General features: G+C 58.5%; 200 protein-coding genes, 4 tRNA genes, 2 pseudogenes and 2 riboswitches (2 of these 208 cut by a window edge). Of the genes and pseudogenes, 80 read left to right on the top strand and 126 right to left on the bottom strand.

The window, feature by feature from the left end; all coding sequences use genetic code 11:
- Positions 1-538, bottom strand: partial view of a cation-translocating P-type ATPase gene (locus L9O85_RS02870; protein ID WP_301579503.1) — the 5' end (the start) only. Its footprint begins 2081 nt before the window's first position; only the first 538 of its 2619 coding nucleotides appear in the window; its start codon is at positions 536-538; its stop codon lies off the left edge, out of view.
- A gap of 187 nt (positions 539-725) precedes the next feature.
- On the opposite strand from L9O85_RS02870, the gene L9O85_RS02865 reads away from it, so the two are divergent.
- From L9O85_RS02865 to L9O85_RS02845, 5 genes are all read left to right on the top strand, one after another.
- The gene (locus L9O85_RS02865; protein WP_301579501.1) at positions 726-1037 is read left to right on the top strand and encodes a hypothetical protein; all 312 of its coding nucleotides are present in this window, start codon (positions 726-728) and stop codon (positions 1035-1037) included.
- Positions 1034-1453, top strand: coding sequence for a DUF2871 domain-containing protein (locus L9O85_RS02860; protein WP_256182759.1), 420 nt, complete (start codon positions 1034-1036; stop codon positions 1451-1453). The genes L9O85_RS02865 and L9O85_RS02860 overlap by 4 nt, the downstream gene beginning before the upstream one ends.
- A 441-nt stretch (positions 1454-1894) precedes the next feature.
- Positions 1895-2527 (top strand): TetR/AcrR family transcriptional regulator, encoded by a 633-nt coding sequence (locus tag L9O85_RS02855; protein WP_256182758.1) that lies wholly within the window; start codon positions 1895-1897, stop codon positions 2525-2527.
- Positions 2517-3908, top strand: coding sequence for an MATE family efflux transporter (locus L9O85_RS02850; protein ID WP_301579497.1), 1392 nt, complete (start codon positions 2517-2519; stop codon positions 3906-3908). The genes L9O85_RS02855 and L9O85_RS02850 overlap by 11 nt, the downstream gene beginning before the upstream one ends.
- A 94-nt stretch (positions 3909-4002) precedes the next feature.
- Entirely contained in the window at positions 4003-4455 is a 453-nt protein-coding gene (locus L9O85_RS02845; protein WP_346015907.1) for an AAA family ATPase, read from the top strand.
- A gap of 279 nt (positions 4456-4734) precedes the next feature.
- Here the strand turns inward: L9O85_RS02845 and L9O85_RS02840 are convergent, their stop codons facing one another.
- The 10 genes from L9O85_RS02840 to L9O85_RS02795 form a co-directional block, all read right to left on the bottom strand.
- On the bottom strand, positions 4735-5259 hold the full coding sequence (locus L9O85_RS02840) for a hypothetical protein (RefSeq protein ID WP_108979656.1): 525 nt from the start codon (positions 5257-5259) through the stop codon (positions 4735-4737).
- A 15-nt stretch (positions 5260-5274) separates the two neighbouring features.
- On the bottom strand, positions 5275-5964 hold the full coding sequence (locus tag L9O85_RS02835) for a cysteine hydrolase family protein (protein WP_301579494.1): 690 nt from the start codon (positions 5962-5964) through the stop codon (positions 5275-5277).
- Between the two features lie 19 nt (positions 5965-5983).
- Positions 5984-6289 (bottom strand): DUF4387 domain-containing protein, encoded by a 306-nt coding sequence (locus L9O85_RS02830; RefSeq protein WP_108979658.1) that lies wholly within the window; start codon positions 6287-6289, stop codon positions 5984-5986.
- A gap of 13 nt (positions 6290-6302) precedes the next feature.
- A complete protein-coding gene (locus L9O85_RS02825) occupies positions 6303-7655 on the bottom strand; it encodes an acyclic terpene utilization AtuA family protein (RefSeq protein WP_157954643.1) in 1353 nt (450 codons plus the stop codon).
- A gap of 20 nt (positions 7656-7675) precedes the next feature.
- On the bottom strand, positions 7676-8950 hold the full coding sequence (locus L9O85_RS02820) for a TRAP transporter large permease (protein WP_256182755.1): 1275 nt from the start codon (positions 8948-8950) through the stop codon (positions 7676-7678).
- 3 nt (positions 8951-8953) lie between these two features.
- A complete protein-coding gene (locus tag L9O85_RS02815) occupies positions 8954-9475 on the bottom strand; it encodes a TRAP transporter small permease (protein ID WP_108979661.1) in 522 nt (173 codons plus the stop codon).
- A gap of 75 nt (positions 9476-9550) precedes the next feature.
- A complete protein-coding gene (locus tag L9O85_RS02810; RefSeq protein WP_108979662.1) occupies positions 9551-10615 on the bottom strand; it encodes a TRAP transporter substrate-binding protein in 1065 nt (354 codons plus the stop codon).
- A gap of 18 nt (positions 10616-10633) precedes the next feature.
- A complete protein-coding gene (locus tag L9O85_RS02805) occupies positions 10634-11611 on the bottom strand; it encodes a phosphotriesterase family protein (RefSeq protein WP_301579488.1) in 978 nt (325 codons plus the stop codon).
- 116 nt (positions 11612-11727) lie between these two features.
- A complete protein-coding gene (locus L9O85_RS02800; RefSeq protein ID WP_108979664.1) occupies positions 11728-12594 on the bottom strand; it encodes an isocitrate lyase/PEP mutase family protein in 867 nt (288 codons plus the stop codon).
- Between the two features lie 30 nt (positions 12595-12624).
- Complete coding sequence (locus L9O85_RS02795; RefSeq protein WP_108979665.1) at positions 12625-13491, bottom strand: isocitrate lyase/PEP mutase family protein; 867 nt, start codon at positions 13489-13491, stop codon at positions 12625-12627.
- Between the two features lie 175 nt (positions 13492-13666).
- Here L9O85_RS02795 and L9O85_RS02790 point away from each other — a divergent pair, with 175 nt between their 5' ends.
- On the top strand, positions 13667-14386 hold the full coding sequence (locus L9O85_RS02790; RefSeq protein ID WP_108979666.1) for a GntR family transcriptional regulator: 720 nt from the start codon (positions 13667-13669) through the stop codon (positions 14384-14386).
- On the top strand, positions 14379-15062 hold the full coding sequence (locus tag L9O85_RS02785; RefSeq protein ID WP_157954644.1) for a helix-turn-helix transcriptional regulator: 684 nt from the start codon (positions 14379-14381) through the stop codon (positions 15060-15062). The genes L9O85_RS02790 and L9O85_RS02785 overlap by 8 nt, the downstream gene beginning before the upstream one ends.
- A gap of 443 nt (positions 15063-15505) precedes the next feature.
- Here the strand turns inward: L9O85_RS02785 and ppdK are convergent, their stop codons facing one another.
- The 3 genes from ppdK to L9O85_RS02770 form a co-directional block, all read right to left on the bottom strand.
- Positions 15506-18133: a pyruvate, phosphate dikinase gene (gene ppdK / locus L9O85_RS02780; RefSeq protein WP_050622619.1), complete on the bottom strand. Its 2628-nt coding sequence runs from the start codon at positions 18131-18133 to the stop codon at positions 15506-15508.
- Positions 18134-18351: 218 nt separating this feature from the next.
- The gene (locus L9O85_RS02775) at positions 18352-18861 is read right to left on the bottom strand and encodes a cob(I)yrinic acid a,c-diamide adenosyltransferase (protein WP_108979668.1); all 510 of its coding nucleotides are present in this window, start codon (positions 18859-18861) and stop codon (positions 18352-18354) included.
- A 331-nt stretch (positions 18862-19192) separates the two neighbouring features.
- Positions 19193-21475: an S-layer homology domain-containing protein gene (locus tag L9O85_RS02770; RefSeq protein WP_301579484.1), complete on the bottom strand. Its 2283-nt coding sequence runs from the start codon at positions 21473-21475 to the stop codon at positions 19193-19195.
- A gap of 306 nt (positions 21476-21781) precedes the next feature.
- Here L9O85_RS02770 and bilS point away from each other — a divergent pair, with 306 nt between their 5' ends.
- The 3 genes from bilS (at position 21782) to L9O85_RS02755 (ending at position 24121) form a co-directional block, all read left to right on the top strand.
- A complete protein-coding gene (gene bilS / locus L9O85_RS02765; protein ID WP_157954645.1) occupies positions 21782-22270 on the top strand; it encodes a flavodoxin family protein BilS in 489 nt (162 codons plus the stop codon).
- Between the two features lie 9 nt (positions 22271-22279).
- Positions 22280-23239, top strand: coding sequence for a tRNA dihydrouridine synthase (locus L9O85_RS02760; RefSeq protein ID WP_256182773.1), 960 nt, complete (start codon positions 22280-22282; stop codon positions 23237-23239).
- 87 nt (positions 23240-23326) lie between these two features.
- On the top strand, positions 23327-24121 hold the full coding sequence (locus L9O85_RS02755) for a ZIP family metal transporter (protein ID WP_108979672.1): 795 nt from the start codon (positions 23327-23329) through the stop codon (positions 24119-24121).
- A 67-nt stretch (positions 24122-24188) separates the two neighbouring features.
- Here the strand turns inward: L9O85_RS02755 and L9O85_RS02750 are convergent, their stop codons facing one another.
- Positions 24189-25523, bottom strand: a complete 1335-nt coding sequence (locus L9O85_RS02750) for a CCA tRNA nucleotidyltransferase (protein WP_301579480.1) — start codon at positions 25521-25523, stop codon at positions 24189-24191.
- Between the two features lie 294 nt (positions 25524-25817).
- On the opposite strand from L9O85_RS02750, the gene L9O85_RS02745 reads away from it, so the two are divergent.
- The 3 genes from L9O85_RS02745 to L9O85_RS02735 all read left to right on the top strand — a co-directional run bounded on the left by L9O85_RS02745 (position 25818) and on the right by L9O85_RS02735 (position 28737).
- A complete protein-coding gene (locus tag L9O85_RS02745) occupies positions 25818-26366 on the top strand; it encodes a hypothetical protein (RefSeq protein ID WP_301579479.1) in 549 nt (182 codons plus the stop codon).
- Positions 26367-26480: 114 nt separating this feature from the next.
- Positions 26481-27230: an alpha/beta hydrolase gene (locus tag L9O85_RS02740; RefSeq protein ID WP_108979675.1), complete on the top strand. Its 750-nt coding sequence runs from the start codon at positions 26481-26483 to the stop codon at positions 27228-27230.
- A gap of 184 nt (positions 27231-27414) precedes the next feature.
- On the top strand, positions 27415-28737 hold the full coding sequence (locus tag L9O85_RS02735; protein WP_108979676.1) for an MATE family efflux transporter: 1323 nt from the start codon (positions 27415-27417) through the stop codon (positions 28735-28737).
- Between the two features lie 124 nt (positions 28738-28861).
- On the opposite strand, the gene adhE is transcribed toward L9O85_RS02735, so the two are convergent.
- Positions 28862-31462, bottom strand: coding sequence for a bifunctional acetaldehyde-CoA/alcohol dehydrogenase (adhE, locus tag L9O85_RS02730; RefSeq protein WP_050622626.1), 2601 nt, complete (start codon positions 31460-31462; stop codon positions 28862-28864).
- 672 nt (positions 31463-32134) lie between these two features.
- On the opposite strand from adhE, the gene L9O85_RS02725 reads away from it, so the two are divergent.
- Together L9O85_RS02725 and L9O85_RS02720 are read left to right on the top strand one after the other, a co-directional pair.
- Positions 32135-33514, top strand: a complete 1380-nt coding sequence (locus L9O85_RS02725) for an MATE family efflux transporter (protein ID WP_301579476.1) — start codon at positions 32135-32137, stop codon at positions 33512-33514.
- Positions 33511-34134: an AAA family ATPase gene (locus tag L9O85_RS02720; protein ID WP_301579474.1), complete on the top strand. Its 624-nt coding sequence runs from the start codon at positions 33511-33513 to the stop codon at positions 34132-34134. The genes L9O85_RS02725 and L9O85_RS02720 overlap by 4 nt, the downstream gene beginning before the upstream one ends.
- Positions 34135-34324: 190 nt before the next feature.
- On the opposite strand, the gene L9O85_RS02715 is transcribed toward L9O85_RS02720, so the two are convergent.
- Positions 34325-34534, bottom strand: a complete 210-nt coding sequence (locus L9O85_RS02715) for a hypothetical protein (RefSeq protein WP_133248257.1) — start codon at positions 34532-34534, stop codon at positions 34325-34327.
- Positions 34535-34726: 192 nt separating this feature from the next.
- Between L9O85_RS02715 and L9O85_RS02710 the strand changes: the two genes are divergently transcribed.
- The 6 genes from L9O85_RS02710 (at position 34727) to L9O85_RS02685 (ending at position 41907) form a co-directional block, all read left to right on the top strand.
- Positions 34727-35170, top strand: coding sequence for a hypothetical protein (locus L9O85_RS02710; protein WP_276852932.1), 444 nt, complete (start codon positions 34727-34729; stop codon positions 35168-35170).
- Positions 35163-35645 (top strand): hypothetical protein, encoded by a 483-nt coding sequence (locus L9O85_RS02705; RefSeq protein ID WP_301579471.1) that lies wholly within the window; start codon positions 35163-35165, stop codon positions 35643-35645. The genes L9O85_RS02710 and L9O85_RS02705 overlap by 8 nt, the downstream gene beginning before the upstream one ends.
- Before the next feature lie 442 nt (positions 35646-36087).
- Positions 36088-36690 (top strand): hypothetical protein, encoded by a 603-nt coding sequence (locus tag L9O85_RS02700; protein ID WP_133248258.1) that lies wholly within the window; start codon positions 36088-36090, stop codon positions 36688-36690.
- A gap of 132 nt (positions 36691-36822) precedes the next feature.
- Entirely contained in the window at positions 36823-38220 is a 1398-nt protein-coding gene (trkA, locus tag L9O85_RS02695; protein ID WP_050622633.1) for a Trk system potassium transporter TrkA, read from the top strand.
- Positions 38217-39653: a TrkH family potassium uptake protein gene (locus tag L9O85_RS02690; RefSeq protein ID WP_050622634.1), complete on the top strand. Its 1437-nt coding sequence runs from the start codon at positions 38217-38219 to the stop codon at positions 39651-39653. Before trkA ends, L9O85_RS02690 begins: the two co-directional genes overlap by 4 nt.
- Positions 39654-39825: 172 nt before the next feature.
- Complete coding sequence (locus L9O85_RS02685; RefSeq protein WP_108981504.1) at positions 39826-41907, top strand: sodium-translocating pyrophosphatase; 2082 nt, start codon at positions 39826-39828, stop codon at positions 41905-41907.
- Positions 41908-42006: 99 nt separating this feature from the next.
- On the opposite strand, the gene L9O85_RS02680 is transcribed toward L9O85_RS02685, so the two are convergent.
- Positions 42007-43368, bottom strand: a complete 1362-nt coding sequence (locus L9O85_RS02680; RefSeq protein WP_050625349.1) for an MATE family efflux transporter — start codon at positions 43366-43368, stop codon at positions 42007-42009.
- A gap of 241 nt (positions 43369-43609) precedes the next feature.
- On the opposite strand from L9O85_RS02680, the gene L9O85_RS02675 reads away from it, so the two are divergent.
- The 3 genes from L9O85_RS02675 (at position 43610) to L9O85_RS02665 (ending at position 52116) form a co-directional block, all read left to right on the top strand.
- The gene (locus tag L9O85_RS02675; protein WP_301579468.1) at positions 43610-44452 is read left to right on the top strand and encodes a tyrosine-type recombinase/integrase; all 843 of its coding nucleotides are present in this window, start codon (positions 43610-43612) and stop codon (positions 44450-44452) included.
- 351 nt (positions 44453-44803) lie between these two features.
- A complete protein-coding gene (locus tag L9O85_RS02670) occupies positions 44804-45628 on the top strand; it encodes a tyrosine-type recombinase/integrase (protein WP_301579467.1) in 825 nt (274 codons plus the stop codon).
- Positions 45629-45693: 65 nt separating this feature from the next.
- A complete protein-coding gene (locus L9O85_RS02665; RefSeq protein ID WP_301579466.1) occupies positions 45694-52116 on the top strand; it encodes an S-layer homology domain-containing protein in 6423 nt (2140 codons plus the stop codon).
- 205 nt (positions 52117-52321) lie between these two features.
- Here the strand turns inward: L9O85_RS02665 and aroD are convergent, their stop codons facing one another.
- The 8 genes from aroD to L9O85_RS02625 all read right to left on the bottom strand — a co-directional run bounded on the left by aroD (position 52322) and on the right by L9O85_RS02625 (position 59528).
- Complete coding sequence (gene aroD, locus L9O85_RS02660; RefSeq protein ID WP_276852936.1) at positions 52322-53083, bottom strand: type I 3-dehydroquinate dehydratase; 762 nt, start codon at positions 53081-53083, stop codon at positions 52322-52324.
- On the bottom strand, positions 53080-53958 hold the full coding sequence (gene aroE, locus L9O85_RS02655) for a shikimate dehydrogenase (RefSeq protein WP_276852939.1): 879 nt from the start codon (positions 53956-53958) through the stop codon (positions 53080-53082). Before aroE ends, aroD begins: the two co-directional genes overlap by 4 nt.
- A 23-nt stretch (positions 53959-53981) precedes the next feature.
- On the bottom strand, positions 53982-54455 hold the full coding sequence (locus L9O85_RS02650; RefSeq protein ID WP_301579464.1) for a MaoC family dehydratase: 474 nt from the start codon (positions 54453-54455) through the stop codon (positions 53982-53984).
- A gap of 1 nt (position 54456) precedes the next feature.
- On the bottom strand, positions 54457-54921 hold the full coding sequence (locus tag L9O85_RS02645; protein ID WP_276852945.1) for a MaoC family dehydratase: 465 nt from the start codon (positions 54919-54921) through the stop codon (positions 54457-54459).
- A 35-nt stretch (positions 54922-54956) separates the two neighbouring features.
- Complete coding sequence (locus L9O85_RS02640) at positions 54957-56510, bottom strand: acyl CoA:acetate/3-ketoacid CoA transferase (protein ID WP_276852946.1); 1554 nt, start codon at positions 56508-56510, stop codon at positions 54957-54959.
- Positions 56511-56627: 117 nt separating this feature from the next.
- Positions 56628-57899 (bottom strand): TRAP transporter large permease, encoded by a 1272-nt coding sequence (locus L9O85_RS02635; protein ID WP_301579459.1) that lies wholly within the window; start codon positions 57897-57899, stop codon positions 56628-56630.
- Positions 57896-58393 carry a TRAP transporter small permease gene (locus L9O85_RS02630; RefSeq protein WP_301579457.1) on the bottom strand — a complete coding sequence of 166 codons (498 nt, stop codon included), beginning with the start codon at positions 58391-58393 and terminating at the stop codon, positions 57896-57898. The genes L9O85_RS02635 and L9O85_RS02630 overlap by 4 nt, the downstream gene beginning before the upstream one ends.
- Before the next feature lie 67 nt (positions 58394-58460).
- Positions 58461-59528 carry a TRAP transporter substrate-binding protein gene (locus L9O85_RS02625; protein ID WP_276852953.1) on the bottom strand — a complete coding sequence of 356 codons (1068 nt, stop codon included), beginning with the start codon at positions 59526-59528 and terminating at the stop codon, positions 58461-58463.
- Between the two features lie 449 nt (positions 59529-59977).
- Between L9O85_RS02625 and L9O85_RS02620 the strand changes: the two genes are divergently transcribed.
- A complete protein-coding gene (locus tag L9O85_RS02620; RefSeq protein WP_276852955.1) occupies positions 59978-60763 on the top strand; it encodes an IclR family transcriptional regulator in 786 nt (261 codons plus the stop codon).
- Between the two features lie 140 nt (positions 60764-60903).
- Here the strand turns inward: L9O85_RS02620 and L9O85_RS02615 are convergent.
- From L9O85_RS02615 to L9O85_RS02580, 8 genes are all read right to left on the bottom strand, one after another.
- Positions 60904-60989: transfer RNA gene (locus L9O85_RS02615), tRNA-Leu, on the bottom strand.
- Between the two features lie 67 nt (positions 60990-61056).
- Positions 61057-61437, bottom strand: coding sequence for a DUF3783 domain-containing protein (locus L9O85_RS02610; protein WP_050622685.1), 381 nt, complete (start codon positions 61435-61437; stop codon positions 61057-61059).
- Between the two features lie 93 nt (positions 61438-61530).
- Positions 61531-62814 carry an O-acetylhomoserine aminocarboxypropyltransferase/cysteine synthase family protein gene (locus L9O85_RS02605; protein WP_108979684.1) on the bottom strand — a complete coding sequence of 428 codons (1284 nt, stop codon included), beginning with the start codon at positions 62812-62814 and terminating at the stop codon, positions 61531-61533.
- Between the two features lie 84 nt (positions 62815-62898).
- Positions 62899-63396 carry a GerMN domain-containing protein gene (locus tag L9O85_RS02600; protein WP_276757693.1) on the bottom strand — a complete coding sequence of 166 codons (498 nt, stop codon included), beginning with the start codon at positions 63394-63396 and terminating at the stop codon, positions 62899-62901.
- Entirely contained in the window at positions 63393-64901 is a 1509-nt protein-coding gene (locus L9O85_RS02595; protein WP_242850260.1) for a sensor histidine kinase, read from the bottom strand. Before L9O85_RS02595 ends, L9O85_RS02600 begins: the two co-directional genes overlap by 4 nt.
- A 35-nt stretch (positions 64902-64936) precedes the next feature.
- Entirely contained in the window at positions 64937-65380 is a 444-nt protein-coding gene (locus L9O85_RS02590; protein WP_276757690.1) for a DUF3788 domain-containing protein, read from the bottom strand.
- A gap of 19 nt (positions 65381-65399) precedes the next feature.
- On the bottom strand, positions 65400-66110 hold the full coding sequence (locus tag L9O85_RS02585; RefSeq protein WP_050622688.1) for a response regulator transcription factor: 711 nt from the start codon (positions 66108-66110) through the stop codon (positions 65400-65402).
- 13 nt (positions 66111-66123) lie between these two features.
- Positions 66124-66525 carry a ComEA family DNA-binding protein gene (locus L9O85_RS02580; protein WP_301580097.1) on the bottom strand — a complete coding sequence of 134 codons (402 nt, stop codon included), beginning with the start codon at positions 66523-66525 and terminating at the stop codon, positions 66124-66126.
- Positions 66526-66664: 139 nt separating this feature from the next.
- Between L9O85_RS02580 and L9O85_RS02575 the strand changes: the two genes are divergently transcribed.
- Entirely contained in the window at positions 66665-68032 is a 1368-nt protein-coding gene (locus L9O85_RS02575) for a D-alanyl-D-alanine carboxypeptidase family protein (RefSeq protein ID WP_050622690.1), read from the top strand.
- 70 nt (positions 68033-68102) lie between these two features.
- Here L9O85_RS02575 and L9O85_RS02570 read toward each other — a convergent pair whose 3' ends face one another.
- The 4 genes from L9O85_RS02570 to spoVAC all read right to left on the bottom strand — a co-directional run bounded on the left by L9O85_RS02570 (position 68103) and on the right by spoVAC (position 71234).
- Positions 68103-68393: a TIGR03905 family TSCPD domain-containing protein gene (locus tag L9O85_RS02570; RefSeq protein WP_413464692.1), complete on the bottom strand. Its 291-nt coding sequence runs from the start codon at positions 68391-68393 to the stop codon at positions 68103-68105.
- Between the two features lie 90 nt (positions 68394-68483).
- Complete coding sequence (gene spo0A / locus L9O85_RS02565) at positions 68484-69218, bottom strand: sporulation transcription factor Spo0A (RefSeq protein WP_329737501.1); 735 nt, start codon at positions 69216-69218, stop codon at positions 68484-68486.
- A 196-nt stretch (positions 69219-69414) separates the two neighbouring features.
- Positions 69415-70545 (bottom strand): SpoIVB peptidase, encoded by a 1131-nt coding sequence (gene spoIVB, locus L9O85_RS02560; RefSeq protein WP_301579454.1) that lies wholly within the window; start codon positions 70543-70545, stop codon positions 69415-69417.
- A gap of 248 nt (positions 70546-70793) precedes the next feature.
- On the bottom strand, positions 70794-71234 hold the full coding sequence (spoVAC, locus tag L9O85_RS02555; protein WP_276757686.1) for a stage V sporulation protein AC: 441 nt from the start codon (positions 71232-71234) through the stop codon (positions 70794-70796).
- 136 nt (positions 71235-71370) lie between these two features.
- Here spoVAC and L9O85_RS02550 point away from each other — a divergent pair, with 136 nt between their 5' ends.
- The 8 genes from L9O85_RS02550 (at position 71371) to L9O85_RS02515 (ending at position 82067) form a co-directional block, all read left to right on the top strand.
- Positions 71371-71856, top strand: coding sequence for a DUF6512 family protein (locus L9O85_RS02550; RefSeq protein ID WP_108979825.1), 486 nt, complete (start codon positions 71371-71373; stop codon positions 71854-71856).
- 58 nt (positions 71857-71914) lie between these two features.
- Entirely contained in the window at positions 71915-72502 is a 588-nt protein-coding gene (locus L9O85_RS02545) for a 4'-phosphopantetheinyl transferase family protein (RefSeq protein ID WP_050622695.1), read from the top strand.
- 71 nt (positions 72503-72573) lie between these two features.
- Positions 72574-72649 (top strand) — tRNA-Arg (locus L9O85_RS02540).
- Between the two features lie 316 nt (positions 72650-72965).
- Positions 72966-75563, top strand: a complete 2598-nt coding sequence (locus L9O85_RS02535; RefSeq protein WP_276854184.1) for a zinc-ribbon domain-containing protein — start codon at positions 72966-72968, stop codon at positions 75561-75563.
- Positions 75564-75884: 321 nt separating this feature from the next.
- Positions 75885-76892 carry a BlaI/MecI/CopY family transcriptional regulator gene (locus L9O85_RS02530; RefSeq protein ID WP_301579451.1) on the top strand — a complete coding sequence of 336 codons (1008 nt, stop codon included), beginning with the start codon at positions 75885-75887 and terminating at the stop codon, positions 76890-76892.
- Positions 76882-77367: a hypothetical protein gene (locus tag L9O85_RS02525; RefSeq protein WP_301579449.1), complete on the top strand. Its 486-nt coding sequence runs from the start codon at positions 76882-76884 to the stop codon at positions 77365-77367. The genes L9O85_RS02530 and L9O85_RS02525 overlap by 11 nt, the downstream gene beginning before the upstream one ends.
- Positions 77368-77644: 277 nt before the next feature.
- Positions 77645-80578 carry an acyl-CoA dehydratase activase gene (locus L9O85_RS02520; protein WP_301579448.1) on the top strand — a complete coding sequence of 978 codons (2934 nt, stop codon included), beginning with the start codon at positions 77645-77647 and terminating at the stop codon, positions 80576-80578.
- Positions 80579-80720: 142 nt separating this feature from the next.
- On the top strand, positions 80721-82067 hold the full coding sequence (locus tag L9O85_RS02515; protein ID WP_301579447.1) for a 2-hydroxyacyl-CoA dehydratase: 1347 nt from the start codon (positions 80721-80723) through the stop codon (positions 82065-82067).
- Positions 82068-82173: 106 nt separating this feature from the next.
- Here the strand turns inward: L9O85_RS02515 and L9O85_RS02510 are convergent, their stop codons facing one another.
- The 5 genes from L9O85_RS02510 to L9O85_RS02490 form a co-directional block, all read right to left on the bottom strand.
- Complete coding sequence (locus tag L9O85_RS02510) at positions 82174-83244, bottom strand: putative glycoside hydrolase (protein ID WP_301579446.1); 1071 nt, start codon at positions 83242-83244, stop codon at positions 82174-82176.
- Between the two features lie 119 nt (positions 83245-83363).
- Positions 83364-84101 carry an SDR family NAD(P)-dependent oxidoreductase gene (locus L9O85_RS02505; RefSeq protein ID WP_050622703.1) on the bottom strand — a complete coding sequence of 246 codons (738 nt, stop codon included), beginning with the start codon at positions 84099-84101 and terminating at the stop codon, positions 83364-83366.
- A 12-nt stretch (positions 84102-84113) separates the two neighbouring features.
- Complete coding sequence (locus tag L9O85_RS02500; RefSeq protein ID WP_050622704.1) at positions 84114-85271, bottom strand: bifunctional chorismate mutase/prephenate dehydratase; 1158 nt, start codon at positions 85269-85271, stop codon at positions 84114-84116.
- Positions 85272-85283: 12 nt separating this feature from the next.
- On the bottom strand, positions 85284-85577 hold the full coding sequence (locus L9O85_RS02495; protein WP_050625357.1) for a branched-chain amino acid transporter permease: 294 nt from the start codon (positions 85575-85577) through the stop codon (positions 85284-85286).
- 38 nt (positions 85578-85615) lie between these two features.
- Entirely contained in the window at positions 85616-86344 is a 729-nt protein-coding gene (locus L9O85_RS02490) for an AzlC family ABC transporter permease (protein WP_301579444.1), read from the bottom strand.
- Between the two features lie 328 nt (positions 86345-86672).
- Between L9O85_RS02490 and L9O85_RS02485 the strand changes: the two genes are divergently transcribed.
- On the top strand, positions 86673-87557 hold the full coding sequence (locus L9O85_RS02485; RefSeq protein ID WP_082203640.1) for a diacylglycerol/lipid kinase family protein: 885 nt from the start codon (positions 86673-86675) through the stop codon (positions 87555-87557).
- Positions 87558-87636: 79 nt separating this feature from the next.
- Here the strand turns inward: L9O85_RS02485 and L9O85_RS02480 are convergent, their stop codons facing one another.
- The 3 genes from L9O85_RS02480 to L9O85_RS02470 form a co-directional block, all read right to left on the bottom strand.
- Positions 87637-88533 (bottom strand): stalk domain-containing protein, encoded by an 897-nt coding sequence (locus L9O85_RS02480; protein WP_301579443.1) that lies wholly within the window; start codon positions 88531-88533, stop codon positions 87637-87639.
- A 205-nt stretch (positions 88534-88738) separates the two neighbouring features.
- On the bottom strand, positions 88739-91879 hold the full coding sequence (locus tag L9O85_RS02475; RefSeq protein ID WP_301579442.1) for a UvrD-helicase domain-containing protein: 3141 nt from the start codon (positions 91877-91879) through the stop codon (positions 88739-88741).
- Between the two features lie 93 nt (positions 91880-91972).
- Positions 91973-92344, bottom strand: a complete 372-nt coding sequence (locus L9O85_RS02470) for a sporulation initiation factor Spo0A C-terminal domain-containing protein (protein WP_077138674.1) — start codon at positions 92342-92344, stop codon at positions 91973-91975.
- 262 nt (positions 92345-92606) lie between these two features.
- Here L9O85_RS02470 and L9O85_RS02465 point away from each other — a divergent pair, with 262 nt between their 5' ends.
- The gene (locus L9O85_RS02465; RefSeq protein WP_050622709.1) at positions 92607-92894 is read left to right on the top strand and encodes a DUF1294 domain-containing protein; all 288 of its coding nucleotides are present in this window, start codon (positions 92607-92609) and stop codon (positions 92892-92894) included.
- Between the two features lie 325 nt (positions 92895-93219).
- Here the strand turns inward: L9O85_RS02465 and L9O85_RS02460 are convergent, their stop codons facing one another.
- On the bottom strand, positions 93220-93741 hold the full coding sequence (locus L9O85_RS02460; protein ID WP_050622710.1) for a GNAT family N-acetyltransferase: 522 nt from the start codon (positions 93739-93741) through the stop codon (positions 93220-93222).
- A 69-nt stretch (positions 93742-93810) separates the two neighbouring features.
- Positions 93811-95940 carry an ATP-dependent zinc metalloprotease FtsH gene (gene ftsH / locus L9O85_RS02455; RefSeq protein ID WP_256183156.1) on the bottom strand — a complete coding sequence of 710 codons (2130 nt, stop codon included), beginning with the start codon at positions 95938-95940 and terminating at the stop codon, positions 93811-93813.
- Positions 95941-96280: 340 nt separating this feature from the next.
- Here ftsH and rlmB point away from each other — a divergent pair, with 340 nt between their 5' ends.
- A complete protein-coding gene (gene rlmB, locus L9O85_RS02450; RefSeq protein ID WP_301579440.1) occupies positions 96281-97066 on the top strand; it encodes a 23S rRNA (guanosine(2251)-2'-O)-methyltransferase RlmB in 786 nt (261 codons plus the stop codon).
- Between the two features lie 66 nt (positions 97067-97132).
- Positions 97133-99382, top strand: a complete 2250-nt coding sequence (locus L9O85_RS02445; protein WP_082203462.1) for a hypothetical protein — start codon at positions 97133-97135, stop codon at positions 99380-99382.
- A gap of 40 nt (positions 99383-99422) precedes the next feature.
- Here the strand turns inward: L9O85_RS02445 and L9O85_RS02440 are convergent, their stop codons facing one another.
- Both L9O85_RS02440 and L9O85_RS02435 read right to left on the bottom strand, forming a co-directional pair.
- A complete protein-coding gene (locus L9O85_RS02440; protein ID WP_108979896.1) occupies positions 99423-100367 on the bottom strand; it encodes an alpha/beta hydrolase in 945 nt (314 codons plus the stop codon).
- A gap of 73 nt (positions 100368-100440) precedes the next feature.
- Positions 100441-101139, bottom strand: coding sequence for a hypothetical protein (locus tag L9O85_RS02435; protein ID WP_108979897.1), 699 nt, complete (start codon positions 101137-101139; stop codon positions 100441-100443).
- 131 nt (positions 101140-101270) lie between these two features.
- On the opposite strand from L9O85_RS02435, the gene L9O85_RS02430 reads away from it, so the two are divergent.
- Both L9O85_RS02430 and L9O85_RS02425 read left to right on the top strand, forming a co-directional pair.
- Complete coding sequence (locus L9O85_RS02430) at positions 101271-101693, top strand: PaaI family thioesterase (protein ID WP_157954667.1); 423 nt, start codon at positions 101271-101273, stop codon at positions 101691-101693.
- 89 nt (positions 101694-101782) lie between these two features.
- Positions 101783-101952: riboswitch (Lysine riboswitch) on the top strand.
- Positions 101953-102098: 146 nt separating this feature from the next.
- On the top strand, positions 102099-103859 hold the full coding sequence (locus L9O85_RS02425) for a Na+/H+ antiporter NhaC family protein (RefSeq protein ID WP_108979899.1): 1761 nt from the start codon (positions 102099-102101) through the stop codon (positions 103857-103859).
- 87 nt (positions 103860-103946) lie between these two features.
- Here L9O85_RS02425 and L9O85_RS02420 read toward each other — a convergent pair whose 3' ends face one another.
- The 6 genes from L9O85_RS02420 to L9O85_RS02395 all read right to left on the bottom strand — a co-directional run bounded on the left by L9O85_RS02420 (position 103947) and on the right by L9O85_RS02395 (position 107900).
- Positions 103947-104075, bottom strand: coding sequence for a hypothetical protein (locus L9O85_RS02420; RefSeq protein ID WP_256183230.1), 129 nt, complete (start codon positions 104073-104075; stop codon positions 103947-103949).
- A 253-nt stretch (positions 104076-104328) separates the two neighbouring features.
- Entirely contained in the window at positions 104329-104979 is a 651-nt protein-coding gene (locus L9O85_RS02415; RefSeq protein ID WP_301579437.1) for an ABC-2 transporter permease, read from the bottom strand.
- Positions 104976-105836: an ABC transporter ATP-binding protein gene (locus L9O85_RS02410; RefSeq protein WP_050622719.1), complete on the bottom strand. Its 861-nt coding sequence runs from the start codon at positions 105834-105836 to the stop codon at positions 104976-104978. The genes L9O85_RS02415 and L9O85_RS02410 overlap by 4 nt, the downstream gene beginning before the upstream one ends.
- Positions 105837-105840: 4 nt before the next feature.
- A complete protein-coding gene (locus L9O85_RS02405) occupies positions 105841-106215 on the bottom strand; it encodes a GntR family transcriptional regulator (RefSeq protein ID WP_050622720.1) in 375 nt (124 codons plus the stop codon).
- A gap of 342 nt (positions 106216-106557) precedes the next feature.
- The gene (locus tag L9O85_RS02400; protein WP_108979902.1) at positions 106558-107403 is read right to left on the bottom strand and encodes a DegV family protein; all 846 of its coding nucleotides are present in this window, start codon (positions 107401-107403) and stop codon (positions 106558-106560) included.
- Positions 107404-107405: 2 nt separating this feature from the next.
- A complete protein-coding gene (locus tag L9O85_RS02395) occupies positions 107406-107900 on the bottom strand; it encodes a MarR family winged helix-turn-helix transcriptional regulator (RefSeq protein ID WP_050622722.1) in 495 nt (164 codons plus the stop codon).
- A 197-nt stretch (positions 107901-108097) separates the two neighbouring features.
- Between L9O85_RS02395 and L9O85_RS02390 the strand changes: the two genes are divergently transcribed.
- From L9O85_RS02390 to prmA, 4 genes are all read left to right on the top strand, one after another.
- The gene (locus L9O85_RS02390; RefSeq protein WP_050622723.1) at positions 108098-109021 is read left to right on the top strand and encodes a putative ABC transporter permease; all 924 of its coding nucleotides are present in this window, start codon (positions 108098-108100) and stop codon (positions 109019-109021) included.
- 68 nt (positions 109022-109089) lie between these two features.
- Positions 109090-109623, top strand: coding sequence for a DUF1836 domain-containing protein (locus L9O85_RS02385; protein WP_108979903.1), 534 nt, complete (start codon positions 109090-109092; stop codon positions 109621-109623).
- Between the two features lie 60 nt (positions 109624-109683).
- Positions 109684-110556 (top strand): DegV family protein, encoded by an 873-nt coding sequence (locus L9O85_RS02380; protein WP_050622725.1) that lies wholly within the window; start codon positions 109684-109686, stop codon positions 110554-110556.
- Positions 110557-110591: 35 nt separating this feature from the next.
- Positions 110592-111548 (top strand): 50S ribosomal protein L11 methyltransferase, encoded by a 957-nt coding sequence (gene prmA, locus L9O85_RS02375; protein WP_301579434.1) that lies wholly within the window; start codon positions 110592-110594, stop codon positions 111546-111548.
- A 265-nt stretch (positions 111549-111813) separates the two neighbouring features.
- Here the strand turns inward: prmA and L9O85_RS02370 are convergent, their stop codons facing one another.
- Positions 111814-112266: a hypothetical protein gene (locus L9O85_RS02370; RefSeq protein WP_050622727.1), complete on the bottom strand. Its 453-nt coding sequence runs from the start codon at positions 112264-112266 to the stop codon at positions 111814-111816.
- Positions 112267-112553: 287 nt separating this feature from the next.
- Between L9O85_RS02370 and L9O85_RS02365 the strand changes: the two genes are divergently transcribed.
- The gene (locus L9O85_RS02365; protein ID WP_301579432.1) at positions 112554-112931 is read left to right on the top strand and encodes a TnpV protein; all 378 of its coding nucleotides are present in this window, start codon (positions 112554-112556) and stop codon (positions 112929-112931) included.
- Positions 112932-114389: 1458 nt separating this feature from the next.
- Here the strand turns inward: L9O85_RS02365 and L9O85_RS02360 are convergent.
- Positions 114390-115118 (bottom strand): SDR family NAD(P)-dependent oxidoreductase, encoded by a 729-nt coding sequence (locus tag L9O85_RS02360; RefSeq protein WP_301579430.1) that lies wholly within the window; start codon positions 115116-115118, stop codon positions 114390-114392.
- Between the two features lie 14 nt (positions 115119-115132).
- A complete protein-coding gene (locus tag L9O85_RS02355; protein ID WP_301579429.1) occupies positions 115133-115867 on the bottom strand; it encodes a FadR/GntR family transcriptional regulator in 735 nt (244 codons plus the stop codon).
- Positions 115868-116163: 296 nt separating this feature from the next.
- Here L9O85_RS02355 and L9O85_RS02350 point away from each other — a divergent pair, with 296 nt between their 5' ends.
- From L9O85_RS02350 to L9O85_RS02315, 9 genes are all read left to right on the top strand, one after another.
- Positions 116164-117246, top strand: a complete 1083-nt coding sequence (locus tag L9O85_RS02350) for a TRAP transporter substrate-binding protein (RefSeq protein ID WP_301579427.1) — start codon at positions 116164-116166, stop codon at positions 117244-117246.
- Between the two features lie 127 nt (positions 117247-117373).
- Positions 117374-118006, top strand: a complete 633-nt coding sequence (locus L9O85_RS02345) for a TRAP transporter small permease (protein WP_301579425.1) — start codon at positions 117374-117376, stop codon at positions 118004-118006.
- 3 nt (positions 118007-118009) lie between these two features.
- On the top strand, positions 118010-119287 hold the full coding sequence (locus L9O85_RS02340; RefSeq protein WP_301579423.1) for a TRAP transporter large permease: 1278 nt from the start codon (positions 118010-118012) through the stop codon (positions 119285-119287).
- A 28-nt stretch (positions 119288-119315) separates the two neighbouring features.
- Positions 119316-120434, top strand: coding sequence for a mandelate racemase/muconate lactonizing enzyme family protein (locus tag L9O85_RS02335; protein ID WP_301579422.1), 1119 nt, complete (start codon positions 119316-119318; stop codon positions 120432-120434).
- 163 nt (positions 120435-120597) lie between these two features.
- Entirely contained in the window at positions 120598-121581 is a 984-nt protein-coding gene (locus L9O85_RS02330) for a phosphoglycerate dehydrogenase (RefSeq protein WP_301579421.1), read from the top strand.
- Positions 121582-121976: 395 nt separating this feature from the next.
- Positions 121977-122258, top strand: a complete 282-nt coding sequence (locus tag L9O85_RS02325; RefSeq protein WP_301579420.1) for a hypothetical protein — start codon at positions 121977-121979, stop codon at positions 122256-122258.
- A complete protein-coding gene (locus L9O85_RS02320) occupies positions 122252-122650 on the top strand; it encodes a Na+/H+ antiporter NhaC family protein (RefSeq protein WP_301579419.1) in 399 nt (132 codons plus the stop codon). Before L9O85_RS02325 ends, L9O85_RS02320 begins: the two co-directional genes overlap by 7 nt.
- Complete coding sequence (locus tag L9O85_RS15155) at positions 122616-122831, top strand: Na+/H+ antiporter NhaC family protein (RefSeq protein ID WP_430688777.1); 216 nt, start codon at positions 122616-122618, stop codon at positions 122829-122831. The genes L9O85_RS02320 and L9O85_RS15155 overlap by 35 nt, the downstream gene beginning before the upstream one ends.
- Before the next feature lie 18 nt (positions 122832-122849).
- Entirely contained in the window at positions 122850-123242 is a 393-nt protein-coding gene (locus L9O85_RS02315; protein WP_301579418.1) for a VOC family protein, read from the top strand.
- Positions 123243-123845: 603 nt separating this feature from the next.
- Here L9O85_RS02315 and L9O85_RS02310 read toward each other — a convergent pair.
- Both L9O85_RS02310 and L9O85_RS02305 read right to left on the bottom strand, forming a co-directional pair.
- Positions 123846-124052, bottom strand: a complete 207-nt coding sequence (locus tag L9O85_RS02310; protein ID WP_346015906.1) for a DUF6809 family protein — start codon at positions 124050-124052, stop codon at positions 123846-123848.
- 696 nt (positions 124053-124748) lie between these two features.
- Entirely contained in the window at positions 124749-128801 is a 4053-nt protein-coding gene (locus L9O85_RS02305; protein WP_301579416.1) for an S-layer homology domain-containing protein, read from the bottom strand.
- A gap of 261 nt (positions 128802-129062) precedes the next feature.
- Here L9O85_RS02305 and L9O85_RS02300 point away from each other — a divergent pair, with 261 nt between their 5' ends.
- Positions 129063-129773: a LytR/AlgR family response regulator transcription factor gene (locus L9O85_RS02300; protein WP_301579414.1), complete on the top strand. Its 711-nt coding sequence runs from the start codon at positions 129063-129065 to the stop codon at positions 129771-129773.
- Positions 129770-131113, top strand: a complete 1344-nt coding sequence (locus L9O85_RS02295) for a sensor histidine kinase (RefSeq protein ID WP_301579412.1) — start codon at positions 129770-129772, stop codon at positions 131111-131113. Before L9O85_RS02300 ends, L9O85_RS02295 begins: the two co-directional genes overlap by 4 nt.
- A gap of 162 nt (positions 131114-131275) precedes the next feature.
- On the opposite strand, the pseudogene L9O85_RS15150 reads toward L9O85_RS02295, so the two are convergent.
- The 11 genes and pseudogenes from L9O85_RS15150 to L9O85_RS02245 form a co-directional block, all read right to left on the bottom strand.
- Positions 131276-131446: pseudogene (locus L9O85_RS15150) on the bottom strand (hypothetical protein); the annotation flags it as partial.
- A gap of 1148 nt (positions 131447-132594) precedes the next feature.
- Positions 132595-134247, bottom strand: coding sequence for a recombinase family protein (locus tag L9O85_RS02290; RefSeq protein ID WP_301579410.1), 1653 nt, complete (start codon positions 134245-134247; stop codon positions 132595-132597).
- Between the two features lie 399 nt (positions 134248-134646).
- Positions 134647-134781, bottom strand: coding sequence for a hypothetical protein (locus L9O85_RS02285; protein ID WP_301579408.1), 135 nt, complete (start codon positions 134779-134781; stop codon positions 134647-134649).
- Positions 134778-135737, bottom strand: a pseudogene (locus L9O85_RS02280) (relaxase/mobilization nuclease domain-containing protein); the annotation flags it as partial. The pseudogene L9O85_RS02280 and the gene L9O85_RS02285, both read right to left, overlap by 4 nt.
- 63 nt (positions 135738-135800) lie before the next feature.
- Positions 135801-135959, bottom strand: coding sequence for a hypothetical protein (locus L9O85_RS02275; protein ID WP_301579406.1), 159 nt, complete (start codon positions 135957-135959; stop codon positions 135801-135803).
- An 89-nt stretch (positions 135960-136048) separates the two neighbouring features.
- Positions 136049-136243, bottom strand: coding sequence for a plasmid mobilization relaxosome protein MobC (mobC, locus tag L9O85_RS02270; RefSeq protein ID WP_301579404.1), 195 nt, complete (start codon positions 136241-136243; stop codon positions 136049-136051).
- Positions 136244-136561: 318 nt separating this feature from the next.
- On the bottom strand, positions 136562-137575 hold the full coding sequence (locus tag L9O85_RS02265; RefSeq protein WP_301579402.1) for an AEC family transporter: 1014 nt from the start codon (positions 137573-137575) through the stop codon (positions 136562-136564).
- Positions 137576-137702: 127 nt separating this feature from the next.
- Complete coding sequence (locus tag L9O85_RS02260) at positions 137703-139031, bottom strand: SLC13 family permease (protein WP_301579401.1); 1329 nt, start codon at positions 139029-139031, stop codon at positions 137703-137705.
- A 55-nt stretch (positions 139032-139086) separates the two neighbouring features.
- Complete coding sequence (locus L9O85_RS02255) at positions 139087-139974, bottom strand: 3-hydroxyacyl-CoA dehydrogenase family protein (RefSeq protein WP_301579400.1); 888 nt, start codon at positions 139972-139974, stop codon at positions 139087-139089.
- Positions 139975-140016: 42 nt separating this feature from the next.
- Positions 140017-141309 (bottom strand): lactate racemase domain-containing protein, encoded by a 1293-nt coding sequence (locus L9O85_RS02250; protein ID WP_301579398.1) that lies wholly within the window; start codon positions 141307-141309, stop codon positions 140017-140019.
- A gap of 110 nt (positions 141310-141419) precedes the next feature.
- Positions 141420-142607 (bottom strand): thiolase family protein, encoded by a 1188-nt coding sequence (locus L9O85_RS02245; RefSeq protein ID WP_301579396.1) that lies wholly within the window; start codon positions 142605-142607, stop codon positions 141420-141422.
- A gap of 537 nt (positions 142608-143144) precedes the next feature.
- Here L9O85_RS02245 and L9O85_RS02240 point away from each other — a divergent pair.
- From L9O85_RS02240 to L9O85_RS02220, 5 genes are all read left to right on the top strand, one after another.
- Positions 143145-143927 carry an enoyl-CoA hydratase/isomerase family protein gene (locus tag L9O85_RS02240; protein ID WP_276854606.1) on the top strand — a complete coding sequence of 261 codons (783 nt, stop codon included), beginning with the start codon at positions 143145-143147 and terminating at the stop codon, positions 143925-143927.
- Positions 143928-144051: 124 nt separating this feature from the next.
- Entirely contained in the window at positions 144052-145254 is a 1203-nt protein-coding gene (locus tag L9O85_RS02235; RefSeq protein ID WP_276854604.1) for a CaiB/BaiF CoA transferase family protein, read from the top strand.
- Between the two features lie 134 nt (positions 145255-145388).
- Positions 145389-146696 (top strand): 2-hydroxyacyl-CoA dehydratase subunit D, encoded by a 1308-nt coding sequence (locus tag L9O85_RS02230; protein WP_301579394.1) that lies wholly within the window; start codon positions 145389-145391, stop codon positions 146694-146696.
- Positions 146689-147816, top strand: a complete 1128-nt coding sequence (locus L9O85_RS02225; protein ID WP_301579393.1) for a 2-hydroxyacyl-CoA dehydratase subunit D — start codon at positions 146689-146691, stop codon at positions 147814-147816. The genes L9O85_RS02230 and L9O85_RS02225 overlap by 8 nt, the downstream gene beginning before the upstream one ends.
- Before the next feature lie 251 nt (positions 147817-148067).
- Positions 148068-149495 (top strand): sigma-54 interaction domain-containing protein, encoded by a 1428-nt coding sequence (locus tag L9O85_RS02220; RefSeq protein ID WP_301579392.1) that lies wholly within the window; start codon positions 148068-148070, stop codon positions 149493-149495.
- A 483-nt stretch (positions 149496-149978) separates the two neighbouring features.
- On the opposite strand, the gene L9O85_RS02215 is transcribed toward L9O85_RS02220, so the two are convergent.
- The 5 genes from L9O85_RS02215 to L9O85_RS02195 form a co-directional block, all read right to left on the bottom strand.
- Entirely contained in the window at positions 149979-150143 is a 165-nt protein-coding gene (locus L9O85_RS02215) for a hypothetical protein (RefSeq protein ID WP_301579391.1), read from the bottom strand.
- Between the two features lie 17 nt (positions 150144-150160).
- Positions 150161-151048, bottom strand: coding sequence for a hypothetical protein (locus tag L9O85_RS02210; RefSeq protein WP_301579390.1), 888 nt, complete (start codon positions 151046-151048; stop codon positions 150161-150163).
- A 307-nt stretch (positions 151049-151355) separates the two neighbouring features.
- Positions 151356-151778, bottom strand: coding sequence for a hypothetical protein (locus tag L9O85_RS02205; RefSeq protein WP_301579389.1), 423 nt, complete (start codon positions 151776-151778; stop codon positions 151356-151358).
- Complete coding sequence (locus tag L9O85_RS02200; protein ID WP_301579388.1) at positions 151775-152005, bottom strand: hypothetical protein; 231 nt, start codon at positions 152003-152005, stop codon at positions 151775-151777. The genes L9O85_RS02205 and L9O85_RS02200 overlap by 4 nt, the downstream gene beginning before the upstream one ends.
- 314 nt (positions 152006-152319) lie before the next feature.
- Positions 152320-152658, bottom strand: coding sequence for a hypothetical protein (locus tag L9O85_RS02195; protein WP_276853171.1), 339 nt, complete (start codon positions 152656-152658; stop codon positions 152320-152322).
- Between L9O85_RS02195 and L9O85_RS02190 the strand changes: the two genes are divergently transcribed.
- The 5 genes from L9O85_RS02190 (at position 152642) to L9O85_RS02170 (ending at position 158763) form a co-directional block, all read left to right on the top strand.
- The gene (locus L9O85_RS02190; protein ID WP_301579387.1) at positions 152642-153826 is read left to right on the top strand and encodes a cation diffusion facilitator family transporter; all 1185 of its coding nucleotides are present in this window, start codon (positions 152642-152644) and stop codon (positions 153824-153826) included. The two genes, L9O85_RS02195 and L9O85_RS02190, sit on opposite strands and share 17 nt — an antisense overlap.
- Positions 153827-153983: 157 nt before the next feature.
- Positions 153984-154688, top strand: a complete 705-nt coding sequence (locus tag L9O85_RS02185) for a response regulator transcription factor (RefSeq protein ID WP_082203642.1) — start codon at positions 153984-153986, stop codon at positions 154686-154688.
- Between the two features lie 14 nt (positions 154689-154702).
- On the top strand, positions 154703-156139 hold the full coding sequence (locus L9O85_RS02180; RefSeq protein ID WP_108979907.1) for a sensor histidine kinase: 1437 nt from the start codon (positions 154703-154705) through the stop codon (positions 156137-156139).
- Positions 156140-156340: 201 nt separating this feature from the next.
- Positions 156341-157579 carry a S1C family serine protease gene (locus L9O85_RS02175; RefSeq protein WP_276757631.1) on the top strand — a complete coding sequence of 413 codons (1239 nt, stop codon included), beginning with the start codon at positions 156341-156343 and terminating at the stop codon, positions 157577-157579.
- Positions 157580-157989: 410 nt separating this feature from the next.
- A complete protein-coding gene (locus tag L9O85_RS02170; RefSeq protein WP_277103081.1) occupies positions 157990-158763 on the top strand; it encodes a fumarylacetoacetate hydrolase family protein in 774 nt (257 codons plus the stop codon).
- 59 nt (positions 158764-158822) lie between these two features.
- Here L9O85_RS02170 and L9O85_RS02165 read toward each other — a convergent pair whose 3' ends face one another.
- The 24 genes from L9O85_RS02165 to galE all read right to left on the bottom strand — a co-directional run bounded on the left by L9O85_RS02165 (position 158823) and on the right by galE (position 186083).
- Positions 158823-159500, bottom strand: coding sequence for a TIGR00266 family protein (locus L9O85_RS02165; protein WP_050622733.1), 678 nt, complete (start codon positions 159498-159500; stop codon positions 158823-158825).
- A gap of 155 nt (positions 159501-159655) precedes the next feature.
- A complete protein-coding gene (gene prfB, locus L9O85_RS02160) occupies positions 159656-160777 on the bottom strand; it encodes a peptide chain release factor 2 (protein WP_050622734.1) in 1122 nt (373 codons plus the stop codon).
- 455 nt (positions 160778-161232) lie between these two features.
- Positions 161233-163149 (bottom strand): heavy metal translocating P-type ATPase, encoded by a 1917-nt coding sequence (locus tag L9O85_RS02155; RefSeq protein WP_108979910.1) that lies wholly within the window; start codon positions 163147-163149, stop codon positions 161233-161235.
- Positions 163150-163161: 12 nt separating this feature from the next.
- Entirely contained in the window at positions 163162-164112 is a 951-nt protein-coding gene (gene hflK, locus L9O85_RS02150) for an FtsH protease activity modulator HflK (RefSeq protein ID WP_050622736.1), read from the bottom strand.
- A gap of 15 nt (positions 164113-164127) precedes the next feature.
- Positions 164128-165012, bottom strand: coding sequence for a protease modulator HflC (gene hflC / locus L9O85_RS02145; protein ID WP_077138676.1), 885 nt, complete (start codon positions 165010-165012; stop codon positions 164128-164130).
- 1 nt (position 165013) lies between these two features.
- Positions 165014-166879: a protease modulator HflK gene (gene hflK, locus L9O85_RS02140; RefSeq protein WP_277102867.1), complete on the bottom strand. Its 1866-nt coding sequence runs from the start codon at positions 166877-166879 to the stop codon at positions 165014-165016.
- Positions 166880-166891: 12 nt separating this feature from the next.
- Positions 166892-167461: a hypothetical protein gene (locus L9O85_RS02135; RefSeq protein WP_301579385.1), complete on the bottom strand. Its 570-nt coding sequence runs from the start codon at positions 167459-167461 to the stop codon at positions 166892-166894.
- Positions 167442-168872 carry a sensor histidine kinase gene (locus L9O85_RS02130; RefSeq protein WP_301579383.1) on the bottom strand — a complete coding sequence of 477 codons (1431 nt, stop codon included), beginning with the start codon at positions 168870-168872 and terminating at the stop codon, positions 167442-167444. The genes L9O85_RS02135 and L9O85_RS02130 overlap by 20 nt, the downstream gene beginning before the upstream one ends.
- A 121-nt stretch (positions 168873-168993) precedes the next feature.
- The gene (locus L9O85_RS02125; protein ID WP_050622741.1) at positions 168994-169944 is read right to left on the bottom strand and encodes a succinylglutamate desuccinylase/aspartoacylase family protein; all 951 of its coding nucleotides are present in this window, start codon (positions 169942-169944) and stop codon (positions 168994-168996) included.
- A gap of 25 nt (positions 169945-169969) precedes the next feature.
- A complete protein-coding gene (locus L9O85_RS02120) occupies positions 169970-171103 on the bottom strand; it encodes a succinylglutamate desuccinylase (RefSeq protein ID WP_242850263.1) in 1134 nt (377 codons plus the stop codon).
- A gap of 13 nt (positions 171104-171116) precedes the next feature.
- Entirely contained in the window at positions 171117-171263 is a 147-nt protein-coding gene (locus L9O85_RS02115) for a hypothetical protein (protein WP_170116193.1), read from the bottom strand.
- Positions 171264-171279: 16 nt separating this feature from the next.
- A complete protein-coding gene (locus tag L9O85_RS02110) occupies positions 171280-172551 on the bottom strand; it encodes a TRAP transporter large permease subunit (RefSeq protein ID WP_108979915.1) in 1272 nt (423 codons plus the stop codon).
- A 130-nt stretch (positions 172552-172681) separates the two neighbouring features.
- Entirely contained in the window at positions 172682-173395 is a 714-nt protein-coding gene (locus L9O85_RS02105; RefSeq protein WP_050622742.1) for a DUF6305 family protein, read from the bottom strand.
- Positions 173396-173475: 80 nt separating this feature from the next.
- Positions 173476-174627 carry a hypothetical protein gene (locus L9O85_RS02100; RefSeq protein WP_108979917.1) on the bottom strand — a complete coding sequence of 384 codons (1152 nt, stop codon included), beginning with the start codon at positions 174625-174627 and terminating at the stop codon, positions 173476-173478.
- 13 nt (positions 174628-174640) lie between these two features.
- Positions 174641-174796, bottom strand: coding sequence for a hypothetical protein (locus tag L9O85_RS02095; RefSeq protein WP_154669717.1), 156 nt, complete (start codon positions 174794-174796; stop codon positions 174641-174643).
- 13 nt (positions 174797-174809) lie between these two features.
- Entirely contained in the window at positions 174810-176114 is a 1305-nt protein-coding gene (locus L9O85_RS02090) for a TRAP transporter large permease subunit (RefSeq protein ID WP_256183143.1), read from the bottom strand.
- Between the two features lie 166 nt (positions 176115-176280).
- A complete protein-coding gene (ggt, locus tag L9O85_RS02085) occupies positions 176281-178107 on the bottom strand; it encodes a gamma-glutamyltransferase (protein WP_050622745.1) in 1827 nt (608 codons plus the stop codon).
- 128 nt (positions 178108-178235) lie between these two features.
- Positions 178236-180062, bottom strand: coding sequence for a gamma-glutamyltransferase (gene ggt, locus L9O85_RS02080; RefSeq protein WP_276757618.1), 1827 nt, complete (start codon positions 180060-180062; stop codon positions 178236-178238).
- Between the two features lie 401 nt (positions 180063-180463).
- Entirely contained in the window at positions 180464-181135 is a 672-nt protein-coding gene (locus L9O85_RS02075; RefSeq protein WP_050622747.1) for a response regulator, read from the bottom strand.
- A complete protein-coding gene (pgsW, locus tag L9O85_RS02070) occupies positions 181095-182237 on the bottom strand; it encodes a poly-gamma-glutamate system protein (RefSeq protein ID WP_050622748.1) in 1143 nt (380 codons plus the stop codon). The genes L9O85_RS02075 and pgsW overlap by 41 nt, the downstream gene beginning before the upstream one ends.
- Positions 182234-182668 carry a poly-gamma-glutamate biosynthesis protein PgsC gene (pgsC, locus tag L9O85_RS02065; RefSeq protein ID WP_050622749.1) on the bottom strand — a complete coding sequence of 145 codons (435 nt, stop codon included), beginning with the start codon at positions 182666-182668 and terminating at the stop codon, positions 182234-182236. Before pgsC ends, pgsW begins: the two co-directional genes overlap by 4 nt.
- Entirely contained in the window at positions 182658-183788 is a 1131-nt protein-coding gene (pgsB, locus tag L9O85_RS02060; RefSeq protein WP_301579381.1) for a poly-gamma-glutamate synthase PgsB, read from the bottom strand. Before pgsB ends, pgsC begins: the two co-directional genes overlap by 11 nt.
- 334 nt (positions 183789-184122) lie before the next feature.
- Complete coding sequence (locus L9O85_RS02055) at positions 184123-185049, bottom strand: sugar phosphate nucleotidyltransferase (protein WP_050622751.1); 927 nt, start codon at positions 185047-185049, stop codon at positions 184123-184125.
- 14 nt (positions 185050-185063) lie between these two features.
- On the bottom strand, positions 185064-186083 hold the full coding sequence (gene galE, locus L9O85_RS02050) for a UDP-glucose 4-epimerase GalE (RefSeq protein WP_301580091.1): 1020 nt from the start codon (positions 186081-186083) through the stop codon (positions 185064-185066).
- A 404-nt stretch (positions 186084-186487) separates the two neighbouring features.
- On the opposite strand from galE, the gene L9O85_RS02045 reads away from it, so the two are divergent.
- Positions 186488-190519 (top strand): S-layer homology domain-containing protein, encoded by a 4032-nt coding sequence (locus L9O85_RS02045; RefSeq protein ID WP_301579379.1) that lies wholly within the window; start codon positions 186488-186490, stop codon positions 190517-190519.
- 99 nt (positions 190520-190618) lie between these two features.
- Here L9O85_RS02045 and L9O85_RS02040 read toward each other — a convergent pair whose 3' ends face one another.
- From L9O85_RS02040 to L9O85_RS01985, 12 genes are all read right to left on the bottom strand, one after another.
- Entirely contained in the window at positions 190619-191041 is a 423-nt protein-coding gene (locus L9O85_RS02040) for a hypothetical protein (protein ID WP_301579378.1), read from the bottom strand.
- 210 nt (positions 191042-191251) lie between these two features.
- Complete coding sequence (locus tag L9O85_RS02035) at positions 191252-191386, bottom strand: hypothetical protein (protein WP_301579376.1); 135 nt, start codon at positions 191384-191386, stop codon at positions 191252-191254.
- A 395-nt stretch (positions 191387-191781) separates the two neighbouring features.
- Positions 191782-192222 (bottom strand): RpiB/LacA/LacB family sugar-phosphate isomerase, encoded by a 441-nt coding sequence (locus L9O85_RS02030; protein ID WP_346015878.1) that lies wholly within the window; start codon positions 192220-192222, stop codon positions 191782-191784.
- A 16-nt stretch (positions 192223-192238) separates the two neighbouring features.
- Positions 192239-192883 (bottom strand): dihydroxyacetone kinase subunit DhaL, encoded by a 645-nt coding sequence (dhaL, locus tag L9O85_RS02025; protein ID WP_301579375.1) that lies wholly within the window; start codon positions 192881-192883, stop codon positions 192239-192241.
- Positions 192884-192893: 10 nt separating this feature from the next.
- Positions 192894-193907: a dihydroxyacetone kinase subunit DhaK gene (locus tag L9O85_RS02020; protein WP_301579374.1), complete on the bottom strand. Its 1014-nt coding sequence runs from the start codon at positions 193905-193907 to the stop codon at positions 192894-192896.
- 85 nt (positions 193908-193992) lie between these two features.
- Positions 193993-194952, bottom strand: a complete 960-nt coding sequence (locus L9O85_RS02015) for a uroporphyrinogen decarboxylase family protein (RefSeq protein WP_301579373.1) — start codon at positions 194950-194952, stop codon at positions 193993-193995.
- 128 nt (positions 194953-195080) lie between these two features.
- Positions 195081-196496 (bottom strand): sodium/glutamate symporter, encoded by a 1416-nt coding sequence (locus L9O85_RS02010; protein WP_050622757.1) that lies wholly within the window; start codon positions 196494-196496, stop codon positions 195081-195083.
- A gap of 89 nt (positions 196497-196585) precedes the next feature.
- The gene (locus tag L9O85_RS02005) at positions 196586-197713 is read right to left on the bottom strand and encodes an NAD(P)/FAD-dependent oxidoreductase (RefSeq protein ID WP_108980389.1); all 1128 of its coding nucleotides are present in this window, start codon (positions 197711-197713) and stop codon (positions 196586-196588) included.
- Positions 197706-198059, bottom strand: coding sequence for a (2Fe-2S)-binding protein (locus L9O85_RS02000; protein ID WP_050622759.1), 354 nt, complete (start codon positions 198057-198059; stop codon positions 197706-197708). The genes L9O85_RS02005 and L9O85_RS02000 overlap by 8 nt, the downstream gene beginning before the upstream one ends.
- A 35-nt stretch (positions 198060-198094) precedes the next feature.
- Positions 198095-199693: an FAD-dependent oxidoreductase gene (locus tag L9O85_RS01995; protein WP_301579372.1), complete on the bottom strand. Its 1599-nt coding sequence runs from the start codon at positions 199691-199693 to the stop codon at positions 198095-198097.
- Entirely contained in the window at positions 199690-200010 is a 321-nt protein-coding gene (locus L9O85_RS01990) for a (2Fe-2S)-binding protein (protein WP_050622761.1), read from the bottom strand. The genes L9O85_RS01995 and L9O85_RS01990 overlap by 4 nt, the downstream gene beginning before the upstream one ends.
- 32 nt (positions 200011-200042) lie before the next feature.
- Entirely contained in the window at positions 200043-201455 is a 1413-nt protein-coding gene (locus L9O85_RS01985) for an L-fucose/L-arabinose isomerase family protein (RefSeq protein ID WP_050622762.1), read from the bottom strand.
- A gap of 272 nt (positions 201456-201727) precedes the next feature.
- On the opposite strand from L9O85_RS01985, the gene L9O85_RS01980 reads away from it, so the two are divergent.
- The gene (locus L9O85_RS01980) at positions 201728-202510 is read left to right on the top strand and encodes an IclR family transcriptional regulator (RefSeq protein ID WP_050622763.1); all 783 of its coding nucleotides are present in this window, start codon (positions 201728-201730) and stop codon (positions 202508-202510) included.
- Positions 202511-203835: 1325 nt separating this feature from the next.
- On the opposite strand, the gene L9O85_RS01975 is transcribed toward L9O85_RS01980, so the two are convergent.
- Both L9O85_RS01975 and L9O85_RS01970 read right to left on the bottom strand, forming a co-directional pair.
- Positions 203836-203911, bottom strand: a tRNA-Met gene (locus tag L9O85_RS01975).
- Positions 203912-203917: 6 nt separating this feature from the next.
- Positions 203918-204004 (bottom strand) — tRNA-Leu (locus tag L9O85_RS01970).
- Positions 204005-204390: 386 nt separating this feature from the next.
- Between L9O85_RS01970 and L9O85_RS01965 the strand changes: the two genes are divergently transcribed.
- The gene (locus tag L9O85_RS01965; protein WP_301579370.1) at positions 204391-208344 is read left to right on the top strand and encodes an S-layer homology domain-containing protein; all 3954 of its coding nucleotides are present in this window, start codon (positions 204391-204393) and stop codon (positions 208342-208344) included.
- Between the two features lie 80 nt (positions 208345-208424).
- Here L9O85_RS01965 and L9O85_RS01960 read toward each other — a convergent pair whose 3' ends face one another.
- Entirely contained in the window at positions 208425-208844 is a 420-nt protein-coding gene (locus L9O85_RS01960; protein ID WP_301579368.1) for a hypothetical protein, read from the bottom strand.
- A gap of 376 nt (positions 208845-209220) precedes the next feature.
- On the opposite strand from L9O85_RS01960, the gene L9O85_RS01955 reads away from it, so the two are divergent.
- Genes L9O85_RS01955 through L9O85_RS01945 form a run of 3 tightly spaced genes read left to right on the top strand, consistent with a single transcriptional unit; the run spans position 209221 to position 211400 of the window.
- Positions 209221-209586: a cupin domain-containing protein gene (locus L9O85_RS01955; protein WP_077138677.1), complete on the top strand. Its 366-nt coding sequence runs from the start codon at positions 209221-209223 to the stop codon at positions 209584-209586.
- 30 nt (positions 209587-209616) lie between these two features.
- Complete coding sequence (locus L9O85_RS01950; RefSeq protein ID WP_050622819.1) at positions 209617-210105, top strand: TRAP transporter small permease; 489 nt, start codon at positions 209617-209619, stop codon at positions 210103-210105.
- 2 nt (positions 210106-210107) lie between these two features.
- A complete protein-coding gene (locus L9O85_RS01945; RefSeq protein WP_050622820.1) occupies positions 210108-211400 on the top strand; it encodes a TRAP transporter large permease in 1293 nt (430 codons plus the stop codon).
- Positions 211401-211509: 109 nt separating this feature from the next.
- Here L9O85_RS01945 and L9O85_RS01940 read toward each other — a convergent pair whose 3' ends face one another.
- A complete protein-coding gene (locus L9O85_RS01940; RefSeq protein ID WP_050622821.1) occupies positions 211510-212400 on the bottom strand; it encodes a LysR family transcriptional regulator in 891 nt (296 codons plus the stop codon).
- A 241-nt stretch (positions 212401-212641) separates the two neighbouring features.
- Between L9O85_RS01940 and L9O85_RS01935 the strand changes: the two genes are divergently transcribed.
- From L9O85_RS01935 to L9O85_RS01925, 3 genes are all read left to right on the top strand, one after another.
- Entirely contained in the window at positions 212642-213769 is a 1128-nt protein-coding gene (locus tag L9O85_RS01935; RefSeq protein ID WP_050622822.1) for a TRAP transporter substrate-binding protein, read from the top strand.
- A 91-nt stretch (positions 213770-213860) separates the two neighbouring features.
- Positions 213861-214673: a sugar phosphate isomerase/epimerase family protein gene (locus tag L9O85_RS01930; RefSeq protein ID WP_276758687.1), complete on the top strand. Its 813-nt coding sequence runs from the start codon at positions 213861-213863 to the stop codon at positions 214671-214673.
- Between the two features lie 17 nt (positions 214674-214690).
- On the top strand, positions 214691-215443 hold the full coding sequence (locus L9O85_RS01925; protein WP_301579365.1) for an SDR family NAD(P)-dependent oxidoreductase: 753 nt from the start codon (positions 214691-214693) through the stop codon (positions 215441-215443).
- A gap of 121 nt (positions 215444-215564) precedes the next feature.
- Here the strand turns inward: L9O85_RS01925 and deoC are convergent, their stop codons facing one another.
- From deoC to L9O85_RS01910, 3 genes are all read right to left on the bottom strand, one after another.
- Complete coding sequence (gene deoC / locus L9O85_RS01920; RefSeq protein ID WP_301579363.1) at positions 215565-216224, bottom strand: deoxyribose-phosphate aldolase; 660 nt, start codon at positions 216222-216224, stop codon at positions 215565-215567.
- Positions 216225-216427: 203 nt separating this feature from the next.
- Positions 216428-217609 carry a methionine adenosyltransferase gene (gene metK / locus L9O85_RS01915; protein ID WP_108979927.1) on the bottom strand — a complete coding sequence of 394 codons (1182 nt, stop codon included), beginning with the start codon at positions 217607-217609 and terminating at the stop codon, positions 216428-216430.
- 71 nt (positions 217610-217680) lie between these two features.
- Positions 217681-217778: riboswitch (SAM riboswitch) on the bottom strand.
- A gap of 75 nt (positions 217779-217853) precedes the next feature.
- A complete protein-coding gene (locus L9O85_RS01910; RefSeq protein ID WP_108979928.1) occupies positions 217854-218459 on the bottom strand; it encodes an AAA family ATPase in 606 nt (201 codons plus the stop codon).
- A gap of 526 nt (positions 218460-218985) precedes the next feature.
- Between L9O85_RS01910 and L9O85_RS01905 the strand changes: the two genes are divergently transcribed.
- The gene (locus L9O85_RS01905) at positions 218986-222489 is read left to right on the top strand and encodes an S-layer homology domain-containing protein (RefSeq protein ID WP_301579361.1); all 3504 of its coding nucleotides are present in this window, start codon (positions 218986-218988) and stop codon (positions 222487-222489) included.
- A 65-nt stretch (positions 222490-222554) separates the two neighbouring features.
- On the opposite strand, the gene L9O85_RS01900 is transcribed toward L9O85_RS01905, so the two are convergent.
- From L9O85_RS01900 to hemW, 6 genes are all read right to left on the bottom strand, one after another.
- Positions 222555-222776, bottom strand: a complete 222-nt coding sequence (locus L9O85_RS01900) for a hypothetical protein (protein WP_256183250.1) — start codon at positions 222774-222776, stop codon at positions 222555-222557.
- Between the two features lie 331 nt (positions 222777-223107).
- A complete protein-coding gene (locus L9O85_RS01895) occupies positions 223108-224835 on the bottom strand; it encodes a phospho-sugar mutase (RefSeq protein ID WP_108979963.1) in 1728 nt (575 codons plus the stop codon).
- A 131-nt stretch (positions 224836-224966) separates the two neighbouring features.
- Positions 224967-225449, bottom strand: a complete 483-nt coding sequence (locus tag L9O85_RS01890) for a 23S rRNA (pseudouridine(1915)-N(3))-methyltransferase RlmH (RefSeq protein WP_108979964.1) — start codon at positions 225447-225449, stop codon at positions 224967-224969.
- Positions 225443-226279, bottom strand: a complete 837-nt coding sequence (locus L9O85_RS01885) for an MBL fold metallo-hydrolase (protein ID WP_256183466.1) — start codon at positions 226277-226279, stop codon at positions 225443-225445. Before L9O85_RS01885 ends, L9O85_RS01890 begins: the two co-directional genes overlap by 7 nt.
- Positions 226280-226366: 87 nt before the next feature.
- Positions 226367-227662 (bottom strand): UDP-N-acetylglucosamine 1-carboxyvinyltransferase, encoded by a 1296-nt coding sequence (locus L9O85_RS01880; RefSeq protein ID WP_050622832.1) that lies wholly within the window; start codon positions 227660-227662, stop codon positions 226367-226369.
- 197 nt (positions 227663-227859) lie between these two features.
- Entirely contained in the window at positions 227860-229104 is a 1245-nt protein-coding gene (gene hemW, locus L9O85_RS01875; protein WP_301579358.1) for a radical SAM family heme chaperone HemW, read from the bottom strand.
- A 372-nt stretch (positions 229105-229476) separates the two neighbouring features.
- On the opposite strand from hemW, the gene L9O85_RS01870 reads away from it, so the two are divergent.
- The 4 genes in view from L9O85_RS01870 to L9O85_RS01855 are tightly spaced (at most 29 nt apart) and all read left to right on the top strand, a layout consistent with a single transcriptional unit that may run on beyond the window.
- Positions 229477-229680, top strand: a complete 204-nt coding sequence (locus L9O85_RS01870; protein WP_050622834.1) for a helix-turn-helix transcriptional regulator — start codon at positions 229477-229479, stop codon at positions 229678-229680.
- Positions 229677-230090, top strand: coding sequence for a hypothetical protein (locus tag L9O85_RS01865; protein ID WP_301579356.1), 414 nt, complete (start codon positions 229677-229679; stop codon positions 230088-230090). The genes L9O85_RS01870 and L9O85_RS01865 overlap by 4 nt, the downstream gene beginning before the upstream one ends.
- Before the next feature lie 12 nt (positions 230091-230102).
- On the top strand, positions 230103-230564 hold the full coding sequence (locus L9O85_RS01860) for a hypothetical protein (protein WP_050622836.1): 462 nt from the start codon (positions 230103-230105) through the stop codon (positions 230562-230564).
- Between the two features lie 29 nt (positions 230565-230593).
- Positions 230594-230686, top strand: the beginning of a protein-coding gene (locus L9O85_RS01855) for a hypothetical protein (RefSeq protein WP_301579355.1). It continues 654 nt past the right edge of the window; 93 of the gene's 747 nt are visible here — the first part of the coding sequence; it begins with the start codon at positions 230594-230596; the stop codon falls past the right edge of the window.

Below are 230686 nucleotides of genomic sequence, written 5' to 3'. Positions count from 1 at the left end.
CAACCGGAACGGATTCACCAGTAAGAGCAGACTCCTCCACATTCAGATTGAAAGCCGAGATCAGGCGCCCATCTGCGGGAATGTAATCGCCCGCTTCGATCAAAACGATATCCCCGGGCACCAGTTTGCTGGCGTCAATGATGGATTCCTGTCCATCACGACGCACTCGCGCATGGGGAGCAGACATATTTTGAAGTGCTTCCAGTGATCTTTCTGCCTTGCTCTCCTGAACCGTACCCATGATGGCATTCAAAATGACAATGAGCAGGATCAGAGCCGGCTCAAAAAACTCCGTTGGATCGCTACCCTGCAATGCTACATAGAAGGAGATAGCCGCTGCAGCCAGCAGGATGAGAATCATGGCATCTTTGAACTGGCTGAAGAATCGTTCAACAACGGTTTGCTTTCTCTTTGCCTTCAAGCGGTTCTCCCCTACTTGGGTCAATATCTCCTCAGCATGGGTGGAGGTCAACCCCGATCGTGGTTCCGTTTTCAATTCACTGCATACATCTTGCGAGGATCGATCATACGCTTCCATAGTGAAATAGTCTCCTCATTTTTATTGCAGACAGTTTATTATTAAACTATCTGTGCAGTAGCATATTGCGAAAACAATGTTCTGTCAATTGGTGTCCAAGCATTTTTACAATCAATTCACAAATATGTTACAGTTCATATATAAATGAAGTAATTTTCCTGGTTCGAGCAAAGAGACGGCCCTTCTTTTGAGCCTGTTTCAAGATATTAATCTAGATGCAGTTTTGACTTTATCCTTACCGGCAGGGAGTCACCAAATTTTCATCCCTTCAAATCAAACAAACCGCAGAGAACTCGAAGCTGTGATGATGACCGGCGGCATTGGCCTACAGGCAAGCGGTCTGGCATCAGAGCGTTTCATCGCAGTCTTTTTATTCCGGACTAGGGGCGTCCCTGCTTCTTGCTGGGTTATTGTTCGGCCAGAACTTTGTAAGGGCACCGTTTTTTCTGCTGCAGTTCAAAATAAAACTGAAAATTCAAATCAGGAGGAATACAAATGAAACGCTATTTGAATGAGGCTCTGCTATATGCCGTCCTCTCACTGGTCGGCGGGGTATTTTATCGGGAATTTACCAAGATCCATGGATTTGTTAAGAAAACCACTCTGGAGGTGGTACATACGCATTATTTCATACTCGGTATGATCGTTCTCTTGCTGCTCCTTCTTCTGGAAAAGAATTTTTCTTTCACCAGTCCGAAGACAGATCGGATCCTGGTGGTTTATCATGCAGGTCTGAATTTGACCGCTGTGATGCTCATGGTGCGTGGAGTGACTCAGGTACTAGGAACCGCTCTTTCTTCCGGCATGGACGCTGCTATCTCCGGTATGGCTGGCATCGGACACATCCTTCTGGGAGTAAGCTTGGTTCTCTTGTTACTTCAGATCCGGCGCAGCATATCTAACGCAAATGCATAATTGCTGTACAATCTTTGATTTGAAAGGACTATCCGTATCCACCGAACCGGTCCAGTAAACCTAGATCGTAACAAAATATCCCTCTGATGCAGGGTGCTTTCCTGTATCAGAGGGACTCTGTTATAAGGAAAGGAAAATATCGAAGTCTATCATCAAAGAAAATCGCGGCAGCTAAAGCATCATCTGCATCAATGCAAAAATTTACTGATCAGAAAACTGAATGCCACCGGCCAATGCGGCATAGATATTCCCTTCCCCTACATCCGTAACTGTGGATGCAGGGTCCTTTTCATGTTTCTTCTTTCAAAACGCAAGCTATCTTTACGTCGGTTCATCTACCAGTCTCACACAAAAGTTTACATGCACAATATTGACCACGAGGTCTATTTATGCTATAATTTAAAAATAGACCTTGTGGTCAATTATTTCGGAGGCAAACCTATGAAACGGGAAGAAAAAAATCAACAGACCCAGCGTAGGATTATGGACAGCGCACTGGCGGAATTTGCGGAAAAGGGTCACGGCGGCAGTTCGGTAAACACCATCTGTGCCGCCCAAGGAATTTCCAAAGGGATCATCTACCACTATTTTGAGAACAAGGACGAATTATATCTGGCCTGTGTGGAGGAGTGCTTTCAGCGCCTCACCGCCCATCTCAGCGCTGCTCTGCCGGAGGAGGACGACGGCTCTGTGGAGGACCAGCTGGGGCGGTATTTTACTGCCCGCATGACCTTTTTTCAGGAGAATCCGGTCTATCAACCCATCTTCTGCGAAGCAGTCATCTCTCCTCCCGCCCGGCTGTTCGAACAGATCCAAGCACGTCGGAAGGCGTTTGACGCCTTGACCATATCCACTTTGAAGCACCTACTGCGCCAGCTTCCGCTGCGTACGGACATTACCATGGAGGAAGTGGTGGACCTATTCCGGCAGTTTCAGGACTTTATCAATGCGCAGGCGCAAGCATCTTCCATGCCTGCCAGGAAGTGCTTTGCTCTTCGGGATGCCCAGTGCCGCCGGCTTTTGACTGTCCTGCTCTACGGCGTCACCGAAAGGGGGGATAGATATGGCTACTAAACAAAATTCAACTTCTATTTTGGGAGATATAAATCCCCCGAAAGCCATCATCAAGCTCGCCCTTCCCGCTACACTGGCCTTGCTGGCGAAGGCAGTCTACAACATCGTGGACACTGCCTACATCGGGATGCTGGATTCTGATATTGCTTTGACAGCGGTGGGCGTCACCGTGCCGCTGCTCCTCATCATGGTGTCCATCGAGAACATCTTCGCCGCCGGAGCCGCTGTACTGGCGGGGCGGCATCTGGGGGCTAAGGACGAGGAGGGTGCCAGCCGCACTGTCACCACCATCATCGGCCTGTCCATCGTCATCGGCGTGGTGCTGTGCGTGGGCGGCATTGCATTTATCGAGCCGCTGATGCGGGTGTTCGGCGCCTCTGACGCCTCCCTCCCTCTGGCCAAAGACTACGCCTTCTGGATGTTTGTGGCGGCCCTGGCCAATCTGCCTGCCCAGAGCATGAACTGCGCGGCACGGGCAGAGTCCTCCGTGAAGATCTCTTCCATCGCCGTCATCACCGGGGCCCTTTTGAATGTGGTGCTGGACCCTGTATTCATGTTTGACTGGGGCCTGGGCATGGGGGTGGAGGGGGCCTCCCTGGCCACCACCATCTCTCAGTTCGTCACCTTCTTTATCCTGGCCTGGTTCTATCTCAGTGGGCGCTCCGTCATCAAGCTGCGCCTGCGCTCCTTCCACCCCAGTTGGAAACTCATCAAGACCGTCACCGTCATCGGCATCCCCACAGCTGTCATCCAAATCTGCCTGTCGGTGGCCTCCTCCCTCACCAACATCGCCGCAGCCCCTCTGCCGGACGCGGACAACATTATTGCCGCCTACGGTGTGGTCCAACGGCTGGTCCTCATCGGCTGCTATGTGGTCATGGGCTTCATGCAAGGCTATCAGCCAGTGGCCTCCTTTGCTTTTGGCGCCAGAGACGAGGATCGGTTTCATCAGTCGGTTCGTTTCGCCCTAAAAGCCTCTTTGCTGCTAACCGTGCTGGTGGCGGTGGTCTATATCCTGCTGTCCCGGCCGCTGATTCTGCTGTTCAATCAAAACCCGGTCATCGTGGACTACGGCAGATGGCTGCTGGTCTCCCAAGTGGCGCTCTATCCCGCTTTTGGACTGTGCTACATGATGACCATTACTTATCAGACCATCGGAGCCTCCGGATATGGCCTGTTCCTGTCTACGATTCGTCAGGGACTATTCTATGTGCCCTTTATTTTGACCCTGCCAAAATTGTTTGGGGTCACAGGGATCTACTTTTCCCAACCAGCAGCCGACATTTTGACTATCTTAGTCTGTATGCTTTCGATCGGATCTATGAAACGGATCTCATCGGCAAGTATGCGCGGCACGCCGAAAGGAGCGGACGAGCTGTGAGCCCCTCTATCATCACAATCAGCCGTCAATTTGGGAGCGGTGTCCGACAAATCGGTGCGGAATCAGTGGATAGGCTCAACATTCCTTTTTCGGCATCCCCCCGGATCTCTTTGAATGGGCGGAGAACCGGAAGGATTGGCTTCTCTCCACTCTGTATCAAACAAGCGCCGGGAGCTGGGTTATGCCATTGGATGACCAAATCTATCCGGCTCAGGTCTGGACGATCCAAGAGCTGGAGGGCTCGTACACCATCGTGGGCCGGGGCGCGAACCGTGTTTTGGAGGGATACGAAGATCTGCTGAATCTCTTCATTTGCACGGCCCCGAACATCCGACTGAAGCGGGTGGAGGAGGGCTACGGTGTCCCTGCGGCACAGGCGGAAAAGCTGCTGGATTCCGCAGATAAAAACTGCGCCCCTTACCTGAAGCATGATACCGGTCAGGCATTTGGAGTAGCAGAAAATTGTTACCTCTGCATCGACAGCGGAAAACCGGGAATTGAAAACGCAGTGAAAATTATAGAAGCGTCCTATCACACACTGAGCTGAGAACTTTGGACGCGGAAGGGATCAGACCGCAGATCAGTGGCCGCTTCGCCCGAGTACCGCTGTTCCCCAACGCCATCTTCAGCCAGGAAGGAGACATCCAACTGAGTACTCACGAGCCAGTGCTGGAACCATTTGGCCCGTTTCTGCTGATGCAGCCCGGACAGCTTGGTACTATGACACTGTGATCTAGACAGCAGAAAATAGTCTAATGACCGGTGTTTCCTCTGACTTGCTTGCTCCGGACGCGGTCTTCACTTGGGCTCAGGCAGTTCAAAGCACTTATGCTTTGGAGGGCTGTCCTACTTTATCCTCTTCTGTTAAATTTGCGGATGCAGCTCCAGCAGATTGGTTTGCCTCCGCAGTAAACTGTGCGGCGGCAAATGGCGTGGTCTCTGAGTGGATGATGCCCATTTGGCTCTCTACAGCCCGCTCATTTGTGCGCAGCTGGCCTTGCGCTGCCCCCATAACAAGGGGTATGATACTCGTCCAGCACGGATCTATCCAGTTGCACCACGCCCTCCCCTCTTCGCAATGGACCGATGCCAAAGCTCTGATCAATGGCACCAGCATCACTTTCTTGACGCCTGCCAGTTCCACCACCAGCGTCCAGATGCCCGTGATCCTGATGCGCTTTTGTGAAGGTATCGCTGGATAACTTGGGCATTTCTCTCTGTTCCTCCAAACGCTATACTTAGCCCCTTTTGTGCTAAGTGATCCACATAAGCCGAAGCGGCGCAGCAAAAGCTGCACCGCTTCAATTTTCAACAAGCATTTTTCAAGAAATGCTCTTACTTCCTGGGGCATCCAGCTGGTCTTCTGTCACGCCTGCCAGCAGCTCAAGATTTTTTCAACGGTCCGAACCAGATAGCGTTTTTTCATCAACCAAATTGCCCGCTCATGAGCCCCATCCACAGATGTGGCTACCGCATCCTCCGCGACGCAGGTATAGTAGTTATGGAACGCAGCCCCCATGACGGTGGCCAAAACGCAGCCCTCTGTGGTACAGCCGCAACACACTACGCTCTTTATATGATTGGCCCGCAAAATCAAATCGAGACTTGTATTCAAAAATGCATCTGGCCGATATTTTGTGATAATTGGTTCATAGCAGCTTCCATTTTCTCCGTCACAATAGGGCGCCAGTTCCTCAATATGCTGCCATCCCCATGTATTTACCGTTGCATAGGTGGGCGCTTTCCCATCTCTCGTCTTAAATGCTATCCAGCCTCCGTTATCACTCTGCTCCCCCGGCAGCGTACTTTGCTGAATGTGAACGACGAATACATTGGCCTGTCTGGCGGCTTCCAGAAGCTTCCTGCAAGCTGGAATAATTTCAATGATGCTGTCTGCAGCCCGCCCCGCCTGTGCAAATTTTCCTTTTGGGGAACAAAAATCATTTTGCATGTCTATCATCAGCAGCGCAGTATGTTTTGGGTCAACAATTTTTGTGAAATCAGCATCTTCCGCATCATTATATCTGTAACATTTTTCAGGCTCCTTCATATACATGACAACCACTCCTCCCTGCTTAAAATTCGATCTCATACAGGGGAACATGCTGTTGAGATCCGTAGATATCATTATCTCCAAAAGCGCCCGAAGACACAGGCCGCTGATAAGTAAATTTGAAGGCCATGGCCGGTTCGTAGCACAGGCACTCATCGACCTCTGAGTCTGGGATACGGCACAGTTTACAAAGATACTCTCTATTCCATATTCCGGAATCTTTCATTGCCTCAAATTGATTCCGATCATTGAAAATGACATCCAATGTAAATCGGAAAGGGCCCGCATCCTTGCTGCGGACAATTGCATCGGCATTGAATAGCTTCATGATATCTCCTCACCTATTTCTGAATCCAAGTGATCGGAAATGGTTTTACCAGATCCTCTACCACCATCAAATGGTAGAGGGCGAACTCGTAACATGGCGGAGCGGGAAATTCGGCCGGTGTGTACAAAAATGCCAGGTTTCCGCTGTTTGCTCGGCGGCCCACAAATCCCATATGCAGAATGGCTGATCGGGCAAGTGCGCAGACAGTGTCGGCAGTTTCCTGTTCCTGAGAGAGCACCTCAATCACCAATCCGATCTCCTTCGGCGTCCAAGTCTCTGGGTCGCGTTCCTTCATAATCTCCCCTGCCCCATAATGCCGGAACAGAATCTTGTACGCTTTTTCCGCCTCAAATTGCGGCAGGTCCCGTTTTATTTTGGCCCGTACCTTTTCCTCCACCTCAGAAAGATGCTCGATCACAAAAGGGTCCCGAATCCCCGCAAGGCAGATTGTTCGATATCCAGTCCGCCGCACACCTTCCAGCTTCAGCGTGAGCCGAGCGGGTTCCACAAATTTTGTCCCTCTTATCCGAACACTTCGCCCTCCATTTTCACCTATAAAGCTGCTTTGGCTCATATCCAGGCCTCCCCCTGGAAACTCGGTGGTAATGGGCGTGCTTCTTTCATAAAGTGTATGGGCTGCTACCGTATCGGGCTTGCAAATCTTTTCGGGATCAGCAGGCGTCACGATAAACGAATCTCCATCGATGACCCCCAGCATACCATCTGATTCCCGAGGCAGTGCCACCGCTGTGCCGCACTCGATGATCTTCCCCATATGGTAGCTCAGGCCGGGGTCCTCGCCCTTCCAAATGGGATAGGCCGCAATTACAGCCGCGTCATAGGCTCGTCCGCCTACAATAATGTCCGCTCCCCCTTCCAGCGCTTTCATATAAGGTTGTATCCCCATCTGGGCTACGATATGAATGCAGTCGTCAATATCTTGTTCCGAAAGTCGATCTCTGGTTTCGAAATTTTCTATTTTCCCGTTGCGAAACGCCTGAATGACTTCCTGCTTGTCCAGCTCTGCGTCGATCCGCGCTACCTTAGGGTGGATATCCAGCTCCTCTACGATTTCATCCAGTATCCGCATGGCCCAATCCAGATGAGGTGTGGCTCCCGAACCGCACGCCGTCCCAATCAAAATCGGAACATGTGCCGTTTGTCCTGCCTCGACGATCAGTTTCAGATCCCGTTTGACCATCGTCCGCGATGTAAAGCTTTTCCCCGTCCCCAGATAATAAGGCCCCGGGTCTACCGACCCCGCATCCAGCGCAATGACATCGAATCCATGTTCCAGCGCCGCTTTTAAAGAACGCATCGGAAATCCATACCCTAACATCCCCAGCGGAGCATATACCGTGATCAAAGTGATACTCCTTTCTCCTCTTATGTGAATAGAGTCGTAGCTACTGCCGTGAGCCCAGGACAGAAAATGACCAGCACCCATACCGCCATCAGCAGCAGAAGGAACGGGACAGCTCCCCGGATCACGGATGCAACAGATTCCTTCTGCATTCCTGCCACCTGAAACAGATTGATCCCTACGGGAGGCGTCAACTGTCCGACCTGGATTCCTATGGTCATAACAATTCCGAACTGGATCAAATCATACCCGAGCCCGCCCACAACCGGAACCATCAGCGGAGCTGCAATCAGCATAATGGAGACGCCATCCATAAAGCAGCCAAGAAAAATCAAGATTAGGGCGCATATGACTACCATTTGGATCGCCGAGAAGTTGGAGGCCGCTACAATCTCCAGTATCTGATGCGGCACTCTTGTGGCAGTCAAAAACATGGAGAACATCGAACACGCAGTAACGATCCACAAAATTGTAGCGGTCGATTTCGTAGCCTCCTTGATCGTCTCAATGAACTGTCCCCATGTATATTCCCGGTAAATCAGCGTGGATACCAAAACCGCATAGACACAAGCAAACGCAGATGCCTCTGTAGCCGTCATAATTCCGGAATAAATGGAACCTAAAATGGCAACCGGTAGAAGGATCGCCGGCAAAGCTTTCAGCGTCTTTTTCCAGCGGTCGGTATGCTCTGTTTCTCCGCCTCTCTGCTTATGAATAATACTAAAGATAACAATATAGATTGAGAACACACCTACCACGATCAGCCCGGGAAGCATGCCAGCAGCGAACAATTTTGATACCGATACTCCTGCTATCGTCGTATAGAGAATCATTGGGATGCTTGGGGGGATCAGGATTCCCAAAGATCCCGCACTGGCTACCAGCCCCATAGAAAACGACTTCTGATAATTGGAGTCTATCATTGCAGGGATCATCAGCCCGCCGACCGCTGCGATGGTTGCGGAAGCAGAGCCTGTGATCGCTGCAAACATGGCACAGGCAAGAACGGTCGCAATGGCCACGCCCCCCGGAACATGTCCAATCCAAGCATTCAGAGCATTCAGCAGATGTCTCGAAATCCCGCCTTTCGCCATAATCGCCCCCGCAAAAATATACCCTGGTATGGTGATCATAGAGGTACTGGCTACCGCAGTATATAGAAGTGAACCAACTGTTGTAAGATTGTAGCCGATCATCATAAATCCGATCAGACTGGACAAACCCATGGCAACAGCAATGGGAACATGCATCATCATGAGTACCACAAATATCGCCAGAAGAATCCATACATTTTCCATCTTTTATTCCCCCGAACTTTCGCCTCTCTGTTCCACAACATCGTCAGTTGCTTTGTTTCTGAACAGAGCAATCATCAATCCGATATACCGTACGATTAGGACCGCGCCGCTGAATGGAATAATCAGATAGGAAATCCAAACGGGGAATTCCAAAATCTGCGTCACACGGCCCATCTCATACTGCATCATCATGGCAAGATATCCGTATCGCATCATAAAGAAAGAGAAAACAGCCCCACAGAGATAACCAAAAAACTCTATCCCGCGTTTCCATGTTTCATTCCGAATCGCGGCATACAGGATATCCATCTTTATGTGCTCATCTTTCCGTAATGCGATGGAATATCCGATCAGGGTACTCCAAACGATAAAAATCGGGCCTATTTCATCCACAAATGTCAGGGGATGATGGAAGATATAGCGAGCCACAACGCCGACAAACATAATCCCTACACCACAGACAAGTCCAATCCCGGCAATGATATCCTCTATTTTTTCGTAGACAGCAAGAAATCTCTTCCACATAACTTCACGCCCTCCGTATTTTTTGGAGATATCTGCCGGGAGGCCCACATTCTCCCGGCAGATATCCAATCCATTTTATTGGTTTGCTTCCCTAAATTCGGCAATGGCATCAATCCATTTGCTGGAGACATACTCTTCCACGATCGGCTGCCACAGTGCCTTCAGTTCTGCGATCTCCTCATCAGACGCTTCGTAAAAATCACAGCTGCTCTTAACCAGTTCAATGGCGGCAGCACAGGTCTCGTCTGTGTATTCCAGCTGCTTCTCCCTTGCCATTTCCAGTCCTTCCTCGATTACATTCTGCAACGCCTCAGGATAGGAGTCCCAGACAGCTTGATTGAACATAATGAGGTACGGAGCGTATTGGATCTTGTAAGCAGAAACGCTCTCGAGCACTTCCTGTAGCTGGATATTTACAGCGGAGTCAATAGAGGTCACTGCAATATCCACCAATTTTGTCTGCATAGCCGTGTAAAGCTCATTAAAGGAGACCGTAGTCACCGAGGCACCCAGCGCATCATAGAGCGCCTGTGTCATCGCTCCACCGCCTTCCCGCACCTTTTTCCCCTGGAATCCATCAATATTTCGGATGGAATCCCCATTGCTCATAAAGTACTGTTCCCCTCCGAACATCACATCGACTACTTTCAGTCCCAATGCATTGATTTTTTCATAGAGGGGCTGTGCATACTCAGAAGTATAGAACGATTCCATCTCATACACATCATTGAACAGATAAGGAGCCAAACAATACTGTGTGTCAGTATCCACACTGGTCAGTTTGCTCATATAGGTAGATACCATATCAATATTTCCGCCCACCACTGCATCGATCTCAGTGGCGTCATTATACAGTTGTCCAGCCGGGAAGATTTCTAAGGTAACCCAGCCGTTGGACTGCTGCTCCAGGTATTTTCCAAAGTCCTCCATCGCAAGATGAGTTGGAGACGACGTAGACTGCACATGAGAATAGCTGATGGTGATCTTTTCATCCAGCCCCAACGGATTGCTGTCATCTGTAACTGCCGATGTTCCGGTGGAGCTCACTCCAGAAGTCCCTGGCGACGTATTCCCACTACAGCCCGCCAACATAATCATCAGCATTGCAAGGGCAAGAATGAATGTGAATTGCTTTTTCATTTGTCTTTCCTCCTCATTTTATTGTTTGCTTTGCTTTTGTGGGCCTAGAGAGGTATTCCCGGTAAAAAACCGTTTTGCGTTTTCAGTTACGAGATTCCGAATATCCTGTTTTGTTGCTCCCCGTTTTTCAAGCTCAGGGATAATAGTGTCAAATAAGCGCACCGGGTCCCAATGTTCAAAGTTCCGATTTCCCGGAAGTTCTTTTAACAAAAACGCCACAGAGTCCGTGCCAATAAAAAGGTGATCTGAATATCCCATATGAATTAACGCAGTCAATGTAGCCATTCGGAAGTAATCATCGCCGTGCCACTCGTTTCCAAAGCGGTCAAATCCGACATATACGCCTTCATCCAATATAGATTTCTGGTACCGAAGATCCGGATTTGCACAGCAGTGGCCGATCAAGCACCGGTCAGCCGCAACTCCATACCGCTTGAAAGCACGAGCCTGTTCGGGCCCCATCGTCCCCTTCTCTGTATGGGTAATAATTGGAAGCCCAGACTGAATACTCGCCATACAGGCCGCATGGATGCACCGATCCTCATAATCTGTAATCTGTCCGTATCCGGTCGCAACTTTAATGATCCCTGGCTTTATCCGCTCCGGGCCAATTCCATTTTCAATCTCATAGAGGTAGATATCTCGAATCTCTTCCGCCGTCGCGGTCCGGAATGCCGACAAATATCCGCGGGCCTCTAAATCAAACCCTGTCGAACACATGATTTGGACTCCACTCTTGACTGACATTTCCTGCATAAACACTGGATTTCTTCCCAGCTCGATTGGACAGGGATCCACCACCAAATTTACACCGTAGTCTCGCAGGCGCTTCAGCCTGTCCAGCGTCTTTTCCTCTGCCTTCGCATGGTCAAATTCTGCATAGCGCGGATCATAAAACCACCCTGCATAGCCCAATACGATATGCTCGTGCATCAGTACCTTTTCCAGCTTTTGAATGGAAAATTGTCCTGTTGTAGTCTGGATCGTTTTATACACCTCATATCCTCCTTATCCAACCTGACCGTGTTATCAGCACGCTGTCTGAACGGGACATCTGTCCTCAATATTGCGCTTTCTTTTCTATATAAGATGTTTTCTTTCGGGCATATCGTTTAATCCGGCATATACTTTTTCTCGATTGCTACCCACTTCTCGCTGTTAAACATGCTCCACAATTCTCTGTGGGAAAGCATCTCATTTTCCATCCCTGCTGTTGTCCCGGTCTGTTGAAGCGTATTGAGAAGCTCCATGCATTTTTTTGCGACCACCCTAGTCTGGGCATTGGGATAGATCGTCATCTTGACCCCCGCCTCTTCCAGCTCCTGTCTGGATAGGAATGGGCTGCGCCCTCCCTCTACGTTGTTGAAGAGGACAGGGCCTTTAATCTCGGATGCAATCTTTTTGACCTCTTCATAGCTTTCTGGGCTCTCTACAAAAATTACATCTGCACCTGCGTCCAAATACAGTCTGCCCCGGCGAATCGCCTCATCCAGCCCTACGACTGTACGGGCATCTGTGCGGGCAACAATAACGAGACCGTTTTCCAGCCGGTTCTCATGGATGGTACGAATCCGCTTTACCATTTCTTCGTCCCGAACAAGTCTTCTCCCCAGCTCATGCCCGCATTTTTTGGGAACCTTTTGATCCTCAATCTGGACTGCCGCGATATCCAGCTGTTCAAATTCTTTGGTAAGTCGGTAGAGGTTGAGAGGTGCACCAAATCCAGTATCAATATCGACCAGCATAGGGATTTGGATCGCACTGCGTATGTTTTGTACCACTTGCCGAAGTTCTAGATAACTGATCGTATTGAGATCAGGAATACCAGAGAGCGTCAAGGAAATACCAGATCCGGTCAAATATGCGGCTGGAAATCCTGCTCTTTCCACAATCGTGGCTGTAATACAGTCATAGCAGCCCGGGATCTGAATGACCCCTGATGCCTTTATCATATTTCGAAATTGTTCTGAAGTACGCATATTCTTTCCTTCTATTCATTTATTGTTGATTCAATCTTTCGGAATGTACCTTTCTTCCATCGCGCGGACAGAGGGAGTATCTGTAAATACTTTGAACGCCTCAAATGACATGTGTTCCTCGAAGCCGGAACTGGTCCCGTGTTCCATCAGATAACTCAAGCCCTTCTGCAACGCATATGCAGCTATCAGCGAGGTAAACATGGGGCAGCTGACCCTTGCAGCGCCAAGCTGTCTCAGCTCTTCAAAAGTCAACATCGGTGTACGGCCTCCTTCCAGCATGTTGATGCTGACCGGCCCCTTGATCTGTTCAATAGCCCGCTTTACTTCTTCTGCACTAGCAGGGGATTCTACAAAAACCATGTCAGCACCAGCTTCCAAATATGCATTTCCGCGGCGGATTGCTTCCTCAATTCCGCATACGTAAGCTGCATCAGTACGGGCATTGATCACAAAATCCGGGTCTCTTTTGGCATCTACTGCCGCTCTTATCTTGCCCACCATCTCTCCCAAAGAGATAAGCTGTTTCCCAGCCATATGGCCGCAGCGTTTAGGGAAACATTGATCTTCTAAGTTCATACCGGCTGCGCCGGTCTCCTCCAGCCGTTTTGTCGTCCACCAGACATTGACTGCATTCCCATAGCCGGTATCAGCATCCGTCATGACAGGAATATCTACTGCCCGCACAATATTGGATGTGATCCGGACGATTTCCTCCAAAGAGGTAAAGCTGGCATCTGTCATCCCCAACGAAGATGCCGAAACTCCAAACCCGGAAATCTGACATGCTTGAAATCCGCAGTATTCCACCATCCGCGCGCTTAATGCATCATATACTCCGGGACAGGGCAATGCTTTTCGCTGCAGCAATAGTTTTTTCAACTGCGTAGTTTTGTTCATATACTCGGTCCCCCTCCTTCTGATGGGGCCATCATAACACAGAAAAAAGCATCCGTCTTTTTACTTTCTTTACAATATGTCTATTTTTTTACATAAAAAATACTTGTAAACAGAAATATCTTCTGATACAATATAGCCAAGCTCTGGGGCATCTTAACAAAAAGAGGTGGATTTTATGAAACCAGAAGCGCAGTATTCAGGTTTTATAGAGCGATTTCAGTCATATTCTAAGGAGTATTCTACACTGAAGGACGCTACATATGCGGCCCTCAAAGATGCCATCCTACTTAACATGTTTCCCAGTGAGATCACAGAGACCGAGATCTCCGCACTCCTTCACATCAGCCGGACCCCTATACGGGAGGCTATGCTACAGCTAAGCAATGATGGCCTTTTGGAAATCAACCATGGACGAAAAGCAAAGATCCGTTCTCTGACAGAAAAAGATATTACCGATTTAGCCATCGTTTTGGACAGCATCCACCATCTCGCCCTGATGCTCTGCATTGATCATGCCAGCAAAGAGGACCTCAACGATATGGAGGAAACCATTGCTCTCATCAGTTTTTATACAAAGCGCAAAGACTTCCACCATCTTCACAAATACAACTCTCGTTTCCATTCCCAAATTGCCCGTGCAAGCGGGAATATCTGGCTCTTAGACATCATGGATCGCCTTCTGTCGTACACCTCTGTTTTTCGAGAATATGCTATTTCCCGTCCAAACCGCATGGATGTTGCCTGCGAAGAGCATGCCGCCATTTTCCAGGCAATCTGCAACCGTGACAAGGAAGAAGGTACCCGGTTGATCTCTCTCCATGTCCAAAACGCCTTCAGTCTGCACCCAATCACTTCTCAGTCTGAACCGCCTCACAGCGAGGAAGAACATGAATGACAACTTTTTTTATGATATTGATGAAATACTGCGTGCATTGGACCATTATCAGGGAGACCCGTTTTTTTCTCAGCAATATGCCGCCCTGCTTCAAGAACAGATCTCAAAAGGGCTGGATCTGCTTCTGAAGAAGGACATTCCCAGCAAATCCATGTTGTTCCGCTATTTGATCCTGCTTTATATAAAAAAGCAATACCGGGCGCGTATCTTCCACCTGGGCCAAGCCGCTCATCTCTTGATCTGGATGAATGATCACTACACCAAAGCGCAGCTCCATCATTGTGAAAAACTGGTTCAGGACACCTGCCATATGATCGAATCAACCCATGAATCCTTGGATCGCTGGAAAAATCCTGCCCTGTGCTCCTATGCCATCCGGCAAATTGAACAGCATTACCAGAAAATTTGTCTTCACGATTTGTCCTCCGCCCTTAAAATCAACCCGTCTTATCTCTCCCGTGTTCTCTCCCAAAATCTTCACGTTACTTTTTTAGATTTGCTTCATACAAAACGCATTTTTGTTGCGCTGGAATATTTCTCTAACTCTAAAAAATTGCCTCAACTGGAATATCTGGCCACAGATCTTGGATACTCTTCTGCTCACTATTTTTACTGTGTTTTTAAGAGATACGTGGGCCTTACTCCTTCCGAGGTCTGGCATCTGATGTCAGCATAACCTTTTTTCAAGATCAAAGTGGTTTTGTGCCGCTCTTCTTTGCTCTATTCTCTGCATTTTTTGCAAAATTCCCTTTGCAGTTTTAGATAATATGGATACAACGTACAGCGTCTTACCGCGTAATTCCGGTTGAAACGCTACTCGTCTTTTTTGTTCTTAAAGCGTTCCCAGTGTCCCTTTTCAGCCCTTGGGGACGCGGACTTTTCGAGGAGTCCAACTCCACATAGTCAGCAGATCCAGCACATTGCTGCGCGAGCTGGGATGGGGCGCATCAGAAAACTACCACATCGCTCTCGGGTGCGGGATGCTGGACCTGAAGCGGTACACCATCCTGATCCTCGGCCTGTTCTGAGGCACTCCCTGTGCTCTCTCCCGCCTTTGAGCTGAAAAAAGCGCCCCGCTCATATGAGCGGGGCGCTTTTTTCACAGAGGATCGCTTGGGATCAGCCCTCTTTGATGGCAGCCTGCGCGGCGGCCAGACGGGCGATGGGCACACGGAAGGGGGAGCAGGAAACATAGTCCAGGCCCACACGGTGGCAGAACTCCACAGAGGAGGGATCGCCGCCGTGCTCACCGCAGATGCCCAGATGCAGGTCGGGGTTAGCGGTACGGCCCAGCTTGGCAGCCATCTCGATCAGACGGCCCACGCCCTTCTGGTCCAGCTTGGCAAAGGGATCGTTCTCATAGATCTTCCTATCGTAGTAGGCATCCAGGAACTTGCCCGCGTCGTCACGGCTGAAGCCGAAGGTCATCTGAGTCAGGTCGTTGGTGCCAAAGGAGAAGAAGTCGGCCTGCTTGGCGATCTCGTCAGCGGTGATAGCGGCACGGGGGATCTCGATCATGGTGCCCACCTTATACTTCATGTCGGACTTGACAGAAGCGATGATGGCGTCGGCGGTCTCGGTGACCACCTTCTTCACATAGGCCAGCTCCTTGACCTCGCCCACCAGGGGGATCATGATCTCGGGGACCATGTTCCACTCAGGGTGCTTGGCCTGGATATTCAGCGCTGCCTTGATGACGGCGCGGGTCTGCATGGCGGCGATCTCGGGGTAGGTCACGGCCAGACGGCAGCCCCGGTGGCCCATCATGGGGTTAAACTCGTGCAGGCCGGCGATGATAGCCTTGATGTCAGCGACAGTCTTGCCCATGTCGTTGGCCAGCTTCTCGATGTCAGCCTCCTCGGTGGGCACGAACTCGTGGAGCGGGGGGTCCAGGAAGCGGATGGTGACGGGGCAGCCCTCCATAGCCTCATAGATGCCCTCGAAGTCGCTCTGCTGCATGGGCTCCAGCTTGGCCAGAGCCTTCTCGCGCTGCTCCACGGTGTCGGAGCAGATCATCTCCCGGATGGCGGGGATGCGGTCCTCGTCGAAGAACATGTGCTCGGTGCGGCACAGGCCGATGCCCTGGGCGCCGAACTTGCGGGCCTGGGCGGCGTCGTGGGGGGTGTCGGCGTTGGTGCGGACCTGGAGGCGGCGGTACTTGTCGCACCAGGCCATGACCCGGCCGAACTCGCCGCCGATGGAGGCATCTACAGTGGGGATGGCGCCGTCATAGATCTTGCCGGTAGAGCCGTCCAAGCTCAGCCAGTCGCCCTCGTGGAAGGTCTTGCCGGCGAGCTGGAACTGCTTGTTCTCCTCATCCATAACGATGGCGGAGCAGCCGGACACGCAGCAGGTGCCCATGCCGCGGGCCACGACGGCGGCGTGAGAGGTCATGCCCCCGCGGACAGTGAGGATGCCCTGGGCGGCCTTCATGCCCTCGATATCCTCGGGAGAGGTCTCCAGGCGGACCAGGACCACCTTCTCGCCCCGGGCGGCCCACTCCTTGGCGTCCTCAGCGGTGAAGACGATCTTGCCGGAGGCGGCGCCGGGGGAGGCGGCCAGAGCAGAGCCGATGACAGGAGTCTTCTTCAGGACCTCGGCGTCAAACTGGGGGTGGAGCAGGGTGTCCAGAGAGCGGGGCTCGATCATGGCCACGGCCTTCTTCTCGTCGATCATGCCCTCGTCCACCAGGTCGCAGGCGATCTTCAGGGCGGCGGCGGGGGTGCGCTTGCCGTTGCGGGTCTGGAGCATGAAGAGCTTGCCGTGCTCCACGGTGAACTCCATGTCCTGCATATCCCGATAGTGGTCCTCCAGGGTCTTGCAGACGCCCTCGAACTGGGCAAAGGCCTCGGGGAACTTCTCGGCCATCTCCGCGATGGGCATGGGGGTCCGGACACCGGCCACCACGTCCTCGCCCTGGGCGTTGGTCAGGAACTCACCGAACAGCTTCTTCTCGCCGGTGGCGGGGTTGCGGGTGAAAGCCACACCGGTGCCGCAGTCGTCACCCATGTTGCCGAAAGCCATGGACTGCACGTTGACGGCGGTGCCCCAGGAGTAGGGGATGTCGTTGTCCCGGCGGTAGACGTTGGCGCGGGGGTTGTCCCAGGAGCGGAACACGGCCTTGATGGCGCCCATCAGCTGCTCCTTGGGGTCGGTGGGGAAGTCCACGCCGATCTTGGCCTTGTACTCGGCCTTGAACTGGCCGGCCAGCTCCTTCAGGTCATCAGCGGTGAGCTCCACGTCCTGGGTGACGCCGCGCTCCTCCTTCATCTTGTCGATGAGCTGCTCAAAGTACTTCTTGCCCACCTCCATGACCACGTCGGAGTACATCTGGATAAAGCGGCGGTAGCAGTCCCAGGCCCAGCGGGGGTTGTTGGACTTCTGGGCCATGACCTCCACCACCTGCTCGTTCAGGCCCAGGTTGAGGATGGTGTCCATCATGCCGGGCATGGAGGCCCGGGCGCCGGAACGGACAGAGACCAGCAGGGGGTTGTCCAGATCGCCGAACTTCTTGCCGGTGATCTCCTCCATCTTGACGATATACTCCATGATCTGCGCCTGGATCTCGTCGTTGATCTTCTGGCCGTCCTCATAGTACTGAGTGCACGCCTCGGTAGTGATGGTGAAGCCCTGGGGCACGGGCAGGCCGATGTTGGTCATCTCGGCCAGGTTGGCGCCCTTGCCTCCCAGCAGCTCACGCATGTTGGCGTTGCCCTCAGAGAAGAGGTACACATACTTTGTTGCCATTTACTTCATTCCTTTCTTCAATCCTGGGGCTTGTCTGAAACACGGCGGCACCGGACGTACCGGCATGTCTCAAACAAGCCCAAGTCGCCGCCGCCCTCCGGGGGCCCCCACAGGCCTCCTTTGACAGTCGCGGAAATATTATACCTATTTGCACGAAATATTGCAACTGTCCGGCGGGAGTTTTTCACGATTTTTTCACATTTATGGCGATGTTGCCCTCAGTACTCCACCCCAGGCCGGGCCGCCGTCCCCAGGTCAAAGGGATGGCGCAGCTTGCCCATCTCAGTGATGTAGTCCGCCCGTCCCACCAGGGCCGGGTCGGGGTCCCGCCCGGTGAGGACCACCTCCCCCGCCGCACGGTCCAGGCAGGAGATCACCTCTTCCAGTGGGAGCAGGCCGGTGTTCACCGCAGCACAGACCTCGTCCAGCACCAGCAGTCCGCAGTCCGGCTGTGCCCCCAGTGTCCGGGCCTGCTCCGCCAAGGCCAGATAGCGGGCCTGCTCCGCCTCCCGCTCCTCCGGGGTGAGCTGAAAGGAGAATTTCACCCGCTCCGGCAGGGGGAGCAGGGTGACCTGAGGCAGCATGGCCAGGGCATAACGCTCGCCGCTGTCCGCCCCCTTTAGGAACTGGGCCACCACCACCCGCTTTCCCCGGCCCGCCATCCGCAGGGCCAGCCCCATGGCGGCAGTGGTCTTACCCTTGCCCTCTCCGCAGTAAAGATGGACCATAAGCTCACTCCTTGTGTATGTTTTCGGTTTATTCTACCAGCTTTTTGGGAAAAAATATACCTCTTTTTTGAGGAAAGCTGGTGACAGGGCGGGATACCTTTGGGGCCGGCGGGGCCAGCCCGCCCCTACATCGGGATCAGGGCATGCGCGCCATGCGGGGTATATTTGTTCCCAGCTTCCATGCAGGGGCAGGTCCCAGGCTCGCCCGGCCTATTGGCCCGTGTGGAGGGACGCCCCTGAGATGGGGCATGAAGATGGACGGGAAGGAGATGAAACAGGCGCGCGGCTTTTTGAGCCGCGCGCCTGTGAGGTCAGGTCTGTCGTTCGCGTATCAGTCGGGGTAGCGGGTGTAGACGCGGTAAATATCTTCGTAATCTGCCCCTTGGTCTTCCTGAATTCTTCCTTTACTGTTTACAGTCACATAAAAGAAATCGTAGTCACTATCTCCCTGCGAATCCGTCACGACACCATAGGAATCATCGTCTTTGAACTCGATCACATCCCCTGCCTGGAGCTCCTTTTTGTCGCTCAAACGCTCATAGTCCAAATTTCCAAATACTTTATCACTGAGCATCCAGGCAAACCCTTCGGCTCCAGACAGATCATCTCCAAAGACTTTGGAATCATAGTATTCCTTCATGTCCCAGGAGTCAATATCCTTCAGCTTCTTTTCCAAAAGGGCCTCTACATTGCTCTCATTAACCTTTTTTCCATTGCTCAAGGTGTCGTCAGAAGAGGTGCTGTCGGGATAACGGGTATAAATATAATCAATGTCATCAAAATCTGCGTAAAAGTCCCAACAAATCTCGCCGTCGGAATAGAGGCCCACATAATCGAAATCACTCTTGCTGATGCCAATGACCACGCCATAACTGCCATCGTCCAACTCCACGATATCACCAATCTTCAGCTCATCGGAGTGCCTGTGTCGGGTATCATCCAAATCACCGAAGATTTCATTACTCAGGCTCCAGGCAAAGTCTTCATCATCGTCATCCCACTCTTTGCCATCGCCGTAATCCCTGTCGTCCTCGAACTCGCTCAGATATTTTTCAACATTGCTCTCCGTGATGCTCTTGCCGTTGGTCAGTTCATCGTCAGAGGATGAAGAAGAGCTGCTGGGATAGCGGGTGTACATCTCGTCCAGGTCATCGAAATCAGCCTCGAAATCCCATGCGATCCTGTCCTTGGAATCAATGCTGCCGTAGGTGCAGACTTCGTTCTTGGTGTCCACATCCACCACGACACCCCACAGCTCATTCCAGCTGTCATAGATCACGTCGCCTGCCCGCAGGTCCTCGGCATATTTCACGCTCTTGTAATCCAGCTCGTCAAAGATCTCGTCGCTGATGGTGTAAGCAAAGGCCTCGTCGCCCTTGGCGGAGCCGAACACGTTGGAGGTGTAGCGGTCGCTCATATCCCAGTCGTCGCCGTCTTCATAGTCGTCCATCAGGTCGTCCAGAAGGTCCTCCACGTTGGACTCAGTGGCCTTTTCTCCGTTGCTCAGGGTGTCGTCGCCGGAGGCCTTGGTGAGATAGCGGGTGTAGACAGTATCCCTGCTGTCCAGGTCGTCCAGGTCCGCGGTCTCCTTCCAGGTGATCCAGCCGCTGTTGTCACAGGTGACATAGGTGAAGTCATTCCGGTCCACAGAGACCACCACGCCGAAGTCGCTGCCGGAGTCGAAGCTGACCACGTCGCCCACCCGCAGGTCCGCGGGGTCCTTCAGCTTGCTGGCGGCCATGGCGCCGAACACCTTGTCGCTGAGCATGTAGGCAAAGGCCTCCACGCCGGTGGCGGTGCCCAGTTCCTTGGAGGTGTAGCTGCGGGTCATATCCCACAGGTAGTTCTCGGGATAGTCGCTCTTCAGGGCCACCAGGTCGTCATACACGTTGGACTCGGAGGGGGTCTTGCCGCTCACCAGCCGGTTGGAGTTGACGTAGGTGGGCACCTGGATGGTGGTGGAGGCGTCATACAGGGAGCAGAGCACCACAGCTGCCTGGGCACGGGTGGTGCTGGCGGCGCCGTTGAAGTTGCCGTTCTCATCGCCGCTGAGCAGCTTTCTGGCATAAGCCCCGGCCACCGCATTCTGGTAATTGCTGGGGATGGTGCTCCAGTCCTTGATGCTGATCCGGGCGGCCATCAGATCCAGTGCGCTGGGGTTCTCCCACCCCTTGGAGCCGGCCACGTTGACCATGATCTGGGCCATGTCATAGCGGCTGATCTCCGCGTTCACCATGGCCTCGGTCCAGCCGCCGGCGGCGGCGCGGCGCTGGGCAACAGTGGTGTTGCTCAGGATGCCCGCCGAGTAGGCTGCGGCCATGTAGGGATACCACCACTGGCCGGAGCTGTTCTGGTTGGCGGCCACCGCCGTCTTATAGAACATGTTGCAGATCATGGTGACGAACTGGGCGTTGGACAGGGTCTGCTCCGGTCCATACTGGTTGTCTCCGATGCCGGACACCAGCCCCTCTGTGGCGGCCCGGTCAATGTAATAATAGCCCCAGTAGGTGGTGGGCACATCGGTGAATGTAGTGGCGGCCGCGTAGGTGTTCGCGGTCAGCAGCCCCGCTCCCAGGGCCAGCGCCAACAGGCGCCGCAAACCTGTCTTCATCATTCTATTCTCCTTTTCCTGCGTTTTGTCATCCTAAAATTCTGGGGGCGGCCACCCCGTGCCACGGAAAATCGGGCAGAAGCCCCCTTTTTATTTTACTGTGTTTTTGTCCAAAAGTCAAAACATACCTTGCATATTTATGAAATTTTAATTTTTGGCCTCCTTCATTTTGTGAAGATTTTACCATGAACATTTTCCCTCCCTACCGCTATGATTTTCCTTCTCTTGCTGTCGACAAGAGCCCCGCCGGGATGCTATAATCACCATGAGGATCAGTCCCTATTGCTTAGAATAAAAAGGAGCCCAATGATGAAGCAGATCATTTTATATGACAGCGCCACAGGAAACACAGAATATCTGGCCAAAGCCCTCTCCCATGCCCTGCCCAACGTCCCATGCGGTCCAGTCGGGTCCCTGGACTGCTCTAAAGCCGAGCTGGTCTATCTGGGTTTCTGGACGGACAAGGGCACCTGCTCCGACCGTCTGCGGGCTGTTCTCCCCTCACTGGCAGGCAAGCAGATCTTTCTCTTCGGCACCGCCGGCTTTGGTGCGGATCAGGCGTATTTTTCTCAGATCATCCGCCGCCTTGAGGGTGAACTCCCCCAGAACTGCACCGTGATTGGCTGGTACATGTGTCCTGGGCGCATGGGAGAGGGAGTGCGCCGCCGCTATGAGGCCATGCTTCAGGACCCCGTCTCCGCCGGACAGGCAGAGCTTCTGCTGAAGAACTTCGACGCGGTCCGCACCCGCCCTGATGAGAGAGATGCTCAGGCCCTGCTGGCTGCGGCGGGTCTGTAATTGCAGGCTATGCGCTGCTTTTTCGCCCCCATGGAGGGGATCACAGGAGCCCTGTTCCGCCGGACCCACCGCCGGTTCTTCCCGGGGGTGGACCGGTATTTCATGCCCTTTCTCTCCCCCAGCCAGCACCACGTGTTCACCCGCCGGGAGCTGCGGGACATCCTGCCGGAGCAGGACGGGGACCTGGATGCGGTGCCCCAGCTGCTCACCCGGAGCGGGGCGGACTTTCTCTGGGCGGCAGGTGAGCTGGCCCGGATGGGCTACCGGGAGGTCAACCTGAACCTGGGCTGCCCCTCCGGCACCGTCACCGCCAAGGGGAAGGGGGCCGGGATGCTGGGGCGGCCGGAGGAACTGGACCACCTGCTGGAGGACATCTTCTCCGCCTCCCCCACTGCCGTCTCTGTCAAGACCCGTCTGGGTATCCAGGACCCGGAGGAGTTCTGGCCCATCCTGGACATCTACAACAAGTATCCCATCGCCCAGCTCATTGTCCACACCCGGGTGCGGGAGGACCTGTACCGCCGCCCCGCCCGGCCGGAGCTGTTCCCCGCCATCCTGGCCGCCAGCCGCACCCCCCTGTGCTACAACGGAGACCTGGTGACAGCGGCGGACTGCCGAGCTTTCTCTGTCCGCTTCCCCGGCGCAGGTCTGATGATGGGCAGGGGGCTGGTGGCCGACCCGGCGCTGGCCTCCAAGGCCAAGGGCGGGCCCGGCGCGGACCGGGACACCCTCCGCGCGTTCCACGACGCCCTCTATGAGGGCTATGCCCGTGACTTCGGCAGCCGGCGCAACGCCATGTTGCGGATGAAGGAGCTCTGGTCCTATCTCATCCACCTCTTCCGGGACCCGGAAAGCTATGCCAAAAAGCTGCGCAAGGCGGCGGACCCGGCGGAGTTTGAGGCCCTCACTGCCGGGATGTTCCGGGAGCTGGAGCTCCTGCCCGGCCTGGAGCCCGGGTTTCTGTTCTGACCCGCCCCAGGAGCGGGGACGCCCAAATAGAATGGCCCCGCTCTACATAAACTGAACGTGCCCCAGTCCCTGGGGCAGGAGGTCGCTATGCTGATCCGAGAACTTACCTTTGCCGCCATCGGCACCGGCTTTACCTGTCTGGCCACCGTGCTGGGAGCCGCCATGGTGTTTTTCTTCCGGGAGGACCTGAAACCCGCCACCCAGAAGATCTTTCTGGGCTTCGCAGCCGGCGTGATGGTGGCTGCCTCTGTGTGGTCCCTGCTCATCCCCTCTATGGAAATGGCGGAGGAGATGGGGCAGTCCCCCGCCCTTCCGGTGGGCGGCGGGTTCCTGCTGGGCGGGGCTTTCCTCATGGTCCTGGACCGGCTCACCCCCCATCTCCACATCGGCAGCAGCGATCCGGAAGGGCTGCCCGCCCATCTGAGCCGCACCACCATGATCGTACTGGCCGTCACCCTGCACAACATCCCGGAGGGGATGGCGGTGGGGCTGGCCTTCTCCATGGCCGCCCAGGACACCGGCAGCGGCGCCCTGGCCGGGGCAGTGGCCCTGGCCATCGGGATGGGGCTCCAGAACTTCCCGGAGGGGGCCGCCATCTCCCTCCCCCTCCGGTCCGACGGCGTGGGCACCGGCAGGGCCTTCGCTGCGGGCGCCCTGTCCGGCGTGGTAGAGCCCATCTTCGGCCTGCTCACTGTACTGGTGGCGGGCAGCGTCTCCCTGGTGATGCCCTGGGTCCTTTCCTTCGCCGCGGGGGCCATGATCTATGTGGTGGTGGAGGAACTGATCCCGGAGGCCCACCTGGGGGAGCACTCCCATGTGGGCACCGCCAGCGTCATGTGCGGCTTCCTGGTGATGATGCTGCTGGATGTGATGCTGGGATAAATGCCCCGGGGGACAGCCCGCGCTGTCCCCCGGTCCTGTTTTGTGCTCCCAGCAGGCAACGGAGCGCTCAGCGCTTCCTCCCCGCCAAACGGTCCAGCTCGGCCATCAGCTCGGCCCGGTGGTTGGGAAGACGGCCCTCCATCACCTCTTCCAGCAGGGCGGCCAGCGCCCGGCCCACCGCGGGCCCCCGCAGGCCCCGGGCCAGGGCGTCGTTTCCGTCCGCCTCCAGGTCCCGCAGGGTGAGGCAGGGCCTCTCGGCCAGGATCTGTCTTGCCAATGCCTCCACCTGCTCCCAGCGGGCTGCCCCCGGAGCCCGGTCCGGAAATTTGGCCCCGGCGTCCGCTTTGGCCAGGGCGGTCCACTGGAAGAAGAGCTCCGGCCCCAGCCGCCCCAGCCACCGCTTCACCAGCCGGGGCTCCGGCTCCAGCTGGAGGTCGTGGCGCCGGATCAGGGTGACCACCCGCTCCCGCAGGGCATTGTCCAGCCGCAGGCGGCGCAGGCAGGCGTCCGCCAGCTCCGCCCCGGCGGCGGCGTGTCCGTAAAAGTGGCCCACCCCCTCCCGGTCCACGGTACAGCACCCCGGCTTCCCCACGTCGTGGAGCAGGGCCGCCAGCCGCAGCCCCGGCTCCGCCGGGACCCGCTCCAGAGCCCGGACACAGTGGGTGTAGACGTCATAGCTGTGGTGGGGATTGCGCTGGTCAAAGCCCACGGCGGGAGCCAGCTCGGGCAGCACCTGCCCGGTGAGGACCTCCGGGCAGTCCAGCAGCACCCGGCCCGCCGCCGGGCCGCAGACCAGCCGCTTCAGCTCCTCCGCCACCCGCTCCCGGGAGACGCAGGCCAGCTGGGGGGCGCAGGCACGCACGCCGGCGGCCGTCCCCTCCTCCATCCGGAAGTCCAGTTGGGCAGCGAACCGCAGAGCACGCAGCAGACGCAGGGCGTCCTCGCCGAAGCGGCGCTCCGGCTCCCCCACGCAGCGGATGACCCCCGCCGCCAGGTCGGCCCGGCCTCCGAAGGGGTCAGTCAGGCCGGAGGGCTCCCAGGCCATAGCGTTTATGGTGAAGTCCCGGCGGGCCAGATCCTCCCCCAGATCCCCCGTGAACTCCACCCGGTCCGGGCGGCGGTGGTCGGTGTACCGCCCCTCCCGGCGGAAGGTGGTCACCTCCACCGGCAGGCCGCCGGACAGAACGGTGACCGTCCCGTGCCGCACGCCGGTCTCCACCACCCGCATGGGGGCACAGGCCTCCCGGATCTGCTCCGGCCGGGCGGAGGTGGCCGCGTCATAGTCGTGGGGCGTCCGGCCCATCAGCCTGTCCCGGACGCAGCCTCCCACCAGGACGGCCCGGTGTCCCGCAGCGTTCAGCCGCTCCAGCACCGCCAGCGCCCGCAGGTCCCATCCCTCCATCTCCATTCCTCCTCTCCAGAGAGCCCCGGTCGGTCTCTCTCCTATTCTAGCAGAGTCTGTCCTGGCTGACAACGGCGGGTCCCGCCTCTCCTTCTTATTTTTCATTTTTAAATGTGGCTGAGCCTTGTGTCTCAAATGGCTCCATAGCCACAGGAACTCAAGGTGGAATTGGGAATTTATTTTAAGTCCCACTGAATTTGGACGCTGGCAATCTCGCTCATTGCATGTTGAAGTGATAGAGTTGACCGTGGTATAATTCAGAGGAATAAATTCAAATCAGGGAGGGGAGCGGCAATGAAAAAGGCAGTTTCAATCATGCTTTTCTTTGCGCTTTTTCTGCTATTGGCAGGTTGTGAGGAAGTACCTGTATCTGAGAGCAGTGAACCTTTGAACTCTAACAATGTCATCAAATGGTTTGATTGCCTTAATGGGGATGAAATGGCTTGGGATGGCGTTAAAGAGTATGATTTGGACGAATTTTCAGGAGTTACTTTTCGCTGGCATCCAGAGCGATTAGAGGCTGTGGCAGATGGGACAACAATTCCGCTCTATGATGGAATGCCAATTTGGAGCGTTTATTTCTATGATTTAACAGGTGATGGCAATCCAGAGCTTTGTTCAACCATAAGTTTTGGTTCAGGAATCATCGATGATCGAATCATAATTTACGACTATGCCGGCGGTGCAAGTTATGATCTTTCAGACAGAGGCAATTTTGACTATGTTCTTAATATGCAAGAGGATTCTCTTATTGTTGAAAAGCGCGCTTATATGCAAGATGAACTCATTGAATCAGGAGAATTGGTATTTCTAAACGATACAATTCAGATAAAAACAGAATGATAACTGCCAGTTTGACCGTCAGTTGCCCGCCTGGTCATTTTGCTGTGGTATTTTCAAATCAGCTTTTGGCAGTGCAGCAGAAAAAGGGGCCCTCGCCCTTTGAAAGGAGCGCTTATGACACAGGAACTTCTCTCCGGACTCAACGGATATAACATCCCCTGCCGGCATACCATCCAGGGCGGCGAGTCCATGGTCTGCCTCATCACCCACGGCTTCGGCAGCAGCAAGGACAGCCCCACCGCCCAGCTGCTGGCCGGGGAGCTCCCCCGGCACGGCATCGGCACCCTGGCACTGGACCTCCCCGCTCACGGGGACAGCCCGGTGGACGGGGACGCTCTGAGCATCCGCCACTGCCTGGACGACCTGGCCCGGGCAGAGGCCCGGGCCCTGGAGCTGGCCCCCGGGGCCCGGGTGGTCTATTTCTCCTCCAGCTTCGGGGCCTACCTGAATCTGATCTACCTGTCCACCCGCCCCCACCGGGGGACGCGGTCCTTCCTGCGCAGCGCGGCGGTGGAGATGCCCCTGCTTTTCCATACCCCCACGCCGGAGCAGGCGGAGGAGCTGGCGCGGCAGGGCTTCCTCATGCTGGACCAGGGCTACGTCCGCCCCCTGAAGCTGACCCCTGCCTTCCTGGCGGATCTGGATGCCCACGACCTCTTTCAACTGTACCGCTCCGGGGAGGAGCGGGTCTGTATGATCCACGGGGATGAGGACCAGACCGCCTCGCCGGAGGCGGCCCGGCGCTTTGCCCAGACCTTCGGCGCCCGTCTCATCCAAGTGCCCGGCGGGGACCACAGCCTGTCCGGCCCCGGCATGCCCCAGCTGGTGGTCCGGGAGGCCCTGGAGTTCTACCTGGCCCCCTGAGCCCTCAGCACAGCTCGATGCCCTCGACCTGGACCAGCTCCGCCCGCAGGGTGTCCAGCTCTGTCACCTGTCTCACCCCAAAATACAACTTTTTTATATATTATAGGGAGAAAACAATTATTTTACAACTGTTTCTCCCTGTGCTATCCTGATCTCACCTGATGAAACTGTGAGGTGACACGCTGTGGAGACCGCCGCCCTGACCCGGGGCTCCATCCCGCCCCAGCTGGTGTCGCTGGCCCTCCCCCTGATTTTTGGGAACATCCTCCAGCAGCTGTACAACACCATAGACGCCATGGTCATCGGCCGCTTCGCCGGGGAGACCGCCTTTGCCGCCATCGGGGTGGCGGGGACGGTGATGAACCTGTTCCTTTTTCTCCTCAGCGGCTGCTGCACAGGCATCTCCGTCCTCTTTGCCCAGCAGTATGGCAGCCGGGATCTGGCCGGCTTCCGGCAGGAGGGGTTTCTGGCCTCTGTCTTCGGCGGCCTGTTCACCCTGGTGCTGAGCCTGGCCGCCCTGCTCCTGCTGCGGCCCCTGCTGACCCTGATGCAGACCCCGGAGGACGTGGCCCGGCTGGCCGCGGACTATCTGGTGGTCATCTTCGGCGGCCTGCTGGCCACCTTCTTTTACAACCTGTGCGCCGCCGCCCTGCGCTCTGTGGGAGACACCCGCTCCGCCCTGCTGGCCCTGCTGGCGGCTATGGCCGCCAATCTGGCTCTGGATCTGCTGTTCGTGGCCCGGCTGGGCATGGGCATCGCCGGGGCGGCCTGGGCCACGGTGCTGGCCCAGCTGCTCTCCGTGGCGCTGTGCCTGCTCTATCTGGCCCGGCGCTATCCCCAGCTCCTGTTCCGCCGGGAGGACCGGCGGCTGGACCGGGGCCTGCTCCGCCGGACGGTGAGCTATGGGGCGGTGTCCGCCCTGCACCAGTCCAGCCTCTACATCGGCAAGCTGCTGGTCCAGGGGGCGGTGAACTCCATGGGGACCCCCATGATCTCCGCCTACACCGCCACTACCCGCATCGAGGGCTTCGCCAACTCCTTCGGGGACAGCGGGGCCCAGGCCGTCTCTGTCTTCACCGCCCAGAATACCGGAGCCGGGGAGGAGCGGCGGGTGCGGGAGGGGTTCCGTACCAGCTTTCTCATGATGCTGGCCCTGGGCGCAGTGATGTCTGTGCTGCTGTACGCTGCCGCCCCCGCCGCCATCGCCCTGCTGGCGGGGGAGACCTCCTCCTTCACCCAGACCAATGGTGTGGCTTACCTGCGGATGGTGGGGTGCTTTTACATCCTCTGCTTCCTGGGAAACACCTTCGTGGGCTACTTCCGGGGCCGGGGACAGGTGACCGTCCCCGTCTACGGCACTATCATCCAGATCTCCGCCCGGGTCATCCTCTCCTACGCCCTGATACGCCCCATGGGCCTGTCCGGCGTGGCCCTGGCCACCGGCCTGGGCTGGGTGCTGGTGGTGAGCTTCCACTCCCTCATGTATTGGCGCACCCGGAACCGCTGATCCCTCCGGCACAGTACCAAAGGGGGAAGCGGCCTCCTGGACTGTGCCTTTTTCAGGAACGTGGCTTCTCCGCTTTTTGGACAGAAAGGCCGCCCGGCTCACGCCGGGCGGCCTTTCTGTCTTCTTATTCTCCGTAATAGGCCTTCAGGTACATCTCCTTGATCTCACTCATCAGGGGGTAGCGGGGGTTGGCTCCGGTACACTGGTCGTCGAATGCCTGCTCCACCATCTCATCCAGGTGGTCCAGGAAATACGTCTCGTCCACGCCGTAGTCCCGGATGGTGGCCTTGATGCCCACCCGCGCCTTCAGCTCCTCGATGGCGGCACACAGGTTATCCAGCTTCTCCTGGTCGTTCCCGCCCCGGATGCCCAGGGCGTCCGCCACCTGGGCATAGCGCTCCAGGGTGTGGGGGTGGTCATACTGGGGGAAGGTGCCCATCTTGGCCGGGACCTGAGCGGCGTTGAACCGGAGCACGTGGCAGATCATCAGGGCGTTGGCCACTCCGTGGGGCAGGTGGTGGAAGGCACCCAGCTTGTGGGCCATGGAGTGGCACACTCCCAGAAAGGCATTGGCGAAGGCCATGCCCGCCATCGTGGCGGCATTGGCCATCTTCTCCCGGGCCTCCGGGTCGCTGGGGCCGTTGTCATAGGCCCGGGGCAGGTAAGTGAAGATCATCTGGAGGGCCCGCAGGGCGATGCCGTCGGTGTAGTCGGTGGCCATCATAGAGGCGTAGGCCTCCAGGGCGTGGGTGACAGCGTCGATGCCCGAAGCGGCGGTGAGCCCCTTGGGGGCGTTCATCATCATGTCCGCGTCCACGATGGCCATGGTGGGCATCAGCTCATAGTCCGCCAGGGGGTACTTCACCCCGGAGCGCTCGTCGGTGATGACGGCAAAGGGGGTCACCTCAGAGCCGGTACCGGCGGAGGTGGGGACGGCGATGAAGGCGGCCTTCTCCCCCATCTTGGGGAAAGTGTACACCCGCTTGCGGATGTCCATGAATCGCATGGCCATGTCCATGAAATCGGCCTCGGGGTGCTCGTACATCACCCACATGATCTTGCCCGCGTCCATGGCAGAGCCGCCGCCGATGGCGATGATGCAGTCAGGTCCGAAGGCCCGCATCCGCTCCGCGCCCGTCTTGGCACAGGCCAGGGTGGGGTCGGGAGCCACGTCATAGAACACGTCATAGGCGATGCCCATCTGGTCCAGCTGGTCAGTGACCGGCTTAGCGTAACCGTTTGCGTACAGGAACTGGTCGGTGACAATGAACGCCCTCTTCTTGTCCATCACCTCCCGCAGGGCCACGGGCAGGCAGCCCTTCTTGAAATACACCTTCTGAGGTGCCCGGAACCAGAGCATGTTCTCTCTCCTCTCCGCCACGGTCTTGATATTCAGCAGATGCTTGACGCCCACGTTCTCCGACACGGAGTTGCCGCCCCAGGAGCCGCAGCCCAGAGTCAGGGATGGGGCCAGCTTGAAGTTGTACAGGTCGCCGATGCCTCCCTGGGAGGAGGGGGTGTTCACCAGGATGCGGCAGGTCTTCATCCGCTGGGCGAAGCGGTCCAGCTTCTCCCGCTGAGTCACCGCATTGAGGTAGATGGAGGCAGTGTGGCCGTAGCCACCGTCGGCCACCAGGCGGTCGGCCTTGTCCAGCGCGTCGTCAAAGTCCTTGGCCCGGTACATGGCCAGCACGGGGGAGAGCTTCTCGTGAGCGAACTCCTCAGAGGGCTCCACGCTGTCCACCTCGCCGATGAGGATCTTGGCGGTCTCAGGCGTCTGAATGCCGGCCAGTTCGCCGATGCGGTGGGCGCTCTGGCCCACGATCTGATTGTTCAGGGAGCCGTCGATGAGGATGGTCTTTCGGACCCTGTCCGTCTCCTCTCCTTTCAGGAAGTAGCAGCCCCGGGCGGCAAACTCCGCCTTCACCTGGTCGTAGATGGGGTCCAGGACGATGACGCTCTGCTCCGAGGCGCACACCATGCCGTTGTCAAAAGTCTTGGAGTGGATCACCGAGCTGACCGCCAGGGCCACATCGGAGGAGCTGTCGATGATGGCAGGGACGTTGCCAGCGCCCACGCCCACGGCGGGCTTGCCGGAAGAATAGGCCGCCTTCACCATGCCTGGTCCGCCGGTGGCCAGGATCAGGTCCACCTCCGCCATCAGCAGGCCGGTGAGCTCCAGGCTGGGCACGTCGATCCATCCCACGATGCCCTCCGGCGCGCCGGCGGCCACCGCCGCCTCCAGCACCAGCCTGGCGGCGGAGACAGTGCATCCCTTGGCCCGGGGGTGGGGGCTGATGATGATGCCGTTGCGGGTCTTCAGGGCCAGCAGCACCTTAAAGATGGCGGTGGAGGTGGGGTTGGTGGTGGGGATCACCGCACCGATCACCCCCACAGGCTCCAGGAGCTTCTTCACGCCAAAGGCGGGGTCCTCCTCCACCACGCCGCAGGTCTTCACGTTCTTATAGGTATTATAGATATATTCTGAGGCGTAGTGGTTCTTGATGACCTTGTCCTCTACGACCCCCATGCCGGTCTCCGCCACAGCCTCCTTGGCCAGAGGGATGCGGGCCTGGTTGGCCGCCATGGCAGCGGCCTTGAAAATGGCGTCCACCCGTTCCTGGGAATAGCGGGCAAACTCCTGCTGGGCCTGACGGACCCGGGTCAACAGTGCCTCGAAGCTCTCTTTGCTGTCTACCACAGAATACTGGGCTTTCTTTGCCATATCGCTGTATCTCCTTTCCAAATGGAGCGGTGGCCCGCCCCTCAGAATCGTTAATTTTTTAACGATTCTATTGTCAATATTTTAACAAACATTTTGTCATTTGTAAAGAGGAGATTTCCATGATATCTTTTCTCTTTTTTTGTGAAAATCGCCCAAAATGGAGAGCTCCGCTCTGATGACCCGTTTCCGCATGTCTTCTTATTTCCGGAAAGATCTAAAAAACCTCTGGTGTACCGTGCCGCCGCAGGGGCCCCCTTCCATCCAGTCAGGTCAGCAGAACGGACGTGTCCCCCGCCGCACGGTGAACGGAAGGCTACGCACCATGCAGAGGCCGGTCTCCCCAGTGAGCCGCCCCCCAGTATAATAAGCGCATGATATGCTCCCCTGCGCAGGCCCCCGGAAGACCGCCGGGCGCTCCCTCGATCTGGGGGCGCTTGGCCCGGGGCCGGAAACTGCATCATTTTCGCCCTTGACATTTCCTCGGAACCTGTTATAAAATAAATGCCGCTCGCTCGGAGGGCAAGTCATTCGCTGGAAATGATGAGCCGGATAAGGCGGCAGACTGAGATGTCTGCTGAACTTATCCGGCTTTTGTTATAGCGCGGACCACCCGGACTGCCGGGGCACAGCCTTTCTTCGGGCCGCGACAAAATACTCAGGAGGAATGATAAAATGGGACGACCGCGCAGCTTGACGGAGGGGAACATCTTCAGCTCTCTGATCCGTTTTGCCGTTCCGGTTCTCTTCACACTGTTCCTGCAGGCGCTCTACGGCGGCGTGGACCTGCTGGTGGTGGGCCAGTTTGCCCAGACGGCGGACGTCTCCGGCGTAGCCACCGGCAGCATGCTGCTCCAGACTGTCACCATGGTTGTCACCGGCCTGTCCATGGGGATCACCATTCTGGTGGGGGAGCGGATCGGCCGGCGGGAGCCGGAGGATGCGGGCCGCGCCATCGGCGGCGGCATCTGCCTGTTCGCCTGCTTCGCTGTCCTGCTCACTGCCGTCCTGGTGGGTGGAGCCGAGGTACTGGCCCGGCTCATGCACGCGCCTGAGCACGCGTTCCATCAGACGGTGCTGTACATCCGCCTCTGCGGGGCCGGCTCCCTCTTTATTGTGGCCTACAACGTCCTGGGCTCCATTTTCCGGGGGATCGGCGACTCCAGGACCCCTCTGCTCACCGTTGCCATCGCCTGCGTCATCAATATCTTCGGGGACCTGCTCCTGGTGGCCGGGTTCCACATGGGGGCCGCCGGGGCCGCCCTGGCCACCGTGGCCGCCCAGACCGTCAGCGTGCTTGTCTCCCTGTTCCTGATCCGCCTGCGCCGCCGGTCTCTGCCCTTCGCTTTCTCCCGGCGACACCTGCGCTTCCACCGGGACATTATCGGCGCTGAGCTGCGGCTGGGCACGCCGGTGGCCCTCCAGGAGCTGCTGGTGGGGACCTCCTTCCTGCTCATCCAGGCCATCGTCAACTCCTTCGGCGTGGCGGCCTCCGCCGGCGTGGGGGTGGCGGAAAAGGTGTGCGTCTTCATTATGCTGGTCCCCTCCGCCTATATGCAGTCCATGTCCTCCTTTGTGGCCCAGAACATGGGGGCGGGCAACCCGATCCGGGCGAAAAAGGCCCTGAAGTATGGCATCCTCACCTCTGTGGCGGCCGGCCTGGTGATGGCCCTGCTCACCTTCTTCCACGGTGACCTTCTCTCCGCCATCTTCTCCCCCGACCCGGAGGTCGTGGCGGCCTCCCACAGCTATCTGAAGGCCTATGCCATCGACTGCATGCTCACTCCCTTTCTCTTCTGCTTCACCGGCTACTACAATGGCTGTGAAAAGACCCTGTTCGTCATGATCCAGGGTATCATAGGTGCCTTCTTCGTCCGCATCCCTGTAGCCTATCTCATGAGCCGCACGGCGGGGGCCACCCTCTTCCAGATCGGTCTGAGCACTCCTGCCTCCTCTGTGGTCCAGATCCTGCTCTGTCTGTCCATGTTCCTCTTTCTGGAGCGCCGCTCCGCTGGACAGAGCCATGCCTCTTTGAAAGGAAGTGCCGATCCATGAAGATCATTACCGTCAGCCGGGAGTTCGGCAGCGGCGGCCGGGAGCTGGGCAAGCGGCTGTCCGACTGCCTGGGCTGGCCCTACTACGACCGCGAGATCATCTCCGCCGTTGCCCGGAGGAATGCACTGGACGAGGGCTATGTGGAGGATGCGCTGGAGCAGGGCCACTTTCGCGGCGTCCCACTGACCATCGGCCGCACCTTTGCCTATCTCCCCTCCATGCCCCATGACTCCCGGCAGCTGCTTCAGGAGCAGCGCCGCGTCCTCCGGGCCCTGGCCGCCCACGGGGACTGCATCATTGTGGGCCGCAACGCGGACCTGATCCTGGCGGAGCACCGCCCCCTGAAGCTGTTCGTCTACGCCGATTTGGAGTCCAGGCTCCGGCGGTGCCGGGAGCGCAGCTCCGACGACGAGCGTTTCACTCCCCGAGAGCTGGAGCGGAAGCTCCGGCAGGTGGACCAGCACCGGGCCCGGCACCACGCCATGCTCTCCGACCTGCCCTGGGGGAGCCGGGAGGGGTATCACCTGTGCGTGAACACCACCGGCCTGTCCCTGAAGACGCTGGCCCCCCTGGTGGCGGAGTATGCCCGCTCCTGGTTCTCCCAGCAGGGGACCCCCTGACCCGCGGCCGAAAAAGAGACTGTCGAAAAAGTCTCAGGCTGCAAGTGTTTCCCCTGACGCACATGCCGCCGGGGAAAACAGGTCAGAACTTGATTCGCGCCTGCGGGCGCGAACTACGCGAGTCTTTTTCCACAAGCTGAGCGCCCCGGACGCCTTTTCAGGCGTCCGGGGCGCTTTTCCCATCACCGCGTCAGCTGCGGATCAGGCAGATGCTCATCGCGCTGATCTGGGGCGGGATACTGGCGGTCATCACACCGTTATAGGTGATGAACACCTGATTGCCTACGGCAAAACAGCCCGCGATGGACGTATTCACAAGGACCTGCTGGGATGTGCTCTGGTCTTGGACCAGGAGCTGACCGTTCCCCACCTGGAGGACGGTGGCTTGCATCGTTGTCAAAAGGATCACCTCACATCAAGTGGATGCACCCCCATTATATGCCGGAGCCGGACGGGTGTGCCTCCCGGGGCCCGCCAGGAGATCCTGGGGCAAGGTGTACGGCACCGGGCAACTGAGAGGGCCGTCCCGCCACACTTAGGGGGATATTCCCGGCCGCATGGCGGCACAACAGTTCAGAGAGGAGAGAACACAATGAGCTTGTATCCAAACAAGATCCAGGTGGACGGCGTTCCCTGCGGGCTGATCCTGCGGGGAAGCGCCAACGGGACCTATCTGGCCGTCTTTGAGCGGGAGATGGCGGAGCTGGCCCGTATCGAGCAGATCGACTGGTCCCGCCCCGCCGTTGTGGGGGAAAGCCCGCTGCCCGCAGGGTATGGCTTTCAGGTCCGGGACATCCGGTACGCCCACGCTACCCGCAGCTACACGGTGCTTCTCCAGACAGCGGAGCAGTATCTGGGGGATGTGGCCGGCTTCCAGGCCCAGTTGGGGGAGCTGGAGGATACTCTTCAGGAGAAGCAGGCGCTCCTCCAAGAGCAGGAGTCGATGATCGCGGCGCTTGAGCAGGCAGGCAGCGCCGCCCAGTTGCGCTCAGAGCTGGAGGATGCCTATCAGAAGGGGGTGGAGCTCTGTGGCTGACATCGTGACCCTGGCCCTGGAGGAGCTGGAACACCGGGGCGGGGCAGACGCCCTGGCCCTGGCAGGGCGGTCTGTGTCCGGCGAGGCCGACGGCACCGCCCTGATCGCGGAGGAGCAGGCCATCCCCACCTGGCGCCCCCGCTCCTATCTCACGGAAGAGACTCCGGTGGGCAAGCCCTACCGGTGGAACGGACAGGTCTACCGCCTCTGGCAGCAGCACGACGCCACCGGTCAGCCGGGCTGGAGCCCGGACTTGGCTTTCTCCCTGTGGGACATCTGCCACACCACGGACCCCGCCCGGGCCAAGGACTACCTCCCGCCTCAGGGCAGTCGGGGACTGTGGCAGACGGGAGAGTGCTGTGTGTTCGGCGGACGCGTCTGGCGTTCCCGTCAGGATAGGAACGCGTACAGTCCTAGCGAACTGCCGGCAAGCTGGGAGGATCTAGGCTCCGTCCAAGGGAGCTCCTTCTCCTGACAGGCTGTTCCGATCCTATTTTCTCTCGTACCTTATCGATCGACTGGGCGCCGTCGCAGGACGGCGCCCAGTCGTTTTTATTTTAAATCGTGAATTTTATCTTCCATTTTATTCTTTTTTATTTTTATTTTTCCATTTTTTCTTTGCGTTTTTTCGGAAAGCGCGGCTTTCAGACAGGCCATGCTTGACGTCTTATCAATTTTGTACTACAATAGCTTCCCAGAATCTATTTTGAATTTGCAGTTTATCCTATTCTTCCCCGTCTGAAAGATACTCGAGCGGGGATAGAGGGGATCTCATATGCTTTTCATTCTGCCGCAAGGAGATGAGTTTTATCAAACGCGTTGCCATTATAACTGGCTTCTTAGCCCTCTTTCTCGGATTTTTTGTGGGCACCCTGTGCCCCGCCCAGTACCTTCCCTGGAAAGAGCGGGAGACGGCCATGACCCCGTCTGTGGTCAACTCCATTATTGTCTCCGCAGGGTCTGCCTCCGCTTCCGGCAGCAGCTCTGCAAATACCTTGCCAGCGTTCAATTCCAGCGACAACTTTCCCCTGCTCAGCTCTGCCTGTGCAGTGGTCCGCGCCATTCAGGAGCGGGATTATGATACTCTGGCCGCTTTCGTCCACCCGGAGGAGGGCGTTACCTTTACGCCCTATTCCACTGTTGACCGGGACAGCGACCTCCGCTTCACTGCCGCTCAGGTCCGGCAGTTCTCCACTGATCAGACGGTGTACACCTGGGGCGTGTCCGACGGCTTGGGCAGCCTGATCGAGCTGACTCCAGCCGAATATTTCTCCACCTATGTGTTCAATACCGACTACACCCAGGCTCCTGAGATCGGAGTGGACCGTATTCTGCAGAGCGGCAACGCTTTGGAAAATTTGACCGAGGCATACCCCGGCTGCCGTTTCGTTGAGTTTCATTTTCCCGGCCTGGATCCCGCCAACGCCGGGCTGGACTGGTGTTCCCTGAAGCTGGTCTTCTCCCCTTCCGACTCCTGCTGGCAGCTGGTAGGCATCATCCACAGTCAGTGGACGATCTAGTCCCTTTTAAAACGCGCCCTCTCCAGCTCCGGTTCGGTCGAGGGCGCATTTTTCTTTGCTTGGGCCCGGATACGGCTGGGCCTCATATTCTTTTGCTTTTTGCCGTAAATCTTTTCCAGGATGTGCTGCGTTTTGGATATCATCATCGTTGGCAATGGAAAAATGGGCTTCAGCCTGGCCGACCAGCTCGCCAGTGAGGACCACAGCATCACCATCGTGGACACCCATGAGGCCGCCCTGCGCCGTGCCTCTGACACGCTGGATGTGATGTCCGTCAAGGGAAATGGTGTCTCTGCCGCCGTCCTTCGGGAAGCTGGGGCAGAGCACGCCGATCTGTTGATCGCTGCCACCAGCACCGATGAGGTCAACATGGTCTGCTGCCTCACAGCCAAAAAAATGGGCACCAGCTACACCATCGCCCGGATCCGGAACCAGGAGTACACCTCTGGCCTGGCGGAGCTGAAGCGGGACCTGGGCATCGACATGGTCATCAATCCGGAGAATGCCACCGCTGTGGAGATCTCCCGGCTGCTGCGCTTCCCCTCCGCCGCCAATATCGAGACCTTCTGTCGGGGCCGGGTGGAGCTGATGGGCTTCCGCCTGATGGAGGAAGACTTTCTGGTGGGCAATCCGCTTCAGGACCTGTCCAGCCAGGTCAAAAAGCTCTCCCTCCTGTTCTGCGCCGTAGACCGGGACGGCGAGGTCATCATCCCCAACGGCTCCTTTGTCCCCCAGGCAGGGGATAATCTCTACCTCATCGGCCGTCCCACCGGCCTGGATCAGTTCTTCCGCCTTCTGGGCCGCTACACCCCCAAGGTGCGGCGGGTCTTTCTCGTGGGCGGCGGTAAGATCTCTCTGTATCTGGCCATCCTGCTGGAGAAGATGCAGATGCAGGTCAAGATCGTAGAACTCAGCGAGGCCCGCTGCCGTTTTCTCAGTGAACTGCTCCCCCATTCCACCATCATCTGCGGCGACGGCACCGATCAGGAGCTTCTGGACTCAGAGAACCTCTCCTCCTGTGATGCCTTCGTGGCTCTCACCGACCGGGATGAAGACAACCTCATCATCTCCCTGTACGCCGCCCAGCTGGGCCTTTCCAAAGTCATCACCAAATCCAACCGGCAGAACTACAACCGTATCGCCCAGGCCGTTGGTCTGGACAGCATCATCTCCCCCAAGCAGCTGGCCACCTCCCACATTCTCCAGGTGGTCCGGGGGATGCAGAACTCCCAGGGCAGCGTGATGAACGCTCTGTACCGCATCGCGGATGGGGCCGCCGAGGCCATGGAGTTTACCGTCACCGCCTCCACCCGCCATCTGGGCACGCCCCTGCGGGACCTGTCCCTGAAGCCCGGTATTCTGGTGGCCGTGGTGGCCCGGGGAGGCGAGATCATTATCCCGGAAGGCTCCACGTCCATCCAAGAGGGGGACTCTGTCATCCTCATCTCCCGAGACAGGCGTCTTCAGGATCTCAACGACATCTATGACGAGGGCGAGCACACCTTCTCTGCCCCGGGGGGCATGTCATGAATCTGAAATTGGTATCCCGGCTGGTGGGCCGCGTCCTGCTGGTCGAGGCATTCTTCATGCTCCTGCCGCTGGCGGTCGCCCTGCTGTACCAGGAGGACCCCGCCCCCTTCCTGTTGACCATCCTGCTGATGGCCATTCTGGGACTGGCCCTGTCCGCTGTACCCGCCACCCGGCATTTCTACGCCCGGGAGGGCTTCTTTGCCGTGGGCCTGATCTGGCTGGTCACCGGCGTGATGGGGGCGCTCCCTTTCTACTTCTCCGGCACCTTCCCCTCCTTTGTGGACTGCCTGTTTGAGTCGGTGTCCGGCTTCACTACCACCGGTGCCACCATCCTCACCGACATCGAGGCCCAGCCCCGTGGCATCCTGTTCTGGAGGGCATTCACCCACTGGATGGGCGGCATGGGCGTGCTGGTGCTGCTCACCGCTCTGCTCCCCTCCCTGGGCATCCGTTCTCACTACCTCACCCAAGCGGAAACCCCGGGCCCGGTCTTTTCCAAGCTGGTCCCCAAGCAGTCCCAGACCTCCAAGATCCTCTACGGGATCTACTGCGCCATGACACTGGCCGAGGTCGCCCTGCTGAAGCTGGCCGGCATGCCTCTGTACGACTCGTTTATCCACGCCTTCTCCACTGCGGGCACCGGCGGCTTCTCCAACCGCAATGCCAGTGTAGGCGCCTATGGCGACCCCGTGCTGGAGATGATCATCGCCGTCTTCGCCCTGCTGTTCTCCATCAATTTCGCCATGTACTTCCTGTTGCTGTGCCGCCGCTTCCGGGAAGTGCTTCAGAGCGATGAGCTGCGCTTTTTCCTGGTGGTGGTGGGCCTGTCCACCGCCGTCATCGCCTTCAACATCCGGCACCTGTATCAGGGGCCTCTCCAGTGCCTGCGCTATGCCTTTTTTCAGGTCTCCTCCATCATCTCCACCACCGGCTTCGCCACGGCAGACTTCTGCCTGTGGCCTCAGTTCTCTCAAATTATCTTTATCCTGCTGATGCTGTGCGGCGCCTGTGCCGGTTCCACCGGCGGCGGCATCAAATGCTCCCGCATCCTGCTGGCTGGCCGGGCCATCCGCCGGGAGGTCCACCGCATCATCCACCCCCGCTCTGTGGAGATCGTGAAGCTGGACGGCAAGCCGGTGGACGAGTCCACGCTCGCCTCCGTGCTCCTTTTTATCTCCTGTTATGCCATGATCACCCTAGGTGCCTCCCTGGTGGTCGCCCTGAACGATTTTCCCTTTACCGAGACCCTTACCTCCGTCATCACCTGCATCAGCAACACAGGCCCGGGACTGGGCGCGGTGGGACCGGCCGGCAATTTCTCCGCTTTCTCCCCCTTGAGCAAGCTGGTCCTCTCCCTGTGCATGATCATCGGCCGCCTGGAGATCTTCCCAATTTTAGTCATGTTCAGCCGCAGTACTTGGCGCCGGGTCTAGGCAGATCTCTGCGTTTTTTCTCCATTCCCGCGGTTTGTTTTTTACTTAACGATAAATTCTCTATTGCAAAGCCCGTCTAGTATGGTACAATATGACCATAACAGCGGTTGCATGGAAGGGCCTCCGCTCTGGCGGGGGCCCTTTTTCCAAGCGCGAAGGAGTGTGTTGAATGATGGACAATCTGTTCTGGATCGGTTTCGTGGGCGCGGCCATTGCCATTGCGTTTGCCTGGCTCCAAAGCCGCAGGGTCATGACCTTCTCCGAAGGCAGTGACAAAATGGCCAAGATCGCCGCCTCCATTCGGGAGGGGGCCAACGCCTATCTGAAGCACCAGTACACCACTGTGGCGAAGGTCTTTCTGGTGGTCTTCCTCGTCCTGCTGGTGATGGCCTTTGCCACTGGGGGAGAGATGCTCTCTCAGTTCACCCCCTTCGCCTTTCTCACCGGAGGTATCTGGTCCATGCTGGCCGGCTTCGTGGGCATGAAAATTGCCACCAGCTCCAACGCCCGCACCGCTCAGGCCGCCAGCGAGAGTCTGAACAAGGGCCTGCGGGTGGCCTTCTCCTCCGGCTCTGTCATGGGTTTCACTGTGGTGGGTCTGGGCATGCTGGACATCTCCATCTGGTTCGTCATCCTCCGCTTCGTGGCCGGCATCGACGACCCCCTCACCCTGGGGAACATCATGGTGATGAACGGCATGGGCGCCTCCTTCATGGCCCTGTTCGCCCGGGTGGGCGGGGGCATCTACACCAAGGCGGCCGACGTGGGCGCCGATCTGGTGGGCAAGGTGGAGGCTGGCATCCCGGAGGATGACCCCCGCAACCCCGCCACCATCGCGGACAACGTGGGCGACAACGTGGGCGATGTGGCCGGCATGGGTGCCGACCTGTACGAGTCCTATGTGGGCTCTATCTTGGCCACCTTCTCCCTGGGCGCCATCGCCGGGTACGGCTGGGCGGGCATGATCCTGCCCATGATGCTGGCCGTCTGCGGCATCGTCTGCTCCATCATCGGCTCTTTCTTCGTCAAGACCAAGGAGGATGCCACCCAGAAGTCCCTGCTCACCTCCCTCCGCACCGGAACTTATCTGGCTGCGGCCCTCTCCGCCGTGGCCGCCGCCCCCCTGACCTATCTCATGCTGGGGAACTGGGGGGTCTACATCGCCATCCTCTGCGGGCTGGTGGGCGGCTGCGCCATCGGCTATTTCACCGAGTATTACACCTCTGACACCTACAAGCCCACCCAGCAGCTGGCCGACGCCTCTGAGACCGGCTCCGCCACCATCATCATCGGCGGCATCTCCCTGGGGTTGAAGTCCACCATGGCCTCCATCCTCATCGTGGCCGCGGCGGTCATCGTCAGCTTCTACGCCGCCGGCGGCAGCCAGTCCTTCAACCTGGGCCTGTACGGCATCGGCATCGCCGCAGTGGGAATGCTCTCCACTCTGGGCATCACCCTGGCCACCGATGCCTACGGTCCCGTGGCTGACAACGCCGGAGGCATCGCCGAGATGTCCGGCCTGCCTGAGGCCGTTCGCGAGCGCACCGACGCTCTGGACTCCTTGGGCAACACCACCGCAGCCACCGGCAAGGGCTTCGCCATCGGCTCCGCCTCCCTCACCGCCCTGGCCCTGCTGGTGTCCTATGTGAGCATCGTCCAGGAGAAGACCCCGGAGACCCTGGACCTGTCCCTCACCAATCCCTTGATGCTGGTGGGGCTGTTCATCGGCGCCATGCTCACCTTCGTCTTTTCCGCCTACACCATGAGCGCGGTGCAGACCGCCGCCCAGTCCATCGTGCTGGAGGTCCGCCGCCAGTTCCGGGAGATCGCCGGCATCATGGAGTACAAGGCAGACCCCGACTACGCCTCCTGCGTGGCCCTGTGCACCAAGGGCGCTCTGCGGGAGATGGTGAAGCCCGCCCTGCTGGCCATCATCGTCCCCATCCTCACCGGCCTGATCCTGGGCCCCGTCGGTGTGGCGGGCCTGCTGGGCGGCGTCTCCGTCACCGGCTTTGCCATGGCCGTGTTCATGTCCAACGCCGGCGGTGCCTGGGACAACGCCAAGAAGTACATCGAATCCGGCCATCACGGGGGCAAGGGCTCCGAGTGCCACAAGGCCGCCGTGGTGGGAGACACCGTGGGCGATCCCTTCAAGGACACCTCCGGCCCCTCCCTGAACATCCTCATCAAGCTGTGTTCCACCGTGTCCATCGTTTTCTCCGGTCTCATCGTGGCCTTCCATCTGCTGGGTTAAACCCCAACGCAAAAACAGTCCGTAATTCTTCTCGGAAGAATTACGGACTGTTTTTATTTTCAGAAAAAAGCGGGGCTGATCCTCTGGACTCCCCCCTGCTCAGGCGGCCTCCCGTTCTCCTGCTGGAGGGGCGATCTCCTTGTGATACACATGTCTCAGGAACACCGTACACAGGACTACCGCCACCAGCTCCGCGATGGGGAAGGCCCACCAGACCCAGTCCAGCACGCCGACCCTGGAGAGCAGGAAAGCCACTGGAAGCAGTACGAAAAGCTGCCGGACAACAGAGACCACCAGACTGAGCACGCCGTGCCCCAGTGCCTGGAATACGGCAGTGGCCACGATACAGTAGCCTGCAAACAAAAAGCTGTAAGAAATGATACGCAGTGCCGGCACTCCGATGCGCAGCAGATCGCCGGAGGCACTCTCCCCGGACTGGAAGAGCCGCAGCAGCGCGGGGGAGGCAAACTGGAAGATGAGCAGCCCCACCAGCATGATGCCCACTGCGTAGCAGACGCTGAGCCTGATGGTCTTCATGATCCGGGCGGGCTTCCGCGCGCCGTAGTTATAGGCCACGATGGGCACCATCCCATTGTTCAATCCAAAGACGGGCATGAAGATGAAGGACTGGAGCTTGAAGTACACGCCAAAGACGGCGGTGGCCGTCTGGGTGAAGGCGATCAGGATCTGGTTCATCCCAAAGACCATCACCGAGCCGATGGACTGCATGACGATGGAGGGAATGCCCACGCTGTAAATACCTCCGATGATGGTGCGGCTGGGCCGGAAGCCCCGCACCGACAGATGGAGGTCCGGATTCTTCTTTAAATTGAAGAACAGGCCCAGGATCGCCGCCACGATCTGTCCGGTAACAGTAGCCAGCGCCGCTCCGGCCACCTCCATCCTGGGGAAGCCGAACAGGCCGAAGATCATGATGGGGTCCAGGATGATGTTGATGATGGCGCCGGTGGCCTGGGTGAACATGGTATAGAGCGTACGGCCGGTGGCCTGGAGGGTCCGCTCCAGTGTGATCTGGAAGAACACGCCGAAAGAGCACACACAGCAGATCATCATGTAGCTCTCGCCGTAGTCCACGATCCGCTGGATGTCCGTCTGGATGGTGAAGTACAGGCGGGAACAGGTCAGGCCGATGACTGCGAACACCAGAAAACTGAGGGCACTGAGGAACAGTCCATTCATCGCGGTGCGGTCCGCCTTGGCCTGGTTGCCCTCGCCCAGGCTCTTGGACAGCAGGGCGTTGATGCCCACACCGGTGCCCACCGCCACGGCGATCATCAGATTCTGCACCGGAAAGGCCAGCGACACGGCGTTCAGCGCGTCCTCGCTCAGCTGTGCCACAAAGACGCTGTCCACCACATTGTAAAGCGCCTGGACCAGCATGGATATGACAATGGGGATCGCCATGGTCAGCAGCAGCCGGTTTTCCGGCATGACCCCCATTTTGTTTTCCTGCGCCTGGTTTTCTGTACTCAACCCGACTGCCTCCTTTATGATCCGATTCGAGTGTTTTCGTCCAAATGCGAAACATATTTATTATATAGATGCATCCCCTGCTTGTCAAGATTTCCATTCTCTGTTTTGCTGCGGCCGCACAAGGAAGATGTTTTTGCAGTGCAGACAGCAATAATCCTCCTCTGTCAAGGTAAACTAAGGAAAGACCTTTAGACACAGGAGGAATCATATGGAACCACGGAAGATCACAGAGGAGACGCTGGCGGCCTTTGCCCGACAGCTGGGAGAGGAGGAGCGCAGCCCCGCCACCCTGGAAAAATACCTGCGGGAGGTCCGCCAGTTCGCCGCCTTCCTGGGCGGCCGTGAGGTGACCCGGGAGCTGGCCGCCGCCTGGAGGGAGGAGCTGGCCGCCCGCCAGTCCCCCGCCACGGTCAACGGCAAGCTGACTGCCCTGGACCGCCTGCTGGCTTTTCTGGGCTGGGAGGACTGCCGGGTGAAGCACCTGCGGGTGCAGCGGCAGCTGTTCCGGGACTCCGCCCGGGAGCTCAGCCGGGAGGAGTACGCCCGGCTGGTGGAGACGGCCCGCCGCCTGGGGCGGGGTCGGCTGTCCCTGCTGATGGAGACCATCTGTGCCACCGGCATCCGGGTCAGCGAGGTGCGCTATATCACGGCGGAGGCAGTGCGGGAGGGCCGGACGGAGATCGCCCTGAAGGGGAAGATCCGCACCATCCTTCTGCCGGGGAAGCTGTGCCGGAAGCTGGAGAAGTACGCCCGGCAAAAAAAAATCACCTCCGGCGAGCTGTTCCTCACCAGAAGCGGCAGGCCCATGTCCCGGAAGCAGATCTGGGCAGAGATGAAGGGGGTGTGCCGGGCGGCCGGGGTCGCTCCGTCCAAGGTCTTTCCCCACAACCTGCGCCACCTGTTTGCCCGGTGTTTCTACCGGGTGAGCCGGGATGTGGCAAAGCTGGCTGACGTGCTGGGCCACTCCAGCATCGAGACCACCCGCATCTACCTCATCTCCACCGGCGCCGAGCATGCCCGGACCCTGGATCAGCTGCGGCTGATCTCCTAGCTTATGACAAAATCGTTCTTCCGTCATCAAAAATATGCGGGATAGAGCGGCGTTGACAGTTTCCTCCTTTCCAGGCAGAAGAAAAAAGTGTCTAAAACATCAGGATTTTCTGAAAAAAGGCACGACAAATCAGGCCAAAAAGAAAAAATGTTTTTTGGCCTGATTTGTCATGCCTGAATCTGGAAAAAAGATTGATTTCTATTTCAGAAAATGGTAAAATATAAACTACTCCAATTATGTATTTTGAAATTTTGGAGCAATTTTAATGACAGAAGAACGATTCTGTCTATAAATGGGAGGGGGTCGTATGGGGTAACGAAAGAGAGCCGCATCTCCCAAGGGGAGAACGCATTGCAGGAGCCCCAGACACAGGGGATCACGGTCACCCGGGAGCAGATCGGCTCCTATCTGTCCAGCCTGGGGGAACGAGGGCGGAACCCCAGCACAGTATCCTCCTACCGAAAGAAGCTGGAGCTGCTGTATGCCGCCCTGCCCGGCGGCCGCATCGGCCGGGGCACCCTGCGCCAGTGGCGGGAGCAGCTGCTGGACCAGGGATACTCCCCCAGCACGGTCAACACCAGCGTGTCCGCGGCCAACAGCTTCCTGGAGTGGCTGGGCTGCAGGGAGTTCCAGCTGACGGGGCGGCTCTCCTGCGGCAGGGATGCCCAGCTGGAGCTGACCCGGAGCGAATACCTGCGCCTGCTGTCCACCGCCCGGGCTCTGAGACAGGAGCGGGTCTATCTGCTGATCAAGCTGTTCACCTCCACCGGATTGCCGGTCCACGAGCTGGAACAGGTGACGGTGGAGGCGGCGGGCGAGGGGGTCCTGCTCCTCCCGGGGGAGGCGATGCCCCAGCGCCTGCCCGACTGTCTCCGGAGGGAGCTGCTGGACTACGCCCGGAGGCGGGGGATCTCCTCCGGCCCCATCTTTGTCACCCGCACCGGCCGCCCCTGCGGCCGGGCCGGGGTCTCTGTCAGCATCCGCCGGCTCTGCCGGGATGCCCAGGTCCCCCCGGAAAAGGGCAACCCGCGGTGCCTGCGGAAGCTGTATTACACCACCCGAGCGGAGATCGAGGCCACTGTGGCCCAGCTGGTGGAGCAGACCCATGAGCGCCTGCTGGAGGCGGAACAGGCCGCCGTCGGCTGGGGCGGCTGTCGGGAGGTGAGGGGCGCCTGAACACACCGCCCGCCCTGGGCGGGCTGACTACACTCTGTTCGAGATGAGAAAAGGAGAAATGCGACATGCGAAAACTGAGAAAACCGCTGAGCTGGCTGCTGGCGGTCTGTATGCTGTTCAGCCTGCTGCCCGGCACGGCCCTGGCGGCGGACCCTGGATCCACCACGGCGGACACCAGCACCCTGACCAGCTGGCAGGATGTCTTCGGGGTGGGAGCTGATCAACACCTCTCCACCAAGGACATCGGACGCATCTGGACGGATAAAACTGTGTCCACCGAGGATATCGTCCTCAGCGGTGATATCGGCCAGGATGTGACGGTCTCCAAGGAGACTGATGCCGACTTCCTGGTCGGCTTGTCCGCCCTGGGCTCGGCGGCCACCATCGTGGATAAGGCCAGCGTGCCCGTTGATACTGTGTTTATTTTGGATATGTCTCCTAAAATGGGAGACCCGGATGCAAAAGCGGAAGCCATGCTGACCGCGACAGAATCCGCTATCCGCACCCTGATGGCCGCAAATCCCAACAACCGGGTCGCGGTGATCGGATATTCCGATTACGCCTCTGTGCTGCTGCCTCTGGATCACTATCAGAACGGGGCGCAAGCTGACTATTTTAATTATGATCCCAACACCATAGGAACTGGCGGCAAAGTAACCGCTTATGGGATCAACAGCAGTACAAATCCCGTTGAAAATACATTTGATATCGATCGGCAGAGTTCCGGCACCGATAAATACACCCAGTCCGGTATTTATCTGGGCGCACAGCAGCTTCTCAATGCCGACACCACCGTTAGGGTGGGCGGGGCCCAGGTCGACCGGGCACCCCAGATCATCCTGCTATCTGAAGGCGAGCCGAAGGACGGCGATACCAACATCACCGCTCCCCCAACAACTAACAGTAATAATATCCAAAAATTTGTAGTTGGAGATGGTGCGGGCAGTGATGAATCCCGCCACGCCCAGTCCTTCGCTATGATGATGACCGCCGCCTATATGAAAGGGCAGGTGGAAGATCATTATAGTTCCAGCGCCAGCTTTATCACCATCGGTGTGGACCCAGGCAGTGCCGATGCCCCCAACCTGGCCCGTCTCTGCCTGAATCCGAAGGAGGAGCTCTCCTCCAATACGCACGCCAATGATTTTAATAATTATTTCAACGAGTATAAAACAAACACCAGCGTTGATATCATGAGATATGGCGGAGGTGCAAGTCGTACTGACCGCGTTACATTTAATGACTTCCCTGCATCCGTCACCAGCCTCGCCTATAACGATGCCTATTATGAGGTGTCGGATGTAGGCGACAGCACTGCCTGGGAAAGCATTTTTGAGGAGATCGCAAACAGCATCTTGACCTCCGCCCCGCAATACCCCACAGAAACCCCCGAGGGGGCAGATGGCACCGGCGGAGAGAAGGGCACCCTTGTCTTCACAGATAAGCTCGGCGCTTATATGAAAGTCACGGGGACTCCCCGCCTTGTCTTCGCAAACCAGCAGTTCGAAGGAAAGACCACAGATGGTGGAAAGACCTACATATTTGAGGGGTCTATTGACGCCAACGAGATCTATCCCGGGGCGGCCAGCCTTGAGTATATGACGCTTGAGGTCTCAACGGATCAAAACGGCCAGCAGACATTGACCTGGACGATCCCTGCCGCGCTTCTGCCCCTGCGTACTCTTACAGCGACCAGCAGTACCGACTCCACCGGAGTTACAAGCCATACAATCCAGCAGGATCGGGGTGCCTACCCCATCCGCCTGTTCTACTCGGTGGACCGGGATGAGACCGTCACATTCGATCAGGACGACAACGACTACCTGATCGCCCACTCCAAAGACGGCACCACCAGCTTCTACAGCAACGCCTGGGATGCCGCCGCCAAGGATGACGCTCAGTACGGCACCGCCACCGCCGTCTTCACCCCCGCCGACTCCAACGCCTTCTACCACTACACCGAGGACACCCCCCTGTATGTGCTGGTGGACAATGTTGCAGGCGGCAACCAGAAGCTGCTGACGCACCAGGAGGCCCTGGATCACCTGCTCCAGTCCACTGTTATTCCCGAGCGAGGGACTGTTGTGATCAATGGAACGACCTATAATATCGTGCGCGCCAAGGATGAGCATAAAGGCAAAGGCGCCGCCTTCTTCTATGAGCACCGGTATTATCAGGCGCAAGGCACAGGGGACGCGGGCGTGCTTGAGGCCGACCTGCTCACCGACTACCATCTGGTGCTCAACCCCCAGGCGCTCATCGGCCACACAGATGGAGACGCCGACGGCCTATACATTAAAGCAGGCTCCGCCAAGCTGAGCCGTGTGTCCGACGGCAGCGCCGACAAGACCAGCAACGTGACCGGCACCGCCGTCCACTACCGCCACCCGGTCTATAATGTGGACGACACCACAGTCACCGTCCGCCTGGGCAACAACGGCCTGCGCACCGAAAAGACCCCCACCGGGACGCTGACGGTGAAGGTAAATGGGGACATAGCCGACGCGGACCCAGATCAGGAATTTACCTATACCCTCGGCCTGTACAACGCCAGTTCCAACAATCAAGGCGCTGTGGATCCCCTGGACGGAAAATATTCCATCACGATCGATTCCAGCAGTGTTGAAATCCAGAACGGCGGGATCTTCAAGCTGAAGGCCGGGCAGACAGCCACCATCTCTGGCCTGCCTGTGGGTACGGCCTATCAAATCACGGAGGACTCTCCCCCAGAGTACACCCCCTCCTATACCAACGGCGACAGCGAATTTACCGGTCAATCTTACGGCGTGATCCGGTATGTTCAGGGAGAGACTGACCCCCAAGCCTCCCTGACCATCACTTATGCCTATGATCCCACAGCGAGCAGCTATACCCTCTCTTATAATGCAAACGCGAGGACTTGGGGAACCCCCGCTAATATGCCCGGCAACGAGACTGTTACCGGCGGCGAGGTCACACTTTCTTCTCAGGTCCCCACCATTACGCTGAATGAAGCAGGCAAAAAAGCCGTCTTTGTGGGCTGGACTGAGACAGCCGTAGACAAAATCTACAGTGTGGGGGACACGCTCGACTCAAGCACGGTTTACGCCGCTGGCGAAAAATACACCATCTCCCAAAATACCACCCTATATGCCGCCTGGGGCTACGACACCGACGGTGACGGCAAGCCCGACGTTACAGAGGACAAGCGCACCGTGACCTATAACGCCAACGGCGGCACGTTCGGCAGTGATGAGACCAAAACCGAGACGGTCCCGGCGCAGCCCAGTTACAGGCTGAACACCACCGCCGAATTCAAGCCCACCCATGCGGATCATAACAGTACAAAGGTGGCCTTTGTGGGCTGGTCTGAGACTCAGCACAGCGACATTTACGGACTGAATGACAACTATGATGACAGCATCCTCGCCGACACGGTGGATGTCTCTTCGGAGGATAAGACCGTCTACGCCGTATGGGGCTATGACACCAACGGCGACGGCAAACCCGACGTGCAGGATGAGTCCTATGGCATCACCGCTTCTGTTGATGGAGGCAACGGCTCCATCACGCCCCCGACCCGCTATGTGCTCGCCGGGACGGATGCCGAATTTACCATCCAGCCCGAGGAAAACTACGCCCTGGACACCGTCACCATTGTGAAGAAGAATATCGACGATACCACAGTGGAAACTAATACCTACCGCAACGACGGGGAGACCGAGATCCCCGGCTATACCAGCGGAACCCTCACCTTGAGTGATGTCCGGTCCAACTATGCCATCACCGTCACCTTTGCGGAGGATGCGGACAAAGACGGCACTCCGGACAAGTACGACCGCACCCTGACCTATGACGCCAACGGCGGATATTTCGGCAGTGAGGGCACGACCGAAAAGACGGAGACCGGCCTGAACGACGGGGACAGACACACTCTGAAATCCACAGACGAGTATCATCCCTCCCACGCCGACCAGGACGGCCATAAGGTGCTGTTCATCGGCTGGACAACAGATACTTCCGCACAGAATAAAGTCTATAAGCGCGGCGATACTCCGCCCAAAACCTCCACGCGCCTGACCATCAGCGGCGATATGACGGTCTACGCAGTGTGGGGCCTGGACAGTGACGACGACGGCACGCCGGATGTCACCGAAGATGACCACCACATCACCGCTACCGCCGGGCCCAACGGCTCCATCAATCCCAAAGAAGCCTATGTGTCCGATGGAGGAAGCGCCACCTTCACCATCACCCCCGTCAGCGGCTACGCCGTGGACACCATCACCATTGACAGCACAGCGCATAAAAATGACGGAACGGCTCCCGCCCCCGGCACCAGCTGGACTTCCTACACCTTTAAGGATGTGACGGAGGATCACACGATTTCTGTCACCTTCGGTCTGGACGAGGACGACAACGGTGTGCCTGACGCCAACGAGCCGGAGGCCGCCTATACCCTGACCTACCACGCCAACGGCGGCGCGTTCGACGGTCAAACTGATCCATATGTGGTAAACGATGTGGCGGCAGGCCCGCATACTCTGAGCGACATCGCTGCTCCCACCCACGACGCTGTGGAGTACAACGGACAGCAGGATGTCCCCGTCCTCTTCATCGGCTGGATGACTGAGGACGACCACGAAACCATTTACAGCGTCGAGGACACCGCCCCCAACACCGTGACCTCTGTCGCTATGGATGAGGACAAGGCGGTCTGGGCCGCCTGGGGCTATGACGAGGACGGCAACGACAAGCCCGATGTCACTGAGACCCAGTACACCGTCACCGCCCGCGTGGAGGGCGAGGGCGGCTCCATTGATCCGACCAGCAAGACCGTAAACGCCGGAGAGGACGTGGAGTTCACCATCGACGCCAAGGACGGCTATGCCCTGGACACCATCCAGGTGAACAGTAAAACTGAGTACACCAACGACGATATAACCGCTCCTTTTGAGGGCACCTGGACGCTGGAAAATGTTCAGGAAGCGGCCGAAGTTGTGGTCACCTTCGGCGAGGACGAGAATGACAACGGCGTGCCCGACGACAAGGAGGAGCCGGAGGAGGAGCAGTACACCGTCACCGCCTCCTCGGACAGCGAGGAGCAGGGCTCCATCGATCCCACCGAGGCGACCGTAGACGCCGGAGATGATCTGCCCTTCACCATCCACGCCGAGGACGGCTGTGCCCTGGACTACATCACCGTCAACGACGATGTGGTCTACTCCAACAACGACCCGGAGAACGCCTTTACCGGCAGCTGGACCCTGGAGGATATCCGGGAGGACAGCGAAGTGGTGGCCTATTTCGGTGCAGATGAGGACGAAGACGGCGTGCCCGACGAGCCCTCCTACTGGACCATCGAAGCCTCCGCCGGAAGCGGCGGCGGCATCGACCCGGAGGGGGATGTGTTCGTCCCGGACGGCGGGGACCAGCGCTTTGACTTTGACCCCGACCGCGGCTATGAGATCGACCGTGTCCGGGTGGACGGAGACAGTGAGCGTGTCCGCAGCTCCTACACCTTTGAGGAGGTGACGGAGAACCACACCATCCGCGTCACCTTTACGGAGACCGACGAGGGCGGTGACGATGATGACGACGACGATGACGACGGCGGCATCACCTATCTGACCATCACCGCCACGGCCGGCGAGGGCGGCTCCATCAGCCCGGACGGCCGGGTGCAGGTGGCCTATGACCGGAACAAGAGCTTTATCATCCAGGCGGACCAGGGCTATGAGCTGGCGGACGTGCTGGTGGACGGCAGGAGCGTGGGAGCCGTGGGCCGCTACACCTTCGAGAAGGTGCATAAGAACCACACCATCACCGCTGTCTTTACCGCCAGCCAGAAGCTGAACGGCGTGGACCGCTGGCTGAATACCCGGGACCACATCGCCTACCTCAGCGGCTATCCCGACGGCACCTTCGGCCCTGACCGGAACATGACCCGGGCCGAGGTGGCTCAGATGTTCTACGCCCTTCTGAATGACCAGAATGTGCCCGCCACGGTCTCCTTCTCCGATGTGCCCGACGGCGCCTGGTACGCTGACGCGGTGGAGACGCTGGCCTCCCTGGGCATGTTCACCGGCTATCCTGACGGCACCTTCCACCCCAACAGCACCATCACCCGGGCTGAGTTCGCGGCGGCGGCCCTCTCCTTCGCCGATATGGCTCCCAGTGCCCGGTGCAGCTTCCCCGATGTGTCCGCGCAGGACTGGTTCTACCCCTATGTGGCCAGCGCCGCAGAGTACGGCTGGATCGGCGGCTACCCCGACGGCACCTTCCGCCCCAGCGGCTCCATCACCCGGGCCGAGGTGGCCGTGATCGTCAACCATATGCTGGGTCGGACCCCGGACCAGAGCTTCGTGGACCGCAGCCTGGACCGGCTGGTCAGTTTCTCTGACCTGAACAGCAGCCACTGGGCCTTCTACCCCATCATGGAGGCTTCAAACAGCCACGACCACATCAAGGCCGGCGGCTCCGAGCAGTGGACCGGCATCAACAACTGATCCCGGCTTCCCTCTGTCCCATAGAAAAAGGGCCCGTGGGCACGACAAGTCGTGCTCACGGGCCTTCGTTTTTCTATGCCTTGCTCTCCAGTCGTCATATATACATAGGAAAGGCCCGCCGCTCATGGCGGCGGGCCTTTCGAAGAGGAGGTATCGTCAACCGGACATCCCCGTCCTAAAAACAGCAGGGCTCCGGAAACGCACATTACAGAGAACCATGGAGAATCTCAAGGACTTGGCGGAGCTGATCCACTGGGATCTGTCCCGGCGCAGACACCTGTCCCACCGCCCCGAAGGTCATGGAGGAGCCGAACACTTCGCCACACAGGCGGCTGACCACCCCCTGGGAAGACATGGACATGGTAATAATAGGGCGGTCCGCATAACAGCGCGCCATCTCCTCTGTGGCTGACAGCAACGTCAGCACATCCCCTGCACTCCGGGGCATCACAGCGATTTTAGGGATGTCGGCCCCCATATCCTGCATTTTCCTCAGGCGAAAAATCAGGTCCGCCTGGCTGGGTGTTCTTTGAAAATCGTGATTGGAACCCACCACGATCCTGCCCGCCTGATGGATCCCGTCGATATTCTCCCGCACCACACTGTCCCCGGAGAAAATCTCCACATCAACAGCGTCCACGTCTCCAGATAGGGCTGCCGCCAGGTTGAGCTGAGTATAACGATCCAGTGGAAGTTCCCGCTCACCGCCCTCCTTTCTGGTACGGAATGTGAAGAGGATCGGAATGTTCCCCAGAGCCTCCCTCAGTGCCCGTAGTGTGGACAGCACAGACGGCAGATCATTTACATCCTGATAAAAGTCTGCCCGCCATTCCACCACATGCAGTGGGATATTTGTCAGCTCCTGGGCCTTGGTCAGGATCTCCCCCCGATTCTTGCCTACAATCGGGACGATCACCTTAGGACTGCCGCTGCCAATTTCCACATCTCTTAACCGAATTGTTCTCACTTGTCCTGCCACCTTTTTTCGTCATTCTCCAGCACCTGATACATCAATTCAGAAGGGATCTCCCGTCCTGTCCAAAGTGCGATCTGTTCTACACCCTGATAGATCACCATCCCCAGCCCATTCAGCGTCCTGCATCCCATTTTCTCCGCTTCCCGCAGGAATCTGGTCTGCTTCGGCTGATAAATAGCATCATAACACAGCTGTCCGGGACGGAGCCAGCGGCAGTCCATGGGGGTCTCCTCCAAGTGAGGTGCCATTCCAAGCCCGGTCAGGTTGAGGACCAAATCGGCCTTCTCTGTCTCTCGAGCCAGCTGATCTCTCTGCCCTATCTCCAGTCCCCGGCAGACGCCTGGATAAAACTGGTTTAGTTCCTCGGCCAGCCGGAGAGCCATTCCGTCCAACGCCGCTGTAACAATGGTTTTGGCACCCATGGCGGCCAGCTGAAACAACACCGCCCGGGCTGCTCCTCCCGCTCCATAGGAAAAAATGTGCTTTCCCGCTGGATCAAATCCCTGTTCCTCTTTCAAAGACCTGGCACAGCCCATACCATCGGTGTTATAGCCGATCCAGGCACCGTCTCTTACCACCACGGTATTGCAGGCTCCCATCTGGCGGGCTGTCTCATCCATGCCGTCCAAATACTGCAGAATCGTCTCTTTGTAAGGTTTCGTCACGGCCAGTCCACCCAGATTCATCTGCTTCAATCCCGCCACCACGGTACGGAGCTGGTCTGACGATTTTACCTCCACCGGAATATAATAATAATCCAGCCCCAGCCGCTCATACACTCTGTTCTGGGCCAGATAGGAGACGGATTGACGCAGAGGCGTCCCCAACAGGACCACCAGCTTGGTGTCTACTGTAATATAAGCCATTGTGTTCCCCCGTTTCTGTCCTCTCAGCCGGCCTGCCCAGCACAGAACGCGCTCTTCTTTCCTACATACAGCTTATCAATATGCTCGATGACCACATCTCCGTTTTGATTGAAGGTCCTGCATTGGAAGGTCAACACTCCGAACTGCTGGTTCTTTTCCTGCTTGTCCACCAGTACAAATTCTGTATGGATGCAGTCCCCTGGATAAATGGGTGCACAGTAGTCCGTTTTGTCGTAGCCGTAGTGAAAGGTCGGGACAGCGTCTGGACTGACGCTCTGGGCATAAAATCCGTCCACCACATTCAGCACCAGAGAGTAAGGCACCGTGATTCTCTTTAGCGCCGGAATTCCCCGGCAGTACACCGGATCACTGTGGATGCGGGCACACAGGCTGGTGCAGGCAGAATACATTCGAATATCCGCCATCTCCAAGGTGCGGCTACGGCTGATGATCCGCTCCCCCACCTGGAATTCTTCAAAATACCGGGTCATCCCCATTTCAGCGTCCCCCTTCCTTTTCCACCAGAAAATGCTCCAGCGCAAAGGTGACTGGCACCTTCTCCTGGTTATATACTGTAGCAGCCACCGTCACTTGACCGTATCGATCATTAAAGTCTGATACTCCTTTAACTTGGAACTCACAGTTGATAATGTCTCCGATATAAATCGGTTTCATAAAACGGATCTTGTCATAGCCGCGGGGGATAACTACCACTTCGCCGCCGGGGCAGAGTGCATCATACATGCCTGCGTCAATAAATCCCAAAACCATGGACCCCTGTACAATAGGCCGTCCTACATCCGGACGTGACGCACAGTACTCTGGGTCAATGTGCAGGGGGTGGCTGCCTCCAATCACCCCGATAGAGATCCGTGTATCCGCCTCGGTCATCTGCCGTCCACTGCTTCTGCAAGTCTCGTCCAGTTTGAAATCCTCAAAATATTTATGGTACATATCCTGCATGATCGTTTCTCCTTTCTCCTGGCGTTCCGGACAGCTTATTCCAGATGGAACTGTGTTCTGCGCAGCCCCATGGCCTCCTCCTGAAACAGTCTGTGGTCCATCTCCTTCAAATTTTCGGATATGATGGGACGGAAAGCCATTTGGCCAATGATGTCCTGCTCCAGATCCATACCAGGAGCAATCTCCGTAAGCACAACCCCCTGCTCCGCCAGGCGGAACACGGCCCGCTCCGTGATAATTACCACTTCTTGGCCTCTCGCTACAGCATTCCGACCGTTAAAGGTAATCTCAGGAACCTTTTCCACCGCCTTGATAAACTTTCCTTCCTGCCGGATACGAATGGTTCCTCCTTCCACAGACTCCTTCAGTCCCCCCGCCTTCAACGTTCCAGCAAAGATAGCCTTTTTGGAATTCTGGCAGATGTCCACAAAGCCACCGGTCCCCATGATTTTCCCGTTGAATTTATGTACGTTGATATTTCCGTCCCGGTCGAACTCCGCAAAGCTGAGGAAGGAGATATCCAAACCGCCGCCATCATAAAAATCGAACTGAGCCGGCATGTCGACTACGGCCCGGGCATTGACACTGGCCCCGAAGTAAATTCCCTGGGCGGAAACTCCTCCGATGATCCCCGTCTCCACGGTGAGGGTGAACTCATCGCTTACCCCCTCCTCCTTAGCTACGACTCCTATACCGTCACAAATTCCCACACCTACATTCCCGATGTAACCAGGCTCTACTTCCATCAGTGCGCGCCGTGCAATAACCTTTCGCTCATTAAGGGGAATCACAGTACGGTCCTCCGAGAAGTCCTGGATATACCGGCCGGAAACAAAGCCACTGGTCGGCACACCGTACAGCTGGGGCTGTCCGGGGACCTCCACGATAGCGTCCACCAAGTAGCCCGGTATCTTCACTTCTTTGCTTGGCAGGGTCCCTGCCTTCACCACTCGTTCCACCTGCGCGATTACGATCCCGCCGTTGTTATGGGTGGCCATAGCTGTAGCAAAACTATCTGTATAGAGCACCTCGTCTTCCATGGTGATATAACCCTCGGTATCCGCACTGGTGCCCCGGATAAAGGCTACATCCGGATAGATGCATGGATAAAACAGCCACTCTTCTCCATCAATGACCTGAAGCTTGATCAGCTCCTCCTTTGTCACATCGTTCAGACGCCCCCCCTGCTGCCTGGGATCCAGAAATGTGCCCAAGCCTACATGGGTCAGAATTCCGGGAGCTCCTGCTGCCGCGGCCCGCATCAGCTGCGCCATCGCTCCCATTGGAAAGTTATATGCCTCAATCTCATTGCGTTCCGCCATTTCACACAGGCGGGGCGACTGGCCCCAGTGGCCGCCGATGTCCCGCTTCACCAGCCCTTTCTGTGCCAGAGGGGACATTCCCTTGTCCCCCCGGTCCCCCAGTCCGGTAGAGTGGTAAAAGGTCAGGTCTCTGGGTGTCTGGGTCTGGCGGTAGCGCTCCGCCAGGGCACAGATCAGCTCTGTGGCCTCATTGATCCCGCCCCCGCAGCCGCACATGGCCACCACATCGGCGTCTTTGACCAGTTTCACTGCCTCTGCAGCTGTCATAACTGGAACTCGGCGTATCTGCCTCGCCTGTCCGCGTGTTTTCTTTTTCAGTCCATACTCATTCATATCGCTCTAACCTCATTTATTGTATTCCATACCATTTCTGCTCCGCTAAACTTATCCCAGCAGGCCAGGTAAAAGCAGACTCAGCGGCGGCACATAAGATATAATCAGCTGGTCGATCGCCAACAATGCGATATATGGCAAAATCGGCCTGACAATCTGTTCATATTTAATTCCGGCAACCTGAGAAGAGACAAAGAGATTGACCGCAAAGGGCGGTGTAATGGCCCCGATGGAGAAGTTGATGACCATGATCAATCCAAAATGAATGGGATCGATCCCCAATGCAACCGCAGCCGGAGAGAGGATTGGCGCCAGAATAATCATGCCGGGCCCCGGATCAAAAAACATTCCCACCAAAAACAGGAAAAGATTAATCAGCAGCAGGAATATATATTTGTTCCCCGCAATGCTGATAAAGAAATTGGCCACGATTGTGGGGATCTGAGCAAATGTCAGCACATATGCAAAGAGGTCAGCTGTAGAGAGGACCAGCATAATGACCGCTACCAGAATGACTGCCTCTGCAAAGGTATTCATCAGCTTTTTCCAGGTCAGCTCTTTATATATCACAAAGCCAACAAAAATAGCATAAGCGACGGCAACCGCAGATGCCTCAGTGGCAGTAAACAGTCCGCTGTAGATGCCGCCTAAGATGATGACCGGCATGAACAGGGCCCAAATAGCCTTACGGAAGCTGGTCCCGCGCTCCTTCCAGGTATATTTGCGGTCACCGGCATATCCCTTTTTCCGACTGACATACCAGGCATACAGGATCTCTGTCAATCCAAGGAGCATTCCGGGAATTACACCCGCCACGAACATACTGGTAATGGAGACATTGGTGGCAACACAATACAAGATCATGGATATACTAGGTGGAATAATAACAGCCAGTCCCGCCGCTGATGCCTGTGTGGCTGCGGAAAAACGGACATCATAGCCCCGTTTTACCATGTTGGGAATCATAATAGAACCGATTGCCGCCGCAGTAGCTGCCGCGGAACCACTCAATGCCCCAAAAAACATACAGGATATAATCAATATGGTAGCCAGCCCACCATGATAATGACCGACCATAGTGGCGACAAAATCTACGATCCGCTGAGAAATACCCGCACTCTCCATCAGCGCTCCAGCAAGGATAAAGAAGGGGATCGCCAGCAGAGTAAAAGAATTTAGTCCGGAAAAAAAGCGCTGAACTACCAGTCCTGCCGGCATTTCCAGACCGAGAACTGTAATCGCTGATGCAAGCCCAAGTGAAGTAGCCACTGGCACAGTCAAAACAAAAAGCAGGAACATGAGCACAAACATCAAGACAATCATACCTGTTTCTCCTCCTTTGCCTGCAGCATGCGTTCCATATCACTGGCCAGCATGTTTAAAATCAAGTACACACATCCAACCGGGATTGCAGCATAAGGAACTGCCATAGACAGTTGAAGTGCGGGGGAAACTGTTTTATAATTAACAGAAATCACGCCTACTGCACAATATATGGTCAAGACTGCGAATCCCAAAGAAATAATGGTAGAGATCCAGTACATAATATGGAGATTTCTCTCGGACATTTTTGTCAGAGATGGAAGCACCTCCATCCTAATCAGCCGGTTGGAACGCGCTGCCAACCCCGCCCCCAGCCAGACGATAAAAATAATCAGATACCGGCACAGCTCATCGCTCCATGGGATGGAACCCGTTGTCATATTGCGAATAATCACTTGCAGAAACGCGGTCAAAAACATCATGATGAACATACCTACCAGAATTACCCTGACAACCTTGTTAAGTGCGTCTACAAACTTAATATACCTGGCCATTTATGACACCTCCTTGGGTGAGGATCCCAGGTGCGGGGAATAACCCCGCACCTGGACTGTGTTAAGTTTACTCGGTGGGAAACTGGGTATTGGCAGCTTCGGCAGCTTCCATCAGTGCAGCATACCTCTCAGGATCGTAGCTCTCGACCAAATCATAGACAGGCTGGCTCATTTCTCTCATTTTTTCAAATTCGCCTTCAGATAGTTCGCTGACCACCAGGCCATGATTCTCTATCATATCCTGAAGTGCATCCTCATTATAGGTGGTCATATAATCCTTATGGGCCATCTTAGACTCATTCACCGCCTCCAGCAGGATCTGTTGCTGTGCCTCAGTCAACCCCTGCCACGCAGCATCACTCATCAGGAAGGTCATAGTGTGATAGATTCGATTCGCCAAAGTCAGATATTTCTGCACTTCATAGAATTTTGAGGTATAGAAAGAACCAATTGTAGTCTCCTGGCCATCCACGGTGCCAGTCTGCATCGCCATAAACAGCTCACCAAAGGCCATGGCCACAGGCTGTACATTCAGACACTCCCAAGACTTGATCGCCATTTCAGAAGTCATGGACCGCAGTTTCAAATTGTTCAGCCCATCAACCGTTGTGATCTCCTTGGCGTTATTGGAGATCGCATAATATCCATTCTCATAGAATCCCAGTCCACGCAAACCATTGGCACTCAGGCTATCCATCAGTTCCAGTACGGGCTCACTTTCCTGGAATGCGTAAGCGGCATCTCGAGTCGCAAATAAGCAGGGCAAGTCAAAGAATTCATAAATCGGGCACATAGGTGCAATTCCGGCCGGTCCGACCAATGCAAAGGTCACGGCGTTCATCTGCATAGACTCCATCAAGGCTGCGTCATCTCCAAGAGAACTGTCATAATACAGATCTACCGTCATATTGCCCCCACTTTTTTCTTCCACCAGCTCGGCAAAATTTTGAGCAGCAATAGAATAGGGGTGAGTGCTGGCCACAGTTAACCCAAATTTAAAGGTCTGCGGTGTCCCTAACCCTCCCCCTTCACTGTTGGAGGGATTACCGGAACTTGAAGTGGGAGTCTTTCCACATCCGACCATGCTGCCCAGCAGCATTGTCATCGCTAAACAAAGGCTAATTAATTTTTTCATGTTCAATTCCTCCATTTTCGAATTTCAAATCCAAATCCATATTTATATCCGCATTATGGATATTGAATCCGTTATGCGGTCATGATAGCATTATTTTTTCATTTTTGTCAATATAGATTTTTTACAAATCAAATTTTATGTAGAATTTGATTCAAAAACTTTTTTTGCTGAATTTTATGAGTATTTTTTAATTTTTAATGATTTTATTTCGCTTTTTATGTAAATTTTTTTAAGAGAAAAAGAAATTCTCGATTTTTTTGTCTAATTGTACAGTAATATGCTTTCATCATCCTGGAAATTTTATCTAGTTATAGCAGTTGAATTACAACTTATCTTTTGCCGAAACAATTGACACTCTCTAATCCTTCTGCTAAAATTGAGTTTAACATCCGCAATGTGAATCATTTTTAATTTTTACTACCTTATTTGTGGATGAGGAGCGTGATATCATGACAGTCGGCAACCAAGCTCAATCTGATGAAAAAAATGTCAAAAGCATTGAAAAAGCTCTAAATATTCTTTTGCTGTTCACCCCAGAAACTCCAGAGCTCTCCCATACAGATATTGCCAAGACGATGGGGTGGAGCACTGCCACCACATCCCGGCTTCTGAACACCCTTCAAAACAAGGGCTTTTTGATCCGCGACCCATCTACAGGACGGTACACATTAGGTGGTGTTTTGTACTTTTTGGGACAGATTGCAAAAAAAAGTGCGGATCTCGGCCAGATTTGTACACCTATTCTGGAACGGATTCGGGATGAAACGAAGGAGACGGCTCATATCTTTATCCGTGAAGGGATCGAGCGGGTATGTTTCGCGCAAGCAGAAGGAACACAAAGCATCCGCCAGTCAACGAAATTAGGGACCCACGAGCCTCTGTGCTATGGCGCAACAGGAATAGTTTTGCTCGCCTTTCAGAAGCCGGAAGAGCTGGGACAGTCTCTGGCCGCAATGAAGGACTACTGTAAAGATGTGAATCTGCAGCAGTTGTTGATGAAAATTGCCATTACAAAAGATCAGGGCTATTGTCTAAAAAAAGGAGACAGTGACGGCACTCACGTGGGTTGCATTGCTGCCCCGATCTATAATGCCGATGGATCTGTCACTTCCTGTCTCGGTATTTCTACCCCTGAGTTTCGCTTTCCTGATGATCCTTCTTACTTTGTCTCCCTAATCAAGCAAGGAGCAAAGGAAATTTCACAGCAACTTGGTTATCACGGAGACTTGGAGTAAGTCCCTATATTGTTTGAAATGCCGCTCTGGAACATTCCAGGGCGGCATTTCTATTTCGGATAAATTTTCAGAAATTTCATCATAACAAAAAATAAGTCCCCGAAACCCTTGCGATACAAGGACTCCGGGGACTCAAAGAGTGGTGCGGCTGACGGGAGTCGAACCCGTACGCCCATAGGACACAAGCACCTCAAGCTTGCCAGTCTACCAATTCCAGCACAGCCGCAAATCAGCGGCTCTTTCAGAACCGCTTGGTTATTATACAATTTTTACAGGGGTTTGTCAATGGATTTTTACTGGGTTTCCTGACCGCCCCGCATCGCCTCGTGCTCCCGGCGCAGCTCCTGCCAGAGCTGGCGGGAATCCCACGTCCGGTTGGTGGGAGTCAGCACTGCCTTCAGGAGCACAGGCGGAAACTCCGTCCTGCGCATGGTGTTCAGCAGCTGGTCCAGCCTGCCGGGCCCCAGGTCACAGAAGACCATCATCGCTTCCGGGATATCCGCCTGCTGTTTCGGGTCCTCTTCGCCTTTTCCGGCGGCCACCTGCTCCAGGGGCAGGTGGTACCGGGAAGGCTCCACCATGCGGACCCGGACCCGGAGCATCATGAGCAGGGCCCGCAGCGTCTTAAATTCATCGCCCCCGCAGTTGTATAGCAAAACTGTTTCCTTTGCCATGACAGTCCCTCCTTCTGGTCCCGCCGGAGCCGGAAGATCCGGCTCCGGCAGTTTTCCCATCCTTCCGCATGCAGGGTCCAGCTGGGACGCCTGTCACACCCCGGCCAGCGCCTGCTCCAGGTCCGCGATGATGTCCTTCACATCCTCAATGCCCACTGAGAAGCGAACCAGGTCGGGGGCTACCCCAGCCGCAGCCAGCTCCTCGTCGTTCATCTGGCGGTGGGTGGAGGAGGCGGGGTGGAGGACGCAGGTCTTGGCATCGGCCACGTGAGTGGCGATGGAGGCCAGCTTCAGACCGGCCATGAAGGTCTCCGCTGCGCTCCGGCCTCCCTTGACCCCGAAGGAGACCACGCCGCAGCTGCCGTTGGGCAGGTACTTCCGGGCGCGCTCATAATACTTGTTGCCCGGCAGGCCGGCGTAGTTGACCCACGCCACCTTGGGGTGCTTCTCCAGGTACTCCGCCACCGCCTGGGCGTTGGCGCAGTGCTTGGCCATGCGCAGGGGAAGGGTCTCCAGACCGATGTTCAGCAGGAAGCAGTTCTGGGGGGAGGGGATGGAGCCCAGGTCCCGCATGAGCTGGACGGTGGCCTTGGTGATATAGGCGCCGCCCAGGCCGAACCGCTCGGTGTAGGTCACGCCGTGGTAGCTCTCGTCCGGGGTGCACAGGCCGGGGAACTTGTCTGGATAGCGGGTCCAGTCAAAGTTGCCCGAATCCACGATGGCCCCCCCCACCTGGAGGGCATGTCCGTCCATATACTTGGTGGTAGAGTGGGTCACGATGTCGGCCCCCCACTCGAAGGGTCGGCAGTTCACCGGGGTAGCAAAGGTGTTGTCGATGATCAGGGGGACCCCATGGCTGTGGGCCGCATCGGCAAACTTTTCGATGTCCAGCACAGTCAGGGCCGGGTTGGCAATGGTCTCCCCAAAAACGGCTTTGGTATTGGGCCGAAAGGCCGCATTGAGCTCCTCGGCGGTGCAGTCCGGGTCCACGAAGGTGAACTCGATGCCCATGCGCTTCATGGTGACTGCAAACAGGTTGTAGGTGCCGCCGTAGATGGTGGAGGAGGACACCACATGGTCACCGCAGGAGGCAATATTGAAAATGGAGTAGAAGGAGGCCGCCTGGCCGGAGGAGAGCAGCATGGCAGCGGTGCCTCCCTCCAGGGCGCAGATCTTGGCCGCCACGGTGTCGTTGGTGGGGTTCTGGAGGCGGGTATAGAAATAGCCGCTGGCCTCCAGATCAAACAGCTTACCCATCTCCTCGCTGGTCTCATAGCGGAAGGTGGTGGATTGTACGATGGGGAAATTCCGTGGCTCCCCGTTTCCGGGGCGGTAGCCCGCATGCAGGCAGTTGGTGCCGATCTGATAGTGACTCATGCTCTGATTCCTTCTTTCTCTCCGGAGCGGCGGCGCCGCTCTTCGGTACAATGTAGTTTAGATTAAACGGGTCCGCCCGTTTTGTCAAGCCCCTTCATTCGTGGCCTCCTGCCCCTGCCCCGGCTGGGAGAGCACCGCCTCCTCTCGAGTCAGGATCTGGTGGTTCCGGTAGCTCACCGGCTGTCCGGCCACATTGATCTCCACTGCCTCCACTCCGTCCAGCTGGCTCATGGTGAGGACGATGCAGTAGTCGGCCACGGTGAGGGAGATGTCCGTCAGTCCGCCGTACTGCTCCGACAGATTCAGGACCAGCACCCCCTCCTCCAGCCCCCAGCTCCGCAGGGACACCCCGCTGGGGAAGGGGCTGTTCAGCTCCTCCTCCGTGGGACCGGAGAGCAGAGCCTCCATCAATTCCCGAGGGCCCGGGTCCGCCTCCCCCTGGTAGGGCTCGCTGAGGATGGCGCTGCCGTCCTCCAGACCGGAGGCGAAATAGAGCTGGTATCCGCCCTTCTCCGCGGCAGTGCTGCAGGACCCCAGCAGGAGCAGCAGCCCCAGGAGCAGGCACATCGTCCACCGCTTCATCCCCGGTCTCCCTCCTTCCGTTTTTCCGGCACAGCGGGAAAGCCCACCGTGAACACGCTGCCCTCCGGCTGGCGGGCCCGGACGGTGACCCATCCCCCGTGGCGGCGCACCGTGTCCCGGACAATGGACAGCCCCAGCCCGGTGCCGCCGGCGGCCCGGGAGCGGGCCTTGTCCACCCGGTAGAACCGGTTGAACACCTTGGGCATGTCCTCCTCCGGGATGCCCACCCCCGTGTCCGATACCTCCAGAAGGACCTGGTCCCCGTCCCGGTACACGTCCGCCATCACCCGGCCGCCTGGCCGGTTGTACTTGATGCCGTTCTCCAGCAGGTTGAAGCAGATCTGGTATAGGTCGTCCTCTGTCCCCTGGACCACACATTTATCCTTCAAATTGGATCCCAGGGCCACCCCAGCCGCGTCCGCCACCGGCGCCAGCATGGACAGCGCCCGCCGGGTGACCGCCGACACGTCCACCGGGAAGGTCTCTGCCGCCGGCAGGCTGTCCAGCCGGGTCAGGGCCAGCAGGTGCTCGGTGATCCGGGTCAGCCGGTCTGCCTCTGTCCCGATGTCGGAAACGAAGTCCCGCAGGGTCACTTGGTCCATGGTCTCGTTCTGGAGAATGGAGTCTGCCAGCAGCCGGATGGAGGCCAGAGGGGTCTTCAGCTCGTGGGAGGCGTCGGATACGAAGCGCCGGCGCACCTCCTCCGTGGTCTGGAGACGGTCAGTGAGCTGGTTAAACTCCTCCGCCAGCAGGGCCAGCTCGTCCCGGCCCGAGGGCTGGAGCCGGTGCCCATACTCCCCCTCCCCCACAATGCGGATGGCGCTGAGCAGGGCGGTAAAGCGGGAGGAGAGCATTTGGGCGAAAAACAGGCTCATCACCAGGGTCACCGCCGCAACCACCAGGGAGATGCTCCGCAAATTTTTCTGTAAGTTCAACAACAGCGCGCCCTGGACCGCGTCCTCCTCACAGATATAGACGCAGCCGATGGTCATATTGCGGTACACGATGGGGACCGCCGCCGTGGAACGGAACACCTGGCCGCTGAACTCGGAGCAGGTCACGTCATTCCCCCCAAGGGCCAGCACCACCTCCTGATAGAGGGCATAGCGGTACTGGGGTTCTTCCGGCTCCTCCTGGACCGGGGCGGTCTCCGCTGTCTCCCCACGCTTCTCCCTGGGCTGGGTACTGTCGTACAGAATCAGCCCTGCGGGGTCGGTGACCACTACCCGGGTCAGGCCGCTGCTGTCCAGCATGGTCATGACCCGCTCCACCTGGTCCGAGGTGAGCAGCTCCAGCTCCATCAGGGCAGAGGCCATCACCGCAGCCTGGCTCTTCAGCGAATCCCGCTTGGAGCCAAACAGCAGGTCCTGGGAGGCCAGCACCGGGTAGGTGTTCAGCAGAATCAGCACCACTGACACGATGGCCAGGTAGCTCATGGCGTATTTCATCTGGATGGAGGAAAAAAACGGAACTCTGCCCCTCTTTTTCTTCTTTTCCTCCCGCACAGCGCTCCCTCCCTTTTCCCGCAAGCCGGATATTTTCAGCCTTTGTTTCCCGCTCCCCGGACCGGCATCCGGATCCGCAGCAATGTTTTGACATCCTCCAGGATCTCCGGTCCCGATACCCGGATCATCAGCCAGCGCCCCATTCGGCTGGGTCTGGAATTCTGATAGACCTCCCGCACATAGGCGGTCAGACCAGGGAGCACCAGTTCCATTGCCGGGGCTTCTTTTTGTCCGATGGAGATCATACAGGTAAAGGTGCCGGTATCCGGATAGATGGTACACAGCGCTCGTCCTCTGGCTCGATATTTTACATTCCAGCCGGGGGCCAGGCTGCACCCGCTGTACTCCACAGTGGGGGAGACCCCATAGGACTCCCGAAGAAAGCTGTGCAGCTCCCCCCAAAAGGGCGATCCCACTCCATGGCCCAGCTCCTCCAGGGATGGCTCACCCTGGTTGCCCTGTTCTTCTCGCTTTGACATCTCTTCCACACGCCTTTCCTCAAACGTTTTCCAGGCGGCGCGGGCCACGGGCGCTGAGATAGTACCCCACTCCCCACTTGGTCCGGATATACTCCGGGTTGGCCGGGTCCAGCTCCAGCTTTTCCCGCAGGCGGCGGATATGCACATCCACGGTGCGGAAATCCCCGATATACTCATATCCCCAAACCACGTTCAGCAGGTTCTCCCGGCTGTACACCCGGCCAGGGTTGCGCATCAGCAGCTCCATCAGGTCGAACTCCTTGGCGGTCAGCTCCACGGAGACCCCGTCCCGGCTGGCCGTCCGCTCCCCCGTGTTGAGGATAATGTGGCCTGCGGCCAGCTCATTGCCGCTTCGCTGCTGCTGGGCAGCCCCGGCCCGGCGGAGCAGAGCCCGCACCCGGGCTTTCAGCTCCAAGATGTTGAAGGGCTTTGTGAGATAGTCGTCCGCCCCGCACTCGAAGCCGATGATCTTGTCCGTGTCCTCCCCCTTGGCGGTGAGCATGATGATAGGCACGTTGGAGAACTCCCGGATGCGCATGCATGCCTGGAGGCCGTCGATCTTGGGCATCATCACGTCCAGGATGATCAGGTCGAAGCCCCCCTCCCGGGCCAGCTCCACCGCTTCCTCTCCGTCATAGGCGTCCTGGACCTGGTAGCCCTCGTGCTCCAGATTGAACTTGATGCCCTTTACCAGCACCCGCTCGTCGTCCACGATCAGAATCTTTGCCATTGCGTCTTTCTCCTTACTCAGCGGGTGAGTCCGGTCCCCCCACTGTCACATAGTCATATACCTGGGCCAGGATGCCCTCGCCGATCCCCTTCACCTCAGTGAGCTCTTCCACGCTTTGGAAGGGGCCGCTGCTCTCCCGGTAGTCCACGATGGCCTGGGCCCGCTTCTCCCCGATCCCCGGCAGCCGGGTCAGGTCGGCTTCGGAGGCGGTATTCAGATCAATGACCTCTCCCTCCAGCAGGCTGTCCGGATAGCCGTCCTCCACCTCCGGCAAGGAGGCGCTGACCGCAGGCGCCTGTTTTGAGACGGTCACCTGGTACTCCGCCTCCCCCAGCTGTCCGGAGACAAAATAGCCCCCCGTCACCACCAGAAAGGCGGCGGTGAGCCCCAGAACGATCTTGTCAAATCTGGTCATGGCGGCCAAGTTGTTCCCTCCCAGCTGTTGCGGAATTCGTCAGATCCTGCTATAATGATTGTAATTATAATCTCACCAGGAGCGGGAGCGCTCTGCTCCCGCGCTGATGGTAGTATATCATAAATATGAGGATTTTCCTATGAAAAAATATCGTCTTTCTTCCCTGCTGGTCACCTTTGTGCTGGCCCTCACCCTGCTGGCCCCCTTCTCCGCCCTGGCGGCCGACGCCCCCCACATCACCTCCCGCCATGCCGTTTTGATGGACGCCAATTACGGTGAGATCCTCTACGAGAAGGCTGCCCGGGAGAAGGCCTACCCGGCCAGCATCACAAAGGTGATGACCGCCCTGCTGGTGTCGGAGGCCATCGACCGGGGCGAGCTGTCCCAGGATCAGATGATCACGGTGAGCAGCACCTCCCAGTTCGACCTCTCCGCCGACGGCTCCACCGCCAACCTGAAGCCGGGGGAGGTCATCTCGGTGAAGGACCTGATGTACTGTCTTCTCCTCCCCTCCGCCAACGAGGCAGCCAACATCCTGGCCGAGGCCGTGTGCGGCGACGTAGCCTCCTTTATCGAGCTGATGAACCAGCGGGCCAGGGAGCTGGGCTGCACCGGCACCCATTTCGCCAATACCCATGGCCTGCACGACGACGACCATTACACCACCGCCTACGACATCTGCCTGTTCACCCGCGAGGCTCTGAAGCACGACCTGATCCGGGAGGTGGTGGGCACCTCGGTCTACACCGTCCCCGCCACCAACCTGTCTGAGCCCCGGGAGTTCTACAACACCAACGCCCTCCTCTCCAACTGGCACTACATGGGCTATGTCTATGACAAGGCCATCGGCGTCAAGACCGGTACCACGCCGGAGGCGGGACGCTGCCTGGTCTCTGCCGCCGTGGACGGGGATGAGTATCTGATCGCTGTCATCCTGGGAGCGGAGCCGGCGGTCCGGGAGGATGGCTCCACCGACCTGAAGCAGTTCTCGGAGAGCACCGCCCTGCTGAAATGGGGCTTCCGGAATTTCCAGCGCACCACCATCTCCCAGGAGGACACCCCCGTGGCCGCAGTGAACGTCACCCTGTCCCAAGACGCCAACCAAGTCCTGGTCAAGCCGGTGGGCACCCTGGAGCGCACCCTCCCGGTGGATATGGACCTGGAGGCCATTGAGCCCACCATTTCCCTGTTCCAAGACACGGTAGAGGCCCCGGTGAAGGAGGGGCAGGTGATGGGGACCATGACCCTCACCTACGACGGGGAGGTATTCGGCACCCTGGACCTGGTGGCCACCACCTCTGTGGATCGCTCCGAGCTGCTCTATCGGCAGGAGCAGATCCGTCAGTTTTTTGCCAACTCCGGTACGAAGCTGATCCTAGCCGCAGTCCTGGTCGTGGCCGTCCTCGTCCTGCTCCGCCTGCTGGTCTTCCGTAAGCGCCGCCGTTACCGAGCGGGCGCCGGAGCAGGCGGGCGCCGGGGCAGCTATCATGGCCGGCGGCGCCGCTGACCTGCCGACCGATTCAAAAAAAGAGGTCCGCGGGCCCGTCTCACAGACGGGATCCGCGGACCTTTCTCTTTTACAGGAACTGTTTGAGCGCCTGGGCCATCTGGTCGGGACAGGATGTGGATTTCATCCCGCAGCGGATCCCCTCCATGCGCTGGATCGCCTCCTGCACCGGCATCCCTTTCAGCAGACTGGAGATGCCCTGGAGATTCCCGCTGCATCCCCCCGTCACCTGTACAGACTGGATGATTCCATCTTCCGCCTGGATCTCGAACTGCCGGGCGCACACGCCCCTGGGCTGATAGCGGATCGTCATGGACTCCCACCTCCCTTCCCTGATCTTCCGGCCCGGGCTCTCTTTCATCCGGGCCGCTCCTGCTACTATACCAGACGGCGGAAAAAATAACAAGCGGAGGATCTTTCCCTGCGATCCCCCGCCTGTTGCCGCCCCGCATCACATCTCCTTCTGCTGGAGCTGGAGCCGGTCGGCGATCATTGCGATAAACTCTGAGTTGGTGGGTTTCCCCTTCACATTGGATACAGTATAGCCAAAATATTTTTGAAGCGTCTCCAAGTCGCCCCGGTCCCAGGCCACCTCAATGGCGTGGCGGATGGCCCGCTCCACCCGGGAGGCGGTGGTATTGAACCGCTTGGCTACCTCAGGATAGAGCACCTTGGTCACCGCGTTGATGACATCCATATCGGCCACTGCGATCAGAATGGCTTCCCGCAGATACTGATAGCCCTTGATATGGGCAGGCACCCCCACCTCGTGAATGATGGAGGTGACAGTATTTTCCAAATTATAGGGGATATCTCCATTTTCTTCCTTTTTATTTTCGCCGGTCAGCTGCCGGATGCGCTCACACACCGTGCTCACCCGGCAGGGCTTGGTCATATAGTGGTCCGCTCCCTTGGCGGCGGCCAGCTCGGCCATGCTTCCCTTGGCAAAACTGGACAGGATCAGCACCTTGGGCCGATGCTCCAGCTTTCCCAGCTCCTCCAACACCTCGATGCCGTCCATCTGGGCCAGCACGATCTCCATGACTACCAGGTCCGGAGCCATCTCCTTTACCATTTGGACCAGTTCCTGCCCGTCTCCCGTCTCTCCCAAAACCTGGATGTCAGGCTCGCTGGCCACGGTCTCGATAAAGCTCCGGCGAAATTCTTCCCCGGTATCGGCGACCAAAATCCGTTTTGCACCCATTTTCACAATCAAATCCCTTCCGACAGGCTTCCGCACCTGCCCTTGTTTTTCCCTTATGGGGTTTCGACCGGTCACCAATAATTTATCATAATCAGACAGCATATGCAAGATGTTTTTGGTATTTTTTGGAAATCAACTTTTCGGGTATCTTCCGCTTTTTTCGACAGAACGCCGGCACTCAGGAGACCTGGGCCTGCTCCTCCCACACACACTGGGAGACCATATTTTTCGCCAGAATGCCGTATCCCCGGGTAGGATCGTTGACCAGGACATGGGTCACCGCCCCCACCAGCTTGCCGTCCTGAAGGATCGGACTGCCGCTCATCCCCTGGACAATTCCTCCAGTGGTTTCCAGAAGCCGGGGGTCGGTGACCTGCACCATCAGGTTCCGGGTATCCCCCGCGGCTGCGGGGTAAACGTGAGTGATCTCCACCTGATACTCCTCCACCTGCTCTCCGGCAATGTTGGACAGGATGGTGGCGCCTCCTACATGCACCTCTTCCCGGGCGGCCACCTCCACAGCCTCCCCGTGAGGGGAGAGCGCTCCGTCCCGCAGGACGCCATAGATGCCCAGATTGGTATTGGCATACAGATCGCCCAGATCCCGGTTCACGTCAAAGCTGCCATGGAGCTCTCCGGGCGCGCCGCTCTCTCCCTTTTTTACATCGGTCACAGAAGCGTACATAATGCTCCCTGACTCCATGGGCATCAGCGTGGCCGTATCCACGTCGTTGATGCCGTGGCCCAGGGCAGCGAACACCCCGCTGTCCGGGTCATAAAAGGTCATGGTACCGATTCCGGCCATGGAATCCCTCAGCCAGACGCCCAGCTGATAGCTGCCCTGGGTATTCTGAATAGCCTGGACAGAGAGCTGGACCGGCTTTCCGTTCCGGGTGGCCCGCAGGGTCATGGCATCCCCCTGTTCATCACCCAGGATGTCCTGGACCTCCTCGATGGTGTTGACCTCCTGACCATTGATGTGGGTGATGATATCACCCGCCTTCAGGCCGCAGGTCCGGCCCGGGCTGGACGGACCGCTGTCCGTCTCCACCGCCGACAGGCCCACCACCAGCACGCCGTCGGAAAACAGCTTGATTCCCACCGCCCGGCCCAGGGGGACCACCTTGTCCCCCACCTGGGCGCCTGAGACCGGCTGAGCCCCTCCGCCGCTCCGGGGGAGCTCCAGCACCGCCCCCGCCGAGGCCGCCCGCGCTCCGCCGTCGGAGAGTGCCAGGCTCAGGATCAGGCACAGGACCAGGACCCCGGCAGCGATCCCGGTCCATGGCTTCTGCTTTGTCTCTTGCTCCATCAATTTCACCCCCTGTTTTCAAAAATCATGTCGTGGACTGCCCTTGGCGCCGTCCACACACTCATTATGGCCATCCCTTCCGCCGAAAAACCATGGCGGGACCTTCCACTCCTTCCATGGAAAATGCGGAAATGCCTCAGGCGCAGGGACCTCCATTTTTTACAGGGAGTTCTCTTCCCGAACTGTCAAAAATTTCTTTTGCGCACACAGCAGACGCCGTCCCTCGATTGGGACGGCGTCTGCTGATATTATCCGCGGAAGATGCACAAGATCAGTCCGTAAAGCACCGATGCACTGATTCCGAACACCAGCACTGGCCCCGCCACTACAAACAGCTTAGCCGCTGTGCCGGTGATCAGCCCCTCGCTTTTGAACTCCAGAGCGGGGGAGACCATGGCGTTGGCAAAACCGGTGATGGGCACCAGGGTTCCGGCCCCCGCCCGCTTGGCCAGCTTGTCAAACCACCCAAGCCCGGTCAGCAGCGCCGCCGCCAGGATCAGGGTGATGGAGACGGCGCCGCCGGCTGCATCCTGATCCATCCCCCAGTTCTGATAGAGGTTGGACAGCCCCTGCCCCGCGGTACAGATAGCGCCGCCCACCAAAAAGGCCCACACCATATTTTTCCCCAGAGGGGAGGACTGAGAGTATTGGTTGACCAGTTTTCCATAGTCCTGATTCGTCATATCCATGGCACACCTCCGCGATCCAAAAAATTCTCGCTCCTAATCTCCCCTTTTTTTCATGGATTATACGGCGGCATCTGCATAATTTTTTTGACGCGCCATACAATGCACCAGAACCGTTCTCATGGAAGGAGGCATATCCATGTTTTATCCCAAAAAGCTGATCGTCCCGGTATTTGTCTGCGCCGTTCTGGCGGGCGTGGGCCTCCACTTTTTGTATGCCAGATTTCCCTGTACCCTCTCCGCCCTTCTGTCTCCCGTCTGTGAGAGCCTGTGGGAGCATATCAAGATCCTGTACTGGCCTTATCTGGCGGCATCCGCCTTCCTCGCCTGGGGGCGTCCCACCGGGATGCGCCCCTGGCTGCTGTCCCTTGTCATCCTGTGTCCCCTGATGCTGGTCCTGGGCCTGCTGCTCCATGCGGCGCTCGCCCTCCACGCCCTGTGGCTGGACATCGCCCTGTATCTGGGGCTGATGGCCTTCGGATTCTGGTTCCCTGTCCGCTTCTCCGGTCCCTTCCGGGGCTGGCGGTGGCGCATCCCCGCAATCCTGGCTTTCCTTCTGGGGGCGCTGATCCTCCTGTTCACCTTTTTCCCGCCTGCCGGGGTGCTCTTTGCCGACCTGTCCTGATTTTCGGCATGACTTTTGGGGGCCGGTGTGGTAAAATCCCTCTCAGGAGGTGAGGACCATGGTGCTGTACGGATTGGACGGCATGACGCACCGGAGCCAGGCCTACGGGCTTCTGGCTGTGGGACTGCGGGAGCACTGGGATCTGGAGCAGCTGCCCTCCATCGCCCGTGGAAAGCGGGGAAAGCCCCTTTTTCCGGACTTCCCCCAGCTCCGCTTCAACCTCAGCCACAGCGGACCCCGGGCCCTGTGTGCCCTGGACCGGGACGAGGTGGGGGTGGACATCCAGCAGATCACCCTGCGGCGTTCCGCTTTTCTCGACCGCCTGCTCTCCCCAGAGGAGCGGGCCTGGCTGCTGGGGCTGGGAGACGACCCGGAGGCCTTTACCCAGCTCTGGACCCTGAAGGAGAGCTTCTGCAAATTCACCGGTCTGGGTCTGACTCGGCCCGTCTCCGCCATCCCCGTCCCCCTTCCCCGGCAGATCCTCCCTTCCGGCGCCTGTCTCCCCTTCGGTTCCGTCTGCTTCACCCTGTTCTCCGGCCCCGGCTGGCGGGCCGCCGTCTGCTCTCCTGCCCGCTGCGCCTCCTCCATCCGCTGGCTCACGCCGGGGCAACTCCCTCCCGTGGGAAAGAAAATCCCCCAAAAGTGAAAAATCCCCTTTACATTTTGGAAGATCCCTGCTATAATAACGGAGCGCATTGAGAAAATGCTTCTTAATATGCGGCCGTAGTTCAATGGATAGAGCGTCAGATTCCGGTTCTGAATGTTGGGGGTTCGAGTCCCTTCGGCCGTACCAAAAAGAAAGACATGACCAACAGGTCATGTCTTTCTTTTTGGGCTTCACCGTCCGGGGGCGGCTTCACTCTGCCTTGACCTGCTGCGGTCTATTCGTTAAAATGGTTCTAGAAAATAGAAGAGGCATGTCGGAATATAAACTATTTTGTGAGGAGGCCTACGCAAGCCAATATAAGGTTTCTTCTGAGACAATAAATCGGATTGTAGCGCATACGCAAATAAACTCCCTTTTTCAACAAACTGTTGTGATCTAAGGGCGCGGTTTAGCGGCGAAAAGAAGCCCGTATTCAATCAGATTAGATGAAGGAGCAAATTGAATGAAGCCTAAAATGAGCTTTCGAGACTGGTGCATCCAAAATCACGCCTATCTGCTGCTCCATTTTTATCAGGAAGGGAACAACCCGTGCGCTCCTGAAGAAATCGGATTTTCCGCCGGAAAGCGTGTGAGGTTCCGCTGCCATGTCTGTGGGCTGTCATGGCAGCGCACGTTGAATCATGCCACAAGGCATCCGGTGGTCCAAACCTGTCCCTTCTGCGAACACCGAAAACCCAGCCCGTTTTACAATCTGGCGACGGAGTACCCGGAATTGAAGGATGAATGGGACAGCGAAAAAAACCCATTCCCGCCGGAAAGCTGTTTGCCCCATTCAAATCAAAACGTCTATTGGCACTGTGCAAAAAACCATCGGTGGAAGGCCATAATCTGTGATCGCGCTGAAACAGCAGAGAAAGCACGAAAATCAGGAGCCCCGGTGTGCCCCTACTGCTCCGGAGAGCGTGTGTCCACAACCTATAATCTGGCTGAAAAATATCCGGAAATTGCCGTGGAGTGGGACTATGTATTAAACAGCGGGCAAAAGCCGGAAGATTTTTTACCGCACAGCAACCAAAAAGCTTGGTGGAAATGCATGTATAATCCCTCGCACAAATGGTTGGCAAGAATCTCCAATCGGACGTCGTTGGGACGAGGCTGTCCCCAATGTGCAAAGGACTTTAAAATGTCCTATCCCGCGCGCGCATTATTCTATTATTTGCGGCAGGCCTGCCCGAGCTGCACCTGTGAGGAGCCATTCCGAAAATATAAAATGGATATTTTTCTGCCTGAACGCGAATTGGTGCTGGAACATGATGGGTATTATTACCACAGCAGTTTGGCAGCCAGAAAGAGGGCGGAACGGAAAGACCGCGCTCTGCGGGAGGCGGGGTATCAGGTGCTTCGCATCTGTGACAGCAGGGAACTGGCTGGGCCGATTGTGATTCAAAAGGCGGAAATTCTGTACAGGTTTGACGAGCGAGACCGGTATCTTGACCAAATGATCGCTGCTGTATTTTCCTATCTTGATTTGCCGCCGCTTGATTTTCACCACCGGCGGGATCAATATGCAATCAACCAAATGTATTTTCATGAGCGAAAGAAACGCACCCTGGCGGTAGAATATCCAGAGATTGCGAGGGAGTGGAGCGCCCGCAATACTGACAAGCCTGATACTGTATTCAGCGGCTCGCCTCGAAAAGTTTGGTGGCACTGCCCAAAGTGTCAGCAGGAGTATCAAGCAACGATTTCCAATCGAACGAAACATAAATCAAATTGCCCTTTCTGTGCCAATCTCCGGGCATATGAGAAAAACTGCCTGGCAGTACTCCGGCCGGAAATTGCCGCTCAATGGCATCCCGAGTTGAATTTCCCCCTGACGCCTTATGATGTAGTTCCCGGCTCTGAAAAAGAAGTATACTGGGCATGTTCAGAAGGACATGTTTGGAAGGCAGCCATCTGTTCCCGCACCAATCCCCGCGAAAGCAGATGCCCCATATGTCATCCGAGGACCGTGACGCGATGCGGCCCAATGCGGCCGATGGATCCTGCGCTTGTTCAGATCTGGCACCCCACAAAAAATTTGCCGGTTATGCCCAGTGAGATAGCGTGTCAATCAAATAAAAAATTTTGGTGGAAATGCGAAAAAGGTCATGAGTGGCAATGTGATCCCAGCCATCTCAACAAGCTGGTACCTTTAAAGCGTTGCCCCTATTGCAATGACCGGGCTGTTTGCGGGGACAATTCCCTGCTTGCGCGGTATCCGGAGCTGGCACGGGAGTGGGACCACAAACTCAATTTTCCACTGACACCGGATCAAGTGCTCTATTGCTCCGGCAAAAAGTATTGGTGGCGGCGCGGGGAGTTCGTGTGGCAGGCGAGCATCAAAGATCGTCAGCGGAAAGGGGAGGGGATTCCCCGTGGCCAATACCTCAAGTGCTACCCGCACCTGCGCCTGTCTGTGACTCATCCGGAGCTCGCCGCCCAGTGGGACGGCTCAAAAAACGCGTTGCTGACACCGGATCAGGTTTCTGCGCAGTCCGGGAGAAAGATTTGGTGGCAATGTGAAAAGGGGCATGTTTGGCAGAGTACCATCAACAAGCGGATCCGCGGGGATGGCTGCCCATATTGCTCAGGCCATCGCCCAAGCAAGGAATATTGTTTGCAGACCTGTTACCCTGCCATTGCCGCCCAGTGGCACCCGGAGAGAAATAAGGGGCTGACACCTCGGGATGTGACGCCGGGAAGCGGAAGAAATGTTTGGTGGCAATGTGAGAAGGGGCATGAATGGAAAGCCTCTGTTTCCAACCGGAGCCGGAGAGGACATAACTGTCCCTATTGTGCGGATCGCTCCAAAAGGTTGGGCAGCGTCGCGGAAGCACGGCCTGACCTGCTTGGGGAATGGAATTATGGGAAGAACACCAAAACACCGCAAGATTGTTCTGCGCGGTCCAACAAAAAAGTATGGTGGAAATGCAGCGTCTGCGGCCATGCGTGGCAAGCATCCCCCGACAACAGGTTTTGCGGAAGCGGCTGTCCCGTCTGCGCAAAAAAGCGGCGCGGCTCAGAGGGCCGGTTGGGTGGTTCTCCTATACCTCTTTAAAATTTCAAAATATCGATTTTAACCGTCCTTTGCAAAGAAAAAGCTCCAAAAGCCTGACTTTATAGTGATAAGGAAGTAGAAATTATCATTAACTTGACGATTGACAAACAAGGTTGCGAAAAGCAAGTGTACTAAACAAAAAGTACACTTGCTTTTTAGCTATACCTTGGAACGCACATGAATAATTCGACATAACTCCTTTATTTGTGGTATAATTAAAAAATAGAAATAAGCGGAGGGGTATCATGTATTTTACTTAGCACTTTATTACCCTCCTTACTATAATCAGTCTATACAATAGACAAAAGGAGGGTCTACAGGATGGTGGTGCGGAAAGAAGTCTGTCTAACTCAGAGCGAATGGTATGTGATGGATTGTCTGTGGGCGTATGCGCCTCAGACAGTGATGCAGCTGGCCACCGATCTCTCCCAGCGGGCAGGCTGGGCCAAGAGCACCACCATCACCACTCTGGAGCAGATGGAGGCCAAGGGACTGGTCCGCAGCACACCCGTGGGCCGGGACACGCAGTATCACCCATGTGTGCGGCGGGAGGAGGCAGCAAAGTCGGAGGTCTGCTCCTTCCTGGACCGTATCTATCGGGGGAGTGTGGGGCTGATGGTGTCCGCCATGGCGGATGGCAGGCAGGCCATCCAGCAGCGGGTGGCCCGGCTGGGGAAGGGGGACCGCTCCAAAAAAGCCGCTCTGGCCGCAGCGGCGGTGCTCCTGACGCTGGCGGCGGTGCTCGCCTTCGGGGGCGGTCCCCCCTCCCCATACAGCTACGCCGGGTATGCGGCGGCCGTGGAGGGCGCTCGGTCCATCCATCTCACAGCGCCGCCAGTCTCCAGCGCGGGGTATCCTCCCATAGAGGAGGAGGGTGCCCTGGAGGAGGCCCGGTCGCTCCTGCTCCAGGCGGTAGAGTATGACGACAGCAGGGATGCGACAGCTTTCGGGTTCTCGGACATGGCTCCATATTCCTATCAACTGGCCCTCTCCATGAGGGAGGACTGGATGTATTTCTACCTCTATCCCTCATCCAACGGCCCGGTCTATGTCCTGCCCTATCTGGACGGGGCGGCCAGCGGGGCCGTCCCCGTGGCTGCCCTGCCCAGCAGCACCATTTCTCAGCTCCTCCGTCTCTCAGCTCAGTCTCCCTCGATTCAGACCCAGGATGACCCTGCTCTCCGCCATCCGGCAGGCCGACGCTGTCCAGTGCTGCAAGGGGCGCGCTTACAGCAGCACTGCGCCCCTCATCTCCTCCCCAGAGGCCAGGGCACAGCTGGTCACCCTCCTTTCCGGCGGTGGGCACCCCACCGATTCCGTGAACTTTGACCCGGATACGGTTCCCTTTCTCCGCATTTCCGGCGGGCCAGGAGACGGCGCAGTCTTCTATCTCGCTGAGCAGGAGCGGAACTGCTGTCTGATCCTTGCCCAAGAGAACGGTCCGCTTCCCCTGGCCCTTCTCCCCAGCGGAACTGCCCAATGGGTCCAGGAGCTGTCTTGGCTCCAGGACCTCTCCACCGTGGCTGCTCAAGCCCATTCCTTTGCGGCATACTTCGGCTCTCTCACCGGACGGTACGCCTCCATCCGGGACGCCGACCTGGTGGAGGAGGTGCGGCAGCTCTTGTCCTCCAGTAATCCCCAGGACGGTACCCTGGACCCTGCGGAGCTGTACTATGACTCCTGCCTGATCTTCTGCGGCGAAGGCGGCGGGGAACTGGGCCGTCTCTCCCTGTCCAGCAGGGAAATGTGCCACGCTCTGGTGCAGATCAGTGACCGGCAGGAGGATCGGGATCGGGCCGCTTGACAGCCACCGTCTCCTGGCCTCGCGCCTCTTGTGTGGGCGTAAAGATATCCTGACGCCACCCCGTCCGCCTCCCCCCGGCCCTTGTGCCTGTGGGAGGCGGCATATTTTCCCCCTGTTGTCAAATTGACGGATTTCCGGCATAAAAAAGTCGTATTTCCTGCGTTTTCAGCCGTTAAGAATCCGTTAAGATTGTTGTAAAGTTTTTGCGCCTGCACTATCATTAGAAGTGATTATTTTGGGTCCTTATGGCGTCCCAACGGTAGGAGTTTCTTGATTTATGAGTCTGCGCATCGGTATCGACATCGGCTCCACCACGGTGAAAGTGGTGGTGCTGGATGAACAGAACAAGCTGCTGTTCCGCTCCTATGAGCGGCACTACTCCAAGACCCGGGAGCGGGCCTGTGAGACCCTGAAGTCCATCTCGGGCCAGCTCAGCGGCCAGCGGGTCAAGCTGGTCATCACCGGCTCCGCCGGCCTGGGGGTGGCCAAGGCTGCCGGCCTGGACTTCGTCCAGGAAGTGTACGCCACCGCCGCCGCGGTGAACACCTACATTCCGGACACCGATGCCGTCATCGAGCTGGGCGGCGAGGACGCCAAGATCATCTTTTTCGGCGGCGCGCTGGAGGAGCGGATGAACGGCTCCTGCGCCGGCGGGACGGGCGCCTTCATCGACCAGATGGCCACCCTGATGAATGTGTCGGTGAACGAGCTGGACTCTCTCTCCCTGAAGCACGAGAAGATCTACCCCATTGCAAGCCGCTGCGGCGTGTTCGCCAAGAGCGATATCCAGCCCATCCTGAACCAGGGCGGTCGGAAAGAGGACGTAGCCGCCTCCATCTTCCAGGCGGTGGTGGACCAGACGGTAGCCGGCCTCACCCAGGGCCGGGAGCTGAAGGGAAAGATCGTCTTTCTGGGCGGGCCCCTCCACTTCCTGATGGGCCTGCGGCAGCGTTTTGTGGAGACCCTGAAGCTGGACGGGGAGCACGCCGTCTTTCCGGAAGACGGGGACTGCTTCGCCGCCATGGGCGCGGCCCTGTGCGCCACCGACTACGAGCCCGTCCCCTTTGAGGACGCCCTGAAGCGGCTGGAGGAGAGCCGGGAGACCAACACCTCGGCGGACACCATGCCCCCTCTCTTTGACACGCAGGAGGAGTACGACGCCTTTCTGGTCCGGCACAATGCCAGCCGGCCCCCAGAGGCGGACATCCACACTTACGCCGGCCCCGCTTGGCTGGGGATGGATGCAGGCTCCACCACCACCAAACTGGCCCTCATCACCGCCGACGGCGGACTGCTCTACACCTACTACCACTCCAACCTGGGCAACCCGGTCTCCATCGTCCTGGAGCAGCTGAAAAAAATCTACGAGCTGTGCGGCGACCGCATCCAGATCAAAGGCGCGGCGGTCACCGGCTATGGCGAGGACCTGATCAAAAACGCCTTCTCCTGTGACCTGGGCCTGGTGGAGACGGTGGCCCACTACAAGGCCGCCGCCCACTTCAACCCCGATGTGGATTTCATCATCGACATCGGCGGCCAGGACATGAAGTGTTTCAAGATCCGCAACGGCGCGGTGGACTCCATCATGCTCAACGAGGCCTGCTCCTCCGGGTGCGGCTCCTTTATCGAGACCTTTGCCAAGGCCCTGGGCTCCAACATCGCCGACTTCTCCAAGATGGGCCTGTTTGCCAAAAAGCCCGTCAACCTGGGCTCCCGCTGCACCGTGTTCATGAACTCCAGCGTCAAGCAGGCCCAAAAGGACGGCGCCAGCGTGGAGGACATCTCCGCCGGCCTGTCTATCTCCATCGTGAAAAACGCCATCTACAAGGTCATCCGGGCCGCCTCCGCTGACGACTTAGGCCAGCACATCGTGGTCCAGGGCGGGACCTTCCTCAATGACGCGGTGCTCCGCTCCTTTGAGCGGGAGCTGGGGCGGGAGGTGACCCGGCCCACCATTGCCGGCATCATGGGGGCCTTCGGGGCCGCTCTGGCCGCCCGGGACCTGCACCTGGAGCGGAGCGCCCTGCTCTCCTCCCAGGACCTGGAGAAGTTCACCCACACCGCCAAGCCCGCCACCTGCGGTCTGTGCACCAACCACTGCTCCCTCACTGTCAACACCTTCGACGGCGGGCGGCGCTTTATCTCGGGCAACCGCTGCTCCCGCCCCCTGGGGGAGGAGCCCCACCATCTGCCCGACCTGATGCGGTACAAGTATCAGAAGCTCCGTGCTCTCCACGGCAAGGGAGAGGGGGACGGTTCCCGGGGCCGCATCGGCATCCCCTTCGGGCTGAACATGTACGAAAACCTCCCCTTCTGGTTCACTTTCTTCACCAAGCTGAACTTTGAGGTGGTCCTCTCCCCTGAGTCCTCCCGCAAGCTGTATCTCAAGGGGCAGCGCACCATCCCCTCCGACACAGTGTGCTACCCCGCCAAGCTGCTCCACGGCCACGTAGAGGCCCTGGTGGAGGCGGGGGTGGACGCCGTCTGGTACCCCTGCATGTCCTACAACAACGACGAGGGCATCGGAGACAACCACTACAACTGCCCGGTGGTGGCCTACTACCCCGAGCTGATCGCCGCCAACGTGCCCTCTCTAAAGCAGACCCGTTTCCTGGACCCCTATGTGGGCCTGTGGCGGCACAAGGACTTCGGCAAGCGCATTGCCCAGCTGATGCATCAGGAGTTCGGCATCCCCAAAAAGGAGTCGGCAGCCGCCGCCCGGGCCGCCTACGAGGCCTATGAGGCCTACGTCCACGACGTGCGCGCCACCGGCCAGGAATACATCGACTACGCCCGCTCCCACGGGCTGAACATCATCGTGGTGTGCGGCCGCCCCTATCACATCGACCCGGAGATCAACCACGGCATCAACGATCTGATCACCTCCTTCGGCTTCGTGCTGGTCACGGAGGACGCCCTGAGCTATCTGGAGGGCTACGCCCCCCGGAAGGTGCTCAACCAGTGGACCTTCCAGAGCCGGATGTACAACGCCGCCCGGTATGTGTGCACCCAGCCCGACATGCAGGTGGTCCAGCTGGTCTCCTTCGGCTGCGGCACCGACGCCATCACCACCGACGAGATGCGCTCCATTCTGGAGGACGGGGATAAGCTGTACACTCAGCTGAAGATCGACGACATCAGCAACCTGGGCGCCGTCAAGATCCGCATCCGCTCCCTCATGGCGGCCATTGATGCGCGAAAAGAAAATTAGAAATCAGAAATGAGGGAACTGGGACCGACCCGCTCCGGCGGGACCGGTTCAAACGCGCCGGCGCAGCCGGCCCCCTCAATTCCTGACTTTTCTTTCCCCATTCCTGATTTTATTGCGACTATCGGCAGAAAGGGATTTTGATATGGCGAAGCTAGTATATGACGACACCGGCCGTCTCCTCTTTACCAAGGAGATGAAGGAGGAGTACACCATCCTCATGCCCCAGATGCTGCCCGTCCACTTCGGGATGTTCCAGCGTCTGCTGGAGCTGGAGGGCTACAAGGTGGATATGCTCACCTCCAACCACCGGGGCATCATCGATGAAGGGCTCAAATATGTCCACAACGACACCTGCTACCCCGCCCTGCTGGTCATCGGACAGCTGATCGACGCCATCAAGCACGGCGGCTATGACCCCCACAAGGTGGCCCTGTTCATCACCCAGACCGGGGGCGGCTGCCGGGCCTCCAACTACATCCACCTGCTGCGCAAGGCGCTGGAAAAAGCGGACCTGGCCTTTGTGCCGGTGATCTCGGTGAATCTGTCCGGTCTGGAGAAAAATCCCGGCTTCTCCCTCACTCTCCCCATCATCCGCAAGATGGTCTACGCCATGATGTACGGGGACATCATCGTCAATGTGGCCAACCAGGTCCGGCCCTATGAGCGGGAGCGGGGCGCCACTGACGCCATGGTCTCCACCTGGCAGGGCCGGCTGATCCAGGGCTTCCAGCAGGGTAAGGGGATGAGCCGCGGCCAGATGCGGACCAACTTTGACGCCATCTGCGCCGACTTTGCCTCCATCCCCGTCACCAGGGAGCAGAAGGTGCGGGTGGGCGTCGTGGGTGAGATCTATGTAAAGTTCTCTCCCCTGGGCAACAATAATCTGGAGGACTTTCTGCTCTCCGAGGGGGCCGAACCCGTGGTCCCCGGCCTCACCGATTTCATGATCTTCAAGATCTACAACCGGGTAGTGGACGTGGATCTGTACGGCGGCAAGTGGATCAAGAAGGCTACCTGCCAGCTCTTTATGAAGTACATCGAGGCCTGTCAGAAGGACATGATCCAGGCGCTGGAGCGCTCCGGCCGCTTCCGTGCACCGGGCACCTTCCAGGACCTGCACCGAATGATCCAGGGCTATCTGGGGGACGGCAATAAGATGGGAGAGGGCTGGCTCCTCACCGCCGAGATGCTGGAGCTCATCCACACCGGCACCCCCAACATCGTCTGCACCCAGCCCTTCGGCTGTCTGCCCAACCACATCGTGGGCAAGGGCATGCTGCGCAAGCTGAAGGACGACTATCCGTACAGCAATGTGGTGGCTATCGACTACGACCCCGGCGCCACCAAGATCAACCAGGAGAACCGCATCAAGCTGATGCTGGCCAACGCCAAGGCGCTGGCCAAGCAGCAGGGCGGGGAAGCCCCCGCCGCCGCCCGGGAGGCGGCCCCCACCCCCTCCTCCTACACCCACGCTGGGGCCCACGCGTAAATTCTATCTTCCAGAGGGCGGAGCTACATGGCTCCGCCCTCTTTGGGAGAAAAACAAGGCGTCTGAGCTCTCACTCAGACGCCTTGCCTGTTTCCTCGTACGGAGTTCACGCCTCCGGGTCCCAGATCCCCTGGGAACAGTCCAGGTCTGGGTCCAGCTCTTCCACCAGCAGGGCCAGCCGCTCCTCTCCTTCTGGGAGCCCCGCTTGGGAAAGCAGGTCCGCCATACCGTCCTCCGGCGCCTCCAGCCAGACCCGCTGGGCATACCGCTCCAGCAGCTGGGCCGTCTGGCCGCCGGGACTCTCATCCCCCTCCAGCACCGCCCAGGTGCTCCGAAGGGCCAGCCGCGTCCCGTAGGGCTCCAGAGCCGCCTCCGCTCTGGCGAGGAACTCCTCCACCGGCTGAGACAGGTGCTCCAGGTCGTAGGCATTCCCCTGCTTGATATAGCCCAGATTTCCCTCCGCCGGATAGCCCCAGTTGTCCAGCAGGATCTCGTCAAAGCCCAGCTGGGCCAGCTCCACCATCAGAGCGACCAGATAGTCCTGGACCGCCTGACTGGCTGGGCTGCTCCACCGCAGCTCCTCCGGATCGGTCCACCGGTAGCCGCTGTTGGTCCGGATGGCATATGTCTCATCCTTGGCCAGGGCGTGGTCCCGGAAGCAGGACAGGCGGGCCACCGTGTACAGTTCCCCGCTGTTGAGGGCCTGGAGCTGGCGGTTGATGTCCGCCTGTCCGGCGTTGACCCCCGCCGAGGCGGCCATGGCCAGCTGGGAGACGAAGCCCAGCTGGCCCCGGTCTGTCTTCATGTCCAGCAGGACGCTGTTGGCTCCTGCCTGGGCGGCCAGCGCCTCCGCCGAGCCGTCCTCCACCGCTGAAAGGGGGACAGTCACCGCCGCCAGAAGGGGCTCTCCCTCCTCCGGTGTCTCCTCCGGCTGGGAGGCGGCAGGCTCTACCGCCACCCGGAAGTCCTCCGGCTCCTGGGCCGGTCCCTCCTTTTGAAAGAAGGGCAGCTCCAGGTGATAACCCCCGTCGTCGTAGACGATGTATTTCTGCGCCATCCACACTCCGGCCACGGCCAGCACCACCAGTACCGCCAGGATCAGGGCTACGGTCTTCAACACGTCTGTGGTGCTCCTCCGTCCCCGGTAGGAGCCGTACACGAACCGCTTCCCGCGCATCACGGACCTCCTTTCCCACCCACCCGGCGTGAAAGGGGTCCGCCCTCTCCCTCGGGGGGTCGTCTCATTTCAGTATGCCGCCTTTCGGCGGCGCTATTCCCTCTCTCCCGCTCCCGCGGTCAGATCACGATCCCGCCGTTGGGCTGGATCACCTGTCCGGTGAGGAAGGGGGCGCCGCCCCCTGCCAGGAACCACACGCTCTCCGCCACCTCTTCCGCCGTGCCGATCCGGCCCAGGGGGGTCTCCTCCGCCAGAGCGGCCAGGGCCTCGCTATCCAGTCCCCCGTTCATCTCCGTGTCGATGACCCCGGGGGCCACGCAGTTGACGGTGATGTGGGAGGGCCCCAGCTCCTTGGCCAGCGCCTTGGTCAGGCCGATGACCCCCGCCTTCGCGGCGGAATAGGCCACCTCGCAGGAGCCGCCAGTGACCCCCCACATGGAGGATACGGTGACGATGGCCCCCCGCTGCCGGCGGACAAAGCCGGGGACCGCCGCCCGCAGGGTGTAGAACACCCCGTCCAGATCCACCCCCATCACCTGGCGCCACTGCTCGTCCGTGGTGTCGGTAAGCAACTGCTGGGGCAGGGCGACCCCTGCGTTGCACACCAGGGCGTCCAGGGGGCCCAGCTGTTCCTCCGCCGCCCGGACCAGAGCGGCCGCCTGGGCCGGGTCAGACACATCGCCGGGCAGGAGGGCGGTCTGTCCCCCGGCGGCGGCGATCTCTGCTGCCAGGGCCTCCGCCCGGCCACGGGAGGTGCGGTAATTCACCCCCACACGCCAGCCCTCCCGGGCAAAGCGGCGGGCCACCGCCGCCCCGATGCCCCGGGAAGCTCCGGTGATAAGCACAGCCCTGTCCATCGCCTCTCCTCCTTACAGATTGCTTTTGAAGTTCCCCAGGACCCGCATCTCTGCGGATGCCTGGGACAGCTCCTGGAGGGCACCGTCCATCGCCGGGTCCGCCAGACTCCCGTCAAACTCCAGGAAGAACAGATACTCCCAGCTCCGTCCCGGCAGAGGGCGGGACTCCAGCTTCACCAGGTTCAGCCCGTGGACGGCAAAGATGGTGAGTACCTCATGGAGGCTGCCCACCTCGTCCGGAAGGCTGAGGACCGCGGAGATCTTGTCCGCCCCCTCCCGCAGCTCCATCACCGGGGAGACCACCACGAAGCGGGTGGTGTTGTTGCTGTTGTAGTTGACTCCCCGGGCCAGAATCTCCAGGCCATACAGCTCCGCCGCCCGGCTGGAACAGATGGCCGCCTTGGTGATATCCCCGGTCTGGGCCACATACTGAGCGCTGCCCGCCGTGTCCCCGTGGGCCACCCCCACCCAGCCGGGATGCCGGGCCAGGAAGGGCTCGCACTGGAAGAGCCCCTGCTCGTGGGAATAGACATGGGTGATGGTATCCAAGGTAGCCCCATGGGGAGCCATCAGGCAGTGCTCTACCTTGACGGTATTCTCCCCCACGATGTAGCACTCATACCTGCCCAGCAGCTCGTACACCTGGCGGATAGCCCCGGTGGAGCTGTTTTCGATGGGCACCACGCCGTAGTCCGCCCCGCCCTGGGCCACTGTCTGGAACACCTCTTCAAAGGTGGGCAGGCCCTGGCACCGGCAGTCCTCTCCAAAAAAACGCAGGGAGGCCATCTCGCTGTATGCCCCCGCCACGCCCTGATAGACCACCCTGGGTCTCTCCACCGGCTGCCGCGCGGCGGCCTCGGCCCTCCGGCATCGGCTGTATCCCGGACCGGGATCGTTCCCTCCCACCCGGCGCCGCAGGTCCCGGCGGCTGAGGGCCAGCACAGTCTCAAACAGGTGGGCCAGCTCTAGTTTCCGGCCCTCATCCAACGTCTCCGCCGCTGCGCTCCGGAGCACCTCCAGCTCCCGCCGGGGGTCCATCAGGGGCAGCCCCAGCTCCTCCTTGCAGGCCCCGATCCGGCCGGTCACCTCCATGCGCTTCAAAAACAGCTCCGCGATCTGATCGTCCAGGCGGTCCACCTCTTGCCGCAGGGCGGCCAAACAGTCTTCCATTTCCGCTCCTCCTTACCCAAACACGCCCTGGACCAGGGCCATATACAGGATCGTCCCTCCAAAGATGGAGAGCAGATCGTTCCCCTTCCACAGATGGAGGAGGACCACCGCCCCGCAGGAGAGGAGGGCGGGTACCCACCCCGCCGGGGTGGCAAAGCTGACGCCCTTCAGGCAGTAGACGATCAGCATGGCCATGATGGCCGGGGGCAGCACCCGCCCCAGATAGAGCACCGCCTTGGGGGGCTCCTCCCCCCGGTCAAAGAGCAGGAAGGGCAGCAGCCGGGTGGCAAAGGTCACCACGGCCATCACCAGGATCAGGAGCAGATCCCGTGTGGTCTCTCCGTTCACAGCGTCCGCTCCTCCTTTCCTGTCCCGGCCTTGTGCAGGGCCTGTCCCTCCGGCATTTTAGGTGAAAATACCAGCAGGGCGGCCACGATGACCACCAGCGCCAGGATCAGCATATTATCCTCCCCCGCCAGCCGCAGGCTGGCCAGGGTGGCCAGGCAGCCGATAGCAGCTGGCAGATGGTTCCGGGTCCCCTTCCATTGGCCCACCGCGATGACGATGAAGAGGGCGGTCATGGCGAAGTCTACTCCGGTGGTGTCAAAGGACAGGGCACTGCCCAGCAGGGAGCCCAGAACCGTGCCCAGCACCCAGTAACTGTGGTCCATCAGGGCAATGGCCAGGTAGTAGTCCTTCTCCCGCACCCCCTCCGGCGCCTTGGCGGACGCCAGCAGCGCATAAGTCTCATCAGTGAGGGAAAAGATCATATAGAGCTTCCGCAGCCCCATCCCCCGGAACTTTTCCAGCATAGACAGGCCATAGAACATGTGCCGGAAGTTCAGCAGCAGGGTCATCAGAGCCGTCTGAAGGGGGGAGGCCCCCGCAGCCAGCAGAGTCACCCCCATGTACTGTCCGGCCCCGGCATAGATGATCAGGCTCATCAGCAGGGCCCAGAACACATTGTATTCCGCCGAATCCATCATCAGGCCGAAGGCCATCCCGATGGCCAGATAGCCCATCAGCACCGGAATGGTGACATGGAAAGCGGCGGAGAGGACGTTTCGATCCATCTCTCTCATTCACCCCATAGCGGTGGTGCCGTCTGCTGAGACGGGGCAGCACACACCTCCGCCGGGCACCAAGTTTGTTGCGTTCCACATTTTACTCGTTTTTGGCCGGATACGCAAGGGATTTTCCCACTTTTTCCGCCATTTTCCGGGAACGGGCCCGTTCCTTTCTTCTCTCCTGTACAGATGACATAAAGATTCACAAATTTTCCCTTGTTTTTTCCGTCCCATTCCTTATAATAATTCGTAATCAGTAGCATCCGGGGAGTCCAAGGACGGGGCGCTCCGGGCGCCAATCTCATAAAAAAGTGAGGCCCCAGCTTTGAAAACCATGCTTTTTCTCTACAACCCCACCGCCGGCAAGGGGCGGGTGACGGCCGATTTGGCCGCTGTTCTGGATGTCTTTACCAAGGCGGGCTACCTGACCACCGTCTATCCCACCCAGGGGAAGGCGGATGCCACCCGCATCGCCGCCGAGCTGGGCGGCCAGTTCGACCGGGTGGTCTGCTCCGGCGGGGACGGCACGCTCAGCGAGACGGTGTCCGGCCTGATGCAGCTGGACCATCCGCCGGTGCTGGGTTACATCCCCTTCGGCTCCACCAACGACTGCGCCACCACCCTGCGCCTGCCCCGGGACCCGGTGAAAGCCGCCCAGACCGCCTCAGAGACCGGCGTTCCCCGCCCCTGGGATATCGGCAGGCTCAACGGCCGCCCCTTCGTCTATGTGGCCGCTTTCGGCGCCTTCACCGAGGTATCCTACGACACCCCCCAGGATCTGAAAAACACCTTCGGCCATCTGGCCTATGTGATGGCGGGCATCGCCTCCCTCCCCTCCATCACCCCCTACCACCTGAGGATCGAGTGCGACGACCAGGTGCTGGAGGACGATTTCTTTTACGGAATGGTGTGCAACACCATCTCCGTAGGCGGAATGAAGGCCCTGCCTACAGACCGGGTGGTGCTGGATGACGGGCTGTTTGAGGTCATTCTGGTCCGCAAGCCCACCAGCATCACCGACCTCACTGACAGCCTCCAGGCCCTTATCCGACAGGAGCCCCCCCAGTCAGGGGCCGTGCTCTCCTTCCACGCCTCCCATCTGAAGTTCACCGCCGAAAAGCCCATTCCCTGGACGCTGGATGGGGAGTACGGGGGCAGCCACGAGATCAACGTAGTGGAGAACTGCCGCCAGGCCCTGACTGTGATGCAGGGGGACTGAGCCCCCTTTCTTTCTCAAAGGAGCCCCGCTCCGCCGGCCATGGTGCCGGCGGAGCGGGGCTCCCTCCTTTTTGATGCGCTTATTCCCCAGACAGCGGGACCAGGTCCCCAACCAGGCTGACTGCCCGCTGGGCGCTCACGCCCTGTTCAAAAGCGAGAGCATGGCTGTATGTCCCGTCCTTCCACGCGGCCAGATAGGTCCAGTCCCCATTCCCCTTGATGGTCACCATCTGTTCTCCCGCACTCTGGCTCCGTTCCCAGCCGTAGGCAGTGTAGCTGCCGCTGACCTCCTGGCTCCCCCGGGCCACCCGATAGCTGATGCCCTCCGGCCAGTTCAGCTGGGCCACCGCTCCGCTGATCACCTGGATCTTTTCAGGGGCTCCCAGCTCCCCGGGAGCTTTCAATGGGAACCCCACCGCCTGCTCCGCCTCGGCTGCGGTCTGATACTCCACTGCCCCGCCGGAGGGCGGTTCGTCCTCCGTGGGTGGTGCGCCCTCTGTCCGCAGGGCCACGGTCCCCCCCTCCATCGTCACGGTGCAGGAGAGCAGCTGGAACATGGAGGCGGGGACGTAGGTACGTCCCGCCACCACCACCGGCGCCGCTCCATAGTGCTCCGGCGAGGTAGCCCCGATGGAGGACTTGCTGGCGCAGGCATAGCGGTCCAATCCGTAGGTCAGGTTCATGACCTGATCCTCATTTTCGATGCGGGTCCCGTTCTCTTCCGGCAGCCAGGTCACAGTCCATCCCAGGGCCTGGGCCACCTTCCACAGTGGGAGCATCACCTGTCCGTTCTCCTGGTAGGGCGCGGCGGGCGCCTCGCTCAGGTCCAGGCAAACTCCGTCCAGCGTCACCCTGCAGGCCGTGGAAGATGTCTGGCCCGCCCCGGCGGCCGGAGCCTCCCCGCCCTCCACAGCCCAGACGGGTACGCTCAGCAGGGAGGCGCACACCGCGCCGGCCAACAGCCGATTCCATTTCATAGTCGCGTTTCCTTTCCTGGTATCCAAAGTGTTCCTTCTATTTGTATAGACGACCCGACACGGGATTTTGTTCCATCCCGGACCGTTTATTTTTTCGTCCCCGCTCCTCCATACTAATGGGACACACACCCACTGTCAAGGGCGCAGCCGCAGATGTCTCTCTTTTCCAGTATACTGATTCTGCCGGACCTGGGGGCTCCCCGTCTCAGAAGAGGCTCAGCTGCTCTAGTCTCCGCTCCTGCCTCCGGCCCGCCTGCTCTTGGGCCACACCCTGCGGCAGGCTGTCCAGGAAGGGAGAGGGTCCGCCCCCGGCGCTGAGGATCAGCTCCTCCCGGGCCCGGGTCATCCCCACATAGAGCAGCCGGCGCTCCTCCTCCAGATCCGCCGGACGGCCGGGCATCTCAAGGGGAAGCGTGCCTTCTGTCAGTCCCGCCACAAAGACGGCAGGAAACTCCAGTCCCTTGGAGGCGTGGAGAGTCATCAGCCGGACAGCCCCGGACTCCCAGCCCCGGCCCGCAGCCCGGCGCACATCCGCCTCCTCCCCCAGAGTGAGGGCCTCCCAGAGGGAGCGGAAGGCTGGGTAGAACACCGCCGTATTCCGCAGCTTCTCCAAGGCCGGCGAGGTCCCGTACCGCTCCTCCCAGCCCTCTACCAGTTTCCATGGCTTCTCCTTCTCCACCGCTGGCTCCCACTCCTTCACCCGGTCCAGCCAAAGCTCCAGATGGCCATAGCCTCGGACCGCCTCCTCCAAGGCCGCCAGGTCTGCCCCCTGTGTCCAGAGGCGGCGGGCCCTTCCGGCCAGGTCGGCGGGACAGTCCCACAGAAGGCCCAGCGCGGTCTCCAGGGCTGCAGGGTCCGCCGGGCTTTGGAGGGAGCGGAAGAAAGCCAGCACTCCCCGCACCTGGCGGTCCTCCAGAAAGTCCTCCCGCCCGCTGACCACACAGGGGATGTCGTCGTGACGCAGGCACTTCTCCACCAGCTCCAGCTGCCGATGGGTGCGGCAGAGGACGGCGATGTCAGAGAAAGCCCGCACTGTCCGCTCGTGGCCCAGGGCCTGGGCCTCCAGCATGTCCACCCCGCCGGTCATACGGCCGATCTCCTTGGCGAGAAACACCCCCTCAGAGAAGGCATCCGGGCTCCTCACCATCCGTACCGCCGGGCCGGAGGGCCGGTTGGGGCGCAGGCGGCGGCAACCGCCCGGATTTTTCTCGATCACGGGGGCGGCAGCCTCCAGCACCTCCGGCGTGGAGCGGTAGTTCTCCACCAGCCGGATCTCCCGCAGCTCCGGCCGTTCCGCCCGCAGGCGCTGGAAACACTTCCCGTCCGCCCCCCGGAAACCGTAGATAGACTGGTCCGGGTCTCCGATGACAAAGAGAGACCCGCTGGCGCTCCAGGCCCGGACCAGCCGGTACTGGGTCTCGTTGATGTCCTGGAACTCGTCTACCAGCAGGTGCCGGAAGCAGGTCCGGCCCCCAGTGTCCAGCGCCAGCGCCCGGATGAGCAGGTCATCAAAGTCCAGCATCCCCCGCTCCTCCAGCCGGGCACAGTAGGCCTGCCAGATCTCCTCTTCCAGTCCAGCTGTCTCCAGAGACGCGCCGTTTTTCACCTGGGACACCCCCTGGAGCAGCGCCCGTGCGCTCCCCTTCCGGCCCAGCACCCGGAGGGTCTCCTCCGCCAGGGACAGGGCCTCCCCTTGGCCGATCAGCCCCACATCCCCCAGCAGAGCCAGGCAGATGGCATGGAAGGTCCCGATAGTCATGCGGGAGGCGGCCCGCCGCCCCAGGCGCTCCTCCAGCCGCTGGCGCATCTCAGCGGCTGCCTGGTTGGTGAAGGTCACCGCAGTGATCTCCCCCGGCCGGACCCCCCGCTCCTCCACCAGCCACGCGATTCGGTCCACCAGGGTCTTGGTCTTGCCTGTGCCAGGTCCGGCCACCACCGCTACGGTTCGCTCCTCCGCCGAGATGGCCGCCTGCTGCTGGGAATTGGAGCGCTGGAGGCCCTGCTCCCCCTCCCGCTCCGCCGCCTTCGGCCGCTTTGGGAGCTGTCCCCGCTTTTTCTCCCCCTGTTTTGGGGTCTCCTCTGCCCCAAACAGGGAGACCTGTCCGCTCAGGCGCTGGATCTCCGCCGGGGCAAGGAGGGAGATGGCACCGTATTCCCCGTCAAACCCGGGACGGCGCTCCACCTGCCCCAGCCGCAGGCGCCGGATGCCCTCCGCCACGCAGGGGCCCGCTTCCCGCTGCAGGTCCTCTATGGGGACGTCCCGCAGGATAGTGAATTCCGGCCCCAGGGTCTGCAGCAAGCGCTCATACTGTTCCAGGGTCTTTTTCCCGGCGGCCGAGCCGCCGGTGGAGGCGGCGATCACCTCCGGCAGGGGGGCCAGGCTCTCGAAGGGCTTGGCTTCCTCCGGCCGGAAGCCCGCCGGCCGGTCGGCCAGCTCCTCCACCCGGTGCTCCACCCCGATGGTCAGCTTTTTCCCGCACACCGGACACAGTCCGCCCCGTTCCGCCGTCTCGGCGGGGGTGAGGCACACCCCGCAGTTCCGGTGTCCGTCCAGGTGGTACTTTCCCTCCTCCGGGAAGAACTCCAGGGTGCCCAGAAGCCCCTCCCCGGTGCGGATAGCCTGGACCAGCTCCGGATAGGAGAGGCCGGTGTCCAGCAGGTCGGCCTCCCGGCCCAGCCTGGAGGGGGAGTGGGCATCCGAGTGGGACAGAAGGCTCAGCCGGTCCAGCGCCGATACCCGCCAGTTCATGGGCGGGTCAGAGGACAGTCCGGTCTCCACTCCGTGGATCTGGTCCGCCAGGTCCCCAAAGCACTCCTCGACGGTGTCAAAGCCGGAGAAGGCACCGAACATGGCAAAGTGGGGCGTCCAGATATGGGCGGGGATGAATTCGGCCTCTGGGCAGGTCTCCAGGGTCAACTCCAGCAGATCCCGGCTGTCCAGCCCCAGAATGGGGCGGCCGTCCGAGTGGATGTTGCCGATGGCCTCCAGCCGGACGGACAGTTCTTCCGCCGCTTCCAGGCTGGGGAGGAGGATCAGGTTGTGCACCTTCCGCGTCCGCCCGTGGCGCTTGTAGATGCAGCTGATCTCCCCGGTGACCACGAAACGGGGGGCGGCCCCGGGCGCAGTCCCCTCCATTGTCAGCCCCTCCCGCAGGGCATAGACCCCCTCCCCCGCGGGGACCAGCTGCTCCCGCATCTCCGCCCGCCAAGCCGGATGGGTGAAGTCCCCTGTCCCTATCAGCTGGATGCCTTTGCGCCGGGCCCACCAGTCCAGGTGGGGCAAGTCGCAGTCCCGGCTGGTGGCCCGGGAGAACCTGGAGTGGATATGAAGATCAGCAATATACATGGATGTCCCCCTCTTTTCACAAGGATCCCCTCCATTATACCGTTTTTCTCTCTCCGGTGCAATGCACGGGCCGGCTTTCTCCCCCTTTTTCTGTCATATTCCGGGAGTTGAAGACACTCCCTCCTCTCTTCTCTCCATCGCCCGCTGCACATCGTTGGACAGGATCTCCAAAAATTCCGATGCGGTGGGCGGCCCGTCCAGGGGATACCCCGCCATCTCCCGCAGCAGTTCCGGGTTGGTCCGCCACGCGATCTGCACCGCAGTGCGGATGTTCCGCTCCACCGCGGTCCATTTCCGCCCGCAGCGGCTGCCCACTTCCCAGTAAATCTCCTTGGTCACTGCCTCCAGGCTGTCCTCCTGGTCCACCGCCAGCTGAATGGCCATTACGATGCGGCCATAACAGCGGCATCGCCTCGTGATCCCTAGGGCGCGCAGTTCCCGTCGAATTACATTTATTTCATTCATCGACATTTCCTCCCAATTTAGTTTTAAGGAAATCATACGACAAAATGGAAGCAATTATATCAAATCCGACGATATGCGCTTAGATTCGTTTATATTCGACACTCGCTGTCCACATTCCCCCCTTTTTCTGCACCTCCTGCCCCCACATTCCTGAATTTTTATTTCCACCTATTTTGGGGGCTGGAAAATCGCTTCCTTTCATGCTATCCTCTGATAGGGATCCTTCTCTGTCCCCCCTGCCGCCTATCAGAAAGGAGCAATCATGCGGACACAACTCTGGCAGCTGGCCTGCCTCTATTGGACCACTGCAAACCTGCTGGCCTTCGCCCTGATGGGGCTGGACAAGCGCCGGGCCCGCCGGGGCTGTTGGCGCATTTCGGAGAAGGCCCTGTTCTTCTTTCCCGTCCTGGGCGGTTCCCTGGGGGGGATGCTGGGGATGTACTTTTTCCACCACAAGACCCGCCACTGGTATTTTCGGGCAGGCTTCCCTCTCCTGTTTCTGTTCCAGGCGCTCCTGCTCTTCTTTCTGTGGCGGTGGCTGGCGCCCTGATATGCCTGGAGCAGGCTGTCCCCGCTGTGCGCACGTCTTGTCCACTCACGACAGGCAAAGTTCACACTTGCAGGACAAGTCGTATTTTTTCACATACATGCCGCCGAAAAAGCAGATTTAATTCACTCTGTCAAAAAGTCCTTCAGGGACCTTTTGGCAGCCTGTAATTCCTTCGCACCTGCGGGTGCGGGACTCTGCGGATCGCTTCCCACGAGCTGAGGGGGCCCGCGGCCTGCGCCGCGCCCCCCCTCCTCTCCCCGCTCTGCCGGTGTCGGTCCCGGATATGAACTGCGCCCGCCTCAACTGAGGTGGGCGCAGCTCCCATTTACAGCTTTTTGTCGTAGCAGTTCAGGATCTCCCGGATAAAGCCCTGGAAGAAGAACTCCGTCCCGCCCACAAAGGTATAGCCCAGCTTGGGATACATGGTGTTGGCCGGAAGATTCCCCTCATAGGTGTCCAGGCGCATCACCTTTTTCCCCTTCCTGCGGGCCTCCTCCTCGCAGAAGGCCACAAACTCCCGTGCCTTCCCTCGCCCAGCCCACCGGGGGCTGATGCAGAGGGTGTGGATCACCATGACATCCTCCGGATCCGCCGGGACGGACCAGTTCAGTGCGGCATATTCCGCCAGCTGCTCTCCGTTCAGGTTGACGCAGCCGTACACCTCTCCGTCCTCCTCCGCCACATACAGGGTGCCGGCCTCCAGGGCCGCACGCGCGTGTTCAACCGTGGGGTACTTCCCCCGCTGCCAGTTGGTAAAGGAGGCGGGCCGTTTCTCCTCCTCCGCCAGGATCTCCTCATAGATGCTCCCCACCAGGGGCAGGTCCTGCTCTGTCGCCAGTCGGATCATACCTTCTCTCTCCCTCTTTGTCGATCTTGAAAAAATCGGGGCGGCTCAGCGCCGCCCCGGTCTTCTGCTTTACGGCCGGTCCTGCTCCGGCTTCTCATTGGGCCCTTCCCCGTCCTGAGGGGGCGGTGTCTCGTCATCCCGGGGCTGGGCGGGCGGCTCCTCCGGACCGCTCTGCTCCGGCTCTCCGTCTGGGAGCTGCGGCGCAGACACCGGCTCACTGACGATGTGGATGTTCTTGGCGGGGGGCTCGATGTCCCCAGTGAGGGAACGGCTCCTGCCGTGGGTGGAGGCGTAAGCGTCCTCCACCAGGGCGGGGTCCCGCCCCTGGATGATGGCCACCATCTCGCCGCCGGTGATGGTCTCCTTCTCCAGCAGGTAGGCCACCACCTTGTGCATGTCCTCCAGGTTTTCCCGGATCAGTTCCACTGCGTCCTGATAGCACTGGTCCAGGATGGCCTTTACCGCCTTGTCCATGACAGCGGCGGTGTCCTGGGCGCAGTCCAGGCCGTAGCCCCCGTCCAGGTACTGGTTACGGATGGAGCCCAGAGCCATCATACCAAACTCGTCGCTCATGCCGAACATGGCTACCATGTTCCGGGCCAGGTTGGTGGCCTCCTGGATATCCTGGGAGGCACCGTTGGTCATGGTGTTGAGCACCACCTGCTCGGCGGCCCGACCGCCCATGGAGACGGTGATTTTGGCCATCAGCTCTTCCTTGGTGCGCAGGTTGGTCTTGTCCTCCTCGGGCATCAGCAGGGTGTAGCCCAGGGAACCTTCCGTGTGGGGGACGATGGTGATCTTCTGCACGGGCTCGGCGTTCTTCTGCTTGTAGGCCACCATAGCGTGTCCCACCTCGTGGTAGGCCACCAGCTTCTTCTCAAACTCGGTAAGGACGCTGTTCTTCTTCTCGCTTCCAGCGATAACGAATTCGAAGGAGGCCAGCAGATCCTCCTGGGTGACCACTCTTCGGCCGTGCCGGACTGCCCGCAGGGCGGCCTCGTTCACCAGGTTGGCCAAGTCTGCGCCCACGGTCCCCGCGGTGGCCAGAGCGATCTTCTTGAGGTCCACGTCCTCTCCCAGCTTGATCTTCCGGGTGTGGACCTGGAGGGTGGCCAGACGGCCGGCCAGGTTGGGCCGGTCGATGGTAATGCGGCGGTCGAACCGGCCGGGCCGCAGCAGGGCCTTGTCCAGCACCTCGGGCCGGTTGGTGGCCCCCAGCACGATGACGCCCTTGCCCGGGTCGAAGCCGTCCAGCTCGGCCAGCAACTGGTTCAGGGTCTGTTCCCGCTCGTCGTTGCCGCCCATGCGGTTGTCGCGGGACTTGCCGATGGTGTCGATCTCGTCGATGAAGATGATGCAGGGGGCCATCTTGCTGGCCTCCTTGAACAGGTCGCGGACCCGGCTGGCGCCCACGCCCACAAACATCTCTACAAAGTCAGAGCCGGAGATGGAGAAGAAGGGCACGCCCGCCTCTCCAGCCACCGCTTTGGCCAGCAGGGTCTTGCCGGTGCCCGGAGGGCCCACCAGCAGGGCACCCTTGGGCAGCTTGGCACCGATCTCCGTGTACTTCTGGGGATTGTGGAGGATGTCGATGATCTCCTGGAGGGATTCCTTGGCCTCGTCCTGGCCAGCCACATCCCGGAAGGTGACGCCGGTCTTCTTCTCCACATAGACCTTGGCGTTGGCCTTGCCCACGCCGCCCAGTCCGCCCATGCCGCCCTTTCCACCGATGCCCCGGAACAGGAACATCATCAGTCCCACCATCAGCAGCAGGGGAAGCACATAGGAGAGGATCAGGCTGAGGAAATAGGCCGACTCGTCCACCGGCTCGGTGTAGGCGTGATCGGCGTGCTCCTCCAGCATGGCCAGCAGCTCCGGGTCGTCCACCCCGGCCAGGGGGACGGTGATATACTGCTTTTCCTCCTCCGTCTGGGCGGGAACAGGGATCAGGGAGTTCATCAGGCTTCCGCTCCCGCCGGAGGTCTCCTCCCGGGGCAGCTCCACCTCCACGCCGTCCCGCAGGGTGAAGGTGTATTTGCCGTTCTCCACATTGACGGTGTCGATCTTGTCCTCCGCCAGCCACTCCTTGAAGGTGGTGTAGGGCACTTCCACAGTACCCATGTTGGCATAGCTTGAGGTGCAGCTCTTGATCATCATTGTGAACAGCAGGGCCCAAAAGATGATGCTGACCAGGCCCATGATGTTTCTCTTGTTGTTATTTCCGTTATTGTTTCCTTTATCTGGTTTCAAAGGAGAAAACCTCCTGCCTTTTCCATAAGATCGTTCGGACTGCTCCGGCCGGGTGTGCGGGGTACATTGATTAGTATCATACCATATCTCCTTATTAAAAACAAGAAAGAGCGCTGTAAACATTTTGTGAAAGTTGACGATGCTGCCCCATCGCCCGTCTTTTTTCCTGGTTTCCTCTCTTTTCGGCCGTTTTCCTCCGATCCCCGCAATTTGACCCTTCCCCTCCCTGCCGGATTGTGATATATTATTTTATTATGCAAACTGGAACGACGGATGGGAGGACTGCTCCATGAACAAACGACCCCCGCTGCGCCGCTCCGCCCCTGTGGAGGCGGAAAACGACGGCGTCATTGAAGGCCGCAATGCGGTCACCGAGGCCCTGCGGGCCGGCGTAGCCATCGACAAGATCTTTCTCATGAAGGGGGACACCGATCCCACCCTGGGACACATCGCCTCCGCCGCCCGGGAGAAGGGCATTGTGGTAGTGGACGCCGACCGCCGGAAGCTGGACGGCATGAGCCGCACCCATTCCCACCAGGGGGTCATCGCACTGGCCGCCGTGCGGGAATATGCCACTGTGGACGACATCCTGAATATTGCCCGGGAGCGGGGTGAGGCCCCCCTCATCGTGGTCTGCGACGAGCTCAGCGACCCACACAATCTGGGGGCGGTCATCCGCACCGCCGACGCCGCCGGTGCCCACGGAGTCATCATTCCAAAGCGCCGCTCCGCCGGCCTGACCGCCGTGGTGGCCAAGACCTCTGCCGGGGCGGTGGCCCATGTGCCGGTAGCCCGGGTGCCCAACCTGCCCTCCCTGCTCAAGAAGCTGAAGGAGGAGGGCGTCTGGGTGTTCGGCACCGCTGCCGGCGGTACCACCCAGCTCTATCAGGCCGATTTAAAGGGCCCCGCCGCCATCGTCATTGGCAGCGAGGGGGACGGCATGGGCCGTCTAGTGGCGGAGAACTGTGACTTCACCGTCTCCATCCCCATGTTTGGCAAGATCAACTCCCTCAACGCCTCCGCTGCCGCTGCTGTCCTGCTTTACGAGGCGGTGCGTCAGCGCCTGGGCGGATAACGTACCTGCCGCCCCCAGGGGTCAGCGGCACAGAATTCCCATTTCACACATCACAGAGGAATGACCATGAGCGACCGTGAGGATAAAAAACTGAATCTCGGCGACGAGCTGGCCGATGTCAAGTCCCTGATCGCCGGTGCGGAGGACGGCGGCTTCTCCCTGGACGACATTCTGGCCGAGTACGGCGTCAAAAGCCCGCCGGGGCGCAGCGCCATCCCCCTGCGCCCGTCGCCCCCGGAGGACGACGGCCCCGACCTGCCCTGGCCGGAGGCCCCCCGTCCCCGTCGGAACCGAGACAACGTGGTGGCCTTCCCAGGGGGAGGAGCTCTACCTCCGGAGGAGGACGGCCCCGCCCCCCAGGATGAGTCCGAGCCGGAGAAGGGCCCTTCGGAGCCCGAAGGGGAGGCCCCGGAGGCAGACGCCGTCCTGGATGCCGAAGAAAATGGAGACAAGGTGGTCGAGTTTCCCGAGGAGGAGAGCCCTCTGGCCTCCTTCCTCAAGGACATCAGCAAAAAGGCGGATGACTACGCCGACCGTATGTTTGAGGAGTCGGAGCAGATGGACCCAGAGGAGGTCCGCCGCCTGGAGACCCTGATCCCCGGCACCGACCAGGAGACGGAGGAGGACCTGCGCTATGTCCGCCGGCCCCGCCGGCAGGAGCCCCCGCCCCCCGACCTCCCCCCCCAGGAGCTGGCCCGCACCTACGGCAAGGGCCTTAAGGGGCTCCGGGTCCGCTCCCTATTGGTCTTTCTTTTGGCCGCCGCCGCTCTGGTCCCCTGCCTGCTCCCCTCACTCCCTGTCTCCCTCCCCCCGGAGCTGGCGGTGGGATATCCCCTCCTCCTCTGGATCTCCGCCGGGCTTCTGGGGGCAGGTATGCTGCTGTCTCTCGACGTGCTGGCCGCCGGCCTGTGGCGCGGTGTGAGGCTGAAGGTGGGGATGGACACCCTGGCCGCCCTCTCCTGCGCCTTCACCCTGGCGGATACCTTGCTGCTGGCCGGGAGCCAAGACCGGGGCGGGCAGCTCTCCTACTGTCCCGCCGCCCTGTTCGGCCTGTTCTTCCTGCTCCACGGCACCTATCACAAGCGGTGTGCCCTGCGCCTGTCCTGCCGCACCGCAGCGGCTGCCGCGGAGCCCTATCTGGTCACTCTGGACGAGGGCAAGTGGAACGGGAAGGACACCTACGCCAAGTGGTCCGGCACCCCCGCCGGCTTTGGCAGCCAGATCCAGATGGACGACGGCGCCCAGCGCATCTACCGGGTGTTCTGTCCCGTCCTGCTGCTGGCCTGCATAGTCTTTTCCCTGCTGGCCTCCTTCGGCATCGGGGAGGGGGAGCACCTGATGTGGTGTCTCTCCGCCACCTTCACTGCCGCCGCCGGCTTCGGTGGGGCACTGGCCTATGGCCGCTCCTTCCACAAGGTGGCCCGCCGGGTCTCCCAGAGCGGCGGTGCCTTGGCCGGCTGGCCCGGCGCGGCCGGGTCCCGGCGGGGCAACCGGGTCCTCATCACCGATCTGGACCTGTTCCCCCCCGGCTTTGTGGAGCTCAACGGCATCAAGGTCTTTGGGGACTTCTCCGTGGAACGGGTGGTGGGCTACACCGCCACCCTGATCCGGGACTCGGGCTGTGGGCTGGAAAAGCTCTTCCACGACCTGCTCCGCACCCAGGGGGCCATCTTCCGCAGGGCGGACAGCCTGTGCTGCTATGAGGGCGGAGGCCTCTCCGCCAACATCCGGGGGGACCAGGTGCTGGTGGGTTCCGCCGCCTTCATGAACCTGATGGAGGTGCCCCTGCCCCAGGGGCTGAACGTGAAAAACGCGGTCTTCTGTGCCATCGATGGAGAGCTGGCCGGCATCTTCGCCCTGAATTACACCCTGCCCGACACCGTGTTTCCCTCCCTCACCTCCCTGCTTCGGGAGCGGGTTGGGCCGGTGCTGGCCACCCGAGACTTCAATCTCATCCCGGCCATGCTCCAGCAGCGGTTCAAGCTGGCGGCAGACCGGATGGACTTTCCTCCGGTGGAACGCCGGCGGGAGCTGTCCGATCCGGAGCAGGACCACACCGGCGTGCTCACCGCCGTGCTCTGTCGAGAGGGGCTGCTCCCCTTCGCCGAGTCGGTGGTGGGGGCCCGCCGCCTGCGCCGGGCCGTCCGGGCCTCCGCGGTGCTCACCTGCGCCGGCTCCACCCTGGGGGTTCTGCTGGCCTACTACCTGACCTCTGTGGACGCCTACGCCTCCCTCTCCCCCCTGAACCTGCTGTTTTATCTGCTGATGTGGCTGCTGCCTGTGTGGTTCCTCAGCGGCTGGGTCCACCGGTATTGAAAAGCCGGGCGCGCCGCTCTGCGCGGCGCGCCCGGTCTCTTTACGCCCGTCCCTCCCGGGGCATGTGGGCCTCCAGCCAGGCCAGCAGGTCGTCAAAGACCTGCTGCCGGTCCAGCTCGTTAAACATCTCGTGTCGGCCGCCTGGATACAGCTTCAGGGTCACGTCCCGGCAGCCCGCCGCCTGGAACATGGCGTACACTTTGCGCACCCCTTTTCCCATGCCGCCCACTGGGTCCTGGTCCCCAGAGAAGAAATAGACCGGCGTGTCCGGGTCCATCCGCGCCAGGTTCTCCCGGCGGGCAATGTACTGGAGACCGCCCATCATGTCCCGGAACATGGACACGCTGGACTTGTGGCTACACAGCGGGTCGGCCAGATAGGCGTCCACCTGCTCCTCGTCCCGGGAGAGCCAGTCCGCGCTGGTCCGGTTGGGCCGGAACCTGCGGTTATAGGCCCCCAGGGAGAGGCGGTCCACCAGCGGGCTCACCCCGTCATACCCCAGCCGGCGGCACTCCAGTCCGGCCAGCAGCTTTCCGAAAGCCACCAGGGGGGCGGGCTCCTGCCCGGTCCCCGACAGGATGGCTCCGTCCACCGTCCCCGGATGGTCGATGAGGTAGGTCCGGGTGAGGAAAGAGCCCATGGAGTGGCCCAGGAGGAAGTAGGGGACGCCCGGATGCTTCTCCCCCTGGATGCGGCGCAGTCGGGCGATGTCGGCCACTACCAGCTTCCACCCGTTCTGGGGGGCAAAGGCGCCGTAGCGGCCGTCCTGGACCGTGTTCCCGTGTCCCAGGTGGTCCTCGCCGCACACCAGAAAGCCCTGTCGGGTCAGGAATCGGGCCGCTGTCTCATAGCGGCCGATGTGCTCCCCCACCCCGTGTACGATCTGCACCACGCCCCGAGGCTCCTCCGGGGGCAGCCACGCCCCGGCGTAGCAGGAGCTGCTCCCATCGCTGGACGGAAATCGGAACTGTTGAAATTGACACATGACACCGGCCCTCTTTCGTGTTAAGATACCCTCTGGTCCTTATGGCTCAAGTCTATCAGATTTTCTCCATCCGTCAACCCCCGCTGGGCAGGGGCTGCATCTGCTCCAGCAGGCATCGGATGGCCTCCATGCGGTGCTCCGCCTGCCCGTCCAGCGTCTCATACAGCCCCCCGCAGGCGGTGCTGTCCCCTTCCGCTGCCGCCCGCTGGCATAACCGTCTCCACTTCTGCTCCTGCAGGAACTGTTCCCGCAGCGCTGCGGCCAGGGGGCAGACCCGCGGGATGGGCGGGCTGGAGAAGTGGTAGCAGGCGCCGGTGAGCAGGAACCAGCAGGCCGCCAGCCGCTGGGCCGTCCTGCGCTGCTCCGCCGCCAGGGCGTTCAGGGTCCGGGCCCCGCTGCCCCGGGCCCGCCGGGCCAGCTCCAGATAGATCCTGTGGCCCATCCAGGCCCCTTCCATCAACTCCTCCAGCTGCCGGACCTGCCCAGCGGCCTGCTCCGCCGGAGCGGGAACTTGGCTCTGGGGCTGGAGCTGCGCCGAGCTCTGGATCTGGGCCGCCGGGGCGGCCCCCTGATCCTGATTCTGGAGCTGCGCCGGGGCGGGTATCCGTTCCGCCTGCCGCTCCGCCCCGGTCCCCGGCCCGGTCGGCGCCCCCACCTGGATGGGGCTCATGTCCTGGTTGGGCATCACTCTGCGCCAGACCCGCTCAAAGGTCTCCAAATCCACCACCGCCCGCTCCGTGTCCTGGGCCGGGGCGGTCTGTCTCTGTTCCACAGTCGCTCCCTCCTTATTTCGGGCCTGCGCCCGCCTGGATTCTCCCCATCCTATGCGCCGGAGGGGCGGATGGATACAACTCTCCCCGTTTTCCCGTCTTTCAGACTTTTTGTGAAAAAGGAGTGTTTCCCTTGTCTCTCTCTTCTTCCAACGCCGACCTGCCTGGAGTCCACCTCAACTCCGTGGTCAACGCCCCCCACCAGTTCTCCTATGAGAGCGGCGTTCTGGTCACCCGGGTGGAGCCCGGCTTTGCCCAGGGGGTGCTGGAGGTGGGCCCCAACAGCATCAACCCCCACGGCAAGGTCCACGGCGGCGCCCTGGCCACCCTGGCGGACACAGTGGGCGGGTGCTGCGCCTGTTCCAAAGGGGGGCTTTGCGTCACCTCCAGCAGCACCATGGAGTTCCTCCGCCCCGCCGATGGCCCCCGCATCTTCTGCACTGCCACCCCGAAGAAGATGGGCTACCACCTCTCCGTCATCCAGGTGGAGCTGACCAATGTGTCCGGTGAAACCGTGGCCACCGGGACTTTCACCTTTTTCATGTCCCACAGCTGACTTTTTTCTCGTTTTTTCCCAAACCGCCCGTCAAATGCCTTGACTTTTTGACAGAGGCGTGGTAGGATACTTGCACTTCCAACTGAATCGTGTCGGATAGAGGCGCGGCGTTCATGCGTACGCCGGGACAGAGGCCAGGCAGCCGTCCCGGGGGAGAGGGAACGCCGCCGAAGGTCGGGCCGCCTGCCTGGGCGTCCCCTCCTGGGCCGGGGGAGAAGATCCCCCGGACTGTCACTGCAAGTGGAGCGCTATCCAGGGGGGCCTGCCGTCTGGCCTGTTTTCGCCGCCAGACCGCCCCCCTTCGCCATGGCCGCTCCGGGATCGCGCGCCATGGCCTTTTCTTTTGTCTGACCGCCGCTTCAGCTGGGATGTGTGTGGATCAAAAGAAAGGAAGGAACGATTTCTATGAGAACGCGACGCACCTGGATCACACGGGCGGTGCTGGTGGTCATGCTGCTGCTGGCCCTGACCACCTCCGTCTTCGCCTCCAACCCCACCGACGAGCCGGGCAGCAAGATGATCGAGTGTCCCGACTGCGGCACCAGCACCGCCTGTATGGTGTGCTACGGCCTGGACCCACAGTGCGAGTCCTGCGGCGGGACCAATGTGTGTGCCACCTGCGGCGGGACCGGCTATGTCCAGTCCCCCAGCAGCTTTTACAACACCGCCTTCTCCCTGCTGCCCCCGGTCATCGCCATCGCCCTGGCCCTGATCACCAAGGAGGTCTACTCCTCCCTGTTCATCGGCATCCTGGTGGGCGGCCTGCTCTACTCCAACTTTGCCTTTGAGGGCACCCTCGTCCACGTGTTCAGCGACGGCATCGTCTCCGTTCTGTCTGACAGCTACAACGTGGGCATCCTGATCTTCCTGGTCATCCTGGGCACCATGGTGTGCCTGATGAACAAGGCGGGCGGCTCCGCCGCTTTCGGCCGCTGGGCCAAGAAGAACATCAAGAGCCGGGTGGGCGCTCAGCTGGCCTCCATCGTGCTGGGCTGCCTGATCTTCATCGACGATTACTTCAACTGCCTCACCGTGGGCAGTGTGATGCGCCCCATCACCGACCGGCATCATGTGTCCCGGGCCAAGCTGGCTTATATCATCGACGCCACCGCTGCCCCGGTGTGCATCATCGCCCCCATCTCTTCCTGGGCGGCCGCCGTCTCTGGCTTTGCGGAGGACGGCCAGGGTCTGACCCTGTTCATCCGGGCCATCCCCTATAACTTCTATGCCCTGCTCACCATCGTAATGATGCTGGGTCTGGTCCTGATGAAGGTGGATTTCGGCCCCATGGCCAAGTTCGAGCGCAACGCCATTGAGAACAACGACCTCTTCTCCGGTTCCAACCCCTATGCCATGCTGGATGAGGAGATCGACGACACCAAGGGCACGGTCATGGACCTGGTGCTGCCCATCGCGGTGCTGGTCGTCTGCTGCGTCATCGGCATGATCTACTCCGGCGGCTTCTTCTCCGGCACCGACTTTGTCTCTGCCTTCTCCAATTCGGACGCCTCCGTGGGCCTGATGTTCGGCTCTGCCTTCGGCCTGCTCTTCGCCCTGATCTACTACACCGTGCGCCGGTCCATGTCCTTCAAGGAGATGATGTCCTGCGTTCCTGAGGGCTTCAAGGCCATGGTCCCCGCCATCCTCATCCTCACCTTTGCCTGGTCTCTGAAGTCCATGACCGACTCCCTGGGCGCCAAATATTTTGTCCGTGATTTTGTGTACAACAATGCGGAGAGCCTGCAGAACTTCCTGCCCGCCATTGTGTTCCTCATCGGCTGCGGCCTGGCCTTTGCCACCGGCACCAGCTGGGGCACCTTCGGCATCCTGATCCCCATCGTGCAGAACGTCTTCCCCCTGGACAATCCCCTGGGCATCATCTGCATCTCCGCCTGCATGGCGGGCGCTGTGTGCGGCGACCACTGCTCCCCCATCTCTGACACCACCATCATGGCCTCTGCCGGCGCTCAGTGCGACCACGTGAACCACGTGTCCACGCAGCTTCCCTACGCCATCTCCTGTGCAGTCATCTCCTTTGTCACTTATATTGTGGCCGGTTTCGTGCAGACCCCCTTCATTGCCCTGCCTGTGGGCATCGTACTCATGCTGGCTTTCCTGTTTATCATGAAGCAGCTCTCCCCCGGCCAGTCCCACCGCGCCGCATGACCCAGCTCTTTTCCGGCCATCTTATTTCCCTCAAGTGAAAAGCCCCGGCATCCGCATTTTCGGATGCCGGGGCTTTTTCCTGTCTTTTTACTGTTTTTCCTCCTGCTCCAGCTTCTCCCGAAGCACTTTGAGGGCAAAATCCACCGCTGGGATGGACTTGGCCGCGCAGTACTGGCGGATATTCTGCAGCTCTCGGATCGCCTCCTGTGTCGTCACGGCGCTCACGCTCCCTTTCCCTGTATTCTCCTTTTATTGTACCACGGGGTCCGGGCCGGGCGCAAGGGGCCCGCCGTTCCGGCGCGCTCATTTTCCGCCCCGGCCCCCGCCCCAGAGGATCAGGAGGACACCCCCGGCCGCTATTCCCCAGGCCGCCGGACCGTCCGGCTCAATGCTCCTAGTAAGACAGAGGAGAGCCAGCGCCAGCCCCAGCGCCTTTCCGCCCCACAGGGACGCCCGCGCCCAGTCCACCTCAGAACTCCTTCCTGGCGTAGATCCTGCAGGAGATCCAGCAGGACAGGAGCATCCCCACCAGGGGCACCAATGGCACCAGGGCAAAGACCCCCAGGACAGCAAGCTCGGGCAGCTGATCCAGCCAGGACAGGTCTATCCCATCGAAGAGGCCCAGCCTGGCGCCCCCCAGCAGCACCACGATAGGGGCAAAAATGATGACATACATCCAAGGCCGGGCCCGCTCCGGCCCCAGCTGATAGACCACCGGCAGCATAATGTCCGCGATCATCAGCCCTAAACCCATAGAGACCAGCAGGGTGGCCAGCAGCTCCCCCAGATCCTCCCGTGCCAGCAGGGAGGCCAGGATGCTCCCCACCAGCCCGATGGCCGCCGCCGCCAGCAGCACCAGCAGCAGGAAGAGATACCGGGCCTTTACCACAGCGGTACGTCCCACGGGCAGCACAGCTGCGTACCGGTCCCACTTCGCCGCCTCGTCATAGCTGAAGCTGGAGATGGGAAGCACCATCACGATCACCTCCACCATAGCCAGGGCCATGGACATGGGGAAAACGCCCAGCACGGCCAATCCGGAGTAGAACAACAGGAACAGGGCATAGAGCCTCAGGGTCTTCCGCATCACAAGGGCATCCTTCATCATCAGGCCGGTCATGCCGACTCCCCCTTTCCGATCAAGAGCATGATATCCTCCAGCGTCACCCGGTCCAGCATCAGGCCGGGGTATTTCCGGGCAAAGGCCGCCCGGTCCCGTACCAGCGCTTCACAGCCGAAGCTGCCCTTCCGCACCCGCACCAGATCTCCGGGCTGGATGTCCCGCAGCTGGGCCTGGGTGCAGCCCAGCTTGGCATAGTGCTCCAGAATGGCGTCCTTGCTGTCCGAGAGCACCACGCGGCCCTGGTGGATGTAGGTGATATAGTCTGCGATCTTCTCCAGGTCGCTGGTGATATGGCTGGAAATAAGGATCGCGTGCTCCTCGTCCTCGATAAAGCCCTGGAACTCGTCCAGGATCTCATCCCGCACCACCGGGTCCAGCCCCGCGGTAGCCTCGTCCAGGATCAGCAGCCGGGGCCGGTGGGCCAGGGCCGCCGCCAGGGACAGCTTCATTTTCATGCCCCGGGAGTATTCCTTGATAAATTTTTTCTCCGGCAGTTTGTATTTCTTCAGATACCGGCGGTAGAGCTCCTCGTCCCAACCCCGGTACACCGGCGCCAGAATGACGCCTACGTCCTTTGCCCGCAGGCTGTCATGGAAGAAGCACTCGTCCAGCACTACTCCCACATCCTGCTTGATCTCCTTCTCCCCCTCCAGATCATCCATCCCCAGCAGGGTGACGGTCCCGGCGTCCCGCCGGACCAGGTTCAGCAGGCATTTGATGGTGGTGGTCTTGCCCGCCCCGTTTTCCCCGATCAGCCCCATGATGGCTCCGCCGGGGACCCGGAAGGAGACATCCTCCAGGGCAAATCCGTCGTATTCCTTCCGCAGTCCCTCTGCGACAATGATGTTTTCCATCGCTTTACACCTCTTGATACAGCTCTGTCAGCATTTCCTTCAGCTCCTCCAGAGACACCGCCCCGCGTCGGGCCTCTTCGATGGCCTGGGTGAGCTTTTCCTCCACCCGGCGCAGCTGGGCCTCCCGCAGCAGCTCCCGGTTCTGAGGGGCTACAAAGCACCCCTTTCCCGGCACATTCTCCAGGAATCCGTCCCGCTCCAGCTCCTCATAGGCCCGCTTGGTGGTGATGACGGAGATCCGCAGCTCCTTGGCCAGCAGGCGCATGGAAGGCAGGGCGTCCCCTGCCGCCAGCGCGCCTGCCATGATCTGCTCCTTGACCTGGTCCGCGATCTGTTCGTAGATCGGCTTTCCGCTGGAATTACTGATGATGATGTCCACTTGCGGCACCTTATAAGCACCCCGCCAGACCAGGCGTGCGGCGTCCGGACCGCCGCCGGCCCGCCCAGGGGAGCGCTTATCCTTTCTCTCGGGTCATATTGTATATATACTATATGCACAGTATAACAGTCATTTTCCTTTTGTCAATAGGCCGGCCCTATTTTTTTGAAAAAATTGTGGGCCGCCCGAAAGGCCTTCTCTCGGGAAAGGCGGCACGGCGCATACCTCCATAAATGAGGGGGGCGGCCTTCCATGGAAATGCAGGCCTGCAGGGAACAGCGAAAGCCGCCCCCTCCGCCAAGCTGGCGAAAGGGGCGGCTTTTTCCGCAATCCCGCAAAATATTATTCCTGATCCAGGTAGACCACTACGGCTCCGTCGGGGCCCACATGGGTACCCACCACAGCCCCCACAGAATTCTGCTCCACCCGGGCCGGGTGATACTTCTCCACCACCCGCTCCCGCAGCTGGTCACAGAGGTTGTGGGTCTGGGTATATCCAAAGTACAGGGGCAGACGGGGCTCAGGATGGATCTCGTCCCCCATCAGCTTCAGCAGGTTGTCCAGGCCGTTCTTGACCCCCAGGCCCTTGCCCAGGATGCCCACCTCTCCCTCCCGCAGGGTGATGAGGGGCTTCACCTTCAGCAGCGTCCCCACCACCGCCATGGAGGCGGGCAGGCGTCCCCCCTTATGCAGATACTCCAGGGTGTTCACGATGCCGAACAGGCGCACCCGGTGGCTGGCGGATTCCACCTGCTCCGCGATCTCCCGTGCGGACAGCCCCTCATCCCGCAGCACGCAGGCAAAGTCTACCAGCATTCGCAGCCCGCACAGGGCCTGCTGGGAGTCCACGATATAGATCTCGTCGTAGCCGCTGAGCTCCTTGGCCAGCTGAGCGCTCTGGAAAGTGCCGCTGAGCTTGGAAGCCAGCAGCACACACACCAGGCTGTCCCCCGCGTCCCGTACCTGCTCAAAATGGGCCAGGAAGTCCTGGGGGGTGGGCTGGCTGGTGGTCGGCAGGCTCTCCGCCTGGGCCAGCCGTCGAAAATACTCCTGGTGGGTGATCTCCACATTCTCCCGGAAGGCCTCCTCCCCGAAGTTCACCAGCAGCGGGACCACTCGCACCCCCTTCTGCTCCGCCTCTTCCGGCAGGATATCGGATGTGCTGTCGGTCAGGATCTGAACGGACATGGTCAAGAACCTCCCTTTTTTTCACTGACGCCGGTCTTCCCCGGCCGCTTCAACGAGTCGAACAGCTCGTCCAGCTGACGCAGGCACTGGACCAGCACCTGGGACTCCTCCTCATTCAGACGGCTGCATACCCGGTGGACTACCCGGCCATAGAACTGGGTATGGACCCGGCTGGCCTCCGCCCCCTTCTCAGTCAGCAGGACCCGTATCACCCGCCGGTCCCGGTTCTCCCTCTCCCGGACCAGGTATCCCTTCCGCACCAGAGTGTTCACCGCTACCGTCAGCGAGCTGACCTGGATGGAGAGGCCGTCGGCGATGCCTGTCATGGTGTTGCGGCCGTCCGCCATCCGCTCCCCCACTGCATCCAGCACGTGCAGTTCCCGCACGGAGAGGTCATCCGCCCCCACGTGGTGCAGGGCCCGCTCCTCCAGATCCATGATATGGTCGAACATGTGGTCCAAAAAGCTCTTGAAATAGCGCTCCTGCTCCGCTGTCACCGGGCTCTCCCCCTCTCCGCCGACAAGTATTTTTCTTTGAATTTCAAATAGTTTGAAGTTCTAATTATTTTACTCTGTCCTTTTCGTCCTGTCAAGTATTCCCACAAATTTTCTGGACTTTCCCCGGCAAATCGGCTATACTTCTTAACAGACAGACATGGACGCATCCCACGCAGCCTGAGGGCAGGAGGTATCTTTTGCATTCTTTTTATTTGTTTTTATGGATCTTTTTTATTTATTCCTTTCTCGGCTGGTGCCTGGAGGTCTGCTTTTTCGCCCTGAACACCGGTAAATTTGTCAACCGCGGCTTTCTCAACGGCCCGGTCTGTCCCATCTACGGCTTTGGCGTGGTCATCGTGGTCCTCTGCCTCACCCCTCTTATGGAGAACACACTCCTGCTCTTTCTGGGCTCGGTGCTCCTCACTTCCCTGCTGGAACTGGGGGTTGGCTTCGCGCTGGAGAAGCTTTTCCATCAGCGCTGGTGGGACTACACCAACGAGCCTTTCAACCTGGGCGGCTATATCTGCCTGCGCTTCTCCCTGGCCTGGGGGCTGGCCTGCCTGCTGGTGATGGAGATCATCCACCCCTCGGTGCTATGGCTTATCCGCCACATCCCCCACACCCTGGGCCTGGTCCTGCTGGCCTGCTTCGTCTCCGTCATGGCGGTGGACCTGACCGCCACCGTGCGCACCATCGCCCGGATCAACCGCAGCCTGGGCCAAATCGACGAGCTGGCCGGCCGTATCAAGGCTCTCTCCAATGATTTGGGCGAAAATTTGGCTGACCGGGTGCTGGACGCAGCCGAGAAAGGTGCGGACTGGAAGGAGTCCCTGGCCGACCGGCGTGAGGACCTGATGGAGGATCTGGCCAGTTGGAAAGAGGAGCTGGCCGAGCAGCGCAGCGAATATCAGCTGGATCTGGCGCTGCGCCGGGCCCAGCGTCTGGAGGAGCTGGAACAGCTGCGCAAATCCCTGAGCGAGCTGCTGGACCGCCACACCTTCGGTCAACGCCGCCTGCTGCGGGCTTTCCCCCAGATGCGCTCCATCGACCACAAGCAGGCCCTGGAGCGGCTGCGCCAGCGTCAGAAGGAGCGTCAGGAGAAAAAAGGCGGGTCTGTGTGATCTTCCTTTGCAGTATCTGTTATTTTGTGATATACTAACGATAACCACTTTTGAAAGGGGGCTCTCCCTTGGATGAGCTTTTGGACCTGAAGCAGCGGCTGGAGCAGGAGCGTCCCACCCCCTGGGCGGAGCTGCCTGATCTGGCCCTTTACATGGATCAGATCATCTCCTACATGCCCCGCCAGCTGATCCATTTCGACGACGGCGAGGTCCTCACCTCTGCCATGGTCAACAACTATATCAAGGACGGTCTGGTCCCCCGGGCGGACGGGAAGCGGTACGGTCCCATCCATCTGGGCTACCTCACCGCCGTGTGCGCCCTGAAGCGGGTGCTCTCCGTGCGGGACATGAAGGTGCTCGTCTCCGCCGGGGAAAAGCGGGAGAAGCCGCCGGAGGAGCTGTACGCCTACTTCCTCCAGGCCCTGGACCGGGCGCTGAATGAGACCGCCCAATCCCTGCCACCCCAGGCCGCCCCCGAGGACCTGCCCCGCCTGGCCCTGGACCTGGCCCTGCGCAGCTATGCCAGCCAGCTGGCCTGTGCACGCATCCTGGATATCCTCCAGCCCCCGTGCGAGGAGGCCCCAAAAAAGGCAAAAAAGTGATCTCATCGCGATCCCTTCGGAGCGGCACCGCTCCAGTTCAAATATCAGGAGGTCAATCTTATGTCCGACTTCATCATTCTCACCGACTCCTCCGCCGACCTGAGCGGAGAGATGGCCCAGGCTGCGGACGTGCAGGTACTTCCCCTCACTTTCACCATCGGCGGGGCCGATTACCACAACTACCCCGACAACCGGGAGATGGACCCCCATCTCTTCTACCAGCGCCTCCGTGCCGGCGAGGTGGCTACCACCGCCGCAGTCAACATGAACCAGTATGTGGAGGCCATCGAGCCCCTGCTCCAGGCTGGCCGGGACGTGCTGGTACTGGCTTTCTCCTCCGGTCTGTCGGCCACCTTCCAGTCCTCCAAGCTGGCGGTGGAGGAGCTGAGTGAGAAGTACCCGGAGCGGAAGCTGTACACTGTGGACACCCTGTGCGCCTCCCTGGGCCAGGGGCTGCTTGTGTGGTACGCCGCCCAGGAGCGGAAGAAGGGCCGCACCATCGAGGAGGTCCGGGACTGGGCCGAGGCCAACAAGCTCTCCCTCTGCCACCAGTTCACGGTGGATGACCTGCACTTCCTCAAGCGGGGCGGGCGCATCTCCGCCACCACCGCCGTGGTGGGCTCCATGCTCCAGATCAAGCCTGTGCTCCACGTGGACGACGAGGGGCACCTCATCAACATCGGCAAGGCCAGGGGCCGGCAGTCCTCCCTGAAGGCCCTGGTAGACAAGATGGAAAAGACCGTCACCGAGGCGGGGAAACAGACCGTCTTCATCAGCCACGGCGACTGCCTGGAGGACGCGGAGGCCGTGGCCCAGATGGTCCGGGAGCGCTTCGGCACCCAGGACATCCGCATCAACTATGTGGGCCCCGTCATCGGCGCCCACTCCGGCCCCGGCACCCTGGCCCTGTTTTATCTGGGCACTCAGCGCTGAGCCAACTTCTATTTTCATCACAAAGGAGCGTCTCCATGGACGAGATCAAATGGCTGGAAGTGGCCGTCAACACCACCCCGGACCGCCTGGACGAGGTGACCGCCAAGCTGACCGCCGCGGGCATGACCGGGCTGGTCATCGAGGATGAGGGGGAGTTCCAGCAGTTTCTGGAGCAGAACCAGCAGTACTGGGACTATGTGGACCAGGAGCTGATGGACCGGATGCGGGGCGTCACCCGGGTGAAGTTCTACGTCACCGACGACGGGGCCGGCCGGGTCCAGCTGGAGCAGTACACACGTGGCCTGGACGCGGAGTACACCGTCACCCCCCTGACGGACAACGATTGGGCGTACAGCTGGCAGAAGTACTATAAACCTCTGGAGGTCGGCCGGCGCCTCTATGTGGTACCCGAGTGGATGCGGGATGATCCCGTTCCAGAGGGCCGCAGCCCCCTGTACCTCAACCCCGGCCTCACCTTCGGCACCGGCTCCCACGCGTCCACCCAGCTCTGCCTGGAGGGGGTGGAGGAGCACACCCTCACCGGCCGGCCCGTGCTGGACCTGGGCTGCGGCAGCGGCATCCTCTCCATCGCTGCTCTGTGCTTGGGTGCCAGCACCGCCGCCGCGGTGGACATCGACCCCAAAGCGGTGGATGTGGCCTATGAGAATGCCGCCCTCAACGGCATCGGCCGGGACCGCTATACCGTCCGGGCGGGAGATATCCTCTCCGACCGGGCGCTGGCGGCCCAGCTGGCCTGTCAGCGCTATCATCTGGTGCTGGCCAACATCGTGGCCGACGTGATCATCCCCCTGTCCGCTCAGGTCCCCGCTCTGCTGGCGGAGGCTGGGGTGTTCCTGTGCTCCGGCATCATCGACACCCGCGCTCACGAGGTGGAGGAGGCCCTGGTCCGTCAGGGGCTGACCCTCACCGGCCGGCGGGAGAAGAACGGCTGGGTGGCCCTGGAGGCCCGCTGCCCCTCCCCCCGGGGCTGATCTCCCCGTCCCCGCCCCCCGGCGCGGGCGGTTGGCAACACATGGTTTTCCCTTGTCCCATTTGGACTGATTTAGGCCTGCCCAACGCTTTATTCACCGAAATGCACAGAAAAAGCTCCACCCTTGAACAGGTGGAGCTTTTCCCTAGTCTATGTTTGACCTGCATGCTGCAAACCTCAAAAGGCACATACCAACACACTGATGATGAAAATTTAGTATGCACTTTTTCAATACAAGCCCAGTCCAAAAATTAAAACGAGGCAGCTTACTTCGGCAGCTCGCTTTCTTCAACGGCAACTGCTTCAAGGTCAATATCGCTCCAATAAGCTCCAATGTCTGCACTCGTAAAGTATTCAAAATTACCTGTTGAGGATTTTAGATTGCCAGTCTTTACTCCATAGCAGCCATAAATCAATTCGTAGGTCGTTCCGTCGGATAGATTAAATCTAAAACTGGTTATCTTTGCTCCTGTGGTTTCTTCTACTTCTTTGAGTTCTAAGGTCAGCCCCTCGAACATATCATACAGGTCTTTTATAGTTTCTTCTGCATCAACAACTTTCTTTTCTGCTGAAACGGGCGCTCCCGCATAGCGGTACAGTTCAATGGTTTCAACATCTCCAACCTCAAATGGAAAGTTGATATTGACCGTTTTTTTGTTGCAGCCGACCAGCCAAAGCATTAAAACCAGTAGGGATATCAAAGCTATTGTTTTTTTCATACTACCATGCTCCTCTGTTAAATCCTGATTTGAATACCACTATTTTATGATCGATTATCGTTCGCCATAGGTATTTAATGCAATCCGCTGAAAGCCTTGAAAATAAAGGATTTTCCGCAGTGTGTTCGCCTTATCCCTTTATTCGATTTCACACGAGTTTACTCTTGCCCTGACCGTCCATAAGGGCAGAAACAAGGGCAGGAAAATCCCACAACAAGATATAAGAAATTGTGGCAATCGGGGAACTGTGATGTATGTGCGAATATATGACAGCGGAGGATCTCAATATGGATAAGTATATTTTTAACGAGGATAACGGCTTGTGGTATGAACTGACCGGCGATTATTATCTCCCATGCGTGACTGCACCTACTGAAGAAAAACAGGCTGTCGGCGTATGGGGGCAGCGGCACAAACGGTATCTCAAAGAGTACCGTCCCGCATTATATAATGCTTTGCTGCTGAGCGGGAAACTGAATGCCTATCTCGCCGGCATTGACCAGCAAGCGCAAGAGCTGATGGACACTATCATCCAACAGATGGCCGAGGCGCAGGAGATCACTGAAACAATGAAAGCCACCGACCAAATGGCATGGATCGGTAAGATGAACAATATTCGAGTCAGTGCGATGGAAGCTGTAGATAAGGAGCTCATATACGTATAAAGCAAAGTGGCAGTAGGGCAATGCTTTGAAGTTAAGACTTGAGCGATTTGCACCCCCGCCTTGTTTTAGCCAAAGCTGGATCAGGAAAGAAGAAAAAATCGGATTGACTGCCATATGGGCGAGAGTTTCAGCAAAATGGGCGAAAAGGGACACTGCGGTAAGGCGGTGTCCCTTTTTAATACGTTTTTCTGAGTGTCCCCCTGGAAAACAAAAGGGGTATGAGGAGAGGGTGATAAAAGTGGGCATTGCGGCAACAAGGCGCAAGAGGCGCGGGTCGCCGGTGGCAGCCTCAAAGTGTGAACTGCTTTGAGGCGCCGACCGAGCCGCCAGGCGTGGCAGCCTTTTGGAGTGAGCGCAGCAACCCAAAACAGCAGATTATGCCATCTGGCAATCCGTCGCTCTGCCTCCCAGAGCACACATACATGGCTGTTAGACCATATACGTGTGCATTTCGTTCCTGAAAAGATTTTTCAATTACTTAATAGTCAAATTTAGCATTTTCAAAGTATTTGTACACACTTCTATCAATGCTTACTCTGTACCGAAAGCTAACTATGATGCACGATCTAGTTGGGATCAGTTGAAGGAGACACAGCGGGAACAACAGCCTCAGAACGTGGAACAGCAGAAAAAAACGAAGGACAGGGCGTGGGAGAGATAATGGCAACCTACAATTGCTCCCGCTATGTATCTGCGTTTACTGAGCACCAGTTGCCCACTAATACGGCGGGTCAATGGGTCAGGATAGGTAAATCACGTTAGTATAACAAGCGTTTAGCGCCTCATTTGTAAAATGTGGAGGTCCCCCTGCTAGGTAGAGAATGGTTGTCAGCATAAGTTCTGTCAGCGAAAAGGTGGCTGCGAATGTACTGTTCATCAGGCCATCCAGACTTGGGCATCAAAATTTACGGAAGAAATACCGAAAAAAACGATGCTTCATAAGCTGCATAAAAAGACTGGGAGCATATAACCGCTCCCGGTGATCTTTACCGATCCTTGAGGGGCACCTGGTTGCCGCCGCTCTCTTTGTGGTATGGCGCCTATTTTCGTGCAGCTTCACGGGCGCAGAGCCCACAATGACACCGGAGACGCCGCAACAGGGAAACAGCTCGGGCATAATGTCAGCGCCAATATCCAGCATGCCGTCCTGCTTTTTGACGTAACGCCCATCAAAAAATGTGCGCCGTAATAGACGACGGGGGCAATATGGAGACAGGAGCAAGGAAAAGATCCTGCCAGTGTGGTCGTAATGGCTGTGGCTGAGGGCCACGGCATCCAAACCGTCAAGGCTCTTTCCCATGGCCCGGACGTTGGGCAGAAAGGCGGGGATGCCCCGGTATCGTACAGCATCCGGAAACCGTCCGTTTCAATCAGCAGACTGAGCCCGTGCTCAGCAGAGAAACGATCTGTTGGGGATTCGTTTTCAATCATGGTGGTGATCTGAAAGCTCATGGGCGCTTACCAGCGGTTGATGCCGCGCATGGTCAGTATCTGGCTGTTCATGCCGCCGGACATCTCAGAGGCCAAAAATAGAATGCTGTTCGCCACGCTTTCTGGTGAGAAGACATCCCCGCCATTTTTCAAGAGGTATTCCCGCCGCTCAGACAGCTGGAACAACTCCGTGTCAATGGGACCAGGGCAAATCACATTGACTCGTATGCCATAGCGGCGGACTTCGTCACCCAAAGCCTGGGACAGGCAGATAACGCCGGCCTTGGACGCAGAGTATGCACAACTTCCGGGCAAGCCGCGCAGCCCGGCTCCAGAACCGACGTTTACGATATTTCCGGAATTTCGACGGATCATTATGGGCAAAAACGCTTTGATCACCACCGCGACGGAGTTAAGATTCGTGTCAATGATTTGCTTCCAGGTCTCGATGCTCATGTCGTTCAACGGCTGTTCGATGGAGATCCCCGCATTGTTGACCAGAATATCTGTCCTGCCGTGGGACTGGTCGATCTGCGCGGCCATTTTATCAACTGCCGCCGGGTCTGTTACATCCGCACAGAACACTTCCGCAGCGCCGCCTTTTGCTTCAATCATTTTCTGGACGGCCTGCAGAGCCTCCGTGTTTCGTCCCACTAGCATAACTTTGGCCCCCTCTTCCGCGAAGCGAAGGGCGACCGCCTTTCCTAAGCCGCGGTTAGCACCGGTGACAACTGCGATTTTATCCTTCAACAACATATAGCCTCCTCCTGTCATTCCTGTGTTGATGGGGGAGTGGTATCCCTGTGGTAATTTTTTTTGGAGAGATTCAGATTCTTGATGCCCAATGTGACGTGTTTGCGCATGCATGCTTCTCCATAATCGGGATCGCGGAGATCGAAAGCCTGAAGGATCTGCGTGTGGGGTTTTAACGCATCCTGAGGTGCATTGGGCAGAGAAAGACTTCGATAACGGAAATTCATCATGGGTTGCTGCATCAGCTTGAAAATATTGATCAGCAGTTCGTTGCCGGACAGCTTGATAATGGTTTCGTGAAAATTGCCTTCTTCCAGCAAAATGTGGTCAAAGTCATTGGCCTCTACAGCTGCTTTAAAACATTTGTGGATGCCCTCGAGCTTCTTGTAATCCTCGTCCGTGCAGCGGCTGATGGCCAGCTTGGTGGCCAGAGGCTCGAATACCGTGCGCACTTCCAGATAATCTTTCATTTGCACTTCGTGGGTCTCAAACCAGTTGATCACGTCTTTGTCGTGACTGACGTCTTTGGTGCGCATGACGAAGGCACCTCGGCCGGGTTGCTGAGAGACATATCCTGTGGCAGCGAGGATCCGCAGGGCCTCTCTGAGGCTGCCCCGGCCAATGGCCAGTTGTGCACACAGCTCCTTCTCGGTAGGCAGTTTTTGTCCCACCTCCAGATCATTTGAGCTGATATATGTTTTCAGCTGTTCAACTGCCTGCTGGACGACCGAAACTTTGTCAATTGCTTGCATATCATGTATCGCCCCTTATGTTGGTTGACTGGAATAGAATTATATTACAATAAGAACAATCAATTGTCAAACAATCTTATCAAAATAAATAGCCGTAATTTTCCAGTATCTTGCAATTTTAAATTTAATTTCTAATATAAAAAATATTTTGCACAAAAATTGAAGATAAAATTTAGAATTTTTGACACTATGAAAAAGATTGAATTTATAGTATCTTAATCCTGTGATTAGTTTGTCGGACAATAAAATCAAAATCATATGATCATTCTACAAAAAGATTGGGAGGAGATCAAAAAATGAAAAGACTGACTGCACTTACTCTGGCGCTCTCTCTGTGTTTCACTCTAGTCGGCTGCGGCGGGAACCCTTCCTCCAACGCCCCTGCTTCCGTTGACAAAAGCACTGCTTCCTCCGGGACTGCTTCCACAGAGGAAACCTACGTTCTGAAGCTGGGTATGCAGCAAGGCAACGTTGACCGTTCCGAAAGCGCCGAGGTTACTTGGGTCGAGCGCTTCAAGGAGGAGGTCGAGGCCAACAGTAACGGTCGGATTACCGTGGAGATCTTCCCCTCCGCTCAGTTGGGCTCCCAGGAGGATAACGTGGCCAGTCTGGCCAACAACTCTCTGGAAATGACCTGTGTAAACAGTACTATCCTGAATACGATCAGCCCGAGCACCATGATGCTGGCCTGCCCCGCCCTGTTTGCCAACGAGGAGGAGTGTGACGCCGTTCTCGCCAGCGAGTGGGGCCAGAATTTCTGGGACAACGTGGCCAAGGAGTCCGGCGTTCGTGTTCTGTCCGCATTCTGTAATGGTATGCGCAGTTTCACTACCTCTAACAAGGAACTGACCACCGTTGACAGCGCCAAGGGCGTTACCTTCCGTGTTATGCCCAGCGCCGTATATGAGAAAATGGTCGAGGCCATCGGCGCCAACCCCGTTCCCATGCCTGGCAGTGAAATGTACACTGCTATGCAGAACGGTACCGTTGACGGCCAGGAGAACCCCCCTGTCAACATCCTGAACGACAGAACTTATGAAGTCCAGAAATACATGGTCTTGGATAAGCATGTGGCCTCCGTCGTGACCTTCTGCATCAGCGAGGCGGCTTGGCAGAACCTGCCTGAGGACCTGCAGAAGGTCGTTTCCGATGCCGCCGCCACCGTCACCCCTGAGGCCGCTGCCGTCTGCACGAAGCTGAACGACAATGGTGTTGCCAAGCTGCAGGAGCTGGGTATGAGTGTTTATGAGCCTACCGAAGAGGAACTTGCGGACTGGCACGACGCTATGCGCGATCCCTGCGTCGAGTACGTTAAGAGCCAGCTGGGCGACGAGATCGTGGACGAGCTGCTGAACGCCATTGACGCAGTTCGCGGCTGATCGCCCGTTCCATAAGAAATTTCACTTCGTAAAGTAATGTCTGAAAAGGCCCGTCTATCATTGCGCCGGTTGATAGGCGGGCCTTTTCAAGCTTTATGGACTTCAAAACTATAGGAGATTATTGCGAATGAATATCATCAAAACACTTTATCGCTCCTGCAGCAGGGTGTCTGACATGATCGATAAGGTCCTGAAAGTCATCCTGGTCCTTTTGGTGTTGGGCAGCGCGCTGGATCTGTTTTTGCAGGTCCTGTACCGCTTCGTTCTGGTGCATTTTGTCAGCTTCTCTATGACCTGGACAAATGAGCTGGCTCAGAATTTCCTGGTGTGGATGACTTATCTGGCCGTGGGGATCTGCTATAAAGAAAATTCCATGGCATCCGTCAATTTCCTGTATGACCGTCTGAAGCCCCGCAGCAAGATGGTCCTGTATCTGCTCACCAGAGTGGTCGTTTTCATCTTCCTGTTTGTGGGCCTGAGGTTCGGCTGGGAATCCATTCAGTCCGTCAGCAATTACCATACCGCCAGCCTGCATCTGCCTGGATACATGGTGTATGGCGCACCGTTTCTGGGCTGTATTCTGATGACCTACGAGGCTATTGTTGATGTCCTGGGTGTCATCTGTGGCGAGCTGCTCCCCTTCGTGGGCAGACAGGTCGAAGAGGCGGATGGCGAACTGACCGCTGAAGAGCAGCTTGCTTATGAAAAATTCATCCATGAGCATGAGGCCGCTGCGCAGTCCACGGGGAAGGGGGAGTAACGTATGCTCGCTGCAGTATTATTTGGTTTGTTTCTGGTCGTGCTCCTTTTAGGTGTTCCGATCGGCTTTTCCATGGGTTTTCTGACCATTGCCGCGTTTGAGGTCGGGAACGGTCCTCTGATCACGCTTGCACAGAAGATGTATGCGGGCATCAATAACTTTACCTATCTGGCCATCCCCCTGTTCATCTTTGCGGCAGAGATTATGAGCCGCTGCGGCCTGACCATGAGCATCGTTAAGCTGTGTGATGCCCTGGTTGGGCACATCCGCGGTGGTCTGGCACATGTCAACATTTTGGGCAGTATGCTGTTTGCCGGTATTTCCGGTTCTGCTACCGCCGATGCCTCCGGTCTGGGTAAGATCGAGATCGAAATGATGGAGAAGGCCGGCTACCGGAAAGAATACGCTGCCGCGATCACTGCGGCAAGCGCCATCATCGGTCCCATCATCCCGCCCAGCGGAATTATGATTATTTACGCCGTGTGTGCCGCCAACGTATCCATTTCTGATATGTTCCTGGGCGGCATCGGGCCCGGAGTCCTCTTGGGCATTTGCGAAATGGCCCTGTGCTACTACTTTGCCGTGAAGCATAAGCATCCTCGCCGGGAGAAGCGCACCCCCGTCAGGGACGTCCTGGTCGTTTTCTGGGATTCTCTGCCCGCCCTGGGTATGCCCCTCATTATCATGGGCGGTATCACCACGGGCATCTTCACCGCGACTGAGTCCAGCGCCATCGCCGTATTCTATGCCTTGATTGTCGCCTTTTGCAAGAAGCAGATTACATGGAAAAGTCTGGTTGAGTGCTGTCTGAACACGGCCAAGACTACGGCCAACACCATGTTCATCATCGCAGTTGCCACCGCAATGAGCTATGCCATCACCATCTTGCGGATCCCTCAGGAGATCGTCTCTGTGGTCATGGAAAATGTTCACAGTCCCTACGTCTTCCTGCTGATCACCAATATCATCCTGATCATTCTGGGCTGTGTTCTGGACCAGAGCCCCGCTCTGCTGATGATGGTCCCCATCCTGTTGCCCATCGCCACGCAGTTCGGCATCGACCCCGTCCACTTCGGCGTTCTGTGCTGCTTCAACCTGACCATCGGCCTGATCTCTCCTCCTGTCGGCATGACTCTGTTCGTGACCGCCAATGTGGCAAAGGTCAAACTGACGGCCTTGTTTAAGGAAGTGATTCCATTTGTTGTCCTAGGTTACGCTACTTTGTTCCTGATTACCTATGTCCCCCAGATCGTAACCTTTATCCCCAATCTCTTAAAATAAACAAATTGTATTCTAGGAGCATATTGATATGAATAACGTAAAGATCACTGACATTAAGGTCACCCTGTGCGATACCCGTGTGAAGGGCAACTTTGCCGACTCCACCCGCCAGGTGGAGACCATCGGCTTCGCCGTTGTGGAGGTCGAGACCAATGTTGGAATTACCGGCATCGGCGTCACTTACCATGAGGTGGGCGGCGAGGCCATCCGTGAATTTATCCGCCACGCCATCAAACCCAAGTTTATCGGACGCAACCCCTTTGAGACGGAGGCCCTGTATGAGGAGACCTTCCACTATATGCGCGGCGTGGGCCGTAAGGGCCTGGCCTTCTGCGCATACAGTGCTGTGGATATTGCTCTGTGGGATATTAAGGGCAAGGTCTTGAATATGCCTCTGTTTCGTCTGCTGGGCGGCAACGATCCCGTGGTGCCTATCTATGCTTCGGGCGGCTGGACCAGCTATTCCATTGAGGAGCTGGTGGACGAGGCCAAGATGATGGTGGCCCGCGGCTACAAGAAAATCAAGCTGAAGGTCGGCGTGGACGGCGGTCGAAATCCTATGGAGGATGTCCGCCGTGTGGCCGCCGTGCGCGAGGCAATCGGTCCCGACATCGGCTTCATGCTGGACGCCAACAACGTCTGGAGAGCCGGTACCGCCATCCAATTTGCCAACAACATCCGCGATTATAACATCGAATTCTTCGAGGAGCCCGTCTTTGCCGATGACATCCCTGGATTGGCGGAGTTCAAGCGCGGCACTGACATACCTCTGGCTACCGGTGAGCACGAATATACCCGCTACGGCATTCGCGATCTGTTGCTGAACAATGCCGCAGACGTCATCCAGTGCGACACCACCCGTATCGGCGGATATACAGAGACGTTGCGTGCCATCTCCATGTCTCAGGCCTGGAACAAGGCCTATGCCCCCCACGGTATGGAGCACATCCATATGCATCTGGTGGCCGCTGCCACTAACGGCACGATGCTGGAGCGGCTGTTCATGTTCGAGGATCTAGTCAATAACGTCTATCTGGACGCACCGCAGCCGGTCAACGGCTATCTGACAATTCCTGACAAGCCCGGCCTGGGTCTGGAGCTGAATCAGGACTATCTTGCGGAGTGCCGCAGGAGAAACGGAGTATAAAAATACGGGACGTATCTGTCTGACCAGTTAGGCGCTGTTTGAAAAATGGAACTACATCCAGCGGAGAGGATTTTTTTGCTAAAACAGTGAATAGCCTGCCAGATAGAATCACAAAAAGGGCATCCACTGAAAAGAATGGATGCCCTTTTTAGGGAGAACAATCATGCGTATTCTTATTACCGATACCATGTACTGCACAGAAGCGGGAAGACAAGCGGCGGAAAAGATTGCCGATTGCTTGGGAGATGTGGTTCTCAATCCCCTGAGTCGAAAGCTCACAAGCGGGGAGATCAGAGAACTCTGGGATGACACTGATGTAATCATCGCCGGAACGGAGAACTACGACGCTCGGCTTTTGGCTCACGCACCGAAAAGCCTAAAGCTGATCGCCCGAAACGGCGTAAGCTATGAAAATATAGATTTGAACGCAGCACGGAACAGAAAAATCGCGGTTACCACCGTGAGGGGGGCCAACTCAAAAGCTGTGGCCGACGGAACCATGGCGCTAATGCTGGCTGTCGCTCGCCATCTGCCCACTGCGGACCGTTCGGTTCGTTCCGGAGGCTGGAACGGTTGGGTCGCCGACGATGTCAACCACAAGACACTGGGGATTTTGGGCTTCGGCGCCATTGGGAAAGAGGTGGCAAAACGGGCACGGGGATTTGACATGACGGTTTTGGCCTATTCTCCGCCGGAAGATTTTGATCGTGTGTTTGCCGAGCAATACGCTGTCCGGGATACCTGCATGGAGGATATCCTGCGGGAGAGCGATTTTGTAACATTACACATGCCGGTGTTGCCTGAGACGCGGGGCATCATCAATCGGAAAACACTGAATATGATGAAGCCGTCTGCCTATCTGATTAATACCTCCCGAGGAGCCCTAGTCCAGGAGGAGGACCTCTGTGAGGCACTGAAAAGCGGTACTATCCGGGGCGCAGCTTTGGATGTGTTTGAGATGGAACCCACCGGGAATAGGGCACTGTTTGAACTGGAAAATACAGTCCTCTCTCCCCATTGTGCCGGACTTTCTGCCGGAGCTATCGAGGAGATGGGACGGATAAATACGGAAAATATTTTGGCTGTCTCAAAGGGAGAAACGTGTGGTGGCATCATACTGGGACCATTTCGGACCGGTTGGAAGTGATGTTTCTGTTCTCCTGGTTGCTGGTGTCTCCCGCCTGCATGGGTTTGGGTTACAGCTATGCGGAACTGGAACAGGGTGCACTAGAGTACATCAAAAAAGGCATGAGTGCAGTCTTGTTGAGTCTATTGGTCGGAGGGACCATCAGTACCTGGACCGTGGCAAGAACTGATCTCTCCATCATCTACTATGGCCTGCGGTATATCAAGCCGGACACGTTCTTGATGGCGGCCTTCTTTCTGAACTTGCTCCTTTCTCCGTGTTGCGGAACCGCTTAGGGTACGCTGGGGACCGTTGGTATTGCCATGTTCGCGGTGGGCGAAAACTTTGGAATCACACCGGCGCTGACAGTAGGCGCAGGTTTCAGCGGTGCTTCTCTGGGAGAAACCTGTACCCCTATGGCCGCCACAGCCAATGTGAGCGCTGCCGTCTGCGGGGTTTCGACCATGAATCACTGTAAAAAGGCGGCAGAGCTTGCCCTTCCGCCTGCCGCCTTTGCGTCCGGACTCTACTTTCTGTTGGGACAGAAATTTGCGGATCGCAGCCTATCGGAAACATCCATTGCTGATTTGTGCAATGAGCTAACCGGTCGTTTTCACATTTATACGGCATCTTTTCTTCCCATGCTGGTTCTGCTGCTCTTGATAGTCTGCAAGGTTCCCGCGCGTTTTCCATGCTGATCTCAGTGCTTACCGCCTGCACGGTAATTGTACTGGTGCAGGGCGTGGAGCTTCAGAGTATCGCCTCGGTGTTCTGGAACAGTGCCTCTATAGCAGGAGACGGTGAATTTCTCCAGGCGCTTCTCAGCCATGGCGAAGTCAGGAGCATGGCCAATACGGTCTGTACCACGATTTTTATCTTCGGAATAATCGGCGCGTTCAACACGGCAGGGATAATCGAGGCGCTGATTGCCCCAGTCACTAAGCGGGCAAGTTCTCCAGCCCGCCTGACCGCCGCGGCACAGATGGTCGCTGTGGTGGGCAATATGCTGGGGACGAACACCTTTTCCATTCTAATGGCGGGTTCATTTATGGCCAATGCCAGGGCTGGATCGGTACAATCTGTCCCGTGACATTACCACCACATCCACGGTATTGTGCCCGCTCATTCCCTGGAATGTCTCCGGGCTTTATATTGCCGATCTGTTGGGAGTCAGCAGTTTACAGGCGGCACCATTGGCGTTCTGTGCGTTTTTGACGCCTGCCCTCTCCTATGTTTTTATCCATGGAATCCAGACAACAAAAAAGAAATGATTAAAAGGAGTATATCACATGTATTTCAACGAATGGATTACCGGAGTACAGCACGTCGCAGTTCCCACCAATGATCTGGAGAAAACCATCGAGTTTTACCACAGCCTGGGGTTTACGACAGCCCTGGAAACCTACAATGAGGCCGCCAAACACAGAGCTGTTTTCCTTCAGCTTGGTAACCTGATTATCGAAAGCTATGAAAATGGTTGCGCTGCGGGACACCCTGGTGCCATCGACCATATTGCGTTGAACACGACGGATATTGAGGCTACATATGCCTCGGCTAAGAAACTGAATCTCCACATGCTCAATGAAGGCATCCGTTTCCTGCCATTTTGGGAAAACGGGATTCGCTTTTTCACGATTGAGGGACCCAACGCGGAAAAAATTGAGTTTTGCCAAAAACTGTAATGCATCCTGCCATGCGGAAGGATTGCTGCCTATGGTGTGAGGAATCCATGCCGTGCCTCCGCCTCTGCATTTTGGATATTGAACCCAACGTAGAACAACGCCGCGATAGACACCAATACTAGTACACCAGTGCCTTCACTCCGATACCCCCTTTAACTATGTGTCAACTAATCATATCAAGGGTTCCTGTATATCTGTTGGTTTCCTGCTCTACATTTTTGATTGCAACACACATCGGAAACTACCTGTATAAGTCGTGCTGTAATAAAATCCGTCAACCTCCTAATTGCCCCTACCAATTCACTTTTGTGGAACTGCGTATCATTTACCCATAGGAATCACCTAAAATATTATTATAAAGGGGCAAAGTCTTCCAATCTCTAAATGGAGAAGGACGGCTGACCAGAATCCTGGCCAACCGTCCTTCTTTTTATAAGCCTTAATATTCAAAAATAAATCTAAATCTTTCCACCGTGAATACCCACCACCGCTTGATCCTATTCAGACACCGCAGGCGGAAATTGTAGGTTTCATCTCCGAGGTTTTATCTTTGATTTGCGTCGCAGGTCTTGCGCGGCCCACCGGGTGCTTGGAACAGTTCCACTAGACTGCCATCGTCCTCACATCCAGTGACTCCAGGATCAGACGAGTCCCCAGACGGAAGCCCAGGATGAAATTTTCCAGAGCCAGAGTGCTTCCAATCTCGTTCTCCGCGTTGATGAGCCGCAGCAGCAGACTGTGGGCCTCGCCCTCCGGCAGTTTGGTGAGCTTCTCCTCACATTCCTGCGGCTGCTCCATCGCTTTCATCAGGGAAGTACCAGAACGGATCTGGCGGTCGCATGGCGTGGTGTTCCCATAGTACCAGTTCTTCCAGTATTTCTCGCATGGTGTTCCACCTCCTTGTCAACAACACACCATACCCCAGAAACGAAAAACAGCCACAGGGACCACGTTTTGTTATCAGAACATTCACAATTTTAGACAGTGCTCAAATCGGCTCAAAAACGGGCCCAAATCCCCGAGGTGACCTCCGTGGGTGCACCTCCGATCCCCTTGAGTTCAGCGGGCTTGCATCCCCCTGTCTTTATCCAGCACTAAAATCGACCGGCTACTATGCCTGCACATTTTGCTTCAGGAGAGTTAGACGCTTGGGGCACACAACTCGCACACCGTGCCCTGCATCTTGAGTGAGGCGTGTGCCCTGTGCCCTACACGCACCGGCATTGCCGCACACAACTCATCGCAAGGCTCACAGCGGCGTGGTCAAGTGCTCTGGTCTTTATCAGCCTTCTTTGACTTTCAAACAATTCTGTGACCAGAAGGAACCCCCAAACCTGCGGACGAAATACAGGGAAGGACAAAAGGCGCTGCAAGTCAAGCTGGGATAACTTGTACGGTAACTTTATCATTGACGCGTCATCGCAGCAGAAAGAGGGAGGAACAGCTGTGCTGTTCCGCCCTCCACTTTATGCAGGGGTGATGTTCAGTTTACATCTCACGAAAAAATCACTTCGCATCCCGATACATGAAGGTGACAATCTGACTGCGGGTGCAGGGGGCTGCGGGGCTGAAGTTATTGCCGCCGGTGCCGGAGGTGATGTCCTCGGACACAGCCCACGCCACAGCGTTGGCGTAGTAGACGTCAGAAGCCACATCGCCGAAGTTGCTGCCGGAGACGGCGGGAGAGCCATTGGCCCGCCACAGGAAGGTGACGGTCTGGCCGCGGGTCAGCATTGCATTGGGGCTGAACGTGGTGGCCGTCGTGCCGGTAGTGATGCCCTCCGAAACTGCCCAGCGGATCGCCTCAGCATAGTAAGCATCAGCGGGCACATCCGTAAAGGACATGGCGTAATTCACCACGGGAGAGCCGTTGGCCCGCCACAGGAACGTCACCATCTGGGCACGGGTGCAGGAGAGGTCCGGGCTGAAGGTATTGGTCCCGGTGCCGGTGGTAATACCCTCCTTGACAGCCCATGCCACCGCGTCAGCATAGTAGGCGTCGGCGGGCACATCCGCAAAGGCGGGGACTTCCGGCTCGGCGACGATCTGCTTGAAGCCGGCCTCCACCGTGACCTTGGAGCCAGGCATGGTAAAGGTGAACTTGCCGTTGCCCTTGTCCTTAATCTTAATGGTATCGCCGCTCTTGTCGGTGACGGTCAGCTCGTCCAGTTCATAGCCCTTGTCAGGCTTCACAGTGATGGTGACGGTGTCGCCCTTGTCGGCCCGCTTGGCGCTGACGGTCACGGTGCCGTGCTTATCAGCATCCACGCTGATGGTATAATCGCCGCCGGAGCTGCCGCTGCTGCTGGGTTTCTTCACCGCTGTCAGCGTAATGACCGCCTCGGCCTGATCATATTCCACAGTTTCGGCCTTGACTGCTTTGATCTGGAACTCACCTGTGTCTGTTACCGTCACAGTGCCGTCTGCATCCACTGTTACGGGACCGCTGACTGCTGACCATGTGACTGCGCCATCACCAGAGCCGCCGGAGGTTTGCAGCGCAAAGCTGCTTCCCTTGTAGATCTTGCCAGGTGCGCCGGTGATGGAAAGAAGCGCCTGCTCTGCCCTACCCACGGTAAGTGCATTGGTTTCGGCTGTTTTTCCGCCGTAGCTGATCGTAATGGCCTTGCCATGATGTTCTGCAACCGTCAACACCGTTCCCTGAGCAGGGGCGACGGTCAGCTTGCCGCTTTCCCCTGTGAGTGTCTCACTTGTATTGTCGTTGTAGTCCACCTTTACCGACAGGCCGCTCAGATCCAGCGTCTGTCCGCTGGTGTAGGACAGGTTATCAGGCTGATCGATAATCTCGATCCCGTTCACAGACTTTTTAGGAGTTGTAATCGCTACACCCTGGCTGATAGTTTCCGCATAGCTTCCGCTGGCTGCCGCCTTTGCAAAGAAGTAGTAGGTGGTATCAGCGGTCAAACCAGAGAACACACGCTCCGTCTGCCATCTGCCAGGGACACTATTCGTGTTGTTGTATCCGTAAGTAACCGTTGTACCAGTATTGCCGGGTTCTACCACAGCCTTGTCCAGGGTGATCTGGGTGGGGCTGTCCGCCTGCCCGGTAAGGGTGATCTTGTAAGGGGCGGGGTTTACCTTCGCTGTAAGGTTTTGTTTTACCTCGTTGTAGTTGCCGCTGTTGTCCTTGGTGTAAGTAGCAGAGAACTCCTTCTCTCCCACATCGCCAACAGAAGTATTGGGAGAGTCCCAAGCCCATCCGGCGGGCAGTTTCACATTCGCCAGCGTCTGGCCGTAGGTGGCGGTCAGGCCAGTCGGCGTGGTCGGTGTAGGCGTTGCCTTTTCGATGGTAAAGGTTGCCGTTTTTGTGCCGGTATAGTTGCCTGTACCGGTGACGGTCACGGTCGCCGTGCCCGCATTGGTGTTATCCGTATAGGCAAGCGTATAATCGGTGTCCTTAGTAAGCGGTGTATTGTTCCACGTTACGCTTACCGCGGGGGTAATAGGAGAACCAGTATAAACATGATTGCCGCTCACCGTCACAACAGCATCGTTCAAATTTCCCGTTACCGTAAGCTGGGCGCTGACGATTTTCGATCCCAGTACCATGCTGCCGCCAAAATCAGCGGTGATGGTGTTTTCTCCGATTTTGAAGCCTTTCTCTTCAGACAAGGTGATCGTCAGTTCGGCCGTATTGTTGATGACGTCCGCAGTTCCCAATTTCGTACCGGAATCCTGCGTTCCAAGGTAAAAGTCCACCTTGCCTTGATCCGCACGGGCGTTGGCAGCTGGGGCTTGAGAGATTTGAGCGGTCAAGGTGACCTCGGAGCCGTAAGCCGCACTGGACGGGCTGATGGAAACCGCAGAATCTTTTGGATCGGGTACAGTTATATCGCCTTCTACCGTTCCAGAGCCGCCTAAGCTTCCATTACTTTCCACTTTGCTGTTGCTATTGCCGCTGATGGTGCCGTTGTTGGTCAGAGTTGCGCCGGACTCAACGGTCAGGGTCGAGTCAGTAAGTTCCAGTTTCTTCCCACGGGAAATGGTCAGTGAGCTGCCCTGCGGGATGGTCAGTTTTTTACCAGCCGGAATTTTTGCATCCGTTTTCAGCGTCGGGCTTCCGTAAACTTTTCCATCGGCATCGCCGTCAAAAATCACACCGCTCCAGGCGTCCTGGTTCGTTTCATCTGTGATACCTGTGCCATTTGCCACAACAAAGGCATCTCCATCTATCCCGGTTTTAAAGCTGCCGCGAATGGCAGATCCATTTTCTTCTCCGGCCTTGGGAGAGGCGTACACGGTGCCGCCGCTGATCAAGATCCAACCTGCTTCACCGATAGGTCTATCGTTTTCTGGGGCATCCTGGCAGCTGATGCCCGGGTTCCCAGACCCGCCGGTGGCCGTTACCGTACCGCCGCTAATGGTGATCTCGCCGCCGGTGGCGCCGAGTCCGCCGTGACCAATGCCAGATGCGCCGTCTGCGCCGTTGGCCGTGACTGTGCCGCCGCTGATGGTGATCTTGCCGCCAGGAGTCTTCGCCCCGCCGCCGATGCCCGTGCCTTGATAGCCGCCGGTGGCGGTTACTGTACCTCCAGTGATGGTGATGCTTCCATCGTTAGAGCATTCCATTCCATCACCGATACCTGCGCCTTGCGAGCCACCAGTTGCATTCACGGTGCCGCCGTTGATCTGAATTTGAATCCTGCCTCCCATGGTTCCGCTGCCAATGCCCGCCGCCTGATTACCGCCAGTTGCGGTCACTTCGCCGCCATTGATGGTAACACTGCCGCCGTTTCCCTGCATCCCGCCGCCGATTCCGGCTGCATTGTTTCCGCCGGTTGCGGTGACCGTACCGCCGTTAATGACGATTTTGCCGCCTGATACAGGCCCACCGCCGATGCCGCTAGAGGCATCACCACCGGTTGCGGTCACATCGCCGCCGTTGATGGTAACACTGCCGCAATAATTAACTTCCCAAATCTGGACATTGGTGCTGCCGCCGATAGCGGCGTGGTAAATGTTTGACTCTGCTGGCGCTGTCGCTGTCAGCTCACCATTCCCTTCCGATTGACCATAGATAGTCAGGCTGTTGGGATGTGCGACCTGGATGCCGCCATCGATCGTCAGCTCACAGCCGTCAGCGAGGATCAGGCGGACGTCTCCAGAGACAGTGACACGGCTGTGAATGGTGATGCTGTCCTGTGCTACATACCAGCCATTGTCCCACGCCGTGTCGTTATCCGTCACCGGAGTGGCGCTGGGGACACTCTGAGGCGCTCCATCTTCATCCAAATAGGGCACCTCTGCGCCTGCGGCATTTTCTGCCGTGGCTTGCGCCAGAGACTCCACAGGCAGGATCTCCGTGAGGGGGATCTCCTGCGGTACCGGAGTGGGTTCCTCTGCCGAAGGTGTGTCCGGCTCGTCAGGCGTCTCCTGCGGGCTCTGGGGCTCCGCAGGCAGAATCTCCGTGAGCGGGGTTTCCTCCACCGGCGGGGCGGTATCCTCCTGGGCTGCGGCCGAGATCCCTGTGGGCAGCGCAGCGGTCAACAAAGCCGCCAGCGCAGCCGCAGTCAGCCGGGTCCAAAGTTGTTTTCTCATTGCATTTCCTCCTGAGTCCTTATTGTCCCGTGGATATCCACGGGACAGGGGGGCATGCCCCCCTGTCTTGATCGTTTCCTGACAGAATGCTGTGCAAAATACATCATCGTTTATTATACATGGCCGCCCCGATGGGATAAAGTGCAGTTCACGCTGAAAACCTGCATTTCACGAAGCGGCAGCGTGGCGGGGCCTTGTGCTGGACGGTATTTCTTGTTATGATAAAACAAATGAACCGCCACGTGAAAGGATGTGTGCCCCTTGCAGATCGCCCTGTGCGACGATGAAGAACGGCAGCTCGATTTGCTGGAGGGCTTTCTTCGGGCATACGAAGCCGAACACGGCATGGACCTCACGCTCACCCGCTTCTCCAGCGGCGAGGCGCTTCTGGCCGCGCCTGAGGAATTTTCCATCGTCTTTATGGATATTTATCTGGACGGACTTCTGGGAACGGAGGCCATCCGGCGGCTGGGCGGGGAAGCCCAGGTGGTCTTCATCACCACCAGCCGGGAGCACGCCATCGAGGCCTTCGGCTTGGGGGCCGTCCACTATCTGCTGAAACCCATCGAACAGGCTGCGGTGTGGGAGGCCATGGACCGCTGCCTCTCCCGCCTGGGCACCAACGCCGGGCCGGTCCTGCATATCCAGACCAGCTACGGCAGCGTCCCCGTCTCCGCCGCCCAGATCACCTATATCGAGGTCTTCGACAAGCTGTGCATCGTCCACACGGCCAAGCAGCAGTTCCAGACCTATACTGCGCTGAACACCCTCTTTGAGCAGCTGGACGGCAACCAATTCCTCCGGCCCCAGCGCAGCTTTGTGGTGAACATGGAATTTATCGGGTCCTTTCTGTCCAGCAAACTGATTTTGAAGGACGGGACGGAGATCTCTCTGTCCCGGAACAACCGGGCCGAACTGAAGGCCCAATACCAGCGGTTTTTATTCGACCTGACAAGGAGGGGGGAGCATTGATCTTTCTGCGCCTGTCTGCGGGTTTCCTGCTGCAAGTGATCCCGTTCGCCGTTCTGACCCTCTACCCCTACTGCGAGCAGCTTCGCTTCTCCAAAAAGCGATCTGTTCTCCTGACGCTGTGGCTGATTCTTGGGCTTTCCGCCCTCTTTGCGGGCTGCGGCTGCTACTTGCGGTTCCTGCTTCCCCCGGATCACACGCTGTTTCAGGCGGTCAACGTGGTCTTTCTCCTGTGTATCCTCCCCTGCCTGGGCTGGTATCTGTATCTGGTACCGGGGATCTGGCAAAAGAAGCTGTTCGTCTTTTCCTTCGCCCTCACCGGTGGGCTGATCATCACCTCCATCAACAATACCATCTGCACCCTGTTCGTCTCGCCTGTGCTCTATGATGGATTGCCCTATCACGGGCGGGAACTGGTCATTTTGGCCGTCCTGACCGGACTGCTGCTGCCCTTGTTCTGGTTTGTGCTGGCGAGATACTACCGCCCGGTGGAGGCGGGGCTGACGCCCAAGGAATGTACCTATCTGGCAGGACTGCCCCTGTTTCTCTTTCTTCTGCTGGCGGCGGGACTGTCCTTCATTGAGTACGAATTTCTCTACAACCCCATGTCCCTGTTCCTGTTTTTCGCCCTGTTTGTCCTGGTGCTGGTGATCTACCTCATTTTCTTCAAGATGATGTACTTGTCCTATGAAAAGCTCCAGTCCCAGCACGACGCAGACCAGGCCCGCCATCTCCTGTCCATTCAGGAGGAGCAGTACCGCCACATCTGCGCCAGCATCGAGAGCAGCCGCCGGATGAATCATGACCTCCGGCACCACATGATCACCTTACAGGGCTTTTTGCAGGGCGGACGTGTTCAGGACGCCTGCGACTATCTGGAGCAGTACCTGGATTCCGCGCGGCAGGTCGAGCTTGTGGAACTGTGCCGCAACCCGGTGGTCAACATGGTGGTGGGGCATTATCGGTCCTTGGCTCTCCACAAGGATATTCAGTTTCAGCCCCGCATCCAGGTTCCGGATCAGCTCTCTGTTTCCGACATCGACCTATCCGTGATCCTGGGCAACCTGCTGGAGAACGCCATTGACGCCGCAGACTGCGGAGAAGGAGACGAGCGGTTCATCCAGTTCCACATGCTTTGCTCCGGCCAAATGCTGGCCATCACCGTGGACAATGGCTTTCACGATGAGATCAAGAAAGTGGACGGGCGATATGTCTCCAGCAAGCCCAACCACAGCGGCCTGGGCCTGCGCAACATCGAAATGATCGCGGAGAAGTACGAGGGCGGCGTGGAGTTCACCCATGATCCCCACGTGTTCCACTCGTCGGTCATGCTGGTGCTTTGATAGAGCATCTCCGTGGGTTTTAGGGTTGACAAGGTTATCCAGCTTCCACAGTATTTCAATATAAAACCCGGCATGGGAACGGAAGGTTCCGTCTCCGTGCCGGGTTTTTGCTGTAACCGCCGTGTGATAGAGCTCCTGCGCTTTCTCCCGCAGCCTGAGCCACTCCTCTGCTGTGATGTTACCACGGGAGCGGTCCTTGTCGAGCCGCTGGAAACAGTGGTAGAGTGCCTGCGACAGGGGACTGTCCTCCGCATCCTCCTTAACACCTGGAGCCGGTATTGCTAAGCACTTAAAGACACAGAGAGGGAAATGGGTAAGGGCAGAGAGAGTCAAAGGCCCTTGCCCATTCAACGCATTTCCTGCGTGACCGTAATATTTCTAAAGGCCGGAATCTCTGGCACTTGACCACATAACAAGCCACAGATACGCTTGGAACACTCGAAGCACCGCGGGCAAAGAGGCCTAAAGAGTAATTGAAACTGAGTGAAAATAGCCAAAAGCAAGCAGAAACGCCTGAGAAAAGTTTTTTGGTCGGGTTAGCAAGGATGAGGTTCCCAATTCAAATCTGGGTAGCAGCTCGAAAATCCTGTTTAAATTGCTTGGTTCTGTCCGGATTTCTCTTGTTTTCGCAACTTTTTAAGTAAGTTAATTTCTGCGGCCTTTCGTTGACCCACACCGTGACCCATACGCCGAAATGCGCTGAGAGGAACAGAGAGTGCCAGACAAGAATCATTGCGATTCGTGTTGAGAATCAAACAGCAACGATTTACCGAGACACAGAAACAGCTCTGCCCGTGCTGTTCTACGATATCAGCGACGGAATCTTCGGTGCCCATTTCTACAACGCTGTCTCTGGTTCAGGATCCATGATCACACTTACTTTCTTTTGAACTGATGCCCTATATTTATGAACGCACCTTTTTAAAACGACAAAAACCTTGGGAGCGGCAATGGATCAGGGTTTCCTTGCCGGTCCCCACTTCTGTAAGAATACGGCTTGCCGCGCAAGGCCAGATCTCTTATCCGTTTTTTTCAGACTCATATTCCTTCTGTATGCCTTTATTTTTGTGGTATCAATAAAACAACTGACGTATACTTAAGCCAACTGTCTTGTCGGCACAAAAATTAGGAAAGTCATAATCACCCGGCTAAGCTGGTGGCTTGAGTTGGCCCTATAAGGGCCTATTACCGGCATGCGTCTCAAGACGCACTGAATTTTATTTCACTCGCATCACTTGCTCCGCAACCCGTAAACGGGCAACCGCTGTTCTAATGGTGGTCTTTCATCCCTGATAACTTGCTGTTAGTAGCTCGTTTCATACTAAAGCTTTTTTGCGGGGCACCTCTACCGGCAGAGCCGGTGGTTTCCCTACTCAGTAAAAAGAGTCGGCAGCTCTGATAGTTCCCATAGATACATTTTCTGAACCGAGTGAATTGTCAGGCACAGAGGTGGACGGCGGAAGCCGTCCGCCTCTGTGTTTTCATGCCAGCAACTGCATAATTTCTTCTTTCTCTGCAATTTCTTTTGCCATGTACGGTGCGCGGTCACCCTCCCACATGGGCGTATCCAGCGCACCGATGTCCCGGTACACGATCCGGACGCTCTGGCCGGCGGAGCGGGAGTATTTCTTCGTCTGCTCCCCGATTTCGATGCGCTGGATGAACAGCCGCAACAGTTCCGGAGTCAGTTCATCGATCTCGGTGTACCGCCTGGCCTTTTCAATGAAGGCATCCACATTGGCCATGGAGGACTTGAGCCTTTCCAGGCGTTCCTTTTTCTCCGGGATCGTAGCAGCCAACTCCTTCTGCTCGTTGGTCACCCGACCCAGCACATTGTCCTCATAGAGCCGCTTGAACAGGGTGCTCAGTTCTCTATTCCTGCGGTGCATGGCGTTCAGCTCCCTCTGCACGCGGTTGATCTCCCGCCGCAGTTCCATCGTGTTCTTCCGGTTGATGTACTCCGCAAACTGCCGCTCCTTCATCCGGGCGAAATGGGGCACCCTGCGCAGATCGTCCAACACAATGGCTTTCAGGTCCGTCTCACGGATTTGGTGCGGTGTGCAGGCGTCCTTTCCCCGCTTGCCGTAGGTGAAGCACCGGAAGTAATACTGATCCTCCCGCATCTTCTCCGTCCGGCAGAGTACCAGGTACTTTCTGCAGTCGGAGCAGTAGGCCAGACCGGAGAATAGGTTTGGTTCCTCCATGTGCTTGGGCGGTCGAGGCTTGTGCCGGCGCACCTCCTGAACGATCGCCCAGAGTTCCTGCGATACCAGCGGCGCATGGGTGTTCTTCACCAGGATCTGTTCGCTCTCCGGCCTGCGGATCTGCTTCTTGTTTTTGTAGGAGAGCGTCGTGTGTTTCATGCTGAGCGTGTGTCCGAGATAGAAGATATTCTCCAGGATATTTGCCACCGTTTTGCCGTACCAGTTATATGGGCGGGGCGTGTCCAGGTGGTTGCAGGCTTTCCCCATGGCCTGGTAGTACTGGTTGGTCGGGTTCAGGATCTGCTCCCCGGTTAGAATCCTAGCGATCTGGTTGGGCCCTTTCCCGGCAGCGCATAGCTCGAAGATCGGGCATACCACAGGGGCAGTCGCCTCGTCCGGTATAATCTCTTTGGATTGTGCGTCCTTTTTCCGGTAGCCATAGGGCGGTTTGGAACCAAGCCGCTTCCCGCGCTCCGCCTGTATTTTTTTGATGGAGCGTACCTTTTTTCTGGTGTCCTTGGCGTGGAGCTCGTTGGCCCAGTTGCGGATAGGGTTAAAGTCGTTGCTGCTCTCCACCAGGGAGTCCACGCTGTCATTGACCGCGATAAACCGGACGCCCTTCTCAGGGAAGTAGAGCTCCGTCAGCTGGCCCACCTGCAGGTACTCCCACCCCAGGCGGCTGAGCTCCTTGACGATCAGGGTCTCCATCTCGCCGTTCTCGATCGTCTCCACGATCTTCTTCCACGCGGGCCAGTCAAAGTTGGTCCCGGAGTAACCGTCGTCAGCCAGGAACAGGGTGTTGTCAAATCCATTTTCATCTGCATATCGCTGGAGAAAGAGCTTTTGGTTATGGATGGAGTTGGATTCACCCTGCCGCTCGTCTTCCTGACTGAGCTGTCCGTATAAGATATTGTATTTTTGGCTTTCCATATTCTGTAACCTCTTTTTCCAGGGGCAAGCCGGTATGGGGTACGGACAGTAACCGGCTCCCCCAAGTCCACTAAAACATCAGGTGCTGTGGCTCTGCTTGGAAAGCTCCGCGTCGATCATGGAGAGCAGTTTGTCCGTGGGCGTCGCTATGGCCTCAGAGGGAAACACAGAGGTCACAAGGAACACTTTTCCCCGGATGAGCATCTTTCGCTGGCTCTCCAGGTGGTCCTCCTGTTATTGATAATTGGTGTCTCGGAATGTGGTTAGGACCTCGCCACCACGCTGCTCCAGCAGTACGACCATCTCAGGGTGATAACTGCCCAGAACGCCGGTGTCCCGATACTCCTCGTAATCTTTTTTTATATTCGCCTTTCTTTCCATATCAGGGAACGGTTGGCCTCAGCCCATGGTCTGCTGCCAGGTCTGTTCTTCCTCATGGTCGTCCTCCTTATGACCGAGGGCGATCTTCTTTTCCTGCTCTCTGCGCAGGGTCTTGCGGTCGGAGCGGTGGGGCGTGGTAGTGCTGTCCTTCACGGGATCAGCACCCTGACCGCGCTCCAGACTGCGGCCAAGCCGGACCAGATGGTCCGCAAGGCCACCATGCCCACCAGCGTCCCCAGCAGGAGCAGCCAGGCCGGTACGGACAGCGCCGTATCCAAACCGGGCGGCAAGATAGATATCTCTTTCTTCCTCCCAGCCCGTTTCAGTTCTGTACACATTTGCCCCCCCCCCCCCCCGCGACAGTGTCTCCAACTGCTCCTCGGTGGGGTACAGTTCCTTCCCGCTGGAAACCTCCCGCAAAAGGGCTGTGTGGGCCGCCGTGTGCCGCTCCAGCTCGTCCAGCCCGATGGAGCAACTCCTGTCACTCCTCCTTGCTGGGACAGTCCTGCGGTATCATAGTCTGCGGAGCGTTCCGCCCCTTCAATTCCTCCAGAGACAATCTCCGCCCGGATTCGGAATTCATGTTCCATGACCTCCTTGGTGTACTTTGTTTCGTGGAGCCGGTCATCCCGGCACTTCATGCCCGTGGGCGTGGTGTAGGTGATGTTCTTCCTACCGTCTGTCCAGTGCACCCGATACCCCTCGCTCTCCATTAGAGAGAGGAACTCCTCCTTGGTGGACGCATACCTCATACACTGGTCGATGGTGTTCATCAGCCGGAACTTCCGGCTCTCACCCTTGGCGGCAGAGCGGTACTCCCGACTGCTCATCCGCTTCCGCTCGACCTGCCTTTCAGGCGGAGGCAGGATCGCCAGACCGTGGGCGGCGCAGATTTCATCGTTGACGGTCCGGTGGGCTTGCAGGCCAGCGGCGCTCTGGTGGAGTTTTTTCCCGTCCAGGAAACTGACGCTGTTGACGATCAGATGGCTATGCAGGTGGTCGGTGTCGATGTGGGTGGCTACCAGTACCTCGAAGTTGGGGAACTCCCGCTGGGCCAGTTCCAAAGCGATGGCGTGGGCCTCCTGGGGCGTCAGGTCATCCGTCTCTGCAAAGGACTGGACGAAGTGGTAGTACTGCCGCCCGTCCGTTTTTCGAAACCGTTCTTTGGTGAGCTACATCTCGGAGAGGACAGACTGGGCGGTGCAGTTCCAGCCGGTCACCAGCCGCTGTCTCTCCCACAGCGTCTTTTCCTTTTGGCTGACATAGCGAGTGACACCGCCGAGCGCACCCCGGCCTCCGCCCCGGTTCTTAACGGCGGTGAAGGTAGCCATCTCGTCGACACCTCCTCCATATCATTCGCCTCCAGTCTGATAGACTGAAGTCTCATTCATTCCGGGGCGTCTCCTCTCCCCACAAAGGGTCACGCCCTTTGTGGAGGCCCCTTGCTTACCTCCCGCAGGAGCCGACAGAGCTGCTCGTTGATCTGCTGGTAACTCTCCGCCAGCCTGTCCCCGTACACCATAGTGCTCTTCCCCATGTTGGCCAAGGTGGTGAGCTGGTTCAGGTTACGGCCCTGGGCCTTCAACTCGGTGAGCACCTTGTCCAGGCCGTCCACCTAGACGACCTTCTTGCCCAGCCCGCAAAGGTGTTTCTGCCATACCAATTCTTGCATAAGTTTTTTGACGAGTTGACCAGCAGTTCTTTCGAAACTGCTGATATTTTTTCAGCCAGTCGAAAAACTCCCCCCGCAGGGGATGCCTCGCAGAGTTCCTGCGCCCGCAGGCGCAGGAACTCATTGAAATCCCGTCATTTCCCAGAACATGCACCTGGGAAATGACACTTCTCATAGCAGAAGGGGCGACAATTTCGCAGGAAATCGAGCTCTTTCTGCCACTTGTTCGATAGTCTCGATATTTTTCGCCATATTTTTCTGTTACAGCAAAGCAAATTCCCGAAGAAAAACAATCCACAGCAGCAGCGTCAGCATACTCAGGGCGCATGTCCAGACAACATACTGCCGGGCCAGCTCTCCGTCGCCGCCCATCTCCTCCGCCATGACCGCGCTGGCTGAGGCAACCGGTGAACCAAACACCCCTACCAGAGTACCCACAGTTGCGGGGGTGAGGGTAAACACGCCCAGATCCTGGGCGACAAAGGCCAGGCAGAAGCCAATGACGGGGGCAAGAATCAACCGCTGAACAATGCCCACGATCAGTTCCTTTTTCATGGCTCCCACCGCGCTGAAGTCCACTTGCCCACCCATCAGGACAAGGATCAGCGGCGTGGCCATGGAGGCCAGGCTGTCCACCGCTGAATAAAGGAAGGGCAGGCTGCCCTGGATGGAAAAGAGCAGCTCTCCGGAGGCGTCCCGTGGGATCCATTGACGGGCAATCAGGCAGGCTAAACCCACCACCTGTCCCAGAATCATGGGGTTTGTGGCAATGCTCTTCAGAATGTAGCCCGGACTGACACGCCGCTGGGGCTGATCGGAAAAGTAGATCAGGCACAGGACAGAGACAACATTAAAATAGATGATGGTCGGGGCCTGCATGCTGGCGGCGATGCTGCCGCCCTCCGCCCCTCCCAGAGCGGTGGCCAGAAGGATTCCAATGATGGAAAAATTGCTGCGGAAGCTGTTTTGAATCATCACCCCCCGGCGGCTGCGCTGCTGGGTAAACAGCATGGCCTCCGCCCAACCCACGGCGGTGATTGCCACACAGCAAATCAGGATGAAGCACATCATGTCCACCCGGATTTCAGACAGATCGGACAGGGTGTACACGTTGCGGAACATCATGGCCGAGATTCCGAACCGGAAGGTAAAGGTGCTCATTCGCTTCAGCAGGGACAGGTCAAAAAAATGTGTGTACCTGAGATAGTACCCCAGTAGCATCAAAAAAAGCATGGGGGCAATGGCGTTGAAGGCATAGAAAAAGGTGTCCAGCATGTTGTTTCCTTTCCAGGGCGGTATGGTGGGGAAGTTCCACACCGCAGGCTTCTAAAAAAGAGCGCCGCCCTGGCCCACATCGGCGCTGTGAGCCAGGGCGGCAAAAGAGAGAAATGCGGGAGTGGAGTTAGAGCAGGAAGAGCACACTGCAGACAGTGACCACAATCGTCATGATCAGCCACAGAGGCCCGCCCAGCAGGGCGAAGTCCTTGAAGGTATAGCCGGCGGGGAGAATCTGCATGTTGACGGCGGTGCCGATGGGGGTGGCAATGGCCAGGTTGGTGCCGACGGCCACAACGATGACCCAGGGCAGCGGGCTGATCCCCAGGGACATTGCCATGGGGATGACCACGGGGGTAATCATAGCCGCTACGCCGCTGTTCTGCATGAAGAGGGTGAGGGCGGAGCACAGCAGGCAGATTACCGCAGTGACCACGGGGATCGAGGCGTTCTGACCGCCGAAGGGAGCCAGCACAGCGTCAGCCAGCACCTGGCCGCCGCCGGACACATCCAGAGCAGTGCCCAGAGCGGAGATGGTGCCGATACACACCAGAACGTCCCAGGGCAGATTGGCAAGGGACTCCTTCACGGGGACGGTGCCGGTAACAAACAGGAAGGTGGCGCCCAGTAAAGCCACAATGGCGATGTCCAGTTTGCTGCTGAAGGGAGCCACACCGCTGAGGAAAAACAGGGCAATGCAGATCAGCAGGGTAACGATGGACAGGGTGCCCTTCCAGGCAGGAATCTCTTTCTGGTCGTTTATATTGCCGCTGAAGTTGGCAACGGAGAAGGCGTTGTTTTTGTCAAAGCCGGGGCTGTCAGGCTTAAGTACCCAGATCAACATATTATAACCAATGGTGCCCCACCAGATAATCTGCACGATGGCGGCGGGCACCATGGCCACGCTCATATCGAACATGCCCATGCCGACCTCATAGCCCTCATAGCCCTGGAGCACCGCGTTGGCAGCACCCTGGGAGACGGAGCCCACCAGAGTACAGGCGCCGCCAATGACGCAGGCCGTTCCAGCGGGGAAAATAACGATCTTAGAGCGGATCCGTCCGTTGGAGCCTGCGGCAACAGCGGCGATAATGGGCATCCACATGGCAATACAGGCGGAGTTGCTCAGGAAAGCGGACATCACAGTACAAATGGTAACGACTGTGATTACAAAAATCCGTTCATTTTTTGCAAAGGGGGAATTGCATATCTTTGCACCCAGCTTCTGGGCGATGCCAGTGACAAATAGGGCGTCGCCCACCACACACATGCCGGCCACCATAATGACGGTACTGCCGCCGAAGCTAGAATAGACAGAGGATTTGCTCATCTCCGGAATCAATAGCCCGCAGGCCAGAGCGGTGATGCTGCCGACCACGCTCATGGGGAGCTTGTTACTGAAGAACAGAATCATCGAAACCACTGTGATAATAATGGCGATGGTACTGGATTCCATAGTATTCCCTCCTATTTTCGTCTTAATTTTCCATTACACATACACAGACACAGGCTTACTTTGCGTCAGTATAGTCGTACCAACCCTTGCCGGTCTTTTTGCCGAACTCCCCCTTCTTGAACTTTTCAATAACCAGGGGGTTGGGCGCGTCAAAGGAATCATGGCTCTCAGCGTAGCGGTCTACCCGCACATAGTAGTTCACATCAATACCGGTCAGATCCATCAGGCGGAAGGGCCCCATGGGATAGTTTAATCCTTTTTCGCAGGCTGTGTCGATATCCTCCACAGAGGCAATCCCCTTCTCCAGCAGAGACAGGGCCTCGTGAACCACGGCGGCGTTGATGCGGTTGGCCACAAAGCCGGCAATCTCCTTGTTCAAAACGATGGGGCTCTTGCCGGTATTGATGGCGAAGGTGCGAGCCAGTTCCACAGCCTCGTCTCCAGTATGAGGTCCCCGGACCAGCTCCACCAGCTCCATCACCAAAGCGGGGTTGAAGTAGTGAATATTCATCAACCGCTCCGGATGCTCCGTTACGTCAGCCAGCTTGGAGCTGACGATATTGGAGGAGTTGGTGGCCAGCACCGTATCGGGCCTACACAGCCTGCTGATGCGTTCGAACAGCTCCCGCTTCACATCCAGCTTCTCAATGATCGCCTCGATCACCAGATCGCCCTTGGCGGCGGATCCGTCTACATCACCTGTGATGGTGAGATTCGCCTTGACGTCGTCCACCTGCTCCTGGGTCAGGCGGCCCTTGGCAACGCGGCCGGCTAAGTACTTGTCAGCCCAGGCCTGGGCTTTCTCCACGGCAGCGGGGAAGCTGTCGCACAAAATGACCTGATAGCCGGAGGCGCGGCCCTTGATGGCGGTGTTCATGGCAATCTGCTGCCCCATGATACCGGCGCCGATGACAACAATTGTCTTGAGTTCTTCTGCCCTCATACCAATTCTCCTTTTCTTTCCACAGATTTTCAGCCGATAGCATTACGCTAGATCCATGAGATTTCCGTCCGCGTCGAAAGAGAATGGACGCGGACCCTCTAAAATATCCACCTCCTTACAGCTTTTTGCCTTGTCCAAAAGTGCTTCGGAAATCATGATTGTCTGAAGGGAAAGGGTATTTTTCAGATACACGATGCGGGAACGCTTTGGATCCACATCGGCCAGAGTTTTCAGCGCGGTCTGAATCGCCAGCCGGTCGTCCTCCATGACCACGGGAATCTTCCCCACCCCCAGCACCTTGGTGGTGATCATGTTGAAATAAGTTGTGTTGGTGTCCAACTTCTCAAAGGCCCGCTTTGTGGTGACGTCCGCCGTGCCCAGCCCCACAAAGCTGCCGTGGCTCTCCGCTGAAATATCCAGCACCACGGTTCTCTGCTTTTGAATCCCGCCGGAGGCATACGGAGTTCCGAAGGTGCCCGTGACATTGGGATCCATCCCGTTTCCGGAAAAGTTTTTCCCAATTTCCCGCACTAGCAAAAGGTCTGTCTCCGGGAACAGCAGACGGGGCATGCGGCTCTTGGCATAGGTCAGCAGCGCAGGCTCCTTGTCAAAGATTTCCTCTGAGGGGAGCACCTCTATGCGACAGGTTTCGTCATGCTCATTTTCGATAATTCCCACGCCAAACAGAATGTTGCAGTGGTCATATATCACCCGGGCATACTGGGGAAGGCGCTCTCCAAACACCCGGAAGCCCTTTTGGTGCAGGAGATCCGCCCCCTCTCGTTTTCCCAGGCCAACCGCAATCATTTTGACCAGTCCGGACTCATAGGGGCCGCGGAAAGCGGTGTGCCCCTTGATCCTGCCAACCACAACGACGGCGTCGGACTCAAAGGCGAAGCGATCCATGCGAACCGGATCCCCGTCCGGCATTTTCCCTACCTCCACCGTCTCCATACTGGAGAAGATGGGGCATTCACAGAACTCCTCCGTGATGCCGTAGCTCTCCAAAATATTGCGCTGCCCCTCTGCGGTGGCCCCGCCATGGCTGCCCATCGTGGGGATGATATAGGGCTTTGCCCCCTGCCCCTTTAAGAAACGAGCAAGCTCCTGGAGGATTTCCGGCATGTGGGCAATTTGGCGGCTTCCGGCGGTCAGCACAACGCGCATGCCGGGACGAATTCTGGAACGGAGCTCCTCCCGATCCAGCTTTTCCCGCAGACATGCGGACACGTCCGGAATGCCGTCCTGAGGGAAATTCTGCCGAACCACATACACGGGGGGTATGGGAATATCTTTCAAAACCGCCCGAAGTCCAGACTGTTCCTTGATTACCATTGCGGCCCTCCTTTTCAGCTGTCCTCAATTCGATTTTGTGTCCCCGCGTTCAAAAAGTTTCTCGCTGTTCCCGCCCTGTGGGGAGACATACAAAAGAATTGGGACCACAGTTACTGCATTTCAATCAGGGCGGCCATGGCCTGTCCGCCGCCAATGCACAGGGTAGCCAAGCCGATTTTCCCGCCGGTGCGCTTCAGGTTGTGCATCAGGGTGACGATCAGCCGGGCTCCGGTGCAGCCCAGGGGATGGCCCAGGGCGATGGCGCCGCCGTTGATGTTGACCTTGGCGGGGTCCAGGCCCAGATCCCGGATACAGGCCACGGACTGGGAGGCAAAGGCCTCGTTCAGCTCCACCAGGTCGATCTGATCCAGCGTCATGCCGGTGCGCTGAAGGATTTTTTTGGTGGCGTAGTAGGGGCCGTACCCCATGATCGTGGGATCCAGAGCGGCGGTGGTGACGTCGATGATCCGGGCCATGGGCTTCAGGCCGATGGCCTTGACCTGTGTCTCGGACATCAGCACCAGGGCGGCGGCTCCGTCGTTCAGGCCGCAGGAGTTGCCCGCGGTGACAGTGCCGTCAGGCTTCACAATGGGCCGCAGCTTTGCCAGCACCTCCAAAGTCGTGGTGGGCTTCACAAACTCGTCCGTGTCGAATATGAACTCGTTTTTCTTCTCCTTCACATGGACAGGGACGATCTCTTCTTTAAAATATCCCGCCTGAATGGCTTGATGGGCCCGGCGCTGGGATTCCACGGAGAAGGCGTCTTGCTCCTCCCGGGTAATGTGGAAGCGCTCCGCCACATTTTCCGCAGTCTTCGGCATACTCAGACCGGTACCATAGATCTCCGCGGGAGCGGAGGTGGTGCCGGCCTCAATGTTGGAATCCACCAGGGTGTTTTTGTTCCCGCCCCAGCGGCTGCCCCGCAGATAGATGGGGGCGCGGCTCATGTTTTCCGTCCCTCCAGCCACAACGGTTTTGGCCTGGCCAGTCCAGATCTCCTGGTAGCCGCAGAGCACAGCCTGCATGGCGGAGGCGCACAGACGATTGACGGTATAGCCGGGAACCGTCTCCGGAAGGCCGGCCTCCAGCAGGGCGCACCGGGCGATGTTCGAGGCTTCGGTGCTCTGCCGCACCTCCCCTAAAATAACCTCGTCCACCAGGGCGCCGGCTATGCCGGCCCGGGACAGGGCCTCACGAATCACCAGAGCCCCCATTGTGTGGGCCGGAACGCTTTTCAGGGATCCGCCGTATTTTCCGATGGCGGTGCGCACCCCGCTCATGATGTAGATGTTCTCCATCCAAACACTCCCTTCCAAATGATATAGCTTCCTGTGTGACCAAACTACGGTGCATCACTGCAAAATAATAAAAGCAAGATTTGTGCCACCTTTTCAGAAAGAGACAAAAATTTTTGAGGATTCTTTGTTTGGAGAAAGAAGGTTCCTTTTTTCATAAATTTGCGCGAAAAGGCAAAGAAATTGCGATGCTCCAACCCAGTTGATTTATCTAGAAAATACAAGGGACGGCGCAATTGAGCCGTTTTATTTGTCCAAACCGCGCAAAACAACTGCGCAATTGCACGCTTTAATCTGTGCAATTGCGCAGTTGTTTTGCGCACTTTAGCAGATGCCCGGCAGAGCAGCTCACACTCCGCCGGGCAGAAAAACCGCGCTTACCTTAATAGAAACCCACAAAGGGGCGGCCCGGCCATCAGCGGGCCGGCAGTTGGAAACTTGGCACAGAAATTGCTGTAATATTTTGCTGTAGCGCTTTCCTTTGCAGGAGGCGACACAGGCCGGCAGAACAGCAGACAGCGGAAAGGAGTGCGGCTGTACATGGAATTTGAAAATATTTTGTATGAGGTAAGGGACGGAATTTTGTATCTTACCCTCAACCGTCCGGAGGTGCGCAACGCCCTGAGCCCTGAAATGTGGCGGGACATCAGCGCCGCAGTGCGTCAGGCCAGGCTGGACGACGCCGTTCAGGTGGTGGTGGTCACCGGGGCCGGGGACAAAGCCCTTGCTAGCGGAGCCGACATTCAGGAGCTCCATGACCGGTATTACATGGATCAGATGATCGGGACAGCCACCACCGCCCTGAAGGATCTGGAGGATCTGTACAAACCGGTGATCTGCGCAGTCAACGGCTATGCCCTGGGGGGCGGCTGTGAGCTGGCGGAGGCCTGTGACATCCGGGTCGCCACCCGCCGCTCCAAGTTCGGCCAGCCGGAAATCAATCTGAGCATCATTCCCGGCGCCGGCGGGACACAGCGGCTGACCCGCTTGGTGGGAATCAGCAAGGCCAAGGAGCTGATTTACACCGGCAAGATCATCACTGCGGAAGAGGCTCAGGCCATCGGACTGGTCAACATCGTCACCGACGACAGCAGAGAGGCGCTGATGTCAGAGGTGGAAAAGCTGGCCCGGCAGATAATGTCCAAGGGCCCCCGGGCGCTGATGCTGGCCAAAATCGCCGTCAATTACGGAGCGGAGACGGATATCAACACCGGCTTGATGATCGAGCGGCTGGCCCAGACCATCGCTTTCAGCACAGAGGATCGGAAAGAGGGCACTGCGGCCTTCCTGGAAAAGAGAAGCGCCCATTTCACAGGGCGATAAGCGCGGGAAAAATAAATTTTCCATTCTGATTTGTGTTCCCAAGTCCAAATTTCCCCCTTGTATTCCCACTCCCGCGGAGGGCTGCAAAAGAATTGGAACAAAATAAAAGGAGGATTTGATTAATATGAAACCATTGGAAGGAATCAAGGTTGTGGAACTGTCCACCATGCTGGCGGGGCCCATGTGCGCCCGCGTTCTGGCCGAGTGGGGAGCCGACGTGATCAAGGTGGAGACGCTCAACGGCGACGCCTGGCGCAAGCAGGCGGGTACCACCCTCTCTCCGTGTACTCCGGATGCCAACCCCAACTTCGACATGCAGAATCTGAACAAGCGCTTTGTCTCTTTGAATCTGCGTACAGAGGGCGGGCAGGAGGCCATGATGAAGCTGCTGGAGGGGGCGGACGTGCTGCTGACCAACTTCCGGGAGCAGGCCCTGGAGGGCATGGGGCTCTCCTATGAGCAGCTCAAGGGCCGCTTCCCCCGCCTGATCCACGCCGCAGTACTGGGCTATGGCTCTGAGGGGCCCGATAAGGATCGCCCCGGATATGACTACACCACCTTCTTCTCCCGCACCGGTCTGATGGCCGACCTGCCCCCCGCCGGCGGCGGCCCCCTGGTGCCCATCGGCGGCATCGGTGACCACAGTGTGGCAGTGGCTCTGGTGGGCGGCATCTGCGCCGCTCTGTACCGCCGCACCGTCACCGACACTGGCGACAAGGTGGACGTGTCCCTGTATCAGTCCGGCATTTTCATTCTCAGCACCGGCATTCTCAACGGCTTTAACGGCCGCGTGCTGCCCAGAACCCGGCTGGACTGCGGCCACGCCGGCAGCAACACCTATCAGGGCTCCGACGGAGAGTGGTTCTATCTGGCCTGCATCGATTACCGCCGGTTCCCGGAGCTGTGCCAGCTGATCGGACATCCGGAGCTGGCGGAGGATCCCAAGTACTCCACCAACACCGCATACTACGCCAACCGCACCGAGCTGACCAAAATTTTTGACGAGATCTTCAACAAGCAGCCCGTCTCCTACTGGGATGAGCTGTTCAACGAGCACGACATGCCCCACGAGGTTCTGCGCCACTTTAAGGACGTGCCCTATGACCTTCAGGCACAGGTCAACCACTACACCTATTTCCATGAATATCCCGACGGAACCAAGACGGTCTTCACCAACGGCCCGGTGCATTTCGCCTCTGTGGATCCCGCCAACATCCCCTGCCGCGTCTCCGGAGCGATTGGCCGGGACACCGCTCAGGTCTTGGATGCGCTGGGCTATTCGTCGGAGAAAATCGCCGCCATGTACGAAGCCAAGGAGATCCGATAAGCCGTCCATATCGAACTCCCCATTCTTTTCTGCGTTCCCGCCCCCGGGAGCGGGAGCGCAGAAAAAAGCCTGAATTGGGAGAAACAAGCTTGGTAATATGGAAAAATCAAATTTGTGAGGAGGGTTTTTAAACTATGAGTGAACATACCACTACCGCTCCGGCGGACAGCGGGCAGCAGGCCGCTCCGCCCCCCAAGCCCAAGCGCCCCAAACCCAAGTCCATGCTGATGATCGGGGAGCAGACCAACGCTCTGTTTGAAAATGCCCGTCTGGCCAAGGAGCGGGGAGAAAAGGTGGGCTGGTCGGCCTCCATCTTCCCCCAAGAAATCGCTGAAACCCTGGGGCTCAATGTGCTCTATCCGGAAAATCACGCCGCCGGCATCGCCGCCCGCCATCAGGCCAACCCGTTCCTTCAGGAGTGCGAGGGGCCTCTGGGCTATAACAATGACCTGTGCGCTTATGCGAAGCTAAACCTGGCCTACGCCGCCGTCCTCAACGGGGAGAGCGAGGTGGAGCTCCCCGACGGAGGCAAAATGGTCAAGCCGGACTTCCTGCTGCTCACCAACAACATCTGCAACCAGCTGACCAAGTGGTACGAGAATCTGGCCTATCAGCTGAATATCCCCGTGTTCTTCATCGACACCTGCTACAACCCCTGGGACTATGTGACCGAGACCCGGGTGCGCTATGTCCGTACCCAGATCGACCAGCTGATCAAAGACCTGTGCGCCTTCACCGGAAAGACCTGGGACGAGGCCCGCTTCAAGGAGGTCATGACCATCTCCCAGCGCAACAGCTACTTATGGGAGCGGGCCAACAACCTGCTGGATCACAAGCCCGCCCCCATCGGCGGATTCGAGCTGTTCAACTATATGTCCGCCATGGTGTGCAACCGGGGTAAGCCATCCACCACCGCCATCATGGAGCAGCTCAACGCCGAGATGGAGGAGAGCATCCGGAAGGGCACCTCCACCTTCCCGGTGGAACAGGAGTACCGGGTGTCCTGGGACGGCATTGCCTGCTGGCCCTACCTGAGCCACAACCTGCGCACCCTGAAAAAGTACGGCATCAACATGGTGGCCTCCAGCTACGGCAAGGCATGGGCCATCGAGTATGAGGATCTGGACGGCATGGCCCGGGCCTACTGCTTCGCCTCCACCAACGGAGACAATGCCACCACCATGCTCTCCCGCCGTCTGGAGGCCCTGCAGCGCTTTGACTGTGACGGAACCATTTATCATGTGAACCGCAGCTGCAAGGTCATGGACTGTCAGATGATGGAGGTTCAGCGGCAGCTGTCTGAAATGGCCGGGGTTCCCTTCACCTCTTTTGACGGAGATCAGGCGGACTACCGCAACTACAGCGAGGCCCAGTTCGAGACACGGATCCAGGGACTGGTGGAGATTATGAAGCAGAACAAGGAGGCGAAACGCAATGGCTGATTGGAAGACAAGTCTGGAGCGGCTGCAGCGGGCCTGCGCCAATCCCAGGGAGCAGCTGGATCGCTACTTGAAGCAGGGGAAGCAGGTGGTGGGCTGCTTTGCCCCATACGCCCCGGAGGAGCTGGTACATGCCGCCGGTCTGATCCCCATGGGCATGTGGGGAGGACGAACCGAGCTGAAGCTGGCCAAGAGCTATCTGCCCGCCTTTGCCTGTCCTATTATGCAGGCCAATATGGAGCTGGGGCTGAAAGGCGCCTATCAGGGGATCTCCGCAGTAATCATCCCCACAATGTGCGACACGCTGCGGTGTATGACCCAGAACTGGCGCTTCGGCATGAAGGACATCCCCATGATCCCCATTGTGTATCCCCAGAACCGCACCTCCCCTGCCAGCGTGGACTACCTGATCAGCGAATTTGAGACAGTGCTCACCATACTCTATACCATCACCGGAAACATGGTCAGCGAAAAGTCCATGGAGGAGGCAATCGCGGTCTACAACCAGCACAACGCCACCATGCGGGAATTTGACACGGCGGCCAACGACCACCTGGACGTCATCACCCCGAAGGTGCGCCATGTGGTTCACAAAAGCGCCTTCTTCTTTGAGAAGGGAGAGCACACCGCCCTGGTACAGGAGATCATCGCCGGACTGAAGGAGCTACCCGCACACCATTGGACAGGAAATAAAATCATTCTGGCGGGCATTCTCTGTGAACCTGAGGAGGTGCTGGATATCCTGGAGGAAAATCAGCTGGCTGTGGTGGCCGACGATCTGGCCCAGGAATCCCGCCAGTACCGCACAGACACCCCGGAAAAGGGGGGCGGCGCCCTCAAGCGCCTGGCCCTCCAGTGGAATGCCCGGTACGGATGCAGCCTGATCCACGAGCTGGGAAAGCCGAGAGGCAAAATGCTGGCCAAAATGTGCCAGGAGACCGGCGCCCAGGGCGTGATCTCCTGCATGATGAAATTCTGTGACCCGGAGGAGTATGACGAGCCCTACCTGGAGGCTGATCTGCGCAAGGCGGGGATCCATGTTATGAACATTGACATTGATCCCCTCAACCACAGCTACGAACAAGTGCGCACTCGAGTGCAGAGCTTCTGCGAGATGCTGTAACCGGCGCTCCACGGGAAACTGCAAAAAAGGGAAGCGAAGTTCCAGACTTCGATTCCCTTTTGAATCAGCGGTTCAACAGACAAATTCTGGAACCACAGCGACGGATATTGCGCGGAAATCCCCCTCCATACTATAATACTCCTATCTGATTGACACCATCCCACGGCTGTCTGAAATACCGCGGCCTGTAAATGCGTATTTACAGCTGTCTCTTCCGCCATTGAATCTGCCAGTAAAAAGGAGGGCTCCAAATGGATGAAAGCAAGGAGACGCAGATGCGGGATAGCCCGCTTCCTTTGTCGCTGTCTGTTGTTCTGGATAATATTGATACTGGAATCGCCATCTATGATGCCAAGGGAAACTTTGTGTTCATCAACACAGTGATGGTCAACTGGAGAAATATTCCCCGCAACGAGTATCTGACCATGAACATTCACGATTTTTCCAACTATCTGGACATCTGTGTCTTTGACCTGGTCATGGAGAAAAAGCAGCGTGTCAGCCGTCTGCAGTTCTATCGGGATATTCAATTCATTTCCGGCCCGGAACGAATGCGCATTGTGACGGGGACGCCCATCTTTGACGGCAAGGGCAACGTGCAGTATGTGATCACCATGCTTCAGGATGTACAGAAGTTTCAGAATCTCTACCATACCCTTTTGTCTGAGCGGGAGATCCTTCCGGCCATGGAGCTTGGGCCCAGCTCCGAGGCCGTGCCCAAGCAGCGGGTGGTGGCTAAAAGCGTAGCCATGCGGAACCTTCTGACCATCGCGGAGCAGATTGCTCCCCTGGATTCTAGCGTGCTGCTGTATGGGGAATCGGGAAGCGGGAAGGAGGTCTTCGCCCGCTTCATACACGAACACAGCAAGCGGAAGGACAGGCCGATGGTCACGGTAAACTGCGCAGCCCTCCCGGAAAACCTGATTGAATCAGAGCTGTTTGGCTACCAGAAGGGGAGCTTCACCGGAGCAAACAAGGAGGGAAAGGTGGGCCTGATCGAAGCGGCGGACAGAGGCACGCTTTTTATCGATGAGATCAACTCCCTGCCTATGAGCGTACAGAGCAAGCTTCTTCGGGTCATCGAGGAAAAAAGCGTACAGCGCATCGGCGCGGTGACGCCTAAAAAAGTAGATTTCCGGCTGATTGCCGCCACCAACCAGGATCTCCACGCCCTGGTGCAGGATGGAAAATTTCGGGAAGATCTCTACTACCGCCTCCGTGTGATCCCCCTGACCATTCCGCCGGTGCGCAACCGCACGGAGGACATCATTCCCCTGTGTCTCTATTTCCTGGACTTTTTCTGTAGCAAATACAACCTGAACAAAAGTTTTTCGGAAGAGGTGCTCCGTCAGGTACAGACCTACCGCTGGCCTGGAAACGTGCGGGAAATTCGGAATTTTGTAGAGCGGATCCTGGTCATGACCCCCCACTCCGTCACTGAAATCGCCAGTATCCCGGAGGGAATGCTGGAGGACGACACAAGCACGACACTCCAGCGGGAGGTTCCCCTGCTTCCGCCCCATGGAAAGAACAGAACCCCCTCCCGGGATGAAATCATTGCAGCCTTGAAGCTGTTTGGAAACAACCGCTCCAAGGTGGCCCAGTACCTGGGAATCTCCCGCCGTACCCTCCAGTATAAGCTGAAGGAGTACCAAATTCCGCCGCGGTATGGGAATTGAGAAGGGGGACGGCGCGCGGCTTTTGGCCGGATGACCTTTACCCGTTGTCGGGCTGGCACAAAATGAGGATGAGCTTTTTACCACGCTCGGAATGTACCTACACAGCTTATCTTTTTTCTGTCGAGCTTTTATCTCTCCTGTTGTGAAAAAATATCACTTCTCAGTTCGGGTTGGGGCGCTGGTCATGCTGCTCGCTTATGGATTTTCTGGATTTTTTATCGCCGCTTTGCTATTTCGACGCATGCGGAATTATCACAAATGGCTTCCGGTTGCTCTATCTTGGTTGAGCTGCGGCTATGATATTTGTCCTTGTATGGTCGCCTGATAAACAATGGAAGAAAAGAGAATTTATTTGATACATAAGAGCGATTTTGTGGAAAACAAGTTCCACAAAATCGCTCTTTTCCCATACACGGCTTAAGCCTCACAGGTTCACATTATGTACCTATGAGGCTTAACCCTTCTCTGCCGACTCTTTTGAAATCATTGGATCATCTCCAGCAGCTCACTCACATTCAGGCAGAGGTCCGGCCCATACAGGGGCACTCCGCCCAGTTCCGTCTGGAATACCTGTCCATTCCGCACCAGGCGCAGAGGGACAGAGAGATAGGCCAGCGCACAGCCGGGATACATATCCTTCTGCGGCATGATGTGCTTTCTCAGGGTCAGGTGGTCCCCTTCTCGCTGAAATACCCGTCCCCCCCCTGCACGATTTGACTGAGGAAATACACATCCAAAGCAGGTTCCCGCAAGACGAGCCCTCCCGCTTCCACAGAAAGCTGATAGTCCAGAACTATGTCCTGGACCGCACTCATAGAGGTGAGTTCCCCGAAATCGCAGGAGCACGCCGATGCGTCCCAGTGGGCCACCGGGTCTTCCCCCGGGACCTGGGAGGGGAGTTGATATTGGACAATTCCGGCAGACCATGTCCCGAAGGCAGGGAGGATCGTCTTGACTGTGCAGGAGAGCCCGTTCACCTCCAGGGGATCGCCTGGATGCAGACTGGAGAAACGGACCGTCCTGGTCTCCCCGTCCCACTCTGTGCGGCAGAGGAAGCGGAAATATCCGATTTGAAAATTGGGATTACCAAAGAGGAGTCCGTCCGGCTCGACTTTCCCCACCTCGGACAGAGGGAACATCATCCACCCGCCAATGTTATAGACATGCTCCAGCTCATTGCCATTGAAGAGCACCCTGATGTCAGTGGCATAGTAGCTGCCCCGGACCGTTCCGGGGGCCTCCCGGGTAATGTCAGGCTCCGGCATGCACTCCGGCCGCTGGGCCGACGTGACCGTTACCCACCGGGTCTCCGGGTCCCACTCCACCTGAAAGCCATATCCGGCCAGATCGCTCACCGAGACAACGGTGGTCCCGCCGATGTTGTAGGAGGCAATGGGGGCCCCGTCTATATAGGTAACGATGTCGGTGGTATAGACGCTACCCAGCCAGGTCCCCACAGGGACCTCCTCTTCCGCATCCTCCGCAAAGGAGGGGGCTGCCAAGAGGCAGGACAAGAGCAGCACAGCACACAGAAATCCAAGTTTTTGTTTCATAGACGGCTCCTTTCAAAAATATCAGACAGGCCAAATAGTTTTCTATATAGTAATACGATACACCACACCAAAATGCAACATTTTTGAGAAAATTTAAAGGCATTAAAAATCAGGCGGAATAACTAAGAAATTATGGTCTGCCATCCTTTAAACCATAAACAGCTGACCGGAGATCCGGTCAGCTGTTTTTTCTGTAAGCCCCAATGGTCAAAGTTTCTTCTCACACTTAGGACATACTGGTGCAGTTCATCTGCATCGGCTCTTTTGGTTTCTCCATCCGAGATTGTTTCGCTTCTCCCACCATCTCTCATTTATTATCGGGAAGACACTCTCCCGACAACGACAGCAAATCACGGAAAGGGATCTGCTCTCCGCCTTCCAGAATCATGACCTCCCTATAAGCATCAATTTTGCGGACCGCCCCGGTGGCAATCAAGTAATCTCCGCCCTCTTTTTTCCCGTCTGGCCGGAACCAGGTCACCGTCACCGCTGGATGCTGATCCAGCAATCCGGCCAACACACGGAGCTGCTTGTCCAGTTCCGCCTGGACACCTTTATCCAGCTCTTTTTGCAGCGTGGTCAACCGCCCCGCCTCCTGAAGGACCGCATCGTACCCACTCAAGGCTGCAAAGGGAGAAAACTGCGCCGCCCGGTCATGGCGGGGCATCTGAGGGTGGACTGCAGAGACATAATGGGGCAAGAAGAGCATGTCGTCGTATTTCTCTCTCATGCCTGGTGCCCCCCGATCTTCTGATTTCTCTCTCGGCTGGTGGCCCCATCCTCCAGCGCGGTCCCTTTCAAAATAGCGTTCTTGCCGAATCTCCTCTTGATATCCAGCACGGTGCTCTGGATCTTTTTCTCCCGCACCTGCTCTGCCTCCTTCCGGCGTTTCCACTCCTGCATGGTCTCATAGTCCACAAACAGGTCCATCTGCTCACAGGCATCTGCTTCCGGCACTTCCCGCTCCGGTAGCACTTTGAGTTGGTAAGATGCTGTGTTGAGACAGCTAATTTGAGATAAAAGAAGGCGGTTATTTCTAAGAAATAACCGCCTTCTTTTATTGGTTACGGAAACCACCGGCTCTGCCGGTGGAGGTGCCCCGTAAAAAAGCTTTAGCTGTCTGAAGCAAATGTCCGACCCATGCGATTCCGGTTCGCACCATTGCAATCATATACAATTAAAAATATTTTTTTATAACCATCCATAAAGTTTTACTAGTAATGGGTATATTGCCTTTACATTTTCTGGCATAGAAAGTATCGTATGGCTGATTATAAAGTTTTCCAAAAATAGATTGTCTTATCTATAGGCCCCAAAGAAGCTACAGAATACACAGGATCTGCAAAGTCGCAGAAGTAAGACTCAAAGATTTTTTCAGGAAATACTATAACCTGTCCCAGATTATCCATGATCTCAACTGCGTCAATAGTGTTCACAAAAGCATAGTTTTCTGTTCTGTTCAATGTATAGTAAAATCGATGGAGTTGGAGCCCATCAGTCCCGAAGTAAAAAGGGTCCCCACCTCCTTTTTCTTGACTGCTCCTTCCAGATGTGGGATAATAATAAAATTCCGAAATGACAGGAGGGGTCCCCGTGACCGCGTTTCTCATTCGTCTTCTGCTCCCCCCCGGTGCAGATCCCGGAGACCCCCAGGTCCGTCAGCGGTGCGGCTCTGTGTCCGGGGGCGTGGGCATCGCGCTCAATGCCCTGCTCTTTCTGGGCAAGCTCCTCTCCGGCCTGGCCACCGGCTCCATTGCCGTAGTGGCCGATGCCTTCAACAACCTGTCTGATGCTGCCTCCTCCGTCATCACCCTGGTGGGGTTCCGGCTGGCCGGACAGGACGCCGACCAAGAGCACCCCTTCGGCCACGGGCGGATGGAGTACCTCACCGGTCTGGTGGTGGCCCTGGCCATCCTTCTGATGGGGGTGGAGATTGGCAAGTCCTCCCTGGAGAAGATCTTTTCCCCGGAAGTCACCACCTTCTCCTGGATGGCGGTGGTCATTCTCTTCCTCTCCATCCTGGTAAAGCTGTGGATGTTTTTCTTCAACCGGACCCTTGGCCGCCGCATCGGCTCCGCCGCCATGGAGGCCACCGCAGCAGACTCCCTCTCCGACTCCATCTCCACTGGGGTCGTTCTCCTGTCCACTCTGATCTCTCACTTCCTCCATGTCCAGGTGGACGGCTTCGCCGGCCTGCTGGTGGCGGTGTTCATCCTGAAGACTGGGTGGGATTCTGCCAGGGAGACCCTGGACCCTCTGCTGGGCCGCCCCATGGACCCCTCGCTGGCCGCCGATATCGACCGGCTGGTCCTGTCCCACCCCCACATCCTCAACATCCACGACCTAGTCTACCATGACTACGGCCCCGGGCGGGCCATGATGTCCTTCCACGTGGAGGTCCCCGCCGGCTGCGACCTGCTGGAGATCCACGACGTAGTGGACCACATCGAGCGGGAACTGAAGGAGCGCCACCACATCGAGACCGTCATCCACGTGGACCCGGTGGTCAATGACGAGCGCACCCTGGCCCTGCGGGACCAGGTGACCCGGCTCACTCAGGAGCTGGACCCGGTCCTCACCATTCACGATTTCCGCATCACGGCTGGTCCGCTCCACACCAACCTGATCTTTGACGTGGTGGTCCCCTATGGCTTCCGCCTCACCGACCAGCAGGTGCTGGAGCAGCTCACCCGGTCGATCCGAGCCCTGTCCGATCACTACTACCCGGTGATCCAGGTGGATCACTCCTATATCGATCAGCGGAGCGTCCAAAACTGAGGGATATTTACAAAAAATTCACCCAAGAGGGGCAAAATCCCTTATAATAGAAGGAGAACGGTGTGATGCGGGGCCGTGGCACGCGCTCCCGGTCACAGGATAAACTTTGGGGAGCGCCCTGTCTCTTCCCCGAAACATGGAAAAGGCGGTGCTGATGATGGCAAAAAAAGTTCTGATCGTAGAGGACGACAGCAACATTGCGGAGCTTCTGAACCTCTACCTGGAAAAAGAGGGCTTTGAGCCCCTGGTGGCCAAGGACGGCGGCAAGGGGGTGGAGCAGTTCCGGGCTTTCCAGCCCGACCTGGTGCTGCTGGACATCATGCTGCCGGTAATGGATGGCTGGTCCGTACTGAAAAAGATCCGGGAGAGCAGCAAGGTGCCCGTCATCATGCTCACCGCCAAGGGGGAGACCAGCGACAAGGTCTCCGGCCTGGAAATGGGTGCGGACGACTATATTGTCAAGCCCTTTGAGATGAAGGAGGTCCTGGCCCGCATCCACGCTGTGCTGCGGCGCACCGCCGGCGGCGAGGAGGAGGGGGGCGCCAAAAAACTGGCCTTTGACAAGCTGGTCATCAATCTGGACTCCTATGAGCTGATCGTCAACGGCCAGCCGGTGGACACCCCGCCCAAGGAGCTGGAGCTGCTGTTCCACCTGGCCTCCTCCCCCAACCGGGTATTCACCCGCAACCAACTGCTGGATGAGGTGTGGGGCTTTGACTACTTCGGAGACTCCCGCACTGTGGACGTGCATATCAAGCGCCTGCGGGAGAAGCTGGAGGGGGTCAGCGACCAGTGGCGTCTGAAAACGGTCTGGGGCGTGGGCTACAAGTTCGAGGTCTCCCCCGCCGGGACGCCCGGCTGAGGCAGGTGTTTGCCTTGAAAAGCCTGTATAAGCGCCAGCTGTTCATGATGGTGGCCATCGTCTTTCTCTCCTTTTTCATGCTGTCCGCCGCTTTCATGATGCTCTCCTACCGCTATATCATCGCAGAAAAGCGGGACGCCATGGAGCGCAACGCCGACTATATCGCCTCCTTTACTTCCGAATATATCCAGCAGTCTGGGAGCCTGGATGTCTACTTCCGCAGCTATGTGGCTACCCTGGCTTCTGTCTCCGACTCCAACGTGCTGCTCTCCGATGTGGACGGGGATATCATCTATGCCTCCGGCGGCAGCTCCTCCGACCTGTCCAATTACACCGACAGCCGCATCCCCCAGCGGGTCCTCCAGCAGGTGCTGTCCAGCGGTTCCTACAACGGCCTGACTAACCTGGACGGCATCTACTCCGAGAAGCGGTATCTGGCCGCCTACCCCTTCGGCATCATCTTCGGCGGAGCCACCATTCCTCAGGGGCTGGTGCTGGTCTCCTCCGATACTTCCAGCGTCTCCGAGATGTGGCGTGCCACCGCCACCATCTTTTTCTTTACCGCTGTGACGGTGCTGCTCATCGCCGTGATTGCCAGTTCCATCACCTCCTCCCATCAGGTCCGTCCGCTGAACGAGATGGCAGAGGCCGCCCGGAAATTTGGGCAGGGGGAGTTCGACGTGCGGGTCACAGGCTATGAGAACCGGTGCGACGAGGTGGGCACCCTGGCGGAGGCTTTCAACTCCATGGCCGCCTCCCTGTCCAAGGTGGAGACCCAGCGCAGCGAGTTCATCGCCAATGTCTCCCACGAGCTCAAGACCCCCATGACCACCATCTCCGGCTTTGCGGAGGGCATCCTGGACGGCACCATCCCCCCGGAGCGGGAGCGGGACTCCCTGGAGATCATCGTCTCTGAGACCCGCCGCCTGTCCCGGCTGGTGCGGCGGATGCTGGACCTGTCCCGCCTCAATGCTTTGACGGAGAACATCACCGCTCAGGAGCAGTTCGACCTCACGGAGACCGTCTCCCAGGTATTGGTCAGCCTGGAGGGCAAGATCACCGGACGTGACCTGGATGTGGACGTTAAAATGCCGGACGAGCCCCTGAAGGTGTGGGGCGACCCGGATTCGGTGACCCAGGTGTGCTACAACCTGCTGGACAACGCCGCCAAATTTGCCGCCAAGGGGACCACCATCACGGTCCAGATCACCAAAAAGGACGGCAAGGCGTACACCTCCATCCGCAATCTGGGGGCCACCATCCCTCCAGACGAGCTCTCTCTCCTCTTTGACCGCTTCCACAAGGCGGACTACTCCAGAAGCATGGACCGGGAGGGCGTGGGCCTGGGTCTGTATATCGTCAAGACCATTTTGGGCAATCTAAAAGAAAACATCACCGTGACCAGTGAGGACGGTGTCACCAACTTTACCTTCACCCTCACCCTCGCCTGAGTTCTTCCAGGCTCCTCTGTGACGTTTTCTTTGGGCCTGCGGCGCGGGCCCCTTTCGTCCGGCCGCGTATGTTTGTCCCCCCTGCGGCATATTCTTTGACTGGAAGGGCGTGCGGGCGGCCCTTCGCCCCCATGTCCCCCTGCTCCGAGCAGGAATCTTCACACTGAACTGAGCGCCCCAGGGCGCGGGGAGGTTTCTTCTATGGACAATCGAAGCGATGGGCTCTGGCAGGGCGGCCCCTGGGAGCAGCCTGCCCGCCCCTTCTCCCCGCCGCCCGCCGTGGTAATCCCGCCCCAGAAATACCGTCCTCCCAGGCCGCCCCAACACCGCCACAGCGGTCGGATCGGCTTTCTCATCGCGCTGGCTTTGATCGTCTCCCTCACCGCCCTTGCAGTCTTGTTCAATGGCGGCCTCGCCCCCCGTTCCGCGGACCCCGTCCCCTCTGGGTCCGACCCGGGATACAGCAGCTGGGAGCAGGAGGAGGACCTCTCCGCGCCCCCTTCCATTCCGCAGGCGGAGACCGGCACCGGCGTCATCCTCTCCATTACTCCCCCCTCCGGTGAGGCGCTGACCTACACCCAGGTCTATGAAAAGGCCGCCCCCTCCATTGCGGCCTTGACCGCATACAGCGCCGGAATGGTCTCTACCGGTACTGGGATCGTACTCACTGCCGACGGATATATCGTTACCAACGCCCATATCATCGCCGGCGCCGAACAGGTCAACGTCACCCTCTCCGACGACTCGCTCTGGTCCGCCCAGTTGGTGGGCTTCGAGCCTTTGGAGGATCTGGCGGTGCTGAAGATCGACGCTTCCGGCCTCACCCCCGCCCAATTTGGCGATGACACCCTGCTCCGCAGCGGAGACCCCGTCTCCGCCATCGGCAACCCCATGGGCTACCGCTCCACCATCACGCCGGGCATCGTGTCTGCCCTGGATCAGCCGGTATCAGTGGAAGGGACCACCATGTACCTCCTCCAGACCAGCGCAGCCATCAACTATGGCAGCTCCGGGGGCGCCCTGCTCAATGACCGGGGCCAGGTGGTGGGGGTGACCACCATCAAGATCGTGGCAGACGACGGCTCTGCCGAGGGGCTGGGCTTCGCCATCCCCACCACCCGGGTCAAGCAGGTGGTGGACCGCCTCATCGCTGGAGCGCCGGTCACCCGCCCTTCCCTGGGGATCATCGTACGCCGGGGCCAGGGGGAGAACGGCGGTCTGGTGGTGGAGGAGGTAGATCCGGACAGCGACTGCCACCGGCAGGGCATTCAGCCCCAGGATATCATCGTGGCGGCCAACGGGCAGCAGGTCCAGACCTTCGCCGACCTGGAGCGGATCAAGCGCACCCTGGACGTGGGCGACTCCCTGCTCCTGGAGGTCCTGCGGGGCGGGGAGCACCTGGAGTTCACCGTCACTCTGATGGATCAGGACGACTTCTGACTCTGTCCCCGCCCAAGCGCGTCTCCCGGTCCGGGAGATACGCTTATTCTGTGTGGAAATCCTCCATGGACGTTTTCCACAGCATGCATCCCGCTACTTTTCCGCCCGCTCTGGGGCGGAAAAGTTCTCGCTTTGCTCGCCGCAGCCCTTGACGTACAAAGGCTGCGGAGGATGTGATCTCATTCGAGGCGGGCTGCCGCCCCCTCGAACTCCCCTGTCTGATCCTGAAACATCTGTCCCTGAAAAAAGCTTTCGAAAAGCCGAGTGCGTCTCCCGATCCGGGAGACGCACTTTTGTCCCCTTGTCCGCCGTGCCCGGAGCATCTTCCTTTCCACTTGCCTTTTTTCTCCGTCCGGAGTACACTAGAAGCAGGAAGCATCCTTCATTCTGAGTGCGGGAGGTAATGCAAGATGGCAAAATTCATCCGTTTTCTGGGGCCGGACGGCCCCACCTATGGCCGCGTGGAGGACGACGTGGTCTACACCCTGTCCGGTGACCTGTTTGGCTGGTGGGAGGAGACCGGAGAGGGTTTTCTCCTGGACGGTCTGAAGCTCCTGCCCCCCTGCTCTCCCGGCAAGATGCTGGCGGTGGGCTTCAACTACCGGGATCACGCCGAGGAGTTCCACACCCCCATTCCCACCGACCCAAACATCTTCCTTAAGCCGCCCAGCTGCCTGGCCGCCCATGGGCAGAAGGTCCTCTATCCCCGTGCCCTGACCCGGCAGGTAGAGTATGAGGCGGAGCTGGTAGTGGTCATTGGCCGGCATGCCCGCCATGTCACCCCGGAGCAGGCCCCGGACTATATTCTGGGCTACACCGTGGGCAACGACGTCACCGCCCGGGATCTCCAGTCCCCCACCGGGCAGTGGGCGCTGTGCAAGGGCTTTGATACCTTCGGCCCCATCGGTCCCTGTATCGTCACCGATGTGGACCCCCAGGCCGGGCTGGAGATCGAGAGCTTTGTCAACGGGGAGCGGAAGCAGCACTCCAACACCCGCAATCTCATCTTTGACCCCTTCCACCTGGTGAGCTATCTCTCTCAGGCCCTCACCCTGGAACCTGGCGACGTGATCTTCACCGGCACCCCCTCCGGTGTCAGTCCGGTCCATCCCGGCGACGTGATGGAGATGCGCATCCAGGGCATCGGCTCTCTCATCAATCCGGTAGCCGCCGAACCCCTGTGAGCAGAAAAATCGCTCTCCCAGACCTTTGAGTCCGGAAGAGCGATTTTTCTGCTCCTTGTTTACTTGCTGCTGGGCAGGACAGACGCCACCGCCGCCGCAAAATTATTGATGGGCATAGTCTGGAGCACGATGCGCCCCGGGCCGGTGACCACGGTGTTGAACAGCCCCTCACCGCCAAAGAGGACGTTTTTGACGCCCTTCACCGTCTGGATATCAATGGAGCAGGTTGCGTCCATCATGGCCAGGTTTCCGCTGTCTACCACCATCTTCTCCCCCGCCTTCAGCTCGTACTCCACCGCAGAGCCGTCGATCTCCACGAAAGCCTTGCCACGGCCGGACAGCTTCTGCATGATGAAGCCCTCGCCGCCGAAAAATCCGGCGCCCGTTTTCTTCTGGAAGAAGATGGACAGCTCCACCCCCTCCTCCGCTGCCAGGAAGCCGGCCTTCTGCACCACCATCGGGCGGTCGTCCATGACCTCCACCTCCCGGATGGAACCGGGGAAGCTGGAGGCAAAGGCAATCATCCCCGCGCCGCCCCGGGCGGTATAGATATTCTGAAATATGGACTCGCCGGAAAACATCCTCCCGAAGGCCTTGCCGATGCCGCCCGCCGAGGTCTGCATCTCTATGTTGGGGCTCATCCAGACCATGGACCCCTTCTCTGTGATCATGCTCTCTCCGCTGGCCAGCTGGCAGATCACCACCGGCATGGGTTCTCCTGTGATTTGATACTGCATGGTTTTCCCGCCTTTCTGATCGATCAGTCTCTTTTCCCCGCTCCTGGGGGCCGCCTCCAGTATAGCGTATCCACTCCTTGGCGGCAACTATAAAAAAGCGGGCCGCGGAAGTCTCCTCCCGCGGCCCGCCCTTCTGTCCCCGGCCGTTCCGTTGGTCATTTCTCCGCCCAGTTCCCGGTGGCCTCAGCGGTAAGGTAGGCGTTGATGAACCCGTCCAAGTCCCCGTCCATCACGCCGTTGATGTTGCTGGTCTCATAGGCGGTGCGGTTATCCTTTACCATCTGGTAGGGCATGAACACATAGGAGCGGATCTGGCTGCCCCATTCGATTTTCAGCTGGACCCCCTTCAGGTCGGATATCTTGTCCGCCTTCTCCTGCATCTGCAGCTCCACCAGTTTGGCCCGGAGCATCTTCATACAGTTGTCCTTGTTCTGGAACTGGGAGCGCTCCTGCTGAGAGGCCACCACGATACCGGTGGGCTTGTGGATCAGGCGCACAGCGGAGGAGGTCTTGTTGACGTGCTGGCCGCCGGCGCCGCTGGCCCGGTAGACCTGCATCTCGATGTCCTCGGGGCGGATATCCACCTCCACATCCTCGGGCAGGTCAGGCATGACCTCCACTGAGGCGAAGGAGGTCTGCCGCCGGGCGTTGGCATCAAAGGGAGATACCCGAACCAGACGGTGGACGCCGTGCTCCCCTCTCAGGTAGCCGTAGGCGTTCTCCCCCTCCACCATGATGGTGGCCGACTTGATGCCCGCCTCGTCCCCCTCCTGGTAGTCCATGATCTGATAGGTAAAGCCGTGGCGCTCGGTCCAGCGGGTGTACATGCGGTAGAGCATCTGGGCCCAGTCCTGGGCCTCAGTGCCGCCGGCACCGGGGTGGATGGTCAGGATCACATTGGAGCTGTCATACTCCCCAGTGAGCAGGGTCTGTAAGCGCGCCTCCTCCATGTCCCGCTCCAGCTGGGCGAAGCCCTCCTCAAGCTCGGGCAGCAGGGATTCGTCCTCGAACTCATTGCCCATCTCGCACAGGGCCATCAGGTCGTCCCACTCCCGGCGGCGCTTGTTCTGCTTGTCCACCTTATCCTGTAAATTCTTGATGCGCTGCTGCACCTTCTGAGCCTTCTCCAGGTTGTTCCAGAAGCCGTCGGCGGCGCTCTCCGCCTGGAGCATGTCCAGTTCCCGCTCGGCGGATTCCAGGTCCAGGGCTTTTCCCAGTTCCTCCAGGGTGGGAGCCAGGTTGTTCAGCTTGACCTTGTATTCGTCGAATTGGAGCATATGGTCCTCACTCTTTCCATCAAATTCCCGCCCTGACGGGCAGTATTCCAATCAAAGCCCAATTATTATATCTGAACTCGGCTGGAAAGTAAAGAAAAAACCGGATATTCCAGTGTTTTTTTGCGCCGCCGCTCCCACCGTGCAGAGGCGTTCTCCCTCTGCTTCGACAAATGGAAGGGCCGTCTCGCTCAGCGAGACGGCCCTTCAGCGGTCGCTGGCCAGCCAGCCGTCCCCCTGAAAGATGAGATCGTCCAGATCGCGCCAGGGCTCAGGCTGCGTCGGACGCTGTACTTGGATCATCTGATTTTCTTCCATATCGAGAACTTCCTCCCTCTGTATCTGATCGCGGCGCCGGTGGTCCTCCCACCGGCGTACACATCAGTATATGCCGCGGTCCATGGAATATGTGCTCGAAACCGTACACCCAGAGAGAGAAAATTTTTTGCGGCAGGCGTTCAGCCCTCCCCGCCGCTGTCCCGGAGGATGCGGGAGCTGTTGATCAGGATCACAAAGGCTCCGATATTGTGGAGGAAGGCCCCGGCCAGGGCGGGGATCACCCCCACGGCGGCCAGGATCATCATAATGAGGCTGACGGAGAAGGCGATGCCGATGTTCTGATACATGATGCTCTTGGTGCTCCTGGCCAGGGACATGACAAAGGGGATGTTGTTCAGGTCGTTGTTCATAAGGGCGATGTCGGCGCTCTGGATGGCCACATCAGAGCCCATGGCCCCCATGGCAATGCCCACGTCCGCCTCTGCCAGGGCCAGGGCATCGTTGATGCCGTCTCCCACTGCAAGCACATGGGCGTCCTGCCTCAGCCGCTTCACGTGCTCCAGCTTCTCCTCCGGCAGCAGGTGGAAATATACCTGGTCGATCCCTGTCTGCCGCTGGACCTTCCGGGCAGCGAACTCCCGGTCGCCGGTGAGGAGCACAGTCTGTTCCATCCCGTCCTCGTGGAGCCGGCTCACCACCTCCTCAGCCTCCGGACGGACGGAGTCATCAAACATGAGGCAGCCCAGCACCCGCCCATTGTACACCACCCAGTTGGCGGGACCCCCTCCGGTGTCCATATGGGGGTCCTCCGGCTGGTAGCCCAGGGACTCGATCCAGTGCCGTGAGCCGAACAGGATCTCTTCCCCGCCCCGGGTCCCGGTCAGTCCTTTGCCCGCGGTCTCCCGGACCTGGAACCCCTCCTCATAGGGGATGCCCTCCCCCTCTAAGGTCTTCATCAGGGAGCGGGAGATGGGGTGCATAGAGCTGCACGCCACGCAGCCGCCCCTGGCGAAGAGCTCCTCCCTGCTCTGGGCCTCCTGAAGATAGAAGCCGCTGATGGAAAGCTCCCCCCGGGTGATGGTGCCTGTCTTGTCAAAGATCACAGTGGTGATGTTGGTGAGCTGCTCCACGAATTTGGCGTTTTTGATGAGGATGCCCCGCTTGGTGGACACCGCCAGGGCAGCAATCATGGGGGCGGAGCTGACCAGCATGTGCCCGCAGGGACAGCTCACCACCAGCACGGCGATGGCGTTGGAGATATTTCGGCTGAGCAGAGCGGTGAGGGCGGCCACGATGAGGGCCAGCGGGATGTAGTAGTGCATGAACCGGTCCACGATCCGGATCTCAGGCACGGTGATGCTCTGGGCCTCCTCCAGCAGGCTGACGATCTTGGTGAAGGAGGTGTCCTGATATTCCTTCTCCACCCGGACCTTGATCATGCCGTCCAGGTTGGTGGTGCCGGCGTACACCGTGTCCCCTACGGTCACGGCGGCGGGCAGGGGTTCGCCGGTGAGGGATTTCTGGTCGATGTTGGAATTGCCCCAGATTACGGTGCCATCGATGGGCAGGCCCATGCCAGGTCGGACAATGATGATGTCCCCCCGTTTCAATGCCTGGACCTCCACCGTCACCTCCCCATCCTCAGTTTCCAGCACCGCATCGGTGGCCTGCATCTGCTTAAGGCCCTCGATGGCGTCCCGGCCTCCCATGATGCTCCGCTCCTCCAGAAAGTGGACCACGCTGAGCACCACCGGGATCAGGATGGCCAGCTCGTGCTGCCCAGTGATGTAGCAGGCCAGCACGGCGATGGAGACCAGGATCTCCATGGCGTTGGTCACGTCCCGCTGGAGAAAGCCCCGGATGGCGGTCGCCAGCAGGGGCAGGCCCTCCACCAGCACGCCCACAGAATAGATCAGCCCCGCCACCGCCGTCTGCTCCGGGAAGATCCCCTTATAGAGCAGTCCGGTGACCAGACAGACCAAGGCTATCATGGCGGTGGTGATCTCCACCGAGAGCTTTCGCTTCTCCCGCCGGGTCAGGTCGGCCCCCTGGCTGTCCTCCAGCAGGTGGACCGCGGTATTCGTCAGGTTCTCCATAGCCGTCCCTCCTCAGGGCAGAAAGATCTGGGGCGTGTTGGTCCCCTCGGGCAGCACGATCTTGCCGCCCATCTGGTTGAAGATGGTGACCACCTTTTCCCGGAACACCCGCTCGTAGACCACGTCCCGGTTCTGCTGATACTCCTGGAACAGGCCGTAGAACTCCGCCACCTGGTCGTTGGCCCGGTTGATCCGGTCGTGCTGCGACACCTGGGCGTCGCTCACCAGCTTATCGGCGGCGGCGTTGGCCTCCGGGATCACCCGCTCCCGGTACTGGTTGGCCTGCTGGATGCGGGTCTCCTTCTCCACCGAGGCGGCGTTTACTTGGTCGAAGTGGTATTGCAGGGCGCTGGGGGGCTTGATGCTCTTGAACTCCAGGCTCACGATGCTCACCCCCATCTCCATCCCGTCCAGGATGGCCTGGGCCTGGCGGATGACCTCGTTTCCGAACTCCGCCTTCTGGTCGGTGAGCAGGCCGTCCACGCTCTTGGACGCCGCGCAGGAGGTCATCACGCCGCTGACTACGCCGTTGATCTCGGTCTCTGGGTCGCTGTTGTACAGGGCGTACTCCACCGGGTCAGAGATCTGATACTTCAGGGTGGCATCGATGTGGATGATATTCTCGTCCCCTGTGATCACATAGCCGGTGTCCTCGATCTCCGCATAGGTGGGGTCAGCGGAGGCGGCGTGAGTGGTGATGGACACCTCATGCACCTTTCCCACCGGCACCTTGATTACCTCGTCGATCACATAGGGGAATGCCAGCAGCAGGCCCGGCTCCTTCACCTGCTCCTCCCGGGTGTCCCCCACCAGCCGTCCGAACCGCAGCACCACCGCCACCTCGTGGTTGTTGACCACCCGGATGCCGGAGCAGCAGATCAGCGCCACAAGGATGACGATCAGCCATTTGCAGTAGCGGATGGCGGTGTTGATGATGGCAATGAACCGCTGAGAATCCTTCATCTTCCCTCACCGCCTTCAGTCATCGCCGTAGAGCACGTCGAATGGCGGGGTGTCCATGGTGATGATCATCACCGTGTCCTCGTCCACCGAGTTCTCCAGGGCAGCCAGCTTCTGTAGGAATTCATACAGCTCTGGGTCCTGGCTGTGGGCCGAGGCATAGATCTCTGCCACCTCCCGCTCCGTCTCCGCGTTGATGGCGGCAGCCTCCTCCCGGCCCTCGGCCACGATGGCGGCCACCTCCGCATCTGACTCGCTCATAATGATCTGGGCGTCCCGCTCACCCTCCGCCAGCAGCTGGTCGATGTACTTCTGCCGGTCCGCCTGCATCTGGGTGAACACGCTCTGTACGTTGGTGGCCGGCAGGCCCACCCGCTTCAGCCGCAGCTCATGGACCTGGATGCCGTACTGTTCCAGAGCGTGGGACTGCACCTCCTGGAGCATGGCGGCCTCGATCTCGTCGATCTTGATGTCCTCCTCGTCCAGGGAGACCAGGGCGGACAGGTCATAGTTGCCCATGGTCCCATTTTTGGCGCTGGTGACCAGGTCGCTGAGGTAGGTCTCCGCCAGGGCGGTATCCCCCACGCTGGTGTAGTACCGCAGGGGGTCGGCGATGCTCCAGATGGTGTAGGTCTGCATGATGACATTTTTCTTGTCATGGGTCAGAGTCTCCAGGTAGCCGGAGTCCAGATACCGCTTCCTGGCGTCCTGGATCTGCACGTCCTCAAAGGGCCAGGGCAGGCGCAGGTACATCCCTGCCTGGGTCACCTCCGACCGGACCGCGCCGAACCGGGTCACCACCGCGTACTCCCCCTCGTTTACCTTGAACACAAAGCCAAAGAAGCCGATGATGGCCGCCACGATCAGGGCGAACATCCACTTGATGATGCGGTTCCCTTTCATATCATGTCCCCTCCTCACCCGGCACTGCGCCGGTCTCCGCCTGCGTCCCCGCTGTCTGTGTCTCCGCCGCCTGCTCCCCGCCGGCGCCTCCGCCGTCAAGGCCGCTGAACCACCGGCTCCCCGAGCCGCCCAGTCCGAAGTTGGCATACAGGGCTCCGGCGTCCACCCCCGGCCCTACGATATACTTTCTCTGCTGGGCCAGAGCCTGCTGGAAACTCTCCAGATACCGGTCCAGCAGATAGGCCTCCGGGTCCAGCAGATAGGCCTCGATGCTGGCATTGTATTTCTGGATCTCCGCGTTGGCGCTGGAGACCCGCTCATCCCGCTGGATGCCGGCGTCATTGATGGCCAGCTGTTTGTCTGCCTCGGCCCCCTCCCGTGCCACCAGAGCCTTCCCTTCCGCGGTGAGGACGCTGGTCTTCTTCTGGATGCCCGCGCTCACCACGCTCTGGTAGATATCCGCGATGGCCACCGGCGGGTGGATGCTGGCCAGTGTGACGCTCATCACTTCCAGCCCCAGCTCCGCCTCCCGGGCATATTCCTTGAGCTGCTCCTCGATGCGGTGAGACAGCTGGCTGCGGTCCTCACTGATGATGGTGTTGATGTCCGTATGGATGGTCTCCCCCATCACCACCTCATAGCCCTTGGCGTTGAGCACGTCCTCCGGGCTGCTGTACCGGGTCAGGTAGGTGTACAGGTCACTGATGCGGTAGGTGATCTTCAGGTTGATGGCCACCAGCTCATTCCCGTTGCCCAGCAGGAGAGCCTGTTCCTCCCCCTCGTGGGGGCGGGTCCACAGGTTGTTCTTGTTGTTTACGTCCCCCTCATAGCCCACGATCATCCCCTGAGGCTGGGTGACGTTGTAGATCTTCACCTCTTCAAAGGGCACCGGAAGCTTGAAGTGCAGGCCTGGCTCCAGGATATCCTCCCGCGCCAGACTGCCGAAGCGGTACAGCGCCCCCTGCTGATAAGTCTCCACCTGCACCACACAGGTGGACAGCCACACCAGCAGGAGCACCGCCATTGCGCAGGAGGGCAGGATCATCTTGATGAATTTCAGGCTCCACAGGGAGCGCATGGAGATGCCGGTGTGCTGCTCCAGCCAGGTCAGGGCCCCGCTGCCCTTTTGTCCCCCGTAGTAGTACACCGGGAACAGGATGTACAGACGGAAGACCAGTTCCTCCCGGTGCCGGGTCATCTTCACTGCCACGCTGACAGCCGCCATGGCCGCCACATAGAACCAGCAGCCCAGGATGACATAGTCCACATACTGGCTGACGCTGAACAGCCCGGTGAAGGAGGTGACCATATCCGCCATCAGGGCAGCTACAGCGATCTTGTTGAGCACCATCAGGTTGCAGATGCTGGCCGCATCCGGGTTGGTGTCCAGCTGCATGGACCACCAGCGCTCCACACAGGCGTAAAGGATGAAGGACACCACGCATACCACCATGTGCAGGGGAGCCACGGCCCCAGTCACATCCTCCCGGGGCTTCAGGGTGAAGAGATAGAATCCCACCACCAGCACGGTGACCACTACCAGCAGCATGGTGGCATTGACGCTGTCCACCGCGTCCCGCTTGGCCTCCCGCTTTTCCTCTCCGGCCTCCTCCGGCGCAGCCGGGGCTGCTCCCAGCGTCTCCGCCCCCCCTTCGGCCGTCTCCTGCTCCCGCCGGACCACATATGCCCGATACCAGAGCAGGATAGCGCAGATCAGCAGCAGCACGCTCTGCATGATCTGAAACAGGCCAAAACGCAGCACCGTATAGGTATTGACGCTCTCGTTCATGAAGAAAAACAGCATCCCGATGCCCAGCAGGATCATGCTGGTGATCAGGTATTCCAGCTGCTTGGCTCGCTTCTCCACTCCGCTCCCCCCTTATCCCTGGGCGCTCCCGCGCCCGCCAGATCCCTCACACAGCGCCCGCAGCAGCGCGCGCAGCAGCTCCCCCGTCTCCCGGTCCGTCCAGCTGGGCAGGGTCTGGAAGGGCTCCGCCTTCTCGGCCAGGTCCCCCTCCTCCCGCCGGACCGCCTGGACATAGTCCAGCAGCTTCTCCCCCAGGGGCCGCCCAGCCCAGCGTGCCAGGCTCTCCTCCACAGCGGCAAAGCCCCCCGGCAGGGCGCCGAACCCGTTGTAGCAGGCCACCAGGGTGCCGTGTTGGTCCTCCGCCTCCGCCGCCCGGCCGTACCAGACTGCGGCCAGGGTCTCCGGCCCTTCCCGCTCCGGCAGGTCCTCCTGCCGCAGGCGGAGGGGGCGTTCCCCCCGCCTGTCCGCCGCCAGGGCGGCGTACCCTTTCAGTACGGTCAGCTGCCGCTGGAACCGCCGCTGGTCCGTCCCCTCCAGCCCCGTAACCAGGACGCCCCCCCGTCCGGGAACCAGACGGAGGCCCTGCCACTCCAGCGGTGCCTCCAGCACCGCTCCCTTCAGCTCATACTGGTCCTGTCTCACACACATCCTCCTCACAGGGGGGCAGGGAGACGGTGACCACCGTTCCCTCCCGCTCCACGCTCTCCAGTTCGACACTGCCGCCGCACTGCTCCACCACTTGCTGTACGAAATTCAGTCCCAGTCCGCTGGAGCTGCGGATGGAGAAGCCCTTCTCCCAGATCTCGCCCAGCAGCTCCCTGGGAATCCCTGTCCCGTTGTCCTCCACCTGAAAGCGGATCTCTGCCCCCTCCGTCTCCTCGACCCTGATCCAGATCTTGCCGTCCGGCCTCCGGACCGCATAGGCGGCGTTCTCCACCAGGTTGATGAGCACCCGGGAGAATCGGATCTTGTTGATCCGGATCTTCGCCTCTGGAGCCCGGTTCTCCGTGTGGACCAGGTCCGCATACTCCGCGCTGGATATCTGGGCCATCACGGCGTCCAGCAGCTCCTGGGTGGTCACCACGCTCCGCTGCTCCTCGTGCAGGATCTCGGAAATCATGCTGCTCATCCGGTCTATCATAGTCTCGATCCGCTCCAGATACTCCCCTTCCGTCTGGTCCCCTCTCCTGCCGGCGGACAGTTTGACCACCCCCACCAGGGCCTGCATGCTGGTCAGAGGGGACTTCAGATCATGGACCAGGTGGCGCAGTTCCATATAGGTCCGGTTCTCCAGGATGCGCATCCGGGTCTCCATCAGCATGTGCTCGTTGAGCTCCTTCTGCTCGCTGATGCGGCGGATGTTGTTTTCATCCACCACCAGCAGCAGGAGCAGCACAGACATGAAGAGGAACAGGGCAAAAAAGATGGTGGCCATGGCCTGGAGAAAGCTGTCCGCCTGAAGGAACTTGGAGACGAGCTTGATGTCATAGGAACTCTCTCCTCTGCCGAAGGGAAAATTCCACAGCAGAGGCATCATGTCCAGGAATTGCAGCGCCGTGATGAAAAAGGCCACCATGAGCCCCTTCTTCATCAGCCCCACAAAGCTGAAATCGATCTTGGCCAGCACCCAGATCATGGCGATCATGGACAGGGCCGGAATCCCGAAGTCATAGCGGATGCCATAGATCCGGTTGATGAGGAGATACACTCCGGGGATCAGGATGCCCACCGCAGCGATGGAGGCCAGCAGCCGCCGTCTCAGCTCCATGTCCCGGAAGGTCTCCACCAGAAAAAACACGCCCATGTAGTGGGGATAGGCCCGCACCGCATTGAGCACCACCAGCTTCAGCGCCGCCAGCAGCACGTAGATCTCCTGCCCCTGATAGATGCCGTTCATCAGCGTGCGGTAGATGCCGGTGTTCTCCACCGTCACCAGGGCGGGCATCAGCACTCCCAGAAGCACCAGGCCCCAGCCGATGCACCGCAGGTCCCGGTCCGTTCTTTTTCTGGCCTCTGCCGTCTGTCCCAGCTCATGCTCTCGTTTCAAGTCCATCCCCCTCTTCCCCTGCGGTCCGCCCAAGGAATACACCGCAAGCCTTGCCCTGGATGCCCGGGGCAAGGCTTGCCGTGTCTTTTCTTTTGTATCCCGAGTCCGGCTTCAGGCCGCTGCACGCTCAAATCAGGCCGTAGTACCGCAGCACGTATTCCACGATGTCCAGCTGGTCTCCGATCCGGCGCTCCAGCTCATAGCCCCGGTAGGTCTCCACTGTGATGGTGGGGATGCCCAGCTGGGTGGTCACCGTATTGTTGATGCTCCCGATGGGGCCGGGTCCATAGAAGTTGAATCGCTCGGAGCACAGCTCGCCGGACTCCGTGGCCATCAGCATCTCCAGGTACATGTCGCTCATTTCGCTCAGGTCGGTGTAGATCAGCGAACTGCCCAGGAAATCTTTGTTCTCCGCGTTGGCCCGGGCCTCGTGCAGGTCAAAGAGGAACACCGGGTCCACCCTCTGGATGTCCTGGTAGATGGAGTCGGCCACCCGCTGGGCCATATTCCCCTCCGGGTCCCCCGGGAAGGACCGGTTCAGATCCTCCTGCTCCGTCACATAGCGGACTCTGGGGTCCGCCTCCGCGCCCCAGCGGTTGGCTGGGGACAGGATATGGACCGTCCCGGCCCGGATGCCGATCTTCTTGACCAGGTTCCCGGTCATCCAGCCAGCGATCTCATCCCCGTGGACTCCCGCCACGATGTAGATGGTGGGTCCCTCCTCCTCCCCCTGGAGCACCGTCACCTCATTTTCGATGTCGGTCCCCTCGGCGAGCTTGTAGGTGCTCACCTGGGTGGGATAATCGCAGTCTGTGAAGTAGTCCCCGAAGTCGCCAGGCACCATCTCCGCGGGGTCGAAATCATAGGGCGGGTCGATGACCACCTCCGCACCGATCTCCGGCCGTTCGATGGCCTCCCGGCGGTCATAGCCGCTCTCCTCCTGGGAGGCGGAGGCCGGCGCCTCGCTGCCTGCGGGGGCCGCTCCGCTCTCCGCCGGGGCGGAGGTGCTCCCCGGCCCTGGGGCGGCGCAGCCGGTGAGGGCCAGGGCCAGGAAGAGACTCAACATCTGCTTTTTCATGCCTTCACCTCCCAACTTTCCGCGCTCAGTCGGGAGCGAGGAACTGCCCGATGTCCGCCGCCATATCGACATAGGACGGGATACCGTTGATGACCAGGTTGCCCAATCCCAGCTCGTTGAAGGCCACCGCGAACTGAGCCACGCCGGTGACATGACGGGCTACCCGCTCAGAGATGGGGGCGCCGTCCGCGTCATAGCCGAAGTCGTACAGACGGCCGTAGCCAGCCGCCTTCAGATAGTACTTATCCTGTCCGGTGACCACCAGGTTTTCGTCGGTCTTTCCTCTCAGGCGGCCCTGGGAGGGGTTGGAGGTCTCCATCAGCAGGGCCAGGGTATCGGTGTAGTCGCCCAGCTCCCGGTGGGTCAGGCCGTGCAGGTTCTCGGGAGAGGGCTCCAGGCCGATGCTCATTCCCTCCAGCTGCATGTTGATCAGCGCCTGGGAGCCCAGTGACAGGGCATCCTGATGGGCCACGATGGTGTTGATGGTGGGGTACTCGGGAGATGCCTCGTGGAGATCCACCGTGATGTCGATGCCCTCCTGTTCAATGAGCTGGGTCACGCCGTAGCTCATTTTCTCGGTGAAAGTGCCATCGGTACGCCCCGGGTAGGAGCGGTTGATATTCCGGGTCTCGGAGCCGGACAGCCGCTGTCCGGAGGAGGCGTGGACATAGATCTCCGGGTCGGGCCACTGGTGGATGGGGTTGGTGGCCCGGGAGCCGAAGCGGAACCAGCGCTCCCCGTTGGGGGTGTCGATGGTAAAGCGCATGGGGGCCCCCTCCTGGGGGTCAGTGCAGGTGAAGGCGCTGTTGTTGGTCCGCGGGATGACGTACAGGGTGCCCGCCTCAGGCTGGGCGTTCTCAATGAGCAGGACGGCGGCCACCAGGCCGGAAGGCTCATTGGGGTGGGTGCCCCCCAGCACCAGCATGGAGTCCCCCTCCTGCTCCCCCTCCAGCACATAGACCTCCGTGTCTCCGGCGGTTCCCTCCAGACCGGGATACCAGTCGGACAGCATCTTGATCTCTGTCACTCCGGGGCCTGGGTAGATGGGCTCCACCTCCCGCATGGAGAGGAACTGGCCGGCCAGATACACGATGGCGGCGGCGGCCAGAGCCAGCAGGATCAGGGCGGATAACCAGCTCTTTTTCACTTCGATCTTCACTCTGTCCACCCCCTCATTTGATCAGCAGCAGCCGCAGCACCAGCGGGACCACCACCAGCGCGGCGTCGATCTGCAGCATCAGGTTCTTTTCCCGCACCATATTCTTGATGACGAATACCAGCAGGAAGAGCACCAGGCCCAAATAAACATATAATAACATGCTTTCCCCTCCTATCTCAAGTCAGGAACGAAAGGTTGCCGGACACCAGCAGGGTGACCAGGCCGTACAGGATGCAGACGATGAAGGGGATGGCGCAGTGCCGCAGCACCCGGGAGTACTTCTGTTCCACGATCTGGGCCGCATAGTTGCCCGCCAGGGCCGTGGGCGGCATCAGGTCGCCCATGGAGCAGATGAAGGACAGGGCGGCGGCAATGACGATCTGGTCGCCGGTGTCCAGCAGGGCCAGCAGGAAGGGGACGCCCAGCACAGAGGCCGCGCCATAGGAGGACACCGCGCCAAAGGCGGGCATCACCAGGCAGACGGCGGCATACAGGACGATGAGGCCGAAGCCGAAGCAGCTGACCACGATGTAGCCCCGCACGCCGGTGAGGGTCATCACCTGGATGAACATGCCCACGCCCATCAGCTTGCCCAGCACGGGGACGGTGGTCTCCACAGCCTCCGACACTGCCTGGATGGCGTTGAACTTCTTGCCGGTGAACAGGCCCACCACGCTGCCGATGAAGAAGATCAGCGGCATTCCCAGGGATGGGAACACGTTGGGGAGAGCCCGGCTGCCCACCATGAGGACGATGACCACCAGGATGGGGATGTAGAGCTTGAGCCCGTACTGTTTGCCCACCTCCAGGTTCAGCCCCTCTTTGATCTTGTCGTAATCCAGGTGCCGGCAGTAGCGCAGGCCCACAAAGAGGACGGTGAAGATGGCGCAGGGGAAGGTCATGAAGGCCAGGGGGCCCTCAAAGCCGATGTAGGGCATATCCACGCCGCCGGCGATGAGCATGGCGGGGATGTTCACCGGGGGGGCGGCCATGCCCATGATGGCGCCCACCGCCAGGATGGCGCCGGTCTGGGGGGCCGGGATGCCCATCATCAGCAGGATGGGGGCCACGATAGCGCCGGCGGAAAGCACCGCGGCGGTGGAGGAGCCCGTGATCATGCCCGGGAACATGATGATGAGCATCAGCAGAATCAGCATGACCGCCGGGACCTTGTGGAAGCGGGAGACGATGACGGCGTTCAGGGCCTCCAGTGCCCCGGATTTTTGGATCACCGTCATAAAGATCATGGCCATGGAGATGATGAGCACCGTATCCATATAGACAAAGGTGCCCTCGAACAGATGGCGCAGGGGGATACCCTCCCCACCCACCAGGGCGCCGGCGATAGCGCCGGCCGCCATAGACAAGCTGACCGGCAGCTTCAGCAGGAAGTTCCCCAGCAGGAACACGCCCAGCATGACCAGGAATATTACCAGTTCAAATTCCAATCAAATCCCTCCTGTTCCGGAGTATTCGCGGGAGTCGGGCAGACGGCCGCCTCTGCCGGCGGAGCGTCCGCTTTTGGGAAGAGGCCCCACCCGTTTTGACAGGCGGGGCCTCCTTGCAGTGCAATGGGGTTCAGGCGCCGAAGATCTCCTGGAGCGGGGTCACAGCGTCGGCGATGGTGTACAGCATGGTGATGGGGATGCCGGCGTCGGTGGCGGCGTCAGAGAACTTGCCGTCGTCGTTGCCCTCCTCCACTACCATGATGTAGTCGGCACAGCCCAGGGCCAGGTCGCTGAACTGGTCAGACAGAGTGCCCCGGCGGGCGGCGCCGCCCATGTGGGCCACGATCACGGTGATGTCGTTGTCCTTGGCGGTCTGGGCGATGGCCTCAGCGCGGGCGATCTCGTCCTCCTGGGAGATGCCGGCCGCGCCCAGCCCCTTGGAGGAGGCTCCGCTGGCGATGATGATGGTCTTGTATCCGGCGGCGTCCTCTGCGGAAGCGGTGGCGTCGAAGGTGTACTCAGCTCCCACCTTCTTCATCAGGGCGTCCAGCATGGATACGTCGGCGCTCTGGCCGAAGGAGGTGATCAGGACGGGGGCGGAGACCTGGTCCTTGGTGAAGGTGCCGTTCTCCGTCACCACCCGGTTGCTCTCGCTGGTGCGGAAGGTGTAGCCGCTCTCAGCACCGGTGGAGGCGCCGCCGCTCCCGGCGGGGGCGCTGGTGCTGGTGGACGGGGTGCTGGTCCCCGGGGTGGTGGTGCTGGTCCCGCCACCGCCGCAGGCGGTCAGCAGAAGGCTGCAGCTGAGGGCCGCGGCCAGGAGCATACATACGTTGCGCTTTTTCATTTTAAGTTCCTCCTAAGATCATTTCAGTTCTATGCTTGATCCCGGTCCTCCGGGACTTGGCACCTTACCAGTCGAGTCCCTCAGGCCAGGGACTTCAGGGTGGCCTCCAGGCCGTTGGCGATCATTTCGTTGGCATCGGGCAGGCCGGAGATCTTCAGGGGCTTGTCGGGGTACATCTGGTCGAAGGTGTTGATGATCTCCGCACTCATGCTCATGTGGTAGGCGGTCCGCTTCTCGATGGGCCAGCCGTTCTCGTCAAAGTCGTAGGAATTGGGGAACAGCCCCGCCCGATGCATGGCCAGATAGTTGCCCGAGATGCCGTCCTTCACCAGCTCCTCTGTCACCTTGTCGTGGTAGCTGCCCATGGCGGGGTTGCAGGTCTCGAACAGGGTGCACAGGGCGTCGGTATTGTCGCCCAGGCCCCGGTGGGACAGGCCGTAAGAGGTCTGGCCGGAGATCTCCATCTTCAGGGGCAGGTTGTTGATGACGCAGTTCATCACAGCGGAGGAGCCCAGAGGCATGGCGTTCTCATGGACCACCAGGGTGTTGACCAGCTTCACCGACTCGGCACCGGCCTCGTGGCCGTCATAGATGAAGTCGATCTGCTCGGTCTGGATAAAGTTGTAGATGGCGTAGCACACCATCTCGGTGAGGTAGCCCTCCTCCAGTCCGGGGTGGTTGCGGTTCAGGTTGCGGATCTCCGCGATCTCGTCGTGGCGCAGTTCCCGCTTGGAGGTATTCAGCCGGTAGTTGGGGTCGGGCCACTGGTGCACCGGGTTGGAGATGCGGGTGCCGATGCGGAACTCCCGGGTGGAGCCGTCGGACAGCTGGAAGGTCATCTTGTTGGCCTGGGCCAGCAGGGGCTGGGTGTGGCTGTATCCACTGTTGTTGGCCCGCACCATCACATAGAGGGTGCCCTCTTCACACTTCACGTTCTCCAAATAGGTCACGGCGTTGAGCATGGAGCCCACCTCATTGGTGTGGGTGCCGCCGTAGATCAGCGCCTTGCCTCCGGGGATCCCGCTGTCAAAGACATAGATATCCACGTCGCCCGGCGTGTCCTTCAGGTTGGGATTGTAGTCGCTCAGCCGGATCACACCGGTGATGTTGGGATTTTCGGTGTACAGCACGTCGTCCTTCTGCTGCTGGAGATAGATCTGCCCTGTCAGCACGCAGACCAGGGCCACCACGAGCAGAACGGCAATGTTTGGGATCAGACTCTTGTTTTTCATTTCCGTTCCCCCTTCATTTGATCAGCAGCGCGCGGAGGATCAAGGGGAAACAGATGATCCCCAGACTCATCACATGGGCCAGCGATCTCTCCCGCACGATGTCCCAGATCACCACCAGGGCCAGGACAGCGACGATGATCCGATAGATGATGAACAATGCAGCAATCATTCTTCGTCCCCCCTTAAATCATCAGGAACTTCAGCGATGAACCTGCCACCAGGAACACCACGATGGCGGCGGTCAGCACCAGCGTGAAGATGATGTTGCGCTTGACCACCTCAGTTCCGGTGACCCCAGTCACCCCCAGGGTCTCGCCCACCGTCTCCGCCAGGCTGCCCCGCAGGGCCAGGAGCATGCTCATGGCGATGGCGGCGCCTACCGCCATCATGGACAGCTCATAGCTTCCATAGTTGGAGTTGCTGACCAGATAAGTGGCCAGCGCCCCCACCACATAGGCGAAGGGGGTTCCCAGCAGCAGACCGCCCGCCAGCACCAGCAGTCCCAGTACCAGGGCGATCACTGCGCCGTTGATGCCGGCGATCTCCATCTGGGCGGAGAGGGTGCCGTTGACGCCCACCAGGTTGAAGGTCTCGACCACAGAGGCATAGGCCAGGATCAGGGCCAGCTCCACCGCCACGGTGCGGATGCCGTCCGCCGCCGCGATCAGGGGGTTGGCTCCCTTGCACTTGAAGATCAGGGCCAGCACGAAGCCGATGAGGTAGATCACCGGATACCCCCCGTAATAGGGGATCAGGAAGTACAGGAAGTTGTAGCAGAGCACCAGCACCGCCACCACGGCCAGGGGGATCAGGCAGACCGCGCTGCCCGTCTTTTCCACGTTCCCGTCCGCTTCCCACTCCCCCAGCACCCGGCGCCCGGCCAGGGCGCAGTAGACGATCAGGGCGGGGAGGGCCAGGATCAGGATGGGGAGAAAATATCCCTCAAAAGCGCCGGGATAGAGCCCCTGCCGGGCAATGGTGGGGGCCATGGCGGGTACGCACAGGGGAGGCAGCAGCATGCCCATCAGAGCGCCCACTGTCACCACCTCCACCACTTTGCTCTTCTCCATCCCCTTGTCCAGCAGGTAGCGGCCAGCCATCAGGCCAGTGGTGGCCACGCTGGCCAGGGCCGTGCCGGTGATCATGCCGGGCAGGCCGATGAACAGGATCAGGATGAACATCTGGGCGGCCGGGCTGCGCTTCTTCCCTACCACCTTGGCGAACAGGAACTGGAAGGTCCCGTTGACATACAGCAGATAGGAGAAGGCTGCGCCGCACAGCACCCACATCAGGGTGTCCACAAAGACGAAGGGACCCTCGGTGACCTCTCTGAGCCGGAAGCCCAGCCCGGCCACCAGCGCGGTGATCAGGCCCGCCACGAAGATAAGGGGCGCGATCAGGCCGCTTTTCCCTTTGAACAGAACGCTGACCACCGCTACGACAGCCAGCATGACAGCCAGCAGCAGATACGCTTCAGTCAAATTCACTCATTACCACTCCTTGTAACACGCATTCCGGCCGGGTATCTGGGGTCCCCGGACCGGATCAGCCAATCGGAGATCGGGGCCCGTGCCCTCCCCGGAAAGCCGGGGAGGGCCGTCCGTTCCCGTTCAGCCGGCAGGAAGCCGGACCGGGCCCGCGGAATGCCGGGTCTTAATAGGCCAGGGCCTTATAGCCGCGTCTGGGGTCGGCGCCGGCATAGAAGATGCCGTTGTCCCGGTCCAGATAGATGGCTGCGATGCCGCCTACCGCCATGTTGTACTCGCCTACGTCCTTCATCTCGTAGCCGATCCCCTCCATCTGGGCCACTAGGTCCGGATCGAAGCGGGGCTGCTCGATGCTCACCCGGGCGGGGGAGTCCATGCCGGAGCGGTTGATGGCCATGGCGCGGGGCTCATTGATGGCCTGCTGCACATTCATGCCATACAGCAGCACGTTGTTGATAATGGTGGCCACTGCGGGCGGGATGGCCAGGGAGCCGGGGGAGCCCACCGCCATGATGGGGTTCCCGTCCTGGAGCACCAGGCTGGGAGAGATGGTGGAGCGCACCCGCTTGCCGGGCATCACATAGTCGGGGCTGTCGGGGTTCTCATGGTCCAGGTTGCCGATGTGGCTGTTGTAGAAGAAGCCCAGACCGGGGGCCATAAATTTGCAGCCCCAGCCGTTGCCCAGGGTGTTGGTGGTGGAGACGATGTTGCCGTACTGGTCGATGACGGCGATGTGGGTAGTATGCTGGCTCTCCTCCGCGGTGGGCTCCAGCTTGGTGACCGGCAGGTCGCTGAGGGGCACAGACTCCATGGCCTGCATGTTGTCCATGTCGATAAGGGCAGCCCGCTCGGCGGCGAACTCGTCGGAGATCATCTCCTCCACAGGCAGGTCATAGAAGGCGGGGTCGCCGATGTAGGTGTAGGAATCCACCAGGCCGATGCGGCAGGCCTCGTTGAAGATGTACTGGTACTCCAGGGTGCTGGGGTCATACTGAGAGATGTCCTTCTCCTCCATGATGTTCAGCATCTCCAGCAGCCAATCGCCGCCGTTGGAGGGAGGGGGAACGGTGACCACTTCATAGCCGTAGTACTCGGTACGGATGGGCTCCCGCTCCGCCACGGTATAGGTCGCCAGGTCCTCCATGGCCATCAGGCTGCCATTGGCCTGGAGACCGTCCACCATCTTCTGAGCCAGCTCGCCGGTATAGAACTCCTCGATGCCGCCCTTGGCAATGGCTTCCAGGGTGTCGGCCAGGGGCTCGTTCTTGAACAGATCGCCGGTCGCATAGGGGAGGCCGTCGTTGGTGTAGATGGCCGCAGCCTCCTCATTGGCGGAGATCATATCAAAGGAGTCCATGATGGCATTGGCCAGACGCTCCTCGATGGGGAAGCCCTCCCGGGCCAGCTTGATGGCGGGGGCCATGACCTCTTCCGGGGTCATGGTGCCATACTTCTCCAGGGCGGTGAGCAGACCAGCCACCTGGCCGGGGACAGCGGCATTCTTGGCCGTGGCAGAGTCTGTCTCCGGATTGTACCAGCCGGGCTCCACCGCCACGGGGACAGTCTCCATGTACTCCAGGATCTCGTACTCGTGGTTATCCGCCAGATAGATGTTCATCATGCCGCAGCCGCCGATGCCGCTCAGGTTGGGCTCACACACGCCCACTGCGAAAGCGGTGGCCACCGCCGCGTCCACGGCGTTGCCGCCGGCCTGCAGGATCTCCAGGCCAGCCTGAGAGGCGTACACGCTGCCGCTGGATACGCCGCCATGGGTGCCGATGGCACCGTTTCCGAACTCATCGCCCTCCATGGTCTCAGGGATCTCGGGGGTCTCCGGCTCAGAGGCAGCGGGCTCTGAAGAAGCCGCGGGAGGGGTGGAGCTGGCTGCCGGCTGGGTGGTCTGTCCGCAACCCGCCAGCAGGGACAGCATCATTGCAAGTACAAGAGCCAGTGCGCTGAATTTCGTTGTCAGGGACTGATTATTCCGTTTCATATGCTCTCCTCCTTATTGATGTAACATTTTTTACCTCGCATACATCTCCTCATGGGCCTTCTTTTCCTCCCTTCTCATTCCGTTTCAAATGCCCATCAGACTTTTGGTATCTGTATGCGCTGGCTTTCTCAATAGGCCAGTGACTTGTACTGCCGGCGGTTATCTCCGCCCGCATAGACAAAGCCGTCGTCCGGGTCCACCAGGACCACGCCCACACTGCCCAGGCTGGTGTTCCAGTCCTTTCCGGAGTCCACCTCATAGCCCGCGTCGATCAGGGCCTGGATGGTCTCCTCCGGCAGCCGGGGCTCGGCGTACACCTTCAGCGGGGCGCTGTACGAGGTGAAGATGGCCCGGGGCTCGTTGATGGCCTGCTGCAGGTCCATGTCGAACAGCAGCACTGCATTGAGGATCTGGACGATGGCAGGCGGGATGCACCAGCTGCCGGGGGAGCCGATGGCCATGATAGGCTCGCCGTCCTTGACCACCAGGGTGGGGCACATAGTGCTCATGACCCGCAGGCCGCCCTGGACAAAGTTGGGGTTGTCTTTTTCTGCAATGTCCAGCTTCTGGTTGGACAGGTGGGCGTTCAGGGGGAAGCCGGTACCCGGAGCCACGATACAGGATCCGAAATATCCGCCGATGGTGTGGGTGGTGCTCACCATATTCCCAAACTCGTCAATAACGGAGACGTGGGTGGTGGAACCGCTTTCCGGCGTGGCGGTGGTCAGCTTCTCAAAGGGGAGGCCCTCCCCGGGAACAAGAGTGGGGTTGACCTTGCCGTCCTTGGGCATGTCGTTCTCCACCCGCTCCTTGGCGTACTCCTTGGAGATCAGGGTATCGATGGGCAGCTCATAAAAATCCGGGTCCCCGAAGTAGGTGATGCCATCCGCCATGCTCAGCCGCAGAGCCTCGTTGAAGGTGAACAGATATTCCGGGGTGTTGAAGCCCATAGAGACCAGGTCGTAGTTCTCCAGGATATTGAACATCTCCAGCATGGGGGCGCCGCCGTTGGAGGGCGGGCCCTGGGTCACGATCTCATAGCCGTGATAAGTGGTGCTGATGGGCTCCCGCTCCACGCTGGTGTAGCTGGCCATATCCTCCATGGTGAGCAGGCCGCCCAGGCGCTGGACCTCGTCCACGATGGTCTGGGCGATGCTCCCCTTGTAGAACTCGTCGATGCCGCCCTCCGCGATCTTGCGCAGGGTATCCGCATAGTCGGGGTTGGTGAAGTGGTCCCCCACCGCATAGGGCAGGCCTTCGTTGGTAAATATCTTGGCCGCCTCCTCGTTCTGCACCAGTTTGTCGAAGCTGGCCGAGGCCCGCTCCTCAAAGCTGATGTGGACATCGAAGCCCTCCTCCGCCAGCTGGATGACAGGGGCCAGCACCTCCTCCCGGGTCATGGTGCCATACTTCTCCAGGGCGGTCAGGGCGCCGTGGACCTGTCCAGGGACGGTGACCAGCATGGCCCCCTTCTTCTCATTGATCTCGTCCAGAGTGTCGATGCCCGCCGCCGCAGGAGCGGTCTCCATGGCCTCGATACAGATGTACTCGCCCGTCTCCTTCAGATAGATGGTCATGAAGCTGGCGCCGCCCAGGCTGGTGGCACCCGGCTCGGTGAGGCTGTTGGCAAAAATCATGGCCACCGCGGCGTCCACCGCGTTGCCCCCCGCCTCCAGGATATCCATGCCGATGCGGGAGGTGTACTCATTGGCGCTGACCACCGCTGCCTGATAGCCCACCGCGGCGTTGCCGTAGGTATCTGTGGTCAGCTCGGGCAGGGCGGGCTGTTCCGGCGTCTGCGTGCTCTGGCTGGCCGCCGGGGGCGTGCTGCCGGCCTCCGGAGAACTGCTCTGGCTCCCGCCGGGGCCGCATCCGGTGAGCAGTCCCGTCAGCAGGGATAGGGTCAGGGTCAGGGCCGCCAGCGAGGATCCAATGTGTCTGCGTCTGTTTCCCATTTTGACTCTCCTTTCTAATAGGGCCGTGCGTTCACCTTATGTTTTATTTCCGTCTGTTCCAGCTTATTCCTCCCCCCATTGTGACGGACGGCAGCGACCATCTGCGCCCACCATAATTCTAACTAAATCTATCATACAGCGCCCCCATTTCATTGTGCAATTTTTTCTCTTATTTATTTCTGAAATTTTAAAAATTTATGAACAGGCCACTCTTATCCTTTTTTGATTCGTCATTTTTCCCTTTTATTTCTAGTTTTTTCTCATTTTTCTCTTCCGCCCTCTTTTTTAGGCCTCTTCCCTTTTATATTTTTATTTGTCTATTTTGACCACAGCTTTTTCTGTCCCGGACAATGAGAAAGCGCCGGCCAGCCCAATGGCTGACCGGCGCTTTTTTCCCCGCCTTATAGTCCTGTTTCGGGCTTTTCCCCGTCGCCCGCCTCCCGGATCATCCGGTAGCGCTGTTTGGGGCGCCCCACCTTTCCATAGTGCTGGCTCACCTCCACCCGGTTCACCGACACCAGATATTGCAGATATCGGTAGGTGGTCTGATAGGCCAGCCCCGTCCCTTCCGCGATAGCCTCCACAGGCTGGTACTCGCTGACACTGCGCAGATAACCCTCTATCAGGCTCAGTGTGCCCTGCCCAATGCCCTTCACCGGCTCCTCTGTGCTCTGGCGGTTCTCCCGCCGGCTCTCCACCAGACGCACGTGCAGCTTGATACGGGCGATGATGTCCAGGGCCTTCACCGGCTTAAGCACGAAGTCGCTCGCCCCCGCATCCAGGAACTGGTCGGCCACCCGCTGGTTGTCCTCGATGGTGAAGACGATCAGCGGCACCTCCGGGTCCTCCCGGCGCAGCATCTCCACCCCTTTGACCCCGTTGATCTTGGGGAGATGGTAGTCCATCAGCACCAGATCCGGGCGGCAGGTCCGGAACTTTCCCACTCCCTCCTCCACATCCCGGGCAGAGATGGCCTCCCAGCCCTGGGAGTTGAACAGGGCCCTGAGGGCGTACTGGATCTGTTCCTCGTCGTCAATGGTCAGGATGGTCAGCGGACGATTCTGTCTGTCCATGGTATCCTCTCTCCTCCTTCCGCGCGGTCCCCGCGCTCCTCCTCACCCATCGGCACAGAGCCAGCAGCACCGCGGCCCCAGCCAGTCCCAGGAGCAGCACCGCCCCGGGGTATTCAGTCTCAAAGTAGACGGCAGAGGTCCCCCGCTCCGGCCACTGGGCCGGGTCATAGGGCAGTCCGTAGTCCGCCGCCAGCTGCTTGATGTTCAGAAGATTGATCACCGGAAGCCCCTGGCTGAGATAGCGCTGCACCAGCCCGCTGTCCTCTGTCAGCCGGACGATCTTCTCCGGGGAGAGCAGGCCCTGCCCCAGGCTGATGCCGCTCTCCCCCCGCCCCATGGAGGTCACGTTGCCTCCCACTGCCACAAAGCAGTCGATGGGCCCCTCCTGCTGGTAGAGCTGCTGGCGCAGCTCCAGATTGCGCCGGTAGTCCGGCTCCTCCAGCAGGAGCAGTCCCGCCTCCGCCAGCCGACCCCGGATCTCCTCTGCGCAGGCCGGGTCCATCCCCCCGCCCACATCGCCTCCCCCGCCCAGGGTGACGGCCGCGCTGTCTGTCTCCAGCAGCCCGTCCTCCACCAGCCGGTGGGCCATCTCCGGGAAGGTGAGGGCGGGATGATTGGCCCCGTAGGTGGATGCCCCCACTGACGAGATATAGATCAGTTCCACGCCCATCACCTGGCAGGCGGCGATCACCGCCAGATCCATGGCAGGGAAGGAGCCGGAAAAGCCGGCCCCCACGGTGTCCCCCGATCGGACGCCCGCCTCGTGGAGCAGGCGGACACACAGCGCACCCATTTCCGGCCAGGCGGTGGTCCGCTTCGCCTCGATGGCCCCCAGGGTGGTGGTGATCCCGGTGTAGCTTTCCCCGATCATACCGGTCTGATGGTAGTCCAGCTCGCTGAGGGGGATGCCCAGCTCCTCCTTGTAGGTGCGCACCTGCCGGAAGCAGTCCTCCAGCAGATCCGCCGCTGCCAGCTGCACAGCGGCATAGCCCGTTTCCGTTCGGCGGCCCTGTCCCGCCGCCAGCGCCGCAGTCCCCCAGGCCAGCAGTGCGCAGGCCAGCAGGAGGGCCAGCAGCTTCCGTTCCCGCTTCGCTCTGCTCATATCGGAAACACCTGCATCCCCTGCCACATCATGATCAGCGCCAGGATGCCCACCACCGCCGCCAAAGGGACAAGAGACTTCAAAAATCCCTGCCGTTCCAGCTCCTGAGCCATGATGCCCGGTACCAGCACCCCGATCATTCCCGGGTCATAGGCCAGCAGGCCCAAGCTGGTGACCGCCAGATCGATGGCAAAGGAGAGCAGGACCATGACCGCAAAGCGCCGGCGGCCGTACAGGATCATCACATTGCCCAGCAGTTTGGCGATGCCCCAGGCCGCCACAGCCACTGCCAGGGTGTAGACGATCCTCCAAGGCGTCTGAAGGCACAGGGCGAGGTAGCCGGGCACGATCAGGCCCGCGGGCGACAGGCCGGTCAGCTCCACGAACAGCAGGCTGATGGCCACCCCCGCCAGTACGATCTCATAATACACTCTGCTCTCCCTCCTTCCGTACCCGCTCCATCAGTGCCTTACCCGGGCCGGCCAAGTTTCCAGCGGCAAAGATCATAGTGTCCGCCCCCCGGCTGTCCAAGGGCAGTGCCTCCGCTCCAGGAAACAGCCGGACAGGTGTGTCCGGCAGGATGTGCCGCAGGGTGCGGCGCACCGCCCGCTGGGAGGCACCGATCAGCCAGATCTCCTCTGGCTCCAGCCCCCGGGCCACCATCATCATGTGCTCCGTCCGATATCCCCGGTCCGGTCGGTTGTTGATCAGCAGCACCAGCCTCCGGCCCACCATTCCTGGGCGGCCGGCCACCCGGTGGTAGTCCAGCTGGGTGGACTGTGGATCGTTCACCGACATGGCGTTGACAAAAGCCGCCCCAGAGGGCAGGCGGAATAGGGACAGGGCATAGGGGTCCGGCTGATACCTCAGGATCCCTTCCAGCGCCCGATCCCGGTCCACCCCGATCTCCCGGCAGACCGCCAGGGCCAGAGCTACATTTTCAGGAAAATCGAAGTCCGGCAGGCCGCTGTCCGGCTGGGCCAGCTCCACCCGGCAGTTTTTTCTGCGTCCGTTGGTCCGAAGCTGGTCCAGGAACGCTCCGTCTGCCGTGAACAGGGTCCCATTCCAGGGGATTGTGTTGGAGAGGGAGTCGCAGATCTCCTCCAGCGTGGGCCCCATCTCCGCAGTGTGGTCCAGCCGGACATTGGTGATGACTCCGATGTCCGCCCGCACCATCCGGTGCTGTGAGACGGCCTGGAGCGCCGGGTCCACCGCCATACACTCGATCACCAGGATCTGGGCCCCCTCCCGCACCGCCCGGTGGAGGACCCGCACCTGTTCGCTGATGTTGGCCCGCCCCCGGCGGACCAGAGGCCGGGCCGTTCCGTCCACCCCGATAACCATAGGCACGGTGCCGGTGGTCTTGCAGAACACCTTCCACCCTCCCGCCCGCAGGCCCCCGTCGATCATCCGGGTCACAGTGGATTTCCCCCGGATGCCGTTCACATAGACCACGTGGACCAGCTCAGAGCGGTCCCGCCGCACCTGCCAGTCCTCCAGAATCAGCAGCGCCAGGCACACCGCCAGCAGAAGCAGGATCAGCGCTGACACGGCTCCTCCCCCCTTCTCTCTTCCAGGTCCCCCGTTCTCAGGACCTGTCCCGGACAATAATATGCACGCCGTTTTGTCTGATTGCTTATTATAGCAAAGAGCCTTCTATCTTTCAATTGAACGGCCGGCAGGGCCTGCTTTGCTTTCGGCAGCTTTTTGTCCTTTTTGTGTGTACATCTGTTCTTTTTTGATTTTCCGTTATCTGGATGATCTGTCGAATTCTTTTTTACCGCACTGCGCAAAAAGTCCGGCCCCCTCTGCTGCTGGGAAGCCGGACTTCTTTTACGCCGGACCGGTGCTCAACAGCCGGATCAGGCGGATATTTTTCTGCGTTTCAGATATCCCACAGCCTTTCCGGGTAGAGCCCGGACTGGGTCATAGCCGCAATGGCGGCCACCACCTGGGGCTTATCCTCCCGATAGGTCACACCATACCACTTGTCGGTGCTGCGCAGCACCTTGACCCGGGCCCGCTTCTCCTCCAGCAGCTGTGTCACCACACTGGGCAGGAAATACTCCCCCTTCTGGGGGTCCTCTGCCAGTACCTGGTCCAGAAACGCGGGGAAGCGCGCCTCCGCCTCCCAAAGAAAGCTGGGGGTGAAGCCCCAGAGGTTCATGGACACCACGGTGTCCCCCGGCAGACGGGTCCAGGTCTCCCCGCCATCCACCGTGGAGCGGGCGTCCGCCCCGTCCTTCTCGATGTGGGTGTGCTCTGTGACACGGAGCAGATAGTGCTCCTCATCCTCCTGGCACACCCCCCGGGCCACATGTCCATGCTCCGTCACCGTATTGCCCAGCAGATAACCCACCATAGCAAATTCATAGCACCCCGGCTTGTCCGGGTGCTCCTCCAGATAGCGGTATATCTCCCGGAACGCCTCCGGCCCGTAGTAGTCGTCCGAGTTGATAACTGCGAAGGGGCCGTCCACCTCCTTCCGGGCAGCCAGCACCGCATGGCAGGTCCCCCAGGGCTTCACCCGCCCCTCCGGGACCCCGTACCCGGCGGGCAGGTCCTCCAGCTCCTGATAGGCGTACTTTACTTCAATGACCCGGGAGAGCCGGTCGCCGATGGCGGCCCGGAATTGCTCCGCAAGCTCCCGCTTGATGACGAATACCACCGTCTCAAAGCCGGCGCGCCTGGCGTCGTAGATGGAGTAATCTATGATGAGCTGGCCGTTGGCCCCCACGGGATCAATCTGCTTCAGACCGCCGTATCGGCTCCCCATTCCGGCCGCCATGACCACAAGCACCGGTTTTTCCATACTTCCACCCCCTCTTATCTTCCGTATCCGTCCGGATTCATGGACTGCCACTTCCAGGAGGAGGCGCACATCTCCTCGATGCCGTAGCGCGCCTTCCACCCCATCTCCCGCTCTGCCCGCTCCGGGTCCGCATAGCACTCCGCAATGTCGCCCGGCCTCCGGGGATCCACTACATAGGGCAGGGGCTTTCCGCAGGCTTTCTCATAAGCGCGCAGGACCTCCAGCACGGAGTAACCCTTCCCGGTCCCCAGATTGCAGACGAACAGGCCGCACCTCTCCTCCAGCTTCTTCAGCGCGGAGACATGGCCCCAGGCCAAGTCCACCACATGGATATAGTCCCGCACCCCGGTGCCGTCCGGCGTGGGATAGTCGCCGCCGAACACATGGAGCTTCTCCAGCTTCCCTACTGCCACCTGGGCGATATAGGGGACCAGATTGTTGGGGATGCCGTTGGGGTCCTCCCCAATCAGTCCGCTCTCGTGGGCCCCGATGGGATTGAAATACCGCAGCAGGGCCACGTTCAGGCTGCTGTCCGCCGCACACAGGTCGGTGAGGATCTGCTCGATGAAAAGCTTGGTCGTCCCATAGGGGTTGGTGGTCCCCCCCACCGGGAAGTCCTCCCGGAAGGGCACCCGGCCGGGATTCCCATAGACGGTAGCAGAGGAGGAGAACACAAAATCCTTCACGCCGTGCTTCCGCATCACATTGAGCAGGACCAGGGTGTTGACCAGATTGTTGGTGTAGTACTCCAGGGGCTTCTCTACACTCTCCCCCACCGCTTTCAGGCCCGCGAAATGGATGACTGCCCGGATATCCGGGTGGCTCTGGAACAGCGCTTCCACCTGCTCTGGGTCGCACAGCTCCGCCTCAACGAAGGGGACTTGCCTTCCCACGATCTGCTCCACCCGCCGGATCGCTTCCCGGCTGGAATTCACCAGATTGTCCGCCACCACGATGTCATATCCCGCCTGGATCAGCTCCACACAGGTGTGGCTGCCGATATATCCGGCGCCACCGCTCACCAAAATGGACATAGATTGCTCCTTTTCTGTCATGATCCGCTCTCCCTTGGAAAGCTTCTCTGATCAATGTTACGGCCCCATTATAATCTCTAAACATAAATCACGCAACCGATTCCGTCTCTTTCTCGTCTCTCAAAAATAAAAATGTCTACCAAAAGTCTACCAAAAAAGGGCGGCGGGAGCCTGGAGTTTCAGGGCCTCGCCGCCCCTTCTGTTTTCATGTGTCTACCAAATGTCTACCAGGGAAACTTTTTAGGCGTGATCCCAGAGATTTTTCCCCTGATCTTCCCCTTTTTATAACCAATTCCTCCTGTGTCAGAAGTGTTGTACAGGCATAGTGGGCCGAAATGTTCTGGAAAAGGCCCGGTTTGTCAGAAAACAGCGACTTTTGTCAATATAAAAAGGAGGAATATCCAATGAGAAACCTGAAGCGTGCTCTCAGCCTGGCTCTGGCTTCCGTTATGCTCCTGGGCATGATGGTCGTGGGTTCCAGCGCTAAGGGTATCGACGATTTCACCGACAAGGCCGAGATCGTCAATCAGGATGCCGTGGCGGTCACCTCTGCCATCGGCATGTTCGAAGGCTACGAGGACGGGTCCTTCGGCCCCGAGAACGTAGTCACCCGCGCCGAGATGGCGGTCATCATCTGCACCATGCTGTATGGCGCCGGTGTGAACGTCAACCAGTTCGCGGAGACCAATGTGTTCACCGACGTCCCCGCATGGGCGGAGGGCTATGTGAACCTGTGCTCCAGCCTGGGCATCGTGGCCGGCGTGGGCGACGGCAAGTTTGACCCCAACGCCACCGTGACCACCGCGCAGGCCGTGCTGATGCTGTGCCGCGCCCTGGGCTACTTCCAGAACGCCGCTGACTTCGGCGACAACTGGATGCTGGCCGCCACTGCCAAGGGCACCGCTCTGGGCCTGTACGGCGACCTGAAGCTTACCGCTGAGGCCGGGCTGACCCGCGACAACGTGGCTGAGCTGGTGTTCAACGCCCTGACCAAGGCTGTGCCCGTCCAGTACAATGAGCTGCTGGGTGTGTACTACAACGAGAACAAGGGTATCCTGTACTCCCTGACCTACTACTACACCGATACCCTGGGCTACAAGAACTTCGACCTGGTCTACAAGACCAACGAGAACACCGATTACGGCCGTCCCGGCACCACCTGGGGCATCGGCTCCTATCGGATGGACGGTTCTCCCTCCGGCGAGGGCAACAAGGAAGGCGTGCTGAACGAGGACGGCTCCCTGATCCCCGAGCGGGTGAAGATGACCTCCGACGATGAGATCATCACCGTGGCCGACACCCCCGACTTCACCTACACCGCCAACACCAAGGAGAACGTGATCTACAAGGCCGTTGGCAAGAGCGTGGTGGATGACTACGCCTGGAACATCTATGTGGACGGCGCTGAGCAGGCCGGCGACGATCTGGCTCCCGCCAACGACAAGGACACCGACTACACCTACACCGCCAAGGGCGCTACCACCGAGATCTATGTGGATGATGTGAACGAGACCGTCACCGTGGTCATGATCAACTACTACATGGCCGAGGTCACCAAGGTCAAGGACGGCGAGAACACGGTCCGTGTGCTCAGCAACGCCACCAAGACCAGCCCCATCGACGAGCGGACCATCGCCGCCAACGGCTTCGCCGTGGATGACTATGTGGTCATCACCGTGGACGTGGACGATGATGGCGACTCCTTCGTGGCCTCCATCGACGCTCCTGCCACCGCCGAGGGCTCTGTGTCCTACGTCAGCAAGCTGTCCGAGGCCGAGGGCAACAAGGATGGTCAGTATGCCAAGCTGGATGACGGCAACAAGTACACCTACTCCAAGTACACCGCCTCCGACCTGGATGACATCAACATGGAGCACCCCACTCTGGACGTGAACTACCGCCTGTACCTGGATCCCAACGGCTATGTGCTGGGCTTCCTGGCTCTGGACAACTACTATGAGAATTACCTCTACGTGGAGTCCGCTGCCAGCTACCTGAACTCCATCGACGCCAAGGTGATCTTCACTGACGGCACCGAGAAGCAGGTCAAGATCGACGACGAGTTCATCGACGGCAGCAAGATCGATGTTGACAATGTGAAGAACGACTATGACGCTAGTAGCAATCCCGGCCTGGTTGGCCGTGCCTACGCTTACACTGAGAGCGACGGCGTCTACACCCTGCGTCCTGTGTGGCCCAGCATGAGCGACACTGGCCGCCCCGGCACTCCCGCTAAGGACTACTACAAGAATTACCGCGATGTGTCTGTTGACGTGACTGTGAACTATGCCGCTGGCACCCCCGGCGAGACTGCGGCTCAGGTGAACGCGAAGAACACCGTCATCAAGAGCGGCGCCGCTTACATCACCGCCAATGGCACGACCTACATTGTGGACAAGGACACCAAGTTCGTGGACGTGGATGAGAATCAGGTCTACACCGGCTTTGAGAACGTTCCCGACTACATCGCTGACAGCACTGTTGACGGCGGAAAGGTGAGCTTCTGGGCCATCGATACCCGGTCCACCGACGGCGTTGCTGAGGTCATCTTCATCTATGAGGGCGAGGCCAGCAACAGCAACGACGTTTACTTCTACTCCGCTACTGGCTCCTTCGAGACCCACAGCCGCAATGAGAACTACAAGACCCATGATGTCTATGTGGACGGCGAGAAGCAGACCATGAACTTCACCCCCGCCGGTCATAAGGATCAGAACGGCGACGAGGTGGGGCTGGGCCTGTACCGCGTGAACAAGACCGACGGCAAGGGCTTTGTGACTGATATCACCAAGATCACCAGCTTTGAAAATGTAGTCTCTGTGGGCGGCAACTCCTTCTCCCTGGGCACTTCCGCTCCCAAGCAGTACATCACCGACAAGGATACCGTGATCGTTGTGGCCACCTATGACCGCAAGGACAACGGCAGCCTGAAGGACCCCGTGGTCTCTCTGGGCTCCCTGAAGGATATGAATGTGGCCAAGGATAAGAATGGCAACATCATCGATGACTACAACACCGTGGTCTATGTGGCCAACACCTCCGACAGCGGCCGCATTGCCGATCTGGTCTACATTGTGAAGACGGAGAAGGCTGTCTATGACAATACCGTCACCTTCACGAACTATGCCGGCGGCACCTACACCCTGGCCGTCCAGAGCACCAACGCTCAGGATAACGGCGACGGCACCGTGGGCATCAATGACAACCAGACCCTGAAGTTCAAGATCACTCCCAAGACTGTGGGCACCACCACCTATGAGCTGGTCTCCGTCAAGCTGGGCGACGAGGTCCTGACCGCTGACACCAACGACGTGTACTCCGTCAAGGTGGGCACCAAGGATCTGACCATCGACGTGACCACCAAGGCTCAGGTCGTGGGCAAGGGCGATGTCTCCATGGACCCCGCCGGCAACATCACCGTGACCTGGAAGAATGGCGTTACCAACAAGCCCGGCCCCGACGAGGCCGTTGAGAATGTCAAGACCTTCCTGAAGATGACCGCTGGCTGGAAGGGCGACATCACTGTCACCAAGCAGGGCGTCAACTACGTCTTTACCGGCAAGGACAGCTACGGCTGGGACGCTCAGGCGACCTGGGATACCGCTAACAACTTCTATGAGGCCCGCACCTTTACCCTGAACGGTGCAGAGGTCACCAAGAATGTAGCCGAAACGCTCTCCGCCGCGGACACCAACCACTACCTCATTCAGAAGGCCGATGCCGCTGATGACTACGCTCTGTCTTCCGCCGCCACTGTTGGCGACCTGACCGACGGCGCCATTGTCAGCACTCAGGGCCGCAAGGTCACTGTGACCAATGCTGCTGGCACTGCCACTGATGTGTATGTGGATAACGACACCTACACTGTGCCTGAGGAGGGCAACTGGTATAAGGTCGGGGCGAGCCCCGAGGCTTCCTATGCCAGCTCTAAAACCATTACTCTGTCTACCAAGGATACCGCCGTCCAGACCGGTCTGATCAAGGTTGATTCTAACTATAAGAAGATCGGCGAGAAAGTAAGTGTCACCACTGATGGCGGTAGTACCTACTATCAGATCGACCGGAATGGCACTAAGACCTACGATGTTTACGCCAACGAGTACACTGTGACCGCTGGTGCCGATGTCACCATCACCAAGGGCTTTATCAAGGTGACGGTTGAGAAGGACGGCGATGCCGGGAACCTGATCAATACCATTGATGGTTCTGCGACCGCTGAGAAGTTCGTTTCCAAGACCGGCGGCAATGTAGAGGTCACCATTGTGACCAATAGCATTGCTCAGGGTTCCTTCACCCTGACCGATGAGAACAGTGCTACCTCTGCTGTGTCTCCTAGCGCTCCCGTTTTCAATTCGATGGGTGAGCAGACGGTGCCGGTCACCTTGACTGTCAGCGCTTCTGCGACTGACGTGACCGTTTCTCTGAAGCTGGTCTAAACATCCCTATTCCCGCAAAATTTCTCTTGATTTGGCTGCTCCCCGGGCGTATGCCCGGGGAGCAGCTTCTTTCTCCTCCTGCTTTGATTTAAAAAGGCATCACGAGCCGACTTCCAGGAAAGCTATGACCGTATAATTTTTCCCCAGCTCATTTCCAGATAAGGAATCGCTGTCAGCAAAACGGGACCAGGAAAGGGTGTTGCCCTCCCAGACGGCCGCGGGCATCCCTGAGGCACTGCCGCTTTGCCGCAAATAGAGAAACGGGACCCCCTGGACCCCGCACCACCAGGTGACTACGCCTCCCATTCCAATGACCAGCAAGGGCTTTTGAGGAAAAACAAGCGATTGCCCATCTCCTCCCGTTCCTGTGTAGGACATAAAATACATCCGACAGTTGCACTGCGCCAGCTGGTGGAGCGCCCCGTCGATCTTGGCGTTGTCGGAGTTGAAGTCCACCCGCTCCACCTTGTCCGCGGCCTCCCACTGGGAGAGCCCATAATACTGAGTCTGTCCGCTTGCCATAAAAAATCCCTCCTGTCCTGACTGGGCCCGGCAGATCCGGACCCGCTCAAAACCGGAGGGAAAATCTGTTTTGTGAGACGTTTCAATACAAATTATGGAAGTGAAGCGGAACTGTGCTCATTTCTGCCCCGCCTGTGCGGAAGCCCCGGTATTGAGAGAGGCGGCCCGATGGCGGCGCCGCGCCTCCTCCTTCTCTCTGCGGCTCCCATTTCACCCGTGCAGGGCGGACTCCTGTTCCATGGCGGTGAAGAAGGGGACGCCGAGATGGCTGTAAAAGGCCAGATAGATGATGATATCCCTGGGTGCGTGGATGTCACCGATCTCAGCGCCGATGTGCTTGATCACCGATCCGGATGTCCCAGCACTGGTTGGACAGACGCCCAATGCTTTTCGAGATGGTTTTTACTGAAGACTTATTATACCTCAAGACCTCATCATGCAGTCTGCATCATACGCAAAGTACCAGACTGTAAGTAAACGAGAGCTCATCTCCGGCTTTCCTCCAAGCATCTCTTGTACCAAATATAAAAATACCGGCTGTCCTGGTAAAGCTCAGGGCAGCCGGTATTTCTTTAATGCGCAGTGCCAGACCGATCCCGGCAGGCCTCTGTACAAAACTCAGCGGAAAATTTCTGGACTAATCTCCGAAGCGGCTTCCCACATCTGCCCACAGGCTGCAATGAGAGACTTATCATCAAAGCTCATGACCTTATGAGAGGCAGGAGGCTAAGCCTGTTTCATCACCGCTCATAGGCGGCAATTTGATCTATCTTTGGCTGAGATGCGCACCCGGGAGTAAACTCGGAGGAGAGAAAGGTCTCGGCCAGTCTTTCCATCAGCCGGATTCCAATGGTAAAGGCACCAAAGCAGGCAATATTTGCGTTGTTGCTCTTCCTGGCACGCTCGGCGGAGTACACGTCGGTGATCAGCGCGGCATAGGCGCCTTTTACTTTATTTGCCGCAATAGACACACCAAGCCCCGTACCACAAATCAGAATTCCGCGGTCATACTCTTTTCTGGAAACAGCTTCGGCAACTTTTATTGCAACATTTGCATAAATCGGATCATCGCTCCCAAAGTCAGTAAGCAAAAATCCTTTTTGCCCCAAGTATTGCATCAGGGCGGCTTTCGCAGACGCCGCATTTGGGTCACAGCCAACCGCAATTTTCAGCATCGCCATATTCCTTTCCTGTATGTCAGTTCTCCAGTACGGACTTCATTCCGTCTGCCATGGCCTGCAGGAGAATGCAGCAGGAGGTGGCTCCGGCGTCCAGCACACCGCGGGAACGCTCTCCCAGCCGTGCCGCCCTCCCATACTTCGCCGTCAGGTCTTTCGTAGACTGCTTTCCCTGCTCCGCGACCTGCTTCATCTCCTCCAATGCTGCAGAAAAATCCGTTTGGGCATTTGCTGCTTCACGGACATATTGGCAGACAGGATAAAGCGTATCGACGAGAGTCTTGTCACCGGGACGGGCGTCAACAATCTCATAAAGCCCATCCAGGCCGGAGCGGAGCATTTCACTGAATGTTTCCAGCGTAATATCCTCAACATCTTCTATGACAGAGGACATTTCCATGAAAATGGTGCCGTATATCGGCCCCATGGACCCGCCGATTTTATTCAGCAGAACAGATCCCAGATCGAACAGTCCGTCTGAAAGCGAAGTGTCTTGATCCCCCAGCTGTTCTTCGTACAAGGTAAATCCCTTGTTCATGTTCATGCCGTGGTCGCCGTCGCCGATTAGTCCGTCCACATCTCCCAGCAGCTGCTTGTTTTGCTGTATAGCGTGGACCATTGCCAATAAAATACCACGACCGTTTTTGTTTTTTACCACCGACATTTCTGTTCCCTCAATTCTGTTTGAAACCCATCGTCCAGGCATCCATATCCATCAATTCTTTCAGCTCCTCATCCAGCTTCATAACAGTCACCGTAGCTCCCATCATGTCCAGTGAGGTAAAGAAATTCCCAGCATAATGGCGATAGATCCGAATCCCCTTCTCCTCCAGGATGGATTCGATCTCATGATAGAGGACATAGACCTCCATTAAAGGTGTAGCCCCTAAGCCGGACACCAGTACGGCAACCTCGTCCCCACTCTGGAAGGGATAATCAGGCAGCACGATGTCGAGCATGCGCTTGGCCATCTGCTTCGCGCTTTCGATCGGACAAACTTCAATGCCCGGTTCCCCATGGTGCCCGATCCCGACCTCCATGGTGCCCTCTTTGATCTCGAAATTCGGATGCCCCACTGCGGGAAGAGTACATGGGGTCAGGCCGATCCCAACGCTTCTGCAGTGGTCGATCGCCTTCTGTGCCGCGGAGATGACCTCATCTAATGTACCGCCCTTTGCCGCCTTAGCTCCTGCGCATTTCCACATAAAAATCTCGCCCGCAACGCCACGGCGCTTTTCCCGCTGATCTTTTGGCGCAGATGCCACATCATCGTTTGCGACCACAGTCTTTACGGTCAGCCCTTCACGTTTGGCCATCTTGACCGCCATTTTTACATTCATGTTGTCGCCGGAGTAGTTTCCGTACAGGCAGGCGATACCCCGGCCGCCGTCAGCGGCGCGGAAAGCCTCCAGGAAAGCCAGCGCTGCCGGGGAGGAACATATCTCCCCCACCGCAGCAGCATCACACATATTTTTTCCGACATAACCGATAAAGGCCGGTTTATGCCCAGAGCCGCCCCCCGTAACGATCCCAACCTTATCCGCGATGGGCGCATCCACTGCAGCTACAACGCCTCTTGGATTTTCTTCTCCGGTTTTGACCATTTTTACGATATCACTATGGCATTTTACGAAGCCGGCAAGCATTTCATCAACAATATCGTCCGGATTGTTCATGATTCGTTGCATAATTTATCCTCCCCTTGTGTTCAATCATCAGCAGGAAGTCTGTCCCCGTGCACAGTCATTGCCCCGCGGCAAAAATCGCAGCAGATTACATCTTCACCATAGAATCAAGCGCCTCTTGCACCCAGCGGACACGGGCATGATCCACGGTTTCCAGCAATGAGCAGTCCGCGGCTACGATCAATCCGTCGGCCCCCGCCTCCCGGACGATCTCCTTTGTGTGCTCTATAACGGCCTTACGATCTGCCAGATAGATCGGGCTGCCTTCTTTGTTATTGAAACCGCCCATGACCGCCTTTTTCTTTGTGAAATATTTGCGTCCATCCTGCAGGGATAATTTATCGGTATGGACATCCCAATGCATTGCCGCACAGGGAAAGTCCTTCCAATTTTCCAGCCTATTGGGCACTCCCCAATATCCGCACAGATGAATGATGTTATACGGAGAGAGACGATTTGCCTCCTGCACCAGTGACAGGTCATAGGGCCGGAGCAGTTCATGATAGCACGCTCCGGTAAAGCCGTTCAAATCATTATTCTGCATCGGCAGAAACATGCCGGTCACACCAGCGTCTGAGATCAGCCGGTGCATAAACTCCATTTTGAACTCGTTCACCCTGGTTATCGCCTCAAACAGGGCGGGCTCGCGCCGTTCCAAATGGTCATAGACCAGTTCATCGCTCGTAGAACTCCTCAGTGTGGACACCGGATTGAAAACATTGTAAAAAACAGCCGTTTCATCCTGAATTGCTTCCCGAAGCCGCTTGATATGGGTAAGCTGATCCTGTACAAACGGATCGTCCATGCTCGGCAGCGCAATGTGCCTCCAGTCACATGGGCGCTGGACATTCAGGTTGGGAAGAGCTACAAAGCCATCACACATCATTTTTATAAAGTCTTCGCCAGTCTCCCGATAAAAACGGACATGTGAATCCACAAAGTTTTCCTTTTCCATATCGGCCCCCACAAAGTGGTGCCAGAACACCATAGGCGGACGGTCCACCGGCAAACCCTGCAATGCCCGAAGGGTCCGTTCCTTACGGTCCATTTTCTCTACCTCCTTGTATCAGACCAGCACCGTTTGTGAGCTGTCCCTGCGGAAACAGCATAGAGATTGGGAATGACTGTACCTGCCGGAGCGGGATATCTGCGCTTCCGACAGGCACAGCCAAAGGATCACACACAAGAGCTATGTTGTGAATCCTTCTGTGCTTCCGACGGACAATACATAGGATTTGTGGGACTGACCTTGCAGACCTTTCTCTTCCACACTTTCAGGAAAAAGATAGAAGCGACCCAGAGGAGACCGTAAACCACAACCACGCCCAGGTAAGACCATTCCGCACCGGTCGACAACAGTACAGGTCCCAAGGAAAGCGCGGTAATTTCCACCACATGTTCAAAGGGAGTCAAGATCGCAGTATCGCTCAGAGCGGTGCTCCGGTTATTCGGATCGACTACGCGCAGCAGACAGAAGCCCGTAGCAAACGTGCCCGTGGCATAACCCCAGTTGAACAATCCGCGTTCAAACCAATCCTTGCCGATCAGATGGGGGCCGCAGAACCAGAACCACACTACCATCCAAACAGTAAAGGCCAGCATCAGCAGCAGGAAGGGGGCCGCATATTTGATGATGACGTCCACCTGGACCATCGCCAGGCTGAATACCACCACATAGTCAGAGATCAGATTGCCGAATCCGTTGATCACCTTTGGGTCCACCGAGTCGTTGACCTTCGTCGCCTGGAAAACATAGTACAAAATCAAGGACACAAAAAATGCGATCGAAAATTCAGGGAGCTCGATCCCCAGCGCTTTGCTGCCGTAAATCGTAATGATATGCGCCAGCCCGGTGGGGATCATAATAAGGGCCAAGTGCCACGCCAAGGGCTCCAACGTAATGGAGGCGATCGTCTCCTCACCAATGGAGCCGCGCTTGCCCTTGGGGATAATTCCGGTAAGGAGCTCCCGGCTGATCGTATCTGTATTCTCGATATAAGATGTATATCCCCTTTTTGTCGCCAGCTTGGTCATGATAATGCCGCCGATCAGCCCCAAAAGCATGCCGTAGGCAGCCGCTGTGATACCCAGTCCAGTAAAATCAGAGAATCCATACTTATCCAGCACCTGGCCGGCCGCAATGGCTGGGCCGGTACCGCCAAGGAAGGAGACGGGGATCAGCCACCCAAATGCAGGATGCAGGTCACCGCCGGTATGCAGACGGGAGAGAAGGAGTATGGAAAGGATCATGGGAACGGAAAACTGTACAGCCCAGTTGATCTGGCGATAGACACAGTAACCGGCAATATCCTTGGCCCGTTTTTTCCCTTCGCCCTTTTTGATCCCCAGTCCCTGGAGGCCAATGGTGGCAAAAAGGACTGTGATCAGTGCACCGGCATAGTCCCCGCACAGACTGGTCAGGGGAACGATCTTCAGGCCATAAGGTCCAACTACCCAGGCAATAAAACCAGCGATCAGGCTGACCGGGATAAAGAAGTTCTGGAGTATTTTAACATGCTCGCGAATGATCTTTGCCACGAAGAGAATAACGGATACCCAAAAGAAGTCCATAATTACTGAGTAAAAATCCACAGTAGTCCCTCCCTTTCGATCAATAATTTTTTATAGATCCATCCCTTTTCTGTGTACTTCAGGCCGAGAAGATACGGCACTTTCAATCTCTAGTGGCTGGGCAGCCGGAAGCGGTCATACCGCAGGCCGGACAAATCGGCGGCAGGCGCCTCTCCCACAGCCATCTGGGCCAGCACATATCCCGCCGCAGGGCCGATCCCGAAGCCATGTCCGGTGAATGCACAGCCCACATAGAGGCCCTCGACCTCTTCCACCGGCGAAATGACAGGGGAGCCGTCCCAGCACATATCCAGCTGTCCGCTCCAGGAGCGGATTACTTTCACGCCCTTCAAAGTGGGCATATATTCCAGGAAAAAGCGTGCGATCCGTGGTGCTGAAAAGGAGAATGTAACCTCCCTCGGGTAAGTGGCGTCATATATCTCGTAGTTGCTGTCGCCGCCGATCACCCAAGTTCCGTTGCGCTGCTGCTGGGCATAGAAGCAGCCATCCGCGGCGGAGATAAACTTGTCGGTCACGGCTGGAATGGGCTCTGTGACGAACGCCTCGGTCAGCTGAGGCAGCATAGGGACATCCAGCCCCACGGTGCGCATGATCTTTCTGGAGCCAAATCCCGCACACAGGATGACGCTGTCTGCCTCATAGATCCCGTCGTCTGTATGTACCCTGCGGATCCTTCCAGCCACCTTTTCCAGCTTGAGGACCTTGATATTGGTGATAAACTGTGCGCCCAATTCCCTTGCCCGCTTATACAGAGCAAGGGTGGTGCGCATCGGGTTTGCATGACCGTCTGTGGGACAATAGGTGGCATATTGGACCTCCGGCGATACATCAGGGATCAACTCCCGGATATCCTGGCCGTAGACCATCCTTACATCCAGCCCCAAGGAGCTGTTCTGCCGCACCAGCTCTTCCAGCGCCTCCCGATCCTTCTCTGTTTTGCCAAGGCGCATATTGCCGTTCTGGATATACTCAATATCCTCTCCCAGTTCTTCACCCAGAGTGGGCCAGATATGTTTTACCCCAAACATGGCCAAAGGAAGCTCACGGTTATCACGCCCGGACTGTCTGGCTCCGCTGCCATTGCGCCCGGATGCACCGCAGGCAACTTCCCTGCGCTCCAGAACTGTTACCTTTACCCCTCGCTTTGCCAGATAATAGGCGGCGGCGCATCCGACGACGCCGGCTCCAATGACAATGACATCACTGGCCTTATTCATCTCTGCCACCTCCCAGAAATTTTGGATAAAATGTATCGTTTCCATAGACACCCATGGGGACCGGACGCACAGGCGACCGGGCAGTGATCACATCCGTTTCAGTGGGAGAAATGCCCAGTTCCTGTGCAATGATGGCCCGAACGGTCTTGTTGCAGCTCTGTCCCTGGCACAACCCCATGCCGGCCCGAAGGAAACGCTTGACTTCATTCATCGTGTACATGCCGGCGTGGACCGCCCGGCGAATTTCGCCTCTTGTGATCTCTTCACAGCGGCAAATAACGACATCATCATCGGGACGAGGCTCAAATTCTCCCAGATGATAGGTCTCATCAGAAATGGAACTCATAGAATTATTTTCCCTCCTCAAATGCGTTTCCGGTATCATCTGGCGCTTCCGCTTTCCCTGGCAAAAAATCGTGCCTTTCCTGTCATGTTGGCCGGCACCTTCATCGTCAAGATCGGGGTGCGGTCATAGGGAGCCGTAATTTTCACATCCACTATCTCGGCCGGACAGACCGGCTTGCCGCTTCGGTCCAATGCGGTGCCCTTTTCTCCCTTTGCCGGCAGCGGGCGGAATTCGTAAGGCAGCGAAACGGCCCCGTATCCTGGCTCCAAGTCCTCGTTTACAAGGAAAATAGCTTGGCCGGGACATGCACTGACACACAGGCCGCAATTGATACATTCAACTTCCGAATGCACAACAGGCAGGTTCGTGATCCGGTCGCCCACCGTGATACAACGCTTGGGGCAAACATCCTGGCATGGGTTGCACGGGATATTCTGTGTACACTCTACGACCGGATGGAAGCCGCTCCCCCCGGCCTCGCAGCCCGGGAAGTTTGAGATCTCATCTTCCTCTAAATACCCCTTAGCCAGCAGGCTGGCCGACAGAGGGATCCCTTCGTCAGTCGCCGTGATCTTGGGGTTCCCCTTATTGGCCCCTGCAAACATTCCCTGACGCAGCTGATCCAGCGAGGATTGGTATAATGTGTAAAGCCTGTCGTGCTCCTCCTGGCTGATGTAGCCGGCCCGTAGGGCAGCGGCAGCCCCGGCGATGCGCCCGGAAATCATGGCCGAGCTGGCCTCCTCGATACCCGTCACATCTCCTGCGGCAAAAATGCCGGAAACACTGGTCTCTCCAAATTGATTCACTACAGGATGAACGCCGCCTTTTTTGGGGTCATCTGACAATCGGCATCCAGCTGTCATGGCCAGCTGATACATCGGAGACAGGCCTACCGCCACACAGATGGTGTCTACATCAAACTCCTTTTCTGTTCCAGGGACCGGCTTCCACGTCTTGTCGACCTGCGCGATCACTGCTTTTCTGACGTGGTCCTCTCCTTCGGCACGGAGAATGGTATGTCCGAGGTAGAACGGGACGCCGGTGCGGGCTAATTTTGCCGCGTGGACGCCGTATCCGCCGACCCGAGGCGCCGCATCGACCACAGCAACCAGTTCACAGCCCGCCTGCATCAGCTGCAGGCCCACCACCAGTCCAACATTTCCGGACCCCATCATCAGCACACGCTTGCCAGGCATGACTCCGTGAAGGTTCATCTGTGTCTGCGCGGAACCAGCCCCCATGACTCCCGGCAGTGTCCAGCCAGGGAAAGCCAAGGTGTTTTCGGATGCTCCCGTGGCGATAATAATGTTATCCGCCTTACAGGTGTAGACCTCGTCTCCTTTCATAATGGAGATGTCTTTATGGGGAAAAATTCCCATTACTGCGGCGTCCAGAACGACCTTCGCGCCCACTTCCTCCGCCTGCTTTACCAGTTGAGCGCCGATGTCGACCCCGCGGATGCGGGCCTTATGCTCCTTTGATCCAAAGAATTTATGGATCTGCTTAAACAGCTGACCACCGGGCCTGGCATTCTCATCAAAGACGATGGTGTCCAGTCCCTTTGAGGCCGCCTCAATGGCAGCGGACAGTCCGGCCGGACCTGCGCCAATGACCACAAGATCATATCGCTTCATTCATCTTCCTCCTTTTTTGCGGAGACGCCGTACTGAGTCTGAACTTTCATTCCTTCCTTCAGCGCAGTCATGCAGGTACGGACATTGGGAACTCCGTCCACAACCATGACGCAATCGGTGCATCGGCCGATGGAGCAGTACAGGCCGCGGGGCTTATGCAGCTTGGTGGTATAGCGATGTATCTCTACACCGTTGGATTTCAGCGCCATAGCAATGGGCTCTCCCTCATATCCCTCCATGGGCTTTCCGTCGTACTCAAAGGTCACCAGCCGTCCCTTTGGGAATTCATTAATAATTGGATGTTCCGTCACTCTCATGAAAATTCCCTCCTCAATTTCAGCAGGTCCGATCACTCGCCCATGACTTCGCAGTCAATATTCAGCATACTGCAGATCGTTTTCAAATCTTCTATGTGATCCCCATATACGGCATGGCAGTGATTGGCATCAAAGTCCTCCAGGAAAATGTTGTGGTCAAAGGGCAGCTTGGCAAACACATGGGGCCACTCCATGGTCGTCTCGGCCATTTTTTCTTCCGGAAGTGTAACGAATTCCGCGGGGATCAAGGTCATGCGGTATTTTCCTTCTTTGCGGTTCAGACGGGCGATTGTGGCCTTTCCAGGATGGGTCATGCAGTTCACATGGCAGCCGCCCCCGGCATATATGTTAAGCGCCGGATAGAGGGACACTTGCTTGAGATTCTCCCTGTAATCATCACTGGCTCCTGCATAGTAGGTGGACTGAGAGCCGCAGTTGCAGAAAACCATGACATCATGGTCTGCGTCATAGTGGCGCACATCCATGAAAATGACCGGATCGTGGGTCAGCAGCTTCAGGATCTGCATGGTAAGGGCTGCGTCACAGTCCGCCTCACAGGCATATACCACCGGCTCCTTCGGGCCGTCCCAATCGTAAGGGTCGTTGCAGAACGCAGCGCTGATACACTGAGTGCAATAGTGCCGGCTCATCTCATAGTGACATTTGACCCCGACAAAATCATAGTGATGCTCTCGTATGATCTGCTTTATGGCCTCATAATGCCGAATTTGAAGCTGGAGCTTTTCAGGCGTAAGCTGCCGGCCGTCATAATGAATTTTTTTCACATGCTCTTCCAGCCAGGCCATGGCTTTATCCACCTGTTCCTGAGGGATCGTCTCGCCAATGCGCAGAATTTCGGATTGATCCAAATGCTCAATATCGACGCCGAATTGTTTCTGCCAGTCCTGCATACTGACCACTGCGCTGTACATCCCAAGGCTCCGTCCACCGATCAGTCCGTATTTCTGTCCGTTGAGCTGGGTCACAACGGCTCCGCACCTGGCATACGCCAGCAGCTTGTTCAGGACCGCGGGTTCGTGGAAGTCTCCGGCCACACGATAATGCTTTATGCCAAGATGGTTGAGTGCACCGCCGGCCGCAAGCATTGCGACCATCCCGGGCCAATCGGGATTCAAATTTGCGGCAAGGACAAAGGGGCCTTTCCCGTTTCGGGCCGCAATGGCCGAAAAATTGGGGAAGGCGAACACGCCATAGGAGAATACTGTAATATCCACACCACGGCTACGCAGCAGCTCGGCCTGTTCTTTGGCATCCCGCTCTGAGGCCACAAGTTTGTCCGCTACGATGACCTCTACCTGGCCGCTCCCGCGCAGCGCCTCCTCTATGACATCCACCTGTTTTTGAACAATATCCTTGAGTTCCTCATGGACCTCTGGGTCACCGTCAGAGAATCCAATAATTCCGACAATAGGTTTTCTCAACATAACCATTACCTCCGTCCGCCTCTATATTTCAAATATGAAATGCTATTATCATATTTGATTTATTTAATTATATTACTGTTATCCTGTTTGTCAATAATTTACGAAAGATTTTTTTGTGTATTTCAAAAATTGATTTTTATTACAAAATGAAGGAGGCTATTTTTGTTATGCCTGTTGACAAAAAGAGACCGCTTATGTAACAATAAGAAATATACGTCCAAGTTTTAAGCAGAATTTCCATATAGAATTCGGAATATGTAAGGATGATAGAAATGGAAAATTTAGAAAATCCTGTAGTGCCTGCGGTAAATCGTGCCTTGAATATTTTGGAATTTGTGGCAAAAGCCAGGGAGCCGGTCAGCATTAAGCAAGTCGCACAAAGTTTGGAGCTGCCAAATACAACGGCTTTTCGCATCGTTAAGCAATTATCCATACGGGGATATTTGGAAGAGTCTGAATCCCAGCCTGGCTGCTATCATCTGGGGCTTCAGCTTCTGACATTATCCAACGGAATGACCTATATCAATAACCTGCGGCAGGTCTGCCATGCTGAACTGGACCATCTGGCCATTGAGAGCCATCAGGCGGTCCAAATGGGAATTTTGAAGGGCAACCACGTCACCTACATCGAGCAGATCCTTCCTCCAAACCCAGTGCTGATTTATACTACCCCTTATGCAGAATTGCCCCTAAATATCAGCGCCGCCGGAAAAGTTCTCGCCGCATTTTCTTCCCAAAGTACCTTGCCCCAGTTATTGAGCCAAGTACAGTTTCAAAAAATGACTTCCAAAACGATTGATGACGTGGGCAAATTCATCAGCTACTTGGATAGAGTGCGTCAAATGGGCTATGCAGAGGACAACGAGGAATTCGCACTTGGCATCGGCTGTCTGGCGGCACCGGTGTTCAATCATGAGCTGCGCTGTGTAGCAGCGATTGGAGTCACAGGGGGGATCCAGGATTATTGCGGCGAATCAAGAGAGACCTTGGTTGCGATGCTGCTCCGCACCGCTGATACAATTTCACAAAAGCTGGGAAGGCCGCAAAACAGCTGATTGCGTATTTCCTTGGGAAAAAGCGCCGCTACGGCAATTGTGCCCAGCCATCTGAAAAATGTTTTTACCAATTTTAGAAAAAGGAAATACTGGAAAATCAGAAGCTCTAAAGAAAAAAAGGACCTGCATATCAGCAGGACCTCTTTAGGTGTACAGTTAAATTTTTACGAGGATACCGCAGCTGCTTTAGAGGTATTCTCTGGCAGTAATTTCTTCGCCCAATTCTTTTCAGCTGATGCGAGTTTTGGAGCCCCGCTCAACAGTCAGATCAGATACTGATCTGGGACAAGGCCGGTTTTCTTGGTCGTCTCAATAGGGCTGTCAGCAATTGTGCGGTTCTGGGCACAGCCCTCCGTGTTGGAGAACAGCCAGTTTTTTCACCTCACTGCAAAGAGCTTTACACTGCGCTCCGCCCGGTTGTTGCTCGATTCAACCGTCCGTCCTCCAGAAAACAGATCAGATATGGCCACTGTTTCCGCAGGCAGTGCAGTGCCCTGCCCAATGCCAGCAAAATGTCCATCACCGGTCTGGAGCGAACCATACGATGTTTAGTCGTTTTCCGGCAATACATCCGCTGATTTCTACTCAATCCCAGACAGAACATTGCTGAAGCATGTTGGTGAGGCTGCTTGTTATTGTTTTGATAGCTCTGCCCCGTTTTCCCGGCTATCTTTCTCCTTCTGCAATATCGTGTGTTGCTGCAAAAGGAGTGAGCGGTATGGCAAAACGCAGAGCCAACGGGGAGGGAAAGCTCCGAAAACGGGACGGCCGCTGGGAGGGCCACCACCGAACACGCCCCAGGGACGGACAAAGCCATTTACCGAGATGTGCTGGGGCGCATCCAGGAGGAAACCAAGAAAGTGGGGGAGTACTCTCTGGGGGCTCCCCAGTCTTACCAGCGGCTTCATGTCCCACAACGGTGTGCTTCACATACTCCGCCGGGTGCTAATGCTGCTGGAGGTTTGTAAGGTCCGGTTCTATAATCTCCATCGCACATTTGTAACTCTGACACTCCAGAGCGGGGTGGATATGAAAACCGCCTCTGGGATATTGGGGCGCTACTCAGCGGGGTTTACTCTGGACACCTACCCCTATGTCACGACAGCAGCCCAGAAGACGACGGAGAAAATTATCAACATACTAAAAAGCTGAAATCAGATATGAGCCCAGCGAAGAGGGCCGTTTGGAGAGAAGGCACAGCGGAGGATCCTGAGCTTGTACCGATGAGGGTCAAAATCTGGATCAGTTCTCAATGGCCAAAAATAAACCGCCAAAAAAGTTGTAAAAATATAAATCGCTGAAATCATACGATTTCAGCGATTTATTGGTTGCGGGGACAGGATTTGAACCTGCGACCTCCGGGTTATGAGCCCGACGAGCTACCAGCTGCTCTACCCCGCGAAATCTTGGTGCCGGAGACCGGGGTCGAACCGGCACGGGATCACTCCCACGGGATTTTAAGTCCCGGGCGTCTGCCAATTCCGCCACTCCGGCGCTTTTCCGCTCTCCGCTTGAAGCTTATCTAGCTTATCATGCTATCGTAAAAATGTCAATAGTTTTTTGAGGGGCGGCAAATATTTTTTCAGTCTCTTAGCGTTAAAAATAAAAATGTCTACCAAAAGTCTACCAAAAAAGGGCGGCGGGAGCCTGATGTTTCAGGGCCTCGCCGCCCCTTCTGTTTTCATGTGTCTACCAAATGTCTACCAGGGAAACTTTTTAGGCGTGATCTCAGGGATTTTTCCCTTGATCTCCTCCTTTCTATAACCAATTCCTCCTGTGTCAGAAGTGTTGTACAGGCATAGTGGGCCAAAATGTTCTGGGAAAGGCCCGGTTTGTCAGAAAACAGCGACTTTTGTCAATATAAAAAGGAGGAATATCCAATGAGAAACCTGAAGCGTGCTCTCAGCCTGGCTCTGGCTTCCGTTATGCTCCTGGGCATGATGGTCGTGGGTTCCAGCGCTAAGGGTATCGACGATTTCACTGACAAGGCCGAGATCGTCAATCAGGATGCCGTGGCGGTCACCTCTGCCATCGGCATGTTCGAGGGCTACGAGGACGGGTCCTTCGGCCCCGAGAACGTAGTCACCCGCGCCGAGATGGCGGTCATCATCTGCACCATGCTGTATGGCGCCGGTGTGAACGTCAACCAGTTCGCGGAGACCAATGTGTTCACCGACGTCCCCGCCTGGGCGCAGGGCTATGTGAACCTGTGCTCCAGCCTGGGCATCGTGGCCGGCGTGGGCGACGGCAAGTTCGACCCCAACGCCACTGTGACCACCGCGCAGGCCGTGCTGATGCTGTGCCGCGCCCTGGGCTACTTCCAGAGCGCCGCTGACTTCGGCAGTGACTGGATGCTGGCCGCCACCGCCAAGGGCACCGCTCTGGGCCTGTACGGCGACCTGAAGCTCACTGCCAACGCCGGGCTGACCCGCGACAACGTGGCTGAGCTGGTGTTCAATGCCCTGACCAAGGCCGTGCCTGTCCAGTACAACGAGCTGCTGGGTGTGTACTACAACGAGAACCAGGGCATCATCTACTCCCTGGAGTTCAACTACCTGCAGACCCTGGGCTACAAGAACTTCGACCTGGTGTACCGCACCGACACCGAGACCATCTATGGCCGTCCCGCCACCACCTGGGGCACCGGCTCTTACAACGCCCGCACCGATGCCGGCACCACTCAGAAGGACGAGTATCTGACTGAGAACGGCGGCCTGATCGCCGACAAGGTCCGGATGCTGGACAAGGACGAGATCATCACCGTCCCCAACACCCCCGACTACATCTACACCAACGGCACTGATGAGTCTGACGTGTATGCTGATCTGGGTGCTGCCGTGTGCAATGACGCCCGCGGCCAGCAGGCTGACGAGGAGTACACCTGGACTGCCTTCATCAACGGTGAGGAGCAGGATGATGAGATCATCCCCGGGAAGAATGTTGATGAGAAGTGGGAGTACACCGACAAGGGCGCTGTCGTGGAGATTTACATCGACGACTACACCCTGGACGTGACCGTGGTGGAGATCAACTACTACCTGGGCGAGGTCTCCAACGTGAAGACCGATGATGACGACGCTGACTACATCACCGTCCGCGCTCTGTCTGAGGAACCCAGCCTGGACGACAACACCTTCTACACCACCGATTTTGCTGAGGACGACTATGTGGTCTTCACTGTGGACTTCAACGAGGACGAGGACTTCTACATCTGCGAGCTGATGGCCCCCGAGACCGTCACCGGCCAGGTCACCCGCGTCCAGAATGAGGACAACAGCGAGAATACCTATGTGCGTCTCAGCGGTGATGACGGCAAGTACTACTACACCGCTCTGGATACCCACATGGTCTATGATGTGAGCGATCCTTCCTGGGGCGATAAGCACCCCGAGCTGAACGTGGAGTACGTTCTGTATCTGACCCCCGAAGGCTATGTTCTGGGCTTTGAGCCCGCTGAGGAGTCCATCGATCAGTACCTGTATGTGGACGACTCCGACGAGGAGCTGAAAGACTGGGTGGCCCGCGTGTACCTGCCCGACGGCACCACCGCCAAGGTGGACGTGAAGAGCAAGGTCCGCGACCTGCCTGAGCTTGAGGCCGGCGACTTCTGGCCCACCAACTTCAACTCCAATGGCTTCGATGCCGATGACGAGATCCAGTGGGTCAAAAAGGACGAGAAGACCGTCAGCGGCATTGACAACCTGATCTGGAAATACTCTGTGAGCAATTCTGACGTGTACACCCTGACCTATGCCGAGGATCAGTACTACTATGACGGCGCTGAGATTCACAACGGCAAGGCCTACATCGACGCCGGCGACGAGGACTTCAAGCTCATCGTGGACCGCAAGACCATCTTCGTGGATGTGAACGGCGAAGTGGCCTATACCGGCTATGACGAGGTCCCCAATGTGGAGAACGCCGAGATCGCCTATGTCCTGGACGGCGACAACAACGAGAAGGCGGATGGCAAGATCGCCGAGGTCGTCTTCATCCTGGACGGCGAGATCTATGACGACAACGCCACCTATTTCGTCCTGGCCGACACAGACCGCGAGTCCGGCGACTATGACGATGACGACTACTACTGGGAGTATGAGAACGCCTATGTGGACGGCCAGAAGCAGAGCGTGTTCGTGACCTATGACGCCGTGAACGATCTGTACGGCAGCCCCAGAACTGTCCTGAAGGAAGGCGTGCTCTATAAGGCCACCCAGACCATCGAGGACGGCCAGTACATCTCCAAGCTGGAGGAGGCCGCCGCTAAGGTGAGCGGCGAGCCCACTGCCGTCGGCGACAATGCCTTCTGGATCGACGATGCCAACGATAAGGAGCACAAGTTCGACACCGACGAGGAGACCATCTATGTCACCGTCCGCAAGCTGGTGGACGTGAAGGGCAATGTGGAGTGGAAGATCGACGATGGTGACATCGACGATCTGAAGGACCTGAAGTCCGACAAGAACACCACCTACTCCGCCAAGGATGCCTGGGTCATGAAGACCGTTGATGACGAGACTGCCCGTCTGGTGTACATCTTCTGGACTGAGACCGAGAAGGGCGACACCCGCGATATCACCTTCACCGGTTCCGACTTCACTGTGAAGTCCGAGTCCGCCACCACTTCTGTGGACGGCAAGGTGGCCACTGTCAACGACAAGGGCATGGATGCCAAGTTCTCTATCAGTGCTGCTGACGGTTATGACTTGGTCTCCGTGAAGCTGGAAGACGGCACCGTGCTTACAGCCAAAGACGGCGTCTACACCATCAAGAACGTCACCAAGGACATGAAGGTCGAGGTGACCACCAAGGCCATCGTGAAGGCTGACGGCACTGTGACTCTAAACGGTGACGGCACCATCACTGTGACCTACGAGGGCAAGATGCCCGCTCTGGAGGCGGCCATTGCGGCCATCGAGAAGAAGCTGGCTGACGAGGGTTACAAGAACGTGACCATCAGCAAGGCCGGCTCCGCCTATACCTTCAGCGGCCAGGATAAGCTGGGCTATGACAGCAAGTTCACCTGGGATGTCGACACTGATCTGGTCGAGGTCATCACCTACACCCTGAACGGAAAAGAGACGACCGCTCCCGCAGGCGAGACGATCACGTACACTTCTAACTGGATCGTGGTGAACGGCAAGGGTGTTCAGACTGATGTCATCCCTGAGGCTGGCGATGTGATCGACACCGACATGTTGGCGATCACTGTGGATGGAGGAAAGCCTGAGTACATCAAGAATGGCTCCACCTACACCGTTGAGGCGAAGGATGGCTCCACCACCGCCAAGATCGGCGCTGACTATGTGGCCTATGGCGATGCGAGCGCCGCCCTGAATGCCGATACCGTCGTCACCACCGGCTTTGTGAAGTACACCATCATGAATGCGGATGATACCGAGTCCAGCAGCGATTACGTAGTTGCTGGCGAGGCTCCTGCCGCTGTGACCGGCGCAAACGGCACTGGCTTCATCTACACTGTGGGCGATGTTGATAAGGGCTATCTGGCATATAGTAGCGCTATCCCCGCTGCCGATATGACTGGCGATGTGGTCGTGTATCGTGGCTATGTTACTGTGACCTATGTTGACACTAATGACATTGGTATCACCGGTGAAGAGGTAGTCAAGTATAACGAGACTTCCCTCGAGGTGACCTATGGCGTGGGTGCTAGCAAGCAGGTGGGTGATTCCGCGACGGTTGCGATTGCTGGTACTAATGTTACCAGCGATAATGATACTTTCTCTGTTATTGCGACCGATATGGTGCGTGAGAATACTCTGACCATTGATCCTGCCAGCGGAAATGTTACCGTTACTGCTACGATTTCCTGAGTAGATTTCTCTGAAATTTAAACTACTACGGAATCATAGAGCACCCCTGGGCCGAAGCCCGGGGGTGCTCTTATTACGGCTCAGGCATCCGCGTCCAGCAGGGCCAGCAGGGTGTAGCGCTCCCCGGCAGCGTTTGCGGCAAGCACCGGGTCGTCATTGGCCAGTTCCCAGCTCACGGTGCTGCCCTCCCATACAGCCCGGGATTTGTTGTCCACGTTCCCGTACCGCAGATAGATGTAGGATTCCCCCTGGATCGCACACAAAAAGGTCACGATCCCGCCCATGATCAGCACCGCCGCCGGCCTGTGGGGAAAGGTGAAGCTGCGGCCGCCGCTCCACGTCCCCGTATAGGTGAGCATGTAGAGCTGGCAGTTGCTCGCTCTCAGCTCGTGGAGGGCCCTGTCGATCCTGGCGTTGTCCGCATTGAACTCGGTGCGCAATACCTGGTCCCGGCCCTCCCATTGATTCAGCTCATAATACTGTGTCTGTCCGCTTGCCATAAAAACTCCCTCCTGTTCTGACTGGGCCCGTCATATCCGGGCCCGTTCAAAACCGGAGGGAAACGCTGTTTTGTGAGATGTTTTGATACAAATTATGGAAGCTTGGCAGAACTATGCCCAGCTTACCTCCGCGGATACAGCACACCTTGGGCACTTTGCGGGTCATGCGCTGGGCGTCCCACCGCCGCCCCATCCACACCCCTGCTGAGATGGCGGGACGCCCTCTCAAAACGCATGGTCAAAAGCAATAGATGCTATGTGATATTGGTATTTGTCTTTTGTGCAGGTTTCTCGGATAATACAAGTACAAGACAGGCCGTTGGGAGGTGACACTGCCGCTGGACCCTCCCAGGGGAAAACGACGGGAGGTAACGGCATGAAAGTAATCGATCCATTTTTAGATGGAGAAGGAGTCTGGCAGGGGGACAGTCCCGGCACGATGCGCAAGCGATTCCAGTGCTTTGGCATCAAAAACTCGGTGGACTTCTGTTCCAATGTCACAGTGTACGCACCTGGGGAGGGGAGCGTGTTCCACAACCACCCCTCCTCTGAGGAGCTGAGCTATGTCATCAGCGGCTCCGGTGTGATCCAGGACATGGAGCAGAATGTGAAGGCCCATATCGATCAGGGAAAACTGATCCTGATAGACCGGGGTGAGATCCACCGGATCTTCAATGACGGAAGGGCGCCGCTGATCGTCCTTCTGGTCTGTACGGCGCACACTCCCATGCCGGAGGGCTGACCTGCACACAAGGAAATGAGGAGGTATAAAATGAAACTGCTGAAAAAAATCGACAAGAATCTGGAACGCTGGGTCATGTTTCTCCTGCTGGCGGGTATGACGCTGGTGCTGGGTATCCAGATATTCTGCCGCTTCGTGCTCAACAACTCGCTGACCTGGTCGGAGGAGCTGGCCCGCTTCATGTTTATCTGGAGCACCTTCCTCAGCATAGGGTTCTGTCTGAAGGAAGGGATCTCCCTGAAGATCGACACTCTGATCTCCCTCTTCCCCAAAAAGGTACAGGCGGTCATCCTGCTGTTGGGAGACGTTGTGATGACAGTCTTTTTCCTCTATCTGCTCCCCAGTGCCTGGGAGTTCGCCTACGCCTCAGTGGAAAACGGCCAGACCAGCGCCGCCTGCGGGATACCTATGTATTTTGTCCAGGGCTCCCTGATGGTGGGCTTTGCGCTGGCCGCATTCCGGGCGGCTCAGGGGGTATGGAGCAACCTGCGCACCCTGCTTCAGAAAGGAGATGAGTGAGTATGTCAGCCGTGGTCCTTTTTGTCCTGTTTTTTGTCATCCTGCTCTTCGGCCTGCCCATCTCGGTCACCATGGGCATCAGCTCCATCCTGCCCTGGGTCGTGGACAACACCTTCGCGGCCAATCTGGTCATGGTCCTGCGGCAGATGATGAGCGGCGTCAACAGCCTGACTCTGCTGGCCATCCCCATGTTTATGCTGTCCGGCACCATTATGGCCCGGGGCGGCATCTCCAAAAAGCTCTTTGACGTCTTTACTTATTTCGTGGGCAATGTGATCGGCGGCGTGCCCTGTGCCGTCATCATCACCTGCCTGTTCTACGGGGCTATCTCCGGCTCCGCCCCTGCCACAGTGGCGGCTGTGGGCGCCATGACTATCCCGGTCATGGTCAACCTGGGCTATTCCAAAGAGTTTTCCACCGCTGTGGTCACGGTGGCCGGCGGCCTGGGCTGCATCATCCCCCCCAGCATCCCCTTTGTGCTGTACAGCACCTCGGCGGGCACCTCCGTGGGCGATATGTTCATTGCCGGCATCGTGCCGGGCCTGCTGCTGGGCGGCCTGCTGATGATCTATGCGGTCTACTACTCCGCCCGCAGAGGGGAGGACCGGGTGCGCATCAAGGCGGTGATGGGGGAGCTGAGGGGACAGGGATTCCTCCGGCTGTTCCTGGACAGCTTCTGGGCGCTGCTCACCCCGGTCATCATCCTGGGGAGCATCTACGGCGGCATCGCCACTCCCACTGAGGCGGCGGTGATCTCGGTCTACTATGCCCTGTTCGTCAGCGTGTTCATTTATAAGACCATCAAGGTCTCGGAGATCCCCGCTGTTTTTATGGAGTCTCTGAAGACGATCGCCCCCATCCTCTTCGTGCTCTCCGCCGCCGTCTCCTTCGGCCGCGTGCTGGCCCTGATGAACGTGCCGCAGATGGTGGGTGCTTGGATCACATCCTCCTTCTCCAGCAAGTGGACGATCCTGCTGGTGGTCAACATCTTCCTGCTCTTCGTGGGCATGGTGATGGACGCCGCCCCGGCCATTCTGATCCTCACGCCTATCCTGGCGCCGGTCATGACCGCCATCGGGGTGGATCTGGTCCACTTCGGCATCATGATGGTGGTGAACCTGGCAGTTGGCTTTGTCACTCCTCCCGTTGGGATCAATCTGTTTGTCGCCAGCTCCATGACCAAGATCCCGGTGATCCGGATCGCAAAGGTCTCGCTGCCCTTTACCATACTGTTTGCCATCGGCCTAGTTCTGATCGTGATCTTCCCACAGATCTCGCTGTGCCTGATCCGCTGACTTCTGTTTCCTCTTCTCTTGCAGAAAGACGCTGCCCACTCTCCCCGGGCAGCGTCTTTCTGCTTTTCTATATATGCGGGACATCGCGCCCCTGTGCTGTGGGAACGGTTCAGGAGGGAAGCTCGCCCACCCGGTCCATAATGTAGTCCCGAAAATTTTTGACCACTGGCCGCAGGGTCTCCCCCTTGGGCCAGCACATGAACATGGGGCGGTGGAGCTCCGAATTCTCCAGCGTCAGGGGGACCACATCGTAGATGCTCAGCTCTGTCATTCTGGGCATGAGGGCCACGCCCAGACCAGAGGCTACAGCACTGGCCATCACCTTTTCCGTGTCCACCTCCTGGATAATGTTGGGGGTGAGCTGAAACCGGCGGAAGACGTCGTCTATCCAGTACCGGGTCCCGCAGTTATAGGTATAGGAGACCATAGGCTCCCGAATCAGATCCTGGAGCTTCACACTCCCGCGCAGAGCCAGGGGATGGCGGCTGGAGACCACGGCGACGATCTCCTCGTCAAAAATGTGAAAATATTCCAGTTGGTCGCTGTCCATTCGGGCGCCGAACCCCAGGTCGAGAGTCCGGTTGGCAAAGGCGTCAATGATCTTTGCCGCCTGCTTTTCACTGAACTCAAACTGGATGGCCCGGTTGTCCTCATTTTCGTAAAAGCCCTTGATCATATTGGGGATAAAGCGGTTGCTCACGGTGTAGGCCAGGGCAATGCGGATCTTGCCCATGTTGGGGTTGAGCATGTTTTTCAGCTCCTGGTTGGCCAGCTCCAGCTCCGCGGTGATCCGGTCCACATGGATCAGGAACTGCTTTCCGTATTCTGTGATATCAATATTCCGCCCCACCTTGAAGAAGAGAGGGACGCCCAGCTCACGCTCCAGATCCCCGATGGAATGGCTCAGGCTGGATTGGGCGACCAGGAGCTGTTCTGCGGCTTTGGTATAGTTTTTCAGCCTGCTGATGGCCTGAAAGTAATACAGCTGCTGAAGATTCATGTCAGCGGTCCCTCCCCGGAATTTGGGTCAAATTTTGTCTAAAATTATTATAGCACCCCTTTTTCCACAGCGTCAAGACAGGAAAAAGTCCCAAAAAGAACCAAAAAGAAAGGTATGTTCAAAACCGATCTCTGGTATGTGATACCGGTATTGGAATTCTGAAAAGGGCTCTGATAAGATTGAGTCATCAGAACAAGCGGCCGCCTCAGGCGGCGAGTCAAATCAGGAAGGGAGAATTCAAATGAACACCACAAAAAAACTGATCAGCTTGACCCTCGCAGCAGCAATGTCTCTGTCTCTGGCAGCCTGTGGAGGAGGGGGGACCTCCGCGGGTTCCACCCCACCCCCGTCCGGCTCCAGCACAGGCTCCGGCGCCGTTCAGAGCGTGGCGGATTACGACATCCAGCCTGAACTGGACAGCTCTGTGGACTACACCCAGGGCGACTCCTACTCCTTCATCATTGCCACCGACGGCGCCGAGGACCGCGTGGACGGCCTGTTGGTCCATTACATGGCGGATCAGCTTAACGCTATCACCGGCGGCCGCATCCAGCTGCAGATGTATTTCAACGGCTCCATGGGGACCGACACTGAGCTGTGCGAATCTACACAGGCCGGTGATGTGGCCTTCTTCCTGGGGTCCACCGCATTCACCGCCAATTTCGTCCCTGAGCTGAATGCCATTGATCTCCCTTTCCTCTATCAGGATGCCCAACAGTTCCGGGATACCATGGACGATGAGACGGTCTTCCGCTTCTACGAGGAGAAATACCAGGATAAAGGCTTTGAGCTCATCGGCTTCTTCGACCAGGGCATGCGTCAGATGACCAGCAACATCAAGGTCCAGTCCCCTGACGACATGCAGGGACAGAAGATCCGGGTCATGGAGAACCAACTGCACATCTCCATCTGGCAGGCGCTGGGCGCCAACCCCACCCCTATGGCCTTCTCTGAGGTCTATATGGCGCTGCAGCAGGGCACCATCGATGCCCAGGAGAACCCCTTTGAGGTCATCTACGCCAACCGCCTGTATGAGCAGCAGGACTATGTGATCCTGACAAACCATCTGCCCGCATCCCACAACCTGTTGATCAGCCAGGTCGTCTACAACGGCCTGAGCGATACAGACAAGGAGCTGATCATGGCTGTGGGCAAGGCCGCCATTCAGTATTCCAGAGAACAGTGCGACGCCCGGCTCTCTGAGCGTATGGACTTGGTGGCTCAGACCGGAACCGAGATCGTGGAACTCCCCGCCGACGTTCTGGAGCAGCTGCGGGACAAGTGCTCCGGTGTCTATGACGAGGTCCGCGCCACCTACGGCGATGAGCTGGTGGACATGCAGATCAGCACCGCTGAGAAATACGCCTGAGCGGAACGTCTGAGATAGAAACTGTTCGTCCTCCGGGGAGCGGGCACCGCGGGCCCCGTTTCCCGGAGGATGATATCTTAGGAGGCAACTGATGAAACACCTTTACTCCCTGGTCCATTTGACAAACATCAGCTGTCCGCCCCCGGAGATGATCCGGGTGGCGGCCAGGGCGGGCTATGATGCGGTCAGCCTGCGGACCATCCCCATGGGGCTGCCGGGGGAGCGTCCCTATGACATCGCAAAGGATCCCCATCTGCTTCGTGAGACCCGTCGGGCCGCTCAGGAGACAGGCATCCTGCTACACGATACAGAGAATGCCCGCATCGCGGCTGGAGTGGATGTGCAGGACTATGAACCGGCGCTGGCGGCCGCAGCAGAGCTGGGCATCCGGCACATCCTGACCAACATCTGGACCCCGGACCGCTCATTTTATACCGATCAGTTCTGCCGGCTGTGTGAGCTGGCCGCCCGATATGAGCAGACGGTCAGCGTGGAATTCGTCACATGGGCCAGTGTCACCGATCTCCGTCAGGTCAGGCAGCTGCTCCTGGACTCCGGCAAAGAGAACGTGGGCGTGGTGGTAGACTGCCTGCACTTTTACCGCTCCCGGGTCCAGCTGCATGAGCTGGAGGAGTGCCCCCAGAGCTGGTTCCATTACGCGCACCTGTGCGACTGTGAGGCTCCAATTCCCACAGATGAGGCGGCACTGATCCACACCGGCCGGGCGGAACGCCTGTATCCCGGGGAGGGTGCAATCCCCATCGCGGAGATCATTTCCAGGATCCCGCAGGTGGTGTGCGGTGTGGAAGTGCCCCACCTGACAAGAGTGGAAAAGATAGGCTATGAGACCCATGCCAGACGGGCCCTGGAAGGGGCAAAGGCATGTCTAGGGGAGCAACGATAAGACTGGAGGGATATGCAATGAAGCGATATGAACATAAAGTTGTGCTGATCACTGGCGCGGGGGATATCGCCGGCGCCACTGCCCGGCGGCTGCTGTCTGAGGGCGGAAAAGTGGCGCTGACCGATTTTTCCCGGGAGGCACTGGACCAGGAGGCCAGGATGCTGAAAGAGGAAGGCTGGGATGAGGACCGGGTGATGACCATCCCGGGCGACGTCCGAAGCTTGGAGGACTGCCAGGCCGCCGCAGCCGAAGTAAAGGAAAAGTGGGGCAGGATCGACGTCTTGGTAGCCACGGCAGGTATCCTCCGTCACTTTCCCATCGATGAGCTGACAGAAGCCCAGTGGCAGGATGTGATCGACATTAACTTGACAGGGGTCTATCATTCGGTGAAAGCGGTGGTCCCCGCCATGAAGGAGCAGAACTACGGCCGGATCGTACTGATCTCCTCCATTGGGGGCCGCACGGGCCGCCCGGGGGTGGGGGTGAATTACGCTGCAGCAAAGGCTGGGATCAACGGCATGGCCATGTGCCTGGGATATGAGCTGGGCCCCTGGAACATTACCGTGAACAGCGTAGCGCCTGGGCCGCTGAAGGGGAAAATGTTCCTCTCTCTCTCTCAGGATAAGGTGGATAAGCTCTCTGCGGGTGTCCGCATCCCGAGACTGGGAGAGCTGGATGACATCGCCGGCGCCATCGCATACCTGGGCAGCGATGACGCATCCTGGACCACTGGTGAGGTGCTGGATGTGAACGGAGGCCTGCAATACTGACCGCTCCAGAACCGTGGGCCCCACGAGAGGTCACTCCTGCGGGATACGCCTGCAGAACGCAAAAAGGTCCCCGTCCATTTTCACAATGGACGGGGACCTTTCGGTGTGAAAAGGGCTGGGCTCAGCCGTTGCTCTGAGCCTGGGCCAGGGCAACCAGACCGCTGCTGCCGATACGGTCGGCCCCCAGTTCCAGGTAGGTCTGGGCCTCCTCCAGGGTGCGGATGCCGCCGGCCGCCTTGATCCTCACATCGGGGCTGCAGTGCTCCCGGAACAGCTTCACATCCTCATAGGTAGCGCCGCCGGTAGAGAAGCCAGTGGAGGTCTTGATAAAGTCTGCTCCGGACATGGAGACGATACGGCACATGGCCTGCTTCTCCTCACAGGTCAGCAGGCAGGCCTCCACGATGACCTTCAGGATACGTCCCTTACAGGACGCTTTGACCGCCTTGATCTCCTCCAGCACCCCCTCCCAGTCGCCGCTCTTCACCAGGCCCAGATCAGCCACCATGTCGATCTCGTCCGCTCCCCCGCGGATGGCGTCCTCGGTCTCGAACACCTTGACCTCAGGAGTGGAGTAGCCGTTGGGGAACCCCACCACGGTGCATATCTTCAGCTGATTGCCCACATAGGCGGCGGCCCGCTTCACATAGCGGGGCGGGATGCAGACGGAGGCAGTGCGGCAGGTGAGGCCCTCGTCACAGACCGTCTTGACCTGGTCCCAGGTGGCGGTGGGGGTCAGAAGTGTGTGATCCACGTGGCGAAGCAGTTCGCTGTAATCCATATTCTATGATCTCCTTCCTGTATGGGGCGCAGAGATACCCATTTTCGGCTGTTTTCTCTCTATTTTACCCTATGGCGCGGCGATTGTCCAGCCCCGGGGCCGGTCATTCAGAAAGAAGGGGCCGGAGGATCTCCTCCGGCCCTTATTTGCGCCTGTACAGTCTATGAGGCGCCAACTGAAAAGATTCCTGGCCGCTGACGCCGTTACAGAGCCGCCTTCAGTGCCTCTGCCCGGTCGGTCTTCTCCCAGGACAGGTCCAGGTCGTCCCGCCCAAAGTGCCCATAGGCCGCCAGCTGGCGGTAGATGGGGCGGCGCAGCCCCAGATCCCGGATGATGGCAGCCGGACGCAGGTCAAAGACTTGTTCCACTGCGTCGGAGAGCTGTTCGTCCGGCACCGTTCCGGTGCCGAAGGTATCCACGCGGACGGAGACGGGGCGGGCCACACCAATGGCATAAGCCAGCTGGACCTGGCAGCGCCGGGCCAGCCCGGCGGCCACCACGTTCTTCGCCACCCAGCGGGCGGCATAGGCGGCCGACCGGTCCACCTTAGTGGGGTCCTTGCCGGAGAAAGCGCCGCCTCCGTGGGGAGCACTGCCGCCGTAGGTGTCCACGATGATCTTCCGCCCGGTGAGGCCGGAGTCTCCCTGAGGACCGCCGATGACGAACCGGCCGGTGGGGTTGACGTAGATCTTGGTCTGATCGTCCAGCAGCTCGGCAGGGATGATAGGCTTGATGACCAGCTGGATCATATCCTGCCGGATCTGGTCCAGGGACGCCTCCGGCCCGTGCTGGGTGGAGACCACCACCGCGTCCACCCGCAGGGGGCGGTTCTCTCCGTCATACTCCACCGTGACTTGGGTCTTGCCATCAGGGCGCAGGTAGTCCACCAGTCCCTCCTTGCGGACCTGGGTCAGACGGCGGGCCAGCCGCTGGGCCAGAGAGATGGGCAGCGGCATCAGCTCGGGGGTCTCGTCGCAGGCGTAGCCGAACATCATGCCCTGGTCCCCAGCCCCGTTGTCCAGGCCGTCGTCCTGGGTGCCCTCCTTGGCCTCCAGACACTTGTCCACGCCCATGGCGATGTCGGGGGACTGCTCATCGATGGAGGTGACCACCGCGCATGTGTCACAATCAAAGCCGAACTTGGCCCGGTCATAGCCGATCTCCTTCACAACCTGTCGGGCGATCTTTGGGATGTCCACATAACAGGAGGTAGTGATCTCCCCCATCACGTGGATCAGGCCGGTGGACGCCGTGGTCTCACAGGCCACCCGGGCGTCCGGGTCCTGGGCCAGGATGGCGTCCAGTACCGCATCTGAGATCTGGTCGCAGATCTTGTCAGGATGGCCCTCGGTCACTGATTCAGAGGTAAACAGTCGCTTTGCCATAATATTTCGTCCTTTCTTCTGTCGGGGGGATGAAAAACGCTCCGCCGAGGCGGAGCGTCAGAGTCCATGCACCCTCATCTTTCGATACACTACCGCCGGATTTGGCACCTTGCGGAACGCAGGTTGCCGGGCTTCATCGGGCCGTTCCCTCCACCACTCTTGATAAGGCTATTCAGTTTGTAAAAATCATTCTATCAGATTTTGTAGATTTGTCAATGGAAAGATCAAGATCCGCCGCAGTTTTTTACAGTGTCTTTGCCAGCTCGGAGATGATGTCCACGCACCGCTGGATGCCGATGATTCCGCTGTCCAGAGAGAGGTGGTAGTTCTGGGACATGCCCCAATCCCCGTCGGTATAGTGCTTGTAGTAGACGCGGCGCCTCTTGTCCTTCTCCTCCAGGCGTTTTTCCGGGCTCTTCTCGCTGGAGCCGTACAGGCGCACGATACGGTCCGCCCGGGCCGCCATAGAGGCGTGAATGAATACGTTGAGACAATCCTCCCGTTCCCGCAGGATATAATCGGCACACCGGCCCACGATGACGCAGGGCTCTTTTTCCGCAAGGCTCCGAATGACCCTGCACTGAATGGCCCAAAGAAAATCATTGGCGGACATTCCCTCCATGGCTCCCTGGGACCCCCGGGCAGCAAAACCAAAAGAGAGCCAGTTTTTGGAGGGGGCATACTCGCCAGCCTGTTCAATGTACTTCTCATCAAAGCCGGTCTCCACCGCGACCTGGCGGACCAGCTCCTTGTCATAATAAGAATATCCCAGCTTCTGTGCCACCTCCTTGCCGATGGTGCGCCCGCCGCTGCCAAACTCACGGCTGATCGTAATGATTCGTTTGCTCATACTATCGTCCTCCTACAACACCGGATCTTGAGACTATTGGCCACAGAAAAGATATGCACTGAGGCATACCCTTCAGAAAAGGTACACTGTATTTCCGAAAACTCCGATTCTTTTGTGTGCCCCCTAGGGGGCGAAAACCTCTACACACAAACAAAAACCGAAATTAGAGATTTTTAATGATTATACTATGCCAATGCAGGTTTTTCAAGTGTACAGGGAATACACCGTTGTAACGACAGATGTAAAAAAGCAAAATGTCTACCAAAAGTCTACCAAAAAAGGGCGGCAGGGGCCTGGAGTTTCAGGGCCTCGCCGCCCCTCCTGTTTTCATGTGTCTACCAAATGTCTACCAGGGAAACTTTTTGGGTAGAATCTCGGGGATTTTTCCCCTGATCTCTCCCTTTTTATAACCAATTCCTCCTGTGTCAGAAGTGTTGTACAGGCATAGTGGGCCGAAATGTTCTGGAAAAGGCCCGGTTTGTCAGAAAACAGCGACTTTTGTCAATATAAAAAGGAGGAATATCCAATGAGAAACCTGAAGCGTGCTCTCAGCCTGGCTCTGGCTTCCGTTATGCTCCTGGGCATGATGGTCGTGGGTTCCAGCGCTAAGGGTATCGACGATTTCACTGACAAGGCCGAGATCGTCAATCAGGATGCCGTGGCGGTCACCTCTGCCATCGGCATGTTCGAGGGCTACGAGGACGGGTCCTTCGGCCCCGAGAACGTAGTCACCCGCGCCGAGATGGCGGTCATCATCTGCACCATGCTGTATGGCGCCGGTGTGAACGTCAACCAGTTCGCGGAGACCAATGTGTTCACCGACGTCCCCGCCTGGGCGCAGGGCTATGTGAACCTGTGCTCCAGCCTGGGCATCGTGGCCGGCGTGGGCGACGGCAAGTTCGACCCCAACGCCACTGTGACCACCGCGCAGGCCGTGCTGATGCTGTGCCGCGCCCTGGGCTACTTCCAGAGCGCCGCTGACTTCGGCAGTGACTGGATGCTGGCCGCCACCGCCAAGGGCACCGCTCTGGGCCTGTACGGCGACCTGAAGCTCACTGCCAACGCCGGGCTGACCCGCGACAACGTGGCTGAGCTGGTGTTCAATGCCCTGACCAAGGCCGTGCCTGTCCAGTACAACGAGCTGCTGGGTGTGTACTACAACGAGAACCAGGGCATCATCTACTCCCTGGAGTTCAACTACCTGCAGACCCTGGGCTACAAGAACTTCGACCTGGTGTACCGCACCGACACCGAGACCATCTATGGCCGTCCCGCCACCACCTGGGGCACCGGCACCTACAACGTCAAGACCGAGGCCGGCAGCACCAGCAAGACCGATAATCTGACCGAGAACGGCGGCCTGATCGCCTCCAAGGTCCGCATGCTGGACAAGGACGAGATCATTACTGTTCCCAACGCCCCCACCTACACCTATACTTCCGGCCAGGATATCGACGAGGTCTACAAGGACCTGGGCAAGTCTGTGTGCACCCTGCGCGACAATGCCAAGGACGAGGGCTACACCTGGACTGCCTATGTCAACGGCAAGGAAGATAAGGACGTGGATGACAACATCCCCACCTCCAAGGACGACTCCACCTGGAAGTACACCGGCAAGGGCACCGTCACCGAGATCTACATCGACGACGCCGACGCCACTGTGACCGTGGTCGAGATCAATTACTATCTGGGCCAGGTCTCCAAGGTGAAGAGCGATTCCAAGGGCGAGTATGTCACCGTGAAGGCCATCTCCACCGAGCCCAAGCTGGACGACAACGACTTCTATGCTGAGGGCTATGAGGAGGACGACTACGTTGTCTTCACCGTGGACTACAACGAGGACGAGGACTTCTACATCTGCGAGCTGATGGCTCCCGAGACCGTCAACGGCGAGGTCACCCGCGTGGAAAAGGATAAGGACGCCGAGACCGGCAAGGGCGAGACCGGCGAGACCTATCTGAAGCTGGCCGATGGTGCCAAGTACAGCTACTCCGGCGACGGCCACATCGTCTATGATCTGGACGACGACAACGTGAAGGCCCACCCCGCTCTGAACGAGCAGTACACCCTGTATCTGGATCCCAACGGCTATGTGCTGGGCTTCGTGCAGGAGACCGGCAGCACCCAGTACCTGTACGTGAAGGACTCCGACGAGGAGCTGCGTGACTGGGTCGCCAAGGTCGTTCTGGCTGACGCCACCTCTGTCAAGGCCGACCTGGACGATGAGTACAAGGACGGCAAGGACAAGGTCAAGATCGACTGGGTAGATAAGGACCAGGACAAGAAGGATAAGACCAACATCGACGAGAAGGTCTGGGCCTACACCGTGGGTGAGGACAAGATCTACACCCTGAAGGCTGTGGATTCCAAGACCATGACCAACGCCGAGATCAACAACGGCAAGGCCTATATCTCCGACGGCAAGAACGACTTCATCGTGGACAAGAAGACCGTGTTTGTGGACGTGGAGGGCGAGACCGCCTATACCGGCTACAATGAGGTGCCCGATGTGGACAATGCCACCCTGGCCTATGTGCTGAGCACCAAGAACGGCAATGTGGCTGAGATCGTCTTCATCGTGGACGGCGATGTTTATGACAGCGCCAGCACCTACTTCATGCTCAGCAAGACCACCCGCGAGTCCCTGAAGTACGACGGCGACTACTACTGGGAGTACACCAACGCCTATGTCAACGGCGTGAAGCAGTCCGTGTACGTGGACCAGGATCTGGGCGCCCTGGAGGTCGGCCATCTGTACAAGGCCACCAAGACCGTGGATGAGAAGTACATCACCGGCATTGAGGATGTGGAGCTGAAGGACAACACCGTCAACGCCCGCGGCGACGGCGCCTTCTGGCTGACCACCGTGGAGGATGCCAAGGTGAAGTATGACGTGGACGACGACACTGTCTTTGTCTATGTGGATGTGGAGCCCAAGAACGGTGAGAATCTGTCCAAGGGCTACGACTACACCATTACCGACGGCGATGTAAAGGACATGTATGTGGGCACCGAAGAGGAGACCTACGACGGCGTGAAGTTCGACTACATGACCTATGTCACCGTCGTGAAGGACAGCAACGACCACAACACCGCGGATCTCGTCTACATTATCCACAAGCCCGTGGTGGAGATGGTGAAGGTCACCCTCGCGCTGACCAACGCCACCGTGACCGTCAACGGCGTGGAGTACACTGAGAACGGCAGCATCAGCGTTAAGAAGGGCACTGAGCTCAACTGGACCGCTAAGGCCAAGGAGGGCTACACCCTGACTACCCCTGCTTCCGGCAAGGTGACTGCCAATTCTGATACCACCATCACCGCTACCGCTAACGCTGGCACCCTCAGCGTCAAGGTCGAGGGTCATGCTGCTGCCAACCCCACAAGCATTACTGCGAACCAGGCCGCTGACATCACTGTGACTGCCGAGAAGGGTTACACCATCACCGATGTGACTTGCGCTCAGGCTGCTAAGATCAAGAGCAACGGCGACGGCACCTGGACTGTCAGCGTTCCCGCTGGCACCGAGGATATTGCCATCAAAGTGGACACTGAGGCTGTGAGCTATACCCTGAACTTTGCCGCTTCCGGTGTTTGGGATTTTGAAGTCAAGGACGCCAAGGGCCAGACCGTGAATGATGGCGGCGAGGTGATCGTCGGTGAGACCTACACCTTCAAGGCCACCGAGAAGACTGCTAGCGATACTCACAATGGCGCCCGCGAGTTCCGTGTCGATGGAGCTGCTGTCTGTGATGCCAAGCTGACTGCCGAGGGCAAAAATGCCGTCGTGAAGTCTGTCAAGGTCACTGCTTCCGAGGCTGATTTCAAGCTGGCCCAGAAGCTGGCTGTTGTCGATGGCAAGCTGTACACCGAGGAAGCCTGCCAGAATGAGCAGTCGGTTGCCCCCAACCAGGAGACCACTCTGTACTACATTGAGAGCGCTGCCGTCAAGGCTGTGCTCGAGGGCGAGTACACTGTGGTGGCTGACGACGACGGCGTGCTGACGCTTGATATCGGTCAGAAGCGCTGATTAGAGTGAGATTCTGATTCACGCAATTTAACAGCCCCCCGGAGCATTTGCTCCGGGGGGCTCTCTCACTTCCCCTCCAGCTTATCCACCCGGGCAGACAGGGCGTTGATATCACTGCGCAGCTTATCCAGTACCGCATTGAGAACGCTGGGACTGACGATCAGATCCCGCATGGCTTTCAGCGCCCCGTCGATCTTTTGATTATCCGCGTTAAACTCCGTCCGGAGCACCTGGTCCGCAGCCTCCCATTGATTCAGCCCATAATACTGCGTCTGTCTGCTTGCCATAAAAAATCCCTCCTGTCCTGACTGGGCCCGGCAGATCCGGACCCGCTCAAAACCGGTGGGAAAGAGCTTTTTGTGAGACGTTTCAATACAAATTATGGAAGTAAAGCAGAACTATGCCTATTTCTGCCCCGCCTGTGCAGGATGTCCAGGGATCATGGAGGCGGCCTATCCTTCGTGAGAGGCGCCACTTCCCAGATACACGTCCCCGGAAATGATGTGATCCAATTTTATTCCGCCGCCTGCGGGTGCAGGAACTCCTTGCGGGACGGCTCTTTCCACAAGCTGACCGGGCCCGCTCCAAAGGAGCGGGCCCGGTGTCCGGCCTGTCTTTTCAGTCTTTGAGGCTCTCGGCCCAGGCGGCGTACTTGGCCACCTTTCCGTCGCACTCCTCCTTGTCGGCGCCGTTGGCCAGGATATAGACCTTGACCTTGGGCTCGGTGCCGGAGGGACGGACGATCAGGCTGGTGCCGTCGGCCATCTCATAGCGCAGGACGTTGGAACCGGTGAGCTCCATCTGAGACCTGGCGCCGGTCGCTGTCTCCACCACGCTGCCGTCCTTGTAGTCCTTCTGCTGCTTTACCGCCACACCGGCGATCTCCGCCGGGGGCTGCTCCCGCAGGCCGGCCATCAGGTCAGCCATCTTCTTCAGCCCGTCCAGGCCGGGCATGACCAGGTTCATGGTGCGCTCGCCATAGTAGCCGTATTTCTTGAACAGGGCCTGGAGGGCGTCATACAGGGTCATGCCCTGGGAGGCATACCAGGCCGCCATCTCGGTCAGCTCCACCGAGGCGGAAACGGCGTCCTTGTCCCGGACATAGTCCCCCAGCATGTAGCCGTAGGACTCCTCATAAGAGAAGATGACCTTCCCCGCACCGGAGCTCTCCAGTTCGTCCTTCTTCTCCGCCAGGAACTTGAAGCCGGTGAAGGTGTCATAGCACTGCAGGCCGTTGACCTCGGCCACCTTGCGGGCCATCTCGGTAGTGACGATGGTCTTGAGGGCCACGGGCTTGTCGGGCATCTTGCCGGTGCGGCGCTTGGCCCCGATCAGGTAGTCCAGCAGCAGCACGCCGGTCTGGTTGCCGGAGATGACCACGAAGTCGTCCTCCTTGGTGCGCACCATGATGCCCACCCGGTCGGCGTCCGGGTCAGAGCCCAGGATGAAGTCTGCGCCGTGCTCCTTGGCCAGCTCCACCGCCAGATAGAACCCCTCCGGGTTCTCCGGGTTGGGGGAGACCACAGTGGGGAAATCGCCGTCGATGACCATCTGCTGGGGCACGCAGATCACGTGCTTCATGCCCAGGCGCTTGAGGGCCTCGGGGATCAGCTTATAGCCGGTGCCGTGGAAGGGGGTGTACACCATGGTGAAGGTGTCCGCCATCTGCTCCACCACCGCCTTGTCGTTCACCTGCTCCATCACGTTGGCCAGGAACTTCTCGTCCGTCTCCGCCCCCATCAGCGTGATCCTGCCCTGGGCCACGGCCTGGTCATAGTCCATGGTCTTGACGCAGTCGAACACGTCCAGCTCCTTCATCTTCCGGGCCACCTCGTCGGCGTGCTTGGGGGGCAGCTGGGCACCGTCCTGCCAGTAGACCTTGTAGCCGTTGTACTCCTTGGGGTTGTGACTGGCGGTGACGTTGATACCGGCGATGCAGCCGTACTCCCGCACCGCGAAGGACAGCTCCGGGGTGGGACGCAGGGACTCGAACAGGCGCACGGGGATGCCGTTGCCCGCCATGACACAGGCGGCCTCCCGGGCAAAGACGTCGGAGTTGTTGCGGCAGTCGAAGCAGACGGCCACCCCCCTGGCGGCGGCCTGGGGCCCCTCCTCCAGGATGACCTGGGCAAAGGCCTGGGTGGCGTGGCGGATGACATGGACATTCATCCGGTACAGCCCCACCCCCATGGTGCCCCGCAGGCCTGCGGTGCCGAAGGAAAGCTGATCAAAAAAGCGGGATTCGATCTCCTTGTCATCGCCCTGGATGGATGCCAGCTCTGCCTTCTCGGCGGCCGAGAGGGCCGGGCTGTTCAGCCATGCATGATAAGCATCAAGATAGGACATATCGTAGGACCTCCAATCAATAAAATCCGCTGGGACATGCTGTTGTGGACATTGTACCACAGGCAGGCATGAATTTCCAGCGGATTTTTGGACGGATCCACGGTGAGCATGTTTTCAGGCCCGGGACCCTGTCATTTGTGGTAGCTGGAGCCCTCCCGGATCTTGAAGGCCCGGTAGAGCTGTTCCAGCAGCATGACCCGGGCCAGGTGGTGGGGGAAGGTCATGGGGGACATGGACAGCTTGACCCAGGACTCCCCCTTCAGGCGCTCCGCCAGGCCGTAGGAGCCGCCGATGACAAAGGCCAGGTGCTTGGCGGAGCTGTGCTCCCAGGTCCCCACCAAAGCGGACAGCTCCTCGCTGGAGCGCAGCCTGCCCTCCACGCACAGGCACACCAGGCTGGTGCTGGGGGGCAGCTTGGCCCGGATGGCCTGGCTCTCCTTCTCCAGGGCGGCGTCGATCTGCGCCTGAGAGGGGTCCTGGGGCAGCTTCTCCTCAGGCAGCTCCACCAGGGTGAGCCTGCAGTAGGGGGACAGGCGCTTGATGTATTCGGCACAGGCCTCCTGATAGAACTTCTCCTTCAGCTTGCCCACACAGATCAGATAGACGCTCAGCACAGGGATGCCTCCCTTGCCGGAAAGGCCCGGAGAGCTCCGCCCCGCTCCAGCCGGTACAGCGCCCCGCACTCCGACCGGGGGGCTACCGCCAGGGTGATGTCCTCCTCCGGCCGCACCCCCAGGGCGGACAGGCGGCGGGAGACCACCTCTCGGGCCCGGGCTGGGGTATTGTTCTCGGAGGACAGGTGGGCCAGCAGGATGGTCCGGGTCCCGGCCAGGGCAGCCCGGCCGGCCAGCTCGGCCCCCGCCTCATTGGACAGGTGGCCGAAGTCCCCCAGGATGCGCTGCTTCAGGGCGTAGGGATAGGGGCCGGAGCGGACCCAGTCCTCGTCGTGATTGGTCTCACACACCAGCAGGTCCGCCCCCCGCGCCGCATCCCACACCTGGGGGGTCAGGTGGCCCAGATCGGTGGCCAAGGCCATCCGCGCCCCGCCGCCGGTGACGGCGTAACCCACACTGCCCGCGGCGTCGTGGGGGGTGGAGAAGGACTCCACCCACAATTCCCCCAGCTGGAAGCCGGTGCCGGCCTCCAGCGCCCGGCCCAGCTGCGCCAGTGCTGGGACTTTTCGCTCCAGGCGGTCCAGAGTGGGGGCGGTGGCGTAAACGGGCACCCCCAGCTGCTTGGTCAGGGTGGCCAGACCGGAGACGTGGTCGGTGTGCTCGTGGGTGACCAGCACCGCGCTGAGCCGGGTGGGATCGGCCCCCAGCGCCTTCAGGGCAGAGGTGATCCGGCGGGCGGAGATGCCCGCGTCCAGCAGAACATAAGTAGAGCCGCAGCAGATCAGCAGGGAATTCCCGCTGGAGCCGCTGGCCAGAGTACACACTTCCATGTGCCGCCTCCCGGAGAAAGAGTGGCGCCCCCCAGGGCGCGAAAACGGGCGGCGGCAGATCGCCGCCGCCCGGAGCATGTGCAAAGGTCAGCCCGCCTGGGTCTGGGCCTCGTCGTCGGGCAGGAAGAGCACCTGGATCTTGGCCCCCACGCCGGACAGCTTCTCCACCAGGGTCTCGTAGCCCCGCTCGATGTGGTACACCCCGTCGATCTCCGTGGTGCCCTGGGCAGCCAGACCGGCGATCACCATGGCTGCCCCGGCCCGCAGGTCACAGGCGTGGACCGGCGCGCCGGTCAGGGCGGGGACCCCCTCGATGACGGCCACCTTGCCGTCCACCTGGATCTTGGCCCCCATGCGGCGGAACTCGTCCACATAGCGGTAGCGGTTGTCCCACACGCCCTCGGTGAGCACGCTGGTCCCCTGGGCCAGGCACAGGACCGCGGCGATCTGGGGCTGCATGTCAGTGGGAAAGCCGGGATAGGGCATGGTCTTCACATTGGTGCGGGTGATGGGGCCGGAGCGGCGGACCAGCACCGCGTCGTCCTGCTCCTCCACATCCACCCCCATCTCCACCAGCTTGGCGCTGATGCAGTCCAGATGCTTGGGGATGACGTTCTTCACCAGCAGCTCGCCCCCGGCGGCAGCCACCGCGGCCATATAGGTGCCCGCCTCGATCTGGTCGGGGATGATGGAGTAGGAGCCGCCCCGCAGGCGCTGGACGCCCCGCACCTTGATGACATCGGTGCCGGCGCCCATGATGTCGGCCCCCATGGAGTTGAGGAAGTTGGCCAGGTCCACGATATGGGGCTCCTTGGCGGCGTTCTCGATAACGGTCATGCCCTCCGCCAGGGCGGCGGCCAGCATGATGTTCATGGTGGCGCCCACGGAGACGATGTCCAGATAGACCTGCCCGCCGGCCAGGCAGCCCCGGCCGGGGACCTGGGCATAGATCAGGCCGTTGCGCACGTCCACCTCGGCCCCCATGGCCACAAAGCCCTTGATGTGCTGGTCGATGGGCCGTCCGCCCAGATTGCACCCGCCGGGCAGGGGCACCTCTGCCCAGCCGAAGCGGCCCAGCAGGGCCCCCACCAGATAATAGCTGGCTCGGATCTTCCGGGCCAGCTCATAGGGGACCTGACGGTTCCGAATGTGGGAACAGTCGATCTCCACCGTGGTGCGGTTGATGGTGCGCACGTCCGCCCCCAGCTCCCGGAGGATCTGGAGGATCAGGGTCACATCGCTGATCTGGGGAACATTTTCAATGCGGCAGACCCCGTCCACCAGCAGGGCGGCGGGGATGATGGCGACAGCGGCGTTCTTGGCTCCGCTGATCTCAATGGTTCCATGGAGCGGATGTCCGCCCTCAATCAAATATTTGGTCAAAGCTGCACCCTCTTCAAACGTAATGAGGTCCTTATGTCTATACGGCAAAATGCCATAAGTAGTCCAAACAGGTCCCGCCTGTGGGCGGTCTGATACAACTATATTGTAACACTATTATATCCAAAAGGCAAATAAAATTACATTTGCGTGAAAAGTGTGTAAAATCGGTCCAAAGGCCGGAAACATTTTCCCGATTCTTAAACAGAATCCACAAAGGGACCATCCTGGCTGCCGGAAAAGCGGGCCCTGGCCCGGGGGAGCAGCTGGTCCAGGCTGGACTCCTCCTGCCGCTCCAGCAGGTCGCCGATGAGCTGATTGGACACCAGAAAGCCCTTGGGCGTCAGCCGCCACCGGCCGCCGGCCTGCTCCGCCCAGCCCTGGGCCTGGAACTGGCGGAGCCGGGTCTCCAGGGGGGCAAAGTCCATGAAATAGGCGCTGCGGTACTCCCACTCCTCGATTCCCTGGGCGGTACGCAGCCGGAGCATCAGGTACTCGCCCCCCCGCTCCCGCTGGGGGATGAGCTCCTCGCTGTCGATGATCTCCCCGCCCTTGAGCACGCCGTCGATGTACCGGTCCAGGTCCCGGACAAAGGAGTACCGCCGCCCGCCGAAGTCGGAGTGGGCACCGGGGCCGAAGCCGATATAGGGCCGGGTGAGCCAGTAGCGCAGATTGTGCCGGGACTCATAGCCCGGCTTGGCGAAGTTGGAGATCTCATACTGGGGGTAGCCGGCCCGCTCCAGCCGGCCCACGGTCCAGAGGTACAGGTCTGCCTGCTGGTCGTCGTCGGGCAGGATCTCCCCCTCCGCCGCCCGGCGGGCCAGAGGGGTGCCCTCCTCCACCTTCAGTCCGTAGCAGGACAGGTGCTGGGGGATCAGGGACAGGGCGTGCTCCACCGTAGCCTTCCAGCTGTCCATGGTCTGGCCGGGCAGGCCGTAGATCAGATCCAGAGAGACGTTGTTCAGCTTGGCCTTCCGGGCGGCCGCCACCGCCTCGTCCACCTGTCGGACGGTGTGGGGGCGGTGGACGGACTCCAGCTCCTGGGGGCAGCCGGACTGCATCCCCAGGGACAGGCGGTTGACCCCCGCCTTCCGCAGGCGGCGCAGGGCACGCAGGTCCACGCTGTCAGGGTTTGCCTCCACCGTGATCTCTGCGTCCTTCTCCACCTGAAAAAGCTTGCTCAGGGCGGAGAGAAGCTCCTGGATGCGCCGGGCCCCGTACCAGCTGGGGGTGCCCCCGCCGAAATAGATGGTGTCTACCGGGATGCCCTGGGCCAGGGGCGCAGTCTCCCGGATGTGGGCCAGCAGCGCCTTCTGATAGGCGTCCATCCGGTCCTCCCGCCCCGCCAGGGAGTAGAAGTCGCAGTAGTCGCACTTGCTCCGGCAGAAGGGGATATGGATGTAAATGCCCAGCTTGTCCGCCTGTCCGGTCTGTCTCTGTCTCATGGGGCCGCCCTCCTTATGATCTCAAAGGTATTATAGCGGAGCTGAGCCCAGTTGCAAGGGGCAGGCAGAAATTTTGTGGACCCGGACAGGGCAGGCGGCGGAAGGGAGGGCACTTTTTCATCAAATATGCTCCGCCGCCGAGGCTGGCATGAAAGGGCGGTCCCGCCCTGCGGGGCGGGACCCTTTTGGGAGCATCCTGCGGATGGAGGCGGGCGGGGCAAGCTCTTGCCTCCTCCGCCCCAGAAGTGCTCCAAGATCTGGTCCCCAGAAAAAAGAAGGACAAAATAGTAAAGCCTGCTTGACACAAAATGTAAAGCGTGCTATACTCTGGATGTAAAGCAAGCTAAACATTTTTGCGTGAGGAGGACCGCCGTGAAAAACCGCATCGCTCAGCTCCGAAAGGAGCGGCGCATCACCCAGGAGGAGCTGGCCGACGCTGTGGAGGTCACCCGGCAGACCATCATCTCCCTGGAAAACGGGCGCTACAACGCCTCGCTGCTGCTGGCCCACAAGATCGCCAAATATTTCGGGAGCTCCATTGAGGAGATATTTCTGTTCGAGGAGGAAGAGACATGAAGAAGCTGAAACCGATCCTGCTCGCCGCCGCCGCGCTGGGCGGGCTGGCCCTGATGGCGTCGGCCGCCCTGCTGGATCTGCCCGGCGGGATCACCGGCCTGATGTGCGGCATGGGCGGAGCCCTGCTGGGCCTGGGGGGCTCCAGCGTGATCATGGGCGCCGTGGAGCGGCACATGTCCCCCCAGGAGCGGAAGGAGCTCCAGCGCAGCGAGACCGACGAGCGCAACATCGCCATCCGGGAGAAGGCCGCTCAGTCCAGCTGGTACTGGACCCTGTACCTGCTGTGGGTCCCCTTTGTGATCTCTCTGGTGCGGGGGGAGACGCTTTGGATCCTTCTCTCCTCCGCCGTAACGGTCCTCCACTGCGTCTTTTATATGGTCAATATGGGCCGCTGGGCCAAAAAGCTGTAAGGAGGAAAAATCATGCTCATAAAAACGACCGGACGGGGCCCTGACTATGGAAAAAATCTGATCCAGCGCCGCTGGGCATTCCTCGCCCTCCTGGCGGTGGGCGCGACGGGCCTGGTGTGCTATTTCTTCCTGGTGCCCGGCAGCGGCATCAGCGGCCACGCCCGAGGCTTTTATCTGGGGGGCGCCAGCGGCATCACCGGCGCCGCACTGGCCAACCTGCTGCGCAACGAGTGGATGCTCCGCCACCCGGAGCGGTGGAAAAAGGCCAGGATTCAGGAGACCGACGAGCGCAGCCAGCGTCTCACCGCCCAGGCGGCCCAGCTGGCGGGGGTGGCGACATTTTTTCTCCAGGCCCTGGCCGCCTTTGTCCTGGTGGCAGTGGACCCGATGCTGGTGAAGGTGCTGCTGGGCTCCATGCTGGCCTACATCCTGTTCTTCCTCGGCGCCCGGGCCGCCCTGGCCCGGCGGCGGTGAGAACTTTATCCCGGAAAGGAGGAAGCCCTGTGTCCCATCCAAACCCAATTCCACCCATGACGGAGGAGGAGCGCACCGCCTTCCGGTCCTTCCTGCTCCGCCGCTATGTCCTCAGCATCCTG

It is taken from the genome of Lawsonibacter asaccharolyticus (genome assembly GCF_022453915.1).
GTDB lineage: Bacteria > Bacillota > Clostridia > Oscillospirales > Oscillospiraceae > Lawsonibacter > Lawsonibacter asaccharolyticus.
This window is presented reverse-complemented; position numbering and strand designations above follow the sequence as displayed.

What these genes read in the sequence shown, in the direction of transcription:
- L9O85_RS02860 (WP_256182759.1), top strand. Translation starts at nt 1,034, where the DNA reads ATGAAACGCTATTTGAATGAGGCTCTGCTATATGCCGTCCTCTCACTG.
- L9O85_RS02855 (WP_256182758.1), top strand. Translation starts at nt 1,895, where the DNA reads ATGAAACGGGAAGAAAAAAATCAACAGACCCAGCGTAGGATTATGGAC.
- L9O85_RS02850 (WP_301579497.1), top strand. Translation starts at nt 2,517, where the DNA reads ATGGCTACTAAACAAAATTCAACTTCTATTTTGGGAGATATAAATCCC.
- L9O85_RS02840 (WP_108979656.1), bottom strand. Translation starts at nt 5,259, where the DNA reads ATGCCCCAGGAAGTAAGAGCATTTCTTGAAAAATGCTTGTTGAAAATT.
- L9O85_RS02835 (WP_301579494.1), bottom strand. Translation starts at nt 5,964, where the DNA reads ATGTATATGAAGGAGCCTGAAAAATGTTACAGATATAATGATGCGGAA.
- L9O85_RS02830 (WP_108979658.1), bottom strand. Translation starts at nt 6,289, where the DNA reads ATGAAGCTATTCAATGCCGATGCAATTGTCCGCAGCAAGGATGCGGGC.
- L9O85_RS02820 (WP_256182755.1), bottom strand. Translation starts at nt 8,950, where the DNA reads ATGGAAAATGTATGGATTCTTCTGGCGATATTTGTGGTACTCATGATG.
- L9O85_RS02815 (WP_108979661.1), bottom strand. Translation starts at nt 9,475, where the DNA reads ATGTGGAAGAGATTTCTTGCTGTCTACGAAAAAATAGAGGATATCATT.
- L9O85_RS02810 (WP_108979662.1), bottom strand. Translation starts at nt 10,615, where the DNA reads ATGAAAAAGCAATTCACATTCATTCTTGCCCTTGCAATGCTGATGATT.
- L9O85_RS02800 (WP_108979664.1), bottom strand. Translation starts at nt 12,594, where the DNA reads ATGCGTACTTCAGAACAATTTCGAAATATGATAAAGGCATCAGGGGTC.
- L9O85_RS02795 (WP_108979665.1), bottom strand. Translation starts at nt 13,491, where the DNA reads ATGAACAAAACTACGCAGTTGAAAAAACTATTGCTGCAGCGAAAAGCA.
- L9O85_RS02790 (WP_108979666.1), top strand. Translation starts at nt 13,667, where the DNA reads ATGAAACCAGAAGCGCAGTATTCAGGTTTTATAGAGCGATTTCAGTCA.
- L9O85_RS02785 (WP_157954644.1), top strand. Translation starts at nt 14,379, where the DNA reads ATGAATGACAACTTTTTTTATGATATTGATGAAATACTGCGTGCATTG.
- ppdK (WP_050622619.1), bottom strand. Translation starts at nt 18,133, where the DNA reads ATGGCAACAAAGTATGTGTACCTCTTCTCTGAGGGCAACGCCAACATG.
- L9O85_RS02775 (WP_108979668.1), bottom strand. Translation starts at nt 18,861, where the DNA reads ATGGTCCATCTTTACTGCGGAGAGGGCAAGGGTAAGACCACTGCCGCC.
- L9O85_RS02770 (WP_301579484.1), bottom strand. Translation starts at nt 21,475, where the DNA reads ATGATGAAGACAGGTTTGCGGCGCCTGTTGGCGCTGGCCCTGGGAGCG.
- bilS (WP_157954645.1), top strand. Translation starts at nt 21,782, where the DNA reads ATGAAGCAGATCATTTTATATGACAGCGCCACAGGAAACACAGAATAT.
- L9O85_RS02760 (WP_256182773.1), top strand. Translation starts at nt 22,280, where the DNA reads ATGCGCTGCTTTTTCGCCCCCATGGAGGGGATCACAGGAGCCCTGTTC.
- L9O85_RS02755 (WP_108979672.1), top strand. Translation starts at nt 23,327, where the DNA reads ATGCTGATCCGAGAACTTACCTTTGCCGCCATCGGCACCGGCTTTACC.
- L9O85_RS02750 (WP_301579480.1), bottom strand. Translation starts at nt 25,523, where the DNA reads ATGGAGGGATGGGACCTGCGGGCGCTGGCGGTGCTGGAGCGGCTGAAC.
- L9O85_RS02745 (WP_301579479.1), top strand. Translation starts at nt 25,818, where the DNA reads ATGAAAAAGGCAGTTTCAATCATGCTTTTCTTTGCGCTTTTTCTGCTA.
- L9O85_RS02740 (WP_108979675.1), top strand. Translation starts at nt 26,481, where the DNA reads ATGACACAGGAACTTCTCTCCGGACTCAACGGATATAACATCCCCTGC.
- adhE (WP_050622626.1), bottom strand. Translation starts at nt 31,462, where the DNA reads ATGGCAAAGAAAGCCCAGTATTCTGTGGTAGACAGCAAAGAGAGCTTC.
- L9O85_RS02725 (WP_301579476.1), top strand. Translation starts at nt 32,135, where the DNA reads ATGGGACGACCGCGCAGCTTGACGGAGGGGAACATCTTCAGCTCTCTG.
- L9O85_RS02720 (WP_301579474.1), top strand. Translation starts at nt 33,511, where the DNA reads ATGAAGATCATTACCGTCAGCCGGGAGTTCGGCAGCGGCGGCCGGGAG.
- L9O85_RS02710 (WP_276852932.1), top strand. Translation starts at nt 34,727, where the DNA reads ATGAGCTTGTATCCAAACAAGATCCAGGTGGACGGCGTTCCCTGCGGG.
- L9O85_RS02700 (WP_133248258.1), top strand. Translation starts at nt 36,088, where the DNA reads ATGACCCCGTCTGTGGTCAACTCCATTATTGTCTCCGCAGGGTCTGCC.
- L9O85_RS02690 (WP_050622634.1), top strand. Translation starts at nt 38,217, where the DNA reads ATGAATCTGAAATTGGTATCCCGGCTGGTGGGCCGCGTCCTGCTGGTC.
- L9O85_RS02685 (WP_108981504.1), top strand. Translation starts at nt 39,826, where the DNA reads ATGGACAATCTGTTCTGGATCGGTTTCGTGGGCGCGGCCATTGCCATT.
- L9O85_RS02680 (WP_050625349.1), bottom strand. Translation starts at nt 43,368, where the DNA reads ATGGGGGTCATGCCGGAAAACCGGCTGCTGCTGACCATGGCGATCCCC.
- L9O85_RS02675 (WP_301579468.1), top strand. Translation starts at nt 43,610, where the DNA reads ATGGAACCACGGAAGATCACAGAGGAGACGCTGGCGGCCTTTGCCCGA.
- L9O85_RS02665 (WP_301579466.1), top strand. Translation starts at nt 45,694, where the DNA reads ATGCGAAAACTGAGAAAACCGCTGAGCTGGCTGCTGGCGGTCTGTATG.
- aroE (WP_276852939.1), bottom strand. Translation starts at nt 53,958, where the DNA reads ATGGCTTATATTACAGTAGACACCAAGCTGGTGGTCCTGTTGGGGACG.
- L9O85_RS02650 (WP_301579464.1), bottom strand. Translation starts at nt 54,455, where the DNA reads ATGGGGATGACCCGGTATTTTGAAGAATTCCAGGTGGGGGAGCGGATC.
- L9O85_RS02645 (WP_276852945.1), bottom strand. Translation starts at nt 54,921, where the DNA reads ATGCAGGATATGTACCATAAATATTTTGAGGATTTCAAACTGGACGAG.
- L9O85_RS02640 (WP_276852946.1), bottom strand. Translation starts at nt 56,510, where the DNA reads ATGACAGCTGCAGAGGCAGTGAAACTGGTCAAAGACGCCGATGTGGTG.
- L9O85_RS02635 (WP_301579459.1), bottom strand. Translation starts at nt 57,899, where the DNA reads ATGATTGTCTTGATGTTTGTGCTCATGTTCCTGCTTTTTGTTTTGACT.
- L9O85_RS02630 (WP_301579457.1), bottom strand. Translation starts at nt 58,393, where the DNA reads ATGGCCAGGTATATTAAGTTTGTAGACGCACTTAACAAGGTTGTCAGG.
- L9O85_RS02625 (WP_276852953.1), bottom strand. Translation starts at nt 59,528, where the DNA reads ATGAAAAAATTAATTAGCCTTTGTTTAGCGATGACAATGCTGCTGGGC.
- L9O85_RS02620 (WP_276852955.1), top strand. Translation starts at nt 59,978, where the DNA reads ATGACAGTCGGCAACCAAGCTCAATCTGATGAAAAAAATGTCAAAAGC.
- L9O85_RS02610 (WP_050622685.1), bottom strand. Translation starts at nt 61,437, where the DNA reads ATGGCAAAGGAAACAGTTTTGCTATACAACTGCGGGGGCGATGAATTT.
- L9O85_RS02605 (WP_108979684.1), bottom strand. Translation starts at nt 62,814, where the DNA reads ATGAGTCACTATCAGATCGGCACCAACTGCCTGCATGCGGGCTACCGC.
- L9O85_RS02600 (WP_276757693.1), bottom strand. Translation starts at nt 63,396, where the DNA reads ATGAAGCGGTGGACGATGTGCCTGCTCCTGGGGCTGCTGCTCCTGCTG.
- L9O85_RS02590 (WP_276757690.1), bottom strand. Translation starts at nt 65,380, where the DNA reads ATGTCAAAGCGAGAAGAACAGGGCAACCAGGGTGAGCCATCCCTGGAG.
- L9O85_RS02585 (WP_050622688.1), bottom strand. Translation starts at nt 66,110, where the DNA reads ATGGCAAAGATTCTGATCGTGGACGACGAGCGGGTGCTGGTAAAGGGC.
- L9O85_RS02580 (WP_301580097.1), bottom strand. Translation starts at nt 66,525, where the DNA reads ATGACCAGATTTGACAAGATCGTTCTGGGGCTCACCGCCGCCTTTCTG.
- L9O85_RS02575 (WP_050622690.1), top strand. Translation starts at nt 66,665, where the DNA reads ATGAAAAAATATCGTCTTTCTTCCCTGCTGGTCACCTTTGTGCTGGCC.
- L9O85_RS02570 (WP_413464692.1), bottom strand. Translation starts at nt 68,393, where the DNA reads ATGAAAGAGAGCCCGGGCCGGAAGATCAGGGAAGGGAGGTGGGAGTCC.
- spoIVB (WP_301579454.1), bottom strand. Translation starts at nt 70,545, where the DNA reads ATGGAGCAAGAGACAAAGCAGAAGCCATGGACCGGGATCGCTGCCGGG.
- spoVAC (WP_276757686.1), bottom strand. Translation starts at nt 71,234, where the DNA reads ATGGATATGACGAATCAGGACTATGGAAAACTGGTCAACCAATACTCT.
- L9O85_RS02550 (WP_108979825.1), top strand. Translation starts at nt 71,371, where the DNA reads ATGTTTTATCCCAAAAAGCTGATCGTCCCGGTATTTGTCTGCGCCGTT.
- L9O85_RS02545 (WP_050622695.1), top strand. Translation starts at nt 71,915, where the DNA reads ATGGTGCTGTACGGATTGGACGGCATGACGCACCGGAGCCAGGCCTAC.
- L9O85_RS02535 (WP_276854184.1), top strand. Translation starts at nt 72,966, where the DNA reads ATGAAGCCTAAAATGAGCTTTCGAGACTGGTGCATCCAAAATCACGCC.
- L9O85_RS02530 (WP_301579451.1), top strand. Translation starts at nt 75,885, where the DNA reads ATGGTGGTGCGGAAAGAAGTCTGTCTAACTCAGAGCGAATGGTATGTG.
- L9O85_RS02520 (WP_301579448.1), top strand. Translation starts at nt 77,645, where the DNA reads ATGAGTCTGCGCATCGGTATCGACATCGGCTCCACCACGGTGAAAGTG.
- L9O85_RS02515 (WP_301579447.1), top strand. Translation starts at nt 80,721, where the DNA reads ATGGCGAAGCTAGTATATGACGACACCGGCCGTCTCCTCTTTACCAAG.
- L9O85_RS02510 (WP_301579446.1), bottom strand. Translation starts at nt 83,244, where the DNA reads ATGCGCGGGAAGCGGTTCGTGTACGGCTCCTACCGGGGACGGAGGAGC.
- L9O85_RS02505 (WP_050622703.1), bottom strand. Translation starts at nt 84,101, where the DNA reads ATGGACAGGGCTGTGCTTATCACCGGAGCTTCCCGGGGCATCGGGGCG.
- L9O85_RS02500 (WP_050622704.1), bottom strand. Translation starts at nt 85,271, where the DNA reads ATGGAAGACTGTTTGGCCGCCCTGCGGCAAGAGGTGGACCGCCTGGAC.
- L9O85_RS02495 (WP_050625357.1), bottom strand. Translation starts at nt 85,577, where the DNA reads ATGGCCGTGGTGACCTTTGCCACCCGGCTGCTGCCCTTCCTGCTCTTT.
- L9O85_RS02490 (WP_301579444.1), bottom strand. Translation starts at nt 86,344, where the DNA reads ATGGATCGAAACGTCCTCTCCGCCGCTTTCCATGTCACCATTCCGGTG.
- L9O85_RS02485 (WP_082203640.1), top strand. Translation starts at nt 86,673, where the DNA reads ATGCTTTTTCTCTACAACCCCACCGCCGGCAAGGGGCGGGTGACGGCC.
- L9O85_RS02480 (WP_301579443.1), bottom strand. Translation starts at nt 88,533, where the DNA reads ATGAAATGGAATCGGCTGTTGGCCGGCGCGGTGTGCGCCTCCCTGCTG.
- L9O85_RS02475 (WP_301579442.1), bottom strand. Translation starts at nt 91,879, where the DNA reads ATGTATATTGCTGATCTTCATATCCACTCCAGGTTCTCCCGGGCCACC.
- L9O85_RS02470 (WP_077138674.1), bottom strand. Translation starts at nt 92,344, where the DNA reads ATGAATGAAATAAATGTAATTCGACGGGAACTGCGCGCCCTAGGGATC.
- L9O85_RS02465 (WP_050622709.1), top strand. Translation starts at nt 92,607, where the DNA reads ATGCGGACACAACTCTGGCAGCTGGCCTGCCTCTATTGGACCACTGCA.
- L9O85_RS02460 (WP_050622710.1), bottom strand. Translation starts at nt 93,741, where the DNA reads ATGATCCGACTGGCGACAGAGCAGGACCTGCCCCTGGTGGGGAGCATC.
- ftsH (WP_256183156.1), bottom strand. Translation starts at nt 95,940, where the DNA reads ATGGGCCTGGTCAGCATCATCTTTTGGGCCCTGCTGTTCACAATGATG.
- rlmB (WP_301579440.1), top strand. Translation starts at nt 96,281, where the DNA reads ATGAACAAACGACCCCCGCTGCGCCGCTCCGCCCCTGTGGAGGCGGAA.
- L9O85_RS02445 (WP_082203462.1), top strand. Translation starts at nt 97,133, where the DNA reads ATGAGCGACCGTGAGGATAAAAAACTGAATCTCGGCGACGAGCTGGCC.
- L9O85_RS02440 (WP_108979896.1), bottom strand. Translation starts at nt 100,367, where the DNA reads ATGTGTCAATTTCAACAGTTCCGATTTCCGTCCAGCGATGGGAGCAGC.
- L9O85_RS02425 (WP_108979899.1), top strand. Translation starts at nt 102,099, where the DNA reads ATGAGAACGCGACGCACCTGGATCACACGGGCGGTGCTGGTGGTCATG.
- L9O85_RS02415 (WP_301579437.1), bottom strand. Translation starts at nt 104,979, where the DNA reads ATGACCGGCCTGATGATGAAGGATGCCCTTGTGATGCGGAAGACCCTG.
- L9O85_RS02410 (WP_050622719.1), bottom strand. Translation starts at nt 105,836, where the DNA reads ATGGAAAACATCATTGTCGCAGAGGGACTGCGGAAGGAATACGACGGA.
- L9O85_RS02400 (WP_108979902.1), bottom strand. Translation starts at nt 107,403, where the DNA reads ATGTCCGTTCAGATCCTGACCGACAGCACATCCGATATCCTGCCGGAA.
- L9O85_RS02380 (WP_050622725.1), top strand. Translation starts at nt 109,684, where the DNA reads ATGTCCGACTTCATCATTCTCACCGACTCCTCCGCCGACCTGAGCGGA.
- prmA (WP_301579434.1), top strand. Translation starts at nt 110,592, where the DNA reads ATGGACGAGATCAAATGGCTGGAAGTGGCCGTCAACACCACCCCGGAC.
- L9O85_RS02370 (WP_050622727.1), bottom strand. Translation starts at nt 112,266, where the DNA reads ATGAAAAAAACAATAGCTTTGATATCCCTACTGGTTTTAATGCTTTGG.
- L9O85_RS02365 (WP_301579432.1), top strand. Translation starts at nt 112,554, where the DNA reads ATGGATAAGTATATTTTTAACGAGGATAACGGCTTGTGGTATGAACTG.
- L9O85_RS02360 (WP_301579430.1), bottom strand. Translation starts at nt 115,118, where the DNA reads ATGTTGTTGAAGGATAAAATCGCAGTTGTCACCGGTGCTAACCGCGGC.
- L9O85_RS02355 (WP_301579429.1), bottom strand. Translation starts at nt 115,867, where the DNA reads ATGCAAGCAATTGACAAAGTTTCGGTCGTCCAGCAGGCAGTTGAACAG.
- L9O85_RS02350 (WP_301579427.1), top strand. Translation starts at nt 116,164, where the DNA reads ATGAAAAGACTGACTGCACTTACTCTGGCGCTCTCTCTGTGTTTCACT.
- L9O85_RS02345 (WP_301579425.1), top strand. Translation starts at nt 117,374, where the DNA reads ATGAATATCATCAAAACACTTTATCGCTCCTGCAGCAGGGTGTCTGAC.
- L9O85_RS02340 (WP_301579423.1), top strand. Translation starts at nt 118,010, where the DNA reads ATGCTCGCTGCAGTATTATTTGGTTTGTTTCTGGTCGTGCTCCTTTTA.
- L9O85_RS02335 (WP_301579422.1), top strand. Translation starts at nt 119,316, where the DNA reads ATGAATAACGTAAAGATCACTGACATTAAGGTCACCCTGTGCGATACC.
- L9O85_RS02330 (WP_301579421.1), top strand. Translation starts at nt 120,598, where the DNA reads ATGCGTATTCTTATTACCGATACCATGTACTGCACAGAAGCGGGAAGA.
- L9O85_RS02325 (WP_301579420.1), top strand. Translation starts at nt 121,977, where the DNA reads ATGGCCGCCACAGCCAATGTGAGCGCTGCCGTCTGCGGGGTTTCGACC.
- L9O85_RS02320 (WP_301579419.1), top strand. Translation starts at nt 122,252, where the DNA reads ATGCTGATCTCAGTGCTTACCGCCTGCACGGTAATTGTACTGGTGCAG.
- L9O85_RS15155 (WP_430688777.1), top strand. Translation starts at nt 122,616, where the DNA reads ATGCCAGGGCTGGATCGGTACAATCTGTCCCGTGACATTACCACCACA.
- L9O85_RS02315 (WP_301579418.1), top strand. Translation starts at nt 122,850, where the DNA reads ATGTATTTCAACGAATGGATTACCGGAGTACAGCACGTCGCAGTTCCC.
- L9O85_RS02305 (WP_301579416.1), bottom strand. Translation starts at nt 128,801, where the DNA reads ATGAGAAAACAACTTTGGACCCGGCTGACTGCGGCTGCGCTGGCGGCT.
- L9O85_RS02290 (WP_301579410.1), bottom strand. Translation starts at nt 134,247, where the DNA reads ATGGAAAGCCAAAAATACAATATCTTATACGGACAGCTCAGTCAGGAA.
- L9O85_RS02275 (WP_301579406.1), bottom strand. Translation starts at nt 135,959, where the DNA reads ATGGCTACCTTCACCGCCGTTAAGAACCGGGGCGGAGGCCGGGGTGCG.
- L9O85_RS02265 (WP_301579402.1), bottom strand. Translation starts at nt 137,575, where the DNA reads ATGCTGGACACCTTTTTCTATGCCTTCAACGCCATTGCCCCCATGCTT.
- L9O85_RS02260 (WP_301579401.1), bottom strand. Translation starts at nt 139,031, where the DNA reads ATGGAATCCAGTACCATCGCCATTATTATCACAGTGGTTTCGATGATT.
- L9O85_RS02255 (WP_301579400.1), bottom strand. Translation starts at nt 139,974, where the DNA reads ATGAGGGCAGAAGAACTCAAGACAATTGTTGTCATCGGCGCCGGTATC.
- L9O85_RS02250 (WP_301579398.1), bottom strand. Translation starts at nt 141,309, where the DNA reads ATGGTAATCAAGGAACAGTCTGGACTTCGGGCGGTTTTGAAAGATATT.
- L9O85_RS02245 (WP_301579396.1), bottom strand. Translation starts at nt 142,607, where the DNA reads ATGGAGAACATCTACATCATGAGCGGGGTGCGCACCGCCATCGGAAAA.
- L9O85_RS02240 (WP_276854606.1), top strand. Translation starts at nt 143,145, where the DNA reads ATGGAATTTGAAAATATTTTGTATGAGGTAAGGGACGGAATTTTGTAT.
- L9O85_RS02235 (WP_276854604.1), top strand. Translation starts at nt 144,052, where the DNA reads ATGAAACCATTGGAAGGAATCAAGGTTGTGGAACTGTCCACCATGCTG.
- L9O85_RS02230 (WP_301579394.1), top strand. Translation starts at nt 145,389, where the DNA reads ATGAGTGAACATACCACTACCGCTCCGGCGGACAGCGGGCAGCAGGCC.
- L9O85_RS02225 (WP_301579393.1), top strand. Translation starts at nt 146,689, where the DNA reads ATGGCTGATTGGAAGACAAGTCTGGAGCGGCTGCAGCGGGCCTGCGCC.
- L9O85_RS02220 (WP_301579392.1), top strand. Translation starts at nt 148,068, where the DNA reads ATGGATGAAAGCAAGGAGACGCAGATGCGGGATAGCCCGCTTCCTTTG.
- L9O85_RS02215 (WP_301579391.1), bottom strand. Translation starts at nt 150,143, where the DNA reads ATGCCGCAGAAGGATATGTATCCCGGCTGTGCGCTGGCCTATCTCTCT.
- L9O85_RS02210 (WP_301579390.1), bottom strand. Translation starts at nt 151,048, where the DNA reads ATGAAACAAAAACTTGGATTTCTGTGTGCTGTGCTGCTCTTGTCCTGC.
- L9O85_RS02205 (WP_301579389.1), bottom strand. Translation starts at nt 151,778, where the DNA reads ATGAGAGAGAAATACGACGACATGCTCTTCTTGCCCCATTATGTCTCT.
- L9O85_RS02195 (WP_276853171.1), bottom strand. Translation starts at nt 152,658, where the DNA reads ATGAGAAACGCGGTCACGGGGACCCCTCCTGTCATTTCGGAATTTTAT.
- L9O85_RS02185 (WP_082203642.1), top strand. Translation starts at nt 153,984, where the DNA reads ATGGCAAAAAAAGTTCTGATCGTAGAGGACGACAGCAACATTGCGGAG.
- L9O85_RS02175 (WP_276757631.1), top strand. Translation starts at nt 156,341, where the DNA reads ATGGACAATCGAAGCGATGGGCTCTGGCAGGGCGGCCCCTGGGAGCAG.
- L9O85_RS02170 (WP_277103081.1), top strand. Translation starts at nt 157,990, where the DNA reads ATGGCAAAATTCATCCGTTTTCTGGGGCCGGACGGCCCCACCTATGGC.
- L9O85_RS02165 (WP_050622733.1), bottom strand. Translation starts at nt 159,500, where the DNA reads ATGCAGTATCAAATCACAGGAGAACCCATGCCGGTGGTGATCTGCCAG.
- prfB (WP_050622734.1), bottom strand. Translation starts at nt 160,777, where the DNA reads ATGCTCCAATTCGACGAATACAAGGTCAAGCTGAACAACCTGGCTCCC.
- L9O85_RS02155 (WP_108979910.1), bottom strand. Translation starts at nt 163,149, where the DNA reads ATGGAGAACCTGACGAATACCGCGGTCCACCTGCTGGAGGACAGCCAG.
- hflK (WP_050622736.1), bottom strand. Translation starts at nt 164,112, where the DNA reads ATGAAGGATTCTCAGCGGTTCATTGCCATCATCAACACCGCCATCCGC.
- hflC (WP_077138676.1), bottom strand. Translation starts at nt 165,012, where the DNA reads ATGAAAGGGAACCGCATCATCAAGTGGATGTTCGCCCTGATCGTGGCG.
- L9O85_RS02130 (WP_301579383.1), bottom strand. Translation starts at nt 168,872, where the DNA reads ATGGACTTGAAACGAGAGCATGAGCTGGGACAGACGGCAGAGGCCAGA.
- L9O85_RS02125 (WP_050622741.1), bottom strand. Translation starts at nt 169,944, where the DNA reads ATGAAAAAGCAGATGTTGAGTCTCTTCCTGGCCCTGGCCCTCACCGGC.
- L9O85_RS02115 (WP_170116193.1), bottom strand. Translation starts at nt 171,263, where the DNA reads ATGTTATTATATGTTTATTTGGGCCTGGTGCTCTTCCTGCTGGTATTC.
- L9O85_RS02105 (WP_050622742.1), bottom strand. Translation starts at nt 173,395, where the DNA reads ATGAAAAAGCGCAACGTATGTATGCTCCTGGCCGCGGCCCTCAGCTGC.
- L9O85_RS02100 (WP_108979917.1), bottom strand. Translation starts at nt 174,627, where the DNA reads ATGAAAAACAAGAGTCTGATCCCAAACATTGCCGTTCTGCTCGTGGTG.
- L9O85_RS02095 (WP_154669717.1), bottom strand. Translation starts at nt 174,796, where the DNA reads ATGATTGCTGCATTGTTCATCATCTATCGGATCATCGTCGCTGTCCTG.
- ggt (WP_050622745.1), bottom strand. Translation starts at nt 178,107, where the DNA reads ATGAAACGGAATAATCAGTCCCTGACAACGAAATTCAGCGCACTGGCT.
- ggt (WP_276757618.1), bottom strand. Translation starts at nt 180,062, where the DNA reads ATGGGAAACAGACGCAGACACATTGGATCCTCGCTGGCGGCCCTGACC.
- L9O85_RS02075 (WP_050622747.1), bottom strand. Translation starts at nt 181,135, where the DNA reads ATGGACAGACAGAATCGTCCGCTGACCATCCTGACCATTGACGACGAG.
- pgsW (WP_050622748.1), bottom strand. Translation starts at nt 182,237, where the DNA reads ATGAGCAGAGCGAAGCGGGAACGGAAGCTGCTGGCCCTCCTGCTGGCC.
- L9O85_RS02055 (WP_050622751.1), bottom strand. Translation starts at nt 185,049, where the DNA reads ATGGAAAAACCGGTGCTTGTGGTCATGGCGGCCGGAATGGGGAGCCGA.
- galE (WP_301580091.1), bottom strand. Translation starts at nt 186,083, where the DNA reads ATGTCCATTTTGGTGAGCGGTGGCGCCGGATATATCGGCAGCCACACC.
- L9O85_RS02045 (WP_301579379.1), top strand. Translation starts at nt 186,488, where the DNA reads ATGAGAAACCTGAAGCGTGCTCTCAGCCTGGCTCTGGCTTCCGTTATG.
- L9O85_RS02040 (WP_301579378.1), bottom strand. Translation starts at nt 191,041, where the DNA reads ATGGCAAGCGGACAGACTCAGTATTATGGGCTCTCCCAGTGGGAGGCC.
- L9O85_RS02030 (WP_346015878.1), bottom strand. Translation starts at nt 192,222, where the DNA reads ATGGCGATGCTGAAAATTGCGGTTGGCTGTGACCCAAATGCGGCGTCT.
- dhaL (WP_301579375.1), bottom strand. Translation starts at nt 192,883, where the DNA reads ATGTCGGTGGTAAAAAACAAAAACGGTCGTGGTATTTTATTGGCAATG.
- L9O85_RS02020 (WP_301579374.1), bottom strand. Translation starts at nt 193,907, where the DNA reads ATGCAACGAATCATGAACAATCCGGACGATATTGTTGATGAAATGCTT.
- L9O85_RS02015 (WP_301579373.1), bottom strand. Translation starts at nt 194,952, where the DNA reads ATGGACCGTAAGGAACGGACCCTTCGGGCATTGCAGGGTTTGCCGGTG.
- L9O85_RS02005 (WP_108980389.1), bottom strand. Translation starts at nt 197,713, where the DNA reads ATGAATAAGGCCAGTGATGTCATTGTCATTGGAGCCGGCGTCGTCGGA.
- L9O85_RS02000 (WP_050622759.1), bottom strand. Translation starts at nt 198,059, where the DNA reads ATGAGTTCCATTTCTGATGAGACCTATCATCTGGGAGAATTTGAGCCT.
- L9O85_RS01995 (WP_301579372.1), bottom strand. Translation starts at nt 199,693, where the DNA reads ATGAAGCGATATGATCTTGTGGTCATTGGCGCAGGTCCGGCCGGACTG.
- L9O85_RS01990 (WP_050622761.1), bottom strand. Translation starts at nt 200,010, where the DNA reads ATGAGAGTGACGGAACATCCAATTATTAATGAATTCCCAAAGGGACGG.
- L9O85_RS01985 (WP_050622762.1), bottom strand. Translation starts at nt 201,455, where the DNA reads ATGTTGAGAAAACCTATTGTCGGAATTATTGGATTCTCTGACGGTGAC.
- L9O85_RS01980 (WP_050622763.1), top strand. Translation starts at nt 201,728, where the DNA reads ATGGAAAATTTAGAAAATCCTGTAGTGCCTGCGGTAAATCGTGCCTTG.
- L9O85_RS01965 (WP_301579370.1), top strand. Translation starts at nt 204,391, where the DNA reads ATGAGAAACCTGAAGCGTGCTCTCAGCCTGGCTCTGGCTTCCGTTATG.
- L9O85_RS01960 (WP_301579368.1), bottom strand. Translation starts at nt 208,844, where the DNA reads ATGGCAAGCGGACAGACACAGTATTATGAGCTGAATCAATGGGAGGGC.
- L9O85_RS01955 (WP_077138677.1), top strand. Translation starts at nt 209,221, where the DNA reads ATGAAAGTAATCGATCCATTTTTAGATGGAGAAGGAGTCTGGCAGGGG.
- L9O85_RS01950 (WP_050622819.1), top strand. Translation starts at nt 209,617, where the DNA reads ATGAAACTGCTGAAAAAAATCGACAAGAATCTGGAACGCTGGGTCATG.
- L9O85_RS01945 (WP_050622820.1), top strand. Translation starts at nt 210,108, where the DNA reads ATGTCAGCCGTGGTCCTTTTTGTCCTGTTTTTTGTCATCCTGCTCTTC.
- L9O85_RS01940 (WP_050622821.1), bottom strand. Translation starts at nt 212,400, where the DNA reads ATGAATCTTCAGCAGCTGTATTACTTTCAGGCCATCAGCAGGCTGAAA.
- L9O85_RS01935 (WP_050622822.1), top strand. Translation starts at nt 212,642, where the DNA reads ATGAACACCACAAAAAAACTGATCAGCTTGACCCTCGCAGCAGCAATG.
- L9O85_RS01930 (WP_276758687.1), top strand. Translation starts at nt 213,861, where the DNA reads ATGAAACACCTTTACTCCCTGGTCCATTTGACAAACATCAGCTGTCCG.
- L9O85_RS01925 (WP_301579365.1), top strand. Translation starts at nt 214,691, where the DNA reads ATGAAGCGATATGAACATAAAGTTGTGCTGATCACTGGCGCGGGGGAT.
- deoC (WP_301579363.1), bottom strand. Translation starts at nt 216,224, where the DNA reads ATGGATTACAGCGAACTGCTTCGCCACGTGGATCACACACTTCTGACC.
- metK (WP_108979927.1), bottom strand. Translation starts at nt 217,609, where the DNA reads ATGGCAAAGCGACTGTTTACCTCTGAATCAGTGACCGAGGGCCATCCT.
- L9O85_RS01910 (WP_108979928.1), bottom strand. Translation starts at nt 218,459, where the DNA reads ATGAGCAAACGAATCATTACGATCAGCCGTGAGTTTGGCAGCGGCGGG.
- L9O85_RS01905 (WP_301579361.1), top strand. Translation starts at nt 218,986, where the DNA reads ATGAGAAACCTGAAGCGTGCTCTCAGCCTGGCTCTGGCTTCCGTTATG.
- L9O85_RS01900 (WP_256183250.1), bottom strand. Translation starts at nt 222,776, where the DNA reads ATGGCAAGCAGACAGACGCAGTATTATGGGCTGAATCAATGGGAGGCT.
- L9O85_RS01895 (WP_108979963.1), bottom strand. Translation starts at nt 224,835, where the DNA reads ATGTCCTATCTTGATGCTTATCATGCATGGCTGAACAGCCCGGCCCTC.
- L9O85_RS01885 (WP_256183466.1), bottom strand. Translation starts at nt 226,279, where the DNA reads ATGGAAGTGTGTACTCTGGCCAGCGGCTCCAGCGGGAATTCCCTGCTG.
- hemW (WP_301579358.1), bottom strand. Translation starts at nt 229,104, where the DNA reads ATGAGACAGAGACAGACCGGACAGGCGGACAAGCTGGGCATTTACATC.
- L9O85_RS01865 (WP_301579356.1), top strand. Translation starts at nt 229,677, where the DNA reads ATGAAGAAGCTGAAACCGATCCTGCTCGCCGCCGCCGCGCTGGGCGGG.
- L9O85_RS01860 (WP_050622836.1), top strand. Translation starts at nt 230,103, where the DNA reads ATGCTCATAAAAACGACCGGACGGGGCCCTGACTATGGAAAAAATCTG.